Origin of the sequence: Sphingobacterium sp. B29, assembly GCF_001952815.1 — a bacterium.
In the GTDB taxonomy this organism is placed as follows: Bacteria; Bacteroidota; Bacteroidia; order Sphingobacteriales; family Sphingobacteriaceae; genus Sphingobacterium; species Sphingobacterium siyangense.
In genome coordinates, this window is sequence record NZ_CP019158.1 from 3,229,600 (window position 1) to 3,460,285 (window position 230,686).

A 230,686-nucleotide genomic window follows, 5' to 3' on the forward strand; every position below is an offset into this window, starting at 1 on the left:
GCTGATCTGCTGAAAAGATTGCTCCTCGATCAGATTGAACCGACCATCCGTGATTTTAACAACAAAAAGTTTGTGACCTTTCAGGAACGCACAACAGGAACGGGCTTTCATCTGACTTCGATTTACGATGCTTTCGAATGGAATAACTTTCATGAAGGTCTGCATTTGGGGTATATGATGAGCATTAGAAAGTTTATTCCTACAAAAATTCAATGATGACCAGACTGTTTTTATTGTTAATACTTTTATTTTCTTCGAGATATGCGTTTTCGCAAACGTTTAAAAATGACAGTGTAAAATCATTTGTTGATAAATCGATTGAACTTATATCGGCCAATTCAATTCATAAAGAAAACCTTGAGTTTATTAAACGTGAACTATACAATAAAGCCCAAAATTTAAACTCGATTGATGAAGCCGCACTATTATATGAAGCCGTATTTAGGCAGCTCAACGATTATCATGGCGGTCTTAAATACAAAGGAAAAACCTACGGATGGAATAATCCTAATATAATGACCAATGTTTATCTGAAAAATAGGCTTAACACGGAAAAGAGTACGTTTAGTGAGGTGATTGATCATAAAGTAGGATATCTCCGAATAGTTGGAAACAGTGATTTTGCATTTAAAAAAGTAGATAGTATCGCTGATGATATTGTGGCCCATATCAATGGGATCAATTCGGCAGAAATTAAAGGCTGGATTATAGACCTGAGATTAAATACCGGAGGAAATATGTATCCAATATTACTCGGATTGAAAGAGTTTATCGGAAACAATGTCCACTTTGGGGGTTTTAGGGATGCAGGTAATCAATCTACTGGCGACTGGGAAATTAAGGCGGGAAAGTTGCTGATAGATGGAAATCTGCTGGACAGAAAATCAGCGTTGATTTATCCGATTGCAAATGATGTTCCATTGGTTGTTTTGACCAGCTGCTATACGGCAAGCGCGGGTGAAATGACCGCCATATCCTTTATTGGGCGAAAAAATACGTTTATTGTAGGGGAAAAGACCGCAAATTATACAACCGCGGTGCAGGGGTTTAAAATAAATGATCATGCGGGCATTAACTTGTCAACAGATTATGTGGTGGACAGGAATTTAAAAGTTTATAAATCCTATATTTCGCCTGATTTTGAAGTCCTGGGTGGCGACAACCTCACAGCGCTGGAAAAGGATCGTAAAATAATCAAGGCCCTGGAACTTTTGGGATCACTCATTCTCCGTACTGACCTTAGTGATATTAACCTTGGCACTCCGCAGATCGACGTTTTTGCCAAAACCCTTGAGTGGTAGATAATCAATACGGCTCCGTTTTCCCATCCTTTCGAAATGGTGAAAAACAGACTTATTACTTCTTTACAGTTAAATTATGCTGGCGATTGCTGGAAGCAAAAAATGGCGATAATAACACTTTTTAACTTCTGACTATTGTTTTATAATGGTCAGAAATTTTTATATTTACGACAGTTTAGCGAGCATAGAGCCGATAATAGGAAAAATCTGGCTTTAATTTCGGAATGCGCAATTATTAAAAAACTTATACGGAATATGAAATATTACTTACTGACCTTTTCTGTTTCGGCTCAGGTGCTCACAAAACGCACTGAACTGATTAATTACCTTAGCCGGCATATCGCTGATCTAAAATACATTTCGGCAGATCTTCAGGATAAACTATGCACCATTACCATCCGGACATTACGACGTGACGAAGGGGTTGTTCTTAATCTCTTGGCCATAAGAGGTTTCAAGGCATCTTTTCTATCAGCGACCGAATGTCCCTAACCTGGGATTTAGCAAATTTCTGCGGCCCTGAATAGTGGGCCGGCTTAAACTTATCTGCTCAAAACGTTTGTTCGTTCGATTACAGCGATTTCCTCTTTCGCGGCAATCTGTCGTTTTTTTGAAGTCCTGCAGTAGGTATACTGCCGTGAACGGCTAAAGCCACGGGGTAGGACTTTCCGCTCCAGATAACCTTCTGCTACATATTTGCGGAGTAATGAAGCAATTCGGTCAACCTTAAAAGTAATCTGATAGGCTTTTTCAGCAGTAGCGATAACCTGTTCAATGGTGCGGGGATCCTGAAAATAATCCGAGTCGAAAATCAGATGGATGACGGATTCCCGCTGATGACGATGATCCAGTTTTTGCGTCGTTTTGAGTTGATTTTTTTCCGTGACTTCGTCTTTAAAGAACTTTTTGTCTAAGGGAAAGAATTTGGTCCTAAATCGACCGAAATTACTGTGGGCATCCGTAGCTATCCTTAATGGCATTGATTTATCAAAAAAATGGGCCATCGGAATTGATAGCGAATCACAGAGCTTTGCTACAGCTTCCACAGAGATCGTCGAATTTTTGTGGAGGTAGCGCTGAAGTCGGCTTTCTGATAACTCGCTAAAATTAGCCAAGCCGGCTAATGTCATTAAAGTTTTGTCAAGAATTTCTAAGATTCGCATGGACATCCATTCAGCTAAGACTATATTTGTGATTTTTCCCATATTAATTGCAGAATTCCGTAAGAAATTTAATTGATTGTATATTATATGCTCAGGATTGTTTTATAATGATGTTGTTTTTCTTTCTTTATCTGGTCAGCATATCTTTTATTTATGTTGATATCCAAATCATGTATTCTCAGTAGATGGATTTTTATGAAGATTGCTGCTTTTTTTTGAAATTCAAACGATTATCGTAATAAAAACAACACGAGGTCCGTGTTAGTTAATTTTATTAGACGATATTACTAATTTTTGTTGAAAATTGAGGGATTTTTTTAAGATAAATAGCGGTGTTTTTGACATAAATATGTTTTTTTTTTATTCAATTTGCTGTCCCAAATAATTTAATTCCTTCAATTGACGGCTTCAAATAATTTAAGTTCTTCAATCGTCTAGGTGAATACATTAAAATTGCGGAGCACTAGACTTGGGCTCCGCAATAAGAAGGTTTTTTAGGTAATCTTGCTGAAGATCTCCCTCGCTGAACATCTCGATTAGAACGTCAGTAGGCCTAAGGATAAGCTAGCCGAGTAACGGGATTTTCCGTTGTCACCATATCCACCAGGTGTAGACAGCGCTGTTTCCAGGCTGCCCGATCCCTTCAGATAAAGTTGATTGCTTTTCTTTCCGAAGTTGGCAAGCCGATATTGTATGCTCAAGGTATTGACTACCCGATCGCGTGTTAAATACTGGTAGATAGGCAGGGCAATGCTGTTTGCAACAAAATTGCTCGAATAGCTTTTATCTGTATAACTCCATTCGTTTTTTACGCCAAAATTGTAGTTGGATGCCACATCAAAGACCCACCGCGACAGGGCTTTGTTAAAGCGGATGCCGATATCCATGCGGTCGACGATTTCTTTTCCCTGTGGTAGGGCATAGCGGTTGTCCCAGCCGGAATAACTTACGGTGGCCTTGGCAAACCAGTCGGAGCGATAGGCGCTGGTTTCTTTGGCCAATATATACCCCAAAGTAGCCTGGCTGCGTAGTGCTGTATTCAAGCTGCCTTCAAAAATAGTTTCATAACTGCGGTCGTCTGTCCGCTGCAATTGCTGGTATTCGGTATTGGAAATGTCACAATACAGCAGGTTTAAATCGAAGTGATGGTTGTAATCGCCACGTTTTAAATCAATGGCCGATAATACCGTGTACTGATCGTATTGATGTTTGCCAGCCTTCATCGGATAGGTGCTGCCGTCGGTGGCCTTTTCCTCATGACGAAGGTAGCTTCCGGACAGCAACCAGCTGAACTGATCGGCGGTATAACGAAAGCTGAGTTCGCTGCTATACGCATGCGCAAGATAGCTGCGGTCCATATCTGCCGTCATAATGAAAGGTGATGCCCCGAGGTATTCGGCTAAGCCCAGAAGTTTATAAACGTTGTATTGCTGACTTCCGTTGGCACGTACCAGATTCAGATCATTTTTCTGATAATTATAAATGGCTGCGAGCCCAAGCTGATGCCGCTTGCTGATTTTGTAGGAAATATTCGGTGCTAGCTGGATTTTATTTTCTGTATCCAGGGAACGTGGGTCCATTTGTCGCGCTCCCGTAGCGACCTGATAGGAGAGGTCGAGGCCGGCACGCATGCGGCCACCGGCAAAGCTGGGGCTCGCTACTTTGAGGTCCATTGTATAAAACTGCTTATTCCAGTCGCCCTTTAGTGAATCGACCAGCTGATAGGGATTGTCGGTAAATGGATTCACAAGGGATGCATAGGCCAGCTCCTTCTCTTTCAATGTGGTAAAGTCAAAGCGACCATAGAGCGTCCAGTCGCCGGAACGCTGAAATTTCTCTGTCGAAAAATTGAGTCCCTGTTTCGATTTGCCTGTAAATGGATGTCTAAAATCTCCGCCTTCATAGAAGTAGCCTAAAGTGGTGTTTCCCACAGCCGGTAGGTCGAGCTCTCCCAGTAAAGCGCTGGTTTTGACTTTCAGCAGGCTTTCTTTTTCTTTGGAGTAGCTGATATTCGGATTTTCCTGTGCTTGCAGCTGAATGAAAGAGGCTGTAAATGCCAGTGAAAAAATATATTTTATGTTCATGATGCGCCTGCTTATTTGGAGTAACTTTTGGGACTAGGGGTATCGTTTATCGCAAAGTCACTGGAGGAATTGTTGGTGTCCATCAATACTTTGATGCCATTGATTTCTTCCCTTACTTTCCGGATAACCGATTTTCCGGTGCCGGCTCCGCCGCCAACAAAGGCTACTCCAGCATCAATCGTGAGCGGCAAACGCTTTTTGTCGAGTGTAATGGTGCTGTTGGCAACGCAATCCACGCCGTCGATAACTTTGTCTGCGGCAACTTTCACATAACGTGTTGAAGCAGTTGCTCCGGGTTCGGTAACAGTTTCGTAGCTGGCATAGTCGTCGGGCGAAAGGATAACGAGTCCAGAGCCGTTGACGCCAGGTAACCAGTCAAAAACAGTCAACGATGAACTATAGATCAGCGTTACGTTGGGTACATCTGGCGAGTCTGTATCGTTGGAATTTCCGGGCGGATTAAAATAGGTCTCAAAATCGGCTATTCCAGCCCCTAAATCTGTGGGTGCATTGGGATTGCCTTTTGGATCTGTCTTATGATTAATTCCGTCGACAGCAATGACAATGGATTTGCCCGGTGCTACAGGGTGGTCTACACCTGCAATACCCGGAATGGTCCATAGGGAGGCAAGGTATACGTTTTGCTGGTCGTCGATAAATTTGGTGGCTAGCGTTGAACCCGCTTTTGTCGCTCCGAAGGAGATTCCGCCGGCGTATAGGGTGTCGGTCGAGTTGTTGTAGATTTCCACAAAACCATCGTATAAATAAGACGAATTATTCGGGGTGCGGCTACCGGTATAGTAAAATTCCTTGATGACAAATCCACCGATGGCCCCGCCGCTCAGCTGAATGTCTGTCTTTCCGGATTCCTGAATACGCAGGGAGGGGATGGAGGCATTCAAAAATGCTTTGCCCAGGCGTCCACTGATGCTGATGCTTTCCTCTTCGGTCACCTCGCGGCTTACCGTTATGGTGTAGATACCAGGTATAATATCCTGCAGATCGACTTCGCCCTTTGCATTGGTGGTCAATTGGGACTGTTGACCTGTAAATGTGTTTTTAAGGGTTACCGTAGCATTCGCGGCAAAAGATTCAATATAATTGCTGGGGTAGTGGACAGCCAGGGTATAGGAAAGCGTATTGACCGTCGCAAAATCTTTGCGGCAGCTACTCAATAAACAGAGCAACGCAACCAGGTAGAGATAACAATTGATTTTCTTCATTTTTTTAGAATTTAATAGACAGTTCGGTTCCAAAAAAGATATCAATATTTCGTTTTGTGAACTGTTCGGGATTGCGTGTACTCCGTACCAACGGTCTGTTGTTGATGAAGTTGTTGGCATAGAACGAGAAGCCCATATTTTTGGCAAACTCCTTGGTCAATTTCATGTTGAACAGCCAAAGTGGTTTCCAGCTTTCGGTGCGGAAGGTTGCGTCGCTGAGACTGAGGTAAATATCGCGGTCGGCCGAGGTGATCTGCTGGCGCTCTGCCTCTGAAAAATAGACGATGTCCATGGGTTTGTCGGATCCTACAGGGATATAACCGATCGGCAGGCTGGAGTAGTCGACATTACGCTCCTTATCGATCCAGATGGTCTGTGCTGTCAGGGTCAGGATAAATCGTAGTTCGGGAATATGGTGTATGGCCCTTAAAGTGGTCATGAGTCGCTCGCTGTCGGTCCCGCGTGGCGCAAATACACCCACGCGTGTCATCGTTTTGTTGGGCACTTCCTGTGCAAGGATATAAGGTATGGTGGTCGTTGATTTGGTCGACTGATAGGCCCCCGTCAGCTGAAAAGAAGTGCGGATAGCGTCGAAGCGCCCCATATCAAAATCAAATTCGGCCCCCTTGTTGATGATCTGCCTGCCGTTGGTAGGTGTGGCATAGGTAAATACATAAGGGGTATTGGTCACAACATCACTCAAAATCGGTTTTCCGCCCGCTACTTCCTGCTGCACGGTATACGTCGGAATAAGCGCATACTGCAAGCTGTTTAAGGTGGTCATATAATCGTAGGCATTGTCGATCTTATCGTGATAAGCGGTAATGCTCAAACGCTGACCTCTGCCGACTTTCCAGTCGATACCCAATTCTTTTTTATAGGATTTGGCCAGCTTAAGCTGATCGTTGCCTGTTTCATAGACGCGTGTGGTCAGGAGCGCTAGCGCTTCATTGGGATCTTGCTTGTAATAGTTTAAACTGAAAACATCGAAATAGGCATTTTCGGGATACAGCATGTTCAAGGTAGGTGCCTTGGTGGCGATGCCATAGCCTCCGCGTAGGGTAAAGGCGGGCAGGAGGTCGTAGCTCACATTGATCCGTGGCGACACAGCGGTTTTGCCGTCGCCACTGAAAGGCTGTAGCTGATCCATCCGCACACCGGCCTGTATAGCCAGTTCGCGCTTTCCAAATCGGGCCGTCATACGGTCCTCGGCATAGGCGCCGAGCTGATTCAGTGCGGGTATATCTTTGTAGGCCCGCGCACGGTATCCGTTCAGGTTATTGGTGCGGTAGGGGAAGTTGGGGTCAAAGGTCTTTCCGTTTCCACTGTTGGCATCCATTCGGTAATCTGTACCGACAAGGATGCGGTGTGTGAAAAGGCCTGTTTTGGCATAAAACTCATCCGATATCTTGGCAAATAAATTGATCGGTTTTCCCTCTACCCAGGCTTTATTGATATAGCTGGCAGGTAGATAGGGGGCTTCAAATGTACCATCGATATACGAGCTTCCCACAGCTGAAATACCAGCAGTTCCAGCATTTTCCATGTATGATTTCTGAAGCGAATAATTCAATGACACGGTATAGTTTAACTGTCGGGCCAGGGCCTTATTGACCTTCCATTTTCCATTGGTCGAAAAGCGGTAGCTGTATTCCTGCGACTTGTTGAGCTGCGGAACAGCATTGGCATCGGGATCAATTTTGACATTATCCAGGTTGCTACCAAAGGAGAAATAGGTAGTGGTATACAATGGTTTTTCCTGACCAAAGGTTTTGCTGTACTGCGCTGAACCGGTTACGCGGTTATAGGCGGCATAGGCCGATGTCTGCTCGTCGTTGGCGTGGGTATAATCCAGGTCGACAAATAAAGTTCCCTTGTTTTTTCCGAGATCAAAACCCTGACCAGCCCAGAATTGGGTAAGCTTCGGGTTTATCCGTCCTTTGATCTGCAGGTCTTCTTTGCCGGCTTTTGTCTGCACGATAATGGCGCCCGAGGTCATGTCGCCATATTCGACCCCGGCAATGCCGCGGATGACTTCAACGGATTCGACATTATCGGCCGTGTACTGCCGCATATCGGCACCTAAACCCTGGGAAGTGGAAAAGCTGCCGATTGAACCGCTGGATCCAGAAGTACCGTTTAATATTGCCGCAGAACCCAAAGACTGCAAATTGGCATTGTTGGACGTGGGTGCCCCGTTGACGATTAGCGAAGTACCCAGGGAGCTCATATAATCCGAAGAACGGTTGGTTTGGTTGCTATTGCCCACATTCCGTATGCCGGTTTTATTGACGTTGGTGAAACTCGGATTCGTTGTCATTCCACCGGGTAGCAACTGTAGGACTTCACCCAGGTTGGTCGCCTGCATATGTTCAATGGCCTTACGGTTGATGATGGTCGAGGTAGCACCTTCTTTGCGGTTTTCCTGACCAACGACCACAACGTCTGCCAGGGCAATGGAGTTTTCGGCCAATGCTATTGCAATAGGCTGTTTGCTTGCAGTTACGGTCTGCTCTACGGTCAGCATCCCAAGGTAGCTGACAACAACAGTGTATTGTCCGCTCGGAGTGCGGTCGAACGTAAAGTGACCGTTTTCATCGGTTTTGGCGTAAAGACCCAGCTCCCTGATTTGTACAGTAGCTCCTTTGAGTACCTTGCCGGTGCTTTTCTCTGTGATTATGCCGCGGATATCGCCGTCCTGAAAAGAGCGTTCAGTCAACGGTTTTGTGTTGGTGGTTGTAGCGGCGAACGTAGTTGTTGATGCTGATAAGGTCAATAGGGCAAAGAATAGGATAGATCTTTGCCGTATCAACGCTGGTTCGTTATTTTCCATGGCCATGTCCCATATTTTCGGGGTTAATCATGATGTGTGCTTTGTAAGATCCCTCGTCCATTAACCAGGGAATTCCAGGTAAACCCGGTTTGCTTGACAAGCCGATATCGGCTGCTTTTGCATAAGGAACATAGATCACATAACGTCGCTGTGCACCTTCGATTTCTCCGGTTGTGTTGTTTAGTTTGGCCAATGGTCCCCAATAGCCGTACAGTATGGTTGGTGTCTGCGGGATCGGTAATTTGCCCGCTTTGTGTTCGGCTTCGCGGATTTCATCGCGTTGTTTGCGTTTGCCTTCGGCGATCAGTTCGCGCCCGCGGGCCATAAAAGGATCCAAACTTTTTGGATAGGCATAGGCATATAAAACGGAAGATTTGTAATCCGGTGCAAGGCAGATCAGGTTATTGGTGGCGGTGCCTTCCTGTAAGGTGATAAACTCGCCTTTTTCGTTATAACCCAATACTTTGGCGCCTTCGCGTTGGTCTGCCGGGGCTGCCTGTAATGCAATTTTTATCTGTAGATCTTTTGCGAGTGGACTGCGTTCCTGTTTTTGTCCAAACACAGCCAGGGTACCCCACGATAGCGCAAGGGTGATGATAAGATGTTTCATAGATATTCGTTTAGCGATTAATGACTAATTGTTTTTGCTTGTTGATACTAGCATGTTGCAAATATATGTATTTAGATTTATTATAAATAAGTGAATTTTAAAATATTATTTCAGTTAAATCCGATTAATACGCTGTTAAATAATATATTTCAGTATAAAATATATTATTTTTAATCGTTTTAAATAAAGTTAATGTACATTTGCATGCATCTTTATGCGTATTTTAATACATCTTAATATGAAGCGTACTACGTTTACCGGTTTATCCCTCGCATTGAGTCTATTGGCTGTGAAGCAGCTCCATGCGCAATCCATACAGGAACCTACTGTAAAAAGTCCAACCAGCTTTGCGATCATTGTGGATCAGCATACCTACGATCAGGCAAAGCCTGAGATTGATGCTTATCGTGCCGCAGTGGAAAAAGGTGGATTGGGCACTTATATTATTTCGAGTCAATGGGCCAAACCGGACGAGATCCGGACGTTATTGAAGAGCCTGTATGCAAAAAAGCAGCCCCTGGAGGGTACAGTGCTGATCGGTGATATTCCAATTCCTATGCTACGGGATGCACAGTTTTTGACTTCGGCCTTTAAGATGTCGCAAAATATCCGCTGGGATAAGTCATCGGTGCCATCCGACCGGTACTACGATGATTTTGATCTGCAATTTGACTTTATCAAACAGGATACGGCCAAGTCGAGGTCCAATTATTTTTACTATAGCTTAAGTGCTGCTTCGCCGCAGTATATACAGATGGATATCTATTCAGCGCGGATCAAGCCGCCCGTGGAAAATGGCGAAGATCCTATTGCGAAAATCAAGGCATATTTAAAAAAGGTCGTTCAGCAGAAAGCACAGGCCAACCCCTTAAATGATATGATCGCTTCAACCGGTCACGGCTATAACTCCAATTCGGTCAACGCGACAATCGGCGATGCGCTGGCACTCAGATCGCAAATGCCCGCTTTGTTTCTTCCGGGAAATTCAGTCAAGTTTATCAATTTTCGCTCCGACAACTTCATTAAGTTCAATATATTGAATGAACTGAAGCGGGAGGGGGTGGATTTTGCATATATGACCGGACATGGTACAGCCACGTTACAGCTGTTAAATGGTTATCCATTGGCCTCCAATCCGCAGCCTTCCATGGAGAATGTGGCACGTTACCTACGCTCCAAGCTTCGATCTGCAAAAGAGGATGGCAGGGATGTGGAAGCGGTCAAAATATCGTTTATGGAATCCCTTGGTGTTAACGAGAAGTGGATGCTCGATGCCTTTGACCCCAAAAGTATAGCGGCAGATTCTCTGTTCAATGACGATATGGATATGCAGATCCACGATATCAAAGACGGCCATATCAAAGCGCCTTTGGTTTACCTCAACTCCTGCCTGACAGGCTCCTTTCATCTGCCCAATTATCTAGCGGGCTATTATCCTTTTTCAGACAATGACAATATCGCGGCGGTGGCCAATTCGGTAGGGGTGCTACAGGATTTGTGGCCGGGTGAGCTTATGGGTTTGCTGCAGCATGGCGTTCGCGTAGGAAATTGGATGAAACATATGGCGTATCTGGAAACGCATATTTTGGGTGACCCAACCTTTCATTTTGCAGGTACGGCTGATCAGCGGCTGAAAATCAATACGGCGATCGGTTCACACGATCGGAATGCAGGCTACTGGCGCACGCTGCTGAAGGAAAATGATGCCGACCTGCAGGCGCTGGCCCTGGTCTATCTTCCGCGTATATTGCCTGAAAAAGAAGTAAGCCCTTTATTGAAACAGTATTACTTTCAATCGGCCTTTGAAACCGTACGTACGCAGGCTTTTATACAATTGCGTCAACTGGAAAATCCGGATTATTTTGAGGTATTGCATGCTGCCAAGTCCGATTCGTATGAGTTTATCCGCCGTTCGGCAGTGTATGATCTGGCGGAGTTTGGCGGAAATGATTTTGTCAAAGATATGATCCAGCTGTATCTGAGCGACCCACACTCCGAACGGGTGGGGTACCGTCTGCGTACCTCCCTTAGTTTTATGGAGCCAGCGCTGGTCAAACAGGAAATCGATCGGCAGATTCGACAAAATCCCAGCTTGAGCAATGCGAAGCTTTTGGCGGACAAACTGGATCAGATTGTTCGTTCTGGCGAGAAAACAACCCAAACCCTGACCAAAAAGATCTTGGACAAGGAAGAAAAGGAAAAGGAGCGCCTCAATGATATCCGTACCATGCGTCTGTACCGTTATCACCGCATGGTGCCGGTGCTGATTGAGACCGTTCTGGATAAAAGTAACTCGGCGGATATACGTGTAACAGCGCTGGAAGCGCTGAGCTGGTTCCCTCTTTCGTATCAGCGCCGCGCCATATACGATGCCTGTGAACAAATAATAAAATCAGATGCTCCAGAAACGGTAAAATACCAAAGTCTGAAAACAAAGAACATCATGGAAGGTTATTCGAAAAAATAAATGTTATTGTTGAGACCCCCGATGGATTTACAAAAATTTAGGTAATTTTGGATAACATGTTATCCTTTGTGATTGACATTATTTGTCAGATGGCGGCGATTTAATTGCCGCCATTTTTTTTAATGGCTACTTTTGTGTTTATGTTTCAAAAGAAAAACATCATTATTGTGCAACATACCGAATCCATGCATCATAAAAATGGCATGATCGGTTCATGGAGCGACTGGGAATTAACAGAGACAGGCATGCAGCATGCAGAAAATATTGCTACCAACTTAAAGTCGGAATTTCCGGATACGAGCTTTTCACTGTATGCATCACCGCTTAGCAGAACAAAGCAAACCGCAGAAATTATAGGAAAGCAGTTTAATATAGCTCCCCAAATAACTACAGCACTGAAGGAGCGGTATTTGGGAAGAGCGGTGGGGCAATCTGTTCAATGGCTTAAGGATAATATTGAGCAGGAAGAAATATCGATCTATGACAAATGTTTTAGTGATGCTGAATCCAGATTTGATGTATGGCAAAGAATGATACCCTTTTATGAAACGATATTAGGTAGTACCGAAGAAAACATTGTCGTTGTCTCGCACGGAGATAGTTTAAGTATCTTTAATGTTATGTGGCTGGGCTTGCATGTGGAAGTACTCAATACGATAGATCTGTATGGTGTCAGCGGTGGGGTTTCTTTTCTTTACCAAACAGAAACGGGAAAAAGAATCATCAAGCGGATGAGCGATACGGCTTATTATAAAAGCAAAGCGATATGAAAACTCCTAATCCCGAAAACATCAAGGAGATATTTGATGCCTATTACCCTGTTGATATTAAATTTTGGGTTGAATTTTCAAAAGTTGTGGAATGCCGTACTTTTACTAAAAATGAAGTTGTTAAAGATTATGATCGGACGGAGCGGTTTATTAATATACTGGTTTCGGGTTCTGTAGGTCATTTTGTACCCTATCAGCATAAAGATATATGTATCAATCTGTATTATGAAAACCAGATTTTCAGCGATTACCTTTCTTTTGTGTCACAGAAACCAACGGTCATCAAAACCGAATGTATAGAAGATACTGAACTCTGGTCAGTAAGCTATCAGAATCTTCAGGGACTTTACGCAAAATCGGACCGATCGCTGCTTATTGGCAAAGCGATATCGGATATCATGTTTACGGCAAAGCAGTCCGAACAAATCAATCTCCTGACATTATCACCTACTGAAAGATATCTTAAATTATTAAAAGAGCGGCCGAAGATTTTTCAGCGGACACCGTTGAAAATTATCGCATCTTATTTGGGTATTGCACCTGAGAGCCTCAGCAGGATACGGAAAAAGATTTCTTAACTTTAGTCAAGTGTTTTTGGTTTTAATGCAGCTATTTTTGGGCATTGCAAAAAAGCTATATCAACATTATGAAAAGAAAAGTCAATTATTGGGCAGTCTTCATTTATTATATCATCGCGATAGTGTGCCGGTATTTAACCAATAAAACGGAATTACTAAGCACGCTTGAAAATCCCTATTTAAAATCTATTCTTACAGGCGCTGGACCGGCTTTAGGAGCAGTCTTTGTGTTTTTTGTTTTCAACATAAAACCTGCGCTGTCACTCAGGGGAAACTACAAAAGTATGATTTTCCCAATTATCCTCTATTGGGTATTCCCTGTCGTTCTAATAAGTACAGTATCGTATTTTACACAAGGTAAAATTCCCTATTTAGCTGTTTCCTCGGTACTCATCTATGGTCTACTGGAGGAAATCGGCTGGCGTGGCTTTCTCTACCAAGAATTTAAAGCATTGAAGCCACTTTACAACATATTCTTACTGTCTTTGTTATGGTTTTTATGGCATCTGAATTTTGATTTCACACCTGTACAATTCTTCTTTTTTGGGGTTTTGATATTGGGAAGTTGGGGAATAGGTAAAGTCGCTGATACAACTGGCTCGCTGATTGCAGTTAGTGCATTTCATTCGCTTAACAATTTTTTTCCGGCTATAAATGGGAAAAGTGGTGCTATTTTGGGCCTATTACTCCTCGTTTGGGTTGCCGCTTTGGTCGTTCGAAAAAAGATGAAAGCAGCGGCGCTAGCTTCCTGATGGAGTAAAATGATATCGGATTATTTTCTATCCACAACTGTGTTCAACACAATGCAAAGCCGTCTGGATAGTCCTAGGCGGCTTTGTTCATGAAAAGGGAGGCTTTCCTGTTATTTTGAAATCTTGGTAAACTCGAAGGGAATCTGGAGACTGTCGCCAGCGACATTAGCCTTCAGCTTTTCACCTTCACGCCAGTAGGTGATCTTTTTAGGAAAGGGTAGCGAGTCATTATTACACTCAAATAGACCGTCTTTTAGCATGGTCATCTCAAAGGCGATAAAATCTTTCTCATCGGGTGTTTTAACCAATAAATTCCAGTTGCCGTCGGATTTTAATAATTGCATTTTTTCCTGATGGATGGTATCCAGGTTTTGTAGGGTAAAAGCAAAACCGGCATATTCAGCGTCTTTTATTTTCTGCCAATATTCAAAAGTCCGTTTATCTTTGGTTTCGTTGGTACGTTGCCATTTTCCCAATAACCAGTCGAAGTTTTCGGACGGCTCATTTTGAATTCCTAAGCATTGGATAAAAACGAGCAGAATGAATACTGAAATCCAAACGTTGATTAATTTTACCATCTTATATTTCGTTTTAAAGGTTTATCAACTGATGATTGTAGCTTGTGAAACAGGTATGCAACGTCAACAAGGTGCTCTGTTTGCCTCTATTTGATTAAATTTAATGAAAAAAATCGGAGTTTGTCGAAATTGGATTGAAAAGTAGCCTATTGTTTGATTTTCCTACGAACAATTCTACTGTTCAGTTGTTTAAATTAGAGAAAATGTAATTTAATGTGCTTTAAATTAGAATAAAAGCAACATAATGTCCTTTTTGTTTCTAACCCTTACATTTTTAATAAATAAATAGTGCTATGAACAATTTAGAATTGAACGATGTCCAGCAACATTGGAATAATTTTATTTCCTCTGCCATTGCCTGGGCTCCCCGTATTATTACTGCCGTAATTTCCGCTTTACTTATTTATCTGATCGGATCCTGGATTATCCGTTTAATCAAACGGATGATAGACAAGGCATTTGAGCGGCGACAAATGGATGTCTCCCTGCAGCGATTTTTAAGCAATCTCATCAGCTGGATTTTAAATATCTTATTATTTATCGTTGTCGTTACACAATTGGGGGTTCAGACCTCTGCATTTGTGGCTATTATTGGTGCAGCAGGTCTGGCCATAGGTCTGGCCCTGCAGGGATCTTTGTCCAATTTTGCCGGCGGTATACTGATTTTACTCCTCAAGCCTTTCCGCGTGGGCGATTACATAACCTCCACTACAAATATCGCGGGTACGGTGACAGAAATTGATATCTTCAATACCAAGTTAAATACACCGCAAAATCAACAGGTGGTTGTTCCAAATGGGGTATTGTCAAATAGTAGCATCACCAATTATACAAAACTTGGAACACGCCGCACATGGTTTGACATTGGCGTTGCCTACGATGCTGATCTGAAACAGGCAAAAGAAATACTCCTCAACATCGTTAGAAACAATGAATTTGCCTTTAAAGAGCCTGCGCCACAGGTGGTGGTGACAGAACTTGGCGACAGTGCGATCAATCTTTCTGTGCGCGTCACGACCTCCAATGAAAACTTTTGGACCATGCAGGAACAGCTGATCATTGACTGTAAGGAAGCTTTGGATAAGGCCGGGATTGAAATTCCATTTCCGCAGCGCGATGTGCATATCCGGAATAATTCCTAATTGACGAGAAAGGCTATCGACTGTTAGAAGAAACCCGCGCTATGTTGACTTTTTTCTCCATGCTGAATATCGTGCAGCACAAAGCTGTTTGAGCGAACTCCGACGGCTTTTGTTTATTGAAACGTACATGAATGTTACTCGGTAGATTTTGGCCGTCTTGTTATATTTATAAGGCATATGGATTGCTATTTAGAGTGGCTTACGCAGCTATAAACTGACTTTTTTGAGGAAGTATCGTTGTCTCCTGTTGAATACAACGGGAGACAAAATGGGAACTTGATAACGATTTAAAAGAAGTATTTGGCTTCGGTAAAATAGTGGCATAACTTTTATATTAATTATTTAGAATTGTTATAAATAATAATATATTTGTGCATCATGAAAAACAACCGAAAATCTATTTCATTCGATCTAACCGATAGCAAGAATAGCCTTCCTTCAAATAACAATAAAATAATTTCTTCGCTAGCACTGATCCTATTATCGACAACTACCTTGTATGCGCAAGACGGTCATCTGTCGGGAACTGTCCGTACTACGGAGGGAGAAGCAATTTCACATGTAACGGTGAAAATAGATCTTACAAAAAAACTGCAGACCGATTCATTCGGTAAGTTTTCTTCGTCATTATCTGCGGGAACACACCGGTTTCAGTTTACTGCAATCGGTTATCAGATGCTCGATACAGTACTCACTATTCAACCTAATGATAGCCTCGATATTGCACCTGTACTTCGGTCGAATAACCGGATCAATGAGGTGATTGTATCTGCTTCCAGGCGTATTGAATCCTTGGATGAGGTACCATCTTCGGTAACAGTGCTTTCGCAAAAGCAACTGGAATCACAACGCAGTATCAGCAATAATCTAAGTGATATCTTGGCGAATACCGTACCTGGGCTTGGTTTTTCGACCAATCGTACGCAAAATTTGGGACAGACACTTCGGGGTAGACGCGTGCTTATTATGATTGACGGCATTCCCCAATCTACACCGCTGAGAGATGGAGCCCGTGATATCCGTTCGCTGGATCCAAGTGTAATCGAGCGGGTTGAGGTAATCAAAGGCGCAACGGCCATCTACGGTAATGGTGCCGATGGTGGACTCATCAATTATATCACTAAACATGCAAATGTAGACCGAAGGTTTGGTGGGACCACCGAAATCGGTAGTAATTTTTCTTTGGTGAAACCGGGGCAAACGGGAGGATTTAATGTTAGCCAGCTTTTTAACGGAAGTCAGGGGCATTGGGATTATGTCGTAAGCGGAAGGTACGAACAAACGGGTCTTTACAAGGACGCTGACGGTGTGGTATTATCGCCCGAATATGGCATGAATGATCTTAAAAATTGGAATGCTTTTGCCAAGATAGGTTATCGTATCGATGCTAAAAATCGTCTGGAACTGATGTACAACTTCTTTAAAAGCACACAGTATACTGATTACATTGCCAAAGCTGGGAAATATGGCGATTTTAATTCGCCGACAACCGGTATCCTGGGGAAAAGACCGGGAGAGCCGGAAGGTACGCCATATAACCATAATGCCAGTTTAAAATACACTGCACAGGAATTAATTGGGCGAACAGATTTCGATGCGAATATTTATTTTCAGGATTATGAGACCTTGATCAACTATAGCAATTTTTTTGAAGGAGACGGTCAGCCTGGTACCAGGAGTAAAAAGCTAGGTTTACGCCTAAATTTCAATAGCCCTTTTAAGTGGTCTGATGTGGTATCCAGTGAGATTACATACGGCTTGGATTTATTATCAGATAAAACCAACACAACGCTTACAGATGGGCGCACGGTTATCCCGAATATGGATATGCGTAATCTAGCCCCTTACTTTCAGTTGAAGACAAACATCGCCAAAGATCTTATATTGAAAGCCGGTAGCCGATTGGAAAATGTACATATTCAGGTGCCGAACTTTACAACGATAGGAATTTTAAATGCGGTCAATGGAAATTACGTAGGCGGTGGAGTAGCAGTCAACGGTGGGGACCTGAACTTTACGGCATTGATGCTCAATGCAGGACTGCGTTACACCAAAATACAGTTCTTTAAGCCATTTGTGAGTTTTTCTCAAAGTTTCAGTGTCGCCGATCTGGGACTTGTATTGCGTGCAGCAAAGGAAAATACAGTCAGTAGTACGTCCATTAAGGCTGTTAAAGCCAATAATTATGAGTTCGGATTTTCAGGTGATATTGGGCGATTCTCCTATGAAGCGGCAACGTACTATAGTACTTCGACATTGGGTGCATCTTATGTTTTCGTTGATGGCAATCCGCAGATTGCACGTTCTCCGGAGAAAATTTACGGTTTTGAGCTGTCTGCAAACTATCGCGTACATCCGATCCTGGATTTTGGTGCGAGCTATTCATATACTGAAGGGAAAAGAGAATTAACGGACGGAAGTCGTGTATATCTTGGTGGGGATCGCATCAATCCGCCTAAGATAACGGGCTCTATTACCGTAAATCCAATGAAACAATGGTCGCTTACAACGCAAATGATCGCTACTTCGGGCCGAAATCGTTTTGAACCTGTTAATGGATTGTACAGCTATGGAACAGGACCTATCCGATCATTCACAACCTTCAATTTCTCCAGTAAATATCAGATCAACACACGATCGCTAATACGCCTGGGAATCGAAAACATATTCAATAAGGATTATTACACGGTGATCTCGCAATGGCAGTCAAATAATATGAATTATGTGAAAGGCAATGGAACTCGTCTCAATTTGAGTCTGTCGCATTCCTTTTAGCCAATTTTTGATGGGTTTGCACAAGTGTGCTTACTACCTCGGAAAATTTCTACATTTTTCTATACGCGAGCGGAGACAATCCGACTGATCGCTTAAAGTATCTGCCGAAAAAAGATTGTGAAGGGAAGTTAAGCTCATTACTGATCTGCTGTATAGTCATATGTGTAGACTTCAACAGCGCTTTAGCTTCCCACACAACATAGTCATCAATCCATTGCTTGGCAGACAGACCATTGTGTTCTTTGATCACCTTGGATAAGTACTTTGGAGTTACACATAGCTTATCTGCGTAGAATTCTATACCCCGCTCTTGTTTGAAATTGTCCTGTACCTGATTTAGGAAGTTTTCAACCAGTTCTTCCAATCGGGGCTTTTTTTTCTGTTGTGTATGACGTTCGATGTTATGGGCATTGTAACCAAACCCGTAAAAATAGGCTTTTGTTAGGTGTTGAAGAATTTTTGTGGTATAAGGATTATCTGTTTCCAGCACTTTTTGTACTGTTTTAAAATACTCAGCCAAACTCGTTAGTTCTGCATCTTTTAATGCAATAAAAGGTTGATTATGCAAAGAAAGAAAAACGGGTAGATGCTCTTCGATATTAAGACTTGAGGTAAATGTCTTTGACATGACTATAAAAAGTGCAGAAAAATCGGCACTCACATTTTCTATGGTTACAGTATGCCCCGCGAGGAGTACAATAAGAGAGGGGGCACCCGTTTCAAAGTAGCGCATATTTGAATGCCCTTTCAAATAACCTTTAAAGCAAATAATACTTATGGTGACATCCAATTTTACCGGAAAATTAAGTCGTTCAATCGTGGGTGTCTCCAATAAAATGAAATCCTCATGATGGTTATGCTGTTTCAAGTTTTTATTGTGCGTAAATGGCAACGTCATTTCCATAATAGTCAAGTATTGTTATCCAAATGTATTGTTTTATATTGAAAAAACGACTTTTTGGACAATTTCGCCTTCTTATAGAGCTTTCCAGCCTCTTTAAATGCATCTACATTTGTCACATAAATTTTAAATGAAATTATTCGTGATGAAAAAACTATTATTAATTGGATTGGTCTTGGCAATGGCACAGGTATCCTTTGCTCAAGGTTTGGGCGGAATTTTTCAAAGGCTTTCTTTTGGTTTAAAGGCTGGGGGAAACTACAGTAACTTTACAGGTGCGAACTTCGATACCGAAGGACTCGCAGGATTCAACGGGGGACTTCTTGTCAATTTTAAGCTTACAGACAAGTGGTCTGTTCAAGAGGAATTTTTATATTCAATGCAGGGTGCAAAAATCACAGACAATGTATTCGGAACGCATAAGGACCTGAAGTTATCCTATATGTCCGTTCCAATCCTCGTAAAATATCGATCGGCTATCGGTCTTTATGCGGAAGTTGGGGCGCAGGCCAATCTATTGATGAAAGACGCGAAAGACACAGGCTTTGTAGATTTTGCGGATAAAATTGATGCGGGCGCTGTTGCAGGTTTGGGTTATGAATTTACGAAAGGTCCAGCTAAAGGTTTGGGCCTAGGAGCGAGATACTACCAGGGTTTTACGGATGTAGGTAAGTTTAATTCTACGACACTAAAATCTGATTTTAAGAATAGCGTGGCGCAGTTAAGTATCTTTTATATGTTCTGATCGGCTCAATAGGTTGTTTAACTGTTAATTTATAAGTAAAGACTCAATAAATGTACATTAAACTGCATTTATTGAGTCTTTACTTTTTGCACATTCACGTTATATCGAAGCGATGGCCTGATTCCTACACGAACTGTCATTTTTAAACATTATATGTAATATATTCACTTTAAAGAGCTATTTAATAGCTCGATGGAGCTTTCCGAGTCGGGGAGATGCATAAATAACAGGCTTTTGTTGTTAATGTATTCTTTACCTGTTCTTAATATTGTAGTTGTATTAAAGCTTGATCTTTACATCTGACGAAGAATTATTGATCTAGAGAGTATGCTTGTGAAAACGATAGACGCTATCCTATTAGAACGTCTGGTAAATGCAGATTACAGTGCTTTTGATGAGATTTATGAGCATCATTGGAGCACACTTTTCCGTATTGCAGTTAAGAAGTTGGGCGATGTGGATCTGGCCATGGATCTTGTTCAGGATCTCTTTGTGGATCTGTGGCAAAGAAGGGCCATGATCAATATTCATAGCGGATTGCGAGCCTATCTTATTTCGGCCCTATACCATAAGTTGTTTCAGTATTTCAGAAAGAAAGGTGTGCATGAAAAACATATTGAACAGTATAGCTTAATGGTACAAGATGGTCTGCATGATATTTTTCCTATCGTGGACTATGAAGAGAATTACACAGACGTACTGATTGCGATTGAACAGTCTGTAGTAGAAATGCCCGACCGTATGCGCGTTGTTTTTAATTTGAAATACCAACGCAGTCTCAGTAATCATGAAATTGCGGAACAACTTGGCATATCGCTTCAAACTGTAAAAAACCAATTAAGTAAAGCGTTGAATCTTGTGCGCCAGCACATGCAACGGCAACAGCTGAATCCGACAGTCTTCGTGTCCTTATCTTTTCTACTCTTCTTTTAATCCCTATCCAAGGTGTTCTTAATTAAATTTTTTAAAATAAACTTTACATAAACTTAACGGTTTTTCGATGGTACGATCACCCAATTGGAGCAACTATAGGGTGTATGCAAGACAGAAAAAGGGAATTGGAAGAATTGATCCAAAAGTATTCATCAGGACAGATAAAGGATGAGGAACGGGCACATTTAATGCGTTGGTTGCAGGAACTTGATGTCTTAGAAGGGTACAAAGCTGATATGGAAGGGGTTCAAACGCGGATGAAAAAAAAGATAGACCTCCGTTTGCTAGCCACCGAAACACCTACTAAAATCGCACATCCACCTTGGCTGTTATGGGGTAAGGTTGCCGCAGTTGTTCTTTTTTGTTTTTCATTTGGATGTTATCTACTCGACCGGAATAGTAGCGGGGATGCCAAACACAAGCAGTCCGTTAAGGTCGAAAAAACGGTCGATAAGTCCAAAATGATAACCTATGCTGTTGTACAGGATAGCACGATTGTATTGGAAGATGGCAGTAAAGTCCGTCTTTTGGCAAATTCTTCAATCTCCTTGATGCAACCCTTTCCAGAAAAGCAGCGCGCGATTCAATTGCAAGGAAAGGCTTTTTTTGAGGTGTCACACGATAAATCGCGCCCATTTACAGTTCTATCGGGCAATATCCTGACAACGGCTTTAGGAACTTCTTTTTGGGTTGTGCAGGAGGCCAAAAATAGGAAGCCTAGTGTGCGCCTGATCACAGGAAGAGTTTCCATTAAGGAGCGTGGCGAAAATGGGGAAGATAAGCTTCTTGCCTATTTGACTCCAGGGCAAACTTGGGCGGAAAAAGTTGTACAACCCAAAAAAGAACCTGTTTTGAAACTGGAAAAACCAGTGGAAGAGCTCGTACCAACGACATTGGAATTTCACCACAAGCCTTTGGCGGAAGTGCTTCCTGCCTTGGCGTCTTTCTACCGCACAACGATTCTCTTTTCTCAGGATGATGTGTCAGGGCTATCATTCTATGGTACATATACAACAGAAAATGAGGTCGCGCAGATTCTGCAAACGATCTGTATTGCAAATGAGCTCGAACTCAAGTTTAATACCGAAACAAATACCTATACGATCTTAAAAAACAGTCAATAAAATCCATAAAAAAAACACTATTGAGCCTCCCTTTTTAGGGAGGCCTGGGAAAACTATGCTCAATTATTAATGAAAACTATGCAACAATTTTCAACAGGTAAAAGGCCAGCCAAGGGGGCTTTATTACTGCTACTAGCAATTGCTTTTGGCCAAAAGGGTTTTGCCCAACAAAGTGGGGAACTTGTTGTCATCGTGCAGGATGCGAAGTCAAAAGGTTTGGCCAATGCAACGGTGACCATAAAAAACAAGAATAGCAACCTGAAACGATCCGGTCAAGCCGATCAGCAGGGGAAAGCCATGTTCAATAATTTACCGGTGGATAGCAACTATTGTATTTTGGTGACTTATACAGGACTACTGCCAAAAGAGGAGTGCCAGTATATTGTTACCTCCGGTAAAAGATCGAGCGTGGTCTTTCAACTCACAGACGCAGCTTCAAATCAAATGGAGGAGGTGGTCGTTGTGGGGTACGGTACACAGAAAAAGACCAACCTGTCTGGAGCTGTAGATCAGATTAGTGGCGATGTGCTCGAAAGCCGGCCTATTTCCAATGCTGCGCAGGGGCTTCAAGGGATTTCACCCAACTTGAATATACAGTTCAACTCCGGAGCACCAGGAGCGGAACCTAAAATCAATATCCGTGGAATTACATCGATCAATGGTGGCGATCCATTAATTTTGGTAGATAATGTTCCTATTTCGGCAGCCGAATTGATCCGGATTGCGCCACAGGATATTGAATCATTTACGGTAATCAAAGATGCGTCGGCTGCGGCGATCTACGGGGCCCGTGCCTCCTTTGGGGTTCTGATCATCACGACAAAAACAGGGAAAGGCGATGTGAAAGTGAGCTATTCAAATAACTTTACGTGGAATACCCCGACAGTAATGCCCGATAAAATAACGGATCCTTATGTATTTTCGAGGCTATTGGAGACGTCAACCGATAATACACCCTGGGATAATGTCAACTATTCGGACCAGTTTTACCAATATGCAAAAGAGCGATCTGATAATCCTTCCATTGCCGGTGTGCGTATCAACCCCTCAGATTCCAAGGTCTGGGAATATATGGGTAACAGGGACTGGACACGTTATTTCTTATCCGACTGGAATGCAACCAATACACACGACCTGTCAATCTCGGGCTCAAATGAAAAAGTACAATACTATATCAGTGGTAGCTACAACCGACAAAATTCGCCTGTTAAGCTAGCAGAGGATTATTTTGACCGTTATAACCTGCGTTCGAAAGTAAACTATAGGCTTTCCGATTTAATTTCCTTTGGTAACAATACAGTGATCGGAAGTACACGTAGGCTTACGCCTTCGCAAATGAGTTTGCCCGATATCTACAATATTTTTCCAACTTCTTTTGATAAGAACCCGGATGGAACATGGGCCAATTCTTCGGCAGGTATCATTGCCGCACAAATGGTTGATGGCGGTAAAAGCGATCGTAAACGTCTGGATGTACAATCTACCTTCAATACTGAGCTCCGCTTTTTTGGTAATAAATTCAAAGTAAATGCAGATTATACTTTCCAGCGTAATTCGTTAAACCGCAATTGGTACACCAAGCAATACGAGATCGGTTATGGTCCGGACGATGTCCGTAAAGAGGGGACAACAGGGGCTTATCGTGAAGCGGGTTTTTCCTATTACAACGTTTATAATATCTACGGTACTTATTTGCAATCTTTTAATAAACATCAGGTCAATGCGGTACTGGGTTTTAACCAGGAGGATTACCGGTATGAAGTGATCACTGCAGAACGCGCCGGACTTATTTCAGAATCCTTTCCAACCATTCAGTTTGCAACAGGAACAATGAAAATGGGCGAAGCTATTGATACTTATGCCTTACGTGGTGCATTTTATCGGTTGAACTATACTTATGATGATAAATATATTGTTGAATTCAATGGTCGCTACGATGGCTCTTCCCGATTTCCGAAAAGTAAGCGTTTTGGCTTTTTTCCTTCGGGCTCAGCTGCCTGGCGTATAGACCGTGAAAAGTTTATGTCGTCTGTCGCTGGACTGGATTTATTGAAGCTGAGGGTATCTTATGGTCAATTGGGCAATCAGTCGGTGTCGAACTACGGCTACCTCCCTTCGATGGAAAAAAAGGATGCCGATTATTTGTTCGGAAGTGAACGGGGAATCTATATTGGTGTTCCACCTTTGGTTTCTCCCAATTATACCTGGGAGAAGGTCAATACCATAAACTTTGGTTTGGACGTTGCGGTACTCAAAAATAAACTTTCGGCAAGTTTTGATTATTATTCCAGACGTACCTTGGGGATGTTGACACTGGGCAGAGATCTTCCCAATATTTTGGGCGCGAGTGAGCCACTTGAGAATGCTGCCGATCTAAAGACCAATGGCTGGGAATTGACTGTCAATTTTCAGGACCGTTTCGAGTTGGCTAACGCACCATTACGCTTCAATGCCAAATTATTGCTGTCGGACTCACAGTCCAAAATTACACGTTTTGACAACCCCAATAAAAGCATTCTGCAATATTATGAAGGCATGCAAATGGGGGAGATCTGGGGTTTGCAAAGCAACGGACTTTTCAAAGACGAGGCTGAGATTGCAAGTTGGACCAGACTTCGATTATTCCCTGGGGCGCCTTATCGATTGTACCGGGATGGCCTACCTATGTGGATCAGGATGGTAATGGTAAGATTGAAAAAGGATATACACTTGGCGATACCAAAGACCTCAAGATCATTGGTAACTCCACACCACGTTATCAATTTGGTATAGACCTGTCTGCAGATTGGAAAGGTTTCGATCTTAGGGCATTTTTTCAAGGCATTGGTAAACGCGATTATTATCCGTTGGACTACCTGTATTGGGGGACATACCAACAGCCTTATGGTAACTTTTATGGGCACTTACTTGATTTCTACCGTCCGGGAAGTGATTCGGATATCGACCGTGCGAAACATTCGCAAGCTTATTTGAATTTGGGACTGGCCGATCAAAACCTTAATGCGGCTTATCCGATCTTACAGTCATGGCTTGCCGACCGTAACTTGGGTACCCGGATTGACCAAGCTCAAGGATTGGCCATTCCACAGACCAATTATTTGCTGAATGCGGCCTATCTACGTCTGAAAAACCTGACGATAGGGTATACCTTACCCAAATCTATTACTTCACGTGCCAAAATCAGTACCCTACGTGTTTATCTAAGTGGTGAAAATATCATCGAATGGTCTGCTGTGAAGCGCTATTTTGATCCCGAGACACTGAACGAAAATACGTATACCAATCCAACTGCAGGTTCGGACCGTGTAGGTAATGGGCTTACTTATCCATTTCAAAGAAGTTTTTCTGCAGGTATTCAAGTCACCTTTTAATTGCTTATCATGATAAATAAATATATAAAATTAGCCGTTGTATGTTCAGGTCTTTCTCTGCTTGTAAGCTGTAACGACAACTACTTGGATCGTGTTCCAGAGACTGCGATCAATAACGAAAATTTCTTCAATACAGCGACCGACCTGGAGTTGTATATCAATGGATTGTACAATTTTTCAGGAATAGGGATCTATCAATCGGATGCTACTACAGACAATGCAAGTACGACAGGCAATACGGAGATCAAAACCATAATGGCCGGTAATGCTTCTGCGGCGACGATCTCAGGAGGCTGGAACTGGGATCAGCTCCGCAAGATAAATTTCTTTCTACAGCATATGGGCAAGGCTAAGATCAGTGAGAGTGAAAAGGCACATTATGAGGGGCTAGGCCGTTATTTTCGCGCTCGGTTTTACGTAGAGAAAGTGCAGCGTTTCTCAGATGTGCCCTGGGTGGATAAAGCACTGGAGGTTGGAGATACGGATTATCTTTTTGCCAAGCGCGACCCACGAGCAACGGTGGTGCAGAAAATCATGGAAGATTTTGAGTTTGCCGCACAAAACGTACAGCCCCGAATAAAATCGGGTACGGTCAACAAGTGGGTGGTGCTGCAGGAATATGGCCGCTTTGCCCTGTATGAAGGAACTTACCGGAAATACCACAACGAACTGGAATTGAAAACCACGGCGACTGAATTTTTGAACAAAGCACAAGCGTTGAGTGATCAGCAGATGCGCGAGGGTGGTTTCAGTATATACAATACCGGTAAGCCCAATCAGGACTACGGCACTTTATTTTTTAGTGAAAATCTTGAAAACAACAAAGAGATCGTACTTGGACGCTTTTATGCCAACAATGTACTCAACGCAGATTCGTGGCCGGGTATGTTTGGTAATTATGAGTACTATCCTTTGCGTGATCTTGTGCAGGCCTATCTGATGAAAGATGGTTCATTTTATGCGGCCCAGCCAGGTTATGAAAAAAACACCTTCGTCAAAGAGTTCGAAAACCGCGATCCACGTCTGGCACAAACGTATGCTTATCCGGGATGGCAGTTGATTTATTCGCATACCTATGCGCAAGGGGCGGGACTGTATGTGCAGCAATTGGCCAAAAATTTCTCGGGCTACCATCAGATTAAAGGATTTCAGAATACGCTCAGTCTGGAAGCGCGCAATAATCTCGATATTCCTTTATATCGCTATGCGGAGGTTTTATTGAATTTTGCCGAAGCAAAGGCCGAGCTGGGACAGCTGACGCAAGCCGATCTTGATCGTAGTATCAATCTGTTGCGTAGACGTGCGGGTATGCCGGATATGGTTGTAGGCGTAGGTATCGATCCCGTTATGGCGACACGTTACTCCAATATCGAAAGCAACCAGCGTAATCTCGTGCTGGAGATCAGACGCGAGCGTCGCGTTGAGCTGGCTTTTGAGGGATTCCGTTTCACGGATCTGATGCGTTGGAATGTAGGTGAATTGTTGAAGAACAAACGTGAGGGCATTTACTTCTCCGGATTGGGGCAGCATGATATGACCGGCGATGGTATTCCGGATATCGTACTGTTAGCTTCCTCATCGTCCATTCCGGCGGTGAAAGAGAAAAACAGTCTGGGGAGAGAATTGCAGTATTATCGTGTTGGCCGTTTTGGGCAGGATGTAGGCGTATTCTTATCGGAAGGGAATAATGGTACAGTCGAAACGATCGAAAATACAGGAACCTTTGAGGTGCCTAAATTCTACTATCGCCCCATACCGCAAGGGGAAATACTTTTAAATGATAATCTTAAACAAATATTTGGATGGTAATGAAAAATTCGATGACAAGGGCTTTATGTTTTCTGTTCCTCACATTATGTAGCCTTGGGAGGATCAGTGCACAGGAATTTAAGTTTGCATTTTTAACCGATCTGCATGTGCATAGCGATTCTACACTTGGGCAAGTGGAGCTACGGTTAAAATCGCTGTCACCTCAGGTGGAACTGCTGCTAAGCGGTGGTGATAATGTGGATATTGACAATCTGAAATCGGCTGATCTATCGGCTGGCGAGCAACGAATCAAGTCGTTGAAGGGACTTTTTGACCGCACTAAAAAGCCTTACCACATGGCTATAGGCAATCATGATCGTTTGCCGCGCGATTTGCGCGACGGCACTAATGATTTTGCGCTCTTTGAAAAGGCGTTTGGTCAGACCTATTACAGTTTTGACCATAAAGGCTGGAGGTTTATCGTGTTGAATAGTGTGGAAACCAAAGATAACCACTATGTTATTGGTGACAAGCAGCTGGCTTGGCTAAAAGATCTTGTCGAAAAAACAGGCAAAGATCAGCCTTTGGTGATTATCTCCCATGTCCCTTTTTTATCGGTTTATTATCCGGTTTTAGAGGGGCGTTATACAGCTGCAGATACTTTTACAAACCAAAAGCAGGTGTTTGATCTTTTTAAAGACCACAGCCTAAAGCTGGTCCTGCAGGGGCATATGCATTTGTATGAAGAGATTAAAGTGAAAGGGGTACAGTTTATTACAGCAGGAGCAGTATCGGGCAATTGGTGGCATGGAGCTTTTGAGGGGACTGCGCCCGGGCATCTCGAAGTGGATGTCCATGGGAAAGATTTCAGCTGGAGTTATGTGAAATAGAGAAACCTGTTTTTTAACTTTTACTTAGTACAATAAGAAATAACCTCAGAGGTCATACACTCTGAGGTTATTTTATTTTTACTTTTTTTGTCCTATTGACTTTTTCCAAGATATGCTATGAATTGTTTATTTAATAATTCGCATTTCTGCTGCTGCATAGCTTGCCTGTTTCAGGAGAAACCTGAAATAGGCAAGTTAAAATACGTTATATTTACCTTATGGAGTTTGTACTTTCAATCGTTATCGCCACTATTTTTATTTTTTTGGCTTTGTTGCATTTTTTCTGGCTGCTCGGTGGACATTGGGGAATGGCTGTTGCCGTTCCGACCGATCTGAATGGCAGAAGGATATTTAATCCCACCCGGGTAGGCACTTTGCTGGTTGCTATCGGATTATTGATTTTTGCGTTTGTAAATCTATGTGCCATCGGAGTTTTGGATGTTCCGGTAGACGCAAAGTATATTCGCTATGGGATGTATATGGTCAGTGGTATTTTCCTTCTCCGATTTATTGGCGATATGAAGTTTGTCGGCATCTTTAAGAAGTACAGAAAGTCTTCTTTTGCAGTAAGAGACACCTATTTTTATAGCCCATTATGTCTTTTTTTGTCGGTCTCTAATGGCTTTTTGGCGTTTGTATTATGAGAAAAGACAAGTGCTTTTTCTTAAGGTAGTTGGACGTGCTGTCGTCTGGCAAACATCTGGAGGGTGATCGATAACATTATTGGATAAACTACTTTAAGACCTTTTCACCTGGTCTTAAAGTAGCCATTCGGTTTAGCGGAACTAACGATTGTCGGTATTCAACCAGACCACTTTTTGTTGGGACTCATGCTGTTGGCTGATAATGTCACCATAGAGATCTGGCCTTCGAGCATTTATGTAACGATATCCACCGGCTTGAATCAGTTTTTCGGGCGTAATGGTGGCTATTGTAAAACTATCTTCAAATGTACGGCATTCAGTCAGAATATCCCCGAAAGGATCTAGGATCATGGAACATCCATTTTTTAACTGATCGTCATCCATGCCGATGGGGTTTGAAAAAACAACATAGAGCGCATTGTCATAGGCCCGGGCTGGCAGCCATTTCATCAGCCAGCTGCGTCCTTTCATTCCGTCAAATTCTAAGCGCAAGCTGGTTGGATCGTTTTCGCGATTTTGCCAAAGCTGCGGATCAACAAAACCTGCGCCAGGTCGGGAAGAAGGGGTACACATGGTTACATGGGGCATAAAGATGATATCGGCACCCAATAATTTTGTTGCGCGTACATTCTCGACGACATTATTATCATAACAGATTAAAATACCACATTTCCAACCGTGAATTTCAAAAATAGTATAGGCTTGCCCTGCTTGCAAATGGGGGTTTATAAAGGGGTGAAGCTTGCGATGCTTTGCAATTAGGCCATTTTTGTCTACACAGATATAAGGTTTATATAGGTTATCGTCCTCATCCTTTTCAAACAGGCCCGCGAGGATAGTGATGTTGTATTTAGCGGCTATTGAAATCAGCTTTTGTGTACTTTCGCTGTCTGGGACAAGTTCGGCGATCGCAAGCATTTGTTGTTTATCTAAATTTCGGGCAAAGGTATACCCCGTTATGGAGCATTCGTGAAATGCAATTACCTCAGCACCCTGTGCGGCAGCCTCTTGCGCAAGTCGTTCGATAATGGCTAGGTTATAAGCCTTGTCCGCACTTTTGTGCTCAAATTGTGCCGTAGCAATTTTTAAGTTGTCCATATTTCTTTAATTGATCTATAGACAAAGCTACACGCGGGGCCCTAGCTGAAATTGTATAAACCCGACATGCGGTCCGATTTGCTTTTAAATTCCATAAAGTTGATTGCTAGCCGATTTGTACTATTTAAATATTCCGAAGGTGTGATGCCGGTATATTTTTTAAATGCCCTGATGAGGTGGGACTGATCAAAATATCCACTTTCGTGGCTGATCGTTGTTAAGCTCGTTTCAGCTGACTTGCTGCGTAGCAATTTCAAAAAGGAATGGAATTGGACAATATTGCCAAATTTTTTTGGGCTCATTCCAACCTGTTCCGCAAATATTCTTTCCATATGCCGTTCGGTGTAACCGCTGTATTGAACAATTTGTCCTACGGTAATCAATCCCTTTTGCGCTGTGATATGTTGCAGAATTGCAGGGAGTGGTCCCTGATTTGGATACTTCTGCCGGACTGCATATGCATAAAAGAAGGCATTTAATGCATGTACTTTTTCAGTTGAGGACTTCGCACGCATCAGGCTGTCATATAGCCTGATAACGGACTGTCCAAATACATCTTGCGTAACAATAATTTGATCTTTTAGTGCGTGGGCTGGGATACCGAGTAACTTATAGAGCCCATCGGGTTGGAAGACAATAATAACAAATGAAGTCTGTGTCAGCAGTGCGAGATCTTGGAAATGACTGATCTGACCATACAAAAATGAAGCGGGGAGCTGCTGACTTTCGTTGATGGACAGGTGGCCTTCATTGAGAAGAAATACCATTCCAGTGTTACCATCGGAAAATAACCGCAGTTTTTTATGCTGATCACCATCACTTTCCAAAAAAAGATAGTGCTTGATGTAGGGCGATAAAATTTCTGGAGGAAATAGCTGCATGATCTGATCGGTAATTGACTGCATTCAAATGTACATATTTCCGTCAGCTTTTCTTCACCAATTTACTCAATTTTTAGTGGAAGAAAAGATAGTTTAAAATAAAGTCTACTAATATTGTAGATTTTATTTTATGTTTACTATATTTGTTTTATCAACCTAGGAGATAAGCTTGCCTTTCTTACAAGCCACATCTTCCGCACGTAATGATTACAATGTTTAACTTAATTCATTATTTATGAACTACAAATTTTATCTTAACCCTTCCCAATCGAGCGCAAGTCTGCGCAACGGTAAATCCTTTTGTTCTGATTTCGATAGGCGAATGTGTAGCTAAGTCTAGGGGAAAGTATTTCTTTCCATAAAAGCGGCTTTTCTGACAAGTAATCAATTGGCGTTGGCACTTGTAAATATTTACTGTTAAAATTTTACCTATGAAAAATAGCGTATGGAAGTACGCCGTGACGATTTTTTTGTCACATGGTTTGCTATTGCCTGCATTTTCGCAGCAATCTGAGCCACTTATAAACGCAACCTTAAAAGGTATTGTATTGGATTCGATTACCAATCGACCTATTGAAGGCGTTACCATAAAGCTCGAAGGTGTTACTCATCAAGTAAAGACCGATGCGTCGGGAAGATTTCAGTTTGTCACAGGGCAACGACTTCCCTTGACATTCTCAACTTCATTTTTGGGATACAAAGGTCGAAAGATAACCGCACAGGAGGCGCAGATTCAGATCTTGCTTCAACCTAGCGTTTCTGATCTGGATGAAGTGGTCGTCGTAGGCTACGGTGTACAAAAGCGAAGAAATCTAACGGGCGCAGTTGCCAAGATTGACGCTGCCGAAGTCAACAAAATTCCGGTAGCAAGTTTTGATGCCCAGTTGCAGGGCAAGCTTTCCGGTGTGCAGGTTTCCACCAATTCAGGAGTTCCCGGAGAAAGCATCTTTCTGCGGGTTCGCGGAACGACATCGATCAACTCCAGTAGCGATCCCTTATATATTATTGATGGCGTATTCTTAAATAATACTTCGCTCCAAAATATCGGGCTTGGTGGACGGACCAGTTCGCCACTTACGGATATCAACCCAGCAGATATCGAATCCATTGAAGTGCTGAAGGATGCTTCGGCAACCGCGATCTATGGTTCCCGGGGTGCCAATGGTGTGATCATCATTACCACAAAAAAAGGAAGTTACGGTAGCCGTACCAAAATTGACCTCAACTTGCAGGGGGGCTGGGCCGAAGCCAATAAATCCTTGTTGCCAAAATTGGCTACAGGTCCCGAAACGGCAACCCTCGCCAACGAGTGGTGGATAAACTCCGGATTGGACAATCCGGCATTGAAACAGACTTTCGCCAACAGGCCTTATCGTCCAGTTTCGGAAGGCGGGAAAGGAAATCCTGAAGATCAGCCTACCTATGATCGCCTTGGTTTCCTGTTGCGCCATGGGAAGCTGCAGGATTATAACATCGGTATACAGGGGGGCGGCGACAAATCAAGGTTCTATATCGGCGCAGGCTACACAGGACAGGAAGCTTTTATAAAGGTAATCGACTTCTCGCGTACCAATCTCAAATTTAATTTCGACCATCAGATCAGTAGCCGTGTCAAAATCGGCCTAACAAATAATTTTTCCAGAACCTACCGCAATCAGGCGCGTACAGGTGATGGACCTCAGGTAAGTCTTTTTAATTCGGCCGTTTCTTCGGCAACGAATGTTCCGATATTCAATACCGATGGATCACTCAATGGTACCGATAATACCTATACACTGGTGGACAACTACGATGTCAATACTACAAGTCTGCGTTATGTAGGAAGTGCCTTTGCGGAAATCGATCTAGTGAAGGGATTGAAATTCAAATCCAGTTTTAGTGCCGACTATAACTTATACGATGAATCACAATACTGGAACAGTAAAACCAGTATCGGTATCGCGAATAACAATCAGGCGACCTCGGGAATATCGAGAAATGCTACCTGGATAAACGAACAAACCCTGACGTACCAAAATACCTTCGGCAAGCATAGCCTGAATGCTATTTTGGGAAATACCTTGCAGAGCAACGTACTTGATTACAAATACCTGGAGGGGAATGGTTTTGCCAATGATTCCTTTAAACAGATTTCATCGGCAGCCAATATCATTGCATCCGACAATTGGACTAAATATACGATTGCTTCCTTTTTTGGAAGAGTAGGCTATAGCTATGCAGACCGTTATTTTGCGGAGGCAACCCTGCGGGCAGATGGCTCGTCCAAGTTCGGTGCCAACAACCGATGGGGTTATTTCCCGGCTTTTTCAGCAGGCTGGCGGATTAGCCAAGAAGCCTTTCTGGCCGATCAAACCTGGTTAAATGATCTGAAAATTAGGGCTTCCTATGGATTGACGGGCAATCAGGCCGGAATCAGCAATTTCGCCGCCAGAGGTCTTTGGTCGGGCAATGAAAAATATGCCGACAGCTATGGCAAGGTGTTGCCAAGTACAGGTCCTTTCCAGTTGGGGAACGAAAATTTGCGCTGGGAGAAAACAGCGCAGGCAGATCTTGGGCTGGATGTGGCGCTATTCAAAAACCGCCTGTCCATTACCTTAGATCTTTATCATAAATATACCTCCGATCTTCTCCTCGAACGACCTATTGTTGGCAGTTCTGGTTTTTCAAAATACTGGGCCAATGTGGGCGAGATCAGCAATAAAGGCTATGAAGTGTTGATCAACTCGCTCAACGTGAAAACAAAAGACTTTGCCTGGAATACAAGCTTCAACATTTCGGGAAATAAGAATAAAATCGAAAAACTGCCCACGCAGATTACCCAGTATACTCGCGATTGGGTTATCCTGAAAGAAGGTTATTCACTCAATTCATTCTGGCTTTATGAACAACTTTCCGTCGATCCGCAGACCGGAAAAGCCGTGTTTGACGGACAGCTGAGCGATGGTTCTTTGCCTACTTCGGCACGTAAAGTTTTTCGGAATGCTTATCCCAAGTTTTATGGGGGAATAGGCAATACCTTTACCTATAAAAACTTTGATCTGGGTGTAGACTTTAGTTTCCAATATGGCAACTATGCCGTTAACCTCAACCGCTACTTTCGGGAGCGTAACCCGAGCAGCGGTGGCGTATTTCAAAATGTGCTAAACAGATGGCAACAGCCGGGTGACATCACCGATGTGCCACGACTGACTTCGGAGGGCCTCAACTATACCATCGATGCCAATAGCCGCTATCTGGAGGATGCCTCGTTTTTAAAGCTCAGACAGCTCTCGTTTGGTTATAAATTGCCGAAAGAGCTAGTCGAGCGGGCGAAATTGACTGCTGCACGCATCTATTTTGTAGGGTCTAATCTCTTTGTGTGGAGCAAATACACCGGTGATCCAGAATCGAATGTGACCAGCAACCCGAACGCACAGGGGATAGGATCCTTCGGAACGCCACCACAGCCCCGGACGTTTCAGCTTGGCCTCAATGTCACCCTATAAACGTTAACCTTAATCTGTAAAGCTCATGAAAAAAATTATATATTTCCTTTTTCCGCTTCTTGTCTTTCAGCTCAGTAGCTGCAGCTCGTTTTTAGAGGTCGAGCCCAAGAATTCAGTGTCTGATGAAGTAACCATCGTTGACGGGAGCTCTGCCGCAACAGCCGTGCGGGGTATTTACTCGGCACTTCGGTCCAACGATTATTATGGCTATAGCTTTCAGCTACTGGGATTCTTTTCGGCAGACAACATCGTGTATCGGGGTAGCCAAACTGTCCATCAGACCCTGACCAATCATACGGTAAAATCTGACCTCGCTGTGCTTGCTACGGCATGGAACCAGATTTATGCTACCATCAACAGGACCAACCATGTGATCACCAAAGTACCTAACCTGGCGCTGACGACCACTTTTACTGAGGCCTATCGAAACCAGCTTGTTGGGGAGGCCTATTTCGTGCGTGCATTGGCCTATTTTGATCTGGCCAGAACCTGGGGTGGTGTACAGATCGTGCTGCAGCCAACGACTTCGGCGAACAGTTTGCCCCAGGTACAAAGGAGCTCCCTAACTGACACCTACGCACAGGTGCTGCAGGATTTGCAAAAGGCCGAACAGCTGCTTCCCAATGAAACCAACCGTATCCGTGCGACCAAAAAGACCGCACGTGCACTGCTGGCAAGATTCTACCTGTATCAGAAAAACTGGTCTGAAGCCATAAAATATGCCTCGTATATTATTGATGATAATACCAATTATAGTTTGGTGAGCCCATACCGTTCGTTTTATGCCAACAATACCTCCAATACCAAAGAATCGGTCTTCGAATTGGTCTATGATATCAACAATACCAGTGGTCAGGCCAGTCAATGGTTGTCGGGCAATAATGGGGGGACTGCCTGGATCAGACCTTCTCAGGCCATCTACGACCTGCTGGTGGATCCAGCTGTTGGTGGGGATCGGACGGCATTGGTATCCAAGACCTCTTCGTCCACAGATCCGAATATCCTGATCGGCAATCTGTATTACCGAACAGACCGTACGGATCCCGTCTTTTTGATCCGTACGGCCGAGCTTTACCTAATCCGCGCCGAAGCATTGGCGCAACGGAATGGCTCTGGCGATCTGACAGCTGCTTTGGCCGACTTAAATGCCATACGCTCACGCGCCAACATCAAACCCTTGCAAAGTCTCGGCGCGGCAGCGCTCCTGCAGGCCGTGGAAGATGAAAATCGCGTTGAATTTGCCCTGGAAAATCATCGCTGGTATGATCTGCTGCGGACAGGACGCGCGCAACAGGTGCTCAATATTTCCTCCGTGAATAGGTTACTGCTGCCGATACCGTACGCTCAGGTTTCGATAGACCCGAATCTACAACAAAATCCAGGTTTGGATTGATCGGATGAATCATTTGTTTTTTTATTTAATCGGATTGAAATGACAACATTTGCAGACTCTCATTTTTTTAAGCGCTATCGCTCAGCTATTTTATACATCGGCCTGATCTTCTTTTTGATACTCAGCATCCCGTATGACCCCAATCTTTTTACGGGGAGTTCATTTGCTGACTTGTTTTCATTGGAGAACTGGTTTGGATTGGCGACTTACCGCACTTCTTTTATCGCCGAAAGCCCTTTCGTCGGTAGCGATGTGCGCGGATACTACAACTGGGCAATTGCTCTGGCCCTCGCGCTATTGTTATTTTGGGCCTTTGGCCGTAAAATCAGGCAGAATTTTCAGGCCGATGACGATCGTGTATTTTACTGGCTCCGCGTGCTGTTGCGTTATCGTTTAGCATTGGCCATTACTTTTATAGGTCTTGTCAAAATCATCCCTATACAACTTCCCGAGCCGACCATTAGCGAGTTGCATACCGAATACGGTGATTTCCTGCTCTGGAAGCTCTATTACCTGACCAACGGCATTGCAACCGCGGGATATTTACCGGTAATTGGTGCGCTAGAGATTGTGGGTGGACTCTTTTTACTGAACCGCCGTACAGCAATCATCGGTTCGGGATTACTCATCGCTTTATTGCTTAATGTCGTGATCGTTAATTATGTATACGAGATCGGTGAACAGGTCTATAGTTCGTTTTTACTATTGCTTGCGGTCGTTATCTTCTCGTACGACTGGCCCCGTTTTTATCAGCTTTTGATTAAAAAGGCAGCAACTATTCCCGATGGGTTTTGGCCTGTCTATGGCCGCAGAGTCGCGGGGATTCGCCCTTATCTGCAAGCCTTGTTTCTGCTGCTGATCGCCGTATTTAGCGTGCAGGCTTACCTGAGCTGGAAGAATTCCGATTACCCATTCCCCGATGAAAAGGGATTGGAAGGAGCAGCAGGCGTATACGATGTAAAAGACTTCGTCTGGAAAGGCGATACTATTCCATATTCGCTAACCGATACATTGCGATGGAAGGATGTGGTTTTTGAAAAATGGAATACGCTCAGTATCCGTGGAAACCGTTCTGTAAAGGTCGATAGCCTCAAACCGCGTATCGCCTTCAATCGCGAGCGTAACTACGAATACCTGGGCAATGGTGGGCGAGAATTCTTTGGCTATACGAGCAAGCAGGGAACTGATAAGAGCACAACCACAATCAAACTTACCGGAAAAGTGAGTAAAGGCTACACTTTTGCCTTTATTGTCAAAAGACCCGACAAACGGACAGTTTTACTTGATGGAGTCAATCAGCTGGGCGACTCATTGCATGTACGGCTGGAGAAAGTGAACAAGAAATATCTGTTGCATGAAGGCCGCAGAAAACCGATCCGTATTTATTAACGATTCAAATTTAGACTAAGTTTATGGCAACGATTCAATATTTGGAAAGCATTCCTACCAGCCAGCAGGAGCAGGGTTGGAAGTACTGGGAGAAAGTAGGATTTAGATTTACTTTTATTTTCTTTATCCTGATGGTGGTACCCCTGGATTGGGAATGGTACGAAAAAGTTTTTAAACCCGAATCATTATATGATTGGATGGCAACGATCGCCGGTGGGTCGCGCACGGGTTGGATAGAAATAGACAGCGAAAGTGGCAAATGGGGGTTTGCATCGTATACGTCTTGGTGGCTCAATGGCCTGATTGCTGTGCTGGGTGCTTCCATCTGGACGATATTGGCCCGAAATAGTAAGGTGCAACGCTATGATGCGCTGTACTATTGGTTGCGGGTATTGGTACGCTACCGCATTGCACTGGGGCTGATCGCCTTCGGATTTATCAAGTTCTTTCCCATGCAGATGCCATTTCCATCTCTTGCCAATCTGAATACCGATATCGGTGAATATGCCCCCTTTAAGTTGTATTGGCAAATCGTCGGTGTATCCTATAAATATGAGATCTTTTTAGGCTTTTTGGAGATAGCGGCGGGAAGCCTGCTCTTCTTTCGGCCCACGGTCGTAATAGGAGCCATTATCAATGCTGGAGTCCTCTTTAACATTGCCCATGCCAATATTGCCTACGATGGCGCAGTTCATGTATACAGTTCATATTTTGTATTGCTTTCCCTTTTTCTATTGCTGCAGTATCTGCCTGCGATCTGGAAGCTTTTTATTCTGCGCGAACCAGTAAGCACCTATTACTATGTGCCCAAGTTTGTCAGGAAGTGGAATAAGCCATTTTATTTTGGCCTAAAGGCGACCATTGTAGTCCTGTTTATTTTCGTTTACGGCTTTTATCGCTATGAGCGATTCTATGATGAAGGGCGTCTAAAGGAGCCTGTACTTCCTGGACTGGCAAAAGCTGCAGGACATTATGAGGTTTCTAGTTTTCTGCTGAATGGAAAGTCTCAGGCTTATTCACCTGCCGATTCAGTACGTTGGCATGAGGCCTTTTTTGAGCGTTATTCGACCTTGGTCTACAAGGTCAATAAAGCCAATTCGATCGACCTTGGCAATGGTACCCCGGCTTTAAATGATGTGCTCAAAACTTACGAGTTTACAGGCCGGGCCGGAGGGAAGAGCTACCTCTACTATGAAATAGATTCGACAGAACACGCACTGTATCTGATCGATAAAAATCAGAAATTCAGCAAGGAACAACGTAAAAAACTAGATGAAAAACTAGATGTGGGACTGAAAGCGCTGTATGGAAAAGCGCAGGGTGATAGCCTGCATGTGCTGAAATGGGCTTACGAACGACCAACAGCGGAACAGATCAAACTCAAAGGGCTGGATGCTAGTGGTAATAACCTCGAAATTACCCTCAATCGCGTCAAAGAATCCTATCTCACCGGTAAAGAATGGTATATGAAAAATACACTATTTACCTACTAATTGTCTAAAAAAAAGAATGTTATGAATAGAAGATCATTTATCCACCGTTCAGCTGTCCTTTTTACCCTTGCTTCGGCAGGTCAGGGGGTATCCTGTTTTGGAAATACCAATAATTTAGCGAATGGCTACAGCATCAGGCAGTTCGAAGATGAAGGCCTGGCACAGTTTTCCTATGCGATCTTGGCCGATAAGAAAATTGTGCTTGTGGACCCGGCCCGTGATCCAAGGCCCTATTACGCTTATGCAAAGGAGCAGGGAGCGAAAATTATCGCGGTTGTGGAAACACATCCGCATGCTGATTTTGTGAGTTCCCATCTGGAGATCCATCAGGATTTGAAAGTTCCGGTTTATGTCAGCAAGCTTGTCCGTGCGACCTATCCCCACCATACTTTTGACGATGGCGATACATTAAAGATTTCGGACCACATTGTGTTGCATGCCATCAATACAGCCGGACATTCACCAGATAGCATATCTGTTTTGTTAAAAGAAAATGGTCGCGATGTGGCGATCTTTTCGGGGGATGCGGTATTGATTGGTGGAGTTGGAAGGCCCGATCTGCGCGAGTACTCGGGAGAACAGGCTACGCAGCGCGAAAAACTGGCGCGGCAGCTCTACCATACCGTTCATGATATCTATGCAACGTTAGGCAATCAGGTGCTTTTGTATCCGGCACATGGCGCTGGATCACTTTGCGGAAATGCAATAAAGGGTGCTAAGCAAAGTACCATTGGCGCGGAAAGAGCCCACAACTTGGCCTTTCAGCAAAAATCGGAAGAAGCGTTTGTTCAGCAGATTCTAGCAGATCGTCCGCCTGTACCGATCTACTTCCCTTATAATGTAGCATTGAATCGTAGGGGAGCAAAACCATTATTAGCTTCTTTGTCTGGTATTTCAGTGGTTTCGGCAGCAGCGGTGCCTCATGCACAGAGCACTGTCCTCGATACCCGCCCCGCTTCAGAATTTAGGGCGTCACATTTTCCGGAGGCCATTAATATTCCCGAACGTAGTAAGTCAGAATCTTGGGTAGGAACTTTTATTGAACCGAAAGAAGGTTTTTATCTCGCCGTAGATACCAAGGAACAGGGGAAGGTGCAGCTCGAAAAGCTGGCCAAAATTGGCTATGAGCAGTTTGTTAAAGGTATCGTGTTGTATGGGGATTTCGCGGGGCAGCCTTCGACAGCTTTTGATCAGACCGCTTTTGATAGGGCGCAAGATCAATATTTTATAGTGGATGTACGTACGGCCGAGGAAGCTAAGACTGGGCCAGTATTCAAAGGGGCTCATAACATTCCGCTGGCCGAATTGAAGGCGCATATTGCCGAGCTACCAGTGGATAAACCTATCGTTGTGCACTGCGCTTCGGGTTATCGCTCGGCCATTGCAAGCAGCCTCATCAGTGAATGGGTGCCAAAAGCGCAGGTCTGGGATATCGGTGAACATATTAAAAGCTATAAGCAATCGGTGAATTAACAAGAGGATTACACTTAAATGCATACATGATATGAAAGATTTAAAATTATTGGCTAGCATGTTATTAGCAGTGGTGGTGTTGCTCAATGTGACCAACTGCCAATCCAGGCAGGATACGAAGGAAGCCGTAAAAAATAGTCAGGTTTCATTTAAAAAGCAAGAAGGAGTTCGCTTTAAGCAGGAACTTGAAAGCCTGAATAAAACGAACAAAGTGCCGGTACAAATTCCTGACAATCCGCGGATCGTCTATGCGACCGAACAGGATGTGTTGGAGCTGGACAACGGTATTGTCCTTTTTGGATGGCCCAGTTGTCCATGGTTTCGGAATGCCATAACGCCGCTGCTGGAATTTGCCCAGGAGGAGAAGGCGGCTATTTATTACCTCAATATTCACGATATCCGGGATCTTAAGGAGAAAGATAAGGAAGGTAAAGTGATCACGACCAAGGCCGGGAGCCCGGGTTATGAAGCTATTTTGGCAAAATTTCACGATGTCCTAAATCCTTATACAGCTGTGGGGATTGATTCCATTAAACGGATTTCTTCGCCGACGGTATTATTTATTGAAAAAGGTAAAGGCGTGCATAAGGTTGTTTCTACGGTTGTATCACAGACCGATCCGAAAATCAAGCTTGATAGTACGCAGCGACAGGAGTTAAAGCAACGGTATCGCGCCTATTTTTCGGATGAACATATTATATAAATGATATTTCTTATAAAGTTGTTTGATAGGATTGTATATGAGTTCTAAAGATGGGTGCGGCCCGGAAAATAAATCCTTTCAATGCAGGTAAAAGTTTGTATCCAAGGGCATAAGTTATAGTAAGGGAATCAGTAGCTGAAAAAGCCATAAGGATACATGGTGTACACATTATAGTAAATTAAATGGATAACATATGAAAAAAATAATCAATCTTGGACTTTTAGCGTTTGTTTTAACGACATTTACAGTCTCCTGCGGATCTGCAGGTAAAAAAAAGGATAATAGCAAATCGTTGTCCGATTCTACTTCGTCAAAGCGCTCAAAAAAGGAACAACCCAATACAGGCTGCGACTAGGAGTGATTAAAAACTAGCTTATGCGAAAATTTGATGCAATTATTATTGGCTCGGGACCAAATGGACTTGCTGCAGCGATTACCTTTCAGCAGCAAGGGCTGAGCACGTTGCTTATTGAGGGTGCCGATACAATCGGTGGGGGAATGCGAACCAAGGAACTTACAATTCCGGGTTTCAAACATGATGTCTGTTCGGCGATTCATCCCATGGCTATGGCATCGCCATTTTTCAGGAGTTTACCTTTGGAAGCATTTGGGCTATCTTTTGTTAAGCCTGAGTATGCGGCAGCACACCCATTGGACGAAGGGGAAACGGGAATTCTTTACCATAGTCTTGCCGAAACGGTAGAGGGTTTGGGAGCAGATGGCGAAAGTTATCGTAAGCTGGTGGAAAAGGTCGTGACACATTGGGAGCGCCTTGCGGCAGATATTATGGGGCCATTATCCTTTCCGAAGCATCCTTTGTCTTTAGCCTCGTTTGGGCTGGATGCACTTCAGCCGGCAAGCTGGACAGCAAAGCGCTTTACTTCCGTGCAGGCACAGGCTTTATGGGCAGGGATGGCGGCTCATGGAATTCAGCCCCTAGACAACTGGACAACTTCTGCAATTGCCATTGTGCTTGCGGCGGTAGGCAACAAATATGGCTGGCAGATACCGATTGGCGGCTCGCAATCCATTGCCAATGCGCTGTTAGGCTATTATCAATCGTTGGGTGGGGAGATCCAAACGGGCTTTTGGGTAGAGGATGTTCGCGATCTACCATCCCATAAAGTCCTACTCTGTGATATCACGCCCAAGCAGTTGTTGCAGCTCAAAGGTATAGGTCTTGCTAGCGGCTACCGCAGACGCCTCGAAGGCTTTAGGCAGGGAATGGGGGTATTTAAAGTCGATTGGGCATTATCAGAAAAGACGCCTTTTAAAGATCTGCGTTGTCAGCAGGCCGCTACAGTACATTTGGGAAATACCTACGCCGAAATTGCCGAAGGCGAGCAGCGGAGCCATCTTGGGAAGAAAGTGGATAAGCCTTTTGTGCTGTTTGCGCAACAGAGTGCGTTTGATTCCAGTCGTGCTCCCGAAGGCAAGCATACGGGATGGGCGTATTGCCATGTTCCTAATGGGAGCAGGGTCGATTATACTGAAGCTATCGAAAATCAGATTGAGCGCTTTGCGCCGGGTTTTAAAGAAACCATTCTGGCCAAGCATACCTTTTCTCCTACGGAGCTCGAAGAGTACAATCCCAATTACATCGGTGGTGATATCAATGGCGGTATTATGGATATTTCGCAGCTGTACAGTAGGCCCATTTTGGCTCTAAATCCGTACCGAACCTCGGTCGACACGATTTATCTCTGTTCATCATCGACGTCTCCGGGTGGTGGGGTGCATGGCATGTGTGGTTATCATGCTGCACGGACAGCGCTCAAGGAACACTTCGGTTTGCTGTTGTAAACCGCGCCGAATAAGTATTTCCTTATCCGCCTCTATTTGTGGCCCCTGTGGCCACATGCACAAAATTTATCGATATTTAAGATAAATTAATAGAAATATTTACGAATTATTCGTAGTTTTAATAGGTAAATTAAAGCTACATAGAATACATGAAAGCGATATATTCCTTACGTACACTCATCTTTCTCTTCTGTTTGTGGAGCCTGCCGCTTCAGGCTCAAAACGTCACCGACATTTTAGAAAAATCCAAATGGGCACTCGACAAAAAAGAAGTAATAAACTACAATTACAGACTGGCAATAAACTATGCTTCGGAAAATTACAACTACACGCTGGAAGGGAATACCTATTTGGATTTTAGGACAAAGGACAATCCGCTAGGTCTGGCTTTCCAATTCGAGAATGCACAGAGCCATATCGTGTATAATGGATCGGAGTCTTTTGAGCTTAATCTCCTTGACAAGACAAGTGTGCTAAAACGTCATCCCCAAAAAAGCGAGCTGGGGCGTTTTACCTTTTTGAACATGAGTCTGTTGACCTGGAAAAATGTGCTTCCCCTTATTATCACTTCGACCGATATCCAAAAGACTTTTGTTGACAGTCCGAATTCTATATGCTATGCGATACGAATCGGGATGGGGCAGCGGGATATTGATCAATTAGGAAATGTGAATGCCCTCACCGCGAAAAGAAATATGAGCTATACCGTGCTGTTGGATAAAAAAAGTTACCTTCCTGTCGAAATTATTCAGGAAAATGATGTGCTTAAAGGCGATTTTGTCAGAACACAGTTTAGTAATAATGATTTAGCTCAAGCTCCGGCCGAACGCTCCTGGTATTATTCCAGTTATCCCGGATATAAGATAAAAGATCCGAAGGTGCAGGTCTCGTTGGTTACGGGTGAAATTGCTCCAAAATGGCAATTACCGCTGGTTTTAGGCTCTAGATCAATCAAGCTCGATTCTCTTCAGGGCAATTACGTGCTACTTGAATTTTGGATAAAGAACTGCGGCTATTGTATTGAAGCGGTTCCACTCTTGAATGAAATACAGCAGAGTTATGTAGATAAGGGGTTAAAGGTGATCGCTATAAATGCTGCCGATCGTGAAGCGGATATCCAAAGCTTCCTTCGTCGAAATAAACCTGTATACCCCAGTGTATGGGATAGGGATGGTAAAATCGGCGAACTTTATGGCGTCAGTGGATACCCACAAGCTTTTCTTTTGGATAAAGAAGGTCGACTGTTATTCCAGGGAGCTACAAATTCTGCTGAATTGCAAGCTGTACTTGCCCGGTTGCCACGGAATAAGTGATTTTAGCCGTTTTTTTATTTTTCTGCAGCATAAAGTCTTTAGAAAAAAATAAGCTAATGGCTGTGAGTTTCTAATTTCGGCAGTATTTTTGCTATATAGGGCTACGAAAACACCCCAAATAATATGTTGCATTAGGCCAAGATAATTTCTTGGCCTTTTGTATGTAATTCCCCCTTTAGTATGTAGACAATATCCCAGGTTGATACTTATGATGGCAATATCGGTTTCGATGTTGCTTTTTCTATCGCTAAATACTAAATAAGAAGAAATAAATCGATAAGAAGAAATAAATCGGTGCGTACGGCAAGTATAAACTTAGGAAAGACACTTTGGCCGGGGTAAGCTGGGCTCCTGAGGCAATAAAATGCCTACCAAGCTATGATGCCGAAAAAGGAAACTTTAACACAGGTCAGGCAAAAGTTCATCTTGCCATCGCAGGGCGAACTATAGATGGATGGTATCCGATGGGTAAAGTTGATGTGTTATAAAGAGAATGATGTGTAACCACTTGTTTATATTAGTTTAGTTAATTATCTTATCTATATAGTTTTATGTTTTTAATTATTGGGTATTGTGTCAGTTTGTCAGCCGTATAAGTAGGTACTCAATAGACTTTACAGAATATTGTAATTCCAGAAAATAGCGTTTGTAAATAGGGGTTATTTTACACTTTTCTATAGTAGAATGCGGTCACTTTGTGCATTATCTTGACGAATGGGATAAAGGGCCGGCCCATTTCGTTGTTTTTGTGTGCTGAACGCCTCAATTTAGCTTTAGTGAGGATGGATTAGGATCTGGTTTTTGCCGTGGAAATGTCGATGGTGCGCTGTTATTTTATACAGATGTCGGCCTGGCTCCATTCGGAAAATCATGAGCCATACAGCAAATAAGTTGGAGTTTTTTTGTTTTTGATAAATACGCTAATTATTTATATACAGTGTTTTGTATATTTTATATCGATTAAAAGTATAGGTGTTATTTTGCCTTATAAAGGCCGCAATGGTGTCTATGAAAAGACGATGTGTGGGATGAAAGGATGAAATGATTGTGGAAAAAAATCCATAAATTAGGGGAACTAAACAAGCTGTTTTATGAATGTAAAATTTATTCTAAAAGCTTTCTTATTATTTGCCCTTTGCCTGATCCATGTAATCGGTCATACGCAAGAAAGCAACAACAATAAAAAATTGTGGGCAAAATCAATTTTGAATCAAAAGGCGCCAAAACTTGAGGTCGAGCAGTGGCTTACAGATGCGCCTGATACAAAGGGTAAGTTTATCCTTATTGATTTTTGGGCTACTTGGTGTGGTCCCTGCCGGAAAGTAATTCCTGAACTCAATGAATGGCATAAGAAGTATGGTGATAAACTTGTGATCATTGGCCTTTCAGATGAAAAAGCAGAGGTCATTAAAAAGGCGAAGGAGATTAAAATAGATTATTTCTCAGCGATCGATACGAAAGCGAAGTTGAAGAAACAGCTCGAAGTACAGGGAATCCCACACTGTATTTTAGTAGATCCGGATGGCATTGTACGCTGGGAGGGTTTTCCGACGTTAGAGGGGCATGAGCTCACCGATGATGTTGTTGCTGATATCATCAGAAAGTATTCCAGAAAGCGCGGGAGATTCAAAGATAGCAGTCCATATTTTCTGCGACAGGAAGAAGTGATGTTGGCTGGATTGTAAAAAGTCTTTCATGTGCCAGACCGATAAATCGTCCGATTTTTTGCGGTACTTGGGTATGAAATGGATAAAAAAAGTGTAACGGTTGCCCGTTACACTTCGCAAGAAGATAAATAAATTATCTTCTTGTGTGTTTACTTAATTATGCGATACGTACGTTAACTGCATTAACGCCTTTTTTACCGTTTTCTACATCAAATGTTACACTGTCATTTTCACGTACTTCGTTGATTAAACCAGATACGTGTACGAAAATGTCGTCTCCACCACCAGCAGGCGTAATAAAACCAAAACCTTTTGTTTGGTTGAAGAATTTAATAGTTCCTTCTTGCATTGTTTTATAAATTATATTAAAGTAATCTGTACTGCACTATTGTGATAAATGAATATGAACAATAGTTAATCGATTTTTTGCAAGAAATAGGATCTGATTTTAATGATCTTGGATTGACTCAAGTCCAAAAAGGTCTTTACCTCCGTTTTGCTAACAAAAAAGCTTCTGAAAATGCGAAAACTGAGTGTTAAGTATAACTTGACGATTTCAGATAAGCAAAGGCGGAGCCGATTATAATACAAATTTAAGTATAAAATATTGATATATACAGTGTTTTGTTATTTTTTATGAAATAAATCCTATGCAGGCTCTGTGTTAGCATAATAGCTACACGATGTAGTCGCAAAATTACATTAAACCCGATAAGTAAAAGCATTGATATTCATACCGGCGCCAACAGACGCAAATAGGATGATATCGCCTTCTTGTAGGGATTGATTGTCTATCTTCCCACGGGCAATGAGGTCATAGAGGGTAGGAATGGTTGCCACGCTGCTATTTCCTAATGTATGGATGGTCATTGGCATAATATCGGGCGGGGGTACTGTACCGTATAGTGCATAAAATCTCATCAGAATGGCTTCGTCCATCTTCTCGTTGGCCTGGTGGATCAGTATTTTTTTGATTGCCGTGATATCGATATGCGCTTTTTGGAGGCAAGCCTGCATGGCTAAAGGAACTTTGCTGAGTGCAAACTCATAGATTTTGCGTCCTTTCATTTTAATATACCGTATATCAGGGTCCTGCTCTTGTTGATAAGAGCTTCCGAAATTGATATAGTTCGCTTCCTCAAGCGCATAAGTTGCGCTCTCATGTGATAGGAGCCCTTGCTCTGTCGTAGTGGCTTCGATGATTACAGCGCCAGCGCCATCCGCATAGATCATCGAATCTCTGTCAAAAGGATCTATAACACGGGAAAGCGTTTCTGCGCCAATGACCATACAGCGCTTTGCCATACCTGATTTTATGAAAGCGTTGGCATGCAATACGCCTTCGTTCCAACCAGGACAGCCAAATAGTAGATCATAAGCCACACATTTTGGATTGCTGATCCCGAGCTTTTTCTTCACCCTGCTTGCTAAACTGGGTACAGTATCCGATTGGATTTTGCCAGATTGCACATCGCCATAATTATGTGCAACAATAATATAGTCCAATGTTTCAGCAGCTATACCGGCGTCTTCAATGGCACGTTGACCAGCTAGGAAAGCAAGGTCTGAAGCCACTTGGTCAGGATCGGCGTAACGGCGTTCCTCAATGCCGGTGATTGCCTTAAATTTTTCAATGACAGAAGCCGGCTCCTTGAACGGCAGCCCATTTTCATCCAAAAAAAGATGGTTGGCGAAGTCTGTATTGGCTATTTTGTGGGATGGAATATAACTGCCAGAACCGATAAATCTAATGTTCATAATTGTTTCTCCGTACGTATTGTGTATAAATATATTTCGACGATCATCCCCTTATGCTATGCTGATTCCTTATGGTCGTATACATTCACATTTCTAGCGGCTTATTTCCTTCTCAGCCTTAATTTACTAAATATTATCGGGATGGCGCTAATTTTCTTTCTCACACCAGTCCAGCAGTGGCTTGTATAAGCTCTGAATATCTTTCGGGTTATTGTCTTTATACAGGCGGAACAATTCGGCGTTAAATTCATCTGCTTTGGGAAATCCTTTTTTATTGACCATCATATCGTTGACGTTTTCAACAATCTGGCCAAAAAGATCATGATCATTTCCAAACTTATCGTAACAATATAAGATGAAAAGCCCCCAGGTTAAATACTCATCAAATACTTTTACCGGACTTGGATAATGAACTGTACTTTTGTTTTCTCTATCGACCCATAAGTCCCTATTATTGAATATGGTATCAATCTGTTTTTTGTTTTTTTCGCTCAATGGACCTACGTAGTTGTGGTCTATCTCCGTAAAAATAATGCGTGTATTGAGTGCTTTTTTGAATTTGGGACTCCAGGATTCGTCTTCGCGGAGGGTGGGTAAAAAAAGCAAAATTTCTTTGAAACCTTTGTACTTGAAGGTGTGGGTCGCATTCATCCCGGCAATCAGGGGGGAAGTCAATACACGATAGCTATTGATTGTATAATCGAACTTCTTTTCTAACCATTCTTTTTGCTCGGCAATGGAAGCATACTCCTGATATGCTGTACGAAGGCTGTCGTAATAGCCTTGATGCTCTTTGTAGAATGTCCGGTATCCACTCTGTCTGGCGAATTCTTCCAGGTCGTTTTTGAAAGCGGGGATAGGATTTGATTTCACTTGATAGTTTCCAACTCCTCTTGCTGGAAAAATATAGATGTTTGTAGGTACTAATTGGTCGTTTTTGAACTTAAAGCCATATACATTGGCCGCTAAGAGGAAATAGTTGGTTAGATTCGCTCGCAGCTGCTGGTCAAATTTCTTTACGATAGGGAGATTGGAAAATGGGGTGAAATGCGCTTTGACCTCTTCAAAATACGCCGTATTCTGCTTGGTCATATTTGGATTTTCCTTACCAAAGTCAGTTATCGCAAAGATAATATAGATGAGTTCCTGTGCCTCATTAATTTCAACAGTTGTCTTACCGTCGTTTTGGGCAATATAGGCTTTGCTAAAATCGACGTCTTTTTCTTGGCAGATGGCCAGGTTAGCTAGTAATACAAAGCATATTAAAATAAAAAAGATATTCCTTTTCATCGTATCGTTATTTCATATAATTATTGATAAGACATGTTGCTGATAGCGTAACGTTTTACCGGTTATGGTCATGTCTGATTGGGGATTTCACTATGAAATGAAATATTCCCGACTGCAATTATAGGGAGTTTTCTGCTTGTTTTATAATAAAATTTGTACAATCAGAAATGAATTCTGCTAATTGAAGAGGTTATATATTCAATTTGTTTAATTTAATATTGATCTTAACTTAATACTGAGGAAACCTTGTGCTTTTATTTTTGACAGCGCAATGGAACACATTCAGCCTATCAAATCTTCCAATCAGAAAAGTTTCAATCTCGTATACGAAAAGTACCATCGACAGATTTACGGTTTTGTACTCAAGCGTACGCAATCGGATTATATTGCAGAGGAGGTAACGCAGCTGACCTTTATCAAACTCTGGAACCAAAGGGAGAAGCTCGACGAGCAGCTCAGTATTCTGTTGCAGCTTTTCGGTATGGCGCGGCAAGTCATGATCGATCTGCTGCGCAAGGAGGCTACACGTTTCAAATACGAAGGGCAGACAGCAGTGACACCTTTTACCGATAGTCTGATCCGGGCAATTGAAAATAAAGACCTTTTGCGTATGATGGAAAAAGATATCCAGAATATGCCGACGATGCGTCGGAAGGTCTTTGAACTGAGCCGTAAAGAAGGTCTTTCCCATAAAGAGATTGCCGCTCAATTTTCAATTTCCACAAAAACCGTGGAACAGCATATTAGTAAAGCACTTCTTCAACTCAAACAACATCTCTATTCCATTATGCTATAAGTCCTTTATGTTAAGTATCGGCGCCCTTTATTAAATAATTGTTAAGAACTAAGGGATGTCGTGCTGGCCTGCGTAATAGGAGTATGAAGCATGATAAAAAGCAGCATCAGATCAAAAAGAAGATCTGGAAAATGCCCTTCCTCGTGAACGAACTTTTCAAGGACGAAGATTGGGAGAAATTTGATAGCACAGCAATGGAGGAGCCTGTGCCTACTGAAACGATGAAAACGCTTATACAGGCTGCCATTCAAAATCAGGAAAAAGCGCAGGATCGAAAGGCATTACATCGGTATCGGTTGGTAAAGCTACTGCGATACAGTGCCGCAGCTGCAGTTCTCTTTTTCTTTTCCTTCCATTTTGTTACCTGGTGGACAAAAGATTCAGTTGTACAGCCAGATGCTCAGCGGTCCACTGCTAAACCAGTTATAGCGCATCAAGATACAGTCTGGACTTCAATAGAAAATAAAAATCCCTATAGTATAACGCTGGATCTACCCGATGGATCCCATGTGCGGTTGTTCGCACAAAGCCATATTCGCTATGTAAAAAATTTTGTTGCCAATGCCCGTGATATTGAACTTAGCGGTAAAGCCTACTTTGATGTAGCATCGGATCCGAAACGCCCATTTTCGGTGTTTGCCAGCGGGACTAAAACAACGGCGCTTGGTACATCCTTTACCATTAATACCAAATTGAAGCGTCAGGCTATGACTGTGGCATTACATACAGGTAAGGTGCTTGTATCCTCGCTTACAAACGGTTTCAAACAGATTTTTTTAGCTGACCCGGGCCAAAAGCTGACGGTTGATTCACGAGGTGCAACAAGAATGGAAGCCGTCAATAAAAAACAGCCATTGAACATGCCTGATCTGTCTGCCCCGGATTTGTTAAATCTGAAAAATACACCGATGCCTGCTGTGTTAAAGGCGTTAGAAACAGCATTTGAAAAACAGATCCATTTGGGTGACAAGGGTATTGCCGCCATCCATTATACAGGTGAGATTGATGTACATCACGATTCATTGAAGGATATCTTGACAACAATCTGCTTGATCAATGAATTGCGCTTTGTCGCCAATGCGGATGGAAGTTATACGCTATACAAACAGGAAAATACAATTACTGAACATCTAAACAACTAACAGATATGCTCAACAAGAAAAATCCACAAAAAAAGAACCTGCTTATTTTTGCGTTGCTTTCCGCTGGACTTACCCATGTACATGCGCAGCAGCAACAAGTGAAAGGAGCTGTACAAAATGAAAAGGGCGAGTTTCTCCCTGGAGTCAGCGTTAAGGCCATTCAGGATAATGGAGGTCCAAGTGTGACCACCAGTACAAATAGCCAGGGGCTATTCCATTTTCAGAATTTAGTAGAACATGCAGGCTATCGATTTGTGTTTTCGGCGGTAGGATTTCAGTCCGATACGTTATCGGGTTATGTCGTTGAAGCAAGAAAGCCTTTGTCGTTGAGTGTGAAGCTTCAGCAGAGTGCGGTTAAACTGGATGAGGTCGTCATTGGCTATGGCCGTGTATCCAGAAAGGACCTGACGAGTTCCATCAGCACCATCAAAGCAGAAGATGCGAACGTCGGCGTATTTACTTCGCCAGCACAGATGCTGCAGGGGAAAGTTGCCGGCCTGACGATTTCGAGCAACAACAGTAATCCCAATGCTACGCCTTCCGTTAGTCTCCGGGGAGCTTCAACGCTACGTAGTGGTGAAGCGATGGAACCCTACTATGTGATCGATGGGGTCCCGGGCGCTTCGCTGGCTTTGGTAGCGCCCGATGATATAGCCTCTATTGACGTGCTTCGTGATGCCTCAGCGACCGCAATTTATGGTTCAAAAGCGGCCAATGGCGTTATTATCGTTACAACGAAGCGTGGAAAATCAGGGCAGACCAATATCAATTACAACGGCTATCTGGCGATCGATAAAGTGGCTAAGCATTATGAGATGATGAATGCAGCGCAATACCGGTCTTATGTCAATGATAATGGATTTTCGATGGAACCAACGGACGACTTGGGGGCAGATACCGATTGGCAAAGAGCTGTTGAGCGAACAGGGATATCGAACAACCATAATATATCCATTCTTGGAGGTGCAGAAAAAACACAGTATAGCATTAGTCTCAATACCATCAAAAACAATGGCGTTATCAAAGGGACTGATATGGGGCGGCAGATTGCTCGAGCGTTTTTGCAGACCAAGGCGCTGAATAATCGGCTGACGGCTTCTTTCAATATCAACGCAAGTATCACCAAGCAGAATGATGTGCTTGCTTTGGATCAGGGACTCAGCGTGTATGATGCGATGTACTATTACCTGCCTGTATCGCCGGTCCGAAATACCGATGGTTCCTGGTTTGAAAAAGCCGACCGTTCGCAATATGCCAATCCACTTTCCTTAATTGAAGAGAATACAAATTTTTCTAAAACTAAGGTGCTCCAAGCGCATGCGAAACTGGGCTATGAGATCTTGCCCGGGTTAACCTATAATATTGATCTTTCGCTGCAAAATAGGCAGTTTAACAATGCTCAGTACTACTCCATGTTTTCGATGGCAGCACGTGGTCAGAATGGTAAATCTATCCGTGCCGCGGTAGAAGATGAACGGAAAGTGATGGAAATGAACCTGAGTTATGAAAGGACATTCGCCGGAAAACATAAGGTAGCTGCACTGGCAGGTTATTCATGGGAGGAGAACAACAATAACGATGGCTTTCAATTGACGACTTCCGATTATTACAGTGATGATTTGAGTTATTATAATCCGGGTATGGCCAATGTAGTTGATTTGTTGGGCTTTGGGAACTATTATCTTTCCACCTTGCGTATGATATCTGTTTATGGTCGTGTGAATTATGCCTATAATAACAAGTATCTCCTACAGGCGACGGTAAGACGCGACGGTTCCTCGGCTTTCGGAACCAACAATCGTTGGGCGACATTTCCTTCGGTGTCTGCAGCGTGGCGCCTTTCGGAGGAATCATTCATCCGTGAAACCGGAATTTTTGATGACTTAAAGCTGCGTGCAGGTTTCGGGGTGAGTGGCAACTCATTGGGCTTTGACGCATTTACAGCGCAGTCTGTACGTGGTGCCTCATCCAAGTTTTTCGATTATGTAAGTGCCGATGGTCAGGTAAGCCCATTACGTACTTTGATGGTGCTACGCAATAGCAATCCGAACCTCAAATGGGAAACAACCAGTATGATTAATCTAGGCCTGGATTTCGGGTTTCTAAAAAATCGTCTGACAGGGTCTTTGGAGGTCTATAAAAAGAAAACAAGTGACCTGATTTATGATTATCAGGTAAGCAAATCGAAATATATTTATCCAACGCTGACTGCCAATGTTGGTGAAATTGAGAACAAAGGGATTGAACTGAGTCTGAATGCAAAGGCCATTGATAAAGAGGATTTCAAATGGAATACCGGATTGGTGCTGTCGCACAATACCAATAAGGTGGTGAGCATTGCCAACGAGCAGTTTACGCAGGATTATATCGAATTGTCGGATCTCGGTGGGGCTGGGCAGACCAATGTATTTCAGCAGAGGCTGACACCGGGAGCACCTATAGGTCAGTTTTATACCTGGGAATGGGCAGGCTACAACGATGAAGGGGTGTCGGTATTCTATACCAGAGATGAGAAAACGGGCGAGCGTACAGGCGAAACAACCACAACGCCACAGAAGAAAGATCAGGCTGTGACGGGAAGTCCACAGCCCAAGTTGACACTGGGTTGGAACAATAGCTTTTCATATAAGAATTTTTCTTTAAATGGAATGTTCCAAGGTGCTTTTGGACAGAAAATTATGAACGCTACCCGAGCGCGCCATTCAAACGTTGTTGGTAATGCAGGGCAAAAAAACGTGCTTGCCAGCGTTGTGGAAACCGAGCGCATGACGGATATCAATGCACATTACCTATCGGATCGTTACCTGGAGAATGGAAGCTATCTACGCTTGGCTTATGTTACGTTGGCCTATACGATACCGATGAAAAATATACCGATTAAAAACCTAAGAGTATATGCAACGATGAACAACGTATTTGTGCTGACGAAATATAAAGGTATTGATCCCGAGGTGGGCTTGGGAGGCCTAACACCGGGAATTGATAACCGTCAGACCTACCCACGGACGCGAACGTTTATGTTTGGCCTTAACTTTAATTTATAAGACAGACCTGTGGGATGGAAAACTTCTTATCGAAACAATCCTGTTGACATAAATGGTGCATGCCACATGGCCTATAGAACAAGAACTAATGTATATGAAACCAACACTATTAATTCGTTTATTAACCTTATCAGCATTGAGTTTTTCGCTGGGATCTTGTACCGATCTGGATGTTGATATAAAATCACAGCTGACGGAATTTCCGGATTCGGAACGTGCAGCCGAGGCAATTCTTGCCGATGTATATGCCGCCTATCGTGGCGCAATGGGGCGCGATCATTGGATGGTGCAAACACTCTCGGCAGATGAAGCAGTGAGTGTTTCCATGGGAACAGACTGGTTTGATGGCGGTCGATACCGTGAATTCCATCTGCACAATTGGAACGCAGACAATGGCCTCTTGCCAAGTATCTGGAACGATGCTTCCACTGGAATCACCTTAGCCAATAATGCCATCGCATTATTCGGGGAAGATAAAGAAAAGTTGACTGCACCTGCCCGCGCAATCCGTGCTTATTATTATTTTATACTGATGGATAATTTTGGCGCCGCACCGTTGATCACAGGGCCTGTTGATGCTGTCCCCGCACGTTCAAGCCGTGCTGAAATTTGCCGTTTTATTGAGGCCGAATTGCTTGCGGTGAAGGATTTGTTACCGACCACAGTTTCTGTAGCAACCTATGGAAAAGCGACGAAATATATGGCCGAAGCATTGCTGGCTAAGTTGTATCTCAACTGGGCTGTTTATACGGCTACGGACGTAGCCAATTACAATCCAAGTGCACAAAATGAAAAGTTAAATGATGTGGTTGCGATGTGCGACCAGATTATTTCCTCAGGACAGTTTAACCTGACAAGCCACAAGTTTATGGCCAAGTTTCGCCCCGATAATGGCTATCAGGTAAAGGATTTTATATTTGCCATACCCTATGATCGTGAAAAACAGCAGGGTATGACTTATTCGCGCTTCTGGATACATCGCAGTGCCCAAAATCAGTTTGCAACATTGCCTCAAAGTGTTGGGGGGACTTTTCGTGTATTACCGAGCTATTTGGAGAAATTTAATCTGGCAGGCGACGAAAGGAATGCCTCATACATCGGCGGTAAGCAATATTACTGGTCAAATTATACAGAAGATAAGACTCGACCTTTTCTGATCAGAACTTCCAAACGCGGCATAGATCAGGATTATAATGCTGCGGATGCAGATGCGCAGTTTGATTGGCAACTGGAGACCACTAAAGAAATTACTTTGCGTTCGGATGGTGCGGCCACACTGAATGTAGGTAACGACCAAAAGGGGCGCTCAATGGGGTACAGATCCATTAAGTTTTATATGGACGTAGCCGTTACATCAGCCAATCAGCGTAATCAGAGCAATGATGTACCTGTATTTCGCTATGCCGATATCCTGTTGATGAAAGCGGAGGCTATACTCCGTGGGGCTACAGCGACCAATGGTCAGACCGCACAATCTTTGGTTAATCAGATCCGAGCCTATGTTAATGCACCTGTGCTCACGGCTGCCCCAAGTCTGCAGGATGTGTTGGATGAGCGGGCACGTGAGTTTGCTGATGAATCCTGGCGTAGAAATGACCTGATCCGTTACGGAAAATTTGAAGATAACTGGGGATTCCGATCGCTGTATCCTGCCGGCATGAGCGAGAAGTTCCGTCGTATTTTTCCCGTACCAACAACTGTATTAAACGTAAACACCCACTGGCAACAAAATCCTGGTTATTAAAATCTATTGATGAAACGCAGAACTTTTATGAAAAATTCCCTGGGCACGGCGATTACAGCCGGCCTGGGCGGAATTACGCTCAGTAGTTTCGGTCTGACAAAACCTACGCAACTTGAAAGCGAAGATATACAACAGCTTTTGAAACCCAAAGATGCCTATGATCTTCATTTTATGGCTGTAGGCGACTGGGGACGCAATGGTGCCGACCATCAGTTGGCTGTAGCGGGACAGATGGGCCAATGGGCCGATCAGCATCCCAATGACTTTATCATTTCTACCGGTGATAATTTTTACCCTTCCGGAGTGGTCAGTGAACATGATCCCCTGTGGCATTATTCGTTTGAAAATATCTATACCGCATTTTCGCTGCAATGGGACTGGTATCCCATTTTGGGAAACCACGATTATAAATCAGATCCCGATGCACAGGTACGTTATAGTACGATCAGCAGACGTTGGAAGATGCCTGCGCGTTATTACAGCAAGACATTTGCACTTAAGGATGGAAAAAAAGTACTGATGGCCTTTATCGATACTAATCCGATGATTCCTGAATTTTACAGTAACAGCGAGTATGGGCCACATGTTGCGGGACAGCAACCTGAGAAACAGCTGGCCTGGCTAGATCAGCTACTGGAAAACTCGGATGCCCATTGGAAAATTGTCGTCGGTCATCATCCCCTGTATACGGCGGGGCCGCGGACGACGAATTACGACACCCTGGCAGTTCGAAAAGTCTTGGAGTCTATCTTTGAAAAGCGGGGAGTAGATATCTACCTTTCAGGACATGAACATTCGCTGCAGCACTTAAAAGTGGAAGGCAAGAAGTTTCATCAGTTTATCTCAGGGGCAGGATCAGAGGTAACGCCTGTAAAAACCGATCTGCCGTATAGTCGTTTTGCGAAAGATCAATACGGGTTTTTCTCTTTCTCGATCAGTAGCGAAGAAATAGCTTGTCAGGTGATCAGCCATGAGGGGATGGAGCTTTATCGGACAGTGGTTACAAAAGTATAAGGTAAGAGGGCAGGCGGTATGGAGCAGATTCGTACCTGCTTCGTACCTTATTCGGATGCGATACAGATATTGTACAGTTGCTGAACAGCTATCGTACAGACCCTGAACAGGAATTACCTGGTCGGAATTTGGTCAATAGTGGTTACCAGATTGTCGAGCTCCGAAGGTGGTCCGAACACAATACGAACACAACCCGAATACATTGGCGCTCAAGGTAAAAAAACAGACTAGTCTGGGCTAAAAAAGCGGATTGGATTGAAAAAGGTCTGATTGGATAGAAGCATTCATCTGACGCATTTTTTGCGCGTCAGATGAATGCTTCATACGTTGTGTTAAATAGATATGCTGCAGGACTTCGCTGCGAAAAAGAATACAGCGAGCCATACGAGTCCTTTGGCCAGAAAGAAGAGAAATGCTCCAATTCCGGCACGCTTAAGCCATTTAGATTTGTTGTCTTTTTGCTCCATTTATGGGATTAAACACGAACACTCCAATTTTAGTTTGCACTGGCAATAGGAGTGAATACTTCGCCAAAGTTATAAAAAGTTTGGTTAGCAATCTCTACTGCGCGATCGTAAGTTGCCGGATCTTCTGAATATTTGTTTAATACCGTTGTAAATCCAGCCCACATCTCACGGCTATTTTCGCCATAACCTTCAAAAAAAGAAGTTCCTTTGGTAACGCCATATTTGTTGAGCATCTGCACGATATACGGACCACCCATGATTGAACCTTCTAAAACATATAATGATGCAAGTGCTTCCTGTACATTTGCTACAGCTGGAGCATTTGCTTCTGGCAGGTTATCTACGTTTCCACCTAAAGCTTCGATATCGCTTTTGATGTAAGATGAGTTGCGGCGTTCGGCCAAATCTGGCAATACTTCTGCGGTAACAAAAGGAGCGATACTATCTTCTACGGCGCGGAAATAAGCATAAAAGCCTTTCAATACTTCTGCGTAATCTGCTTCTGAACGAATATTTTTCAATTGGCGCACGATCGTTCCTTCTACGTTTTGGTGAGCTGCGTGCGTTTGCTCTTTGATATGTTGACTTAACATGTTCTTATTTTTATTTATAACGATTCTATACAAAGATTCGTATTTATTTCCACAAATTTATGCTGTTTTCTGCTTTATCATCTATGAAAAATGGTTTTAATTTAAACATAAGTATGACAAAGTCCGGCTGCAATAAGTTTCTTACTTTAACCTAAAGTTTGTTTTAAGCAAGCGGTCTTCTAACGTTGTGACCGGAAAATAAGTCGTGGATGAAATTGCTGTGAGATTTTCATCTTTTGTAATGTCCTTTAGCGCTGTTGCAAGCCAGGCTTCCTTTGGATCCCAGGGATGGCGGGAGGTTTCTACCGGAGCTAAGGCCAGGTCGACGGGTATTCCATCAAAATAATCACACCAGCCATTGGCATTCCGGATGAGAAACGAGGCCAGGTATACATCGAAATCTCCAATGTGGACTGAAAAAAAACCTACGGGTTTGCCAAAAGTCTGCTGACCAATCAGGCGTATCGGAATATAAGGTTTGAAACTGCTGATCAGGAGTTCGCTTGCCGAAGCCGTGCGTTCAGATACAATGCATGAAAGCTGCTGTAGTGAATTGAAATGTCCCTTTTTGATAAAGTAATGCGTATTGGCTTTTTCACTATAATCTACATCGGCGAGGGTGGCAGGGCGTCCTTTGTATTGGACCACTTTGCCATTTGCATCCAGATAGGGTTGTTTAAGGAGTAGTTTTGCTTTGCCTTGCTGTACATTCGGATGAAATTGCTCGCTGAACATAACTTTTTTATCCAGTTTGGCTGGGCTAATGAGGTTGGCTAAATATTCTGCGGTCTCCACATAACCGCCACCGTTATGACGTAGATCGAGGATGAGATGAGTAACTTGCTTTTGAGCCAGTTCGGCTGCAAGCTGATCCAGTTCGGCCTTTACTGTCTGGAGCTGGGGAAAGGAGGGAATGTAAACATAAGCAATCCGTTTTTTTCCCGCAGACCAGTAGGACAGGTGTGTAGCATACCTGTAGGGTGTTTCTATGCTGGCTATGTGACCACTACTTTTCTTGTCGTTACGACGACGCTCCAAATATGAATATTTGGGTTTATTCGGGATGGTAGACAATTCGTAAGGTCTATCTTTCTTGTGCAAAGCGTATTGGCTGAGGGCAAAAAGTGCCCGCTCATAAGCCGTTTGCTCGGGGTCTATCTGTGCATATTTCGTCCGCGGATCAAAAGTGGTATATGAAGGGAGAGATTCCTGCCAGCGGTATAGCTGTTTGGCATACAGGTAGATTGAGTCGAGAGTCAATTCTTTTTTTGTTCCTGTTTTTGGACTAATAAATTCATCGGGCAAAGTTGTTGTTTTACTGCCGTTCTGACAAGCTGTTATAGCAGTTATTATAACTAATAGACCAACTGTTTGGCTGATTCGACTCATTATATAATGTGCATTTTGTTCCTTTTCCTTGTAGTTGATTCGCTACAAAATGGATAATTATCTGAAATTTAATACTTTTTTACTTTTTTATTTAATATAAAAGCCTAATTTTGTGCCAATTTATTTAATTTTTGATGCCTCTGCTACTGTGGAGTACTCAAAATGTCCCAAAGGTATCCCCTTTGGGATTTTTTATTTTAGGGCAATACAGGTCGTTCTGTTTTGTTTGGTACACTGGATAAACTCTCCAAAAAAGCCAAGATATTTTCCTGTTCTTTACTGCTCAATCGGACATTTTGAATATGCGGCGATAAGGTGCCATTGATCTGTTGTCCTGTCTTTTGGGGCATGCCCTGACTCAGCAGGTTGATCAGTTCACCTAAGCTCGAAATACTACCATTGTGCAGGTAGGGTGCAGTATGGATCACATTGCGCAGACCCGGCGTGCGAAATTTACCTTTGTCTGTTTCCAGTCCTGTTGTCTCAAAGCGACCATTGTCCAAGGCACCTTTGCTGGTAACAGCATAGCCCAGGTTATGAAAATCGAGATCGGTAAAGAAGGCACCATTATGGCAGTTGATGCATTTCCCTTTTGTGCGAAACAGATGGAGGCCTTCGAGCTGTGCATCGTTTAATGCCTGGTAATCTCCTTGGATAAAACGGTCAAAGGTGGTTTCACCACTGCTAATTGATCTTGAATACGCTGCTATGGCATCCAGCAATCCTTCGACGCTCATCGTCTGGCTCGAGTAAGCCGCCTCATATAAACGAAGATAGCCTGGTATAGCTTGCAGCTTAGCGGGTAAAGCAGTCGTATTTCCGCCCATTTCGATGGGGGAGTTGATGGCTTCGGCAATCTGCTCTCGATAAGTCGTTGCGCGGCCGTCGTGGAAGAGTTTGCCTTCCAGGTACCAGACATTTTCCATGGAAGGTGTATTGCGGTGATGCAGTGCGATACCATCTGCCGTTGTTTTTTGGTCGATCCAGTAGGTGTCCGGATTATGACATGAAGCGCAAGTCTTCATGCCATTACCGGTGCGGGGGTCGAAAAATAAGGCTTTTCCAAGTGCTACAAGCTCGGCCTTATCTTTCGATGGGTTTTCAGGTAAAGCGGCCAGTTCACGTACCTTGATATTGTTGTACCAAGTGGCAGCCGGCCATTGCGTTACCGATTTACTATATTGTTGACGTAAGGTTTCTTCAGGCAAAGTAGGAGCTGTAGGCTCTTCTGGGACAGAAGCGCTCTTGCTGCAACTGCATACTGCTAGTGCCGCGAAACATGCTGTGATTAAAGGTTTTGTACGATAGCGAAAATATGCGGTCAAAAATATCTTAGGCAAGGTGTTAATTAATTTAAAGAGATGTTAAAATCACCTTCTGATAATAAGTTCCCGTTTTTATCCATCATCTTCAAGGATTTAATTGCGTTTCCCTGTACAGATACGGGAATGGATAGCTTTATCGTCATCGTTGCAACATCAAAGACTACATTGTTGCTAGTATATTCGTTATTGAGGTTATCAATCGCTATAAAATGGTCAAAATCTGCCTTGAAATAAAGTTCATAAGTCTCTTTACTGTTTATGTTCAGCACCAGGTCGCCGCCCTTTTTGCCAGTATAATCCTGCCATTTTATGACATTGTATAATGTTGGTAAAAATACCTCAAAAGCATCGGTGAGTTTCGTGTAACGTCCGGAGATCAGTTTGATGTGGTATTTGCCTGGTTTGAGATCTTCTGGAGTATTAAATTGTGCAATAAAAGATGTTGGAGGTTGAGAAAAAGAAAGTAAGGTCTCTTTTCCATCCTTATCGACCAGATAGCCCTTGGTTTGCGCCTCGTCTGGCAAAATATTTTCTCCTCGTACTACCAAATCCTCATTTTTTGGGTAACTAAGGTAATATTTGCCTTCAAGCAGATTCATTTCTGCCTGTACCAGCGGCTGGTTGTACTGGAATACCAATGTATAATTTTTGCTGGAACCATCTTGTGCCCGCACAGTATAGGTAATTGGTTTGTCGGATTGTAACTGTATTGCTGTCCCAGATGCAGGAGTAATTGTCGCTAATTCCGAAATTTTAATAGTGGGCGTAATGCTTTCGGGCTGCTCCACCAAGGGTGGCCAATATAAGATAATCTGGTCATTCACAATACTGGCTGACAAGGTTTTGCCATCAGCATCCTGAATGCTAAAGGATTCGATGTCGTTGTAGGGTAGGCTGGGGTATTCGGTTTTACAGGACCAGCATGTTAATGCTAGCATAAAAATAGCTAGGAATTGAATGATATGTATTTGTTTTTTCAAAAATGAGTGTTGCATAATTTTTTTTGGTTAAAAAATCGTTATGCGGATGATGATTAGGTTATAAAGATCCGCAACCCATCCACCAGGTTGCGGAATCTTTCATTCATTAAATAGGAAGGACTATAATGCCTTAACTTCGATATTGGTATCAGCTTTTACTTGTAATTGACCTGCCACTACTTGTTGGCCAACATTTGTAAAATTAATTAACTTAACAGCATACGAAGCTCCGGAAGAATTTCCGACCAACACTGTCAAAGGTTGGATTGCTTGGTTTGCATGGCTATCTAAATCATATTCATACCATTCGCCACTACCCTGTGATGATACTGGAGTCGCTGTTGCCCAATCTGATGCTGTAACGGAAGCGATGTCTTTTGCTACCGTTCTGATCGAATAAGATCCATTAGCCTTGATCGAACCATTTACATGGCTAAAGAATGCAACTTGGCCAGAGCTACTTAAGCTTTGTGCACCTGTAGCAAGGTCGACATATACTGCAGGCCAAGTTGCTGCAGCTGCTGGGCTCCACCATTGACCTACAACAGTGTAGTTACTATTTGCCTTAGCTTGGTTCAGCGCTAAAGGAGCTGTTGCTGATTCTGTTGTTGGGGCTGCTGCCCATACTGCTGCCGATAGCACAGTCACGGCCATCGCTGATTTTAAGATAGTTTTGATGTTTGAGTTCATGTTGAGATCTCCTCTTGTTTTAATTTATTTAATTTTGATGCCACCATGGCATACTGTGGATGCTTGTTTATGATTCCGTTATTGTACTTGGAGACAACTGTGTCTTTACAACATCGGCCCAGTCTTTAAATTGGAATTTGATCTGTAAGTTATCAAAGGTTCCGATTGGAAGATTTGTTGGTAAGGAAACCGTCATTTCGGTACGGTTATAAGATTTAATGGTCAATGGATAATCCTTTCCATTGAGTGTCATAATAACAGCTGTCGGATCTAAAATCACTTTATCTAAGTTGGCTTTAATGGTCCAGTCTTTATTTTTTGCCAAATTTAGACCCGATAAGCTAACAATTACATCCGGTTGACGATATGTAATTTTGAGCGGATTGGCTAATGTAATGGTATGGTTGATGTTGGTCACCTCTACATCATAAGTGCCTGCTTTAATATCGGATGGAATGCGGTTTTCCCGTTCGGTACCCGTATAGCTTAATTGGTATCCAATCACCGAAACTTTCAAGCTATTGGGCGTAGCCATCTTAAATCGCTCCTTGGTTTCTTGATTAATCAATGCAATACTCACCAATGAAGGATTGGTATGCATAAAGGTTCCATTAATAGCTGGAAAAGCACCTCCAGGGCCTTTTGTAAGCGAAATAGAAGATGTCGATGCAAAAGTCGCTTCAAAAGATGGTGTACTTTGTAATTCAATCTTTAAGCTATAGGTTCTTGTGGTACCTGTAGCGGACTTTACAGTATACGTCTGGTTCTTTTCATCTGTTTTAACAGGCAAAATTTCTTCGGCTATACTGGCTCCATTGGAGAGTTTAATGTTCGGATCTATCACCAATAGACCGTAGTAGTAGGGGACATAAACCGTAATGGTATTGGCCTCATTGTCGATGGCTCCATAAATAACTTCGTCATTTGGAAGATTGGTGACTTTGTATTCCAGTATTTTATCTGCTGGAAGTAAGGCTAGTTCTTCCGTTTTGGTGCAGCGGGTTAGCAGCAATCCTACAAAAAGGAAGCTTAAAATGCTGTATATTCTTTTCATGTTAGTTTAGTGTCTAATAAGTAAGCTATGCTTATTTTTTTAGTTAGTGATTGTAAATTTGGTACTGCCAGCTTTGGCAAGTACATATTGGAAAGAAAAGTAGGGTGTTGGTGAATCTTTAAACCAATCTTTTGGATCCAAGAGGTCTTTATAGATACTTTGTATCTTGATCTTGGCATAATTCCCCTGGGCTGTACGGACGATCAATGTATTGTTTTCGATAGGATAGCAAACGTGTTTTTTGTTTTCGGCTCCACCACCTTTGATTACGCCATCAAAATCATATAAATACCAACCTAGACCTTCACCAAATGCTCCTGAATCATCTGTACCATATGCTTTTTCACCTTTGCGAAACTCGGCGTCTGAAGGGATATCGATTACATCTTCAAATTTTTTCTTCACAATGAGTATACCGCCTTTCCCTGGGCCACCTTTACCAAATCCATTTGCTGTATTGTTGCAATTGATAAAACTGCGGTATATTTCTGAGCAAGAGATGTCCCATCGTGCGGTTAGTTTATAATCCGGTGTCACAGCTTTGTTCTGTTCCAGGCTGTAATATATTGGTGATTGCGCCGTGGTTGGTGCACTCCCAGCAGGTAAGTCTTCGCCAAAGTTCTTAACCGTAATCAAGCGGTTAAACATAGCTTCTGGTGCAACAGGATCTGGTTCAGGCTCTACTACTGTGGGCTCGCTTTTGCTACAGGCCCCCAACACAATTAAAAATGCCAATATCGGTATGAATTTTAATAGGTTGCTGCGTTTCTTTATTTTCATTGTTACTAGTTTTTTGTGTTAGTCGATACTTTGTCCCTTTTCTATACATGTAGTAGGGTTGCTAGTATGTTATTTTTATTTAAATTGATTCTAAATAATAGTAAAGATAAAATCTTTTGCTGATAAAGTGTGTATGAAAATTGGTATTTAATATATTTTTTTCGGTTTTTGATTTTTGGTTAACAAAAGCAGCTGGAATTTTAACCAGCTGATTTGCTAGTATGTTTCTTTAGGCCTTCTCAATAGACCTTCTCAAACTTATATTTCAGTTTACTACTGTTTAACAAACTTTTTAAAATTGATGTTATAGGTTGCATTTCCATTAGCTGCAGTAATGCCGCCTGCTTGAATTACATAAAGCTCATCTGCTTCGTTATTCAATTTCTCACCTTTGTACATTACGATGTACCGATTGGCAGTAGGGTAGACAGCATGATTGTTTGCAAAATCATAGATAATCCATGTTGGGCCTGTCACTGGTGCTCCGGCACTTGACGCATCAATGCCGAGTTTGTCAGTCAACGTGATGTTGGCTGCTAATACCGATGTTAGTGTCAGCTTTTCAATACTCGTGTTTGCCTGATCAAAATAGCCCATTTTATAATTATCTGATGAAGTGTTTTGTAAAGTTGAACCATACATCCCCGAAAGATTGATCATACTCTTAGTTTCTTCCTGAACAGTATTTGTTTTAAAATCATAAAAAGTCTTTACGCCAGAAGGAACTGCGATTGTTGCAGTTGATGAAACAGCTGTCTCATCACTAAGTTTTGGGTCCTCAGGCTTTTCTTCTGGTTGCTCCGTTGGCTCCTCTACCACTGCCTCGTCCTTGCTACAAGAAGTAAAACCTAAACTCAATGCACATAGTAGTGCTGCTGTTGTAAATAATCTATTCATCTTTAATTTAATTGTGTAATTTTTCCTTATTATAATGTGTTTGTATTTAAATCTTTGCTGCCATCCTGCTGTACATAATATCTAAATGTATAGTATGGGGCAGGCCAATTGAGGTTGGTTACCGCCGCTGGGTTTCCCTTATAGGCATTGATCAGCTGTAATTTGGCATATTTGCCATCAGGTAAGCGAATCGCATAGGTACGATTGGGGAGCGCCTGCATAATATGGGTGCTCAAACTATAACGAAACCAGCCATCCGAACCATCTGTTGCTGCCCAGCCAATTTTGTTTACTTCACTTTTATTAAACTCTTCATCCGAAGGGGCTACAGTGACACTCTGATAGGCTTGTCGCAGTAAAACCACAGCGGTATTATTTGCCTGGCCGCCATATCCCGGATTGTATTCATGCTGGGAATTATTCACATAGATCTCCGAATTGTAAGGACCTGTAAAGGCAATATCCCAATCTTTTGTTTTAAGCCACTGCGCAGAATCGGCTTTGGTTTTAACCCATATTTGCTTTTGGTCTTTAAAACGAAAAAGAAATATAAAAAATGGTCTTTGCTCTTTTCCTTCAGTACCTTCACCCATGGCTGCATCGGTATCGCCAGCAAGATCTTTGATCAAGGTACTTTTGCCATCTTCTAATCCGATCGTATAGTCTTTGTCTTTCCCACAGGATACCACTGTCAATAGCAATAGTGCTGAAAAAATACAACGGCCAATCTTGTGAAAGGAAAGCCAGATGCTACATTCTCCAATAATCATGCGAATCGTTCTCATCTTTTATCTTGTACTTTGTGTGCTAAATTCTTGTTCATTAGTCCTTATTATTCTTTTATCCAACGGTAGCTCACGCCGCCCATAATAACGCGTCCAGGTTGCCCAAGTAAATAACGGCTTGTAAAATTGAATAGATTGTCACCGATCAGACGCAGTGTCAATCTGCGGTTCATCAGACTCTTTTCTACCGTCATATTCACCAGTGTATGATAGGGGATAAAGATGTCATATTTGTCGATAAACTGGTTGCCATTGTATTCCTGAAAAGGTGTGGCACTTCTGAAATTGACACGCGCATTGACATTGACGCCCCAGGGTTTATATTCGTATTGGGCTTTTGCGTTGAACATGTGTCTCGAACGGTCTTCAATACCCCAATAATCCGATTTTTTGCTCTGGCGATATTCGCCTGTAGCGGGATCGTTGATCTGGTTATAGGGATAACTTCCCTTGGCAATACTATCCAAAACACTCAGGTCTTTGGCAATCAGGTATTGATAGCCCATCGACAATTGCAGATCTTTGGTCGCCTGATAGGCCAATGAAACTTCAAAACCTTTATTCATGGCTTTGGGCAGGTTGCGGTAGCTATAGATCTGTGCTACTTTGGTCCCGTTACCCACACTGACTGTGTTGATCTGATTGTTGATCCGATGGTAGAAGACCGAGAAATCGGCCTGAAATCTATTGGACGGACTCCAGGTAAGTCCAATATTGTTTGAAATGCTGGTTTCGGCTTTGAGGTTACCCGCCACCAAATTGAGCATATAGCTGTTTTTATAACTCAGTTCTCCGGCTTGATCCATGGCTGCAATCACATCGGCTACGCGCTCTGAGCCCACGACCAAATAGTTGGCTGCTGGATTGAAAAAGACCTGATAGCGCATCTTATAGTCGGGTGCCTTAAATCCTGCTCCGATACCACCTTTGATCAAAAGCTTAGGGCTGAGATGATACTGCAGGCCTAAACTTGGACTCAGATGGCCGTTGTAGACATTGGTCTGATCGTAGCGTAGACCCAGCGTCGTCAATAAGCGGTCTACAGGTTTCCATTCGGTCTGCAAATAGGCGAATGCGCTGTTCAATGAGCGTTTGGCATCCAGATCCTGGTTGTCCATCAGTTCAAGACTGCCGCCTATACCACCGGTAAGTTTGACCTGTTGTGCGGGGCTATACGCAAATTGCTGTTCAATGCGGTGTACATTCTGAGCGAATTGCTCGGCACTGGCAACAATACCTTGTTGCAACCATTGTGCGGCAATCTGGGAGTGGAAACGCGAGAAATAGTAACGCGTCATACTGCGCAGTCCCGACTCGAAATTATGGTCGTAACTCGCCGAAAGATTGATGTCCTGATCTTTTTGTTTATCCTGTAGTGTGGCCGATTCGGACCATGCATTGATCATTTCAGATTCTCGGGCTGCATAACGCCCTGTAACGCCCAAAGTGCCATTTTTGCTTGTACGATAACGTAGTCGCCCCTGGAAACTATAGTTGGTATAGGGCGGAAAAGTGGTACTCTTGGAGTCCAGATACTGCTTGTCGGTATTAAAACCATCCGTGCGGTAGTAATTGCCCGAAAAGACGGCGCTCCCGCGTTGATTAGCAAAAGGTGTTTCTGCTTCCAGCGTTGCATCAACGGTATTGAGACTGCCATAAAGAAGCGATGCCTGTGCCTGTGGTGTGATTGCACCATGGCGAGTAATGATATTGATCGCACCACCCAATGCGTCACTGCCGTATAAGCAGGAGGATGCGCCTTTGATAATTTCGATACGTTCGATGTTGGTCACCGAGATACGGGATAGGTCAAAGTTGCCACTATTGCGCCCCAGCATGGGTTGTCCGTCTACAAGGACCATCACGTAGTTGCTGCTGAAACCCTGGATCTGTACACCAACAGCTCTGGAGCCCCCGGCAATATCGTTGACGATGGCAATACCCGTCTGTTCTTTTAAAACTTCATCCAGACGGCGGCTGCCCATAAGCTCAATTTCACGTTTGGTGATGACTTTAACGGGCATGGCGGCATTTTCGGCCTTAACGAGATTGTCTACAGCCTGCACTTTGCCCTGCACATCAACTACATCCATCTGCCGTTCTTCAGCTTTTAACACAATGTTCAACTGCTGATTTTTGTCTTCCAAATCGATAACTTGACGGTACTGCTGATAACCCATGGCCTGTACCTGTAATTCGTAGCGCCCAGCATAGAGCTGACTAAATTGAAATCTCCCTGCAGTATCTGTTTTAAAAGCATATTTGTCCGGATAAAGATATACGGTCGCATTGGCTACGCCTTTATTGGATTCGTTTTTCAATACACCGGAGATTTTCCATTTTTCCTGTGCTTGCAGGGTATAAACCTGGCAGGCACATAAGGCGATCAGGGTGCTTGTTCGAATAGATGAGATGCTTCTAAACACTATTTTTATTTTTACTAATTCTAAATAATGTTACAAAAAACGGTAATCCGTCTGAATTTTTCTCTATGCAAAATGTCATAAATTCTATTTAATCCGTTTTTTGTGGACTGAAAAGTAGTTTGTTTTAAGGGGTATATTGCTGTTTAGTAGTGTTTTATAGTTCTTTTTACGTTGTGGAGTACTATTCTAAAAGATTCGATATAATTTGTATTTAGACTGATTATTGATTTGTTTTGTACTCAAGTTGAACGGCGAGATGCGAAAACCATTCCTGGAAATCCGCTATCGCCATCATGGAGATAAAGAATTACGATGAGTAGATTTTATGTTGTTATACTGTGTTTTGTGATGCAAATCGGTGGATGGGCGACGGCACAGCAGAGAATCATTACGTTAAACAGTTCGTTGACCGAAACGATATACGGACTGGGAGTGGGCGAGCGCATGGTCGCTACCGATGTGACAAGTATATCGCCCAAAGCGGCTGCAGCCTTGCCGAGGGTAAGCAAGAATCGGTCGGTATCGGCCGAAGGTCTGTTATCTTTTAAACCAAGCATTGTTATTGCGAATGAAGGCGACGTATCCAAATCGGTCATTCAGCAGATTCGTGCGGCTGGTGTGAAGTTTGTCTCCATTAAACCAAACTATTCTGTTCCGGGTGCACTTCGTTACATCCAGGAGGTGGCAGATGCCGTCGGTGAATCTGCTGCCGGTAAAAATCTGGTTTCCCGCACGAAAGTAAGCTTGGATCATACCATGGAATTAGTGAAAAAGGAAAATCAGGGTAAAGCAGCACCCAAAGTATTGTTTTTATATGCCCGTGGTACAGGTACCATGAGTGTGGCAGGTAAGGGCAGTAGCTTGGATGCGATGATTAATCTGGCTGGTGGTAAAAATGCGGTCCAGGAATTTTCGGATTTCAAACCCTATACGACGGAAGCGCTGGTGCAGGCCAATCCAGATATTGTGTTGCTATTTGATTTTGGCGCGAGTAGTCTTGGCGGTGAGGATGCTATCCTCAAATTGCCGGGCATGCGTATTACGAATGCGGGTAAAAACGGCCGTATCTTGGTGATGAATGCCTCACTACTGGTAAATTTCAGTAACCGGCTGCCAGACGCAATCTTAGAATTGCACCGTGGATTTGGAAAAGTGATGGATTCAAAATAAAGCCGGTGCAAAAGAAACAGAAATTTATCCTATTGGCTTTGGGCCTGGTATTGGGTGTTGTAAGTATTGTTGCCTTGGGGATGGGGGCCTACCATATTCCGTCCGCTGATATCTTAACGATGTTGATGCAAAAATTGCACTTTGGGAGTGCCGAAGCTGTGCACAATATGCAAGGAGATGTTCTTTTTGAGATTCGTATGCCGCGTCTTTTGCTCGGACTTTTGGTGGGTGCAGCACTTGGTATATCGGGTGCTGCGATCCAGGGTATATTCCGCAACCCATTGGCAGAGCCAGGGTTGATCGGGATTTCTTCTGGAGCGTCCCTTTTTGCGGTACTGATTATTGCCTTTGAGACTTTTCTTTTCACCTCTTTAGCGGCCTGGATTGGATATTATATATTGGCTTTTGGTGCTTTTGTGGGCGCTGGTTTAACCGCTTTTTTGGTTTACCGTATCGCCAGTAAAAATGGTCGTCCAAATGTGACGACGATGTTGTTGGCGGGTATTGCCATCAATGCCTTTGCTGGTGCGCTGACGGGTTTGATGACTTATATGTCGACGGAGCAACAGTTACGTACCATCACTTTTTGGATGCTGGGCAGTCTTGGCGGGGCTACTTGGGATAACCTAAGGGCTTTGGCTCCCTTTATTTTGATCCCGGTGCTGATCTTGCCTTTTTTTGGAAAGTCATTGAACGCTTTTTCACTCGGGGAGTTGCAGGCAGATCTTTTGGGTATGCGTACTGATCGCGTCAAACGCTGGGTGGTTGTCTTATCCACGCTTGCTGTGGGAGCATCCGTTGCGGTGTCGGGCATTATTGGTTTTGTGGGATTGATTGTTCCACATACAGTTCGCCTGATGGGTGGGGCGGATCACCGATTTGTGCTTCCTGGTTCATTACTATTAGGGGCACTGGTGTTGACATTGGCAGACGTGATTGCCCGGGTCGCCGTGGCACCCATCGAATTGCCCATTGGCGTGATTACGGCTTTACTGGGTACACCGGTATTCTTGTATATTTTAATCAAAGATAAATAGTCTTTTGGCAGAGGCTTAAAAAATAATCGCATTATGCTACGTGTAGAGAAGATCAACTACGAAGTGAACGGACGAAAGCTCCTGAAGGATATTACCTTTCAGGTGCGCAAAGGGGAAATCCTGGCAATCCTAGGAGCCAATGGCGCGGGTAAATCGACGCTGATGGGAGTGCTTTGTGGTGAAAAAAAGCCGGATTCGGGAGCTATTCATCTCAATGGCAAGGCACTGTCGGCATACGAGCCTGCGGCTTTGGCCAAATGCAGGGCTTTACTGAGTCAACAGCAGCAGATGACATTGAGTTTTAGTGTAGAAGAGATTGTGCTGATGGGACGGTATCCGCATTATAAGAATAGTCCGAAGCAACAGGACTATAAGATCGTGGCCGAAACCATGGAACTTTGTGGGGTATCTGCTTTTGCTGAACGGGATTTTTTGAGTCTTTCTGGTGGTGAACAGCAGCGTGTTCATCTTGCACGGATCCTAGCGCAGGTATGGGATAATCCGGATGCGTTGTTGTTATTGGATGAACCGATTTCAGCATTGGATCTGCACTATCAGCAGAAAGTACTGGCCATTGCACGGGCACTTGCCCGAAAAGGATTTATGGTGGTGCTGATTGTGCACGACGTCAATTTTGCCGCCATGTATGCCGATCGTATTCTGATGCTCAAAAATGGCCGAAAGCTCTTTCATGGTACCCCGGTGGAGGTATTGGCCCAAAAGGAGATCTATACCATCTTTTCGGTCGAGTCCAATGTCATTATGAATCCAAGAACATTGAAACCCTATGTTCAGTTGGAGGAAATGGATATTGACTTGGATTAACTGTGTTATTTAGAAAGGTTATAAATAATTTTAGAATACCATCTTATTTCGTTAATTTTAACTGCTTCAGGCTTATTTAGGATTTGTAATCATGTTGGTGAAAAGTAAAATAGTAGAGTTGGCAGATTGGCTTTTTGAAGAAGAAATTCCGGATGGCTATGTTCCCGACAAACCTTTGGTCGAAAATAGGATATCCATATCCAAAGATCCTGTCCATATGGAGAATTTTCAGCTATCGACTTCAGGATTGTTTATCTTGCATTCGAAAATGCAGTTTGATCGGCCAGTGCAGGTGCTTACGGAGATCGAGGGCGAGACCATAACCAGCCAGTTTATCTTTTTTAAGCCGACAGATAGCAAATTGCCTTACGGCATGAGCCGGCATAATATACGCTACATTCCTTCGGTCAAATCCATTCATGAAGTGGAACCTGGTATTGAATACACATATTTTATAGCCGTTATTTCCAAAGAGTATTACCTCAATCTGATCAAACGCGATTCGTTATTGCATCAGCAATTTGTGCATGAGATCGAAAAGGGAGAGTATGTGTCATTTTCGGAGGAGGATCTGATGGCAACCTACGAGATGCAGCATACCATAACTGAGCTGATTGAATCTAAAAAGAAAGGGGAGATCCGTCGATTACATACGGAGTCACGTGTTGTTGAGCTGCTGATGTATCAGTTTGAGCAATACAATGAGAAAACGGAAAGCAGTGATTCGCTCTTTCATGAGGAGGATGTGCAGCGACTGGAGATGGCGCGACAGATTCTTGAACAGCGTATTGCCAATCCACCAACGCAAAAAGAACTGGCAGCAGAGGTGCTCACGAGTGAAAGTAAACTACGTAAGGACTTTAAGGAATATTTTTCAGTGACCATTCACGACTACCTCACACGGGTGCGTATGGAAAAAGCCAAAAGTTATCTACTCGAAGATAAAATGACGGTTTATGAGGTGGCCCTGTTGACGGGCTATGGTCATCAGAATAATTTTAGCAGTGCATTTAAAAAATATTATGGGATCTCGCCAGGTGAACTCAAAATGTAATGGTGAATTCAAAATGTCATAAAACGTTTTTATAATCTGTTTTTTTGGATGGGAAAGATCAGGTCATCTGTGATTGCATAACATTGATACGCTGTAGATAATTCCTTACTGTCTAGCCCTGTAAACTTACTAAATGCAGGCAGGATAATTTGATGATCAGAAACCATAAAACAGGGTAAGCGTAACTGCCGTCTCGGTGGTATGACAATACTGACTCCTGGATGCAGATGGCCGCTAATCCTGAAGGAAGATTGATCTTCCGCATCGATGGGGTGGTGTTTAAATTGTATCTGCTGCAGTTCAAAGATTTCGTCATGTTGGTGAATGTTAAATCGATCGGTCATTTGTTTCGACAGGCGATCATGGTTTCCTTTGACCAAGTGGAGGAGAAGCGTTGGATATCTCGTTTTGAATTGTTCCAATAGTAGCACTTCTTGATTGATACCTGCATGAACCAAATCTCCAACAACAATAACCTGAACGGGCTGATAATAATCCACTAGGCGCTCGAGTCGATTGAGATCGGCTATTGTGGTATCCATGGGGATTGCAATACCGTGCTTTCTGAAATGTGCTGCTTTGCCAAGATGCAGATCGGACAGAATCAATGTTTTTTCTGATTTCCAAAATATAGAGCGTTGATTGTTAAGGATTAATTGCTGCTTATTAAAGGTAATTGTTTGCTCTTTGATCTTCATTTTCTACGTTTCTTTTTTTGCATGTTGGCCTTTTCCATCCGTTGGATACGCTCGATCAGTGCTTCACTCGACAGCGACTGCCGCAGGCTATCGACCTTGATCGGAAAGCTCAGTGGCGTGTACTCTTCGACAAAGGTATAACGTATTTTACTATTGTTTATCCTGTCGAATGCTTTTATTAAACGATATTCTTCCAATTGTTGGTTGAACACTTCGCTAAAAGCTTGTTTGAGGAGTAGGTTGCTCGGGTCGTGCTCCATTAATACCTTGAAAATAATTCCGGATGAAGCCTGTAGGGATTTATTGTTTTGCTGTGTACCCGGATAATTTTGAACCACCAATCCCGAAATGACAGCAATATCTCTAAATTTACGGCTGGCCATTTCTGCGGAGTTGATGCTGCTGGTAACATCTTCCATCAGATTTTTACGGCTCAAGACCTCTTCGAGCTGTGATTGGCTCAGTTGGATGTCCTTGTCGGAATAGAGTTCAAAACCATAATCATTCATCGCCATAGAGAAACTGATGGGGTACAATTTGCTGATGCGATAGGCGACGAGCGCTGCCATGACCTCATGGATCAGTCTACCCTCCAAAGGGTAGAAAAAGAGATGATGTCCTTCTCTTGTTTTGATATGTTCGACAAGAAATTCCGCTTCGCTAGGCACGGCCGAAAGTTCGGTCTGTTTTTCGATCAATGGTGCCAGGAAATGAAGCTCTTTTTCACTGGAAGGAGCTCCTGTTGCTGCAGCCAATTTTTTACGAAGGAAATGGCTTAAATTGGACGATAAGGGAAGTCTACCCCCGAGCCAGCTTGGAGTAATGGCTTTACCCGACGAGTTTCTTACGAATACGGTCATTTCCTTGACCATCACAAGTTCCAGGACGCGTCCCGCAAGAATAAATCGCTCGCCTTTTTTGAGTTTACTGATAAAATATTCTTCGATCATGCCGATATAACCACCGGAGAGGAACTTCACGCGCATCATGGCGTCCCCTACAATAGCGCCTATATTGAGTCGATGCAGAAGTGCCAGGCGACGATTTTTGATGATCCATTTACCTTCTTCATCTTGGATAACCTTGTGAAATTCTTCGTAGCGTTTGCCAATTTTTCCCCCTGCGGTAATAAAATACATGCACCATTGCCATTCTTCCTGATCCATATAGCGAAAGGCATGGGTATTGGCGACGATTGCATGCAGTTCTTCCGAACGAAATCCCCCACCCAGGGCGATGGTTACCATGAATTGAACAAGCACATCGAAAGTTTGAACCATAGGATCCCGGTTTTCGATCGTCTGCGTTTTTACGGCCTCCTTCAGTGCGGCGACCTCGATGAGCTCCAGGGAGTGCGTAGGGACGAAATAAATCGTAGAGGTTTCGAAAGGGCTATGGCCGCTTCTTCCAGCGCGTTGCATAAACCGGGCTACACCTTTACTCGAGCCAATCTGGATGACTGTATCAACGGGTTTGAAATCTACCCCTAAGTCCAAGGAAGAGGTCGATACAACTGCTTTAAGTTTGCCGCTGCTGAGATTATCTTCGATCCATTCGCGGATATTGGCATCAATAGAGCTGTGGTGTAAGGCGATTTGTCCGGCAAAATCTGGATGTGCCTGTAAAAGGAGCTGATACCACATTTCGCTTTGGCTGCGTGTGTTGGTAAATAAGATTGTGCTTTTGCTCTGGAGTATAATGGGGACGACCTGGTCTGCTAGGTTGCCACCGAGGTGTCCTGCCCAAGGCAATAGTTCTACTTTGCTGGGGTAAATTGGTTTGATCGCTATCTTCTTTTTCTCTTTAGCGACAATTTGGATACGTTTTTTTTCTGTTGGCAACAGGACCTCCATAGCTTCCTCGAGATTGCCTATGGTGGCAGTGATCCCCCAAACGCGCATCTTTTTATAGTGCGACTTGAGGAAGGCGAGCGCCAGTTCGACCATAACACCACGTTTGTTGCCCATCAGTTCATGCCATTCGTCCACCGTGATACACCGGAGATTTTTGAAATACTTATCCCGTTGTTTTTGTGCGAGCAGCAAATGAAGACTTTCGGGTGTGACGAGCAGAATATCGGGCATCGATCGCGTCTGTTGCGCTTTTACTTTCGGATTGGTGTCGCCATTGCGAACCTGAACGACCCAGTCCAGCCCAATATCGTCTATGGCCTTTTGCATTGCTCGTGCAAGATCTTTAGCCAACGAGCGTAAGGGTGTTACCCAAAGTAGCTTCAAACCCTTTTGGTGCTGATCCGGGTTATTAAGAAAGTCTATCAGTACCGCCATAAATAACGAAAAGGTTTTTCCAAATCCTGTTGGTGCAATAACTAGTCCGCTATATCCCTGCGCGTATTTCTCCCAGGCCTTGGTCTGAAAGCTAAAGGGAACATTTCCCTGGGATTCGAAATAATTGTTGACAATTCGAAATCCTTCACTATGTGCTATCTTCTCGTTCACGCTGTTTTATCGTCTCAAATTTTTATTGAATCAATTGTTTTATATCGTCAAGGGTGTCGATCTCTGCCGCTGTTTTGTCCTTTCGCCAGCGTAAAATCCTTGGGAAGCGTAATGCTACGCCAGATTTGTGTCTTTTGCTGTATCCTATCCCTTCAAAGGCAATCTCAAAGACAAGTTCGGGTCTAACCGTGCGGACGGGGCCAAATTTTTCCAGTGAATTTTGTTTGACAAACCGGCTTACTTCAAGGATTTCTTTGTCTGTAAGTCCCGAATAGGCTTTAGCGATCGTGACCAACTGATCGCCATCTTTTACGGCAAAGGTATAATCTGTGTAATGTGCACTCCGGCGACCGCTACCTTTTTGTGCGTAGATGAGTACAGCATCTATACTCATCGGATTGACTTTCCACTTCCACCAGCCTCCTTTTTTGCGACCGGCGTAATAAGGTGAATCCATTTTCTTGAGCATGATGCCCTCACTGTTAAGCTCGCGTGCTGCAGTTTGGATTTGTTGAAGGGCTGTCCAGTCCTCGGCATGTATCAACGGTGATAGTTTTAATACGGTATCCGGATTGGCTGCATAAAGTTCTTCCAGCTGTACACGCCTGTATGCAAGTGGCTCCTGGCGGAGATCTATTCCATTCAGTTCCAAGAGATCATAAAGGTAGATTGCAATAGGTACTTCCTCACGCAAAGCTTTTGGGATTGTTTTGCGATTGATCCGTTTTTGTAGTTCGGAAAAGTTAAGTACACGGCCGTCTTTAACAGCAAGAATCTCTCCATCGAGCACAAAGCTTCCGCTCCATTGACTGAGGGCTGCAGTAATTTCGGGAAACTGGGCTGTAACAAGTTCTTCCCCGCGTGACCAGATGTGTATGTCTCCGCTGCGCTTGATAAGCTGGCCGCGTATTCCATCCCATTTATATTCGACTTGCCATGTTTTAATTGACCCTAGTTCTTCCGGTTCTTTTTCAATAGGATAGGCGAGGCAGAAAGGATAAGGTTTGGAAAGATTGGTATCACTATACGTTCCATGAATAAGTTTTTCAAATTCGACTTCATGTGGATTCCAATCGCCCATGATGCTGTGCGCTACCGCACTCGCCTCAGTACCTGTATATTGAGCAAGGGCATTGATTAAGCCTTTTGCTGAAATGCCCAAACGGAAGCTTCCGCCCAGAAGTTTGTTAAAAATAAAGCGCTCGACGGTGCTTAGCCCGTTCCAGGATCGAAGAACGAAAGCTTTTTTCTCTGCAATGGATGCATTTTGTAAGGCAATGATTTCATCCATCCAGTCGCTAAGGCTTTTTTCTATCAGTTGCGATGCCGATGGCAAAAGTAGAGCCAAGGTTTCGGATAGATCACCTACGGCAGCATAGGATTCAATAAATAACCATTCGGGAATTTCTGTTATTTCTAAAGTCCAGGTTTTGAGGTCTTTAACCGCTATACTCCGTTTCGGTCTTTTCCCCGTCATCAAAGCGAGGAACCAAAGTTTATCTTTGTCAGAGGCTTCCCTGAAAAAATGCAAAACAGCCTCTTTTTTCAAATTGGTCTTGTTGCTGCTGTCGAGAGCATGTATCAATGTTGCAAATTCTTTCATAAGCTATCTTAAGTCGTTTGGACTTGGGGATCTTCTTCATCACCATACTGTGTGGTGACCTCTTCCGCTTCAATGCCGATTTCATTGAGATATTTGGCAAAGGTAGCTGTTTGCCCATGGGTCACATATACTTTTTCGGCCGAACTGCTACGTACTGCCTGCAATAAACCTGACCAGTCGGCGTGGTCACTGATCGCAAAACCAGCATCTGCGCTGCGCCATCGTCGCGCCCCACGGATTTGCATCCAGCCCGAACAGATGGCATAGGCAACATTGGGTATTTTTTGAAGGAGCTGGCTGTCCAGCAGTGCTGGCGGAAGCAATACAATCTGCTTGTCTAGTTCTTTTGGAGCTGATTTTACTTCCGCAATCTGATAGGGTGGTAGTTTTACACCTGCCTGGCTGTAGGCCTCATTTAATTTAGCAATACTGTAATGTACATATACTGGACCCATTTCATGTACAGCATTTAGAATACGCTGCGATTTTCCAAGCGAATACCCTATAAATACGGATGTCTTATGATTGCTTTGGTTGTTCTTAATCCAAGATTGCAGTCGTTCATTTTGTACCGCTACAGACTCCCATCGATAAATCGGAAGACCGAAAGTACTTTCTGTAATGAGCTCATGGCATTTCATCGGCTCAAATGGTGTACATAAGCCATCGTCCTGAATTTTGTAATCGCCAGTAAATACGACGACTTTACCTTTATACTCCAGGCGAATCTGGGCAGAACCAATGATATGTCCGGCGGGGTGCAGGGAAACTCTGACACCATTGATGTGGACAGGTTCATTGTAAGCGATTCCCTGGATTTGAATATCTGGACCGATCCGGCTCCGAAGTATATTGACTGTGAAATGATGACAGAGGTACTTCTTCATTCCCCAGTGGGCATGATCTGCATGGCCATGAGAAATAACAGCCAAATCAACAGGCTTCCATGGGTCGAGATAAAACTTACCAGGAATGCAGTATATGCCTTTTGATGTAAAACGTATCATATTTGTTAAAACAGGCTTTGACAGACTAAAGTTTTACTTATTTCATGCGCTTTTTTTTGCCAGCGGTTTTCCGTAATTCGATTGGTGGTATTCAGTTAATTTTTTTAGATTTGTTAACCTTGATGCTAAGTTTTAATACACTATGATATTAATTGTTGATGATAATCCGGATAATATTTACTCTTTGCAAAAATTACTGGAATCCAAAAATTTTAAAGTTGATACCGCTCAATCAGGGGAAGAAGCTTTAAAAAAGATCTTAAAATATAAATATGCATTAATCATATTGGATGTTCAGATGCCAGATATGGATGGCTTTGAAGTCGCTGAAAATATAGCGGGATTTAGCAAAACAAAGGAAACTCCGATCATATTTTTGTCTGCTGTAAATACGGATAAACGCTTTATCACCAAGGGTTATGATTCGGGTGGATTGGATTATGTGACCAAGCCTGTGGATCCCGACATCCTGATGTTGAAAGTTAAGACATTTTATCGGCTGTATGAACAGACCCAAGCGCTTAAAGATATTCAACAAACTTTAGAACTTGAGGTAGAACGGCGCAAGCAGGCACAGCAGGAACTGCGGTCTAAGGTGGACTATTTGCATACGCTTTTGGAGTCTTTGCCTCAAATTGCTTTTACCTGTGACAGTGCAGGAAATATTGATTTTGTGAATGGTCGCTGGTTTCAGTTTTCTGATGATGCCTCAAAATTCCCACAGATCTATCCTGGCGATCAATCAATCGAAAAAGAGCTTCAAGCGAGTCTTCGTTCTGGAGAACCCTTGGAAATGGAAGTACGTATCCAAAGGAGGCCATGTGGGGAATACCTATATCAGCTTTTGCGTGTGTGGCCAATTTTGGAGAATGGAGCGAGTAAGTGGGTCGGGACTTTTACAGATATCGATGCACAAAAAAAAGCGGAAAAGGAAAAAGATGAGTTCCTGAGTATCGCGAGTCACGAGTTGAAAACACCTTTAACAAGTATTAAAGCCTATATGCAATTGCTCGACCGTAAACTTAAGCTGGAGGAGGAAAGTGCTGAGGCAAAGTATGTAACCCGGGTTCAGGGCCAAGTTGACAAACTCAACAGTCTTATTTCTGATCTTTTGGATCTGTCAAAGATCGATAATGGGAAGCTGCTGATCAATAAAAAGGTATTTTCTCTCGAGCATATGGTCAAGAGTGCCGTGGACTCCATTGTTCAAACGCATGACCAAAGCAGTATGAAGCTTCTCCGGCAAGGGGATATTACGAACGTACAGATTTATGGTGATGAGATCCGTCTAGAGCAGGTGTTGGTTAATTTTTTGACGAATGCATATAAATATGCTGCTGGAACTGAAAAAGTAATTGTTGACTGCTCTATTGAAGACAGCAACGTGAAAATAAGTGTAATAGATTTTGGGATCGGCATTCCAGAAGAGAAGCAAGGTGATGTGTTTGAGAAATTTTATCGTGTGGAAGAAACGTCGTTCGATTTTCAGGGGCTTGGGATAGGACTTTATATCTGTGCTGAAATTATTCGCGCCCATCATGGAACCATTGCTGTGGAAAGTTCGGGTGGACAAGGCGCGACATTTTATTTTACCTTACCTTTAAATTTACCTATAGATGCCAAATAGTAAGACAATCAATAATCTAACGGTCGGAATAGGTTTTTCCTTAGTCATATTGCTGATAAGTTCTACTGCATCTTATGTTGGTATTCAGGAACAAAATAAATACCGTGAGGAGCTTGGTGTGACAAGGAAGATTATCAGTACATCCAATAATTTACTCAATGCATTACAAGGAGCTGAGACAGGAAACCGGGGTTTTCTTCTGACCGGAAAGGAAAGCTATTTAGAACCTTTTAATAAAGCATTAGAAAGCTTGCCCACAGAATTAAAGGCTATAGAGACGCTGACCAGGATGGATCCGGTGCAAAAAGTTCGTGTTGATAGTCTGTTAACTGCTGCGCAATGGCGAATAGAAGTCTTAAAGGAGGCCGTCGCTACTAAAAGAAACGGTGGTGTGGTTAGCTTGGCTCAGTTGGATGTTAGTAAATCGGCTATGGATAAATGTCGCACGATTATTAATGACATTATCCAAAATGAAGACGATACAATCAATCAGAAATCTACCAATCTGGACAATTCGTCGTTTATCACGACACTTTTTATCGTTATCAGTGCATTGCTTTCTCTCATTATTACCAGCTATTTTTATTTCAGGTTACGGGCAGATTTCAAAAAGCGCGCTTTGCTAGAAAAATCACTTCGTGACAAGGATGAAGCGATTTCAAGACGATTAAATCTCGTTCAAAAAATAACCAATCGCATCGCATTGGGGGAATATGACGTCAAAGCAGAAGAGGTAGAGGATGATGATTTGGGAGCAATAGCCAAATCGGTCAACCGAATGTCCAAATCGTTGAAGAAATCTTTTGACCAACTTAAAGATAACGACTGGTTGCATGCCGGTTATGCAAAACTCTATACTGGGTTGGTGGGGAATAAGAGTGAAGAAACGATTGCGGTCGATTCTATCAAAACCCTGATCGGATATATGGGGGCTGTTAGTGGTGCAATCTATATCTTTAATAATGAAAGGTTGGAGCTGGCAGGAACGTATGGACTGGATAAACAGGTACAAAAATATTTTTTACCTGGCGAAGGATATATCGGTCAGGTATTTACGGATCGTGAACCAAAGACCTTGAATAATTTAAATACGGCAGACTATCTCGTGAGTTTTGCCAACGGAAAAATCAATGTACCTCATATTCAGCTTTTACCAATGCTGGTTGATGATCAGGTGCTGGGTGTATTGGAGGTTGGTCAAATGGAGAGTTTTACTGCAGTGGAAAAGACATTTTTGAGTGAATGTTCCCGACAGATTGGGATTGCACTAGTTTCAGCAAAAGGAAGGGCGAAAATCCAGACCTTATTGGAGGAAACACAGGTGCAGTCTGAAGAGCTATTAACCCAACATGCCGAGCTTGAAAGCTTAAATACTGAATTGGAGGCGCAAACATTGCGTTTGCAATCTTCGGAGGAGGAACTTAAAGTGCAGCATGAGGAACTGATGCAGTCCAATCAAGAGCTGGAGGAACGCTCGCGTTTGCTTGAGGATAAGAATCTGATGATTGCGGAACGGAATCAGGAGATCCAACAAAAAGCTGAGGAGCTGGCGCTAAGTACCAAATATAAGTCGGAATTTTTGGCTAATATGTCCCATGAACTTCGTACGCCACTCAACTCGATCTTATTATTGTCGCGCTTATTGTCCGAGAATGTGGAGGAAAATCTGAATTCAGATCAGATTGAGTCAGCCAAAGTTATACAAAGTTCGGGGACAAGTTTGCTCACCTTGATTGATGAGATTCTGGATCTTTCCAAAATTGAATCGGGTAAGATGACTTTGGATTATGCGTCTTTGAACCTGAATGATATTTTGGCGGATTTGAATAGTCTGTTTTCGCCTGTTGTACAGGAAAAGGGTTTGATTTTCAAAACGAGTATCAGTGATTCGGTCAATCTAAGCTTTCAAGGTGATCGTTTGCGGATAGATCAAGTACTACGGAATCTAATTTCTAATGCCATTAAATTTACCAAAGAAGGCGAAGTACGTCTGGAAATCTATGAAGACCCAGGCGATAGTGATCGATTGGTGTTCGCTGTAGTCGATTCGGGTATTGGTATACCACTTGAAAAGCAGAAAATTATTTTTGAAGCCTTTCAACAAGCTGATGGCTCAACCAGAAGGAAGTTTGGTGGTACTGGATTGGGGCTTTCCATTAGCCGCGAAATCGCGCGCTTACTCGGTGGAGAAATCCGGTTGGAAAGCGAAGTAGGCAAAGGCAGTACGTTTTTGTTTATTATTCCGAAGTCGAAAGTTGAAGTCAAAGAGATATTGACCAAGGAGCAGCAATTGGTTGAGGAGATATCTTCGGAAGTAGAAGAGGTCATTGAGATTGTTAAAGAAGATAGCTATAATCCGGTCACGATTAGGATCCCGGAGGAGATTCCAGATGATCGGGATACGGTTGTAGAAGGGGATAAGGTGATTTTGATTGTGGAGGATGATATTAATTTTGCCAAGGCACTCTTGAAATATACCCATACGCAAAACTATAAAGGTGTAGTTGTTGTTCGTGGTGACCATGCACTTCCAGCAGCCCAGAAATATCACCCAGTTGCTGTTTTGCTCGATATTCAATTGCCAATTATGGATGGATGGGCTGTCATGGATCAATTGAAGGGCAATAAGGCTACGCGGCATATTCCGGTTCATATTATGTCTTCGCTTGAGGTGAAGAAAGAAAGTTTATTAAAAGGAGCGATCGATTTCATTAGTAAGCCTGTTGCGTTAGAACAAATGACTTCGGTATTCCAAAGAATTGAATCGGCGTTAAGCCGTTCGCCTAAGAAGGTGCTTATTGTTGAAGAAAACCCAAAGCATGCAAGTGCATTATCTTATTTCTTAAGTAGTTTTAATATATCACTTGAAGTAAAAGATAATGTAGAGGATAGCATTACAGCTTTACGTACAGCGGATGTGGACTGTGTGATTTTGGACATGGGAGTACCTGATGAAATGGGCTACCATACGTTGGAAGCAATCAAACAACATGAAGGACTGGAGAACTTGCCGATCATTATCTTTACAGGCAAGAATCTGTCCAAGGCTGAAGAGTTGAAGATTAAAAAATATGCAGACTCAGTTGTTGTAAAGACGGCTCATTCCTATCAACGGATTCTGGATGAGGTAGGCCTGTTTCTTCATTTGATTGAGGTTAATAATTCAGACGACGCTAGGAGGAAGAACAATGGGCTTGGAGCTCTGACTGACGTATTGAAGGGCAAGAAGGTTCTTGTCGCTGATGATGACGTTAGGAATATCTTCTCGATGACCAAAGCATTGGAGAAATTTCAAGTGAAGGTAATTCCCGCGATGGATGGTAAAGAAGCGTTGGAAGTATTGATGTCCGGAGAACCCATTGATATTGTACTGATGGATATGATGATGCCTGAGATGGATGGTTATGAAACGATTAAGAATATCAGACAACATGCGGACTATGCTAGATTACCAATTATCGCTGTTACGGCGAAGTCGATGATCGGGGATCGTGAAAAGTGTATTCAGGCAGGAGCTTCGGATTATATCTCGAAGCCGGTGGATATCGACCAACTCTTGTCTTTATTGCGTGTGTGGTTATATGAAAATTGAGGACAACTGATATATGGATCAGCATAAGGTAATATTAATTGTGGACGACGATCAACGCAATATTTTTGCATTGCGTTTGACGTTGAAAGCTAAGGGATATCAGGTGTTGAGCAGCACAAGTGCGAGCGAGGCTATTGAGATCTTGGAGGCGAATAAAGGTGTGGCGTTGATATTGATGGATATGATGATGCCTGAAATCGATGGCTATGAGGCGATTCAGCTAATTCGCAATTCGCGTTTTATGGGCAAAATTCCGGTTATTGCCGTAACAGCGCAAGCGATGAGTGGAGACCGGGAGAAATGCTTGGAAGCTGGAGCCCAGTCTTATGTCTCGAAGCCGATTGATGTCGATAAATTGATGGGTGAAATTGAACGGTTAATTTAAATGTTGGGCTATAGTATCATAAAAGACCATGAAATAGATATTTTGCTTGAAGATATCTATCGAGACTACGGGTATGATTTTTTGCAGTATAGCCGTGCCTCGATGAAGAGGCGGATTAATCGGCTTATGACGAATGACCGTTTGGCAAGCTTTGCTGAACTTCGCTTTGTATTAAAGGACAATCCTGCATTTTTGCAGCACTTTGTAGAAGAGATTACCGTTAACTTAACCGAAATGTTTCGGGATCCTTTATTCTTTCGTCAGCTACGGGAGGAAATTCTACCACAATTGGGTACATACCCGTTGATCCGTGTGTGGATTGCTGGTTGCTCCACAGGAGAGGAAGCTTACTCGATGTCCATTTTGCTAAAAGAGGCCAATTTGTATCACAAGTCATTGATATATGCAACGGATATTAATCCACGGGTACTTGATATTGCCCGGAATGGTGTATATCCATTGAGCCAGATAAAATCTTTCTCTGAGAATTACATAGAATCTGGAGGAAAACAGGATTTTTCGAAATATTATACAGCAAATTATGAATGGGCGAAATTCAATGCCGATCTAAAGCAAAAAATGATTTTATCTACCCATAATCTGGTATCTGATACCTCATTTAATAGCTTTCAATTAATCCTTTGTCGCAATGTTTTGATCTATTTTAATAAGGACTTGCAAGAGCGTGTCTTTAAATTATTTGATGCGAGTCTAGAAAATTTAGGATATTTGGCATTAGGTAGTAAAGAAACCATACGATTTTCAGGTATTCAACATAACTTTACACCTGTAGGGGATCAAAAAATTTGGAAAAAACTTTATACCTTATAGGGGGGGGGCAGGCAGACGTGAATCATTTTGTGTCTGATGTAAAACAATGAGGGTATACATAAACTATTTTATATGAGTAAAGCAAAAACGGTATTGATATTTGAGGACGATACCATTATTTTGGAGGTTATAACGGTTGTTTTGACAGATTTAGGGTTCCATGTTGAAGTTTCCGAAACTTCACATGATATTATCCAAAAGGTGGAATCTGCAGAGCCTGACCTTATCTTAATGGATAACTGGATTCCAAACATAGGTGGTGTTGAAGCGACTAGATTGCTTAAATCAGATAAGCGTTTTAGCCATATTCCCGTAATATACGTATCGGCAAACAACGATATTCAATCCCTAGCAGATCGTGCCGGAGCGGATGATTTTTTATCTAAACCTTTTGATTTGGAAGATTTGGAAAATATTGTCAATAAATATATTGTATAGATCAATTGTAAAGGTTGGACTTCTGTACTGCGCATTCAGTTTCTTGCGGGTTAGTTTAGCCGATGGTAGAATGTTGGCCTATGTCAGCGTTGACTAGGCTGTAGTCTATTATAAATTTGGTGTCAAAGTATTGGTGATTGTACTACCAGGTATTTAAGCCTTCCTGTAAGATATTATTATAGGTTGCCACATTGAACTTATAGAGGTCGGGAGCTTTATGGGCTCCACCTTTCCGTTGTTCGTCAAGTTTTTGAAGGATACCCATATTTTTCATTTTACGATAAAAATTGCCTCGGTTAAGTTTTTTACCAAGTACTGTTTCATAGAGCCCTTGCAAGTCGGACAGTGTAAACTTGTCTGGTAGTAAATTGTATCCTATTGGTTTGTAAGAAAGCCGTTCGCGAAGAGTCCGAAGAGCCTTGCTGATGATTTTGCGGTGGTCCATGGTGATATTAAGTTCAGTGATGTCCTTAAAGTCGATCCACTGGCAGGTCTCACTTAAGGAATCAGGTTGAGGAACAACATGTTTGTAATTTACCAGCGCGTAGTAACCAATTGAAATAAAACGCTGTTTGTTCCACAGTGTGTCGGGGTAATCCGCAAAGGATTGCTGGCTGCGCTGTGGGTTTCCAAATACAGCAAATTCTTCCAAGAAGATATCCTTTACACCCGAGCGTTCATAAAGTACACGTTTGACCGCTTCGTCAGTATCCTCCTCTTTCCCCACATAACCTCCAGGAAGAAACCACTCTTTATTGTAGTTCATTTTTAGTAAAAGGATTCTCAAAGAACCTTGATCGAAGCCAAAGACGACGGTGTCTACAGAAATGTGAGGTAGAAATTTTTCATAACTCTCTGCCGATGCGTTAATAATCTGTGTTCTGAAATCCATGTACTTTCTGTCTTTGGGTTAATATTACAAAAAAATATCTCAATGGGAGGCAAGTTGGCCGATAAAAGTCGAACAATTCCTTGTGTCAAAAATTACATTAGGGGCTTTTTTGTTAAATCAATAGATTGATAGTTAGCTTTTTGTGTTATTTCGTTGATTTTATTTTGTATTTGAACAAAAAGGTTGTACAATTGTATTGCTTCATAAAGAAGCAATACAAGTAACTGATTATAACGTATCAAGCCAAATGTTTTTATTGCCGATAAGGCGAACGTTTTGACTACGAACTCATTTATTAAAATAACAGATTATATGAACGCAAGGAAACTACTATTAGCTTCATCTTCCAGTCTATTTTTAACGTTTTCGGCACAAGGCCAGGTTTATCAAAAGATTGAGAATAAATATGGTCCTGTATTGGGTTATTCGACAACTTCGGGAGTGAAGATCCTAAGCATTGCTGGAAATAAATTTAAGGATCTTAATCGAAATGGGAAATTAGATCGTTATGAAGACTGGCGTTTGACACCAGAAGAGCGCGCCAAAGATCTCGCCTCAAAATTATCTGTTGATCAGATTGCTGGACTTATGTTATACAGCAGACACCAAGCTTTACCAGCACCCGCCTTTGGATTTATGGCAGGCACCTATCAAGGCAAAAACTATCAGGAAGGTATTGTTTCACCTTGGGCCCTGACCGATCAGCAGCGCGAATTTCTGGAGAAGGATGGGCTTAGGCATGTCCTATTAACAGCAGTAAAAGATCCGGAAACCGCTGCCCGCTGGAATAATGAGTTGCAGGGTTTTGTGGAAGGGTTGGGATGGGGTATTCCGGCGAATAATAGTTCCGATCCACGTCATAATGCTGTTGTCAGTGCAGAGTTCAATGCGGGGGCAGGGGGGCAAATTTCGATGTGGCCGGATGGACTTGCGATGGCGGCGACATTCGATCCAGCTATCGTCAAACGTTTTGGGCAAGTGGCGGCTTCAGAATATCGATCATTGGGCATCACGACGGCATTATCGCCACAGATAGATTTGGGTACCGAGCCGCGTTGGTACCGCATTGGTATGACTTTCGGAGAGAGCCCCGAGTTGACCACAGCCATGGCTAGAGCTTATATCGATGGCTTTCAGACGTCGAGTGGAAAAGACGAAATTGCCTTAGGCTGGGGGTATAAGAGTGTTAATGCTATGGTGAAACATTGGCCCAGTGGAGGGCCTGAGGAAGGTGGTCGGGACAGCCATTGGGCTATTGGAAAGTTTGCGGTATATCCAGGTGATAATCTGAAGCAACATATTATTCCATTTGTCAATGGAGCTTTTCAGTTGACAGGAAAGACGAGCAAAGCTGCCGCAGTTATGCCCTATTATACGATTTCTTTTGGTCAAGACGAGAAGAATGGTGAAAATGTGGGAAATGGTTATAGCAAATATTTGCTTACCGACTTGTTGCGCGGCACCTACGGTTATGATGGTGTGATCTGTTCGGACTGGTTGATTACGGGAGATGAAGCGCCTAAACCAGATGGATTTGCAGGTAAACCCTGGGGGGTAGAACAGCTGTCGGTGGCAGAGCGTCATTATAAAGCATTAATGGCAGGTGTAGATCAATTTGGAGGCAATAACGATAAGGCTCCTGTTTTGTCGGCCTATGAACTGGGTGTCAAAGAGCACGGACAGAAATTTATGAGACAACGGTTTGAGGCTTCCGCTAGAAGGCTTCTGTTAAATATTTTCCGGGTAGGACTCTTTGAAAATCCATATTTGGATGTCGAGGAAAGTCGTGTCACTGTCGGAAATCCGCTCTATATGAAGGAGGGCTACGACGCACAGGTAAAGTCCGTTGTTTTACTAAAGAATAGTAATCAGCAATTGCCTATTCGTGGACGGAAGAAAGTTTATGTTCCGAAGATGTATAAGGCAGCAATGAAAGATTGGTGGGGAAACTATACACAGGCGCGATTGGAATACCCCGTTAACATCGATCTCTTGCGGAAATATGCTGATGTAACCGATAACCCCAATGAAGCTGATCTTGCAGTCGTGTTTGTACAGAGCCCGATCAGTGTCGAAGGTGGGTATAGTGAAAGGGATCGCAAGAATGGTGGAAATGGATATGTTCCCATTTCCTTGCAATATGGCACTTATACAGCCTCAAACGCAAGAGCGGAGAGCATTGCTGCGGGTGATCCAGTAATCGATCCGTCGATTAAGAATAGATCTTATAAGAATAAAATGGTGACTGCTGCTAATGTGATGGATCTTCAGACGATATTGGATACGAAGGATATGATGAAAGATAAACCAATTCTGGTTGCTGTAACTGCCAACAAGCCGATGGTATTTGCCGAGTTTGAAAAGGAAGTCTCTGGTATTGTCTTGAATTTTGGTGTATCGACACAGGCTGTATTGGATGTTATGTTTGGAAAGTATGAACCATCTGGTCTTTTACCGGTTCAAATGCCAGCGAATATGGCTACAGTAGAGAAGCAAGCAGAGGATGTGCCCTTTGATATGGAGGTATATGTTGATCAAGCCGGACATGCTTACGATTTTGGTTATGGTTTGAACTGGTCTGGTGCAATTAAAGATGAGCGCGTACGCGAGTTTGTTAAGAAATAGGTTTAATCCATAAATACCATGTAAGTCACCATCATAGTTTCAGTTCATTTAGATGGTCCCGGGGTCAATCAGCGCCAGATAATCAGAAATTACTTTTGATAAGGTCGAAGCATTTGCTCGGCCTTATCTATTTTTATTATTTAGGTTATTATTAACCTAAAATATAACCATATGAATGTTATTTTAATTGTCATACTTGCCTTCGTTGCTTTTCTTCTATATAGTCAATTTAAAAGTGAGAAACCTTAGCTTATTTTCATCTTCAAGCTCGACTGCCATATCGATGAGATTTTAATGAATCTTAACTTTTGAAACCATATAGTGTATAAAAAGAAAAGCCCCTTTGTGTTGAACAAAGGGGCTTTTAAGTACGCCAATCAGGATTCGAACCTGAGACCGTCGGTTTAGAAAACCGATGCTCTATCCAGCTGAGCTATTGGCGCGTCGCTTTCGGTAATGCAAAAGTAGACATTTGTGTTATATTTCCAAAATATCGCCAACTTTTTTTTGTGGTTTTTCAATAACTGATTGCTTTTCAACAAGATTATTTTATTGATCTAGGTCAAACAAAATGAATAAAACTGCTGTTACCTTTGTGTTGTTAAACAAATAGAAAAAACATAAAATTATGGCACAAGGAAAATGGGAACTAGACGCTGCACATAGCGAGATAGAATTCAAAGTTAAACACATGATGATTACGAACGTTAAAGGAAACTTTGACGGTTTTAAAATAGATGTTGATGCCGATGGCGAAGATTTTAAAAATGCCCTAGCGAAAGTTGTTATTGACACTGCGTCCATCAATACGCGTAATGAACAACGGGATGGACATCTAAAAAGTCCAGACTTTTTTGATGTGGAAAAATATCCCACCATTACTTTTGAGGCAACGAGTTTAGAAAATGAACAAATTAAGGGAAATTTGACTATTCGTGATGTCACTAGACCGGTCGTTTTTGATTTAGAATTTGCAGGTATCCAAAAAGACCCTTGGGGAAATACCAAAGCTGGTTTTATTGTAGAGGGCAAAATCAAACGTTCAGAATTTGGCCTTAATTGGAATGCGGCATTGGAAACAGGAGGGGTAATGGTGAGCGACGATGTAAAATTTAGTGCTGATATTCAGTTTATAAAAGCTCAATAAGCACAATATGTAAAATAAAATTTGGTAGGAGAGTGGAAATTCGTACTTTTGTCGCGGAGAGTTGGCAGAGTGGTCGAATGCGGCGGTCTTGAAAACCGTTAACTGTCACAGGTTCGGGGGTTCGAATCCCTCACTCTCCGCCAGGTGCAAATTTTAAAATTTTTAAAAAGCACTAAAAAATAAATAAATCCTGCAAAATCAATGATTTGCAGGATTTTTTTGTTTATGGGAATTGCTGAAATTTTCAAAAATACTCATAATTTTTGTGGCACATTCGTGGCACATTGAGTTTCTGCAAAAATGTGCCACAAAATGCCACATTGACAACTGAAAAAATCTTTGGTTCGACATTTATAACCCTTAAAAAGTTTAATTATGTTAGAACAAAGTTATGGGCTAACCTTCTTTCTAAAGAGCCCAAGAGAAAAAAGCCGAACTATCCGCCTAGTATATGTTCGAATTACGGTAGATGGAATTTCGAAAGAATGTTCCACTAAAAGACAGTGGGATGTTACAAGATGGAACCAAAAAGAAGAGAAAGTTATTGGTAGCAAAGAAGACGCTAAAGAACTGAATTTCTTTTTAGATTCGTTTAGAACAAAAATTAATGGCCATAGAACTGAGCTGCTGAATAATGATAAGCTGATTACTGCTGTTGATCTTATCGATTTTGTGAATGGTAAGTACAAACGTCACAATTCCGTATTAGAAGAATTTCAGGAACATAATGAAGAAATAGCTTCCTTAGTTAAGACAGGAGAGTATTCGGATGGAACTCGCGAAAGATATGTCACTGCTCGTTCTCATGTAGCAGAGTTTATTAAATATAAATATGGACGTGAAGATCTTTCGTTTTCTGCACTAAACTATGAATTCGTGAAAAATTATGAATTATACCTAAAAACTATCAGAAATTGTTCGAACAATACCTCATTGAAATATATTAGTAATTTTAAGAAGATAGTTCTTCGCGCAGTAGCTAAAGAAATTATTCCTAAAGATCCGTTTAAACTTTTTACCAGTAAGAAAACAAAGATAATAAAGAAACCTTTGACAAAGGCTGAATTACAGCGGATTGAAGAAAAGGTGTTTTCATCTAAAAGGTTAGCAGTAGTTAGGGATGTGTTTGTTTTTCAGTGTTATACAGGATTATCCTATATTGATGCTTTTCAATTAAAATGGAACGATATAAAAGAGGCTGATGATGGAAGTATGTGGATCATGTCTAGCAGACAAAAATCAAAATCTGGAACTGATATTCCTTTATTACCAGAAGCTCTTGAGATAATTGCTAAATATAGTAATGATCCTGAATGTATTAAAAGAGGAGCGGTTCTACCAGGCCGTTCTAATCAGAAAATGAATGAATATTTAAAGGAAATTGGTGAATTGTGTGGGATTTATGAAACTTTAAATACCCATAAGGCCCGTCGTACTTTTGCAAGTACAATTATTTTAAATAATGGTGTTTCAATTCATGTAGTTAAAGAAATGTTAGGGCATTATTCAATAAAGCAAACCGAAGAATATGCTATAACACAACAAGAAGCTATTGCACGAGAAATGAATAAATTAAAGCTAAAATTAACTAATAAAAATTGTATCGATAAGAATATTAAAAATGATTTTGGTGATCTTGAAAAAGAAATGCAAATTTTACAAAATTTAGCTTATGCTGAAAACATTGATGAAGCTATTAGTAATTATAAAATCTTAGAATTTATTTTAAGGGTGGCTCAGAGACTGTAACATGAACTGTGTCAATGGAATAATTCAATAAGATTATTTATATTCAATTATTCAAACGACATGGTCATGAAAGAAAAAGACCCATTCGACTTTGAACGCTTCAAGGCAGAAGCCATGCAAGGTCTTTACGAAGGTAAAAGTTTGTCTCCCAATGATGGCGTCTTAGCGCCGTTAATGAAGCATCTGTTGGAATCAATGATGGATGGAGAACTGGAAAACCACTTGAACGAAGAGAAAGCTTCGGGCAATAGCAACCGTCGAAATGGCAAAACCAAAAAAACAGTCCGAGGTCTCAATACCGGAACTTTTGAGCTGGAGACAGGCCGGGATAGATCGGGAACGTTCGAGCCTAAAGTAGTACCTAAGAGACAATTAATCATCACTGAACAGCTTGAGGGACACGTATTGAGCATGTATGCCAAAGGAATGAGCACACGGGCGATAAGCGAGTTTGTACGCGAAATGTATGCAATGGAGATCTCTGCCACAGAAATATCGCGTATTACAGAAAGTGTGCTTCCAGCGGTAAATGAGTGGCGTAGCAGGCCTCTTGAAGCTGTTTACCCCTTTGTATTCCTGGACTGTATGCACATCAAGGTTCGCCAGAATGGAACTGTTGAATCGAGGGCTATCTATAATATCCTGGGAGTTGGTATGGATGGTAGAAAAGATCTGATCGGTCTTTATAGCTCAGAAAATGAGGGAGCTAAGTTCTGGCTTTCAGTTCTTACAGATCTAAAGCAACGTGGCGTTGAAGACATCCTTATTGCTTGTATTGATGGTCTAAAAGGGTTTCCTGAGGCCATAGAAGCTATTTTTCCAAAAACAAAGATCCAGTTGTGTATTGTTCACCAGATCAGAACAAGTATGCGTTACGTAACCGAAAAAGATAAGAAGTTTGTAATGGAGGATCTAAAACCGGTCTATAAGGCTGTGAACGAAGAGATAGGTTATGAAAACCTACTGTCTTTTGAAGAAAAATGGGGCAAGAAATATCCACTTGCTGCCAAATCCTGGATGGATAATTGGACCAATCTTTCTGCTTTCTTTGAGTACGAGGATCAGGTTCGCAAGATTATATACACCACAAATCCGATCGAGGGAATGCACCGTCAGATACGAAAAATCATTAAGTCTAAAGGAGCCTTCAACTCCGAACAGGCACTAATGAAATTGATGTATCTGATCATAAAGGATATCGCAAAAAAATGGACGATGCCAATGCATAACTGGGGCTTGACCATATCCCAACTTTATATTAGATTTGGGGATAGACTCAAACTCGAAAGAGGTTTTTAAGTTTTAATCCTATGACACAGTTGGTGTTACACTCCCGTGGCTCAAGGAACTAATGGTAGTTTTTAATATATTGCTCTATTTGTGGGATTTACATATATCGTTTCACTTATTTAGCAGACAGTCAACCCAGTAAATTTGATCCCTTACTCGCTTCTGGCTTGAGTCTTACATATTCATCGACTTCCTCCCATAGTGGAGTTTTATTTGATAAAGCATTAATTACCTGAATTGGGGTACTGCCCGTTAGAGGATCTAAGCCAATTATAATAAAATTGCCATTGCGATAGTAGGTTTGGTAGGTCAGGATCCTTGATATCAACTGTGGATTTGTACGCGATCACCCGGTATCGGTCGGTTGTAGCGAGTTTGTCTTTTACGGTAGTATCGCTTAAGCTTTAAATACTGTTTATTATTCTTTTTAAGAATCTTATGAACAGTTGCCGTAGAGATTGAGACCCCATATAAACGTTTCATCTCACTAGCAATACTCCGATGCCCTAAATTGCGGTTTGTCCTTAAATCTAGAATTCGATCCTCATCTTCTTGAGTTATTTTACTATGGATTTTATGCGGCTTTCTACTACATAAAGTTATTGAAAGGATTTATATGAATCCCACATATGAAGTAAATTTTAGGTCCGAGACGTTGTGAAGTATTTGTGAAGCATTTTATTCTTTGGCTTATTTTATTATCTAAGGTGTAGGATTCAGAGATATCGTTTCACTTTCTTTAGCTGTAAGTTGTAAGTGATGTCTTTAATTTTGTACACATAAGTGCTTGAAAATGGAAGGCTCTTCACTTTCATTTTATTTTAACCACAACTTTTCCTTTCGCTCTTCCATTTTCGACATATTCCAAAGCTTTGTTGGTTTCTTCAAAAGGAAATACTTTGTCTATGATAGGCATAATAATTCCAGAATCTATCAATTTTGTAATTTCTTTGAGCTGATTTCCATCTGCCTTCATAAAAAGGAACGTGTAATCAACGCTCAATTTTTTCGCCTTTTTCTTAATCCCGAAACTCAGAAATCTTGTTACCATCTTTACCATCCAATTCGCATGGATAGCTTCAGCAAACTCAGGTGTTGGCGGACCGGAAATTGAAATGATCTTGCCTCCTGCTTTTAAAATATTTAATGATTTTTCAAGTGTTTTATTATCCTGGCTATTTAAAACGAGGTCATAATCTTTCAGTATTGCTTCAAAATCCTGTGTTTTATAATCAATTAAAATATCAGCTCCTATTTCTTTCAGGAAATCAAAACTTTTGGCACTTGCAGTTGTCGCAACAGTTGCGCCAAGATGTTTCGCTAGCTGGATCGCAATGGTACCTACTCCTCCCGAACCCGCCTGAATAAATACTTTTTGTCCTTTTTTTAACTGACCAATTTCCACCAGAGCCTGCCACGCTGTGAGTGCGACCAAAGGAACCGATGCAGCTTCTTCCATCGAAAGATTCTTTGGTTTAAAGGCTAAATCTTCTTCCCTCACCGTTATATATTCTGCAAACGTACCTATATGAAAGTCGGTCGGCCTGGCATAAACTTCATCTCCAACATTGTATTTTTTCACATTCTTTCCCACTTCCTTTACAATTCCAGCAAGATCGTGACCTAAAATAAGCGGCATTTTGTAGGGAAGAATAAGTTTGAATTCCCCTGTTTTTATTTTCGAATCTAACAGATTTAAGCCTGTTGCATAAATCTCCACCAAAACTTCATTGTTTTTAATTTTTGGTAAAGAAACATCTGTCAGCTGCAGACCTCCCTTTGTATATTTATTAATTAGAAATGCTTTCATGATTATTTCAATTTTATATACTCTTTTTTAGCATTGATTATATTATAGGCCATCTTAGGCGCAATCCTATTAAGAATGGAAATAACCTTTGTATCCCCCACTTTTATCGTTTCAACGTCTTTCTTCATACCTAAAATCAGCCCCTTGACCAGTTGTTGCGTACTTATCTTTTTATCTTGACGATCGGCGACCATATCGGTATCGACCAAAGGTGGAAGCAATTCAAAAACTTTCACCGAACTATTAATTGCCTGCAAATGTGACCGCAATGATTTTGTATAAAATGCCAAAGCTGTTTTCGAAGCAGAATACGTTGCTTCTAAAACTGACGGAACAATGCTCAGAATCGAAGTCGTATTGACAATCGCTGCTTCTGGGCGGGATTTGAGCATTTCCATAAACAGATTATTCAGGCGGATTATGCCGAAATAATTAACTTCCATTTCATAAACAGCACCTTCCAGATGCCTAGTATCGGCAATACCAAGGTTTAACGGAGCAACCCCAACACCTGCATTATTGTAAAGGATGTCAATACCCCCAAGTTCGCTTACCTTTTCATAAAGAGCAATTGCATCTTTCTCCTGCGAGGCATCGGACTGAATGATCGTTATTTCAGGATATTGCTTTTTTACGGCTTCCAGTTTTGACTGGTTTCTTCCTGTAATAATTACCCTGTTTCCCAGTGCTAAAAACTGTTTTGCAGCTTCCAGTCCTATTCCTGAACCTCCTCCAGTTATCAGGATTGTCTTATTTTTTAAATTCATAATGAGAAAATTTAATAAGAACTGAACCAATCTTTTAACTTCTCAAAAGAATGATTCAACTTGTATTTATGCCTGAGCTAATTTTGCCATAGCTTCCCCAATTGCATTTGCGTAAACCTTTGTATCACCAACAGGAATATCAAACAAATTGTTTTCCAGTCCAATAAACAGTTCTTCTGCCACTTCACTGGGTGCAATTCCTGCCGCCCCACCTATTTCAGCAGAAAAATCGGTGTTTACCAAGGGAGGATAGACCTCATAGACCTGAAGTTTTTGCTGCTCTTCATAAGTTTTTCTCAGAGCTGTAGTATAGCTATGTAGTGCCGCTTTAGTTGCACCATAGGTTGGAAGAAATTTATGACTTCCATATACAGCAATAGACGAAACATTGACCACCGCTGATTCTTCTTTTTCCAACAAATGTGGAATCATTAATTCTGTAAAGTGAATGATCGCAAAATAGTTCGTATTCATCTCGATCATTGCTTTTTCGTGTGCGTTGGTCGTTTCACTGAGTAAATATCCAAAAGCTGCTCCCGCATTATTAATGATGATATTTACATCATGATGATTTGTCTTCAAATCTTCTGCAATTCGTATCCTATCTGTTCCTACTGAGAGATCGCCCTGAATCGCAACGGCATCTTTCAACTCGGTCAACGCTCTTTGAAGACGGTCCTCACTACGTCCGTTTATAATAATTTTATTTCCTGCTTCATTTAATTTTTTGCAATTGCCAATCCTATTCCTGCGCTTCCGCCACTAATGAATATAGTATTTCCTGTTGTTTTCATTTTGACAAATTTTGTTTGATATTATTATATATATAACTGTGTTCTTATTTATTTAAAAATGGATAATCTGTATATCCTTTTTCTCCGGGGGTATAAAAAGTTTCCTGATCTGGGATATTGAGTGCCGAATCTGTTTTAAAACGTTCAACCAAATCCGGGTTAGCAATAAATGGAACGCCAAAAGACACTAGATCCGCATCTCCATCCTCCAAGACCTGTGTGGCCGTTTCTTTATTGAAAGCACGGTTAATGATAATAGTTCCTTTATAAATTTCACGAAAATGCTTTGCCACGTGCTGAATCGCATTTTTATTACCCGTTACATCGGTGAAAGGCTCTATTAAATGAATGTAGGCCAGATCATAATCATTCAACCGCTTAATAATGTAGTCATAAGTTGCAATGGTCTCATCATCTACAGCAATTCCCATTATTCCATTCAACGATGGATTGAGACGCACGCCAACATTTTTGATGTCAGCCACTTCTCTGATCGCATCTAATATTTCAAAAAGAATTCTTGCGCGATTTTCAGGAGAACCTCCGTATTCATTTGTTCTGTTATTGGCATTTTTGCTGAAAAATTGCTGCAAAAGATAGCCGTTTGCACCATGAAGCTCTATCCCGTCAAAACCAGCGCGGAAAGCATTGATAGCTCCTTGTTTAAAATCGTTAACTGTCCTTTTGATATCTTCAATTGTCATCGGCTGAGGAGAAACGGTAGGTTTAAAGCCTTCTAAAGTAAATGCTTTCTGCCCAGGATTATAATCGGATGGAGCAAGAGGTAATCTGCCCTCATGCAAATCTGGATGTGAATAAGCACCTGTATGCCAGAGCTGAGCAAAGATCTTTCCTCCTTTGTCGTGAACAGAACCAGTGACCAATTTCCAGCCTTCAATCTGGTTATCGGTATAGATTCCGGGAACATTGATAAATCCGATACCCTCCTCACTGATAAAAGTGCCTTCGGTAATGATCAGTCCGGCTGTTGCACGCTGCGCGTAATATATCGCAGTCAGTTCGGTTGCAACATTACCCTCGTTGGCAGATCGGGCTCTGGTCATTGGAGCCATTACCATTCTGTTATTTAACCGTTTACCATTAAGCTCGTAGCTTTCAAACAACTTGTTGCTCATATTTCAATTCTTTGGTTTAATATTTAAAATATACTTTTTAGTCTATTTTGTCTCAAAAAAGAATTACAGCAGATACTGCTCTAATTCTTTTTTAAGGTCCTTAATAAGTTCTAGCATCAATTTTCTCGATCCTATCGTCCTGCTCATAACAATTCCACCTTCAATCGCTGAAAACATTTTAAAGGCAAAAACTTCTGCATTTAGGTTGTCTGAAAATTCACCGTTAATTTTTCCTTCTTTCAGTACATTTGAAAGAGCGATCTGACCAGCATTAAGTACTGCTGCAACCTTCTTTTTTATCGAAGGAAAATTATCATCAGCTTCAACAGCGGTGTTAAAGATGGGACAGCCTCCTGCTATATACGTATCAATCGGATTCTTATAAAAATCAAGATATAAAAAGATTTTCTCTTTCGCTGTTTTACCTTTTGATACAACGGATGCCACTCTTTCGGTCATTTTTTTTAGGGAATAGTCTACAACCTGTTCCGAAAGATCCTCTTTTCCATTGAAATGCCCATAAAGACAGCCCTTGGTTAACTTGGTCGCTTCCAAAACATCGTCAATGCTCACACCCGATATCCCTTTCTCATTGTAAAGCGGGCTGGCGGTTTCAAGAATAAATTGTTTTGTTTTTTCTGCTTTTGTCAACATCTGTTTTATTATTTACGCTACAAATATACTAAAAAGTATATTTAGAAAACAAATAAAATATACTAAAAAGTATATTTTGACATTTTAAACATAGCATGCCAATTCCGTAAAAGTATTGCGTTATGACCGACTCGTAAAGCTTTATCCATTCAAGACGCTTTTTTATCTCATTGTTCATGTTGTTGGTATATTAGAATGAGGTAAAATTACCGGTTCTACTATCATTTTAACTGAATTCCACAGCTCTAATATTATATACTTTTGTGTTAGAGTGTTTTGAATAGTAAATCATTATAGGTTCATTTTTTTAGTATACTGTTTTTTAAACTCCCCGGGAGCCTGTCCGGCAATGCGTTTAAATAGTTTGGTAAAATAGGAGAGGCTTTCAAATCCGACATTGTAGCATACTTCAGATATATTTTTATCTTGAAGAAGTAGTCTTTGAGCTTGGTTTATTCTATATTGATTTACAAAATCGGTAAAGGTCATATCCGTCTGCTTTTTAAAATAACGGCAGAAGGCTGATGTACTAAGATGAACTTTTTTTGCAATCTCATTTACATCGGGCTTTTTGTCGAAGTTTTCATGGATATACCCGTAAATGGTTCCCATTCTAACCTTGTCATTCAATATGAATCTGACACTGGTATCCTGAGAATTTAGAATATGGTATTCTTTTGAGTTTGCAAGGATATAAAGAATTTCCATCAATTCAATTAGAGAGAAAAATGGATTTTCCTTATTTATATTTTGAAGCCTCTTACTGACAACGTCCTTTGTTTTTCCAAAAAAGGACATTCCCATACTCGCTTTCTCCAATAGGTTCCTGATGTGTTCATATTCATCAAAAGGAACTACGATATTCTGTACAAATTTTTCATGAAATTGTACCACGATCTGATTGTATTCAGTCTCAATGCCATAATCAAAATTTAGGTGTGGAATATTTGAACCGATCAGCACGAGATCATTCTCCACAAATCCCGCTATATTTTTGCCTACATGTCTGATTCCGTTTAGAGCCTCTACAAAGACAAGCTCTATTTCTGGATGGTAATGCCAATAAAAATAATTCTTTAGCCGGGGTGAAAAAATTTTAAAAGATTTACCCTTCTCAAATAAGATTTCCTCCTTGATTATTTTCATGTGAAACTGTATTGAATGATTATTGATGTAAATATATGAATAAATGGTCAATACAGAGCAAATAAACGCCTTTAATGTTAAAATTAATGATACTTATAATTTGGAATTTTGGATAAATAATTATTATAAATATTAAAGAAATGGAAAAATTTCAAGTAAAAGGGGAGAATAAAGCCCACAAGGAAATTCCGGGCAACCCATCAGTGGCAACAACAAGCCAGATTAAATTAAGTACTCGCGAGAATGGAGAACCATTACGTGTATTGAGTGAAGAAGATTGGAAATTCTGGATTGAAAACGGATATATTGTTGTTAAAAATGCTGTTTCAAAGGAACAAGCCAAAAAGCTTGCAGACTTCTTGTGGGATTATGAAGGGAAGGATCCCCAAGATCCAAATACTTGGTACAAACAATCGGCTGAAATGAAAATGTCTGAATTGAACAATACTGGAATGGTGGAAGTTTATAACCATCAATACCTTTGGGATAACAGACAAACCGAAAAGGTTTATAATGCATTTGTTGATGTATGGGGTACTGAAAAGCTATGGGTAACAATAGACAGAGCCAACCTCAATTTCCCGATTAGGCCTGGTTATGAATACAAAGGTTTTATTCATTGGGATTATGACCCAGAGACAAAGCCACAGAATGTTCAAGGTGTGCTCGCATTAGCAGACCAGACTGACGAAAATATGGGTGGATTCCAGTGTATCCCTGAGCTTTTTAGAACTTATGATACCTGGAAGTTAAACCAGCCAGAAGACAGGGATCGATATAAACCAGATACTACTGGTTTTAACCCGACGAAAGTAAAGATGGAAGCTGGTGACCTATTAATTTTTAACAGCTCCCAACCACATGGCATTCGAGTTAACAATAGTGACAAAGTCCGTATCGCTCAATATATTTCCATGATGCCTGCTGAAGAAGATAATATTGAAATGAGAGATTGGAGAGTAAAAGCATGGCGGGAGAAAATTACGCCTGAAGGTTATGCATTTCCAGGTGATCCACTACAGAGAGAGAAAGTTCATCCAATCGCCACACTTTCGCCGCTTGGCAGAAAACTGTTGGGACTGGACTCCTGGGAGTAATCCTGTACAGTTTATTAGTACTGTTGGTTTTAACGAAGTAAATAATGTTTAGATTAAGAAATTCTAGAACTTTAGACTGTTTTGGTTGTAAAGGAGCATGTCAGAATACGCATATTCTTAAAAGTAAAAAGAAAGAGGCAATGAAAAATATTAAAGCAATCATTTTTGATTTGGATAACACTATTTATGCTGTAGAGAGCATTTCGGATGCTTTATTCAAGGATCTTTTTGATTTGATTAGATCGGACGGACGCTTTGAGGGAGATTTTGGAGATGTACAGGATACAATCAAGAGAAAGCCATTTCAATTTGTGTCCGAACAATTTCGGTTTGATCCCGAATTAACAAATGAATGTACTGAACTGCTATCTGACCTGGTACATGAGGGGCCTATCCAAACTTTTGAGGAATTTTCAAAGATTGGAGAAATTAACTGCAAAAAATTTTTGGTAACAACCGGATTTATGAATCTTCAGTGGAGTAAAATCAAAAAATTAAGATTAGAACAGTTTTTCGAAGAAATTTTTATTGTAGATCCTCAAACGTATACAGAAACAAAAAAAGATATATTTAACAGGATTGTCTGTAATTATCGTTTTAATAAGAATGAGGTACTTGTTTTGGGAGATGATCTAAACTCAGAAATCAAAGCCGGTGAGGAACTTGGACTTAAAACGGTCGTATTTGATTATGAATATAAATTTTCTGGAAATACGGATCAAAAGGTGGTAAATAATTACAGACAGTTTATGGGACTTTTTTAAAACTATTTGCAAACTATGAAATAAAGGTCTTGATTTAATCAAGACCTTTTTGTTAATCGTCAAAACTTTAAAGGCAAATAACTTTGTAGATTCTCTGGTTATCCCATCAAAATCTTCTGCTATAACAGTTCTCCCATACCGAATACAGTCAGTCCTTTGGCAAATTGCTCCGCGACAGCATGATTTGCAGCTTCAATAAATTGTCCTGTTATAGGATCGACCACAGTACGCAATGGTCGGGTACCTTTTTCCGTTTCAATAAGTTTTACAATTGCATCGGCAACATCCTGAGGATTTGGTTTTTTAGATTGCATTTCGGCACCCAATGCTGTGATCATTTTGTTTGAAATATTCGCGACAGCGCCATATCCTTCATTTACATCTTGATCGGATGCTGGGTTGTTTTTTTGCTGCATTTCGGTCGGGAAAGCACCCGGCTCTACAACAGCAACATCAATACCTAAACGCTTTACCTCATAATGCAAACCTTCGCTGATCCCTTCTAGTGCAAATTTTGAGGCAGCATAGATGGTAGCAAACGGAAACGATACCCGCCCAAATCCACTTGTAACGTTAATAATCAAACCATCTTCCTGTTTTCGCATGGTTGGCAATACCTCTTTTATCAGTCTCCAAGGTGCGTATACGTTGATATCAAAGGTGGTGTGCAAATCAGCTGTAGTAAAACTCTCGGCTACGCCGTTCATGGCATAGCCTGCATTATTAATAAGGACATTAATGGTGCCTTCATTTTCTAAAATTTTCTCAACTGCCTGTTTCACACTTTGATCGTCTGTGAGATTGACATCTAAGACGGTCACGTTTTCTATCGCTTCGAGTACTGCTGCTTTGTCAGCATTTCGGCCTTTGGTATCTCGCATCGTAGCGTATACCTTATAACCTAAAGCTGCCACACTGTGGACTGTTAGCCATCCAAATCCACTATTTGTTCCTGTTATTAATACAATCTTTTTGCTCATCTTTTTTTATTATTTAAATGAATATGCAAATATTGATAATGACAACATAAAAACATTTACCAAATGGTAAAAAGCATCATCAACGGATATTACGGCGTATACGGCTGAGGGATTGTTGGGTAACACCAAGATAGGAGGCTATGTAAGAAAGTGGTATGCGGTTTATGAGGTTTGGGAATGCCGTAATAAATGATAGATATCGCGTGGTGGCATCTTCCGAGACTAAGGGACTTCTCCGTTCCATCGCAAGAGTAAGACATTTTTTTACCATTTTAGCTTTCATCATTTCCCAACCTACTATGGTATTAGAAATTTCATCCCAGTTTTTTTTACTAAAGACAAGCACCCTACAGTCGGTTACAGCTTGAACATATTCTGAGGCTGCGAGCTGGGCTTCAAACCTGTCGTTATCGACAACAAAGTTACCTTCATCAACAAAATAATTGGTAATCTCCTCGCTTTTGTTGTTGTAGTAACAGAAACGGAATACGCCCTCCAATACGAATGCAACATAACGTGGTACCTGTCCCGCTTCTGATAGATAATCATGTTTCTTAAATTCAAGCGTTTCAACCTTGCTCTGCAATAAATCGATCTGTTGTTTATTGAGGTCGCCAAATTGTAGAATAAAATTTATTAGCTCTTCCATTTAATAAATATACTATTCGTTATGAATGCTTCAATTACCAAATTGTAAAAAATAAAGCAGATTGATTGGATGCATTTTGGGTGGTTTTGGACAGATATGATTAAAGGGTTTAAGGTCAAAATTATTTTGTATTTATCATTTAACCTATTTGTAAATATTAATTATTTTTCTTTTTCCTGTTTGCTTTCCACCTAGCAAAGATAAGCAGAAAGGTATTCTTGGTATGAGGAAATGCGATCGAATTTTAGTGATTCTTGTTGATTAGCTTAATAGTATTAGTATCATTTTCTCTTATTCTATTAACTAATTGAGGAGCAATAGTCAATAAGTACCCTTGTATTACTTTGAAGGTATCCAACTTTCTGCATTTTGGTTATGATAATCCTCATTTAAGCAACGTAAGCATGTCCATTTAGAACCACCTTTGTAGTAACATTAATACGATTAAAAAAATGGAAAATAAACAGAAAGAAAAAGTGTGGTTCATTACAGGATCTTCAAGAGGATTTGGAAAAATATGGACAGAAGCTGCTTTGGAACGTGGAGACAAAGTCGCTGCTACGGCGCGTAATATCAATACTATTGCCGCATTAAAAGAAAAGTATGGGGATCAGGTTTTGGTTCTTGAAGTGGATGTAACCAATGCTCCGCAAGTGCAAAATGCCATTAGCCAGGCCAACGAATATTTTGGAAGATTGGATATTGTGTTCAACAATGCCGGATATTCTTTGGTGGGAACCATCGAAGAGGGCAGTACTGATGAAGTAAAAACGATGTACGAAACCAATATTATAGGACCTATCCATGTGATTCAGGCAGCATTACCAATACTGCGGGCCCAAGGTTATGGCCATATTTTGGGGACGTCGAGCGCTGTTGGTATTTATAGTAATCCTCTTATTGGGTATTATTGTTCCTCAAAATTTGCATTTGAAGCGATTTACGATAGTTTATCTAAAGAAGTTGCCGCATTTGGCATCAAAGTATCGCTGATTGAACCAGGAGCTTATAATACTGAATTTGGAAGTGCTGAATCGCTTAAAATAGCCAATAAAAGACTGTCGGAGTATGATGCTTTAAAAAGCAGGTTGACGGAAAATTTAAAAAAGCTGGAACGAGGAAATCCTGCAGCCACTCCCGAAGCAATATTTGCCGTTGTAGATGCTGAAAACCCGCCATTGAGATTGCTATTGGGTAAACATGATTTGCCACATATTCAACAAATCTATGCTGAACGCCTTCAGGAATGGGAAACTTGGAAAATTATTTCAGAAACAGCCCAAGGTTAATTCATCTTAGATATTTTGACAAGCTATTATTCGCTTTTCTTTGTGTGGGAAAAAGCGAATATTGCTTAACTTGTAATCTAGAAATTTTATAACATGGCTTCAAAAAAAACGGATCATTCCGTAAAAAGATTTCATACGCTGGCTGAGGTAATGGAGGCATCTGGTTTTCCGCCCCCAAAGCACCCTTTGATCGTTTTGCTGAACGGTGTAGACAAACCGCTTAAAGGCCGTGCACCCAACAAATCGCACGTATTAAATTATTATAAAATAGCTTTTAAGCCGGATGCTGGAGGAGAGTTAATGTATGGTCATACCAAATTTGATTTTAAAGAGGGCGGTTTGTTTTTTGTAGCTCCACAACAAATTCTCTCATCAATAGAAGAGAATGATAAAAAGGAAACTGCGGAACAAAAAATACTCAGTCCGCAGATCACATTGCTTATAGATCCTGATTTCTTACTGCAATACCCGTTGGCACAAAAAATCCATCAATACCACTTCTTCTCCTATGCTACCAATGAAGCACTGCACCTTTCGGCCAAAGAAAAAGAAACCATTCTGTCGTTATTCAGGGATATAGAAGATGAACTTGAGGACCGCATAGATAACATGAGCCATAGTGTGATCATATCGCAGATTGAACTGTTATTAAACTATTCACAACGTTTTTATAACAGGCAGTTTATTACCAGAAAACAAAATTATCCTAGTCTTACCGATCGTATAGATCAATTATTGGAGGATTATTTTAATAGCGATAAGGTCTTAAGTGGTGGAGTTCCAACCGTTAATTATGTAGCTGACCAGTTGCATATGTCAGCAAGTTATCTAAGTGATCTGTTGAGAAATCTTACAGGACGAAATACCCAGCAAGTTATCCATGATAAAATGATTTACCGGGCAAAGAATAAGTTATCTGGCACAGTTCTCAGTATTTCTGAAATTGCATTTGAATTAGGTTTCGAACAGCCCCAATCCTTTAGCAGGCTATTTAAATTAAAAACAAATCAAAGTCCACAGGAGTATCGAGCTCAATTCAATTGATTTTACAGTTGCTTGCACTCTTAGCACTATTGATACAGCTACGAATTTGTGTCTGAATTGTTTAGGAACCATTTTAGCAAATCAGTTATATATTTGGGCCTTTAACTTGCTATCAAATTTGGCTGCAACATTCAATATTTTGGCTACATAGCTAAAGTTATATATGCAGAACTTTGTTCTGTAAATTTAAGCAAAAAGACTATGTCAAATAAAACTAAAATTGCAGTAGTAACAGGAGGAAGCCGTGGAATCGGCAGAGATATAGTTATTAATCTTGCTAAAAACGGCAACAATATTATTTTTACCTATCATAGTAATACGGCCGAAGCTGATAAGGTTGTGTCTGAAGTATTATCGCTCGGACAAAAGGCAACTGCGTATCCATTGGACCTTGCCAATATAAAATCATTTGACAGTTTCGTAGATCGGGTGACTAAGCATTTATTGGAACATGAATGCTCACCGAACTTCGATTATCTGATTAATAATGCTGGGGTTGGTCTATATGGTTCTGTAGAAGATACTACCGAAGATGTATTTGATACCCTGATGAACATTAATTTTAAAGGAGTTTATTTCTTAACACAGATATTCTTGCCCCTGCTTATTGATGGAGGCAGAATTATCAATATATCATCTAGCTTAACTAGAATTTCTGCTCCTAATGTCTCTGCCTATGCAAGCATGAAATCTGCAGTTGAAACCTACACAAGATATCTGGCAAAGGAATTAGGCGCCAGACAAATTACAGCTAACAGTATTGCCCCCGGCGCTGTTGCAACTGATTTTGCAGGAGGTTCAACAAAGTCTGAAGAGAACACAAGAAATGCAATAGCATCCACGGCGGAAACAATCGCCATGGAACAAAAGCCTGCTGTGGGCGATGTATATTTTGGCCATTTCGGAGCGCGTCCGGGACCTGGCGACCGTTTGGGATTCGGTTGGTTCAAGGTCCTCAAAGTGGACGGCGATACTTATTATATTGCTAAATCCACGATCATGAGCAAAACCAGCAAGCCCAAAGAACAATTGGACAACAGTACTTTTGAGGCGGAAGGAACTCCAGTTAAGATAACAGAGCAGGCTGGATATCTAATCAATCTAAGATCTGCAGATCAGGGCCTGGAAATTTATTTTACAGATAAGAACTAATTTTAGAAATAATTTCACTCCTTTCTACATAGCTGAATCTGAACTCAGTAGTATTCAATTTTAGTTTAAGAGATAGGTCAATGGCAATATACTGAAAAAATGGGCAAGAAGTTATTTTAGCAACTGGCTGTGGGATTCATGCAACTCGGTTAACAAGTTCTATCTTTGTGGCTGGTAATGATGTCTATGTATCGGGAGTGAGTATTGACCCAAATTCAAATGAACCCATGGCTGTCTACTGGAAGAATGGACAAATGGTTATATTGGCAAAAGGGGAAACTTTTACTCAAGCATTGGCAATTGCAGTTGCTGGAAATGATGTATATGTCGCGGCTTTGTTTATTGGAGAGGGGACGAAGAGATCGTATTTCGAGGGATTGGTTTGATACCTAAGGAATATGGAGATTGGGGTCACGAAATCTTAATAACTTTTGTAAATTAGGAAAGTAGTAAAAAGCATTGTCTGTTGACAACAGACAACGCTTTTTTTGTTTGATTATTTACTTATCGGCGTCTAAAGGAACAAGATATGGGCGGAAAATTGATCCTAAAGTTCTCACTTTTGGTTGGACAGCTATTCTTATGGGAAAGCTGTACTCATAACTCCCATCGGGTGACGGTAGAAAATACTAAAAATGAGATTACAGCAGTGTCATTTTCTACGGTTGGCGGATTGACAGCAACACCTTCAAAAGATTATACGATTAAGATAACAAGAGATAGTGTTTATTGTCTGTTTTCTGCAATTGATACAGCCCAGAGTACCCTAAAATCATATGGCAATACGGAAGACAAATGGAACTTCCTATTGGATAAAATTGATTTGGAAAAATTTATTGCCGCTAAAGAGGAGGAGTCGCGTCAGCCATACGACGGAATAGATATAAAAATAAGCATTGCAACAAAAAAGGGGCAATATGTAAAACTGAATGCTTACGATAGCCCTAGCTGGAATCTCGTATATAGACAATTGGAGGAATCGTTCCCCCCAAAATCATATGGAAACAAAAAATTAGACAAGTGAATCAATTAAAGACTGTATCGCTTACAAGAGCTTTTCGTAACTTAGGTTGCTCTTCTCTTTTTGCTATTAGAATAGCAAAGGAATGGCACTCTTTGATGTAAATATATCGAGCTATTAAAATGTGAACCGAAATGGATGAGCAATTCAAACAACAAGTATATGAGGTTGCAAAGCTGATTCCCAAAGGTCGAGTAACGACCTATGGAGCCATAGCAAAAGCTTTGGGTTTTCCTAACCACTCAAGGCACGTCGGGAAAGCGATGGGCGGATGCCCGAAAGATGTTCCTGCTCATCGTGTTATATCAAGTAGCGGTAGACTTGCGGTGCCTGGATTTCAAAAACGGCTTGAAGCTGAGGGGCTTGTTGTGAATAATTTACGGATCAAGGATTTTAGGAAGTTGTTTTGGAATCCGATGGACGAATTAATCGATTAATTTAATAATATGAAATACTGTGCTTTTCTACGCGGCGTCAATGTGAAGGGAACCAATATGAAGATGGTAGATGTCTGTCAAGTTTTTAAGGACGCCGGTGTAACTGACGTTACTTCGGTACTGGCTTCTGGAAATATTGTTTTTTCGTCGGACAAGGCGGCCGACCCACTCAAGCGGCTATTGGAGGAGTCCATGTCGGCATATTTTTCTTATGAAGCTTTTTTATTCATCCGGTCGCGGGAAGAAGTGGAATCGCTGCAGGTAAACATTCCGTTTGAAATGCATACGGACTTCCATGTATATGCTTTTGTAGGGACAGAAGGTGTCGAAACAATACTGATGGATGAATTTAGCAATTCGACGCAGGTGCCAGGGGAGAAGGCTGAAATTGTCAATACAGTCTTTTATTGGCGTGTGCCCAAGGGAAATACTTTGGATTCCAGTTTTGGAAAGGTATTAGGAAGAAAGAATCTTAAAGATAAGATGACAAGCCGGAATATCAACACCTTTGAAAAGATAGTGAAAAAAATGGGTTAATCAACGGAATGAGCCCGATGAAATATCGAGCTCATTATTAAAACAAATCTAATAACTAAATTTGTTTAAACTTTTTGGGGGCAGTCTATACAGTCAGGCTCTTTTTTGTTTTATGGAATTCAACCGGGCGCGAAGCGGGGTCCCCTGGATGAAAACTTCTGTGGCATTGATCTTAATCGATCTCAGCCGATTTAGCCCAGATATTAATATGGCCATCTTTTGCATAGAGATCAATTTCGTGAATTTCCTCCGGACTAAACGACAGATTTTTCAGTGCACCAACGCAATCAACAACCTGTTGTGGTCTTGACGCACCAATGAGCGCCGATGTAACCTGCTTCTTACGTAATACCCAGGCAATCGCCATCTGTGCGAGCGACTGTCCTCTACGCTGTGCAATTGCATGTAAAGCCTGGATGTTCTTTTGATTTTCTTCGTTTAGGAATTTCGTCTGAAGTGATTTGGACTGCGAAGCACGACTATTCTCCGGGATATAATGTAAATATTTATCGGTGAGCATACCCTGTGCTAAGGGAGAGAATACGATAGAACCAATGCCTATCTCATCCAAGGTGTCAAGCAAGCCATCGGTTTCTACCCATCTGTTTAACATGGAATAGCTGGGCTGGTGAATAATAAAAGGTGTACCCAATGATTTCAGGATCGCATAGGCCTCTTTTGTGCGTTGCGAGTTATAGGATGAAATACCGACATAAAGTGCTTTTCCGCTGCGGACTAGCTGATCCAATGCCAACATGGTCTCCTCCAAGGGGGTATTGGGGTCGAAACGATGTGAATAGAAAATATCGACGTAATCGATACCCAGGCGCTTGAGTGATTGCTCACAGCTTGATATCAGATATTTACGGCTTCCCCATTCTCCATATGGCCCATTCCACATGTGATATCCTGCTTTTGATGAAATAATCATTTCGTCGCGTAAACCGTAAAATTGTTCTTTTAATATTTGTCCGAAGGCCTTTTCGGCGCTCCCAGTAGGAGGACCGTAATTGTTTGCGAGGTCAAAATGGGTAATTCCCAAGTCAAACGCGGTTGTGCAAATATCAACTTTGGTTTGATGGGGCGTGTCGTCACCGAAATTATGCCACATTCCCAATGAGATGGCAGGCAATAGAAGACCGGATTGACCACAACGATTATAGATCATATCTTGATATCGGTCTGGATTTGCTGTATACTGCATAGTCTTGAATAGTTTTAATCCAAACTAAGATAAATTTATGCTTATTTGCAAGTTTTAACTAGACACTTTATATGTAATTTTTTAGTGAAGGGCAACTTTCGAAAGGATCTTATGCAGATGTCCTTCAAGCGCATTTGGAAAACTGCAGGGGAATGTCTTTTATAAATCGAAATTTAATGTATTTTTATATGAAATCTAAGAAACTGATTAATTCGTACTATGAGGAAAATTCTGACCATCCTATGCTTTGTTTTTATTGTATTGGGGAATTGTTATGCACAATCAAAACATTTGCTTTTCAAGACTGATTTTGGCGATTTTAAAGTTGTACTTTATGACTATACGCCCAATCATCGCGATTTGATGTTGCGATCTATTCGGGATACTGTCTATCAAGCTGCATTGTTTAATCGCATTATCGAAAATTTTGTCGTGCAGGGCGGAGAGCATGATATTGATATTGAAAAACGTGAGGCGGCAGACCCCCTTCATAAAAAACCACGATTGGCAGCAGAGTTCGATGACCGGGCTTTTCATAAAATGGGTGCTCTGGGTGCAGGACGGGATGGAAATCCCGCGAAGGCATCTTTTTTGAATCAGATCTATTTCGTGGTTGGAAAGAAAATCACGGCAGCTGAGCTTGATAGTCTTGAATTAAAGAAAGGCATAAAATATACTGCAGCACAACGTAAGGAGTACTTAGCTCGCGGAGGACAGCCAAGACTCGATCATGATTTTACCGTTTTTGGTGAAATTTATGAAGGCTTTGAAGTGATCATGAAAATAAGTCGTGTAAAAACGGATAAACAAGATTATCCACTTCATAAAGTGCCTTTTAAGATTGTTGAAATAAGTAAATAACCTTGACCACCGAATTAATATTGATAAAAAAAAAGGGCTTAATTGCCCTTTTTCTATTTACGATGTTGATCAAATTCTTCTTTAAGCTTCTGATAACGCTCTTTCCACTCGTCTGGTAGCTTTTTCGGGATATCTTTGAGACTTTTGAGCTGAAATGCAAATACACAGGCTGCGAAACCAACCGTACTAATAGCCATTCCTGTCCAGATCACTAGGGAGAAACCGGCAAATAGTGGATTCCAAAGCAAGATAAAGCTGAAAATAATGCCTAAAATGGCGAATAACAAATTCCAACCCCAAGATTTACTACCGTAATTTTTGAGATCAAAGGAAAAGGATAGCAGCTGGAACGATTTAAAAAGTGCATAAAAACCCACGATAAATGCCAAGGTGCTCGCTGATAACAGCGGATTGGCAATCAGCAATATGCCGAATAGGGTATAGAGGATGCCCCCGGTGAGGTACCAGCCCCAACCGTCCACTTCATCTTTATTCTGCACGGCAAATATGATTTCCAAAATACCGGAAATAATAAATGACCATGAAAATAGAATTGCTAATGTGAGAAATGCAGCAACAGGTGTGGAAATAGTATAGAAACCCAAAAGAATTAATAGAATACCGATAATCAATGGGATATACCAGTGCTTGATGGATGTCCGGATCGTTTTAAAAAATGAATTTGCCATAATAATGAGTTAAAATATTGCAGATAAAAAAGCCCCATTAATTTCTTAACGAGGCCTTACATATATAAAACTGATTAAATTAGGCAAAAAGAAAAATACTAGATCTTTCCAGTCTCTTTTAAAAGTTTGTAATATGCATACACGATATTGATTTCAGCATTTGTGTATTTCAATTCCGCTTCAAGTTTTGAGTTTGATGCATCCATGATATCGACGATCAACGCCAATTGGTTCAAATACTTTTTCTCAATAATACGATAGTTCTCATCTGCAAGCGCTTTATTGTACTCCAGAGTCTTGCGTTGTGAGTAGGCCTCATTGTATCTAATGTATGCAGTATTAACAGCTACGCTGGTTTTTTGTTTCAGAGCGTTTGCGTATTTCTCGTTTTTTTCAATTTGTAGATCATTTAGCTTAAGCTTTTTTCCAGTGGTGTAGACTGATGAAATCGTATAGCTTAACGAGATACCCGTATTCCAGGTATTCATGTATTTGTCGATCACCGGCATCACATTGGTGATGGGTTTCACAAGACTGTTTCCCGCGAATACGCTAAGGGCAGGGGATCGTTCTGATTTTGTAATCGCCTTTTCTGTCTGTAGAAGCTCGGTCTCTTTGGCCGCAAGTTGAAGGCCCGGGCTGGACACATAAGCATCTTGTTTCAAGCTCGCGAGGTCTGCCAGCTGAAACCTGCTATCTAATAGTTTATCATCCGGCTCAATTACTGTGCCCTCCTGTAGTCCTAAAGCGACGATAAGCTCGTCATTCAGGATTTTCCGATTGTTTTGAATGACCTCTTTCGCTAGTTCCAATTCAGATATTTGCAATTGGTTTCGGATGACATCATTTTTGGTGATCATGCCCTGTTTATATAATTTTTCCGTCAGGTCTAGCCTTTTGTGGGCAAGCTCAATATTTTGATTATAGACAGCTTCTTGATTTTTCAGTTTGAATAGATCAAGGTAATAGCCTAAAACCAAAATTTTAATGTTCTGTTCTTCATTCTTATGATCTAATTCAGCCAGCTCCTCACCCAAGGTAGAGGCTTTGATGCTATTTTTTACCACACCTCCTTTCCAGATAAGTTCTTTCGCCTCCAAAGCATAATTATTGCCGAAATGAGGTAGAGGTACCTTTTCCGACCCCGAGAGGTCTTTGTCGATCAACTCAGCATTGCCGAGGTAAAAGGCAGATGCCGAAGCGCTGATTTCGGGAAGCCTTCTTAATTTTGCAACTTCAGTTTTTTGTTGGGCGATACTAACAGCTGATGCCGAAACGATAAGATTTGGGTGGTTATGGATAGCAAGTTCGAACAGTTTTTCAATTGTTATTTTCCGGCTGTTTATGCTGTCTTGACCGTATGTTTGATTGCAAAAGAATGTAAAGAAGCATAACGTCAAGTAAAAACCTATTTTTCGGGCTCTTGACTTCGTATTCATGGTATTTAACTTTGTTTATATATGTGATACAAAGTTACGATGCCTTGGGGGGACAAGAAATGTTTGATTCCTGCTTTATGATGTTCAATTGGTAACAAGATTGGCTTGCTGTTCACGAAATAGCTTGGGTGTTATGCCGACATGTTTTTTGAAAAACTTGCTAAAAGCATATTGATCTGAAAAATTAAATTCTTGTGAGATCTGATTGATTGTTTTGGTAGAAATGGTGAGCTGCGCTCTAGCTTCTGTGACTAGCCAGTTGCTAATAATTTCAGAGGGCGATTCTTTTGTAATCTCCTTGACGCTGATCGACAGGTACTTGATGGAAATATTGAGGCGGTCGGCGTAGAATGCTAGATCGCGCTGTTCTTTGTAGTGATCGGCTATAAGCTGTAAAAAATGCACGGTAATTTCTTCCTTTCTTTTGTTGTGTGTCTTTCCGGAGCTTTCGCCGGCAGTATAGATCACATCGGCCAAAAGGTAAATAATCGCCATAAAAATATTGATATTGGCTTTTTGGAGAAAATCCTTCTTCGGATCGATCGGTTTTTTACGGTTGTTATGTAAAGTGCATAACAATGTCCAGATCGCTTCAAAATCGTTGGAGGCAGGAGTAAAGGGTGTTGAGCGATTGGCATTGATTAACCGATACGCATCGTATCGACTGATCGACAATCGTATTCGGTTGGAAAAATTCCGGTCATAATGGAGTATTTTAAAAACAGCATCGTTACTAATTGCTGTAAAGCTGTAGTACTTATTGTATCCGATAAAGAGGATATTGCCAGCTTGGAGATCGGTAGGCGTACCATTACTATTGACCTGAATAGAGCCTCTACAAAGCAGGATACAAGTCGTCCATAAGGGGTGATAGTAGTAGTCTTCTCCCTGTGCAGGAAGTTCTGATTGATCTATAAGTTCTATTTCATTCATTTTTTCAATAAAAAAGTAAAGAATAGCGTAGTCAACTTTACTGCTATAATAGCAAAAAATTGTTATATACTGTTTAGCAAAAAGGGGCAATCAGTTTCTTTTGTGCTAGAAGCTCTGCAATATAGGATTGATTTATGGAGCAGCCTTAGAGCGACTCCATAAATTTTGTATTACCGCCCTTAAAAAGCGACTTTTTTAGGGTCTGATCCGGAAAAACCCATTTGAGGGAGTTCGAGGATAGTTTTGATATTGCTTGCTGTCAGCTCAAAATCGTCGATAGCTAAATTTCGTTTTATATTATCGGGATTGGTTGATTTTGGCAACGGCAAGATGCCCTGAGATAAGGCAAATTTGATACAGAGTTGTCCAACACTTGTATTCTTTTCCTTGGCCAGTGCAATGAGTGTTTCATCCTGCAATATTCTGCCCGAACCCAGGGGTGACCAAGCCTGAACAAGGATGTCATTGGATTTGCAGAGCGCCACGGTATCTTTCTGAAGATAACCCGGATGAAATTCAATTTGGTTCACAGCAGGTACGATTGTCGCTGACTCCAATAATTTGGCGAGATAGTCTTTTGGAAAATTACTCACACCGATAGCTCTTATTTTCCCCTGTTGATACAGATGCTCAAAAGCTCGCCAGGTGTCCGCGTTGATGTCAGACCAGTTTGCAAACTGTGTTTCGTTGGCTGGCCAGTGAATCAGGTAAAGATCGAGATAGTCCAATTGTAGATCGCTGAGCGATTGTTCAAATGCAGCAATTGTCTTATCGTATCCACGTTCGGTGTTCCAGAGTTTTGTTGTAATAAACAGTGAATTACGATCTATACCACTGTCTTTTATAGCCTTTCCGACACTCTTTTCGTTTCCATATATAGCTGCGGTGTCAATATGTGTGTATCCAGCGGCAAGAGCTTCTTTAACTGCCTGATAAGCTTCTTCGCCCTCGGGAATTTGCCAAGTTCCAAATCCAATTGCCGGAATTTCAACTCCATTGTTCAATTTGAATGTTTTCATTGTCAGTTGTGTTTTTTAATTTGAGCTAAAATAGGATTTCGCCTGTAGTATCCCGTCACTGAAATGTCAAGAGGAATACTTTTGGGTGGAGGTGAAGCGACTTATTCTGTATTGCCAAAATATATTTATTTTCACAATTTTATTGTCAAAAGGGGTGCAATTCCTCGTTAATTATGGCATTAATTCTTATCTTTAGGCGAATTTTTGAGAAATTCAGATTTTTCAATGATTTCACATAGCATTAAAAATTAAACATATTTCTAATAGATTACTATGTCAAACAAATCAAAAATTGTTTGGACAAAAACAGATGAAGCTCCTTTATTAGCGACTTATTCGTTTTTGCCTATCGTTCAAGCGATTACAGCTACAGCTGGTATCGATGTTGAATTGAGAGATATCTCTTTAGCAGGCCGTATTCTTGCTAGCTTTCCAGAATTTTTAAAAGAAGATCAAAAAATTGCTGATGCATTGGCTGAGTTAGGTCAGTTGGCAACAACTCCTGAAGCAAACATCATTAAATTACCGAATATCTCCGCATCAATTCCGCAGTTAAAAGGTGCTATCGCTGAATTACAGCAAGCAGGATACGCTGTTCCGAACTATCCTGATGAAGCGACTACAGATGAAGAAAAGTCAGCCAAAGCTAAGTATGCAAAGGTATTGGGTTCTGCTGTAAATCCTGTATTACGTGAAGGAAACTCAGATCGTCGTGCACCTAAAGCGGTTAAGAATTATGCAAAAGCAAATCCACATAAAATGGGTGCTTGGGCGAAAGATTCCAAAACAAAGGTGTCATCCATGACTTCAGGTGATTTCTACGGTTCAGAACAGTCTGTAACCGTTGAAAATGAAGGCCAATTCAAAATTGAGTTTGTTGATGAGCAAGGTGCAGTAACAGAATTAAAAGGACTTTCTGCATTGAAAGCGGGTGAAGTTATTGATTCTTCAACGTTGAGCTTAACTGCATTGAAAGCTTTTGTAGCTGATGCTATCGCTGAAGCGAAAGCCGCAGGAGTATTGTTGTCTGCACATTTAAAGGCAACAATGATGAAAGTTTCTGATCCGATTATATTTGGTGCTGTTGTTGAAACTTATTTTGCAGATGTTTTTGCGCAATATGGCGATTTGTTCAAAGAGCTGGGTATCAATAAAAATAACGGTTTAGGCGAGGTTTATGCTAAAATCGCAGGTCATGGAAAAGAGGCTGAAGTGAAAGCTGCTATCGACGCTGCTATCGCAAATGGTCCTGCTTTAGCGATGGTAAATTCGGATAAAGGCATTACAAATTTCCACGTGCCTTCTGATGTAATTATTGACGCTTCTATGCCAGCAATGATCCGTATCGGTGGTAAGATGTGGAATAAAGACGGTCAAGAAGAAGATACGATTGCTATGGTTCCTGATCGTTGTTACGCTGGCGTTTACGAAGCGACAATTGAAGACTGTAAAGAACACGGTGCTCTAGATCCAAAAACAATGGGCTCTGTGCCAAACGTAGGTTTGATGGCGCAAAAAGCTGAGGAATACGGATCCCATGATAAAACTTTTCAAGCTGCAGGAAACGGAGTTATTCGCGTTGTTGATGCGGAAGGAAATGTTTTCATGGAGCAAAAAGTAGAGACAGGAGATATTTTCCGTATGTGTCAAACGAAAGATGCACCGATTCAAGACTGGGTGAAATTGGCTGTAAATCGTGCCCGTTTATCTGAGACACCTGCTGTATTCTGGTTGGATAAAAACCGTGCACATGATAGAGAAATCATCAAAAAAGTAGAAAAATACTTGCCAAACTTTGATACAACTGGTCTGGATATTCGTATTTTATCTCCGATTGATGCAACGAAATTCTCTTTGGAGCGTATTCGTAAAGGCGAAGATACTATTTCCGTGACTGGTAACGTATTACGTGATTATTTGACGGATTTATTCCCGATCTTAGAAGTGGGTACATCAGCTAAGATGTTGTCGATTGTTCCATTGATGAATGGCGGTGGTTTATTTGAAACAGGTGCTGGTGGTTCAGCTCCGAAACACGTAGAACAATTCCTTCAAGAAGGTTACTTGCGTTGGGATTCATTAGGTGAATTCTTGGCACTTGGTGCTTCTTTGGAACACTTGTCTCAAACACAAAATAATCCAAAAGCGCTGGTATTGGCGGAGACATTGGATGAGGCAACGGAGAAATTCTTGGCTAATGACAAATCTCCGGCACGTAGAGTTGGTCAGATCGATAACCGTGGGTCGCATTTCTACTTGACATTATACTGGGCGCAGGCTTTGGCAGCGCAAACAAAAGATGCTGAATTAGCTGAGAAATTTGCGACCGTTGCAAATGTGTTAACAGAAAATGAAGCGAAAATCAATGCAGAATTGATCGCGGCTCAGGGCCATGCACAAAACATCGGTGGTTATTATTTCCCGAATGATGAATTGGCAGCTAAGGCAATGCGCCCATCTGAAACATTGAATAATGCAATTTCCAGCATTTAAGCGGTAATTGCTTTCATAACAAAGAAGCCCAGTTCGATTGATCTGGGCTTCTTTGTTGTTTGCAAAAAGAAGTAATTCTGCTATTTTAATGGATGTTTGACACCTGTAAAGGTCATCTTAACAGGTATGATATGTCCATTTTTGTCAAATTTCATTTCTTCGATGCAGGTTACCCGCTCATTGGCTCCATCTTTGCCAAGCGGTCTACGGTGATAGACAATAAAATATTTGTCCTCGTTGGGTACCTTGATGACTGAATGATGTCCGGCGCCAACAGCGACTTCAGGATCCCGTTCCAATATTGTTCCGATGCGCTCAAAAGGGCCAAAGGGCGAGTCGGCGATGGCATAAGCGACTTTGTAGTCGGGGCCTGTCCAGCCACCTTCCGACCACATGAAATAATATTTTCCATCTTTTATAAACATAAATGGTCCTTCGACGTAATCCTTAGGGGTGATTTCCTTGTAAAAGGTGCCATCATCAAAAGGGAGCAAGCCTGTGAAATCTGGTTTGAGTTTGACCATATTGCAGTGCTTCCAACCACCGTAATACATGTAGAAAGTGCCGTCTTTATCTTTGAAAACAAACTGATCTATCGGCTGAGCGCCATTGATAATATCGTTGATTAAGGGTTTGCCCAATAGGTCCGTATAAGGGCCTTCTGGCTTGTCGGCCACAGCGACCCCAATGCCTCCGATCTCTCCCTGATGCACATCATTGGCTCCGAAAAACAGATAATATTTGCCCTTATTTTCCAATACTGCAGGTGCCCACATCGCTTTTTTCGCCCATTTAACGTTGCTGTTCTCCAAGATACGGCTATGTTTTGTCCAGGTGGCCAAATCGGTAGATGAAAACGCGTCAAAGAATATCTGCTCTTCATAAGGCGCCGAATAGGTTGGGAATATCCAGTATTTATTGCCGTAGATAATACCTTCAGGATCAGCATAGTTTCCCGTGATAACAGGATTCTTCTGGGCAAAAAGTGTCGCGGTTAAAAGTAAGGTTGTTGATGTTAAAAATGTTTTAATCATTATGTCGGTTTAAACTTGTAAGGTACGGGATAGATTTTATTTGGATATGACTAAATGAATCATTTATATGACCATTTGTCTCATTGTTTTTTGAAATGTTAAAATTTTGTTAAAATCTTATTATGCTTTCGATTGTTTCCGATTTATTTCACATATTTGTTTATGTCATTTCCAAATGGCATAAATACTTTTCATAAAATAGGTTAATAATATGGCTAAGATACCCAAAGTCTCCCAGACTTTGGGTGTTTTTTTATTCTCGCTCCAAGCCAAAAATCATTACTAGTTTTCTGTCGTTATATAAATTCAAGGTTTGTTCGGCTATGTCAAACTGAATTTGTTTTTGTTCAAAAATTTGAAAAAAGTCATTTTCGATATTTACGCCATTGCAGGCGCGCATGGTGCTTGCTAGGTGCAGAAAGCTGATTTTATCGTCTTTAATGGCAAAATTTCCCCAAAAATTGTTGCATCCCGTTGTGCCGGCAATCGTACTATTTTTGGCATCGAACCCGATACTTGCTTTGCTAGAGCTAACATCCTTTCCATTTAACTGAAGCAGATTCCACTTAAAACGGGCAAGAAATGCAGCCACACTGGGCAGTTCGTTTGCACGTTCTCTCGACAGGACTTCAATTAAACTATAACTGACGGAGTCTGTATCTTTTTGTTTCGTTTGTTTTACGCGAATGCGGTAACGGTAGCCCTCCTGGTAATCGAATCCTTGAATTGTTGACGTGAGGTACTCCCATTTATTCCTTTTGTCAGATTTTACCTGCAGACATTTCAGTTTGCCAAGGCTCTGGGCATTCACGTAGTTTTCTCCAACTTCCCATGTGGCCACCGCTGTATTTTCCGATAGTGATTTTGTAATCGTTTTGGCTAAGGTATATGTCGAATGTGAACCGTTTTGACGTTTGAGGATCCTGATGTCATATTCAAATTTTGGGTCATAATCAAATTGCAAGATTTCGGCATAGAATTTCTCCCAATCTTTGCTGTTGTAGTATTTCACAAGATACGGCGGTGTTTGCTGAAGACCAGATTTTACTTTTACGCGAAATGAAGAGCTCTGGGCAAGTAAGCTTTGACAGGGGAGTAAGAGTGTTAAAAAAAGGAGTAATGAACTGTATGTGGAAGGCTTCTTCATAATTAGCATGTAAATATCAATAAAAACGTATCTTTAAACATGAATATTGCACGGGTGAATCTGTGCCTGCTACTTGTATTTTCTCTGTTAAGTCTGCAGGTTTACAGCCAAAATAGGAAGGATTATTTTAAAACGCAAATTGCCCTTGGGGAATTGACTGATCCACAACTGAAAGAGGTGTCGGGTATCACACCGGCTTATCGGGAGGGCAATTTTTGGGTGCATAATGATAGTGGTGATGGTGCAACTATCTATTTAATCGATCGTCAGGCCAAACTACTGAAGAAATTTTCACTCGAAGGGGTATCTGTCGTCGACTGTGAGGATATCGATCGGGTGAAATTTGGGGACACCTATTTTCTCGTCCTTGCGGACATCGGAAACAATACCGGGAAAAGGACCTGGACATGCCTTTATGTATTTCCTGAGCCTCAGGCTGATGATCCTGGGCTTATTCCGAAAAAGTCAATTCGGGCTATCTTTCTTAAATTTCCGGGCCAGAAACGTTTAGATGCCGAATCGATTATGATTGATCCAATAGACAAAATGTTGTATGTAATATCTAAACGTGAATTTCGATCGACTGTTTATTCCGCAGCGGTATTTACAAATTCTAAACAGCAGTATTTTACCTTAAATAGCGTAGCGGAGCTCCCATTTACTTTTGCTACTGCTGCCGCTATAGATCCGACCGGTACACAGTTGCTTGTAAAGAATATTACCCATATTTTCTATTGGCAGAGGAACCGGAGTAAATCCTGGAAACAGGTACTCCAACAAAAGCCAGCTATTCTGCCTTATCAGGTGGAGCCACAAGGGGAAGCGATAGCTTTCGATAGCAAGGGAAATGGATTTTATACAATTAGCGAGCGTCCATTTGGTTTAAAATCCTATCTTTATTTTTTTGAAAGAAATCAATAAATTTATGATAAACACTAGACCTATTTTCAGTTATTCGCTGCATAATTTTCATCAAACCGAGCCTATCGAAAACTGCCAATTTTGTTCAAGAGGTATTAGACTGATGTTAATTGCCTTCGTTTTATTTTTATGTACCCCCACGAACACCTTTGCTGCTAAAGTGGACACCCTGTCCATTCAGAGCCCATCCATGGGTAAAGCAATTAAGACTGTCGTAATTCTTCCTCAAAATTACTCGAACAAAATCAGTTATCCGGTCCTTTACCTGTTGCATGGTTATTCCGGTAATTATAGCAATTGGGTTAAAAATTCAAGTGTGAGCGCATTGGCGGATCAGTATGGTTATATGGTCGTTTGCCCCGATGGTGGTTTTGGAAGCTGGTACTGGGATGTCGCGAATGATAAAAACTACCAATATGAAACCTTTGTGTCCAAAGAGCTGATTGATTATATGGATCAGCATTATTCGACGATCAAAGATCGGAGCGGAAGGGCAATTACAGGATTAAGTATGGGTGGGCATGGTGCGCTGTCGCTAGCCATAAAACATCAGGATAGCTATGGCGCTGCAGGAAGTACAGCTGGTGGGGTAGATTTTAGACCTTTTCCCTTAAACTGGGAAATTAAAGATCGCATTGGGAATTACGCTGATGTACCGCAAGAATGGGATAATCGGGTTGTTATTAATATGGTGCCCAAATTAATCAATAATAAACTTCGCCTAATCATCGATTGCGGTAAGGAAGATTTTTTCTATACCGTGAATGTTGCACTGCACGATAAATTGATGTACCATAATATAAATCATACCTTTGTTACAAGTGAAGGTGGACACAATTGGGAGTACTGGTCTCGGTCAATTGTTTATCAAATGGCTTTTTTTAAGGGATATTTTGATCAAGCGAAGAAAAATGAAAAGAAAAATGGATAAATATTTGGCATAAATGAATAAAATGCTATTTTTGTTAAACAGAGACCTTAACTAACAAATTATAAACTTATTATTAAGCCTTACAAATTGTAAGGCTTTTTTATTATTTTCAGCAAAATTTTTGACTTCAATTGATTATGTTTAAACCTATAAAGGTTGTATTTTGTTTTTCTTCCATTTTGTTCTGCGCGCAGCAAGCGTATAGTCAACAGTCTAAATCTATTTCTGGGTTTGTTAGGGACAGTATCAGCGGTGAGAATATCATTGGCGCCGTCATAAGAAACGATACAGAGAAAAAATCCACCGCTTCAAATAAATATGGTTTTTTTAGTTTGTCTGTACGTGATGCCAGCAAAGGGATGGAAGTATCATCTGTAGGCTATCGAACGAAAGCATTTTCTGTCCACCTTGACAAGGACTCCACTTATATTATTCAGTTGGTGCCTGAGGAAAATCAGCTCGCTGAGGTTACCGTAACCGGAAATAGGCGCAAATCAATAAAGGATCTAACCCCTGGGTTGACACAATTTAGCCCTAAGGAAATCGAAAAAGTTCCTGTATTATTTGGAGAAAAGGATATTCTCAAGACTATTCAGCTATTTCCGGGAGTAACCAGTGGGGGGGAAGGAAGCAGCAATTTTTATGTGCGCGGCGGCGGTGGCGACCAAAATCTGATTTTGCTGGATGAGGCTCCTGTCTATAACAGTTCCCATTTGTTTGGTTTTTTCTCGACCTTTAATTCCGATGCGATCAAAGACGTGAATTTCTACAAGGGAGGTGTTCCAGCCCAATATGGAGGCAAAATATCATCGGTCATGGAAATTACCACCTTGGATGGAAACAACCAGCATTTCAATGTAGAAGGTGGCTTGGGTCTTATTGCTTCGCGTCTTAAATTGGAAGGGCCGATTCAAAAAGGCAAGAGCTCATTTATGATCTCCGGTAGACGTACCTATGCCGATCTTTTCTTAAAGCTTTCAAGTGATGAGAATATTAAGAAGAGTGCGCTCTTTTTTTATGACCTCAATGCAAAATTAAATTATCGCATCAATGATAAGAATACACTTTACTTGTCTGGATATTTCGGCAAGGATGCGATGGCTTATCATGATTTGTTTGATTTCAATTGGGGAAATGCGACTGGAACCATGCGCTGGAACCATGTGTGGAGCAATAGGTTGTTTAGCAATACTACGCTTATTTTTAGCAAATTCAATTATCAGGTTAAGATTGAGGATGATAACAACTTTAAAATCCGTTCAGACATCTTTAATTATAATTTTAAACAAGATTTTCAATACAATCTTTCGGATCGTCACAATCTAAAATTTGGATTACAGGCAGCCTTGCAGGAAATCCGACCGGCAAGTATCGAAGCGGGAGAAGATTCGAAGGTGAATTCATTGCAAATTCAACATCGCAAGGGTGCTGATGTTGCTGCTTATTTAACCGATGACTGGTCTATTACCGATCGTTTAAAATTAAACTATGGATTGAGGGCATCTGCTTATGCAACATTGGGGCCAGGGACATTTTATACTTTCGATCCTGCAGGTGAGGCCGTAGATTCTACCTATGTGGGAAATGGCAAGTTGGGTAAAAAGTACTTCTATCTGGAACCTCGCGTTTCATTAAACTACGCTATCAATGATTTAACGACGGTAAAGGCATCTTTCAATACAAATGCTCAGTATCTGCATCAATTGAGCAATACAACCAGCAGCCTCCCTACCGATCAATATGTGTTGAGCAATAATACGATTAAGCCCCAGCTATCCAATCAGTATTCGCTGGGTTACTTTCGGAATTTTGCATCCAACAGATATGAATTCTCTGTCGAAGGTTATTACCGGGATTTAAAGAACCAGATTGACTATAGGAATGGCGCCGATCTACAGGCAAATGAACTGCTGGAAGGGGAATTGCTGTTTGGAAAAGGCAGAGCGTACGGAATTGAATGGTTTCTGAAAAAGAGACTGGGGCGATTTAGCGGCTGGCTGAGTTATACTTTGTCCAAAAGTGAGCGGCAATTTGAACAAATTAATGATGGTCAATGGTTTAACGCACGTCAGGACAAAACGCATAATATAGCTATCGTAGCGCAGTATCAGTTAAATCCGAAGTGGAATTTAAGTGCAAATTTCGTATACTATACAGGAGATGCTGTAACGATGCCCGCGGGGAAATATTTTGTTGACGATCGTACGATCTTTTATTACGATAAAAGAAATGGGCAGCGGATGCCTGCTTATCACCGCCTGGATTTGGCAGCAACTTATGATATTAAGCGGACAAAGAATAGCTACTCGAGCTTGTCGTTTGGTCTCTATAATGCCTATAATCGAAAAAATGCTTATTTGATCGACTTTAGAGAAAAAGAAGGGCAATCCAATGTCACCGAGATTTATCGGATAGCATTATTTGGGACGATCCCATCGATTACTTGGAATTTTAAATTTTAGCAAAGAATGAAGAAGATATTAGGAGTTATAGCTGTTGCATTATTTACTTTAGGGAGCTGCGAAGACAAAATAGATTTGGAACTGCCCGAAAATACAGGTCAATTGGTTATCACCGCAGATTTGATGGTTTCGGATCAGCAACATGAGATTAGTATACAGAAGGTTGTAAGCATTAAAGACTCTCTATTTTCTCCGATAACAGATGCGGAGGTGAGCGTTAAGAATATGCAAAATAATCGCACTTATACGTTTCAAGCGGGAGCTGATGGGTTGTATACCAATAAAACATTACGGTTACAGGAAAAGGTCACTTACCAGTTGCAGGTAAAGACCGCTGATGGAAGGGAGATCCAAGGGGTATCAAAGGTTCCCAGCTATGTGGATGTGGATTCTATAGGGCTTTCAGAGCGAATTATTTTTACTGATACAATTTACTATCCGACCCTCGTATTTATCGATCCACCGGAAAAAGGTAACTATTATAAGTATAAAATGTCGGTCAATGGAGGTAAATTACGTTTTATTGATGTCTTTGACGATAAGTATAACAATGGCTTAGAAGTGCAGCATGATATTGTCGACCGCGATAGAGATTTGAAAGTTGGTGATCGTGTGCGTATCCTACGTCAATGTATCGATGTAGGCGCCTACAATTACTGGAATAGTTTTCAAATGATTAATCCTGGTTCGGCTTCGCCAGCTAATCCGATTTCAAATTTAAGCAACAATGCACTGGGGTATTTCAGTGTCAGTGTAGGTAAATATTACGAATCTGAGGTGACGTTTGTTAGAAGTAAACCTTAATCTATTCTCGAAAGCTGATAGTGATTTTTTAATAAAAACTCTATTGTTTTAGGTAGAACATATTCGACACGAGGAATGGCTTTGATATTATCATGAAAAATAATAACAGAGCCATTTTTAATGTTGGGCAGAACGTTTTCCAGGCATTTCTGGGGACTTAAATTCGGATCAAAATCACCCGACATAATATCCCACATGATCACTCGGTATTTTTTATAGAGTTGGCGGAGTTGGGATTTTGTTGCTCGGGCATAAGGCGGACGAAAAAGATCAGTCTGGGTCAGTTCCTGGCATTTCGCAACATTTGCCAAATACTGCTCATCATTTGTTTCCCAGCCTTTGAGGTGGTTGTAGGTATGGTTGCCTACCTGATGCCCTTCATCTAAAATTCGTTGAAACAAATGTGGATTTTTTTTAATATTTTCACCAACACAAAAAAATGTTGCCTTTGCCTGATATTTTTTTAGGATATCGAGTATAAAAGGTGTAATTTCAGGAATTGGACCATCGTCAAAAGTAAGATAGACTTTTTTTTCATGACGTGGCATATTCCATATTGATTTGGGATATAGCCATCTAAGGAAAAATGGAGATTTGACAAAATACATAACCGATAAATGAAGTTCAAATCTAAAAAAAAATGTATGGTTCTACATATGGACATGAAAAGATTTTATTATTCTGCAGTAGTATTTACTGGGTTATTTCTAGGAACTAACGATTTGGTTCAAGCCCAACAGGTTGTAGGAGTGGCAGAAGCCATTCGTATGACATTGGAACGGAACGTACAGATAAAACAAGCGGCGCTGAACAAAGATCTTGCTGAGCAGGACTTGTTTCAGGCAAAAAGTAATTTATTGCCGAACCTGAGTGCTAGCGTGGATCAAAGTTTTCGTTATGGCTTTGGTTTCGATTTAACTTCCGGACGAATCGTCAATAACACCTGGACAAAAGGAACCAGTGGCTCGGTGGGATCAAGTGTCAATTTATTTCAGGGCTTTCAACAGATCAATCAGATCAAAGCGAATAAGTTGCAACTGGAGTCTACGGCGACTCAGGTGGATAAGATCAAGAATGACCTTGTGCTCAATGTGCTGGTTAATTATTTGGAAGCTATTACCAATCATGAGATGATGGTTGCGAGTGAAGACCAGATCGCTTTGTCGAAACAGCAATTTTCACTGGACTCCATCCAGTTTGCAGTTGGTAATAAAACGATTGCCGATCTTGCCAAATCAAAAAATCAGGTTGCTACAAATGAATTGAACAAAGTTAATTTGAAAAATTCATACGAAATGTCTTTGTTGACCTTGAAGCAGCTGATGGAAATGCCTCCTGAAACGCCTATTTCCTTGGAACGTCCAAGCTTGGAATCTATATTGGTTCATGCAGTGGATAAAAATGCGGTGGATGTCTACCAGAAAGCGCTCACATTGCAGCCGGATATTCATAAGTCTGCATTGGATAAAGAGGTCGCATTGAAACAAATCGATATTGCAAAGGGGGGCTATTATCCGACACTCAATTTGAACGTGAGTTATGGAACGAATTACTCATCTGCGACAACAAGGCAAACAGATCCATTGGATCCTGCGACCCTTTTTAGAGTGCCTTTTGGCCAACAGATATCGGATAACAAGTCTTTTTTTACCGGTTTATCTCTTGCTATTCCAATTTTTTCAAGAAATCAGAATAAAGTAAATGTGGCCAAGGCAAAGATCGGTTTAAAACAGGCTGAAGCCTCCGAGCAATTGGCAAAAAATAACTTAAACAAGGCCGTTAATCAGGCTGTATTGGATGTGAATGCGGCCAAACAACGCTATAGCTCGGCTACCGTCGCATTTGAAAGTGCTGAAACAGCATTTAAGGCGACAAAAGAACGTTACGATATTGGTATGGCGAATTCACTGGAGTTGTTTACTGCTCAAACGGAACGAAATAAGGCCGAATTTGACCTTATTCAAGCAAAATATAACGTAATATTCAGATCAAAGATCATTGATTATTACCTCGGAAATCCAATTCAATTCGATAACAATTAACCTATTTGATTTAACAAAAGAAATGGCAAAGAAAAAACGTAGCATTGGAAAAATTATATTAATAATAGTTGTGCTCTTGGTAGTCCTTGGTTTTATAGGTTTTAAAGCAGGCTGGTTTGGCAAAGGAGAGATTACCAAAGTCGCGGTGGATGTAGTAAAAGAGATGGATGTTGATGAATTAGTTTCTGCAAGTGGGAAGATTCAGCCTGAAGTGGAGGTTAAACTGAGTTCAGAGGTATCTGGAGAGGTTGTAGAACTTAATATTAAAGAGGGTGATTTTGTTAAAAAAGGACAAGTACTCTGTCGGATCAAACCAGATATTTTGCAATCTGGTTATGATCGATCTGTTGCAGCAATGAATTCACAGCGAGCCAATTTAGCCGCTGCGCAACAGCAATTAAAACAACAGGAAGAAAACTTCAAAAATGTAGCTGCTACCTATAAACGGAATCAGGAACTTTTTGAAAAACGTGTTATTTCTGCCTCAGAAATGGATAAAAGTTCGGCAGAATATCATGCAGCACAGGCTTCTATCCAAGCACAAAGAGAGACTGTACGTTCTACAAAATATGGTATTGATCAATCACAAGCCTCAGTAAAAGAAGCACAAGATAATTTAAATCGGACGACAATTTACGCGCCATCAGATGGCATCATTTCTCTCTTGTCTATCGAAAAGGGAGAGCGTGTGGTTGGAACGGCGCAGATGGCAGGTACAGAAATTATGCGTATCGCCAATATGAGTTCGATGGAGGTTAATGTCGATGTAAATGAAAATGATATTAACAATGTAAGAGTAGGGAATCAAGCTGAGATTGAAGTCGATGCTTTTAAGGACAGAAAGTTTAAAGGTGTTGTGACCGAAATCGCTAGCTCGTCTAAAAACATCGCAACGACAACTACGGCGACATCATCGACAGATCAGGTGACAAATTTTAATGTAAAAGTTCGCATCAGCGCAGAATCGTATCAAGACTTGATGAAAGAGAATGTGGCATCGCCATTTAAACCGGGTTTGTCTGCAACAGTTCAGATATTTACAAAACACGATAAAGGACTGGTTGTACCGATTCAATCGGTAACCGTGCGCTCTGACGATAAAGACTCTACAAATACAAATAAGAAAGTTGATGAATATGTATTTGTCCTAAAAGATAAAATAGTTAAGCAGGTTTTGGTTAAGACAGGTATTCAGGATGATAAAAATATCATTGTTACTTCAGGACTTAAAAAAGGAGACGAGGTCGTTTCTAGACCATTTGATGCGATTTCCAAAACCTTAAAAGACGGTAGTCAAGTTGAAAAAGTTGATAAGTCAAAGTTATAAATCTCTTTGTAGATAATAATTAATAAAAAGGGAATTGTTTTTTAATAATTCCCTTTTTATTTTCCTTATAATTTATTAAATTTAAACAACCCAATTGTTAGCGGCTTATGAAAAGGCTATTGGCTTATTTTAAATTTAGTAAAACAGAACAAAATGGATTTTTCATTATTTTGGTGATTATCGTTTTGTTTGCGACGATTTATACGCTGATTAAACGTAATACGAGAGATCCTATTCCAAATCAGGCCAAACTTTTTGAACAGTCCTTTCACGATTCTATAGAGATTTCCAGTACACCCAACAAACAGGAGTTTAATAGCCCCTATGTGAATAAAAACGAAAGTGTTGTATCCATCTCGCCGACTACAGATTTAGATGATGAAAAGCTATTTTATTTTGATCCAAATAATTTACCTCACGCTGACTGGCATAAGTTGGGACTTTCTGATAAACAGATTGCAGTACTGAAAAATTATGAAAAAAAGGGGGGGCGATTTAAGGTAAAAACCGATCTGAAGAAAATCTACTCCATTAATGATCGACTTTACAAGAGATTAGAGCCTTACATCCAAATAAAAACAATTCCCGATTCGGAACGAACGAAACAACAGGACAGAGCGCCTTTGCTGTATGATAAATTTGAAAGAAATAAAGCTGAACTTATCGATATTAATACCTGTGATACCACGGCATTAATCAGTCTTAAAGGGATAGGCTCAATTCTATCCAAACGCATTTTGAAATATAAAGATGTTCTTGGTGGTTTCTATCGTATAGAACAGTTAAAGGAGGTTTATGGAGTTACGGCTGAAACGTATGATCTAATTAAAGACTATATTGTTGTAGCTAATTTAGATGGAATCAAAAAAATCAATATTAATAAAGTTGATGCAAATTCATTGGCTAAACATCCGTATCTTAGCCCTAAAGATGCGAAACTAATCGTCAATTATCGGGATCAACATGGAAGTTATGTCAATATAGAAGATTTGACAAAAATAGGAACACTTTCAGATCTTGCGATTGCGAAGATTGCGCCTTATTTAATTTTTGAGAATGATTCAAGATAAATTGAAACTGGAAATCCGGGATATTGTGGATTTTCCTAAACCTGGTATTGTCTTTAAAGATATTACCCCTTTGTTGAAAGATGCGGCATTGTGTAGCGAAATGGTTGATGCGATTATTGATCAATTGCAAGGAATAGAGATAGATGCTATTGCTGGAATTGAGAGCCGGGGTTTTCTATTTGGATTTTTACTTGCCAATAGGCTGGGCTTGCCTTTTATTCCAATTCGAAAACAAGGTAAATTACCTTTTAAGACCGTGTCTGAATCTTATGCATTGGAATACGGCCAAGCAACGATTGAAATCCATGAAGATGCTTTTGAAAAAGGAAGCCGCATATTGGTTCACGACGACCTTTTAGCAACAGGGGGTACCGTCGTTGCTGCCAGTAAACTTATTGAAAGACTTGGTGGCGAGATCGTCGCTTATAGTTTTATCATCTCTTTAGACTTCCTAAAGGCGAAAGGAAGATTATCCAGATTCAGTGATAATATCTTTTCATTGGTAAGTTATTAATTTAAAAATATACGATTTAGAGCATTTCACATGATACTTTTTGCAAACGCTAAACTAAACATTGGACTGCAAGTAATTGCCAAGCGTACGGATGGATATCATGAGCTGAACAGTGTTTTTTATCCACTTCCAATTTACGATATTATCGAATTATTGGATACGACTGCTACGGAGACAACACTAAATATTCAAGGAGAACATATCCCAGGAAATCTCCGTAATAACCTTTGTATAAGAGCTTTTGAATTGTTGGAAAAAGATTATGGCATTCCGCCCGTTTCAATTGATTTGATCAAACAAATTCCGATTGGAGCAGGCTTAGGGGGCGGTTCTGCCGACGCGTCTTTTGTTTTGAAAGGGCTCAATACGCTCTTTCAATTGAATCTTACAGAAGAGCAACTAGCGGGGTATGCCGCAAAGTTAGGAGCCGATTGCCCATTTTTTATTGCAAATAATCCTGTTTTTGCAACAGGCATTGGGACTGATTTTAAAGACTTAAATCTAAATTTGGATGGCTACCATATTGCAGTCATTATGCCAAATATTCATATTTCTACAGCTGAAGCTTATGCTGGTGTAGATCCTAAGGTGCCCGAAGTTAATTTGGAAGAAGCAATTCGTTTACCTATCCAAGAATGGAAGTTTCATATTCGTAATGATTTTGAGGATGGTATTTTCGAGCGTTACCCATTGTTGAAAGAAATCAAAGAAACTTTATATCAAAAAGGAGCGATATATGCTTCTATGTCGGGTTCCGGAGCGGCTATTTATGGTATATTTTGGGAAAAAACAGATTTAAGCGAGCTTGCAAAATATGGCAAGATCTATCATCCAACCAAGCTGTAAGAGTACTATCGGTTACTAAAAAAGCATTATGTATACCTGTTTGGACAGATAGACATAATGCTTTTTTTAGTATGTTATTAATACTCTTCTTCCACTTGATAGTTTATGAGTTCGCGAGCCTCATTTAAAACCTTTTCTTTCCGTTCTTTTGTTAAGTTTAGAAGATCCAATTTTTCGGGATTACTGACGATATCTTTCACTAAAATAAGCTGATTTTTGAGCAGTTGTTGTTCTTCAAGATCTGAAAGAGTTGTTAGACAAGTGACCGGATAAAAAACTGCTTTATCTACTCTTTTTTTAATGCTATTTTCTTTGGGGTAATCCCAAGAGAGCAGGTTGATCTTATAATATTTGGCAAAATCAATCGAGTCGGAAGTGAAGTAAGCATTGGTAATCAGCCAGCCTTCTTGAAACTGCAGCTGCTTCCCAAAAAACTGATACTTGATATTGCTGATATCGTTGAATCTGGAAAGATAATACATCGGCGTTGTTACCGATATTTTAGCGTCAATATCGTTTCGAAATTTACATTCCGCGGTAATGAGTTTGCCGTCCTTATAGGCGACAACGTCCAATTCATGCGAAACAGCATGCCCCTGCACGGTCTGCCCCGTGGTACTTTCATAGCCGATGGATCGCAATAGGTGAGCAATGTATTTTTCGAAGTAGAAGCCTTCAGGTCCTAATTCACGTAAGGCTTTTTTTAGGCTATAGCGTGCTGCGAAGGAGTTTCGTACTGTTTTCAACGTGTCAAAGGCCAGCTGATAGAGCTCTCTTGTTGAAATGCCATCATATATTTCGTTGAGTACCTTATCGTAGACCTGTTTGACCTGGTCGGCATTGGCACCCGAACGAGAAAGCGAATGGCGCAGCGAGTCACCATTAAATGGAACTAATTCACCGGAATATTTTTTGATTTGCATGTATTTCTAATTTGTTAAATACGAATATAAGAGATGTCGTCGGAGAAACAACATAAAAAACTATTATTCTATTCCTAAACTTTTTTAGGACACCATTTGTTTATAACATAGACGAAAAAAAAATAGAGATAATTATGAGTAACCTACTAAACTTTGCATTTGATAAGATAAAAACGAAGATCGAAGACGATTGTATCGAAGAAAATATTGGCACCTCTGAGCGTGTTCTGTCGGTGATTGCCGGCGGATTCATATTGGGCTTGGGTGTTAAAAAACTGTTTAAATCCCCACTTACTGGATTGTCTGGACTAACCCTTGGTGGAGCTTTGATCTATCGTGGCGTAACGGGTCATTGTGATGTTAAGAAAGTATTAGAAGATAAGGATATCAAAAAAGTAGAGGTGATTGAGCATCGCTATTTTGTTAAATAGCAAGTCGTGTAACCCTTGCTTAACGTAAAAGTGTTTTTAGTAGAGGCTTCTATGGAGCTGCTTGACAACAGTGAGGTGTTTACTTCGCCCTGCGAGCGGGGTTCGACTACGGTGAAAGCATGGTGACTGTACAACAAAAAGGTGGACTCAACGTGGACTCAACGTGGACTCACTGTGCTTACAGGGCGAATTTGATAATAGCCCGTCCGCTAGGTGGGGCATAGTTTTGACAATAAAAAGGGAGAAGATTAAAACTTAAAAAAGGCGAGCACTTCAAAAGTGTTCGCCTCTTTTTTATGTTCACTTGTTTGAACAGGCGGGATGGTTATACGTTAAAACGGAAGTGCATGATATCGCCATCTTGGACAATATATGTTTTTCCTTCCACTGATAATTTTCCAGCTTCTTTTACTGCATTTTCGGAGCCAAGTGTGACGAAATCGTCATACTTAATTACTTCAGCGCGGATAAATCCTTTTTCGAAATCTGTGTGGATGACACCTGCAGCCTGAGGTGCTGTAAATCCGTTCTCAATCGTCCAAGCGCGGACTTCTTGTACACCAGCAGTAAAATAAGTTGCCAGATTTAAAAGCGAATATGCGGCGCGGATCAGCTTGTGTACGCCAGATTCTTCAAGGCCAAGGTCATCTAAGAACATTTTGCGTTCTTCGTAGCTTTCCAGTTGTGCAATTTCGGATTCGATCTGCGCAGAGATAATCAATACTTCTGCTTTTTCGTCTTTTACAGCTTCCTTAACACGTTCGACATAAGCGTTTCCTGTGTTGACGGAGCCTTCATCTACATTACATACATAAAGTACAGGTTTAGCGGTCAATAATGCTAAATCCTGAATAAACTCAAAATCTTCAGCTTCAATCGCTGCAGTTCGTGCAGATTTGCCTGCCTCAAGATGATCTTTAACGATCGATAGGATGTCAAATGTTCTTTTTGCGTCTTTGTCGCCGCCTGTTTTAGCCATTTTTTCAACCTTTTGGATACGTTTAACAACAGTGTCCAAATCCTTAAGCTGTAATTCGGTGTCAATGATTTCTTTATCTCTGATCGGGTCTACCGAACCATCAACGTGGATCACGTTTCCGTCGTCAAAACATCTTAAAACGTGAATAATAGCATTGGTCGTACGAATATTTCCTAAGAATTGGTTGCCTAAGCCTTCACCTTTCGAAGCTCCTTTTACAAGACCTGCGATGTCGACGATCTCGATTGTATTTGGAACAACACGTTGTGGGTTGACTAATTCAGCTAATTTATTGAGACGGGCATCCGGTACGGTAATTACCCCAACATTTGGTTCAATTGTACAAAATGGAAAGTTAGCCGCTTGCGCTTTCGCGTTCGACAAACAGTTAAATAATGTTGATTTACCGACGTTTGGTAAACCTACGATACCGCATTGTAAAGCCATATATAGTGCAAATTTTTGAAATTGCACAAAGATAGAAAATTCACTGTAATTTTTAGCTATCTTGTCGAATGGTTCATTGGTACAAAATTGAACATGCCGATTTTCTGAAAAATCAGGGCATCAGCGAACATGAATTCGGTGGAAAAATTATTTGCATAACGTGGTTTGAAGACAAACTCTTTGCTTTCTCCCGAAAATGCCCTCATGCTGGAGCACCACTGAAAAATGGCTGGTGTGAGCGTGGAAAAGTAATCTGTCCTTTTCATCGCCACGAATTTGATTTAATTTCAGGTAGAGGTAATCCTGACCAGCATGATTTTATTACTGTTTACCCCGTGAAATTAGAAGATAAAGAATATTATGTCGGTTTGAAAATAGGCTTTTGGCAACGCTTATTCACTTAGAAAGTAACGAAAGTATCATATCTCACCGCGTGAATCGTATATCTAAGGAGTAAATAAGTATATTTGCTATCGAAAACAAATTAAAGACATGCAGGGGAAAAAGATTGGTATAATTGGTAGCGGAAGTTGGGCTACGGCTATGATCAAGATGCTATGCGAAAATGACCAAGACAAGCATATTTTTTGGTGGGTAAGAAAGGAAGAAGATGCAGAATATATTCAAAAATTCAAACACAACCCGACTTACCTGAGCAGTGTTTCGGTTGATCTTAGTATTACGACGATTGATACCGATGCAAAAAATGTAATTACGAATTCGGACATTGTCATTTTAAATACGCCTGCGGCTTATTTGAAGGATGCACTGGCAAATGTGACGAAGGAAGATTTTAGAAATAAAATTGTCGTTTCGGCCATTAAGGGGATTATTCCCAAAGATAATTTGATTATCGGTGAGTTTTTGGAGCAACGTTATGAGGTAGATATTGAGCAGATTTGTGTGGTTGGTGGTCCATGCCATGCGGAGGAAGTTGCCTTAGGCAAACTGTCTTATTTAACGTTCGGCTGTAAAAACCTAGATAGTGCTGCATTGGTTGCTTCCTTTTTATCTTCGAGGGTCATTAAGACGATTCTGTCGGAAGATGTTCTAGGGATAGAGTTTGGTGCAGTATTGAAAAATATATATGCGTTAGCTGGTGGTATTTGTCATGGCTTGGGTTATGGTGATAATTTTCAAGCGGTGTTAGTATCCAATGCAATTCGCGAAATGCGTCGTTTCGTCGGTAAAGTGGACGGTGATACTTCCCGGGATGTGAATACTTCGGCTTATTTAGGGGATCTATTGGTAACAGCCTATTCTCAATTCAGCCGAAATAGAACCTTTGGAAATATGATTGGAAAGGGCTACAGCGTACAATCTGCCCAATTGGAAATGAATATGGTGGCAGAAGGGTATTACGCTTCGGCATGTATTCAGGAATATGCAAAAAAATATGCAGTGGAACTACCAATATGCGATGCCGTGCACCAAATTTTGTATGAACACCTTCCTGCATCTAAAATTATTCAAGCATTAAGCGAAAAATTAACATAATAAAGTAGCAATAGAGTAGATGATAACAAAAGAAGCGATTGCTTTAGCTTATAAAGAAATTCAGGACGAAATATGTCAGGCGTTGGAGAAATTAGATGGATCGGCGCGCTTTGAAGAAGAATTGTGGGAACGTGAAGGTGGTGGCGGAGGTCGTACCAGGATCATTCAGAATGGTCAAATTTTGGAAAAGGGAGGTGTTAACTTTTCGTCTGTCTATGGCAAATTACCCGAAGCAATCAAGAAATCATTTGCTGTAGAAGAAGATGATTTTTTTGCGACCGGAGTATCCATCGTCATTCATCCCAATAATCCCTTAGTCCCTATTATACACATGAATATCCGCTATTTTGAACTAAACGATCAGATTCGTTGGTTTGGTGGTGGAATCGATTTAACGCCGCATTATGTCGATGAAGAGGATGCCCGTTATTTTCATCAGCAGCTGAAAGATGTATGTGATCGTCATGATACTACTTTCTATGAAAAATTTAAAAATTGGGCGGATGATTATTTTTATATCAGACACCGCCAGGAAACACGGGGAATAGGAGGTGTATTTTACGATAAGTTGAATACTGAAAAAACAGGGATGAGCATGGAGGATATTTTTGCTTTTTCGTGTGATCTAGGCCGTACGTTTGCACCAACCTACACCGCTTTGGTGGAGAAAAATCGACATAAAGCCTTTACTGATCAACAAAAAAATTGGCAATTAATTCGTCGCGGACGCTACGTCGAATTTAACCTGGTATGGGACTCGGGGACTAAATTTGGACTTGAAACGAATGGTCGAATTGAGTCGATACTGATGAGTCTTCCTGCCCAGGCCAATTGGGTGTACGATTATCGTCCTGAAGAAGGCTCAGAAGAAGCCAAAACCTTAGCTTTACTACGAAAAGGTATAAACTGGATTTAAAAACATCGAAGAAAAATCAGATGGTTTCTTATCAAAAATTTACGTTAGAAAACGGCCTGCGTGTATTGGTACACGAGGATCATAATACGGCCATGGCTTGTGTCAATATCTTGTATGATGTCGGCGCGAGGGATGAGTCTCCGGAACAGACCGGATTTGCACACTTATTTGAACACCTGATGTTTGGTGGAAGTATCAATATTCCTAACTTCGATACCGAATTGCAAAAAGTAGGTGGTGAAAATAATGCTTTTACAAGCAACGACATCACAAATTACTACATTACCTTGCCTTCTTCAAATCTCGAAACAGCATTGTGGCTTGAGTCCGACCGGATGTTAAGTCTGGCTTTTTCAGCACAGAGCCTTGAGGTGCAACGAAATGTCGTGAGTGAGGAGTTCAAACAGCGTTATTTGAATCAACCTTATGGTGATGCATGGTTAAAATTGCGTCCATTAGCTTATCAGGTACATCCGTATCGCTGGGCGACCATCGGAAAAGAGTTAAGCCATATTGAAGAGGCTACAATGGAAGATGTAAAAGCTTTCTTCAAATTACATTATAATCCACAGAGTGCAATTATGGTTGTTTCTGGAGATGTACATTTTGAAGAAGTAAAGGCTTTGACCCAAAAGTGGTTTGGCGATATTGAGGCTGGCGAAAAATATAATCGTCAATTGCCTAAAGAGCCGGCGCAAGAGGAGATAAGGCGGGCGACTACTTGGGCAGAAGTGCCTTTAGATGCACTTTACATGGCATTTCATGGCCCCGCAAGATTGGAAGAAGGGTATTTCGCAATGGATCTTTTATCGGATATTTTATCAAGAGGATCTTCTTCACGTTTGTATCGTCGATTGGTAAAAGAGGGGCAGCTATTTAGTGAAATAAACGCCTATGTCATGGGAAGTATCGACAATAACCTTTTTGTTATTGAAGGAAAACCATCGGAAGGCATCTCGTTAGAAGAAGCTGAACGTGCAGTCTGGGCCGAATTGGAGGTCATAAAATCCGAGTTGGTACCTGCAGCTGAATTGGAAAAAGTAAAGAATAAGATCGAATCGACAAATGTTTTTGCGGAACTATCTATTTTGGATAAAGCCATGAACTTGGCTTTCCATGAGTTATTGGGTGATGCAGATGGCATTAACACGGAGGTCTCAAAATATTTGTCGGTGAGTGCCGAGGAAGTTCAACAGCAAGCTCAGGCTATTTTTAGACCGGAGAATGCTTCTATATTAATGTATAAATCAAAAGAAGAGGAGGCTGTACATGTTGGATAGAACCAAAGCACCTGAGTTCCGTGAAATTGGAAATATAAGTTTGAAAGAGCCAATCAAGAAGCAGTTTGAAAACGGATTGCCTGTCTATGTTTTCCAGTCGCCCGAGCAGGAGCTGGTGCGAATAGAATGGATCTTTGAGAATACCTATCCTGACGGGCAGATTGAAAACCCGTTGTTAAATAGTGCTTTAAGCGCCTTACTTAAAGAGGGGACAAATACCATGTCCAGTGCAGAGATTGCTGATAAAGTAGATTTCTATGGTGCATTTCTTGTCCCTGAATATTCTTTTGACGTAACTTCGCTGTCGCTTTATACATTGAATAGACATAGTCAGGTCCTTTTGCCTCTGGTAAAAGATATTCTGACAGAGGCGTCTATTCCGCAACAAGAATTGGATACCTATTTACGTAATAACAAGCAAAAGTTTCAAGTTTCTATGCAGAAAAATGATTATCTGGCGCGACGTAAATTCTATAACTTGATCTTTGGTAAGTATAATCGTTACGGGCGTACACCAAAACTGGAAGATTATGATGCGATTACACGTGCGCAGTTGATCGAATTGTATAAGCGGGAAATAGTTCCTAGCAACTGTACCTTAATTGTTTCAGGTAATGTTTCGGATGAGCTATTGCAAGAACTGGAACAAATTTTTGGTGTAGATTGGAAGGGAGTAGCTATTGACTCATCTTTGGATGGACCAGTTTTGGCACAAGGATCTAATGATTTGGTTTACGAGGAAAAAGAAAATGCATTGCAGTCTGCCATTCGTATAGGTTGCCAGACGATTGGAAGGACACATCCTGATTATCCTGCACTACAGTTTGTCAATACTTTATTAGGTGGTTTTTTTGGTTCCCGTCTGATGCGAAATATTCGTGAAGAAAAAGGGTATACCTATAGTATTGGTTCGGCTGTCGCAACCTTGAAGCATACTGGTTTTATGACTATTGTAACCGAAGTAGGAGTAGATGTAACGCATGCAACCCTGACAGAAATAGAAAAGGAGATCAATTTGTTGAAAACATCATTGGCCTCCGAAGAAGAGGTGAATCTCGTTAAAACCTATATGGAAGGTTCTATGTTGGGTTCATTGGAAAGTATCTTTTCGCATGCGGACAAGTTTAAAAGTGTTTTGTTAAATGGGATGACATTAACGTATTATTCCTATTATATGGAACAGATCCGAAACATGTCGCCGGAGAAGGTGCGCGACCTTGCCAATAAATACCTGGACTTTGACGCAATGGTGAAAGTTGTTGTAGGGAAAATCAGTCAAACTGAATCAGTTCATCAAGCGGTTGTAAATTAAATTTCTTAGACTACAAAAATCGAATACTACTTTGTATTTTTGGTTTTTGATAAAAAAGCGTATTATCCAGCATGGAATTAAAATTAAAAAGACCATTGGTATTTTTCGATTTGGAAACTACAGGTGTTAATGTGGCGACCGATCGTATTGTCGAGGTATCATTTTTGAAAGTGATGCCCAATGGTGAAGAAACAGTCTATACAAAGAAGATCAATCCAGAAATACCTATTCCCGCGGAATCCTCTTTTTTTCACGGTATTTATGATGAGGACGTGAAGGATGCTCCTAATTTTAAAGCAATAGCAGTGGAGCTTGCGGCTTTTATTGCGGATGGAGATCTGGCGGGATATAATTCCAATAAATTCGATGTCCCTATGCTCATGGAAGAGTTTTTGCGGGCAGGCGTTGATTTTTCATTGGAGGGAAGGGCATTTGTAGATGTTCAAAACATCTTCCATCAAATGGAACAACGAACCTTGAAAGCGGCATACAAGTTTTACTGCAATGAAAATCTTGAAAATGCACATACGGCTGAAGCTGATGTTCGCGCAACATATGAAGTATTGAAAGCACAGTTGACGAAATATGAGGGGGCAGCATTTGAAGATAAACATGGTGTAGTCTCTTATCCGGTAGTGAACGATGTCGAAGCCCTTCATGCATTTACCAATCTAAGCAAGCCAGTGGATTTTGCCGGACGTCTTGTATATAATGCGGAAGGATTGGAAACGATTAATTTTGGTAAACATAAAGGAAAACCTGTTATTGAAGTATTTGAGCAGGAGCCTAGTTACTACGCTTGGATGCAGAATGGTGATTTTCCATTGTATACCAAGAAGGTCTTAGAGAATATCTGGAATCGGTATAAAAAGGAAAAGAGTGAGCAAAAAGCAAAAGCAGCATCCACCCATTCTGTAGAAGATAAAAAACTTGCGAAAAAGGAATTCAATCAGCAAAAAGAAGAAGCGCCACAGAACATTTCTTTAGATATGTTGAAAGGATTGCAAGATAAATTTAAAAAATAACGTTAATTAATAGCTTAGAAAAAGGATTATGGAATTCAAACAAGAAGTGGAGCATGTACAGTGTTTGATTATTGGTTCGGGGCCAGCAGGTTATACTGCAGCAATTTATGCTGCACGTGCGGATATGAAACCAGTGGTTTATACCGGTATTGTTCCAGGAGGACAATTGACACAGACTACTGAGGTGGACAATTTTCCTGGTTATCCAAAAGGTATTACTGGACCGGTGATGATGGAAGATTTACGTGAGCAAGCTGAACGCTTCGGAACTTCAGTGCGTTTTGGATATGTGACTAAAGTAGATTTTACTGGTGAGGTACACCGTGTTGAGATCGATGGAACAGTACAAGTAACCGCAGATACTGTGATTATTGCAACAGGAGCTACAGCAAAATGGTTAGGCTTGGAGTCTGAACAAAAATACAACGGTTTTGGTGTTTCAGCATGTGCTGTATGTGATGGGTTTTTCTTTAAAAACCAAGAAGTTGCTATTGTAGGTGCTGGGGATACAGCGGCAGAGGAAGCTACATACCTTGCAAAATTATGCTCAAAGGTACATATGTTGGTTCGTCGGGATGAGTTCCGTGCTTCAAAAGCAATGGTGCACCGCGTGATGAATACGCCAAATATTGAAGTTCACTACAATTCTGAGGCAAAAGAGGTTTTAGGAGATGGTCAAGTGGTGACCGGAATACGTGTTATTAACAATAAAGACCAGTCTGAAAAAGATCTAGAAGTAACAGGTTTCTTCGTTGCTATTGGGCATAAGCCTAATACCGAGCTTTTTACAGGTGTACTGGATATGGATGAAACAGGCTATTTAATCACAAAACCAGATAGTACTGCGACAAACATACCGGGTGTTTTTGCTTGTGGTGATGTTCAGGATAATATCTTCCGTCAGGCAATCACTGCTGCAGGTACAGGTTGTATGGCAGCCTTGGAAGCTGAAAGATACTTGGCAGCTAAAGAAAGCGGCGAATAATCGCTATAAGAATAAACCCATAACTTGTTCAAAAGAATTATTTTTCAAAAAGACGACCTATCTAGTAGTCTTTTTTGAAAAATAATTTTATATTTGTGTAGTCGTTAACAATTGGCGTTGGCAACGATTACTAAACTATAGTACTAAATTTTGAACAAGTATGAAAAACGACCACTTTACAGTTCGCAAGAACAATTCAAATCCCACCTTTCTTTTTAATTCCTTTCTTTTTAATTGTCGAATGTGCATGTGCTGAAAAGCATACAATTCATCCATGTTTATATATCAATAAACATGCAGTAAAGTTTTTATAACAAGCGTACCAATGGCGTTGGCACTTGTTTGCATTTTCACATTAAATAGAACAGACAATGAAAAAATTTGGAGTACTGCGGTATTCTACCTTAGTCGTGCTTTTTTTGTACGCATTCGGAATCGTACAAGCACAAGAACCAAAACCCATTATTAATGCATCCTTAGTTGGAAAGGTTATTGATGCAACAACCAAGGAGCCCATTCAGGGTGTTACCGTACAATTGGAGGCTGTTACCCATAGCGTACAGACAGACAATCAGGGTAATTTTCAATTTGTTACTGGACAGAAGCTTCCTTTTACTTTAATTTTAAGTTTCTTAGGTTACGAAAAAAAACGATTGGTTGTCAATTCGTCGCCAGCTGTTATTGAGTTGACCCCTGCATCAGCGGACCTCGATGAGGTTGTCGTCGTTGGCTACGGTACGCAGAAACGTCGAGATCTGACAGGTTCGGTAGCCACATTGCCTGATAAGCTTCTAAAACAGCCTGTTTCATCACTGGATCAAACGTTAAAAGGTGGGATATCGGGAGTGCAGGTCACGCAAACCTCTGGACAACCAGGAGGTGGTGTCAGTATCCGAATTCGCGGGGGGGCATCCATCCAGGGAGGAAATGAACCACTTTATGTCATTGACGGATTTCCGGTGTATAACCAAACCGAAAGTACGGGGGTAGGAAGCGGGACGCCAGTGAATCCTCTGGCCAGTATCAGTCCTACGGATATTGAGAGCATTGAAGTCCTTAAAGATGCGGCTGCGACGGCTATTTACGGGTCCAGAGGAGCTAATGGTGTCATTCTGGTAACAACGAAGAAAGGTCGGGCAGGGCATGTACAATTAAGCTATGATGGTAGTTTTGGCGCACAAAATGTACTTAAACAAATAGACGTGTTGAATGCCCATGATTTTGCAGTTTTAAGAAATGAGGCATTGTATGATGCAAATCCAGGCTTAGGGGCTTATCAATACCGCACAAAGGCTGAAATCGATCAATTAGGTGATGGCACTAATTGGCAAAAAGAGGCCTTTCAAAGCGGTAAGGTTTATAATCAGCAGCTTTCGCTGTCTGGGGGAGCGGAAAAAATACAATATTATCTGGGAGCAAATTATTTCGATCAAGATGGTGTTATTATTAACACAAATTTTAAGCGTATAGGGTTTCGATCAAATATTGATGCTAATCCTTTCGATCGATTACAGGTCGGTGCAAATCTATCAGTTAATAAAACAAATGCGCAGATAGCTCCCACGGGTATTGTCAATGCCTTACTCATCATGCCTTCGACAGCGACCGTCTATGAAGCCAACGGTGCGTATACGTTACGGAATCCTTTTGAAAACATATTTGCCAATCCAATAGCAACCTTAAAAGAAACGACTAACAATTCTAATGGACTTCGGATATTGGGGACATCATTTGCTCAATATCGGATTTTAAAAGGTTTACAGGCAAAAGTATTGGTCGGTGTTGATTTAAATAGCAGAGACGATAAATATTATTTGCCATCTTATATTTATGAGGGAGCTGGTACTAAAGGAAAAGCGAGCTTAGGAAATTTTGACGGAACTTCCTGGTTAAATGAAAATACCCTGAACTATACGGGTTCAATTGGTCAACATAATTTTAATGCTTTGTTAGGATTTACCCAACAGGAGTCTAAAAATGAGATCTTTAATGCCGGTGCTGAAAATTTTGTAACCGATGAACTGTTATTCAACAGTTTGCAGAGCGGCTCTACTATCGTTCGGCCATCTTCTGACAGTTATTCCTGGGTCTTGCATTCTTATTTGGCGAGGATCAATTATAACTACGCAAATAAGTATTATGTTTCTGCAAGTTTGCGCCGCGATGGCAGTTCCCGCTTTGGTGCGGACAATAAATGGGGTAATTTTCCCTCTGTAGCATTATCGTGGCGTGTTGCAAATGAATCTTTTTTTAAGAAGATTTTTCCCGCTGTGAATGATTTTAAAATACGTACAAGTTTTGGTACCACTGGTAATCAGGAGATTGGGCAATACCAGTCGCTGTCGACCTTATATAGCTTGAATTATCTCTTTGGAAACAATGTTGTCGCCGGTTTTGCCCCACAACGTATTCCCAACAAAAATCTTGGCTGGGAGAGTACGTTGCAATACGATGGCGGCTTTGATATCAGTCTCTTTAACAATCGCCTTCAATTTACAGCCGATTACTATTATAAGAAAACCAAAGATCTCTTGCTGAATGTGGAAATACCGTGGACTTCAGGGTATGCCACTTCTCTTCAGAATTTTGGTTCCGTATCGAATAGGGGATTGGAATTGAGTTTAAAATCACGGAATTTACAGGGGAGAGTCAGCTGGAATACAGACTTTAACTTTTCCTTTAATCGCAACAAAGTGTTGACTATTGGTGAAGGTGCTCGTTCCTATATTTCTGGAAACTATATTATTAAAGTGGGCGAGCCAATCGGTACATTTTATGGAACGGTAACCGATGGCATTCTGCAATTGGGCGAAGAGAATAATAAGGGCAAGTTTACAGGAAATGCTACACCGAAAGCGGGAGATCGCCTATATAAAGATATCGATGGTGATGGTCAATTTACCACGGCAAATGATAGAACGATTATCGGTAATGCGCAGCCCGATTTTATTTTTGGGCTGACCAATAGTATTTCCTATAAAGGTTTTGATCTGTCGTTTCTTATACAGGGCACAGTTGGTAATGATCTGCTTAATATCAATAGACAGAATCTAGAGATGTTTACCGGTCAGCAAAACGCATCAAGTGATGCATTGATGCGCTGGACACCTTCAAATCCAAGTCAGTTATATCCGCGGGCAAAATTAGACCCGGCACCGGTATTTTCCAATCAATTTGTAGAGAGCGGTTCCTTTGTCCGGCTTAAATCATTGCATTTTGGATACAACTTCCCAAAGGAATGGCTTGAAGGGGCCAGTATCAAGAGTCTTAATCTCTATTTAACAGCACAAAATCTTTTGACATGGACAAAATATAAAGGTTTTGACCCAGAGGTGACGTCGGGAAGTAACGTGCAGATAGGGACCGATTCGGGAATTTATCCTGCAGCTAGATCTATTTCCGCAGGGATTTCTTTGACTTTTTAATATACCTGTAAATGTATTGAAGAGGGATTTTGTGATAAGCCCATTCGTATTGACAAGCAATTTATTCAAATGAAAAAAATACATCTTTTATCCACTGTCTTTTTGATCTTTCTAACAACAATTTCGTGCTCGAAATTGTCGGAAGATCCCGCAGGTGCTTTGGTGTCAGAACAGTTTTACCTTAATCAAGATCAAGCAATCGCGGCTGTGACTGGGACCTATAGAAAATTATATGAAACTGGTCAATCATTGTATAACAGCCTATTCCAGATCGGTGTTGAGATGGCTACAGATGATTATGAAGCAGGACCAAGAGCCAGAAATGCACATGTCCGGGCGATTAGCAATCTGACACATGATGCCTCCAATGATCGGATGGAGCAGCTTTGGAAGCAGAGTTACGATGCGATCAATGCTTCGAATGTTAATATTGCGAAGATTGGTGCAATGTCTTCGGGGCAAATTGAACCTACTATGCAGCTGCGCTTGATTAATGAAGCAAAATTTCTGAGAGCTTTGCATTATTTTAATTTGGTACGCTGGTTTGGGGCCGTACCGTTGGTAACAAGTCCTGTTGAGACCTTGTCTCCGCAGGAACTTTATGTAGCTAAAGCTCCAGAAAATGACGTATATGAGTTGATTATCGCTGACCTAAAGGCTGCATCGGCGCTCCCGAATTACAAAAATTACAGTGACGCAGATAAAGGCCGCGCAAGCTCGGGAGCCGCCAAAAGCTTATTGGCAAAAGTCTATCTGACGCGAAGCGATTGGAGCAACGCAAAATTATTAGCCAGGGAAGTTATTGATAAGGAGGGATACGCGCTTTTCCCGGAATTTGCTGATGTCTTTGATATTGATAAGAAAAATGGTAGCGAACATATCTTTTCGGCTCAATTTAAGGGAAACAGTGGTTATCAAGGAAATTCTTTGGCGAGTAGGTCTGCACCTGCGGATATTCCGGGGATCAATGGCGATTATGCCGACGCACTGCACGTAGAAGGCGGATTGTACAAGAGCTTTGCCGCAAATGATAAACGTCTGACGGTAACCTTTACCACGGGGATGCTGTCGCCTACAGATGGCAAATATTATCCATTGGCTAAACCGCAATTCAATAAATATTATGATGAAACCGTTGTGGGGAACCAAGGGCAGTCTTCTAAAAACACACCAATCATCCGTTATGCGGAAGTACTGTTAATTTTTGCGGAAGCCGAAAATGAGTTGAATGGCCCAACGTTAGACGCTCGTAATGCACTAAATGCGGTGCGTCGCCGAGCCGGTGTGGAAGAGGTTTTAGCTTCGGAAACGAAGGACGTTTTTAGAGAGTCTGTTTTTGAAGAACGAAGAAAGGAGCTGGTCTACGAATATCAGCGCTGGTTTGATCTGGCGCGAAGGGGGGCTGTATATTATGTTGCTAAGCTGAAAGCTGCTGGAAAGACTAATGCTGCTGCCCGCCATATTCATTTTCCGACGCCACAACGCGAACTGAGTCTCAATCCAAATCTTTCACAGCATCCCGATTGGATAAATAAATAATTGACGAATAAAATTTTAAGTAAATGAAAACGAAACTTTTATATCTTATACTGTGTCTGTGCAGTTTGTCGGGGGCAAGCTGGGGACAAGATAGCCGTCCAAATATTGTATTGATTTTGGTGGATGATTTGGGGTTTTCGGATATAGAACCCTATGGAGGGACAGACTTTCATACACCGAATTTAGCCACCTTAGCCAAAGAAGGAACGAGGTTTCAGGAATTTTATAATAATTCCATTTGCGCTCCTACACGTGCATCCTTATTGACAGGACAGTATGCGCATCGTGCCGGTGTAGGGTATTTTAATGTTAACTTAGGCCTTCCTGCTTATCAAGGCTTCTTAAATCGTGAATCAAGGACCTTAGCTGAAGTTCTTAAAGAGGCTGGTTATTCAACCATTATTTCGGGCAAATGGCATGTGGGTGATGATTTCGATCAATGGCCAGCACAACGTGGATTTGAACGTTCTTTTAATTTTGTAGGTGGCGCGTCCAATTTTTATGAAATCAACGGTCCAGAACGTCCGACGGTTCCTTTATATCGGAACAACAAACCGTTCTACCTCCCAAAGGGGCGTTATTTGACTGATGAGATTACCGATCAGGCCATTGGTTTTCTCAAAGAACAGCAAAGCGAGAAAAAGCCCTTTTTCTTGTATTTAGCTTTTAATGCTCCGCACTGGCCTTTGCAGGCGCCAGAAGAAGAAACACAAAAATACAATGGCGTATATCGTCAGGGATGGGATAGTCTACGCATCAAACGTTATGAAAATGCGCAACGAACTGGCGTTTTCCCTTCAGAACAGACTATTGCGAAAAAGGATTCCGCTGTACAGTCCTGGGAGAAATTGACTTACGATGAGAAGCAGTATTGGCAGCGCCGGCAGCAGGTTTTCGCTGGTATGATTGATCGAATGGACCAGAGTGTCGGACGCATTAGGAAAACACTGAGAGAGTTGAAAAAAGACAAAAATACACTAATCATCTTCTTATCGGATAATGGTGCTCAGGGTGGCGATCGGGCCCGGATTTATACCGCAAGGAATACCGAAACCGTTGGTTTGCCCGGATCTTATGAGGTGCAAAATAGCAATTGGTCCCAAACCGGTAATTCTCCACTGCGTAGCTATAAAGATAATCCTTATGAAGGAGGCATCGGTGCCCCATTTATTGTATGGTATCCTAAGGAAGTAAAGGCGAATGCTATTAAGAAGGGAGTAGGGCATCTTATCGATATTGCTCCCACACTATATGACTTTGCTGGTGCTCACTATCCAACCCATATTGGAGATACTACAATAAATGCGCTCCCTGGCTTAAGCTTAAGAGCTGTTCTTCGTTCAGACCTTAATCAGGTCGATCGCAATGTTCCGCTGTTCTGGGAGCGGGCCGGAAATCGTGCTGTTCGATATGGAAAATGGAAACTAGTCTCCCTGTTTAGGAAAGAAAACAAACCAGAACTATACAATATTGATGAAGATCGGGGGGAAAACAACAATTTGGCTGATCGCTACCCAGAGATTGTGAATGATCTTGAAAAACGCTATGAGAAGTGGGCTAAAGAGAATGCTGTAGTGGATTTCAATCGGCTAAAGACAAACAATCAGTTTCGATAGTAATAAAAGAAGGTAATATGAAGAAGATAATTTTTACATTATTTACTTTGCTTGTCTTGATGGGGATAGGCAATGCACAGCAGAAGAAGCCCAATATCATCTTAATTTTGGCGGATGACCTGGGCTATTCAGATTTGGGAGCATATGGATCAGAAATTTCGACACCTAATTTGGATCGTTTGGCCAATGAAGGGTTACGGCTGAAGCAATTCTATAACAATTCTATTTGCGCACCTACACGGGCTTCTCTAATCACAGGACAATATCAGCATAAAGCTGGTGTCGGTTACTTTTCGAACGATCTTGGTCTTCCTGCCTATCAAGGCTATATCAATACTGAATCCCTCACTATTGCTGAAGTGCTCCGGTCTAATGGGTATATTACTGCAACATCCGGCAAATGGCATGTTTCGGGAAATGGAAAAAGTCTACCATGGGATCGTGGCTTTGATCTGGTATTCCCCAAACAGGAAAAAAATGCAGATTCAGGAGCTCCGACATTTAAAGCGCAAACGGACCCAGAAGGATACCCTTTGGAATCGTCGTTTTCAACAGAGGTAATCAATCGTGAAGCGGAAGGATTTTTAGATCAGATTAAAACCCAAGAGAAGCCTTTTTTTCTCTACCTGGCCCATACCGCACCACATTGGCCATTGGTGGCCTTGCCACAAGATATTGCGAAGTACAAAGGCCGTTATGATAAAGGATGGGAAGCTATTCGACAAGAACGTTTTGAACGGCAGAAACAATTGGGACTTACGCCGATAAAGACAGAAGCATCGATTCCTGATGAAGATATTTACGATTGGTCAAGATTATCATACGATCAACGACAGCTGTGGGCAAAGAAAATGGAAATCTTCGCAGCAATGGTTGACCGCCTGGATCAGACTGTAGGTAAATTACTGAAGAAGCTGAAAGACAACGGGCAATTGGACAATACGCTTATCGTGTTTCTCTCAGACAATGGAGCTCCAGCGGAAGATTTGGTGCGATGGTTTCATGGCGCTCGGTTGAATACGGGGCCTGTGGGAACAGAGGGCTCGTTTGAGTCACAGAGCAAAAATTGGTCGTACGCTTCCAATACACCTTTCAAGGCATTTAAAGATTATACCTATGAGGGAGGGATCAACGCGCCATTTATAGCATGGTTTCCGGGTAAGGTCGCGAAAGGCATCAGACAGGGGACCGGGCATGTGATTGATCTGGCGCCTACCTTCTACGACTTGGCTGGCGCTGTATATCCGAAAGATTATAAAGGAATTAAGTCGAACAAATTGCCCGGGAAAAGCTTGCTCCCTGTGTTATTTCAAGGTCAAGATACTGTGTCGCGGGCAGAGGGCTTGTTTTGGGAACGGGCTGGCAACCGTGCTGCACGTATCGGGAAATGGAAGCTCGTATCAACCTGGCCTTCCTATAAATGGGAACTCTATGATTTGGAACAGGATCCTACTGAACGCAAAGATATTGCTGGACTGCATCATGATGTTGTTTCTCGCTTATCTACAGCCTATTTTCGTTGGGCTAAGGATAATGGTGTTGTGGATTTCGCTGAATTAGAGGCTAGAGAACCCCAAAGCATGAAGGATTTTAGAGAAAGTAAAGTACAAGAGATTGCTCCACCGGCATTTCGCTTTTAAATAGAAAAGGGAGCATGTATTAAAATGCTCCCTTTTCTATTTGCCTTCTTCAATCTCAAAAACACTGTCGATTTTCCAATTTGCCTTATCTTTGGAGGCCGCTACAGCTAAGCGATCACAGCGCTCATTTAACGGATGCCCAGCGTGGCCCTTTACCCACACAAGACGCACATTATGCAGTTTATAGGCACTCATTAGACGTAACCAAAGATCTTTATTCTTCTTTCCGGCAAAACCTTTTTGTATCCAGCCATATACCCATTTCTTATCAATGGCATCAATGACATATTTGGAATCAGAATATACGGTAACTTGTTGCTGCAGGTTTTTCAGCGCCTCGAGACCAACGATCACAGCCATCAATTCCATCCTGTTGTTCGTTGTTTTGCGGTAACCGCCCGAAAACTCTTTTTCGATAAGTTTGCCTTTAAAGGCTTCATTATCGCCTGTATAAATAGTTCTTAAGATGGTTCCGTAACCTCCAGGGCCCGGATTTCCACTTGAAGCCCCATCTGTATATAATTCGATCATACCCTCCAAACTTAGATAAATTTGCGTTTATATCCAATACCAATAAACATCAATTAAATAAGGGATAAGCCAAAACCTTGATTATCCTCGTATTTATTATTTATACATCGTTATTTACTTTAGTTGTCACGGATTAAGGCATTAGACTTGCCCTGTTCGGAAGAAATTAGCGCTATTCATGTGATGCATACGTAATATATCCCTTACACAATTGAATTTTGCTGATTTATATGTATTTTGCCGGCTTAAACTCGTTATGTAATCGATAAAATAGCTTTATGAAGTTTCGAAAGATTTCTCTTTTTGTTCTTTTGGCGTCTGCGTGCTTAAACGTTTCAGCTCAGAACAATGTATCAACGCAAAAAATGGATTGGTTTGAAGATGCCAAATTGGGTATTTTTATTCACTGGGGTATTTATTCTGTAGATGGAATCTCGGAATCTTGGTCATTCTTCAATAATTATATTAACCACGACAATTATATCAAACAACTTAATGGGTTTACCGCAAAGGATTACAAACCGAAGGAATGGGCTAAATTGATTAAAGAAGCTGGTGCGAAATACAGCGTGATTACGACAAAACACCATGACGGAATCTCAATGTGGAATACGAAGGCTGATAAAGCGATCACTACATTACAAGATGCGGCTGCAAAACAGGATGTAATCACACCGTTTGTGAAAGCAATACAAGAAGAGGGCTTGCACACTGGACTTTATTATTCGTTGCCCGATTGGAGCCACCCATATTATGATGTTTTTACGCGCAATAGAAAGCGTTATGAATTGAAAGGTGAGCCTACACGTTGGGATAATTATGTGAAATATTACCAAAAGCAATTGACCGAGCTATCCGAACAGTATAAGCCCGAATTACTTTGGTTTGATGGGGATTGGGAGCATAGTGCCGAAGAGTGGAAAGCGAAAGAGACCTTAAATCTTTTGCGGAAATATAATCCGAATATTATTATAAACTCGCGATTGAATCATCATGGAGATTATGATACACCTGAGCAGGGGATTCCGGTCACGCGCCCCGATGCTAAATTTTGGGAGCTCTGTTACACCATGAATGATTCTTGGGGCTACCAACCCTTTGATAAAAAGTACAAATCACCCAATATGATCATCCGAACGTTGGTCGATTGTATTTCCATGGGTGGAAACTTATTATTGGATATTGGTCCAAAAGCAGACGGTACGATCCCTGAGGAGCAATTAAATATTTTGAAACAGCTGGGGCGATGGACGCATAAGCATGCGGCTGCGATCTATGGTACAAGAGCCGGTATTCCTTTTGCAAATTACGGTGGGAAATCTGCTTTATCAAAAGACGGAAAAACACTTTATCTGTATGTGTATGAACAGAAACCCGAATTGCAACTCAAAGGTTTAGTCAATCATTCGGCCATTAAAGGCATTTCAGTTGTTGGTGATGCATCCGCGAAAGTAAGTGTTAAATCTGAAAATGAAACCGTTCGAGTAGACTTGACGAAAGTAAACTTTGATCAGGATGTCACCGTGATTGCACTGAACTTTGCGGAAGCGCTTCGTTGGACTGCACCTCGGGAGACTGAAGTTACGTTGAAATCTGTGTTGGATAATAAGTTGACAGATCGTGCTTTAGGTCAGATCGCTTCAACACTGCATGCAGGAAAAAATATTTTTGATAATTCCGGATTAACCGTGGATGGCTTAGATACGAAATTGCCGAGTAGTAACGCGACTAACCCGACGGTATTAAAGTGGATTAAGGACCATGCCGAAGCACTTTATGAGACTGGAAAAGGCTTGCCTGAAGGACATTATGAAGGATTAAGTGCACTTTCCAAAGATCGCCAGACCTTGTATTTGTTTGTTGAAGGAAAACCTACAGGCCCAATTGCATTAAAAGGTGTCAAAAATGGAGTCGCTAGGATCCGGGTAGTCGGTGACGGTTCCATGATAAACCATGAGGTTTTCAATAAGCTTTATTGGAGTAGCATACCTGGTATTATCTACATTCAGGCACCAGCGGAGCGCTCGGATAAAAATATGACCGTTATCGCTGTGTTGTTGGATGCGCCAATACAACTATATCGCGAGAAAGTGGGTGCTATCGAAAATAACCTTTAAGAGGTTGGATAGTGCTTAGCATTGAAAAGAAGCCTAGGATAACAACATATCCCGGGCTTTTTTACGTAGGATATAAACCATTCTGATCAATTTCGGGGGTATGCGATGCATTTTCTCCTGAATTGTGGCAAGGAAGTATTTTTTATTATAACTTAGACCTATGAATCTAATCAAAACTGTTTTGATCCCAATTATTGTTTTTCTATGTATTTGTTGTTCTTCCGGTGACGGAAGTAAATCTGAGCGGTTGCGGGCAGATTCGTTAGTGAATGAAGTTGTCGATGGTAAGTTAGATATTACTACATTAGCAGAGTCGAATGAATTTATGTATTTCAATGATAAATACTTTCATGAACCAGCAGATTTAAAGGTCATTCCAAAATTTGATAAAGTGCAGATTCAAGTTGTTACTTACCGAATTTATCAGCATGTCAGACTGAAAAATAATCGTTATGAGTTTAATGTGCAGAAAGCCAGTGAACTGCATATTCCAAATAGCGCTTTTGTGTATTACCAACGTTCTTTTGATGATATGAACCGAAAGGCTGCCTTGAGTAAAGATTCTATCCGACTTGAGCTGCCGGATAACTATGCATCCTTGTTGATAAATGAATGATCCATATCTACAGACAGGATGAAAGTCATATAGAAAGTCAATCTTAACTATAGTATGGAGTAACAAACAGACTTAAGATGAAAAAGAAAAATATTGTTGTATTGACGGGGGCCGGTATTTCTGCTGAAAGCGGTATACCTACATTTAGGGATGCCAATGGATTGTGGGAGGGACATGACGTCATGGAAGTTGCTTCAATTGAAGGTTGGCACAAAAACCCAGCCTTAGTCCAGGAGTTTTATAATCTGAGACGGAAAGCCGCTTTGGTGGCACAGGCAAATGCAGCTCATTATGCGCTGGCAAGATTGGAATCAGCGTACCAGGTGAGTATTGTAACGCAGAATGTAGATCTGCTACATGAACAGGCGGGATCATCTCATATTGTTCATTTGCATGGCCGCTTGGATCAGGCCAAGTCGTCTATCGATGATCGCTTGGTGTATCCCATTGTCGGTAATGAGATCAAGATGGGCGATCTTTGCGAGAAAGGTAGTCAGCTGAGGCCAAATATAGTCTGGTTTGGAGAAGCTGTGCCAGCCATTGAAGAGGCCATAAGCCTGGTTTCGAATGCCCATATTTTGATTATTGTTGGAACCTCCTTACAGGTTTATCCTGCTGCAGGACTTAAAGAATTTGCGCCTAGTCACTGTCAAACATTTTTAATTGACAAAAAAATACCTAGTGACAGGGCTTTACGTAATATACAGTGTTTTGAGGAGTCAGCGACAATAGCTGTTCCTAAGTTGGTAGAACAATTACTTTATTAAGTATTGTATAGTAGCATATAAAATAGATTTTTATGAAAAAAATATTAGGGATTATTTGCCTATCCGTTGCTTTTGCTGCATGTCAAAATAATTCGGAAATCAACGTAAATACGAGTTCAAATGATCAGCCTTTGACCTTGGATAGTGTCCAAGCCAGGCATTTGCTCAGTTTGCCATTGCATTGCATCGACGTGGAATATCCCAATAAGTTAGGGCAGGTACTCGGTAGTGATAGTGATCTAAAAGCACCGCGCACATTGCATCCAATTTTTTACGGTTGTTTTGACTGGCATTCTTCTGTACATGGATATTGGTCAATTGTACATATTTTGAAGGAATTTCCAAATTTGGACAGTTCGGGTGAAATTCGGCGCCAATTGAACCGAAATATTACGGCGGAAAATGTGGCCGTTGAATTAGATTTCTTTCAAGATAAGAACAATAAGAACTTTGAGCGCACGTATGGCTGGGCCTGGTTGTTGCAGCTGCAGAAAGAGTTATTAACTTGGGAAGACACAGATGCAAAACGCTGGGCGTCGAATCTTGAACCGTTGGTGAAACACGTTGTAAAATCTTATCAAGAATATCTGCCCAAATTAGTTTATCCGATTAGAACAGGGTATCATGATAATTCGGCATTTGGCCTTTCTCTGTCCCTGGACTATGCAAGAAGTACGGGAAATGTGACGTTTGAAAAATCATTAATGACGAATGCCTCCCGTTTATATAGTCAGGATAAGAGCTGCAATATTGCTTTTGAGCCAAGTGGAAGCGACTTTCTTTCCCCTTGTCTTGAAGAAGCCCTTTGTATGAGTTTGGTGCTGCAACAGGAGGATTACCGTAAATGGTTAAAGGATTTTATGCCAGATCTGTTTAATCCCGATTTCAATTTAGAACCAGGTATCGTAAAAGATCGAACAGACGGACATTTGGTCCATCTGGATGGACTTAATTTTAGTCGTGCAAACTGTTTAAATGGTATCGCAAAAGCGCTGCCTGAGTTAAGTTACTTGCATAAGTTGGCGAATAAACATTTAAAATACTCTTTGCCCAATATTACCACCAAGGATGACTATATGGGGTCACATTGGTTAGGCACATTTGCACTCTATGCACTATCAAAGCATTGATTCGGGGAGATTATCTTCTCCCCATTTATCCATTAGTGTTAATATTTCCTCGAGCGAACGGCCAAGCACAGTTAATTCATATTCTACCTTTGGTGGGACTTGCTGATATACTATTCTAGTGATCAGGTTGTCCTGCTCAAGTTCCTTTAATTTAGCAATCAGCATACGCTCTGATATGCCTACGAGCTTTTTCCGCAACTCACTATAGCGGAGTTTACCTTCATTTAGCAGATAGGAAAGCATGTTGATTTTCCATCTGCCGCCTATGGCACATCAGGAGTACCATCATTTCTACAACTCATTGCTTATGTGCATACTGAGTATTTTACTGTTGGCCACAGACAAACCTTTAAAATTATACTTTAAATCTTGCATCCGCTTAAGTATGATCATCAGAAAATTTAGGTCATTTCTGCGGCTTAATTTTCTGATGATCGTGTGTTTATTCCGATGAAACTGGAGCTTAAGATACAGGGGATAGCCTAATGGATTTAAAGGGTAAGCGGGAAGGCTAGTCTTTCCTGTGATGTTATTGGATTCATGTACTGCTATACATGCTTTCGCTATAAATAGTCTGGACTATTCTTGTTTATGGCCGATAGCTACAAAATAAATGAAGAATAGGTTGGAATATAAAAAACGTGATTTGTGCTAATTTAAGTCTGTTGATTTATACATATAAATCTTGTTTTTTATCTTATATTGCCTTTTTTTTGTTCAAATGAAGTTTTTGTCTTGTTTATTTAGCTGCCTGTTTTTTTTGCTAGGTTATAAAAAGGCTATAAAATTCAAGATTTGTGCTACTCCATAAGATCAAACTTATAATAAATTTGATCTATCAATCCCATAAGGATGTGACATGCTATGTACAGGTATATAAGACATCTTTTAATGTTATTGCCCATTGTTTTTTTCTGTATGTTTATTACAGGTAAAATAAACAAGGATGTCTTTTCACATGCTGCCTATAAAAACGCGTCAAAACCGTCAATAGCTTCATCACAATCCCATTTCGATTTTTTTGTCGGGTCGATCGACGAATGCTCATTCAAATTGAGTTATGATCAACATTTAGCATATGCCGTTCGGCTCTGTGCTTTGGGACTGATTCTGCCTATTTTCTTGCTATTTACGGATAAGAAGTCGTGGCATAGTTTTTATGAACTCCAAAATAAATATTTGTCTAACAGACTACCAGACAAGTGTATCCTATACCATTCCTTTAAAATTTTCGGTTAATCCCCTTTTTCTTTTCGTGAATATCATTGGTTGAGTCGAAACACGGCTATATAACCTATGTAACAAATCGTTGCTTGAAGAAAGCGGCTTAATCATCTGCTTTGCTATTAAATCATTTATATGAACACAACACTTTATGCATTAGCTATTACAGCTATTACGATCAGTTTTTTTCATACTGCATCGGGCCCTGACCATTATCTGCCCTTTATTGTATTGTCCAAATCGAAAAAATGGTCGTTTTGGGAAAACTATATTATGGACAATTATATGTGGACTTGGGCATGTTTTCAGTTCGGTCATCCTGGGGGTTATTGGCGTTTATCTTGGATGGCAGCTCAATAAAATCAGCTGGTTACAGGACGTGCGTGGCAATGTTTCGAGTTGGGCACTATTTATTTTTGGACTTGGATATTTGATTTACGGGATTTGGAAAATGTCTAAGAAGCATTCCCATAAGCATTTTGATGTGATGGGCGATGAAGTTTATGTGCATGAACATACCCATGGGAAAAGCGCATCAGGGCATCATCACCATCATCAAAAAACGAAGGTAACGCCTTTGGTATTATTTGCAATTTTCGTCATGGGACCATCGGAACCATTGATTCCACTTTTATTCTTTTCAGGTGCACACCGCTCAATGACGGAGGTGATTACCCTGATTAGCACTTTTACCATCACGACAGTGGTAACCATGGTCGGAATGGTCTTGTTGGGAATTTATGGTTATAACTTGCTCAATACCGAAAAACTTGATCGATATGTACACGCCATTAGTGGCGCTGTCCTGTCAATTTGCGGTGGGGGCATGTTATTTCTGGGATGGTAATTTTTTAAATGTGAAGTTACCGCTTGGCATTTCGGCCAATTTGCGCTATCGTTATATGAATACAAAACCAGCGATAGAAGATAATTCGGTACGTGCTAAAGGTTATTTTGTCAATGACCTCCTGCTAAACTATGGCCTGGGAAAATGGAATTTTTTGATGCAGGTCCAAAACTTATTTGACACCAAGTGGAATGAAGCGCAGTTTGAGACCGAAACTCGATTAAGAAAAGAACAGCAGTCTGTTTCTGAATTGCATTTTACACCTGGAACACCTTTTATGGTAAAAGCGGGCCTGAGTTATAAATTCTAAAGACTGGGCGCGATGGTAGCTTTAAAATTTTCCTTTGTATCTTTAATAGGGATTATAACTCCTTATAAATAATGTATTATGGAAAAGAGTAAGTTACTTCGAATGGATAATATGGGTATCGTGGTGGAGTCATTGGACAACGCGATTTCCTTTTTTTCAGAACTTGGTTTATATCTGGAAGGGCGAGCGCAGATTGAAGGTGAATGGGCAGGTAGAGTGACTGGTCTCGGTGCGCAGCATGTCGAGATCGCCATGATGGTGACACCAGATGGACATGGCCGATTGGAACTTTCAAGATTTATTGATCCTGCGATAATTGCAGATCATAGAAATGCTCCGGTCAATGCCTTGGGCTATTTGCGGGCAATGTTTACCGTTGAAGATCTAGATGATGTACTGCGGAGGCTAATTGGCATTCACGGCGCTGTCCTCGTAGGGGAGGTGGTACAATACGAAAATGCTTATCGCCTTTGTTATCTAAGAGGAGTAGAGGGATTATTGATTGGTTTAGCCCAACCGCTATAGGGTAAATGATTGAATCGAATCTTTGTGCGAAAAAAGAAAATTTAAAAAATTTCTATGTCGTACAAAATAAATAGAAAACTAAGACGTTATTGATACAAATACTTTTCATAAAATAGGTTAATATATGGCTAAGACCCTAGAGTTCCCCGCTCTAGGGCTTTTTTGTAATTATACGTGTGGGAATAACGAAGTTTAGCACAATCTGTTCGGATTGTGTTCTTTCCTGATCAATAAAGTGAAATTTATCTGCTTGATGAAAGCATGAGGAAGGCCTAAGAATCTATTTTTTTAGACTCTATTTTCAATGATGAACTCGTCATTACATTCATGACTGGTTTTACAATTTTGACCAAGCTGGATGTAATTTAGGCAATTTTTGAACATGTGGTCATTAGTACAATCACACATAGGACGAGCAATATAATAACAGATGTGGTGTAAGGCGTTCTTCTCATAATACTTTTTTTTTACTTAGTAGTTTACAAAAGCCGTGCCTTTATTTTTAGAACTTGCAGTGAGTCTGATTGTTGTAGCTTCGTGTCTACAGGATAGTCGATATGAAAAAGGGATTGTATGCTTGAAAAAGCTTGTGCTGATACCTTGCGCATCGATTTTGGGATTAACGGATCTGGCTCATATTGATCCCTTGAAACGATGTTTTTTTGATAGCATATAGACGATCAGAATACCTAAAAGCATTACGATCGTATAGGCAATAAACGCGATGTTTTCAGACTGATGTTCACTGCCCTTTGAAACATTTTCTACCCATAACCCTGTGCTATTTTTAAACCCCAAAGCCCAATGGGTTAGGTTCCATCCGAAGTGCAGTCCTATAGATAGTGCAATATTGCGGGTTCTTAGCGCAGCAAGACCAAAAAGTACAGCTCCAAGTCCTGAACCCAGTACTGCCGCCTTTAGTGTAAAACCGGTAAATAAATGTTCTAAAATAAAAACAAGTACCATAATCGAAAAGGCTACAGCAGTGCCGAGTTTATCTTTCAGGCGCCATAAGAAATAGGTTCTAAAAACCAGCTCTTCCCGACAGGCGACGAAAAAGTAAAGAAGAATATGTATTGCCAAAAATTTAGTGTCGATAAATGCCTGTTTCTTAAAAGATACTTCGGCAAAATTTGTCAGTATTATAACCATAAGGCCGACCATAACAATACCTAAGCATAAGCCAGCGCTAAAATTGAGCACACTCCTTTTGTTAAATCCTAACCCGATTTGAGAAAAACTAATTTTATCCCAAGCTTTGAACAGGTAAACTAAACCCAAGCTGAGGAATGTCGCGAGGCTGAGTGAAAATAAATCGGGGAACATTGTTTGTTTGGTTATGCCCGCAGCGAAAGCAAACACCACGAGGGAAGCAAAGTAAAATAATATTACTTTCAAAAATACCATTTCTCTTTTCATGTCTTAATTGTTTAGCTCGATATGAATTTACGCTATTTTAGCTTAAATGAAAAAAATGATGTGCTACTTGTTGATCTTAAAGTGCAGGTCTTGTTCCTGTAGGTAGGTTCTTTTGCTTGTCACGTATTTTGCTGCTTAAAACAGGTTGATTTATCGTTCGTTTTTTCTTATATTAGGCAATAAACCAATGAATTATGGCTATGGTCAATCTAAAACGGAGAAAATTTATTCAAGGAGCGGGGGCAGTTTTAACTTTATCAGCCTTAGAAGTTAAGGGGCTTTCATTTCGTGATGCGATTAAAAATTTTCGGGTCGGACTGATTGGTGCAGGTTGGTATGGGAAAAGTGATTTATTCCGTTTAATTCAGGTTCGGGATGTCGATGTCATCGCCATATGCGACGTCGACGACAATCAGCTGCAGGAAGCTGGGCGGCTGGTTAGTGAGCGTCAGATTTCAAAAAAAGTTCCAAAACTGTATAAAGATTATAGGGAAATGCTCGCCAGTCATAAATTCGATCTCATTCTCATTGGAACACCAGATCACTGGCACGCCAGACAGGCAATTGATGCGATGCGTTCGGGTGCTCACCTCTATTTGCAGAAACCGATCAGTGTTGATGTGCTTGAGGGGGATGCTATATGGCGTGCGGCAAGAAAATATAATCGGAAAGTTCAAGTGGGAACACAACGGAGAAGTACAGCCCATCTCATTGACGCCAAGAAGCGAGTGATCGATAGTGGCTTACTTGGTAAGATTTCGCATGTGGAAATGTGCTGCTATTATCATATGCGAAAGAATGGCAATCCACCGATCGAGGCGGTTCCAGATTTCCTGGATTATGAACTTTGGACCGGACCAGCACCTTTGCGGGCTTATGATGGTTTGCCTCATGGTGGCTGGTGGCGAACTTTTATGGCCTATGGGAATGGAATAACCGGGGATATGGGAATGCATATGTTTGATACTGTGCGTTGGCTTCTGCAGCTTAAATGGCCCAAAAGCGTGCATGCGAAAGGTGGCATTTATGTGCAAAAAGGAGGGAAATCGACGATCGCGGATACGCAGACAGCCTTATTTGAATACGAAGATCTTAATTGTGTCTGGCAGCATAGGACATGGGGGGCAGCAGCAGACCCTGAATACCCCTGGGCATTTGTGATATATGGTGACAAGGGTACCTTAAAGGGAAGTGTGATGAAATATGAATTTATTCCAATCGGAGAAGGCAAGCCCATTCGACAGGATGTTATCTTAGAAAAAGAGAAGTTCCCCAAAGATTTGACGGAGCACCGAATCGAGTTGCATACAGCGCCTGCAACCAGACAACATATGCTTGACCTTTTATCGGCAATTGAAAATAATCATCTTCCTGTAGCGGATATTGAAGAGGGCTATATATCCACCGCGAGCTGCATTCTGGCGAACTTGTCGATGCAGTTGAATCGCCCCTTGATTTATGATCCAATACAAAAAATATGTGTCGATGATCCTGAAGCAACTCAATTACTGCAAAGACCGTATCGCAGTCCATGGCAACATCCTTAATAACATAGGTCAAGGGCGCTGAGCAAAGTTGAGGTCGGGAGTTATTCGGTATTGAACCGCAACGGTGCGGTAAATTGAACAAATATCAATATATTGGTATCAGGTGGTCATAACATAGAAAAAGGAATATTATGCAGACGATATTGGGTGCCAATGGACAAATTGGAGAAGAACTGGCGCGCGAGCTAAAGCGAAATTTTACTTCTGCTATACGCATAGTCAGTCGAAACGCAAAAAAAGTAAATGATACTGACGAAGTTTTTTCCGCGGATCTATCGATCCGTGAACAGGCATTCGAGGCGGTGAAGGGGAGTAATATTGCCTATTTCACTTTAGGGCTTCCTATAAGTTCGGATCTATGGGAGGAACAGTTTCCAGCTATTCTTCGTCATGTGATTGATGCCTGCAAGATCAACGGTACTAAGCTTGTTTTTTTTGATAATACATATATGTATCCTCAAGACGATCGTGTTTTGACGGAGGAAAGTACCTTTGCTCCTGTCGGAAGAAAGGGGAAAGTGAGGCGGAACATGGCAGAAATGGTACTTGCTGAGATAGCATCGGGCCAGCTTGAAGCCGTTATTTGTCGAGCACCTGAATTTTATGGTCCTGGCAAAACACAAAGCATTACCAATACCCTAATTTTTGATAATATCAAAGCGGATAAAAAACTGAAAGTGCCTTTACGTGTTGATAAGAAACGAAGTCTGATTTGGACTCCCGACGCAAGTCGAGCAACTGCACTTATCGGAAATACACTCGATACCTATGGACAGACCTGGCATTTGCCCGTGGATAAAGGGCATCCCATATACCGGGAATTTATCAGAATGGCAGCAGACATTTACGGTAAGGAGTTCAAATATACTGTTGTTCCCAAATTTATCTTTAAAATAGGAGCTTTGTTCAATAAACGGTTAAAGGAGCTTTTGGAACTTCTTACACGATACGAACACAATAATCTATTTGATGATTCAAAGTTTAGAAATAGATTTCCTGAATTTGAGGTTACTTCTTACGAGCAAGGAATCGAACAGATTCAGCAAGACAAGTTTTAACCTATGCATAAATGAGAGTGTAAGCGACTTCGTTCACCTGACGACAACCGCATCTGGTCATAATATTATGCTTAAGGAGCCAACTTTGGTCATCAGCGCTTTTTCACAGCTGCTGGGAAAACTGTAAGATAAGGAAACCGAACTTCAGCCTTGTGCTCTGAGATGAAGCAAAATACGTTGAATATCGGTTTTCTTTTATGATAAAGCTTTTTTGAGGGGCAAGTGAATCAATAATGGGCACGGAATAAGAAAACCTACGCTGCATTTGTAAATTCTAAATTTCTACAGAATTCGTTCCGTTCTTTACGCGTTTAAAAAGACGCGTGCGAGATGAATATTAATTCGACGATAATCCATAATTATGCTAGGCTTAGAAAATCGTTGTTCTTTCTACCTACAATCCTGTTAGCTCTGCTCATTCTATTTCTATATTTTAATCATGCATTGAATGTATATGGCTATACCGTCATTCAGAAGAGTAGCTTTTTCGCGATAAATGCTTATCTGGGGCAATATCCAAATCTTGAGTCCAATTTTACACAGTTTGGAGATTGTTTAATCAGTCTCTCGCTTTTGAGTGTCTTTCTGCGCTATGGTCCTAAATTATGGGAGGCGTTAATATCATCATCTCTAATTTCTGCTTTCTTTTCGATCCTTTTAAAAGTACTATTTGCTGTGCCACGACCCGCAGCAGTATTTAATCATACTAGTTTTTTGATTACCGGTAAGATGCTTCTTGGGAACAATAGCTTGCCTTCTGGCCATTCCATCACGATATTTACAACGTTGACTGTTATCATGTATGCTTTTATGCCGCAACGATTAAGTTATAAAATAATGTGGTTTTTAGGTTTAACATTTATTGGGTTAATGCTTGCTTTATCTCGCGTCGCATTGGGGGCACACTATCCTTTGGACGTGCTCAGTGGCTGTATTATAGGATATCTTTCGGGGCTGTTCGGAATTTTTTTTAGCAGGGAATTTAAAATATGGAACTGGATCAACAACAAACGATATTATCCAATTTTCATATTATTGTTCCTCGTTTTCAGTATTGTATTGATCAATAGAATAATTAATGATAATTTGCTAATATTTTATTTTACATTTATCTGCTTAATTAGTACACTTTATAAAATCATTACCGTTTATGCTAAAAAATAGCTTAAAATTAGTTCATTTTGTCCTTTTCATGAGTGTGTTGAATTTTATATTCTTCCATTTTCCATTTTATACTTTTGTTTTTAATAATGTTGATTACAGGAGTTTTGGGGGTATTGTTCTGATCGGTAGCTTAATGGTTCTGATGCTGGTGATGAATGCTTTTGTACTTTATCTATTTTTTTCGGCGTCCCGTCGCTTTGGGAAATCCATACTTGTTTTGTTCTTTCTGATCAATTCAGTCGCCGTTTATTTTGTTAACACATACAGCGTTATTTTGGATGAAACAATGATCGGTAATATCTTGAATACCCGATATTCAGAGTCCAGCGGTTTCTTTTCACTGAAACTGATCGTCTATCTCGTGTTTCTTGGTATTATACCTAGTATCTTCATCATTAAAGCTAAAATAGTAAAGGATAAACCAAGAAAGTTTTTTATCACTTCCTCACTTTCGTTATTATTTATTGTTATTTTAATATTTGCCAATGCGACTAATTGGTTGTGGATCGATAAGAATTCGAAGACTTTGGGTGCACTTGCCATGCCTTGGTCTTATACCGTCAATATTTCGCGCTTTTATATTCATGAATATCAAAAAAATAAGAAAGAGATTCTATTGCCGGATGCGACAATAACTGACCACAAAAAGACAGTAGTTGTACTTGTTATAGGTGAATCTGCTCGAAGGGATAATTTTTCGTTGTATGGCTACCAGAAGAATACAAATCCTCTGCTTTCCAAGACACCCAATCTTTATCATTTTGACGCAACTTCTTGTTCTACCTATACGACAGCTGGAGTAAAATGTATATTGGAACATAAAAATACGGATGATTTGTACGAAATCCTGCCAAATTACCTTTACAGAAATGATGTCGATGTGATCTGGCGAACGAGTAATTGGGGGGAGCCGCCTGTACATATTAAAGAATATGAAACAAGTGATCAACTTGCTACAACCTGTAAAGGTGAAGGATGTGCTTACGATGAGGTACTTTTAACAGGTCTAAAGGAGCGGATATCATCCAGTAAAAAAGACAAGATTTTTGTTGTGCTCCACACAAGTACAAGCCATGGACCAACATATAGCAAGAAATATCCTGCTCAATTCGAACAGTTTAAGCCTGTCTGCAATAGTGTTGAGTTAGGGAACTGTTCTAAAGAAGAATTGATAAATGCTTATGATAACACGGTTGTTTATACAGATTATATTTTGCATAATCTTATTGAGGATCTAAAACAATTGAAGGAATATAACAGTGCCATGTTGTTCGTCTCGGATCATGGAGAATCACTGGGGGAAAATAACCTGTATATGCACGGACTGCCGATGAGCATTGCACCAAAAGAGCAATACGAGATTCCTTTTATCGTCTGGGTGTCTGATCATTCAAAACAGTTGAAACCAAATAAAACCTTGACCCAAAATCATGTATTTCATAGTGTGCTGAAATTTCTGGATATGAAGAGCCCTATCTATGATGAGAATATGGATATTTTCAAATAGCGAGCAATAGCGATTGTCAAGGTTTATTGATTTTACAGTATGAAATCAGCTAAGAAGATTATAATTGAACCTGTAATAGATGATTCTTTTTCTATAAAACGGATAGATTACCACCTTAACGATCATGAAACATTTAATAGACTGATCTATCATCGTATTTTTTTTGTCGAAACCGGTGCCGGCTATCTTTCTATTGATAATAATGTATTTGAGCTACATGACAATAGCATTTTTCTCTTATCCAAGGGACAGATCTATGCTTTTTCAGATCAGACTTCGGTAATGGGTTTTTCCATTTCCTTTGGGGATTGTTTTTGGCAAAAGACACCTCCGAGCGCAAGTAACTGTAAAGCTGTATTGTTCAATAACACCAGTGCAAATCCATATCTGAAGCCTAATACTACCGAAGTAGTAGAGCTGTTATTTCTATTCAATGCACTGTTGTCAGAATATTGTGGTCCCCGGTATATCAATCAGATGGATGCTCTTGCGGCGTTTTTGAAAATTATTATGATTAAACTTGCGAACGTTAAACTGACCGCGGAAGCAACTTCCGATAGTCAGGATTACATCTTGTATCGCAAATTTATGGAAATGCTCAGTGCACAGTTTGATCAATATCATGCCGTGTCGGAGTATGCCAAAATGCTTCATATTTCAGCGCGAAGATTAAGCGAACTTTGTAAACGATGTAGCGGGATTAAGGCGAAGGAGATCATTAATGGGCAGCTCATAGCAGAAGCGAAACGATTGCTGCAGTTTAGTGCGATAACAGTGAAAGAAATCGCCTATGCACTTAATTTTAATTCGGCAGAACAATTTAGTCATTTTTTTAAAAAGAATACAAAACTGTCTCCCCTGAACTACCGTAATCAATTTGTTGATGCAGATTGAAAGTTGCACACGGTAAATTTTGACATTTCAAACGTACTTATTGCTATTCCTATGGGGCTGTTGCCATCATAACTTTGTCCTAAATATCTTAAAGTTATGGCAGTAAATCATCTAAAAAAAGTGGCCGGCATTGTTATTCCGGACAGTAAAATCGCAACGCAAGCGACAGCATTACTATTGGAACATGGTACTGAATTTATCTACAACCATTCGTTGCGTGTCTTCCTATTTTCATCTTTGAATGCAAAACGCAAAAATTTGGTCTACGACAGTGAATTGTTGTATGTAGCTTCCGTATTTCATGATTTGGGCTTAGTATCGCATTACAGCAGTGCAGATCTTCGTTTTGAAGTGGATGGCGCTAATGCCGCCCGAGACTTTCTAAAAAGCCATGGTGTAGAGTCGACGAAATTACAGCTCGTATGGGATACCATAGCACTCCATACAAGCATAGGAATTGCTGAACACAAAGAAAATGAAGTTGCCCTGATGTACTCGGGCGTTGGGCTTGATGTGATGGGTGAGGGCTATGCGCATTTAAGTGCCAAAAATAGAGAAGAGATTGTTCAAGCCTTTCCAAGGGATAATTTTAAAAAGAAAATTATCCCGACTTTTTTTGAAGGTTTTGAGCATAAGACAGAAACCACATTTGGCAATATAAAGGCAGATGTGTGCGCTTTTATGATCCCTAATTTTGAGCGAAAGAACTTTTGCGATTGTATTCTTCATTCGCCTTGGTCTGAATAGTAAGTCTAAGTCCGAGGTCTGAATAACAAGTTCGGATCACATAGCTTTCGGGACTATCTTGCTTTAGCGATAGTCCCGCGCTATTTTCTCCTATTCAATACTATCCCAATAATCGACGACTGACTTCTAACCGAGCTAAAGCACATCTTGTATGTATATCATGTATTGGATATTTGAAAATCGTTAAATTTATGTCTTAACTTTATAAAGGCTCTAGTACAGTTTTCAAGTTTCAATTTGTACAATGGCTTTTTATTTTAATGGTATCAACGTATGGTTTTAAATAGTATTTATCGGATGGTTTTCAAATCGATTTTGTTTATAACAATGACGTTGATTTCGTTTGACTTGTTGGCCCAAGCTCGAAATCCTGAAAAGAAGATCATTAGATCTGACTTTCAAAAATATTTTGATGAGTGTCATGTTAAGGGCGCTGTTGCGCTTTATGACAATAACAAAGGTGCTTGGATTTTGTCCGATACATCGGACACACAAGTTGCAACATTACCTGCATCAACTTTTAAGATTATAAATATGTTGATTGCCTTGGAAACGAAGACGATCAAAGATGAAAATAGCATTGTTCCATGGCCGGGATCAACAGATACCTTAAAATATGGCTACCGACCAGATATTTATAAAAATATCAGTGTAAAAGAGGCATTTACCGTGTCTGCAGGTTGGGCATTTATTGAGTTAGCGAAGAAAATTGATCGTTCTGTCTATCTGAAGTATCTCAAAGCCTGTAACTACGGGAATGTGGACCTTTCCGAATCAGGTCCCGACTTCTGGAATTTTGGTCCAATGGGCATCTCACCAATTAATCAGGTTGAATTTTTGAAAAAGCTTTATGATGGAAATTTGCCATTTTCAAAAAGAAATATGGATATTGTTAAAGGTGTCATGATTTCGGAACAAAACGCGGACTATACGGTTCGGTCTAAAACGGGCTGGACAATGGCCAATCAGATCAACACCGGATGGTGGATAGGCTATGTTGAACAAAAGGAAAATGTTTATTTCTTCGCAACGCGACTTATTCAGGACCGGAAGTTCAACAGCCCTGATTTCTCGAGCTGCCGGAAGACGATTACACGGAAAATTTTTAAGGATCTAAAGATTTTGCCCTAACACCAAGGTTGATGGTTATCAGTCAATAAATTTTATCAGGACAATAGACAGATGGAAAATTTTAATCGAAAAAAGCATTGGGAAGAAATATACGAAAATAAGCCGCTGGAATCAGTTAGCTGGTATCAGCCTACCCCAGAAGTATCACTACATTTTATAAATCAATCTAGTCTCCCAAAAAAGGCTAAAATTATTGATATAGGTGGTGGTGACAGTTTCCTGGTTGATTTCTTATTAAAAGCAGGATTTGAAGATATTACCGTATTGGATATTTCCAGCGCTGCCATTGAAAGAGCGAAGAAGCGATTAGGGGATCAAGCGACTAAAGTCAAATGGATTGTTTCGGATATCTTGGACTTCGTTCCCGATACACCATATGATTTTTGGCATGATAGGGCCACATTTCATTTTTTGACTGCTCGCCAGGAGATTGAACGCTACATCGAAATCGCAGATCAAGCAATTGCAGTGGGAGGTATTTTGGTTGTTGGAACCTTTTCTGAACAGGGACCAACGAAATGCAGTGGCATTACAATTAAACAATATTCAGCACAATCGATAAGCGATTTGTTCCAGACATATTTTAGGAAAATTGAATGTATAGATATTGACCATATAACACCCTTCGACACCAAACAGCGTTTTGTGTTTTGCAGTTTTCGCAAAGAGCTGTTATAGCAGGGTCGAATACTTCTCTCGCAATAGAGCATCGCTGTGTCGATCGAATCTGCCCGTTTGTGCTAACTTTTATTGGAATTTTCCAATAAAAGTTCTCCCCAAGCATTCAATTTCCAGAGTACTTCCACTAAACTTTTCCCTAAGGGGGTCAATGAATACTCCACTCTTGGAGGAAGCTCATGGAAAGATTGTTTGATTAGAATGCCATCATTGACCATTTCACCCAATTGTTGGTTTAGCACTCGTCTATCAACTTTTGCAATACCACGAAGCATTTCACTTGGGCGTTTTTCCCCTTCATTGATACGCCATACAATCGGAATTTTCCATTTCCCACTAATCGCATTGACGGCAAATTCCAATGGACATATTTTTTGTTTTATTGCTTTCTCTGTTATACGCATAAAATTGACTTTTTTGTCCCATAGGGATAATAAAATGCGGTATTGTGATTGTGCATTTACTTTTAAAACTTTGCAGAAATAACATACAGCATCATGAAAAATTTAGAATACGAAATTGCTAAATTAAATGCGAATTTAGCAACTCTTCCTCGCGAAATAAAGGAAATATTTGGCAGATCGATTCAGGATCTACAGTCTGAGGATCTAACCGAAAAGAGCCTGCAGATAGGGGACAAGTTCCCTGATTTTAGTTTGGTGAATTCGAAGCGTGAAGAAATTGAGCTGGGAAAACTTCTGAAGAAAGGAAAGGTCATTGTGGCCTTTTTCCGCGGTAGCTGGTGTCCCTACTGTAATCTCGAGTTAAGAGCTTTACAACAGAATTTGACTCATTTTAATGCTTTTGAAGCCACTCTTCTTGCAATTTCGCCACAAGTGCCTAAATTTAGCGAAGCACTTCTGACGGACAACAATTTGGATTTCGAATTGTTGTTTGACGAAGATAATACGTTGGCAATCAGTGTTGGCATCTCATTTGAACTTCAGGATTATGCCATTTCAAGCTATGATCGCTTGGGAATCAACTTGTCCGCCTACAATGGTAATGACAGCAACAGACTGCCGGTCCCTGCTGTTTTTGTGATCGATCCTGATTATACAATATCTTATCGATTTATGGATGTCAACTATATGAATAGACTTAATATCGAAGAGTTAATAGCACAGCTATGAGTAAAATACAACGTAAAGGAGCAAGACGGATAGCGGATATTTCGATAGATTGCCTGGCCAGTCTGAACCGCGGAGAAATTGAAACTGCAAATCTTATGGAGTGGCTCGCTGTTGACCAACGGTTTTTACTCGAGTATATCCTTCAGCAAAATGGACGCATTCATTACTTGAAACCAATCTTAGCGCTGCTTGATCAGTTACAGAAACCGACGGTAAATTCCATCAATGAAACGATCGGGCGGGCGCTGCTCGATTTGATCACACAATATCGTGATAATACCTTCCTGACAATACTATCCAATCATACTGCAGATCTCGTGCGTTGCTGGGCAACCTACACGGTCGGAGATGATAAGCAGCTTGAAATTGAGAAATTACTGTTGTCAATGCGTCCTTTTGCTGCAGATCGGCATTTTGGGGTGCGAGAAATCAGCTGGATGGCGATACGTAATAGGATAGCTTTGGACTTGGAAAGGAGTATTGCCGGTCTGAGTTTATGGACGGTGGAGAAGGATGAAAATTTGAGACGTTTTGCTTCGGAGGCAACCCGACCGAGAGGCGTATGGTGTAAGCACATCGATCGCTTGAAGCAGGAGCCAAGTCTAGCCTTGTCTATTTTAGAACCGCTAAAATCTGACCCTTCAAAATATGTTCAGGATAGTGTTGGAAATTGGCTGAATGACGCAAGCAAAAGCCAACCCGGTTTTGTTAAGGCACTTTGTAATCGCTGGGAACAGGAAAGCGATACCAAGGAAACGCAATACATCATTCGAAAAGCACTTCGAACTATCCTGAAATAAATATGTCCGGTAGTTATCGAACAAAAAATGATGATCGCCCGCTTGAGTGACATTTGACCTCAGTTTCTTAAGCGACATTTGACCTCAGTTTACGGCAATAAATCTGAGTTTGCGTACTTTAACTAAAGCAGTTTAGATGGATGATCGGCTTATCCGAAATTAAAAGCCGCATTTATTGTTCTTAAAAGAACGATAAATGGCGGCTATCACTTAAATGATTTATTCGATACGTATGATTTTACTCTTCCTTATTCTGTGCTTTCATTAGTAACGCGAAAGCATTTTTTAGTGCTAATTGTGTGTTCGGTTGAATGTTATCGGCCTGAATCTGCTGTTTTCCGTTCTCTTGGATACCTAATTTTACCTCATTCATTTGAAATGAACCAGCGCTATGTTGTACAAATACAAAATATTTATTTTGCCAACGTACGATAGCCTCTTCTGGTACAACCATTGCCTTGGTGTTATTGATATGAAGATCGGCATTCATGAACATCCCAGGGGTCAAAATAGCATCGGATTTTTGAAAACGGCATAGCACTTCGGCCATTCTATTTTCATCAAAAGTGCGGTTGACAAGAAAGACTGCGGCCGGAATTTTTCGAGCGACTTCCGTATTGGCATATGCAGAAACGGTATTTCCTATCTTGACTTTAGCCAGATCTTTTTCGAACAGCTGTAGGGAAAGATACATGTCTGATGGATTAACAATCTCAAATAGGATATCTGTGGGAGCAGTATATTTTCCAACACTGACATTCACTTTGGTGATAAAACCATTGGTTGGAGACAATATAGGTACGTCTTTTTTGATACTTGTCGTCGTTAGTTTCTTCGGCTCGATTCCGATAAGACGCAATTTTTCCGCCAATGAGTGAATTAGGATACGCTCACGATCCATATCTGCTTTGGCCTGCTGGAACACCTTGTCGCTGCTTGCCTTGCTTTGATTGAGCTCGTATTGTCTTTTATATTCTGTTTCGGCGAGCACATAATTTGTCTGTGCAGTCAAATAGTCCTGTTGGAGCTGGATAAACTGCATATCTTCGATAGTTGCCAATACCTGACCTTTTCGCACAGGTTTTCCAGGGAGCATAGTCGTCGATTTAATATAGCCACCAATGGGAAAACTTAGGCTCACAGTGCTTTCCGGCGCAACAGCGACATGGCCCTGTAATGTAATTTTGCCACTGACATTTTCGATTGTAGGGGGTCCGATTACAATACCGGCTGCTGCAATCTGTTTGGGTTCAAGTTGAACACTTTGCGCTGCAAGTGCAGAATCTGCTACGGGCGCTGGCTTGTTGTTTTCGGTGTTTTCTCCTTGAGCACAGGCAACGAAGGAAAAAAGGATCAAACTGTATGCTGTGTTTTTTAACGATTTATTCATTGTATAACTTACTTAATTGGATGGCTGCTTGATTGTAACTGTTTAATGTATTGATGTATTCGCTTTGTATGGCAATGGCTTGGTTGACAAGAATGACCCATTGTAGGTAGTCTATTTCGCCATTGACGAATTGCTTGTCGGCTGTTACAAAAATTGTATCTGCATGCTTTAATCCACGATCTTCATAATATTTTAGTACTTCTTTATACTTCTCAACCTGCTCGATGGCATTGTTTGATTCTGTCTTCAATTCACTTTTTACGTATTCAAGTTCTTTCAATTGACCTTTCCATGCGAGTTTTGCCGCGTTTATTCGATTGGACTGCGCTCCAAAAAATAGGGGTACACTGATGCCGGCGCTGAAGTAGCTCAAACGGTCGGACGAACGATACAATACCTCCTGACCACGGAAGGTTTGTACCCCCTGCAACGTTTGACTATTATATCCTATTGTAATTTCAGGAAGCAGCTTTGAACGCTCCAGTTGCCATTGAGCATGCGCTGTCTGTGTCTGAAGTTGCGCAATCTTATAGGCCGGAAGTGCTTCAGCCTGACTGGATAAGTCCGGGTGAATCGACATAACTTCTTGATATTTAATTGTGTCGGAGGCTGGGATGTAACGAATGCTGTCCTGCAATAAGAAATTGAATCTGTTCAGGGTGATGTTCAGATCTTTTTGAAGCAGCTTTAATTGATTATTGATTTCTTGACGCTGTGTTTGGGCTGCGGTTTGCTCCAGGATATTTGCCGCGCCAACTTCAAAGCGTTTGCTTGTCTTTGCTTCAAAAATACGATACAGACTATCTGCGCGTAACAAGAGCTCCTTTCGTTTGCCCATTGCCAGATAATCGAAATACAGGCTCTTAACGGCGGTTCGAATCTCCAGGAGATTAAACTTGGTAGATTCATGCGCCAATGAGAGCTCGTTTTTTAAGACTGCTGTCTGTTTTTTATAAACAGCAGGAAAACTAACCGTTTGGCTGATACCGATGCGATTATCGGTATACGCACTATTCACATGACCGTAATCGCCTGAAATAGCTAATTTAGAAGGGTCGAATCCGGTTTTGGCCAATTTTTCCTTAGCTTGTTCATTGATCCTGAGCTGTTGGATACGCGGACTATTATGCTCTGCCCGCTGTATGGCCTGCGCTAAAGATATATGCTGTGTGCTGTTGATCGTCTGTGCCGAAATCTTACCCTCCTGAAAAAAGGAACAAGACAAGAGAACCAAAAGGACTATTTTGGTTACAGCCGAATTTGGTTTGCTAAGGGCTTTGTCTGATTTATTAAACAACAGATATAATGCGGGCAAAACAAAGAGGGTTAGAAATGTTGCTGAGATTAAACCGCCAATAACAACTGTTGCCAGTGGACGTTGTACTTCAGCACCTGCACCATTGCTCAATGCCATTGGTAAGAATCCCAAGGACGCCACGGCGGCGGTCATCAGTACCGGTCGGAGACGATTGCGAGTGCCCATCATGATCAGTTCCTGCATGTCGGTAATAATCCCTTCCTTTTTAATACGGTTAAACTCCGAGATCAAGACAATGCCATTTAAAACGGCAACACCAAATAGCGCAATGAAACCAATGCCTGCCGAGATACTAAAGGGCATCCCCCGAAGTGCCAGGGCAAAAACACCTCCAATCGCCGACAGGGGAATTGCAGTGTAGATCAAGGCGCCATCTTTTAACGACGAAAATGCAAAGTAAAGCATACCAAAAATTAATAGCAGGGCAATGGGCACAGCAATGCTCAAGCGGGCCTTGGCCTGTTGCAGATTTTCAAATGTACCACCATAAGTCAATGTGTAGCCTGTATCCATTTTAAGCTGCGCAGCAACCTTTTGCTGCAGTTCCTCCACGATGCTTTGCACATCACGCCCCCTGACATTGAAGCCCAAGATAATACGGCGCCGCGCATTTTCTCGCTGGATCTGATTAGGGCCCTCCACTTCATCAATATCTGCAATCTGGCTAAGTGGAATCTGTATCCCTTTGGCGGTCGTTACCTGTAGATTCCTGACATCTTCAATATTACGGCGACCTTCATTACCTACGCGCACAACAAGATCGAAGCTTTTTTCACCTTCATAGATCTTGCCTGCGGAAGCTCCTGCAAAAGCCGAATTAACAGTACGATTGATGGAAGCGATATCGAGACCATATTTTGCAATCTCATCCCGGTTGTAGTCTATGACAATCTGGGGCATTCCCGTGACTGATTCGATGTACCAGTCTGCAGTTCCTTTTACTGTTTTGGCAATATCGCCCAATTGCTGCGCATAGTTTGCCAATTTATCGAGGTCTTCTCCATAAATCTTGCACACGACATCTTGTTTTGCGCCCGTCATTAATTCATTAAAACGCATTTGAACAGGGAATTGAAAGCCTGTCGTTATCCCGGGCATAACTTCCTGTGCTGTTGCCGACATTTTACCAGCCAGCTCCACAAATGATTTAGCATTTTTCCATTCCGACTTTGGTTTTAAGACAATGATCATATCACCTCCTTCAATAGGCATTGGATCTGTTGGTATTTCTGCGCTTCCGATCCGCGACACGATTTTTTCAACTTCAGAATAACGATTTTTTAAGGCTTCTGAAACCCGATCAATTGCATTTATCGTTGTCGATAGATTGGTACCAACGAGCAGCCTTGTCTCTACAGCAAAGTCACCTTCCTCCAATTGGGGTATAAATTCACCGCCCATTTTTGAAAATACAACGATTGAAATAGCGAAAAGTGCAATTGTGATGGCAACGAGTATTTTACGGATAGCAAGTGCACCAGTGAGTGCATTCTGATAACCCCGCTCGAGACGGGTCATAATCCGATCCGAAATATTGGGTTTATGATTGAGCTTCTTGCTCACCACAAGTGAGCTTATCATTGGTACATAGGTCAAAGATAGAATGAAAGCGCCTAGAATAGCGAATGCTACCGTTTGAGCCATCGGTTTAAACATTTTCCCTTCGATTCCAGTAAGCGAAAGAATGGGCAAGTAGACGATCAAGATAATAATTTGTCCAAAAACTGCGGCATTCATCATTCTGGAAGCTGAAGAAGTCACTTCCTGGTCCATTTCCTGTTGGGATAAACTGTCGATGCCCTTATATTTTTTTGAAAAATGAATATGGTGCAGGATGGCTTCAACAATGATAACAGCCCCATCGACAATTAAACCAAAGTCCAGTGCTCCTAAACTCATTAGGTTGCCACTGACGCCAAATGTGTTCATCATGCTGATGGCAAAGAGTAGGGATAGCGGGATGACCGAAGCAACAATTAAACCTGCCCTCAGATTACCTAGGAACAGCACAAGAACCAGTATGACAATGAGAGCTCCTTCCAAGAGATTGTGTTCTACGGTTCCAATGGCGTTGTTTACCATTTTCGTGCGGTCGAGGAAGGGCTCAATAAGGACTCCTTTGGGAAGTGTTTTCTGAATTTGATCGACTTTATCTTTGACGATTTTGATCACATCCGAAGAGTTTCCACCTTTGAGCATCATGACAATACCACCGCAGACCTCGCCTTGTCCTGCCATAGTCAGTGCGCCATAACGAATCGCTGAGCCCAACCTGACTTCGGCAACGTGATGGATGAGGATCGGTACGCCACCATTATCTTTGACCACAATTTTATTGATGTCGGCTATGGATTTTGTCAAGCCAACACTTCGGATATATAATACTGCGGGGCCTTTTTCGATATAAGCTCCGCCTGTATTCTGGTTGTTGTTTTCGAGTGCCGTAAAGATATCGATTATACTGATATTCAAGGCTTTCAGCTTGGATGGGTTTACTGCAACCTCATATTGTTTGAGTTCTCCACCAAATGTAGCAACATCTGCAACTCCGGGAGTTCCGAGAAGTTGACGGCGTACAGTCCAGTCCTGAATGGTGCGCAAGTCTGCCAGCGAATAGGTCTGTTCATAACCTTTTTGAGGTTTGAGGACATATTGGTAGATTTCACCAAGTCCTGTAGTGACGGGAGCGAGTGTAGGAGTACTTGCATTTTTGTTTATTTCAATTTGTGCGAGACGCTCTGTGACTTGCTGTCTCGCCCAGTAGATATCGGTGCCATCTTCAAATACGATGGTTATTAAAGATAGACCGAACCGCGACATACTTCGACTTTCCTTGATTTCGGGAACATTGCTGACAGCCAATTCCACGGGAAAGGTGATAAGGCGCTCAACGTCTTCGGCACCAAGAGAGGGTGCGGTCGTGATAACTTGAACTTGATTGTTCGTAATATCTGGTACGGCATCGATAGGCAACTTGGTCAATTGGTAGATGCCATAGCCGACCCATACCAATATAAACAGACCAATTGCCAGTTTGTTTCGAACTGAGAATTGTATTATTCTATTAAGCATTTTAGTAAAATCTAAATTATAAGAAATCGTGCAAACCTCATTTTGGGACAAAAAAAGACCTGCAACTTGAAAAATCAGGTTGTTTTAACATGCTGATTTAATATAAATTAGACTTGAGGCGGGCGGAATAATGCGGAAATATATGATCGGGAATAATTATTCGGTTTAGGCAAACCAAAAGCACTATCCACTGCGACTTGATGCGGCCTAACATAATGAATCTTATAGTTGGATACAAAGACAAATGAAAATGCTGTTAAATCGTATTTTTTGAAGGGCAGTTTCATGTCTTCCTGCTCATCGTTGTCAGGCAGATCCTGGCCCCAATAATGCATGGAAAGAAATTCCACAAAGGTTATGGGCGGACCTATCTCATTATGGATTGTAAAATGCTGATACAGCTTGGGCAGTTTCGCCAGCTGGGACAGCATCGTTGATTCTCCAATGACCAAAAATAGAAATATGTAAAGAAAAAATCTTTTCACCGTTGTAAAAATACAGTTGTTCAATCAATTTCGCAACAAAACTATCACTTATTATGCAGATCGATCGGGGAAGGAGAGCGTTCTTTGAAACGATGTCATAGTGAGCTGATTTCGGATGGCCGAGTATAATTCTAGGTGAGCCAATCGGGCACTGTTTTACTGCTTTGTGCGTTTTTGTCGCTTTATTGTAATCGTTTGTGCATTATAGTATTTAAATGACCGTCGAACAATATTCAAGCTGTGTTTGGGTATTGTTCAATATGACGTAATGGGGGGAGACATCTTCATGACAGCTTCTTGCAAAAAAAGGTTACCCAGATATTTGATAACCAATGTTTTAAACAGATACTGGTAGGGTGTTTATTTTTTTAAATATCGTGAATTCTAATGACTTATAAAGAAATTTTAAAAAGATGGCCATATTTGTTTGTTTACCTCCTTTTTGTTCTGACTAATTTGTATCTTAATAAACTGTATAGCCATCCGCAATCTCATGTTCTAAGGCCTTAAATTGGGGTATTAACTTGTTGGTCATATTGGCTTCTAAACTTTGTCAAAGGAATATTGCTGCAGTTTAAAAATAAGGAGAAAATACGAAATGAAAAAAATTATCGTCATTGCTGTCTACTGTGTTGTGTTGTTTATGTCGTGTAACAATAGGGATGAAGATGGGGGAAATGATGAGGTTGCTGAAATATCTCAAAGCGGAATAGCCTCGGTCGTAAAATCATACTTTCTCTATCATGAAATAAGAAATGTAGACTATGCTATCTATATCAATGACGTATTGGCAGGACAATCTCATGAAAATGATGGTATTCCGGGGCCCTATAAGTTGAACCAGTATATAACTTCATCAGGAAAGCAAATTGTGAAAATGATCATATCTGCCAACAGTCGAGAAAGAGAGATCACTCCAGAAATATTGGGAGAAATCAGTAAGAACACAGGTATATATTTGCTTTTAAATAAAGATTTCGAGAATATTAAGGAGCTCAAAAAACTGCAATTTCCGCACATCGAAAAGTCTGTTCCTTCCTATGAATGTATATGGGAATTTGAAACTGACTAGGATAATTTTCCCCTAGGCTTGCATTACTAGTTGATTGATCAGCCGGAAGTTATCATCGTCAAAACATACTATTTTGACTTGCGTAAGTGTTGTATCCGCCATCAGAAACTGCGTAATGACGCGGATGGATATTTGAGCAGCTAGTTCTTTCGGGAATCTGTAAATCCCTGTACTGATATTGGGAAAGGCAATCGAATGGCAACCATTTTTTACAGCTAATCTGAGCGCATTATAATAACAGCTTTCTAATTTTTCAATTTCGTGATTTTTCCCTCCATTCCACACAGGGCCAACTGTATGAATTACATATTTAGCGGCTAGCTTGCCTGCAGTTGTAATGACGGCTTCGCCGACCTTGCAGCCTCCTTGTTTAGCCACAATGTTACGGCATCCTTCCAGAATTTCCGGCCCACCGGCGCGATGAATAGCGCCATCTGCACCTCCACCTCCAAGTAACGACGTGTTGGCAGCATTTACAATAACATCGACTGCAATTTTTGTTATATCGCCCTTTACTACGGTTATTTTATCGGTATTATGTGACATAAGATTAATCTTAATTCAAAGATATGAAAAATAAAATAGCAGGTCTAATCACTGTATTAGGGGGATAGCCATTGAAGTTAATGTCTCAGGTAAAAAAATATTGTGTAGTTAAATAGCTACACTTATATTTATAGTCAAATAACTACATAACAAGGAGCGGTCGGTAATAGAACTAGCTTATTTTAGGAAATAAGAAGAAGACCCAGTGTTGAAGATAGGAGAGGTGACTATTAACGTGAAGTAATTAACAGTATAATAAGTAAATCATAGTATTATGAAAAGAAATAGGATAATTTATTGGATAGCGACCGTATGGTTGGCTGTAGGATTATTGTCAACTGCTATCATACAGATTTTTAAAATTCAAACGGAAGGAGCAGGTGGGATACAAAATGTTACTCATTTGGGATATCCTAGTTATATACTTCCTTTACTTGGGATCTGGAAGCTTTTAGCCGTGGTTGCCTTGCTTTGGCCTAAAAGGCCTCTCTGGAAAGAATGGGCATATGCGGGTATTTTCTTTACCGCTACTAGTGCTTTGTATTCACATATTGCATCGGGAGATTCTTTCGCTTTAATGGCTCCGGCACTATTATATATTATTCTAATTGCTACTTCTTGGTATTTCAGACCAGCCGATAGGAAATTTGATTTGAAATCGTGTTGAAACCTGTGATGAATTTAATGAGTTAACCGAAAATATACACTGTATTATGGATTCATCAGTGACAGTATTTAATGCTTTAACCTTTACTCTTTAGATGAAATATGGTGATTTCCGGTATTATCCCAACTCGGCTTGGATAATCCAGATAACCGAATCCAACATTTACGTACAGTGCCTGATGCTTTTCACGGTATAGGCCGGCCCATTCACGGTAAGCATATTTCACTGGACTCCACTGATAATTCGGGCTATTATAGCCGAATTGTCCCCCATGTGTGTGTCCACTGAAAGTGACGTCGATTGTGGGATATTTGGGTATGATCTCCGCGCGCCAATGGGAGGGATCGTGTGAAAGCATTAAGTTGATGGGCGAAGATTTATCTACTTTAGACATGGCCAAATCGATATTCCCATAATTTTTGGGATTATTTGTTCCCCAATTTTCGACGCCTATAATGGTAATCTTTTCGTTATTCAGTATCAGTTCTTTCGATTCATTGAGAAGTAGTTGCCAGCCTAGTTTTTGATGAATGGATTTGAGATTTGAAAGATTTTTTTCCTTGGTCAAGTTCATTTGATCAAAGAAATGATATCTGTTAAAATGATAATCTCCATAATCGTGGTTTCCAAGTATAGAGAATGTGCCTAATGGGGCCTTCACTTTATCAAATATGGATAAATAGTCCTCCATTTCGGCAGCAAAATCATTGACTAGATCCCCTGTAAAAAAGACGATGTCAGGCTTCTGTGCTAACAAGAGGTCGATCCCTTTTTTTACAGCAGTTGAATTAAATAGACTACCTGCATGTATATCGGAAATTTGCGCTATAGTAATTCCTTCAAATGATTTCGGTAACTTAGGTAAGATTAAATCGAGGTGGTTGACCTGATATTTATACAAATTGAAGGCAAATCCACGTGTAAGTGCAAGAATGGGAACACTGGCTAGCAGAAGACCGCTTTTGACTATAAAATCTGATCTTTTTATAGGCGGTAAATTTCCAGCCTGTTTCGGCGAAGATTTAGTTTTTTTAAAACGTCTGTTAATTATTTTGAACGTATATACAATAGTATCAATACCGATAAAGAAAAGACAGATTATCTTACCAAATAGCAACGAAAGCGTAAAAAACACGAAACAGGCAGATTCAAAACTAGTCCATTTAAAAAATAAATTAAGAAATATGCACAGATAGGAAAGTATACTGACAGACCACCAGACTATGTTTAGTAGCTTTGGATTGAATTTCCAAATTGACAATGTCCGAATTCTTAAGAAGATTAATAGATCTAAAAAAATGAATAGCATTAAAATTTTTAGATAAGCATAGAACTGTTGGAGCATATTCGAAGTTTAACTAATTTGGACCAGGCATATCTGGAATAAATAATTGGATTACAAAACCTAAAATAGGTGTTTTTTTCCGTAATCATAATTTCATTGTTAAATTATTTTCATAGTAAAGACTATTACGCTTTAGAGCCTATAACCTCCTCTTGTTTTGTGTCATATTATTGACGAATGTGGTGTTACAGATGTAGGGTAGAAGTTTTAAATTTGGCCCTATTTGCAACGGATTGTACGCTATTAAAGAAATTTTAAATCATGGGAAAACGAAAAGAAAATTCGACAAATAGGATTAATGAACAGTATATTATTGAATGTGATTTAGCATATGCTATATGCAAAATCGGCGGCCGATGGAAGCTGCTGATACTTGCTAAATTGCAGCATGGAAAGTTGCGGTTTGGTGAAATTAAACAATTGATTACAGGGATTACCGATCGCATGCTCACCTTGCAGCTCAAAGAATTGGAAAAGCAAGGACTTGTTAAAAGGATTGCGTATGCAGAAGTGCCCCCCCGAGTGGAATATCAATTGACTGAGATTGCGGCAGAACTTATCCCTATTTGGTGTCAGTTGGAAAAATGGGGCGCCAAGCATAAAATGATAACGTAACGGCAACGTTGTTTCCTGTAATTTTTTATCAATACCTAAATCAAAAAAGATTAGTGTGGGCGCAATGGAAATTTACACTATGATTGTCTCTTAAAGATTTTTATTTCAGAAAATCGACCTTGTTTTAGATCCCAGGTATATTCGAAGGCAATGGAATAGCCTAAAGATCTAATTTTCCACACCTGGTCTTTTTCATGGCCAACTATATAGTGTAAGAACCCTGACATTGCATTTTTTCCAATTTCGTCAATATCTTGATTAAAAGGGATAATGCCATTTGAAAATGAAAATAGCTGCTGTGCAGCTTCGTCGGGTTGAAGTATATTACTTTTTAATGTTTGTTCTACCATTAAATTTTCATCAGGAGATAGTTTTAGTTCCTGCCAATTTGCACCTAAATCGTTTCCCTTCCCAGTTTCTTTAAGTATTTCATTTTGAACTTTAATGAAACGAGACTGATTTTTTAGGTAAAAAACCGATAATCGCTTATCAATAATATCTTGCCATTCTTGAGGACTGACTTCCTGTATACCTGTTAATGAATAGCTGTTCCAGCGTATTTCGTCCATTTCTTGGTAGAGTTTCTCTAATTCATTGGCTGACTTCTGAATTACGAACGGGAACTGAAGTTGTAAATATTCCGCTTTATTGGGCAGCGTATATTCCGAATGATCGATAACCATAGTTTGTAGATTCAGGTTAAACCTAAGCATATAAAGCCTATTTACTAACCAAATTTGCCAAATATCCTCTTTTAATTGTTTAGCGAACACTTGATTTCCAAAGGTATAAGCTATTGTGGCTTCGTTTGTTCCTGTATTCGATTGCTGATAAATCACAGGTTGAATAATTCCACTGATAAGTCTGGCTATTTCAAGCGGACGATAACATTGCAATAATGTCACAGTTGTGAATTGTGGATTTTCAAGCATTTTTGACAATTCTTTGGAAGGATTTCCATCAAACCTAATTGCGTTAAGGACAGCTGGGGGAGGCTGTTATCTTTTGAAAATACTTTTTGCGCAGTTGTGTTAAACTACTGTGCACTCTATGGGCATAATCAAAAATTGGATCGAACAATGCAAATTGTTGTTCAGTCGTTAGCGTGGAATCCGATAACTTACTTTCTATTTCACTAATAAATTTAAAAAATTCCTTTTGAGTTTTTTGCTTCTGATCCTTTAGTTCGCGGTCAATAATCTGAGAACTACAAGTGACCGCCATCAATAAGAAAAGAACTGTTGACAGCGTTATTTTTAAAGATATCATGTGTTGATAGTTTTTATCTTAATGTTAGTCTGCAAAGATCGCTTTTTTATTTAACATGCATACCATATATATGTTTATGATTACTTAAAGTTCGCTATGATAATGAATGTAAATTAATTTATTTAAAACGATTTTAGGTTGTATGTTGTTCGGTTTCTAGAGCGATTTGGACAGCGTAATTTAGCCACATTCGTATCAGGTCAGGGAAAAAGTTAAGCTATTATGGACAATAAAAATAAGGAACAAATGACAACAGCATATTTGCAAATTGTGTTAAAAGCGAATTCTTCCAATAGAGGAGAATTGGGGAGTACTTATAATAAATTTAAAGATTTATTTCCGGAGCAAATAAAGGGAGCTAAAACACAAGAGTTACTCATCAGCGATGAGGACATACAGCTATTATATGGATTTGATACCTTTGAACATGCAGCGGCCTTTTTGTCAACAGAATTATATAACAATATCATCCTCCCCGCATTAAAACCATTAATGAGCAATAATCCTGAGATCAAAATATACAATGTGGCTTAAAGAAGATTTAACTTACATGTAATAGACGGAAATTATCCATGTTTTAATATAGGATGAAAATAGAGTTTCTAAAATTATTAGTACACGAGGTCGCGAAACATATTAGATGATGAAAACAGAATTGCTGCTGCTGAAAGTGTAACTGTAGGATTCTCACAATTGGCCTTTTCACATGGAGGCAGCAGGTTAAGTTTTGGTCGCTTATATGTAAATTGCTCACCGGCACAGGAGTGTAACCACCGAAAAAGTCGAACTTCGATCAGGTAATAAAATGGAGGGTGCCCAGGCTATCTATGCATGATAGCCATTCAAAACGTTAAATGAGCTATTAAAGCTAGATAGATAGTCCCAAAATTTAGGCCATTCTTTTTTAGAATCGAATATTCGATGTAGCGTAGCGAGGGTGAAAAAATCAATTTGTTAATGGAAGGGTTGTCCATGTTAATCTCTGTCCAAGAATTTAGGCTTTGGACAACCCCCTAACTTTATGCCTCTCTTTTTAAATCAAAAGATACATATTTTTCATAATCAACTAAAGATCTCACCGGAGTTGTTACACGCTGTAAAAGCTCCATATACATTTTTGCCACGTTCTTCCATACCGTTTGTTCTCCATAGCTGCGTGCTTTGAAACGATGCCATGCGAGTAAACGATGCGATCTACATAATAGATTGATGTTGTCACGCATGCTTTCTATGTCATTAAAAGGGGTAAGGATGCCTCGTTCATCTTTTAATAAATCTTTGGCATGCCAGTACGGTGTGGAGATAACTGCAGCGCCGGCACCAACAGCAAAAGATAAGGTTCCACTACTGATCTGCTGTTCGTGAGGGTATGGAGATAGATAAATGTCACATGCGGTCAAATACTCCTTTAGTTCATCATCCGTTAAGAATTTATCAATAAAAACCACTTTATCGTCTAAACCGAGTTGACTAACCAAATTTTGCAATTCGTAACGGTAAGATTCGCCTTCATGAGCAAGCACATTGGGATGTGTTTTTCCAACGATCAAATATTTGAATCCTGGGAGATCAATACCCGACAAGGATTTGATGGCGTATTCCAGACCCTTGCTTCTTCCGATTAGACCAAAGGTCATCATCACAAAGTTCTCCTGCAGGTTCAATCTGTATTTGGCCAATCCCTGATTATAGTCAAATTGTGGCACGCCATGTGGTATAACCTTAATCTTATCAGCATGCGCCGAATTGAATTGCTCCTTTAACAATTCTACTCCTTTTGGCGATAGACTCACAACAACCTGAGACTTTTCTAAAAGTAACTCGATAATTTCTCGCTGCTGTAAGGATGGGGTTTGCAGAATAGTATGAAATACGGTTAACAATGGTACATTAAGGTTGTTGGCGATTTGCGTGATGAAAATACCGTCAACACCACCAAATATTCCAAATTCATGTTGAATAATACAATAGTCGTATTCCTCATTAATGATACGGGCGGCTTGATGATAGCTGTCGAGTTGGTCCTTAAAGATGATAAAACGCACAGATTCGTCAAAATCCTCTAAACCCAGTTTAGATAAAGCGATTATGTCTATTTGGACATGAGGATCAAGCTCCATGCCTTGTTTGAGATCTTTGGTAAAAGTTGCCAACCCACATTCTTGAGGCGGACAAGTGCTAATGATTGCTATTTTTTTCATATAACTTAACCCTCCTTTGTTGTATTTTGTTCTTCTTTAACAGGAAGGTCCAAAATAGCCATTAGCAATAAATAATAGCCTTTCTCTAGGTTTAATTTTTTCGCTTTTTCATTAATATTTTCCATATCCGTATGCTATTTGAGTGTAACTTCTTTTGATCTAAGTGAATCAAAATTTATACCTAAAGATTGTTTATCATGCTTTAACCGTAGTTTTTGAATAGAAATAGCGTAAGATTTTATGGAATTTCCAAAAAATACAGATCAGTTACGTATTTATAGCGTAGCAGAGTTAGAATTATGCTCTTATCATTTAAATAATTCTATAAATCAGATGCAAATTTTAGAAATACTGTTTTGTTGATACAAGTTTTTTTACGAATTCAACTTTTTATACATTTGATCAGCTATAATGTTAACTTACACTGCTGTTCGTGGAAAAGATTCGTATCGTGTACAGCGCTGGACCATGGTCTGAATTAAATTTATCATATATTAGTAATATGATAAACATCAGAAAGGTTAAACCAGAGGACAATCTAATATTAGCAACGATTATACGGGGTGTTTTTGAAGAGTTGAAGGCTCCGCGCTTGGGAACAGTTTATTCAGACCCTACTACAGATAATCTTTTTGAGCTATTCCAAGAGATGAAATCTTGTTTGTGGGTCGCTGAGGTAGGTACTGAAATTGTAGGTTGTTGCGGTATTTTTCCGACTGTTGGACTTCCTGAAGGTTGTATTGAACTCGTAAAATTCTATTTGTCAGCTAAAGCAAGGGGCAAAGGTATCGGCCGGGAATTAATGGATAGATCAATAAATTCAGCCAAGGAACTCGGTTATTCCAGCATATACCTCGAGAGCTTACCGGCTTTTAGCGATGCAATTAATATGTATAAAAAACAAGGATTTGAGACACTCCCCGCACCAATGGGCGAATCGGGACATCCCGGTTGTGATGTCTGGATGGTGAAAGAAATAATATAAGGTGATATTTTGTCTCTTATTACCATGTTAAAATTTAATAAATAAATTTTTCTGAGCAGTTCTCAAACAATTGAAAAGCTTCTTTGGTTGTCTATTTTAGTTAGAAGGACAATTTCATGAAAATAGCCACCTATAATATTAATGGCATCAACGCACGTCTTCCCGTGTTGTTACGTTGGTTAGCGGAAGAATCACCTGATGTCGTATGTCTGCAGGAGTTGAAATCTCCGCAGGAACGTTTTCCATTGAAAGAAATTAATGACATCGGATATCATGCGGTCTGGCATGGTCAGAAAAGTTGGAATGGGGTTGCGGTACTTTCCAAATACGACATCGAAGAAGTAGCTAGAGCTCTTCCAGGCGATCCCGAAGATGTACAAAGCCGTTATTTGGAGGTTATGATCCAGCAAGTCGTGATTTGCTGTCTTTATCTGCCCAATGGCAACCCATTTCCGGGACCCAAATTTGACTATAAGTTGACGTGGATCGAGCGCTTAGCAAAGCGGGCTAAAACGCTGCTTAGTATGGATGTTCCAGCGATACTCATTGGGGATTTTAATATTATTCCAACAGAAATGGATACGTATAAACCTGAAAAATATGTCAACGATGCATTGTTTAGAAAGGAGGTGAAGGATGCTTTCAGTCGGCTTCTTGAAGAGGGCTGGCAGGATTCTATTCGTCAGCTTTTTCCAGATCAGCAGGTTTATACGTTCTGGGATTACTTTCGCCAAGCTTACAATCGAAATGCTGGTTTACGTATCGACCATATCTTATTGAGCCCTTCAATTCAGGATCGTTTGATTGAAGGCGGAATTGATCGCGATGTGCGCGGATGGGAGAAGAGTAGCGATCATGCGCCTACGTGGATTCGATTACGAAATATCAGCACGAATGGCTAAGAAGATAAATACCAGTGCGGGATTGTTATTGTATAAATTTCAGGCGTTGGAAATTTATTTTTTCTTAGTACATCCTGGAGGACCCTATTTTACTAAAAAAGATGAAGGCTCGTGGACAATCCCTAAAGGGGAAATCGATTTGAATGAAGATGAACTTGATGCGGCCAAAAGAGAGTTTATTGAAGAGACAGGCTATCTTCCCTGTGGAAATTTTATTGCGCTAAATGCTATTCAACAAAAAGGAGGCAAAATAGTTAAGTGCTGGGCAATTGAAGGAGATATAGATCCTGCTAGACTTGTTAGCAATACCTTTGACATCGAATGGCCACCTAAATCAGGAAAAATGCAAACTTATCCTGAAATAGATCGTGGCGATTGGTTTACATTTACGGAGGCCAGGAAGAAAATAAACGAACGACAAATTTCTTTTCTGGAGCAAGTTATTGCTCATGGGAAGTGATCGCTTATTTCAACACAAGTTTATTGTGCAAGCGCTACCTAGCGGATTTCATTGCTTTAACTTTTGTTGTATTATCATCCGATACAAATTGTTGGTATATAGCTGTTTCCATTCCGTATAAGGCGACCTTGCCTTCACTATTGCTATGAATCCCATACCCATATGTCTTTGTAAGAGGGGAGGCGCGCAGGCAAGCTTGTCCTCTAGAGAAAAAAACTGTTCTAGCTTCGGAATACTCATCTGGCGTTAGGTCCCTTCTTTCCGCATAGACTTGGAAAATAATGTCGTCAGATGTATACTGATAAGGCGCTGCAGCGATTAATTCATATTGTCTTTCAGCTATGGTTTTATGGCGTTTTGATGGTGGAATAGTACCCTTAACTACTTTGGTATCTGTAGCAGCTTCAATTAAAGTATTGAAGTAATTTGTCGAATGGGTTTTCATAATTTTTATTTTTCTTTAATCAAAAGGCATGTAATGATAGAAACAAAAATAATAGAATATCTTGCGATCTGATAGTGGATCGCAAGATATCTTATGAATTACTGATTATTGTTGCTGTTCTCTATTACAGTGCTGCTTTTATAGCGGCTAGGCAATCGGACTGATATTTCATGATATTATCTTTATCCGAAGCGGATATTTTTCCTTCAACAAGATTTTTTTCAATCTCATTTTTAATATCCAATATCGATTTTTCTTTGTCCAATGCTTTTTCTGCAGATTCTGCATTGATACGGTCTACCCAAGTTTTACCTAGCTTTGTATAAAGCTCTTTAGCCTTATCATTGGAGAGTACTGGGGCAGTCACTGAAGCAATTGCTGCATTGGCCGCAGCTTTATCTGAATAAACGACTGCTTCCGCATCTTTTGTTGCAGCATCTTCAGAGGTTTTCATGGCCTCTTCATTAGCGTCAGCTGCTTTTTCCTCCGCATTTTCCATGTGCTCGGTTGCTTTTTCTTGTGGCGTTTGATTGTTACATGAAACTAGAATTGCTGCAGTCGCTAATGAAGCGAGTAATGTTTTGTTTGAAATCATAATATTATTTATTTAGTGACAATGTTTAAATGACAAGATTTACTGATGAATAGTTTTACTAACTAAAGACTAACATCCTATCTTTGCGTAAATATTACGGAAAATGTGGTTTATACTTGTTTTGTTGTAATCGGTTCATTATGAGTTTTGTGGCGTTTTGCTTCAGGACTTCTCAATCTATTAGCCAGTAATATAAAACCGTATAAAAATTTCGCCGATAGCTTATATTCTTTCGAATTCTTTATATGACGTTATTTATACTTTAATTGAGTAATATCCAAGATAATCCAAACAAAGTCGTAAAAAGTATTGTTGATTAAATACAGACTGCTTGTCCGGTCATGAAGAAAGTTTTAAAGCTAGGCACCTTTCCAACCTAGCTTTTTTATTTTTCACCGAAATAGCCAATTAATAGGCTTCAATACCAGCCATCCGGATTACTCAGATTCTGAATAATTATTGGACAATCGTTTGATCCACTTTTCGTAGTTATTTTTTTCTATATTAGCCTTAGATATGACATGTTTGAAGAGGGGTGCTAGATTTTATTATGCGTGGCAAATTATCTCTTTCGAGAATTTCCTATTATTAGTAAGTTAAAAGATTAAAAACTAGCAAAATATGCGTCAACTGGAGTGCCACGAAGAAGAAATCCACCTATGCGGTAAAATCCAATATTTCGGTTTCCTTTGTATTTTTAATGAGAGTGGGTGTATTGCCGCAAGTGAAAACCTATCTGCATTGCTCGATATTTCTATGAAAGAAATCTTGGGGAGATCGATCGAGCAGCTATTGCCTTTGATATCGTCCGAACCGGAGTTGAATCTCAAAGAAATAGAAAAACAGATCACAGGGGAGATATTTACCCGTTTTGTAGAACGTATTCGTATCAAAAATGTAGATTATTATCTGAGCATTTACCGATATGATGAGAAAACATATCTTGAAGTTGAAATCTGTAGTGAGAATCATCTAAAAGCGACCCGTTTATTTTATTATGCGAAATATCTGGAAGAGCAACATGGAAATGCTTGGCAATCATTGACTGTGTTGATTCGCCAGATTATTGGTTTTGATCGTGTCATGGTATACCGTTTCGAAGAGGACAATAGCGGACAGGTAATTGCAGAGTCCATCGCAGATGGGATGACCTCATTGATGGGCTACCGCTATCCAGAATTTGATATTCCGGCACAAGCACGCGCGCTATATGTTAAATTCCCTGCACGCCATGTAGCAGATATTGAGGCACCAACTATTACTATACAGGGCCTGGAGGCAAGTGAAGTAGACCTGACTCGTTGTAGCCTCAGAGCGTTGTCTCCCGTACATATACAGTATCTTAAGAATGCAGGTGCACGTGCCAGTGCCAGTTTTTCGATCGTTATCGAGGGAAAACTCTGGGGGCTGGTGGCCTGCCAGAATAGCCTAGCTTTGAATGTGGACCTTGCCCAACGCCACTTATGCGCCTTCTTAACGCAGTATGCTATAAATTATTACCTTTCAGAATATCAAAGGGAAAATCTTGTCGCGCAGACTATCATGGGCGTTATGGAACGTGACCTAAAGTCTGAATTATTGGTAAACAGTGATATCGGAATCGTGCTTGAACGCTTCGCTCCGCAAATCTTGGAAATAGTGGAGGCAGACGGCTTGGTGATCAAACATGACCGTGGTTCCAAAACTTGGGGTGTAGTACCGACAGAATCAGAGCAACGACAGATTGATCTGTATATAGAAAAACAGGGCGAGAGTGATTTATTTTTTACATCAAATTTTGTTCCTGACAGGGCCGATCCAGTACAAACGCTCATATTTCCTGGTATTTTACGGATAAATATTCTTCCCAGCAATAAATGGTACATCTATTTATTCCGCAAGGAGCACGTATATGAAGATGTGTGGGCAGGGAAACCCGAGAAAATATATCATTACGATCCTGAAAGGGAAATAGAGTTTCCGTCACCCAGGACATCATTTGAAGCCTGGCGTGAAACGATGAAAGGCAAGTCTATTAAATGGAAAAAAACGGAGCTTTCCTTCATCGAAAAAGTTGCACAAATAACCCAACAGGCTATTGCGCAACGGGGTGGAGAGATTGCTCAGCTCAATAAGGAGCTCGTAAGATCAAACAATGCCTTAGATACGTTTGGCTATACATTGACTCACGATCTTAAAAACCCTCTTTCTTCCATAAAGCTTGCGGCACAGATGATGTTGATGAAAGATGATCTTCCGAAAGAGATGTTGCGAAAAATGGCAACGAATATCATCGATGCGACTGGACTGATAACAGAAATGATGGATAAGGTTTATCAACTCACACAGTCTAATTATGTAGCATTCAAAACAGAACTGATCGATCCGCGAAACAAAATTCTTAATATTCTCGAAAGCTGCAAGCAGCAGTTTGACAGTACAAGGTTGGAATTTGTCTTAGGGGAGACCTTGCCCATTCTCGGGGAAAGAACACTGCTATATCAGCTGTTTTTAAATCTGATCGGCAACGCGATAAAATACAGCAGTAAAAAAGATCAACCAAGGGTGGAAGTTTATAGTGAAAAACACGGCCATTCAGTTTACTATTATATTAAAGACAATGGCATTGGGATGGATATTCGGGATGACAGTAATATATTTGACATTTTTAAACGGCTGTCAAATTCGCAGGGCTTTGAAGGATCGGGGATTGGACTTTCCATCGTCAAACGGATAGCGGATCGTCTCGACGCGAAGGTCACAGTAGAAAGCGATCTCAGCGTGGGTACAACGTTTTGTGTTAAATTTAGAGGTTGATAGATAATGATCCAATTTACAAATCCATTATGGTATCCAAACCACGTTTTAATCCTTTAAAGGTACCCATTTTAGCAAGGGCAATCTTAATGCCATTCAGATAAGGTGCTACACCAGTTCCAGCTTCATGTTTGATGATTAATTTTTCATCTTCCATACCAAAGATTGTTTCGACACCTAGTACATAACCCGGCAGTCTTATCGCATGCACTTGAATACCATTGATATCACCACCACGCGTCTCTTTGTTTCCGATGGTATCCTTTATGGGAACTTCAACCTTCGGCGTTTTAATTTTGGAAAGACTATAGGCTAATTCTGCGACTGTGCCGCTTGGTGAGTCCACCTTTCTTTGGGATGCATAATCTATAATTTCAAATTGATCAATATATTGAGCGGCAGTCTCCGCAAATTTCTTCAACAAAACAGCGGTGATCGAAAAATTACCGGCGGCGAGTACGGATAACGCGCTTTCTTTCGCATGTTCTTCAATTTCCTCATAATCCTGATTTGAGAGCCCTGAAGTCCCAATAAGAACATGCTTACCTTTAGCTATCGCATTCAGGATGTTCTTCTTGGCAATAAGTGGACTGGTAAAGTCAATTAAAATATCAAAATCAATATCCTCAATTGCATTTTCTATTGTATCAAATAGGGGAATCGGAGACGTTTTTATCTTTAGAATCTCAGCGAGATTTTCTCCTGCATAAGAGCGTGAAAGCCCGCCAACCAATTTATAGTTTGTATCGTCGATTATATTTTTACTCAATTCTTTACCGACCCAGCCTGTTGCTCCTGCAATAAACACCTTTTTCATCATTGTTTTTTTTAACAATTAATAACTATAAATAAGCTGTTTTTGTTTCGATAATTAACTAAATGAGGTAATACTTACTTTTATTTTACACAAACAAGAAGGATCTTTAATTTGTTGTTATTAGTAAAGTGTGTTCAATTTTTTAACTATTTGTCTATGATTATGACCGAAAAACAACTTCTGCAAATGCTTATCCGAGTTCAGGATGAGTTATGCATTACCATTTCCATCAATACCCATCGCACACATCCTGATAACTTAAGCGACCGAATAAAGATTAAAAATTTTATCGGAGAAGCGATTGATAGACTAACGGATAAGTATGATAAGAGGGTCGTTGCTGGCCTCATCAAACAATTGGAACAGATAGCGCATGAACTTGATATTAATTATAATCTTGAAAGTCTGCATATCTTTGTTTCAGATACAATCGCAGAAGTTTTCAAGTCATCATGGGAGACAAACCAAGAAGGTGTCCATATTAGCAATACATTTGCTGTACGCCCTTTGGTTAAGGAGATTGGCCGTCAAACCAGTTATCTTGTGATGTTGCTCTCGCAAAGCGGTGTTCATCTTTTTCGTGCCTTGAATGGACGTATTGTTGAGGATATCAGTAGTGAAGAGTTTCCTATTGCCGAAAATCAATTTTACAATACATTTCCCGATAAAAGTAGCGATGCCAAACATCTTGATGACCTCTTAAGGGAATATCTTAATCGGGTGGACAAAGCGCTACTGCGTTATATAGGGGACACAAAGAGCGTAACACTCGTGTTTTGCACGGAGGATAATTATAGTAAGCTCTTACAGGTTGCGAATAGACCATCAATCTATTATGGATACTTACCAATAGATTACAATAACGTTGAAACACATCAGTTGGAGAGCCGTGCCTGGAATTTTATGAAACAGGAGCTGGTACGAAAAAATGAAGACTACTTTAAAGAGCTGGAAGTAGCTGTGGGCAAGGGGTTAGTGATCACTGATCTGCAAGAAATTTATCGTGCATGTCAAGATGGACGCGGGGATATCCTGGTCGTTCAAGAGAGCTTTCATCAAGCCGTTAAGATTCTTTCGGATCAGGATATAGCGATCGTAGACAACCCTATCGGATTGGATACAATCGACGATATTAGCAGCCTATTGGCCCTATTGATCGACGAACGAGGAGGACAAACCGTATACGTTCCCCAGATACCGAACGAGGAATTGCAACCTATTGCCCTTAAGATTAGGTACTAGCCTAGATTAATTGCCAATCCAACTACTTCGCTCGTTAATTTTTATCGTACTGAATCGCGATTTCGACGAAAAAGGAGACAAGACAATCATTCCCGCTCGGAGACTAATAAACTAGTATTTATATTTGAAGAGTAAATCAGCAAGGAAATTTACAATACATGGCAGCAGCGACGATCGAATGAGTCGCTCGAAGAGCATGTGAACCTTGAATAATTTTTATGGAAAATGAATTTTAAATGCATCGTTTAGATAAGTGATCCAATAGTGCATTCTTTATCCCGAAAAAAAAAATACCTATTTTATAAAGTAATCGATCAATTTGATTATGCAAAAGCCTCTCGATTTACCAAAAATCAGAGGTTTTGTTTTTAGCCTCAAGTCAAACGTAATCTTTAAAATAACAAGGCCACTCCCGTAAAACAGGCCTTGTTATTTAAATTGTTCAATCTAAGTGAGTTTTAATCATTTCCATGATCCTCTGTCGCAAATGAAAATTTAACTGATTTTTGCGGATAAGCCTCCATACTCTTACGGCTTGTATTTTTGATAATGGTTTTGATACTAACGCGATCGCCCAATTTATAGTAAGTTTCTACGGTCTGATAATCCAGTAGGTAGGGACCACAAAAGTAGTTCCCATTATCATCTTTTTCGATGATTCCCTGATAAAGCCCTGTTCTTGTCTCTTTTGGCATGTTAATTTAATTTGAAAAACAAAGGTAGCAAGAGTATTTGGAGAAAATGATATGAAAGATGAAATTAGGGACATTTTATTAAAATCTGGAAAGACGGCTCCTTTAGGCCCTTCCACATATAGCGGATTGAAGGCTAAGATGGTTTGATTGTTGAGACGACCAGAAGCCAGGATGGAATAATTTGATAAGATCCCGTATGATATAAAGAAAACGATGGAGCAAGATGAGGTCAATTGATCCCGTCTTGTTCCATCGTTTCCTTTGTATGATTAAAAACGATCATTTATTTGCTTTTTACACAACGTATACCGACTTGATTATTTTGATGTATGTCTACGATTGAAACGCCAGTCGCTGTTAATATCAATGCTGGCTTAGCGTTACCTTGAACTGTTGAACTTGCCCAATAAACCCCCAAAGCACCTGTAGGAATGTTGTTGTTTCCCGAAGAAGAACGAACAAAATCGTTGTCTGGTAGGAACATATAATTGTCTTTATTTGTGGTTGGTACAGTAGATGTCCCGAGGAACCAACCTGTTTGACCATTATAACTACCTCTAGCGATACCCATATTGATCAATGACTGATATTCCGTTTGTGTAGCTGTTCGCCACCCAGTACCTAAAGCGCCTTCACAGTATGTTGCAGATCCATTTCCTCCATAAACACTTCCTTTTATATATTGAGCGGATGCAATTGTGATAGGCGCGGTGCCCATCAAGTTAGCCGAACTCCAATAGTAATTTGAGCTTGGTACGTCGATTGCACCCTTGGGTACCAAGCGAAGCTTTAAACTATATTTTACACCTTTTTGTAAGCTTAAATTCGATAAATCTATTGTTCCTGAGCGGACGCCATTTTGTGTGGAGTTTAGGGATACTGTTCCAAAATTTACTTTACCAACCGTCGTTCCTTCGGTAATAATCAGCGCTGCATTGCTCGTCCATGCGAGACCTGTGCCACTAAAAGCGACATTACGTGCCGTCGATGAACCACCTTGGGTGAAAAGCCCGTCAGCCAATTTAACCGAAGCCGTTCCATAATTAGGGGAGATTGTACTACTCGTCATGGCGGTGATAGTGCCAACTACATTAGCGGAAGTACTTTCTAGCGTGGCCTGTACCTGTGTAAATAAGTGACTTAAGATAAGATCTACGGCCAGTGTTTGGTTAGCGATTACAGTAACCGGTAATTTTTTCCATAAGATGTCGGTATCTGCGCCAGTTACGTTAAACGTAATGTTCGCCAACGCCTGATTAAAATTGATCGAAGGAAAAGTTTGGCCATTTGCAACGGCGATAGCAACGAACGTATAAGACCCTGCTGGAAGCGATAGGTTCCAATTTGTGCCGCTGGTCGAATAAGTTAACATCCCTGTATCTTTAACATAATTTCCAGTTGCATTGTAAACCGCAATAGCATATTTTGCTCCATTCCCTAGTAAGACGGGGGCTGTTGCTATTTTAAGCCCTGTTGACGCACGCAATACATTGGATGAAGTAGTGGGCTCCGGTGTCAAAGTTGCCAGTACCGAAAGTTCGCTATTAAATGGAACAATGGACTCCTGGATATTCGAAAGCGTATTGTTTAAACTTTTGTTGGTTGATAATTTTAATTGGGGCTCCGTATCTTCATCAGCAAAGGAGGTTCCACTCATTTTTACGCTCACATTCCCTTCTGTCTCGACAGCCGTGTTGCTTTCATTTTTGCTACATGACGTGGAAAATATAATGAGGAGGGTGAGCAATTGAATAAATTGATTTTTCATTTTTCTTTTTTTTGGTTAATTGATCGTCAATGGGGAGACTACCACCATCCGTCACTTTTGCTTTGAGTCTGTGATTCCTCGTTGTCCCAGGTCTGCTTTACATCTCCAGAAGTGTGGGCATTTGAACCTGCCGCAATGCCATTTTCTAATAAAACGACAGTCATTTGAATCTGAGGTACCTGGTAGGGCAGTTTGCCAGTTGCAGATTTAAAAAGTTTCTTGTTCATAACAATGTATTTTATAAGTTGAAATATTTTATGGTTCTTTCGCTAGCCTAATGGCTTATTTCAAGGGCTAGTGAATTAGTCTAAGATGATATGGCATGCTTAAATTCTGTTGTAAAAGACGTACTTTATGGCTTTGCTTGGTAACTTTTAAGGTAGATATAGCATGTTTATGCTATATTTCAAATTAGATTTAACAGGAATATGTTATGTTTGTAGTTGAATATCTACATGCTTGTAAAACAGCTTATTATGGTTGTTTTAAATGATTATATTTGTCTTACTAGGTTAATTAAACAAGCCATACTTATGAAGACCACTAGCCATGCTATTATCTTAGATGACCAGAAAATAGTTGCTTTTTCCTTCGCACTCCTGTTGAAGCGTGAATGTGGAATTGAATTGGTCCAATCTTTTAGCCAAGGATCTGAATTCCTTCAGTTTTTACGTGCTTTTGGAAAGCAGGAACTGTTTGTTTTTTTAGATTACTATCTTCCAAACGAAAATGGGCTTTCGTTGTTGACCGAGATCAGGCGTATAAATGGCGACGCAAAGGTCATCTTTTTGACGGGAGCAACAGCTCCTGCCGTGATATCGAGTATTCTTCAATACCGTCCAGAAGCTGTGTTAAGTAAATCTTGTGAATTAAGTGAAGTATTTGCCTGCTTTGAGGCCATAAAGAAAAAAGAACTATATATATGTAGTGAATTTGAACGTATTTTATCTACATATGATAAAAAAATTAAAACATTTACACCGAGAGAGATCGAAGTATTACAATACTTTTCGGAGGGTTATAGCGTCGCTGAAACAGCTTCAAGAACCTTTTTGAGCCCACATACAGTTGTTGCACATCGCAGGAAAATGATGGCAAAAGCAGCGTGTCAAACCATAGGACAAATGCTTAAATATGCCCGTGAGCATAATCTAATTTAAAACTATAATTTAGCTTCACCCAAAATATTATTATCATCGTCAAAAGCAGATTCCCAAAGGGATTTAAAGGTAAGTCGGCCTTTGGACGATAACTGTTCGTTCCCTTGATCGATAGATGCTCATTGAGCGATCTTTCATACTCCAGTACAATATTCCCAACAGATAGAGACCAAAGATTTAATTTGATAAGATTTGATTTTTCTTGTGCTTTTAATCCAGAAATAGTACATATCCCAAGTGTAAGCATCGCAAGGTAGTGCAATTTCATCGTAGTTTTTCCAAAATTCAGGTAGCAAAGATATTAGAATATATGATTTAAGAGAAATCTAAGACATCGATATTTTGACCTAAATCCGTAAAACTGGTAGATATTTCAGTAATATATATAGTGGTGCTATCATCCAGTATAACGAAATTTGTGAAGGGCTTTGATTGGAAAAAATGATCAGGCCCAAAACTTTTAAACTTAATCACATGAAATCATTATTGTCTTTGCCCTTAACGCTAATCATACTTTTCTTATGCGGGGATATTGTTCGTGGACAGGATAAGGAGTCTATGGTACGTATTTCTGAAATTGAGGTTTATGTTGAACACCTCGAAGAATATAAGACCATTTTAAAAGAAGAGGCTGCTGCATCTGTCGTGCTCGAAGAAGGTGTTGTTGCGATTTTTCCAATGTTCAAAAAAGATAATCCGACACAGATACGTATCTTGGAAATCTATCGGGACAAGCAAGCTTACCTTGCCCATTTGAAAACAGCACACTTTTTAAAATATAAGTCTACTACACTCCATATGGTGAAATTATTGAAGCTCATTGATATGGACGTATTAGATCCAGAAACTGCAAAACTTATGTTTACAAAAATGAAAGAATAGCTGCGGTGCTGAGAAGGAATTTGACGATCAGTAACATGTAGGATTTAGCACATATCGGATTTTAAATTATATGCTGAGGGAGCGTGCTCCCTCAGTATACTTAACAAATTAAAGTTTTTTGCCTTCTAAAGTACTTATACTTTTGGCAGGTATTGTTAAAGAATAGACGCCTGAGCTATTCGGATTTACAGCGCCGACATTACCCCAGTGCCCCGAACTGCTTGCTGTGGTTTGGTAATTGTTCAATGCTCCGCTTGCAAAACCTGTAAGGTTGATATCCAATGGAACTGCTGCGGTTCCCGTGTTGGTGACAACTAAGACAAACTTACCTGTTTGTGGATCTTTGTAAGCCGAAATCAATAAGCCATTTCCATTTTGAACCGCTACATTGATTCGCATATAACCTGTTTTGATGAATCTGGAATAATGTCCCATCACATCGTACGTTTTTGGAAATTCCAAGGAACCATCACTCTTTGTACAAATAAGCGCCTCATTATTTTGAAATGCCAGCATACCTAGCCAAAACACATAAGCATTGGCATTACAATCCGCAAGAAGCTTGTGCATATTAACCGCCAGTTTCAAGCCTCCTTCAATACCATTGTCATAATTGCCGCCATCATCGGAAGCTTCTGTTACCCACATTGGTTTACCTCCAATACTAAAATTCCACATGGAAGGGCTCTGGTTAAATCCACGTTGACCAGTGATGATGCCACTTATCTCTACGTAGCCATGCCCGGCGAGGATGTCGACTTTGCTTCTGTCCATACCTGAAAGGAAATTATCTGCTGTTCCCCAGGCCGCATTTTCAGAAGATATGATCTTGGTGGATTGAAGACCCGCACTGTTTAATTCGGGACGGAGGTTGTTGGTAATAAACTGTCCTAGATGTGAAGAGTCCCAATAAGAAGCATCCCAGTCAGAAAAGACATTTTCAGGCTCATTTGACGGAGAAATAGCATTGATTGTAATCCCCTCGTTCTGAAACGATTTTACAAATCCAGTCAGGTAGCGAGCAAAAGCTGTTGAAGAAGTATTAAAATTAAGTCCATTAAACCATTTCGCGGAAATACTACTCGTATTGGTCTTCATGTATAATGGCGGAGTCCAAGTACTTGCCATAACGAAGGGAACTTCATAGCGTTCTTTCGCTTTCTTGATGATCCAGACCTGCCCAAGCTGTTCTTTTTCGTCTGCTGTCAAATTCTGATAAGTCGTACTATTGGGATCCACGTCAATCGAAACTCCTGCAGGTTTAATGGTGACGACCTTGGTCTGTTGGTTAAAAGGGTAGGTATGAAGTACCTTACCACGAAGGATATTCAGTTTCAACCCACTGCCTCCCCATAAATAATCCAGGATACTATCTCTTTTTGCGGATTCAAAGAATGGAACAATCCGACCTCCGAATGCACCAAATCCATCAATCTTTTGATAGGTTTGATCCCAATTCAATGTAGCAATTGTAGCTCCTGCTTGCGCGGATACTGCAGCTTTTTTGTTAAGTTGTGCCTCTGGACTCTCTAGAGTCAATGAATTTTTTTGGCAACTAAAAATAGAAAATGTGGAAACTACGGCCAAAACAGTATAAAGTCTGTTCCAGCGACTGGTTAATTTTAACATAACTTAGTTTTTAAGATTTGTGAATGAATCATTAATTTAATTGTGCCTGGTTTTCCAAGCGGTTCTCATTGTCGTTGTTTTGTTTGCCTCCTTTCGTTAGTTAAAAAAATAAACATTCACCGATTTCCACATTGGTTAGTTTCCGAAAATTAATAATATTTTGGGAGAATTTATTATTACTTCTATTATTTTAATTTTATTTTTTATTGATTTAAAAATAAATACATATTTTTTTTAATGATGACTTAATTTTACTTCTTCTTTTCTGCCGAAGATGGAGCTTAAACTTATCATTGATTATGCATTAAAAACTGAAATCCATCGTCTTTGCCATGAATAACGTGTTACAAAAAGGTACGAATTGTTGCTGTAAATAAGACAAGGTTGAGTTTAAAAGGGACCACACTTCTTAATGAAGTATTGTCCCTTTTATTGGATGTAAATTCAGAATAATTTACTGTAAATATGCTTGTTAAGGTAGAGTTGTTAAATTTATTGAAGGCGCTGTGCCAGAACCTGGTTGTGTGAACTTCGTTCCGGGATTTACGACGGTATTGAAAAAACCGCCATTTTTCAGGAAGAAGCTATTTCCGGCTATTCCGCCAATTGCGTCTATACGCTGGTTGTTTGAATAGGTCGCATCGACTGTAAAGGTACTTTCCACAACTTTCAGCCAAGTTCCAGTAGCTGTACGAACCCATTGATTACTATATTCTGCAGAACGGCCAAGGAAGCCATTGTCGGCATTAAAATTTTCGAGGAAGCTATGAAAGCCCGTTAAATAGGTATTTGTTTTGGGACGTTTCCAGCTTGCAATGAGTATCCAATTATTGGTCGAAGGATCATTAAACCATGCCGTAAAATCAGTACTTCCATTGTTATCAGGTTCTCCCTTTAATAAAAATTTATAGGTAGTGGCGGCAGTCCAGTTATACTTGAGGTAGCTTTGTCCACCAGAACCTTCGCCACCAAACTCACCTGTTGTCGTATTTGTCCCTTTTCTATTTAATGTGATGCGATCCTCTGCTGGTATTTGGGACGGGTTATCGGTGCTATATGGACTCCAAACAGAAAATAGTATTCTGCGCTCTGTCGCTGAATTGACCTGCATACCGAAATATCCTTGGCCGAACCCATTTGCCATAAAGTAAGAACCTATTTTATCTTCTCCGGCAGGCACTTTCACCTCGCTATAATAATAGGATACTTGCTGATTTGTTGGAATGGTATAACTCAAATGGCAGGATGGGCCCCGTCGCGACCAATAGTAAGTATTATCAACATTATTGTCACTATAAATCACAGTGCCATTTGTTGCCGAACTATCTAAAATCAAGTGTGATACATCTGCAAAATAACCACCTGACTTGGTCACACCTTGAAGATCCATTTTTATGTATCCCGCTGTATTTAGCGAATAGGTACCAACCGTGTAATCCTGTAATGTTCCACCCTTAAGTTTGATTTGTTTGCTTACACCGTTGATTGTTAACTTCACCGTACTACTATCGCCTGAAGGTAGCACTTTAGCCCTTATTTTAACACGTAAAGCGCCCGCTTGGGGGACCTTAGCATAGGTACTGATCACGCTATTGGCACTGGTCCAGTTTGCCAATCCATTGCTATTGATGACTTCTACTGCACCGGAAGGTGCCGAAGTAACAAAAGCATTGCCACCTAAGGGAACTTCGTATCCGCTTACACCAGGGGATGCGGCCCGTAGCGATAATTTCTCTTCTAAATTTGTTTGTACCTCGCTTTTTTGGCAAGAAAGAAAGCTTGCCAATACTGTACAGAGCAGTAGCGTAATTTTGGAATATCTCATAATTTAAATTTAATTGTTCACCCTAATTTTATAAATACAATTAAATTAAACGAAAACTATACAATGCAATCGTTTGTGTGAATTGCTTTTGTAACAAAAGAGATACTTTAAGTAATGGTCATTATCCATTTAATGAATTGTCGTTAGGTAAACATTGCAATGCGCAATAGTTTAAATCGTCCCCAATGGTTGGTTTCAAAGAAATGGGCCGTAAAAGGAATTCGTGAAAACGGATAATTAGGTCGTTGAGTTGAAGTAAAGTAGCATAGGCCAAACTATGCTTGATTTATAAATTATATTTTTATAAATTCATTATGGAAGATTAACCATTTATTTTTCGCTTAAGCGAGAGCAATCATTATTGTTATGAACTTGCCGTAATAACATATTGAAATTTATAAAAATTAAGCCAATGTCCGAAAATAATTTTGCTGAACTTTATAAAACTTGGCCCACAGATCAGTTGCTGTCTGTGGTAGATAATCCCGATCACTATGAGCCTTCGGCCCTTGAAGCTGCCGAGATTGAATTAAAAAGTCGACAGTTGACCACCGAGGAGTTGACAGTGGCAAGATATGTGCTTAACCAGCGAGAAGCGGAAAAAGAGACTAATATTGATACGATAAAAGCCAAAGACCAATGGACTATTACCGGTAGATTTGATACGCCCAGGGTACAAGTGGTCAAAAGAAGTATCGTGCGGATCTCATTTTTTACAGGTATCCTCATTGTGTTTAAAGGCTATAATCTTTTTCCTGCACTGTTATATCCGATCAAATATTTCAAAGAGCTACCGGATAACTACACATTATTGTCCTTTTTCAATGTAATGGTTTTAATAGTAGGTTTCCTTTTGTTTTGGTTGTTGAAAAGAACTGGATGGATACTGCTCACACTCTTTTTTGCAAGTTCCTCATCCATGGTTGTTTCTACCTTGATGTACATGCTCTTTCAAAGCAGAAGGGAGGCCAAAATTTTAGTGGAGTTCAATCCAATTCTACAGCCATATCCTTTGGAGATGTATATCTTACCAATTTTGCTCTATGGTTTTTTGACCTGGATTTTGTGCACAAAAAAAATACGTGAATGTTATTTCATTAGTAAAACAGCGATGTTTTGGACACTTGCAGTTGGTATATTGTTGATTCCATGCCATTCTTTTTGGCTAATGCTTTAATGCCGATTAATTTTTACTTTTGAAGGCAAACCTGCTTTTATCGTTTTTTTGTAAGTTCGCGACTTCCAATTTTGTAGTCGTTATTTAACAAAGAACAGTTGCTGTAGGGACAATAGACTAATAAATAGTGTATGAAGATTATTGAAAGCATAAAAAAGACGAACTGGTTGCGTATCGCATTATTTTACGGATTGTTGATGTTGGGAACTTTTGCTATACGAAAGCTTCCTAATATTTTCCAGATGGCTATGAAAGATGTTTTTAGTTTTCCATTACCCTGGAATATGAATCACGGATTGATTATTCTGATTATCTCGGCATTTTTTTATGCTTTGTCAAAAGTCGTTTCCACCGTTACACTTTTTGGCCCTAATAAAACAAAGTCACTGTTGTTTCCATTCCTTTTATTCGCAGGATATGGTATTTATGGATTTAATAATAATTACGGTGTCGATGAGCACGTTTGGGCACTGTTGTTCTGCCTGTTTACATTGCTGTATGATATCATGGAGGAATTTACTTGGCGGGGCTATTTGAATGATAGTCTAGGTGAAATAAAATGGCCCATTAAAAGTGTGATAACGGGAATATTTTGGGCGATTTGGCATCTTTTAATTTTTGATAATTTTAGCCAATTTGGTGGTTTTGCCGGATTTGTGCTTTTGTGTATTGTCTTTTCATTTGTATTGACTTTCTCCACCGTAAGAACCAATTCAATTATAGCTCCAGCTACTTTACACGCACTGTTGGGGAAGACAAATTTAGTCACCCTGTTATTATTTATACTGTTTATTATTTTATTACTCTTTTGGAATAAGAAATTCAAGGGATCAACAGCGATGCCGAACTCAAATCGTAGGAAATCGCTGGAGGACCATTGCTGCACTCAGCCGATCAATTTTGAGTATCTGACCATAAGGAACAGCGGGCACAAACCATAGCGATCTATAAACAAACTGCTGCTCCCTAGGTCATTTAGACTATTCGGCCAGTGTATCGGCATGTCGATGCATAAGCTTCCAGGTACCTTGCTCTTTTCTGAAGATTTCGGTGATTCTGAGATTGAAAATCACCACGGTATCTTGTCCTTTTATGTTGACGGACGAACGTTGTATACCCGTCCAATAGGCTAGCGTATCACTTGCATCTTGATGGATCACTTCAAATTTGTTTTGTGCACCCGGAAGGAAATTGGAAGCTCCTTTTTGGTTAAAATCATTGACCTGTAATACCCCAGAAATATATATTCCTTTGGGCGGAAAAATTGTGGCAGGCTCATTTGAGACAGAAATATCTTTTAGGGAATCAAAATGACCCTCCACAAAATCTGTTGAGGCTTTTAAACGGATAGCCATAAATTTTTCGAAATCCAAGAGTGCATTATTGGATGTTTTCATATCTTTTATCTTTGTTTAATTGATACAAAGTTCCCAAAATGAAATTATTCTAGCCTGTGACAATCGTCACATAATGTCAGGTGTTTAATCTTCTCCGACGAATCCGGCTTAAGGTTTCTCGAGCTACTCCCAAAAAAGAAGCCAATTGAGAAAGTGGTACACGTTGTGAAATTTCTGGATATTTTTTTTCTAGATAACACAGACGTTCGGCAGCCGAATAGAGTTTAAATAGATTGGCAAACTCTTCCTGGCGTGAAGCAAACTGCCTGATACAAAACCGTCCCAACCGTTCTATTTCTATAACCTGTGCAGCAAGTTCAAATAGTGTCGACTTATCAAAAATAATGGTCCTTAAGTCCTCACAGGCAACGATGTTAAATTCGGATTTTTGCCCGCTGCCAAAACTTTGAATATTGGTAGCGATATCGTTTTCAAAGAAAAATCCTGTGTTTTTGACAGTTCCATCAATAACATAATAACTTCTACAATAGCCTTTGTCGATAAAAAAGAGCGAATTGCAAACTTTACCCTGTTCCAGCAGTAAATCATTTTTTTTGAAGTTACGCAATGTCAATGCTGGCTGCAGCAAGTGCCAGCTATCCGTCGAAAAGTCAACCAATGCGTGAATGTAATTGCGAAGATTGTCCATGGTTAAATGGTTTCATCGTCGTAGTGACGCATAATGTAATAAAAATAGTCTATCATCTTCAGGTAGTTTTCAATGCTGATGTATTCATTGGTACTATGCATACTCTGCTGTTCAGCGTGATTAATTTTAATGGGCATAAAGCGATAAATATGATCACTGAGATTTTGGTATTTGATAGCGTCGGTTCCGCCAACAGTCAGGTAAGGCGTAACAATAAGATCAGGGTATAGCCTGCGGATAGAAGCTTCCATCATCGTATAGGCTTTAACGTCTGTTGGTGAAACTTTGGATGCTTCTCGGGCATTGTCGACCTGTTCGATTTCAACATCAAACCCGCGTGTAGCCTGCTCGACATGATCCCGAACTTCCCGCAGGGTGTTTTCAGGCAGTAGCCTAAAATTGACAACAAATTCAACTTCAGGTGAAAGTACATTGGGGGCATCGCTGCCCTTCATCATCGTCAGTGCTGTAGTTGTTCGCACGAGGGCATTAGTCGAGTGGTTTTTCGTTAGTTGAGCCAGAAGTAAAGGTTCCATAAGCCAGCGATTAGCGATCGCAAAACGGGAGACAAAAGGCATGCTACCACCAACCTGTTGAAAGAAGTTTTGGATCATAGGGCTGATCTGTGCTTTCATCTGGTGATTTTCTAAGCGCTGCATAATGACTGCCGCTTTACCAATTGCACTCGTCGTTGGTGGCATCGAAGAGTGCCCACCAAGACCTTTGACCTTAATTTTCAGGGATAAAAATCCCTTCTCCGCGCAACCGATCAATGCTACATCGGAGCTGATTCCCTTGACCGAGCCCTTCTCCAGAATGAGTCCACCCTCGTCATAAACGGCTTCGAATTTAAGACCTTTTTCTTTGAAGTAGTCTGCTATTTTAGCTGCGCCGCGTACGCCACCAACTTCTTCATCAAAACCAAAAGCGAGGTAGATATCCCGCTTGGGCTGTACCTGTTCTCGAACCAACTGTTCCGTAGCTTCAAGTAAGGAGAAGAGCATGCCTTTCATATCTAAGCTTCCGCGGCCATAAATGCGGCCGTTGGCTACTGCCCCCGAAAAAGGTGCATAGTCCCATTCTTCGGCTATTTCACTAACCGGCGGTATTGCCTGGTCTCTAGGCTGAAATAGCGTTGAATCGTTATTTTTTATAGCAGCTGAACCGGGAGGAACAACATCCATATGCGAAAGAAAGAGTAGCGGAAGCAAGCTATTGTCGCTTCCCTTGAGTCGAATGACCAGCGCGTGGCCATTGACCGTATAGGTTTCCAGGGAGCGATAGATCAGTGGGAAATTGTGCCTGATGTAACTATTAAGTTCTTCAAAAGGAACATGATTAAATAATGTCGAGTCGCCAAAAGAGATTGTGGCTATTTTGATGCCGCCGGCAAATCGGGCAACAATGCTATCATTGACCGCTGGCTGCACAGGCGCTGCAGCAGATTTTTTGACACGCGTAAACGGGTAAGTCAGCGTTCTAATTAAAAGCCCAATGATAAATAGGATAAGTAAGACAAAAAGGATTAAGAGAATTTTCTTCATAACAGACCTCATATTAACATAAGAACTTACCTTATATACGCTGGGAAAAACCTGTCCAGCGTATATCCTGTTGTTTCTAGTAGAACACGAAAGCCCTTCGTTTGTTTCTTATTTCCCGTTAAATGTGCAATAGCTCAAATTCCTGTTGGACTGTTTCTTGCCCATTGACAATAATTGAAATTTTATGTTTCCCGGCATAGAATTTCCGGGTAGTAATCAATTTGAAAGATTGCTTTCGCTCGATACGGTTTATTTCAGTTCCCTGATAGGTTCGTTCACTAATTTTAAATACCTTTCGAGATAGCTGACCATTTGACTTTTGATAATATAACCCATACTCCAAACGTAGTGATCTGGCGCTGCTGCTTCCATTTTCAATTTCAAAAGAAAAAATAAGGTGTTCACCTATTTTAACTACCGGTGTATGGATACTGAGATTCCTAATATGAAAATCGCTACTATCCAGTCCATAAAAGCTTAGAATCGCTGGATGTCCTTGTTTGAGTAAGGTACGGCAGCCATGTTTGATGATAGCATCTGTATTTTTACTGATTCCATTCCACTGCTGGGCAATGGTCAGAACGAGATGGGGATGATCTTTGGCAATATCGTTGAGATTGTTGGCCACACTTCTTCTTACGCTCTCGGATGGGTCATTATGGAGGTTTTGGAGGATAGGCAGGATAGGGGAAGGGTCGTTTTTCAACGCTGGAATTGCCATCGCCCAGGGGAGTCGGGGCCTAGATCCTTCACTTGCAAGGCGTCGAACTTGAGGATGTGGGCTTTTGGACCATCTTTCCATTTCCGCGATCATACGAGATCCATAGTTGATAATAAATGGACGAACGGCAAATTCGCAGGTTATGAATCTCGTGACGATTTCAAATGACTGCACAGCTGTTTCAAAATCTCCGATACCGTAAGTTTCGATATAGTCCGGAAAAATAACATATTCAAGGCCTCCCCGATGCTTCGTTTCTAAGAGATGTTCCACCACTTGTGTTAGTAAGGCCGCTGCTTCGGGAAAGGATGCCGGCATAAATTCATGTAAGGCCACTGTGCTGTGTTTTGTACGCTGTTTCCATTCCATTTCATGAAAACTGCCTGAAAAAACGCGTTTGATAAACTGTTCTCTGTTAAAACTGTTGTCAACGCGGTGGAACTGATCGGCAATAAACTGATAAAATTCCGGTGTATATATATCTTTAATTAGGGCCATGAGTTGAAGAAATAGCTGTTAAATATCGATTAAGGAAGACAAGATACTAATTTTTGGACTTTAGTATCTTGTCATGTGAGCGGATTAGTTCGTGGCTTCTACGCCAAATTTTTTGATCGCCTCAGGGCTCAGCGGAGTGAAAAAGTTAAGCATGTTACCATCGGGATCACAAAAAAGCAATGAGCGATTACCCCAAGGCATTGTTGTCGGTTCCTGAATGATTTTTGAAGCACTATTTTTGATCCGAATATATTCATGATCTACATTTCCCACTAAAAATTCAATAATAATAGGGGCCATGTTACCAAAGATAATGGGGCTGTCGCTAAACATTTGCATCGTGCGAGTACCTCCTATAGCTAGGGTAATCGAACTGGTGGAAAGCTCGGCAAAATCTGGTGTAAACCATTGTGCGGTGAGCCCCAGGATTTCTTCATAGAATCTGACGGACTGCTGAATGTCATTTGCAATCAGTCGAATGGATGTTAGTTTCATGCTGATATAAATTTATTGATGACAAAGTTAAAAGGGCCATTGACAATAGTCTGTCAATAGCCCGATTGAAACTGTCCATAAATTTACTTATCCTTGCTAGATTAGTACGTCGTCAATAATTCCAAATTCTTTTGCTTCTGCAGCAACCATCCAGTGATCTCGGTCGCTGACATCATGTACGCGTTGATAGCTCTGTCCACTGTGTTTGGCAATAATATCGTACAGCTCTTTCTTAATTTTCAGTACTTGATTGGCTGTAATTTCGATGTCCGAAGCCTGGCCTTGAACACCGCCAAGTGGCTGATGGAGCATCACCCGTGCGTGTTCCAGTGCGCTACGTTTGCCGGAAGCACCGCCGCAGAGTAATATCGCACCAAAGGAGAGCGCCATACCTGTGCAGATCGTTGCAACATCCGGACTGATCAATTGCATTGTATCATAAATACCTAATCCGGCATACACTTCACCTCCGGGAGAGTTGATATACAGTTGTATATCTTTTTTGGGGTCAACAGATTGAAGGAATAGCAGCTGGGCTTGTACAATATTGGCGATGTTGGATTCTACAGGAGCACCCATAAAAATAATACGGTCAATCATCAATCTGGAAAATACGTCCATTTGTGATACACGCAATTCGCGTTCTTCGGTGATATATGGCGTCATGGCCAACGGAATGCGTGACTGCTCGATGCCTGAAATATAATGATCCACTAGATCTTTTTGGACATAACAATGCCCTACCGCAAATTTGCGGAACTCATTTTTGTCAATCGTCATGATGTTAGGAATTTAGGATTTGCTAAATAGCTTTATTATTTTTTTTTCTAAAAGAGACATGTTCAGGATGTGTAAATAATGCCTGCGTTATGGCTTCAATTTCCATTTTCACTTGTTTGCGCCCGAATTGCCGAATAGCTGCATAAGCTTTTTGTTGCGCAATAACCTTGTGTGCCAACTCTTCGTCCAACACCAATTTCGCTTCAAAAAGCAGTGCATCTTCCGGCTTCGCTATTCCAAAGATATACGCTTCTATCTGTTGGATTTCATTCCATGAAGTCATCATAAACCAGGGATTTTTGTTTAACGGATTCTCTAACTTTCTCCAGGCATTTAAATTTCTGTACAGTGGCGCTCCTTGCTCCCGAATAGCCATATTCATCTGCAATTTCCTGCAGTGACATTTGATCATAATAGAAGCTTTTCAAGAGTTCTAAACATTTACGCCCAGCAGTCTCCAAAAAACGAAACAGCCTTGTGCTAGAAAGAGACTCTTCGGTTATCAAAGCAATATCCACTTGATCTAGGGGAAGGTTTGGACTGGATTGACCATACCGTTTTAACCATAGATTTTTGGCTGTTCCAACCAAATAGCCAATATCGTTGTTTAGTGGTGCTGCTGTTAAAAGAATCTTTTCATAATACACCAGCAAAGCGTCCTGAAATACATCTTTGGCTTCATCCAAATTACCACCCATGCGACTGATATACTTAGCCACGATGGGAAATGTACTTTTATACAAGTTCATAAAGAGCACCTGTCGGTCTATTGTTCGATTTGAATTGATCAATTGTTGCATAGCAATATCATTTATAGACATGTACCAATTTAGTGAAAAGTATCACCTTTTATTTGAAAAATTAGTTAAACAAAAATGCTTCCCTTTTTTGGGGAAGCATTCATTCGCTTATCAGAGTTAGCTTATTCCAGTTTATGTTTCTACTGCTCAAGGTTATTTTTTTAAATCCAGTTCCATCTGGATATTACATCGTTGATAAGGACTTGGATAGCCGCTAATCTTTTGGAACCCCAACTTGTAATAGAGATTGATTGCAGGTTTCAAAATGGTGTTGCTCTCGAGAAACAGTTTTGATGCCCCTAAGGTTTTTGCTTCTTCAATAATTGCTCTTCCCAAAAGATAGCCTATACTTTTGCCCTGCACTGTTGGGGATACCGCCATTTTTGCCAATTCATAGTCAAAATCGGGATGATTCATTTTAATAAGTGAGCATACACCTACAGGTTCATCGTTATAAAGAGCAACCATAATTTTACCCCCTTTTGCCAAAATATATTCCTCGGGATTGTCAAGTGCTTTATGGTCAGTTTCTTCCATTTCAAAATAGGTGGAAATCCATTCCTCATTTAAAGACTTAAATGCCAGGCGGTATGTTGGATCATATGGAACAATGTTGACATCCTTACTTTCACGCATTTTCTTTTGTTCCTGGACGCGTTTCAGCAAGGATTTTTGTTCAAGTAGAAATTCCCATTCAGCTAAAGCTTCCCATAGATTGTGCGTGGCTTCCTGGATAACCCCATCTATGGCCCGATCGATATCGATGCATTGAATTTTCATTCTTTCCCAAAGCATTTTTCCTTTATCGGTCAATCCAACCATATTTCGCCGTTTATCCACAGAGCGAAGGTTATCCTCTACAAGACCCGCATTGATCATTTCTTTAACGATTTTAGTGACTGATGGCTGGGAGTGGCCAATCTCTGTTGCTATATCGGTAATTGTTTTTGAATCACCCTCAGACAAGATAAAGAAAACGGGAAACCACTTGGGCGCAAAATCAATCTGATAAAGCTCATGTAATCGGGCGGCCTCTTCTGTGATGTTGGAAGCCATATAGCGCAATCTGCTGCCTAATGCTATTTTTCCTGTTTTTTCAAATAGTTCCATCGTATTATAAGTAATTATATAATCAGTTATGTAAATGTAGGAAAATAATTTAAATGTTGTAAAATTTAAATTTTAAAATTCTGCTGAAACAAAAATATATCGTTGCTTTTTTCGTTATATTTCAATAAATTCAAAGCATAAAAAACCAGAACCCCTTAAAATAGACCGAAGGACATGAACGAGTTAGAAACTTATTTCCGAAATAATGATGCGAAGCTAATCAATAAATGGATGCATTATTTCGATGTATACGACAGACATTTTAGTCGTTTCAAAGGCAAAGAGATCGTGGTGTTGGAAGTTGGGGTTTTTCAGGGCGGAAGTCTTCAGATGTGGAAGAACTATTTTGGTGATCGTGCGAAAATTTACGGTATCGACATCAATCCGCACTGTAAGGAACTCGAAGAAGAGAATGTAGAGATATTTATTGGTTCACAGTCGGACCGGAAGTTCCTGCGGCAGGTAAAGCAATCCATTCCGCCGATCGATATATTGATCGATGATGGTGGTCATACGATGATACAACAGATTGTGACATTTGAGGAGCTTTTTGATCATGTGAAAGATAATGGCGTATACCTTTGTGAAGATTTACATACATCTTATCAGGTATTTTATGGTGGTGGCCATAAAAGGAACGGTACTTTTATTGAATACAGTAAAAATTTTATTGATTACATCAATGCTTACCATTCCGAGCAACGTGGATTGAAGGTCAATGGATTTACGCGTTCGGTAAGTTCCCTGCATTACTATGACAGCATCTTGGTCGTGGAGAAGCATCGAAGGGATGAAGCACCGATACATATGAAGACAGGGGCAGCGACAGTGAAAGATTTCAATGCGGCTCCCACAGGATTCGATGGATTAAAATGGAAGATTAAGAAACCTGCTTTGACCATGATCAACAAGTTTCTCCGTTTCTTCCGTATTGGTGGGTTTATGTGGCGTTAATAGTCTGTGGAGATAGCATCTTTTCATTCATGTGTATTATGTTGTTAGCTGAAAAAGACGCTTAAAACGTATTTCTTTCCTAAAAAATTATAAAATAGTTGAATTTGTATACTGAAGGAATGATTATGGTAACATTTCGTAAGCTTCAATAGATTACATTTGTAATGTAACACAAATTACATCTACTAAAAATATACTTACCTCGCTCCGGTTTCCAAGAATCCGTCAAGTTCCACCGGAGTGGGTAAGTTTCTTTACGCTATAATATATGTTCATTTATTCCTTGAGCACTGCAATATTTAATTTGATTTGTAGCTTCTTGTTCAAGCATCCAAACCGATGGTCCGAAAACCAGAAATACCGACCCAAGCTAAAGCTCGTTTATGACCTTGGAATTGCCCTTGGTGACATATTCAATAAATGCCAGGACAAAAAGATAGCATTGACCAAACTAGGACTGGCACAATCAGGTTGAAAATGCGGGCATCGCTTCATTTGAGAGCGCAGCAAGATCCATTGCAGCGCATCATCAATATATTCTACACTACTTCGACAATAGAAGCACCAATGCTTCAGCAGAATCTTTCAATGCAAAGCTCAAAGCGTTCAGGAGTCTCTTTCGCGGCGTAAGGGACACCACATTTTTCCTATATAGAGTAATGAAATTGTATGCTTAAAAACTTCCCTTCCCCCCAAACTTTCGGTATGATCCATAGATCTTAACAAGGACTTACAAGAAAACAAAAAAGGCAGATCATTTGATCTGCCTTTTGGGTAAGTAATCGGGCTCGAACCGACGACCCCTAGAACCACAATCTAGTGCTCTAACCAACTGAGCTATACCTACCGTGATTTTGATGTCACAAAAGTAGTATTATAGCTTATATGTTCCAAATGTTTTTTAAACTTTTTGACTAAACAATTGTCTATCAAAAGGTATAATTTTCAAGCATGCCCGTTTAGCGACCTTGGAGAATAATATCTAGGTAATATTTTCAGGTTAAATGCCTAAAAAAGCAGCTTGGTCTTTAATTTGTATACTATAGTTTATGGGAAAATTTTTAAAATTTTTAATTATCGTAGCCATTTTGGCAGTGGGCGCTTGGTTCGTGTATAAAAAATATAACAGCGGACCGGCAGTGGAAAGCAAACATCAGTTGTTGGTGGATCGCATTGAAGCAATGGGAAAACTGGAATTAGTCAAATACCGCTATAGCGATGTTGTGGAGCATAAAAACGTGAATACGTTTTTGCCGGATGCAAGCGTATTGTTAATCGTCAAAGCAGATGCTGTAGGCTGTGTGAACCTTACAAAACTTAATCCGGAAGATATCAAGGTTGTAGGGGATTCGGTTTCCATCAAATTGCCGGCTCCAGAAATCTGCTACATTAAGATCGATCATGAAGCATCCAAAGTCTATGATACCAAAATGGCGTTCTTGCGCGAAGCAGAGCTTGTGGATGAAGCTTACAAAGCGGCGGAAAAAGCTGTTGCTGATGATGTTAAGAAGTCAGATATTCTGCAGCAAACCAAGGCCAACGCAACAACCGTGTTTAAACCGCTCTTACAGGGATTGGGGTTTTCAAAAATCAATCTGACTTTCGAATAAATCCAACAAAAAAAGCTAGGCAATGTTAACATTGTCTAGCTCTCTACAATAAATCTAATGTCCAGACACCTCAGGACGAGGATCTCATTATGCTATTATCATGTAAAGAACAATAGCCAAGTTATATTCGTTTTACTTTTTTGTCGATGTATCGGGCTGTGGTGTTGGCGGGATTTCTCCACGGGATTCTGCAGATGTGGTATCGCGATATTGTATCGTCGTGGTATCGTTGGGAACGGAGTCCCGCATCAGTTCCTTTGATTTTTGATCATCAGTTTTAACGCCATTACATCCATAGGTTGCTAAGCAAATTAGACCGACGGCAATTAATTTTGTTGGGTTTTTCATATTATTTATTGTTTAATGATGGCATGCCGCTGCATACACTCAGCGGAAGAACAAAGGTCAAATCAAAATAGTTTCGGATTTTTAAATTAGCTATTATGATATAAAAAGAAAACATATCTTATATTCTTAGTTTTTAGGTAAATTACATTGTAAAAACTTTTTGCAATTGAGTACTGTTCCTATGATCGAGAAAACCAATACAAAAAACACCGCTGGCCTTGTCCGATTTGGTTTTCACCATATGCTTATACATTGATTAAACAACAAAAAATAGATGAATATGGCTACAAAAAATGAAAACCGCGTTGTCGGGACCGAAATGGAAAAAAAGAAAAAGGTCAAGCTAGGAGTGAACGGGGAGTCACTTCGGGATGTAAACGATAAGGATCAAGGAGATGCCGAGGCTGGTGTAGACCCGCAGGTGGATCAGCTCAATGACATGCCCAATGACCCTGCTGATAGGCCCAAGGAAAGGAAGAAATAAAAAAGACCCGCATTTGCTGCGGGTCTTTTTTATAGTGGAAGAACCTATACGTTAAAAACGTCCCTATTTTTTGCCCTGTTTGTCGATGGCTTTAATAAGTTCATCTTTTGTCATATCATGACGACCCGTGATATCCATTTTCTTTGCCATTTCCAAGAGCTCAGCTTTGGTTTTTTCGGAACTTCCCTTTTGTGAACTCTTAGACGCAGAAGCGCTTTGAGCAGTTGCTGGAGCTGATTTTTTTTTCTTTGTTGCTGCTGTTGCCCTGCGATTGTCCTTTAACAGTCGTATGGCTTGAACTTTTTGTCGTATTCATAATGTTCTGTTTTATTTGTTACTTATATGCTGAACATGTTACAGACACAAAAGGTTGGTCGTTTTAATACGTTATTAGACGGTACTATTACGCTTTGTTCTTTTTTTCCATAGCAAATGCTTTGATAATGGCTTTATTAAAAGCGGGTAAATCGTCGGGCGTGCGGCTCGTAATAAGTTTATCGTCAACGACGACTTTACTGTCTTCCCATAATGCGCCTGCATTAATCAGGTCCATTTGAATGGCCTCGACAGACGTTATTTTTCTATCACGTACCAAATCCGCATTAATAAGTAATTGTGGGCCGTGACAAATTGCCGCGATCGGTTTATCACGTTCCCAAAAAGCATTAATCAAAGCAATAGCCGTTTTATTGGTTCTCAATTTATCGGGGCTTATGACTCCGCCGGGCAGCAGCAATCCATCGTACTTATCCTCTTCTGCCTCCTGAAGAGCAACATCGACAGGATAATCATTTGACCACTCATCACCATTTTTTGCGCGAACTTTTCCTTTAGCCGGTGATATAATGTCTGTTTTGGCACCTGCATTTTCCAGCGCTTCTTTGGGACTGGTCAATTCAATTTCTTCAAATCCATCTGCTACCAATATGGCAATCCGCTTATTTTTTAAATTTTCCATATCTAAAGTTTGTTTGTATATATGCTTTGTGTTCTTAAAGAGAACGGATCTAAACCTACGAAGGTTTGATATAAATTACCTTCGAGATGGGTTTTGCCAATTACCATAATGAGAAGTTAAAGTTGATTTTGAATTTAGATATCGATAAGTGCAAAGCATGTATCGTCGCCATGATGAGCTTTCAGTACAGGTACTGCCACATTATAAATCGGTATTCCGGCGGGGGATAGGGCTTTGAATTTCCCCGCATGCGCATGCCCATGAAAGGCAGCAGTAACTTTACGCCGCTGGAGCGGCTCCATTAAATGTGTTGAGCCTAAGAAAGGATAAATCTGTTCGGGTTCACCCAATACTGTTTCCACTATAGGTGCATAATGGAGTAAAGCGACTTTTTTTTATAGCTGCATGCTCTTGCTCTAACCTTGCCAAGGCACGGTCCAGTAGCAATGATTCGTTTACAGCTTCCTGCACAAAACTTTTCATGGCATCTTCGCCGAACATCGACAACATATAACGGTCAAACCCACCACCAAATCCTTTTACCCCGGCAAAACCAATATTTTCGATCACGATTGCTTCGCCGTCCAAAACCGTAATTTTACTGTCGGTCAAAATTTGTCGAATCTGTTTCTGCCGGCCTTTTTCATAATCGTGATTTCCTAATACGGCGAGGACCGGAACTTTGATGGATTGAAGTTCGGCAACGAGTAATTCAGCTTCTTCTTCATCCCCCGTGTCGGTTAAATCACCACATAATAGCAGGACTTTTGCTTTTTCTGAAATTTCTTCAAATTTTGTTTTCCATTTTCCATGCTGGTTTGCATTCATATGTATATCGCCCAAAGCGGCTATTGTTGTCTTTTTATTCATCTCAAACAGTTTTTATGGTATATGATTTATAATCCCATTCTTTAATATCGATCTCATATTGTGTCTGGTCGATGAGCGGTCCAAGGCAAACTTTCTCTAAGCAAGGAGGCAGTTCATACTGGTCTGCTGCGCGCTTAATAAGCTGATCAAATAATTCCTTTGGTAGAATATCGCGATAGTCATGCGGATAGGTAAACTGAAAGATGAGCATTTGGGCCAACAAGAGGTGCCAATGTTGATCCATCCGGGATAATAAACGATCCCAGTCCAGTTTCTTCCCATATTTTAGCCAAATATGGTTTATATCGGCGCTATCGTGCCGCTCTCGGTTTTGCACATACAGTTTACACCAAACGAGTTCTTCTGCGGGTATATAACGTACGGTTGTATCAAACAACACTCCCTCAGGCCCCCTGTCAAACCAATCTTGTTCCACAGTACAATTGTGATTGACACTATCAAAAATAATGTCAATAAAATAGGGGGGCTTATAAATCTTGGCCAGCCATCTTACATCCGTCAATTCCGTTTTATAACCACTGGCGGCAAAATGCTTGAGAATTTTTGGGTATTCGCTGCTTTTGCAAAAAATATCCATGTCTTTCGTAGGCCGTATGATCCCTGTGTAGTGAAACATAGCCAAACCGCCACCTACCATAAATTGACATCCGTTCTCTTGTAGCAGTCTCAATGTATCTTGAAAGAAAGCCAAGCAATCCTCAGGTGGATTATCTAAATGAATCATATTGTCTACTTTTTATTAAAGACAGTCAAATAAATGCAGTAGTTTGTTGATAGTCAATGAAAACGTATTATCCACCAGATTAATAGTAAAAGTACTCTATTTAAAAATTTTTGGAACTCGGAGGGCTCTTATCGATGTTCTGAAATAAAATGGTCTGAAATAAAATAGAGGGCTCATTGCCTGATGAAGTATGGATGGACATATCACAACGATCTAAACAGCATAGATATGGACAGTTTTTTTGGCTCTGGTGAGGATCTCACAATGTTACAGATGGGATCGCGCGCGTTTATTATGTTTATTATAGCGCTTTTTCTGGTTCGACTAGGAGGAATTCGAATTCTCGGCCGAAAGTCGGGTGTGGATTTCGTAATCATTATTATGCTAGGTGCAGTGTTGGCTAGAGGGATAGTTGGCGCCTCGCCGTTCCTGTCAACGGTGTTCGCTGGCTTTGTCATGATTATTGTCAATAAAATCCTGGCCCAGGTATCGGCCCGGCTTCCCTATTTGGGTAATATGGTAAAAGGTAAGCCGGCTGTTTTATACAAGAACGGTAAAATCCAATGGGATCAGATGGATCGACTGGGTGTAAGTCGCACAGATCTACTGACGAGCTTGCGGCTAGAAACAAACAGTAAGCACCTTGATGAAGTAGATATGGCTTTAATGGAACCGAATGGCCGAATAAGCTTTACACTCAAGGAAAGAAAATAAATATTTAACAGATAACTCTTCCTTGGTAAAACCATATTGTGACGTCGAAAGGGATCACCTGAATCAAAGCCTATTGACACTTCACATAGCTAATCTGGGAAGGGGTAAAAAACATAAATAAAAGATAAGATTATGATAAAATATTTTTATTTGACCATCGCATTTGTGGCAACAGCAATATCTTGCGATAATAGGGCTAATAATGAAGGAGAGGAAACTTTGATAGACACCGCAGTCAACCAAAATGGTCTACCGTTAGACAATATTCACCGAAGCCGCGGAAAAGATACGACAAAAAATGACGGGAGCGCAAAAGAAGGGGTGCCATTGGACAATCTGGATCGCGGTAAAAATACGGATTGACCCAGTTGTATCTTTGCGAACGATGGTGCAAAATTATTTACTTACAGAGCGATAATAGATCCAACCTGGTAACTGCTCCAATGGGTTTGGTATTTTCAGATCTATAAGAGTATTCAACCCTAGTTCTTGGGACAATTTTCCAAATGCATCTATGTCGTGAACGGGATAGAATATCGCGTGTTCATTGGGCATATCCACATTGCCTTGTAACCAGCGGTAGCCCTCGGCATGTAGATTGTCAATAAAGGTATCGGTAATAACCTCTAGGTAACGCATCATTTTGTTGATCCACATAAGTTCATCCTTCGCTCGCGTCGGATAGTGTTCATGTGTGAAATCGAGGATCAGTTGTTCGCCCTCCATGTCCCAGCCATCGCGAATCATTGCAAGCCCCATAGCCCTCACTTCTTCCTGATAAAAATCCTGCCCATAGCTCATTTTAATTTCGCCCGCAATAGGGCTGTCTTCTATTTTAGCACGTAGCGCCATTTGTCTATTAAGAAGTTCATGTATGTAGTCGAATGTCTGTTCCATGGTATGATAAGAATTAACGAGGGACATCGCCTTTATGGCTTTGTCCTTCGGAGTGAATAAATGAAATAAATATGCTTATTATTTTAATGTCGGTTTGAGCACTTTGTTCTTAACAGCTGGCGATGGCGCATTTGGTGTAATGTGCATATCACTTATCGAAGGATCTGAAGGCTGCATATTTTTAATTTGATCAAGATGTTTTTCAAATGCGGGAATTTTATCAGTAGCGAATTTCTTAAGGTCAGCATCTGTAATTGCTGTGCCTGTGCTCGCATCTTTGAAAAGTGAAATGGCATCCTGATGACTCTTAACCATCAGATCGGTATAGATGCGGTCAAAACTTGCTGTGTCCGCATGATTGAGTTGGTCGATCATGGATTTATAATTTTGATCGTCACTCGTACTCAGCTGCCAATTTTTACTCTTTACAATGGTCGACAGTTCATTTCCTACAGCAGTATGATCGTCTGCGATCATCTGTGCATATTGTTTTATATTCGCGTTTTGTGATTTTGCAAGAGCAATGCTTGCTGCCTGCAGTTCGAAATTGTTGCTGGCCGTGGCTTTGCTGGCGAAGTCCAGGTCTCCAGGCTGTGGCTGAGCGGGTTTGCTGTCTTGCGCCTGAACAGTTAAAATGCAAGCAAAAATCACTAGCAGCGTTCCCAAAGTTTTTAAAAAGGTTTTCATAATGCTATTGTTTAATTGTTAACGATGTATGCTATTTCGGTTGTCATTTCCTTGTTTGTCCATAACTAATGATAGTAGAAGATGCTAAAATGGATAAGACGATACCGATGATATAAACATAGACTCCTTTATGTGTGTGTTTTAAATAGTGAACAGTGGTCGAGAAGCTAGGGTTTGGAACTGTTATATTTTACGTATTTAAATCGAAAACGGTGTTGTTTACGTAAATGCATCGTACAAATTCGTATTATACCATGATTAAAGCTTTTATGTCAATTTCGGAACATCAAAAATAAATTACTCAGCTAAACTAAAAACAGGCAGCTATGAAACAGTTGTTTTTTGGCTGGGTATCTCCGGTTCTTCCTCGGCAATGCCTAGGTCTATTTCTTCATCCGTTTTAGAATCTTCCTGATCAATTTCCGGTTGTTGATACGGTGTGTTTTCCGGTAGATCTTCTTCATGCTCGTCCGGAATATCGTTCGGAAGATTTTCGGGACCTGATTGTGATACGATCGTTGAACCGAGAATGGCCATACCTCGATGGGCATCCTGAGTTGTGCAATTTTTATTCATACTACATTTAATTTATAATCATTTGTTGATGAACCACCGCTGTTGCTTGATCGTTAACTGTGTTAGTACGCAATTTAGCATGATTTGTACGTTAATTGTAGCGTGGTTCTTCTTTTGGGGCCTTGTGTCGGAAAAACGTGTTTTTACTGGAGATATGTGGTAAATGCTTGATTTGGAAGTATCAGCGTGATTTGCTGAACGAAAAAAGTTTGAGATCTGTTTATTTGACGAACAGCTCTTCGGAGCATAAAACTTATTATTATGGCAACAACATCAGCAGACAAAAGCAAAACAAGCACAAAATCAGGTAGCACATCAACTTCAGCATCTGCTTCGGAAGGAAGAAAGCTACGTGCCGAGGCAGGTGCAGCAAAAGATTTAGCGGAATTATTTGAAGATGGTCTAAAAGATATTTACTGGGCTGAGAAAGCGCTGACAAAGGCACTTCCTAAGATGGAAAAAAATGCAAGTTCAAAACAATTGAAATCTGCTATTTCTAAACATTTGGCGGAAACAGAAACGCATGTGGGGCGCCTCGAACAATGTTTTGAGTTTATAGGAGTGAAAGCAAAAGCTGAAAAATGCGAAGCGATGGCGGGCTTGGTTGAAGAAGCAGAAAGCCTTATGAAAGAAACAGAAGTCGGGTCTGTTCGGGATGCCGCTATTATTGCTGCGGCTCAAAAGGTGGAACATTATGAAATTGCTACTTATGGCACACTGGCGGCTTTTGCAAAAGTGCTGGAACATAAGGATGCTTTGAAATTGCTACTTGAAACACTGGATGAGGAAAAGAAATGTGACGAAGATCTAAGTGCGCTGGCCGATACAAATCTTAATTCGAAAGCTAAATAGGTAGCTGTCTATAACACGATTGTGAAAACCGAAGAAAATGATCAGTAAGTGTGTTGCTAAAAGCACCTATGTAAAGAAAGTATAAAAGGCTCAATCCAATTTTGCTGGGACTTTTCCAAAAAATGAGCTATGAAATACTCTAATATGGGAAGCACGGCTTTACAATTTATAATAATCCCCATTACGGGGATTTATTTTTTTATCATTAATAATTTGAAATGCTAATCCGTCTTGTCTGTTCTGTTACCGTCTGTGGCGGTGTGTCTTTCTTTTCGAGCCTTCATTTTAAAAGCGTGATTTTCCTTTGCGGCATCAATTGAATGTGTGCAGGTAAGGTCACCTTCCTGAAGCGCCAATTTAGCGACGTGGGCATAAAATTTTGCAAGCTGATCAAGTTCTTCTTCACTGAGATCTTCCAAATTAACCATTCTATTGCTAGTGCCCTCGTGAGAGGCAATCAATTCATTGAGCTTGAGGTGGATTGCCTTTGAATCCTTATTCTGCGATTTTTGAATAAGAAATACCATTAGAAAAGTAACAATGGTCGTACCTGTATTGATGACCAGTTGCCAGGTTTCAGCGTAGTTAAATATGGGACCACTCACTGCCCAAATGATAACTGTAGATGTTGCAATAATAAATGCCGCTGAACTACCAGTTGCGTGTGTCGCCCAGTTTGAGAACCGTTCAAATAAGTTTTTTCTCTTTTTCATCGCCAAACTTTAAGTTTCTATAGAGACCCCACTGAAACTGAATTTGTTTGCATTTATTAGCTTTATCTTAAAAGATCCGTTCTTCAAAGGTTTTTCTGCTCCATAGCTAAGAATAGCCTACCTGCTTTGGTGCTACTACCGTATTTGAGCTTTGTACTGACTAGGTGTGATTCCTTTAATTGACTTGAAGATTTTATTAAAGTTTGAAAGGCTATTAAAACCACAAGCATAAGCAATGTGCGTGATTTGATGCTTATTTTCAAAAATCAATCTACAGGATTCACTAATGCGCACCTCATTGACAAACTGGACGAAGGTTTTCTGCGTACGGGATTTGAAGTAACGGCAAAAGGAATGTTTCGACATATTAGATAGCTGCGCAACTTGATCCAATTGAATTTCTCTGGTATAGTTGTTAAAAACGAATTTAAAGATGCTGTCAATTTTACTATTGTCAATAGGACTATAGTTGTGGGTGTATCCCGCGCTGGAGAGGTAATCAAATTCATCTGTGGATAACATCAATTCGATAATCTCCAATAACAAAATGGTTTTCTCAAAGCCATAATCCAGCTGTACGATCTTTTTTAGCTTTACCTTTAATTTTTCCTTTGTTGCACCACGGAATAGGAGACCACGTTTTGAGGCCGAAAAGAATGCTTCGATTTTGTGCGTCTGAAAGAAATGCCCTAAAACTTTAATCATTAATTTAGGTTCTATATACAAGGCCAAAGAGCGGGATGTCTTTGTCTCCGCAATAGCAGAGTCCTGGCAATTTATATTGTTATTGTGCCAAACATGTGGCAGATCGGGCCCTACAAAAGTGAGTTCATCAGAAACAAAGTTACTCACATTATCTCCAATGATCCGTTTTCCCTCACTTTCCACAATATAGGTCATTTGACAGGCGCTATGAAAGTGAAATTCGGTGGAGAAGAATGGTCGCTGCACATCTTTGGTCGCAAAAGTCGTAATAGCTGCACCTTCCAGAATTTTTGCAAAAACAGGTTTCATGCGTTTGGTTATTTTAATTAAGAGCAAGTAATATAGCTTATTTTGCCCTAAAAAGAGGTAAGCAGAGGTAAAAATGTTAATATAGTGGGAGAATTAAGCAATCTAGCAGTAGTCACAGAACTGTTAAGCGCGTAATTTCGTATAAAATAACGCGTAGAGCTTATGAATCCTAAATTATATCCTTATCGCATGATGATCGTCTTTGTCGTACTCTGTGCGACAGCCTTTCGGTCTACAGAAAGAAGCCGCCCTATGGCTCGCTATGCATCTATAACAGGATTAAAAGCAGAGAAAGTAGCTTATTATAAGAAGCTTCATGCTAAGGTTTGGCCCACGGTACTTCGAAAGATCAAGGCATGTCATATCCGCAATTATTCTATTTTTTTGAAGGAAATAGACGGTAAATTTTTTCTTTTTAGCTATTTCGAATATGTAGGACAAAATTTCAAGCTTGATATGCAGAAGATGGCGTCCGATCCAGAGACACAGCGTTGGTGGAAAGAAACAGATCCTTGTCAGCAACCCCTGTCCGATGCACAGGAGAAAGGGGAGATATGGTCTGGTATGGCGGAAGTATTCCATACGGAATAAAGAAAGAAAAAGAATGAATGCTGTAATAACCAACATTATATAACCATGAGAAAGAAATTATTATTTAGTTTGGCACTTGCTGTATTGGGAACAAATCTTTGTGCGCAGACAAAGACTATTGTACCTGTTCCATCGATACACCCCAATGCTTATCAGCGGGAGCAAATTGACCGAAAATATGGTATGTTCGTTCATTTTGGCATGAATACATTTCATGACCAGGAGTGGACAGACGGATCTAAACCTGCTAGCTCGTATGCGCCATCGGCTATTGAGGTTAAACAGTGGGTTTCAACGGCAAAGGAAGCTGGGATGAAGTACATGATTTTGGTTACGAAACATCATGAAGGTTTTTGTTTATGGGATAGTAAGTATACGGACTACGATGTGGCGAGTTCTTCAAACGCGACAAATGTTGTGCAGGAGCTGGCTAAAGAATGCGCCAAACAGGGGATGCGCCTTGGTTTGTATTATTCTTTATGGGACCGAAAGCAGAACCCCAATGTAAAAGACATGTCTGCAGATGCAGCATATAATCAATATATGTTGAACCAGCTTAGTGAGTTGGTTGATATGACCAAAAAGTATACAGATATCGTTGAGCTTTGGCTGGACGGTGGCTGGGAAAAAGAGAGCTATCGATGGCCCACGCAGGCGATTTACAATTTGATCAAGAAAAAGATGCCCGGATGTCAAATTGGTATAAACTGGAGTATAGGATCACCTGAGAACACAGACAAACACATTGTTTTGCCGAAAGATCAGCAGAATTATTATCCTATACGTTACTTTCCAAGTGACTTTAGGCTAGGCGATCCTTATCTTCCCATCAATCCTGATCCTAAGCTTTTTATGGCCCAGGGGAATACGTACTATATGCCTTTTGAGACAACAGTGGTACTTGGAGAACGCTGGTTTTATAATACTACAGACAAGAAGTATAAGTCTTTGGAAGAGCTTGCGGGGATTTATCAGACCGCAACCGCACAAGACAATATCCTGATCTTAAACGTTGGTCCCAATCGGATGGGACGCATAAAGGATTCGGATGTTGACATTTTGCGCAAATTAAAGAATAAGTTAAAGTTGTAATTCAAAATAGATTAACCTAAACACTAAAAACAAGTACGTTAAAATTTTATGATAAAGACGTTTGATATTCAGGATCGGAGATTTCCTTTGGCTACAGGTGCGGGCAGTGATGCGATACACAAGGATCCGATCTATTCTTATGCTGTGACTCTATTGGCAGATGATAAGGGGCGTGTAGGCACAGGTCTGGCTTTTACACTGGGAGAAGGAAATGAGCTGGTCTGTCGTGCTGCAGCTTTCTATGCCGAACGATTGAAAGGGATTCCAATTGAAGATCTTATGGCAAATTTTGGTCAATTGTTTAATAAGTTGAGCAACGAACAGCAATTTCGTTGGTTGGGTCCCCATAAAGGTATCGTTCATCTGGCCCTAGGTTCGGTAACAAATGCCTGTTTTGACCTCTGGGCTAAAACGAGAGGAGTTCCACTTTGGAAGCTGTTAACCGACCTCAGTGCTGAAGAGATTGTCAATACGTTGGATCTTTCCTATTTGGAAGATGAGTTTACAAAGGGTGAAGCCATCAGCCTGTTGGAGTCGACTATCTCAACTGGTCATAAAAGAATGGACATTATTGAAAAGGGCTATGCGGGCTACGATACATCAGTAGGCTGGTTTAACTATTCTGATGAAAAAGTACGGGAGAATTGTAAACGTGCTTTAGATAACGGTTTCTCCGCAATGAAACTCAAAGTAGGTAGTGAAGATACATTACGGGATATTCGTCGTGCGCATATTGTACGGGAGGTTGCGGGTGATGAAGCTAAAGTAATGCTCGATGCGAATCAGCAATGGACGCTACCTCAGGCGCTATCCATCTGTCAAGAGCTTAAGGAGATGAATCCTTTTTGGGTAGAGGAGCCGACACATCCTGACGACATTGTTGGACATAAACGCTTAGCCGAGCACATTGCGCCGATAAAAGTTGCCATGGGTGAGCATGTGCCGAACCGTATCTTGTTTAAAAATTACCTTCAAATGGGTGCGGCGGGATTTGTACAGGTGGATGCTGTTCGGGTCGGCGGCGTGAGCGAGTTTATTTCAGTGAGTCTACTTTGTCGAAAATACAATATTCCTGTTGTACCGCATGTCGGTGATATGGGGCAGCTTCATCAGCATCTTGTTTTGTTTAACCATATAAGCCTTGGGCATGAGGCTTTGTTTTTGGAGCATATTCCACACCTAAAGTCTCATTTTGTACATCCTGTGTCTATAGCGAATGGCGTGTACCGTACCCCAATGGATGTGGGAAGCAGTTGTGATTTGTTATAAGTTGACGTTATGTTAGGAAATTTAGATTTAGGTATCGCCATCTTTTATATTGTGTTGATTTTGGTTGTCGGCATATTGGCTGGATCAGGGCGATTTAAGAAAGTGAAGGAAATAAGCGCTGAAGGGTATTTTTTGGCTGGAAAGACACTTCGGTGGCCAGCCATTGGGTTGGCGCTTTTTGCAACTAATATTTCAACGGTACATCTGGTTAGTTTGGCACAGAGCGGATTTGATACAGGCTTGCTTAACGGCAACTTTGAATGGATGGCTGCCTTTACTTTAATCTTACTGGCGCTTTTTTTTGTGCCATTTTACCTCAAATCGGGTGTTACAACTTTGCCTGACTTTCTGGAACGGCGTTATGATCGTTCCAGCAGAGATTGGCTCACGTTTATATCCATACTATCGGCCATTGTTATTCATATCGCTTTTTCGATGTTGGCCGGAGGGATTGTGCTACGAACACTTTTTGGATTTAATATGTATTTGAGTATTACGGTAATCTGTGTGATAACTGGAATATATACGATATTGGGTGGGCTGCGCGCTGTTGTGGTGACGGAATCTATCCAGACAATTGTGTTGCTTGCAGGAGCTTTTATTATCAGTTTTGCAGCTTTTGACAAGATGGGCGGTTGGATGCCTATGAAAGCTGTTCTGGCGCAGGATAATGCCCTTGATCGTCTTTCTATGCTCCGTGGTAGCAACGATGGAAGTGGAATGCCTTGGTATGCCGTATTGTTTGGCTATCCGATTTTAGGCATCTGGTACTGGTGTGCCGATCAGACGATTGTTCAGCGCGTTTTAGGAGCCAAGGACGAAAACCATGGACGTGTGGGTGCCCTTTTTTGTGGTTTTCTGAAAATTTTGCCTGTATTTATTTTTGTGCTTCCGGGGCTATTTGCGTATACGCTGTTTAAAACAGGTCAATTGGATTTAAGCAGTCTTGGCGTAGACCATCAAGGGCAGGTCAATTCAAAAGGTATCTATACACTCATGATTACGCAACTTTTGCCTTCAGGATTGATCGGTGTGTTGGTAGCGGCGCTCTTATCGGGTTTAATGAGTCAGATATCGGGTGCACTAAATTCGATATCGACCATGGTGAGTTACGATATCTTTAAACAGCGACGCTCTGCTGCTTCCGATGGACAGCTTATTCGTATCGGGAAAATTGCCGCAGTTATTGCCATGGGATTTTCCCTGGCTCTTTTACCACTATTGGATCGCTATGAGAGTATTTTTTATGGCATAAATGATGTGATTGCTCATATTGCACCACCAATAACCTGCGTGTTTCTTTTAGGTGTTTTTTGGAAAGGAGCATCAGCAACAGCTGCAAAACTTACCCTGTGGATAGGTTCTGTTTTGGGGGTTGCCGTATTTTTGCTGAATAAGCTGCTACCTGACTCGTGGGTAGGGCAGACACCATTTATGATGATGGCTTTCTATCTGTTTTTGATCTGTATGTTACTTCAGGTTTTGTTATCGTATAAGTATCCCGTGCAGCATACTGCACAAAGTCGGGATTTGTACTGGAAGAACCCCGTGGATCCACTTCGGGGAAAAGCCTGGTCGGGTATCGGGAATTACCGTATTTTGTCTGCATTGCTGTTAGCTATTGTCGTGATTTTATATGTAATTTTCAACTAATTTTTAATTTGTTCCGATTCTTTGGAACTTGATGCTAAATACAAGAATAATAAAAACGTGAAAACCTTAGAAGATAAAATAATATTGATTACAGGAGGAACTGCTGGAATCGGTTTGGAATGTGTAAAAGCCTATGTCAGAGCAGGGGCAAAGGTTGCTTTTATTGGTCTCGATCAAGGATCGGTAGATGCTACAGCTGAACTGATCGGTGCGCCACATATCGGTATCTGTGCGGATGTTACGCAAGCCCGCGAAGTTGACCTGGCCATCCAAAAGACTGTTGCTGTTTTTGGGCGGCTGGATGCAATCCATAACAATGCTGGTCTGGCAAGCCCAGCAAAGCCTTTGCATGAAACTACGGACGATGAATGGACAAGGTTGCTGGAAACCAACATGAAAAGTGTTCTTCTGACTACACGGTATGGCTATCCTCATTTAAAGGAATCTGCTGGTTGTATTCTAAATACGAGCAGTTTAGTGGGGGATATTGGCCAGGAGAACCATGCGGCATATGCCGCCACAAAGGGTGCTATCAACGCGTTGACAAAATCTATGGCCATAGACTATGCGTCTGTCGGTATTCGTGTCAATTCGGTTATGCCTGCAGCTGTTATGACACCCATGCTCAACAAATGGACACTGGAGCAAGCGCATCCAACACAGGTTTTTGACTTTTTGAAGGATATTCATTTGCTGGGATACTGTCCCGAGGGCGATGTTATTGCCGATGCCTGTGTGTTTCTGCTGTCAAACCAAGCACGCTTTATCACAGGGGTAAATCTACCTGTAAGTGGTGGTGCTGAATTGGGGTATCGCAGAAATGTATGACAGATTTTTTTATATTAGCTACAATTAGCTTGCATTTGAAATGCAATTTTTCTAAGTTTGGCGCGCAGTCATAGACTGTTTATAAATAATATATCAATCATGAGCCAGAAATTTATATATAATACACGTTATCCTTCTGTTGAAGATCTAAAGATTAAAGCGAAGAAAAGGATTCCCCGATTTGCATTTGATTATCTGACCGGAGGTGCAAATGAAGAATTGAACCTTGCCAGAAATGAGAATGATTTTGATAATATTCTGTTGAAGCCGCAATATCTGCTTGCGAGCGAAGAAATAGACCTATCTGTAGAATTATTCGGTCGTCGTTACAGTGCACCTTTTGGTGTTTCACCTATCGGACTTCAGGGATTGATGTGGCCGAATGCGCCTGAAATTCTTGCGAAAGCGGCAGCAAAAAATGATATTCCCTATATTTTGAGTACAGTATCAACAAGTAGTATTGAACGTATTGCCGAGGTATCTGATGGGAAAGCCTGGTTTCAGCTCTATCATCCTACGGAAAACAGGTTGCGTGATGATATTATTAAACGTCTGGAGGCTGTTGAATGTCCGGTATTGGTAGTTCTGGTGGATGTGCCTGCTTTTGGACTTCGTTATCGTGAAATAAAAAGCGGATTGTCTATGCCGCCTAAAATGAGTATCGCCAATATTTTACAAACCTTTGCCTGTCCAACTTGGGGGATAGAAACATTAAGGCATGGAATTCCTTCTTTTGCAACATTGAAGCCTTACATGGAAAAGGGACTTGATTTAGCGCAGCTGGGACAGTTTATGAACAGAACCTTTACGGGTAAAGTTGATGTTGAGAAAATTAAAGCTATTCGGGATCTTTGGAAAGGGCCCCTGGTGCTTAAAGGGATTGCCACCGATGAAGATATGCAGGCTGCTATCGCATTGGGCGTTGATGGAGTCATTGTGTCAAATCATGGTGGACGACAGCTCGATGCAAGTGAATCTTCGATCAATTCATTGATCCACTTGGCGAGCAACCCAGACTATAAAAAGAAGATAAAAATCATGTTAGATGGTGGTATTCGATCAGGGGTTGACCTCGCGCGGGCACATGCAGTTGGATCGGATTTCAATTTTATGGGAAGACCATTTATGTATGGGGTTGGCGCATTGGGCAATGAAGGTGGGGAACATACAATCAATATGTTTAAGACGCATTTGTTTCAGGTTATGAAGCAATTGAGTCTTTCAAAGATTGAAGATTTTCCAAAACGTCTGCAGGCTGTCCTGTAACTGCAGCAGTAGGTCGAGTTTCCGATCCAGCCTTGGGCTGGCAATAAGACCTACGATAAAAAGAAGAAGATGTCTCTTATGTTTGTATTAAGCAAATGTAGGAGACATTTTTTTTACGTTATAGTTCGCATGAAAGGTCGTCGGCTTTTACCTTTTCTCCTTTAGTTCTTAGATGCAACAGATGGTAATCAAATTCCACTTTTAAACAGTGCTTGTTCAGTGTTCGTTCAGTGCTTGTTCAGTGCTTGCTCAGTGAAGACTGAATAAACAGTGACTAATTACTGTCTAAGTATTGATTGAAAACTGTTTTTAGCTATAATTTGGTATGCGTATTTTTCCGTATTAATGTTTATCTTTATTATCTATAACATAATCAAGTAATTATGGCAATAATCAAAAATGGTGTAAATGGAACTGTTTCCGGGAAAGCAGGTTCTGTTGTGTTTGTGTCGACTAAAACAGGAAATTATGTACGATCTCTCCCTAGCGTTAAAAAACGGGAGCCCACTCCTAAGCAACTGCTGAGTAGAAAACGCTTCAAAATTGTGAGGTCACATATTAGCCAATTAAAACCGATCATCAATATGGGGTATAAGGTGTACAGCTATCCTAAACGGGCATACGATATAGCGATGTCTTATAATCTGAATAAAGCACTTATCCAGGAAGAAGACGGTTTTGTCGTTGATTGGTCGAAATTTATGATTGCCAAAGGAAGCCCCAATCCCATTACTTCCTACACAATGGATTTCGATCAAGAAAACCAAGTGCTTCAGGTCACCTGGGAATATGATGCTTATCTGGAGGAAAAGTTTGACACGGGATCTTACGATTCGTTCTTAATCCTGTATAATGCAGCGGATCATGGGGGCGGGTATCCACTTGTGATGAACGATTTGAAAAGCAGCTTAATGTCTGGCAAACAAAATGTTGAAATTCCAAAAAATAGAAAGGAAGTGACCTATGAGGTGTATATCTTTTTTATCGAAAGTTATGGTGGAGGTAATACAGACAGTCTGCACTTGGGTACGCTAAAGGTTTGACAATAAAAAATATGGATGACACGATCGTCTATTATAAAATTGCATAAAAAGGGGCAATTCATTTTTGACTGCCCCTTCCTTTTGTTTACTGTTGAAAATAGTTTACCAGTCGATATTTCTATTATCTGTTGATCCTACTTCCCATTGTTCGTTTACTTTACCGCTGTTGGCATCTTCTGGTCTGGCATATGCCGAACCAGCTGCAATACCTTGTTCAAGTTCGATTGTCGTTGTATTAATTTTGGGGGCGATGTACGCTAATTTCTTTTCCATAATAGCTATTTTTTACGTGCTGTTTTTCTTTGTTATACGCAGCAAGATTTAGTCTTTCCGATTATTGATCTATTTATTGATTATTGGCAAGGGATTTTCTTCTTTCCGGCACCTATACCCTTGATAATAGTACGTCCATCAACAAGTTGGGTTACTTTTACGGTGTTGCTTTGTGTTGCACTCCAAGGGAATGTGTTGAAGCTGTTGCCATTCACGAGTTTAAGTTCGTATAAAGGACCGCCGGATGTTTTACTACCAAACATGGTCACCTGGCCAGTTCTGCTGATGACAAGTTTGATCAATGGACTTGTACTTGTACCTTTCATGTTGTAAACCTGATCGATTCTTTTGTTGGTTTCAATATTGTTGCCAGCGTATTTGCTTCCATCAACAAACTGGATATTTTGAGAAGAAGAAGCGCCCACCTCAAATTGAATTTCCTGTTTCGCTAATTTGACACCATTTACTTCCATGTTGAATGCATTGTCCAGTTCGGTAATGTCGAAAACAAAACCATAATCTGCCGCTGGAGCGGTGAAGTTTCTATCAATTGTTGTCCCATTGGCATAGAATTTACCGTCTTTCATAATACCAGTTTTACCACCCGATGTTGTTGCCGGATAGCTCCAGTTCAAGCCACTGCTGGTTACATCTTGTGTACAGGTTCTGAAGTTAAGTTTCAGATCGTATTTTTGTCCAGGATTGATCTTAACATTTGGAATGGTGATGTTTGTTTTGGTTTCACCATCAAGAGTTAGACTGCCGAGCATCAATGTCCCGTTGCTGGTGGTGGGGTGGATCAATAATGATGGGTTACTGATGATAGTACGTAAGCCATTTCCTAAAGCCGGGAATTGCGTGGTCACACCAGCGTTGTTCAAGCCATTGTACGTTAATGTTTCATCTGAGAATTTTAAATTTGCACTACTGTGACTAGGTTTTAGTACTGCAGTCCCGATTTGAGTGATGGCCCCGGTCATACTTGGATCCATGGTCAATGTTGTGGTGATTTGGCTAAATCTGTGTTTTAACACAACATTTAAATTGTTTACACCATTTTTTAACGTTAATGTGCCTGTGTAATACATTAAGTCGCCACTTATATTGTTTAAGCTGGCTGTGGATAGTGTGTTTTGATTGTTAATATCCGGTAATGCTGCGGTGCTATTGATCGAATAGGCAATGAACGTATATGATTTTCCGGCATCAAGAACGATACCTGCGGCAGTAGCTTCCTCACCATAGCTATAATCTTTTGCCGTTACGTAAGCTCCTTGGCTGTCATAGACAACAACTTTATACTTGACGTTTTTGTCCAATGGCTTCTCTTGTGTTTGGACAGCCGCTAGTTTGGGGTTGGATGAAGCAACGAGGCTTTTTGTAACCGCAGAATTGTTTGTTAGGACAACGTCAACTGAACCACCGTTTTCTAACGGTACAGTCATTTCCTGTACATCAGGTGCATTGCTTGATGAATGCGATGCGTTTGCAGATGCTTGCTTTTGAACAGCATTGTTGTCTGTTTCATTGTAAGCTTCTACGCCCGATAGATTGATTTTAACGACAGTTTCTCCTGTTAACGCGGTGTTTTCTCCGCTTTTGTTACATGAGTAGAGGCTAAGCGCGAAAGCGCTGCAGCCTAGCATGAACAGGTTTGTCAGTCGGCGATGGGGGATTAGATTCATGTTAATTGACATTTTGTTTTGTTATTGATTTTTGATTATTTGATTTCGTTGTTTATTTGTTTTGTTAAAAAAAAATCTTGCAGTTGTATGCGTATTTGTGTTTAAAATGTGGTATACCATTGCTTTTTTATTGCTTTTATTTTTTATCGATGCAATTATATAAATAGCATTTTACTTAATAGACTGTATTTGTGTTATCTTGTATTTCTTGTAGAGAAATATCTACAATAGTGCTGTTTTGTATTTAAAATGCTGTTTAAACATGTTTTATGCGTTTTTCTGTTAATTATAATTCGTTTTATTTGAATAATAATTTACTTATAATTAATATGTGTGTCAGGTGATAGTGTAGTTTAGGATTGTGCGGTTTTATGAGGCCTAAGGGGTAAAAAAAAATGCTCGGTTGAAAGCGCCGGTCTCCTTATTTTATAGGAGGCAATGGAGATGACGCTAACCAATAGATTTCTTGGGTCAAGGGGAGATTTTGATTTATTTTTTTTAAATTTGCGTATTCATGAGGTTAATTGTTTTCATATTGATAGCATATATTATGGGACTTTCTTTTGTTCCCTGCAGTGATTCTAGCAATCGCTGTGAGCAGACTGCTATGGAAATACAATTAAACCAAACGCATAACCATAGTGATGATGCATCTGATGCCTGTTCTATTTTCTGCTATTGCAATTGTTGCAGTGGAAATATAACGGCTTATGCCTATCAATTCCCGCAAATAGATGGTGTCCCGGTATCAATTTATTTTGATAATCGTAATCCTTTACACAATACAGCGATTGTTTCCAGTTATTTTGGAAGCATCTGGCAGCCGCCGAAAGTTAATGCTTAATTTTTCGTAAAAATTCTAAAAACAAATCTGATGGAGCGCGCTATGCTGTTCTTTATTCAGCTTTGTGCTCGGAATCCGTTTGTTGTATTTTATTACGACAAGCGCTGAAGATATTCTAACGAGCTATTATTTAAGCATTAATCACGTATATTGTGTTAGATCATATTATAAAATTTAGCATTAAGAACAAGATCGTTATCGGTTTAATGACCTTGTTGCTTATCATTTGGGGGGCATGGAGTGCGACGAAACTACCCATAGATGCCGTTCCCGATATTACCAATAATCAAGTCCAGATCTTTACCTCTTGTCCAACTCTTGCCGGACAGGAAGTAGAGCAATTGGTGACTTTTCCAATTGAACAAAGTATTGCAACTGTACCCAAAATTGAGGAGATCAGGAGTATTTCACGCTTTGGTCTTTCTGTCATTACCGTTGTTTTTGATGATGATGTAGATATCTATTTTGCCCGTCAGCTGATCGGTGAGCGTTTGAAAGAAGCGGTGGATCAGATTCCACAGGGTATTGGTAAACCTGAGTTGGCTCCAGTAAGTACCGGATTGGGAGAAGTATATCAATATATTATCCATCCCAAAAAGGGAAGCGAAAAGAAATACAACGCAAAAGATTTGCGAACCATGCAAGATTGGATTGTTGCCCGTCAGCTTTATGGAACTCCTGGAATTGCCGAGGTCAATAGTTTCGGTGGTGAGCTTAAACAATATGAAGTAGCTGTTGATCCGAATAGACTTAAAGCGATGAATATCACGATCCCGGAGATATTTACTGCTTTAGAGAAAAATAATCAAAATACAGGTGGTGCCTATATTGATAAAAAACCGAATGCATACTTTATCCGGGGGATTGGACTGGCGACCTCTTTGGAGGATGTCAGAAATATCGCTATCCGAAAATCAGGGTCTATACCGATTTATGTAAAAGATGTTGCAGATGTACGTTTTGGTCATGCTGTGCGTTATGGAGCCTTGACATACAATGGTGAGGTAGATGCTGTGGGTGGTGTTGTCATGATGCTAAAGGGTGAAAACAGCAATGAGGTGGTCAATCGTGTGAAAGAAAAACTACCGACTATTCAAAAGTCTTTGCCTGATGATGTGGTTATAGAGCCCTATTTGGACCGAACAGACCTTGTTGGGCGTGCGATCAGTACTGTTGAAAAAAATCTAATTGAAGGCGCCCTGATCGTAATTTTTGTCCTGGTATTATTTCTTGGGAACTTGCGGGCAGGTCTTATCGTTGCTTCGGCGATTCCACTGGCGCTGCTGTTTGCACTTGGACTGATGAACGTCTTCGGCGTAAGTGCCAATTTAATGAGTTTGGGTGCGATAGACTTCGGTTTGATTGTGGACGGAGCAGTCATTGTGGTGGAAGCTACGCTACACCACTTAGGCTTACGAAAGTCAACCGAGAAATTGACCCAGGCCGAAATGGACCATGAGGTATTTGAGTCTGCTTCAAAGATTCGTACCAGTGCAGCCTTTGGTGAGATCATTATTCTTATTGTCTATATTCCAATTTTAACATTGGTGGGTGTTGAAGGAAAAATGTTTCGTCCAATGGCGCAAACAGTTGGGTTTGCCATTTTCGGGGCATTGATTCTCTCGTTAACCTATATCCCCATGATGTGCGCTCTGTTTCTGCCGAAAAAATACAGCGACAAGAAAACGTTGAGTGACCGGATGATTGCGGGACTACAACGTATTTATGCGCCTTTATTACAGAAAGCCATTCGGTTTAAATACCTGATCGTGAGTTTAACTGTTGCCATTTTTGCTTTGTCGGCCTTCTTTTTCAAGAACATGGGGGGCGAGTTTATTCCACAATTGCAGGAAGGCGATTATGCATTCCATTGTATACTTCCTCAGGGAAGCTCGCTTTCGCAAAGTATTGAAACTTCTATGCAGGCTTCCCGGATTATCAAAGAGTTCGATGAAGTGAAGATGGTTGTCGGTAAAACAGGAGCTGCGGAGGTGCCGACAGACCCTATGCCGCCGGAAGCGACAGATATTATGGTGGTATTGAAGCCTCAAAAAGAGTGGAAGTCGGGCCGTTCTTATGAAGAACTGGGCAGCGCTATTCTGGAGAAGCTAGAAGTAATCCCGGGTGTCTTCTTTGAGAAAAATCAACCTATTCAAATGCGTTTCAATGAGTTAATGACGGGTGTCCGTCAGGATGTTGCTGTAAAGATCTTCGGTGAAAACATCGACTCACTGGCCGCTTACGCCAATGTGGTTGCCGCT

212 protein-coding genes and 3 tRNA genes (2 of these 215 running past the window's edge) are annotated in these 230,686 nt (G+C 40.8%); 125 read left to right on the plus strand and 90 right to left on the minus strand.

The window, feature by feature from the left end:
• The 3 genes from BV902_RS13485 to BV902_RS13495 form a co-directional block, all read left to right on the plus strand.
• On the plus strand, positions 1 to 216 hold the 3' end of the coding sequence (locus BV902_RS13485) for a DinB family protein (RefSeq protein WP_075992387.1). It extends 255 nt beyond the left edge of the window; only the last 216 of its 471 coding nucleotides appear in the window; the start codon falls outside the window, past its left edge; it ends in the stop codon at positions 214 to 216.
• Positions 213 to 1,301 (plus strand): S41 family peptidase, encoded by a 1,089-nt coding sequence (locus BV902_RS13490; protein ID WP_075992388.1) that lies wholly within the window; start codon positions 213 to 215, stop codon positions 1,299 to 1,301. The genes BV902_RS13485 and BV902_RS13490 overlap by 4 nt, the downstream gene beginning before the upstream one ends.
• Before the next feature lie 255 nt (positions 1,302 to 1,556).
• Complete coding sequence (locus BV902_RS13495; RefSeq protein WP_147420978.1) at positions 1,557 to 1,793, plus strand: hypothetical protein; 237 nt, start codon at positions 1,557 to 1,559, stop codon at positions 1,791 to 1,793.
• A 50-nt stretch (positions 1,794 to 1,843) separates the two neighbouring features.
• On the opposite strand, the gene BV902_RS13500 is transcribed toward BV902_RS13495, so the two are convergent.
• The 5 genes from BV902_RS13500 to BV902_RS13520 all read right to left on the minus strand — a co-directional run bounded on the left by BV902_RS13500 (position 1,844) and on the right by BV902_RS13520 (position 9,214).
• Entirely contained in the window at positions 1,844 to 2,506 is a 663-nt protein-coding gene (locus tag BV902_RS13500) for a hypothetical protein (protein WP_075992390.1), read from the minus strand.
• Positions 2,507 to 3,000: 494 nt separating this feature from the next.
• Entirely contained in the window at positions 3,001 to 4,548 is a 1,548-nt protein-coding gene (locus tag BV902_RS13505) for a DUF6850 family outer membrane beta-barrel protein (protein ID WP_075992391.1), read from the minus strand.
• Between the two features lie 11 nt (positions 4,549 to 4,559).
• A complete protein-coding gene (locus BV902_RS13510) occupies positions 4,560 to 5,771 on the minus strand; it encodes a DUF4876 domain-containing protein (RefSeq protein ID WP_075992392.1) in 1,212 nt (403 codons plus the stop codon).
• Positions 5,772 to 5,775: 4 nt separating this feature from the next.
• On the minus strand, positions 5,776 to 8,604 hold the full coding sequence (locus tag BV902_RS13515; RefSeq protein ID WP_075992393.1) for a TonB-dependent receptor: 2,829 nt from the start codon (positions 8,602 to 8,604) through the stop codon (positions 5,776 to 5,778).
• Positions 8,594 to 9,214: a hypothetical protein gene (locus tag BV902_RS13520; RefSeq protein ID WP_075992394.1), complete on the minus strand. Its 621-nt coding sequence runs from the start codon at positions 9,212 to 9,214 to the stop codon at positions 8,594 to 8,596. Before BV902_RS13520 ends, BV902_RS13515 begins: the two co-directional genes overlap by 11 nt.
• Positions 9,215 to 9,452: 238 nt before the next feature.
• Here BV902_RS13520 and BV902_RS13525 point away from each other — a divergent pair, with 238 nt between their 5' ends.
• The 4 genes from BV902_RS13525 to BV902_RS13540 all read left to right on the plus strand — a co-directional run bounded on the left by BV902_RS13525 (position 9,453) and on the right by BV902_RS13540 (position 13,781).
• On the plus strand, positions 9,453 to 11,681 hold the full coding sequence (locus tag BV902_RS13525) for a HEAT repeat domain-containing protein (protein ID WP_075992395.1): 2,229 nt from the start codon (positions 9,453 to 9,455) through the stop codon (positions 11,679 to 11,681).
• Positions 11,682 to 11,848: 167 nt separating this feature from the next.
• Positions 11,849 to 12,451, plus strand: a complete 603-nt coding sequence (locus tag BV902_RS13530) for a histidine phosphatase family protein (RefSeq protein WP_237241626.1) — start codon at positions 11,849 to 11,851, stop codon at positions 12,449 to 12,451.
• Positions 12,448 to 13,029: a Crp/Fnr family transcriptional regulator gene (locus tag BV902_RS13535; protein WP_075992396.1), complete on the plus strand. Its 582-nt coding sequence runs from the start codon at positions 12,448 to 12,450 to the stop codon at positions 13,027 to 13,029. Before BV902_RS13530 ends, BV902_RS13535 begins: the two co-directional genes overlap by 4 nt.
• 68 nt (positions 13,030 to 13,097) lie before the next feature.
• Positions 13,098 to 13,781 (plus strand): CPBP family glutamic-type intramembrane protease, encoded by a 684-nt coding sequence (locus BV902_RS13540; RefSeq protein WP_075992397.1) that lies wholly within the window; start codon positions 13,098 to 13,100, stop codon positions 13,779 to 13,781.
• Positions 13,782 to 13,891: 110 nt separating this feature from the next.
• Here the strand turns inward: BV902_RS13540 and BV902_RS13545 are convergent, their stop codons facing one another.
• Complete coding sequence (locus BV902_RS13545; RefSeq protein WP_216640352.1) at positions 13,892 to 14,359, minus strand: hypothetical protein; 468 nt, start codon at positions 14,357 to 14,359, stop codon at positions 13,892 to 13,894.
• A 293-nt stretch (positions 14,360 to 14,652) separates the two neighbouring features.
• On the opposite strand from BV902_RS13545, the gene BV902_RS13550 reads away from it, so the two are divergent.
• Entirely contained in the window at positions 14,653 to 15,501 is an 849-nt protein-coding gene (locus tag BV902_RS13550; protein ID WP_075992398.1) for a mechanosensitive ion channel family protein, read from the plus strand.
• 378 nt (positions 15,502 to 15,879) lie between these two features.
• Positions 15,880 to 18,276, plus strand: coding sequence for a TonB-dependent receptor (locus BV902_RS28465; protein ID WP_083663606.1), 2,397 nt, complete (start codon positions 15,880 to 15,882; stop codon positions 18,274 to 18,276).
• Between the two features lie 49 nt (positions 18,277 to 18,325).
• Here the strand turns inward: BV902_RS28465 and BV902_RS13560 are convergent, their stop codons facing one another.
• Positions 18,326 to 19,180, minus strand: a complete 855-nt coding sequence (locus BV902_RS13560) for a helix-turn-helix domain-containing protein (RefSeq protein WP_075992399.1) — start codon at positions 19,178 to 19,180, stop codon at positions 18,326 to 18,328.
• A 142-nt stretch (positions 19,181 to 19,322) separates the two neighbouring features.
• Here BV902_RS13560 and BV902_RS13565 point away from each other — a divergent pair, with 142 nt between their 5' ends.
• From BV902_RS13565 to BV902_RS13600, 8 genes are all read left to right on the plus strand, one after another.
• Entirely contained in the window at positions 19,323 to 19,922 is a 600-nt protein-coding gene (locus BV902_RS13565) for a porin family protein (protein WP_075994767.1), read from the plus strand.
• 333 nt (positions 19,923 to 20,255) lie between these two features.
• Positions 20,256 to 20,855 carry an RNA polymerase sigma factor gene (locus tag BV902_RS13570; RefSeq protein WP_172840682.1) on the plus strand — a complete coding sequence of 200 codons (600 nt, stop codon included), beginning with the start codon at positions 20,256 to 20,258 and terminating at the stop codon, positions 20,853 to 20,855.
• Between the two features lie 104 nt (positions 20,856 to 20,959).
• Positions 20,960 to 21,979 carry a FecR family protein gene (locus tag BV902_RS13575; protein ID WP_075992401.1) on the plus strand — a complete coding sequence of 340 codons (1,020 nt, stop codon included), beginning with the start codon at positions 20,960 to 20,962 and terminating at the stop codon, positions 21,977 to 21,979.
• 78 nt (positions 21,980 to 22,057) lie between these two features.
• The gene (locus BV902_RS13580) at positions 22,058 to 24,751 is read left to right on the plus strand and encodes a SusC/RagA family TonB-linked outer membrane protein (RefSeq protein ID WP_172840683.1); all 2,694 of its coding nucleotides are present in this window, start codon (positions 22,058 to 22,060) and stop codon (positions 24,749 to 24,751) included.
• Positions 24,646 to 25,350, plus strand: coding sequence for a hypothetical protein (locus tag BV902_RS13585; RefSeq protein WP_157626069.1), 705 nt, complete (start codon positions 24,646 to 24,648; stop codon positions 25,348 to 25,350). The genes BV902_RS13580 and BV902_RS13585 overlap by 106 nt, the downstream gene beginning before the upstream one ends.
• 9 nt (positions 25,351 to 25,359) lie before the next feature.
• Positions 25,360 to 27,159, plus strand: a complete 1,800-nt coding sequence (locus BV902_RS13590) for a RagB/SusD family nutrient uptake outer membrane protein (RefSeq protein ID WP_075992404.1) — start codon at positions 25,360 to 25,362, stop codon at positions 27,157 to 27,159.
• Positions 27,159 to 27,989: a metallophosphoesterase family protein gene (locus tag BV902_RS13595; protein ID WP_075992405.1), complete on the plus strand. Its 831-nt coding sequence runs from the start codon at positions 27,159 to 27,161 to the stop codon at positions 27,987 to 27,989. Before BV902_RS13590 ends, BV902_RS13595 begins: the two co-directional genes overlap by 1 nt.
• 218 nt (positions 27,990 to 28,207) lie before the next feature.
• Complete coding sequence (locus BV902_RS13600; protein ID WP_075992406.1) at positions 28,208 to 28,633, plus strand: DUF3995 domain-containing protein; 426 nt, start codon at positions 28,208 to 28,210, stop codon at positions 28,631 to 28,633.
• A gap of 141 nt (positions 28,634 to 28,774) precedes the next feature.
• Here BV902_RS13600 and BV902_RS13605 read toward each other — a convergent pair whose 3' ends face one another.
• Together BV902_RS13605 and BV902_RS13610 are read right to left on the minus strand one after the other, a co-directional pair.
• Positions 28,775 to 29,731: a nitrilase family protein gene (locus BV902_RS13605; protein WP_075992407.1), complete on the minus strand. Its 957-nt coding sequence runs from the start codon at positions 29,729 to 29,731 to the stop codon at positions 28,775 to 28,777.
• A gap of 41 nt (positions 29,732 to 29,772) precedes the next feature.
• The gene (locus tag BV902_RS13610; RefSeq protein WP_237241627.1) at positions 29,773 to 30,636 is read right to left on the minus strand and encodes a helix-turn-helix transcriptional regulator; all 864 of its coding nucleotides are present in this window, start codon (positions 30,634 to 30,636) and stop codon (positions 29,773 to 29,775) included.
• 407 nt (positions 30,637 to 31,043) lie between these two features.
• On the opposite strand from BV902_RS13610, the gene BV902_RS13615 reads away from it, so the two are divergent.
• From BV902_RS13615 to BV902_RS13655, 10 genes are all read left to right on the plus strand, one after another.
• Positions 31,044 to 34,097, plus strand: a complete 3,054-nt coding sequence (locus BV902_RS13615; RefSeq protein ID WP_075992408.1) for a SusC/RagA family TonB-linked outer membrane protein — start codon at positions 31,044 to 31,046, stop codon at positions 34,095 to 34,097.
• 25 nt (positions 34,098 to 34,122) lie between these two features.
• Positions 34,123 to 35,490 carry a RagB/SusD family nutrient uptake outer membrane protein gene (locus BV902_RS13620; protein ID WP_075992409.1) on the plus strand — a complete coding sequence of 456 codons (1,368 nt, stop codon included), beginning with the start codon at positions 34,123 to 34,125 and terminating at the stop codon, positions 35,488 to 35,490.
• 39 nt (positions 35,491 to 35,529) lie between these two features.
• The gene (locus tag BV902_RS13625) at positions 35,530 to 36,879 is read left to right on the plus strand and encodes a hypothetical protein (protein WP_075992410.1); all 1,350 of its coding nucleotides are present in this window, start codon (positions 35,530 to 35,532) and stop codon (positions 36,877 to 36,879) included.
• Positions 36,880 to 36,902: 23 nt separating this feature from the next.
• Positions 36,903 to 38,372, plus strand: a complete 1,470-nt coding sequence (locus BV902_RS13630) for a hypothetical protein (RefSeq protein WP_075992411.1) — start codon at positions 36,903 to 36,905, stop codon at positions 38,370 to 38,372.
• Between the two features lie 21 nt (positions 38,373 to 38,393).
• Positions 38,394 to 39,845: an MBL fold metallo-hydrolase gene (locus BV902_RS13635; protein ID WP_075992412.1), complete on the plus strand. Its 1,452-nt coding sequence runs from the start codon at positions 38,394 to 38,396 to the stop codon at positions 39,843 to 39,845.
• Between the two features lie 31 nt (positions 39,846 to 39,876).
• On the plus strand, positions 39,877 to 40,548 hold the full coding sequence (locus BV902_RS13640) for a hypothetical protein (RefSeq protein ID WP_075992413.1): 672 nt from the start codon (positions 39,877 to 39,879) through the stop codon (positions 40,546 to 40,548).
• A gap of 193 nt (positions 40,549 to 40,741) precedes the next feature.
• Complete coding sequence (locus BV902_RS27335) at positions 40,742 to 40,903, plus strand: hypothetical protein (RefSeq protein WP_153847574.1); 162 nt, start codon at positions 40,742 to 40,744, stop codon at positions 40,901 to 40,903.
• A 20-nt stretch (positions 40,904 to 40,923) separates the two neighbouring features.
• A complete protein-coding gene (locus BV902_RS13645) occupies positions 40,924 to 42,351 on the plus strand; it encodes a phytoene desaturase family protein (protein ID WP_075992414.1) in 1,428 nt (475 codons plus the stop codon).
• Positions 42,352 to 42,500: 149 nt separating this feature from the next.
• Complete coding sequence (locus tag BV902_RS13650) at positions 42,501 to 43,664, plus strand: TlpA family protein disulfide reductase (RefSeq protein WP_075992415.1); 1,164 nt, start codon at positions 42,501 to 42,503, stop codon at positions 43,662 to 43,664.
• A 1,091-nt stretch (positions 43,665 to 44,755) separates the two neighbouring features.
• Positions 44,756 to 45,349, plus strand: a complete 594-nt coding sequence (locus tag BV902_RS13655) for a TlpA family protein disulfide reductase (protein ID WP_075992416.1) — start codon at positions 44,756 to 44,758, stop codon at positions 45,347 to 45,349.
• A gap of 139 nt (positions 45,350 to 45,488) precedes the next feature.
• Here BV902_RS13655 and BV902_RS13660 read toward each other — a convergent pair whose 3' ends face one another.
• The 3 genes from BV902_RS13660 to BV902_RS13670 form a co-directional block, all read right to left on the minus strand.
• Positions 45,489 to 45,680, minus strand: coding sequence for a cold-shock protein (locus BV902_RS13660; protein ID WP_070566486.1), 192 nt, complete (start codon positions 45,678 to 45,680; stop codon positions 45,489 to 45,491).
• Positions 45,681 to 46,033: 353 nt separating this feature from the next.
• Positions 46,034 to 47,089, minus strand: a complete 1,056-nt coding sequence (locus BV902_RS13665) for a 3-oxoacyl-ACP synthase III family protein (protein ID WP_075992417.1) — start codon at positions 47,087 to 47,089, stop codon at positions 46,034 to 46,036.
• Between the two features lie 147 nt (positions 47,090 to 47,236).
• Positions 47,237 to 48,379: a DUF4932 domain-containing protein gene (locus BV902_RS13670; RefSeq protein WP_075992418.1), complete on the minus strand. Its 1,143-nt coding sequence runs from the start codon at positions 48,377 to 48,379 to the stop codon at positions 47,237 to 47,239.
• 271 nt (positions 48,380 to 48,650) lie between these two features.
• Between BV902_RS13670 and BV902_RS13675 the strand changes: the two genes are divergently transcribed.
• The 5 genes from BV902_RS13675 (at position 48,651) to BV902_RS13695 (ending at position 56,119) form a co-directional block, all read left to right on the plus strand.
• A complete protein-coding gene (locus BV902_RS13675) occupies positions 48,651 to 49,175 on the plus strand; it encodes an RNA polymerase sigma factor (RefSeq protein ID WP_075992419.1) in 525 nt (174 codons plus the stop codon).
• 83 nt (positions 49,176 to 49,258) lie between these two features.
• Positions 49,259 to 50,317, plus strand: a complete 1,059-nt coding sequence (locus BV902_RS13680) for a FecR family protein (RefSeq protein ID WP_075992420.1) — start codon at positions 49,259 to 49,261, stop codon at positions 50,315 to 50,317.
• A 5-nt stretch (positions 50,318 to 50,322) separates the two neighbouring features.
• A complete protein-coding gene (locus BV902_RS13685; protein ID WP_075992421.1) occupies positions 50,323 to 53,361 on the plus strand; it encodes a SusC/RagA family TonB-linked outer membrane protein in 3,039 nt (1,012 codons plus the stop codon).
• 94 nt (positions 53,362 to 53,455) lie between these two features.
• Complete coding sequence (locus tag BV902_RS13690; RefSeq protein WP_075994769.1) at positions 53,456 to 55,105, plus strand: RagB/SusD family nutrient uptake outer membrane protein; 1,650 nt, start codon at positions 53,456 to 53,458, stop codon at positions 55,103 to 55,105.
• Positions 55,106 to 55,114: 9 nt separating this feature from the next.
• Positions 55,115 to 56,119: a metallophosphoesterase gene (locus tag BV902_RS13695; RefSeq protein ID WP_083663608.1), complete on the plus strand. Its 1,005-nt coding sequence runs from the start codon at positions 55,115 to 55,117 to the stop codon at positions 56,117 to 56,119.
• A gap of 332 nt (positions 56,120 to 56,451) precedes the next feature.
• Here BV902_RS13695 and BV902_RS28470 read toward each other — a convergent pair whose 3' ends face one another.
• The 11 genes from BV902_RS28470 to BV902_RS13745 form a co-directional block, all read right to left on the minus strand.
• A complete protein-coding gene (locus BV902_RS28470; protein ID WP_257786987.1) occupies positions 56,452 to 56,586 on the minus strand; it encodes a hypothetical protein in 135 nt (44 codons plus the stop codon).
• Positions 56,587 to 56,615: 29 nt separating this feature from the next.
• Complete coding sequence (locus tag BV902_RS13700; protein WP_075992423.1) at positions 56,616 to 57,179, minus strand: biliverdin-producing heme oxygenase; 564 nt, start codon at positions 57,177 to 57,179, stop codon at positions 56,616 to 56,618.
• Positions 57,180 to 57,320: 141 nt separating this feature from the next.
• The gene (locus BV902_RS13705) at positions 57,321 to 58,568 is read right to left on the minus strand and encodes a S41 family peptidase (protein WP_075992424.1); all 1,248 of its coding nucleotides are present in this window, start codon (positions 58,566 to 58,568) and stop codon (positions 57,321 to 57,323) included.
• 197 nt (positions 58,569 to 58,765) lie between these two features.
• Positions 58,766 to 59,908, minus strand: a complete 1,143-nt coding sequence (locus tag BV902_RS13710) for a cytochrome-c peroxidase (RefSeq protein WP_237241628.1) — start codon at positions 59,906 to 59,908, stop codon at positions 58,766 to 58,768.
• An 8-nt stretch (positions 59,909 to 59,916) separates the two neighbouring features.
• Entirely contained in the window at positions 59,917 to 60,831 is a 915-nt protein-coding gene (locus BV902_RS13715; protein WP_157626070.1) for a hypothetical protein, read from the minus strand.
• 162 nt (positions 60,832 to 60,993) lie between these two features.
• Positions 60,994 to 61,563, minus strand: coding sequence for a hypothetical protein (locus BV902_RS13720; RefSeq protein WP_075992426.1), 570 nt, complete (start codon positions 61,561 to 61,563; stop codon positions 60,994 to 60,996).
• A gap of 67 nt (positions 61,564 to 61,630) precedes the next feature.
• Positions 61,631 to 62,617: a hypothetical protein gene (locus tag BV902_RS13725; protein ID WP_075992427.1), complete on the minus strand. Its 987-nt coding sequence runs from the start codon at positions 62,615 to 62,617 to the stop codon at positions 61,631 to 61,633.
• A gap of 39 nt (positions 62,618 to 62,656) precedes the next feature.
• Positions 62,657 to 63,397 carry an HmuY family protein gene (locus BV902_RS13730; RefSeq protein ID WP_075992428.1) on the minus strand — a complete coding sequence of 247 codons (741 nt, stop codon included), beginning with the start codon at positions 63,395 to 63,397 and terminating at the stop codon, positions 62,657 to 62,659.
• Positions 63,398 to 63,670: 273 nt separating this feature from the next.
• Positions 63,671 to 64,294, minus strand: coding sequence for a hypothetical protein (locus BV902_RS13735; RefSeq protein WP_075992429.1), 624 nt, complete (start codon positions 64,292 to 64,294; stop codon positions 63,671 to 63,673).
• Positions 64,295 to 64,323: 29 nt separating this feature from the next.
• Positions 64,324 to 65,079: an HmuY family protein gene (locus tag BV902_RS13740; protein ID WP_083663609.1), complete on the minus strand. Its 756-nt coding sequence runs from the start codon at positions 65,077 to 65,079 to the stop codon at positions 64,324 to 64,326.
• A gap of 47 nt (positions 65,080 to 65,126) precedes the next feature.
• Positions 65,127 to 67,505, minus strand: a complete 2,379-nt coding sequence (locus BV902_RS13745) for a TonB-dependent receptor (protein WP_237241629.1) — start codon at positions 67,503 to 67,505, stop codon at positions 65,127 to 65,129.
• 312 nt (positions 67,506 to 67,817) lie between these two features.
• Between BV902_RS13745 and BV902_RS13750 the strand changes: the two genes are divergently transcribed.
• The 4 genes from BV902_RS13750 to BV902_RS13765 all read left to right on the plus strand — a co-directional run bounded on the left by BV902_RS13750 (position 67,818) and on the right by BV902_RS13765 (position 71,591).
• On the plus strand, positions 67,818 to 68,675 hold the full coding sequence (locus BV902_RS13750; protein WP_075992430.1) for a heme/hemin ABC transporter substrate-binding protein: 858 nt from the start codon (positions 67,818 to 67,820) through the stop codon (positions 68,673 to 68,675).
• A gap of 5 nt (positions 68,676 to 68,680) precedes the next feature.
• A complete protein-coding gene (locus tag BV902_RS13755; RefSeq protein ID WP_075992431.1) occupies positions 68,681 to 69,712 on the plus strand; it encodes a FecCD family ABC transporter permease in 1,032 nt (343 codons plus the stop codon).
• Between the two features lie 33 nt (positions 69,713 to 69,745).
• Complete coding sequence (locus BV902_RS13760; RefSeq protein WP_075992432.1) at positions 69,746 to 70,537, plus strand: heme ABC transporter ATP-binding protein; 792 nt, start codon at positions 69,746 to 69,748, stop codon at positions 70,535 to 70,537.
• Between the two features lie 91 nt (positions 70,538 to 70,628).
• Positions 70,629 to 71,591: a helix-turn-helix transcriptional regulator gene (locus tag BV902_RS13765; protein WP_075992433.1), complete on the plus strand. Its 963-nt coding sequence runs from the start codon at positions 70,629 to 70,631 to the stop codon at positions 71,589 to 71,591.
• Positions 71,592 to 71,620: 29 nt separating this feature from the next.
• Here BV902_RS13765 and pdeM read toward each other — a convergent pair whose 3' ends face one another.
• Genes pdeM through BV902_RS13785 form a run of 4 tightly spaced genes read right to left on the minus strand, consistent with a single transcriptional unit; the run spans position 71,621 to position 77,358 of the window.
• Positions 71,621 to 72,289: a ligase-associated DNA damage response endonuclease PdeM gene (gene pdeM, locus BV902_RS13770; protein WP_075992434.1), complete on the minus strand. Its 669-nt coding sequence runs from the start codon at positions 72,287 to 72,289 to the stop codon at positions 71,621 to 71,623.
• Entirely contained in the window at positions 72,286 to 74,748 is a 2,463-nt protein-coding gene (locus BV902_RS13775; protein ID WP_083663610.1) for a ligase-associated DNA damage response DEXH box helicase, read from the minus strand. The genes pdeM and BV902_RS13775 overlap by 4 nt, the downstream gene beginning before the upstream one ends.
• A 22-nt stretch (positions 74,749 to 74,770) precedes the next feature.
• Positions 74,771 to 76,351, minus strand: a complete 1,581-nt coding sequence (locus tag BV902_RS13780) for an ATP-dependent DNA ligase (RefSeq protein WP_075992435.1) — start codon at positions 76,349 to 76,351, stop codon at positions 74,771 to 74,773.
• A gap of 8 nt (positions 76,352 to 76,359) precedes the next feature.
• Positions 76,360 to 77,358: a ligase-associated DNA damage response exonuclease gene (locus BV902_RS13785; protein ID WP_075992436.1), complete on the minus strand. Its 999-nt coding sequence runs from the start codon at positions 77,356 to 77,358 to the stop codon at positions 76,360 to 76,362.
• A gap of 142 nt (positions 77,359 to 77,500) precedes the next feature.
• Here BV902_RS13785 and BV902_RS13790 point away from each other — a divergent pair, with 142 nt between their 5' ends.
• From BV902_RS13790 to BV902_RS13810, 5 genes are all read left to right on the plus strand, one after another.
• Complete coding sequence (locus BV902_RS13790; RefSeq protein WP_075992437.1) at positions 77,501 to 78,985, plus strand: hybrid sensor histidine kinase/response regulator; 1,485 nt, start codon at positions 77,501 to 77,503, stop codon at positions 78,983 to 78,985.
• Complete coding sequence (locus BV902_RS13795) at positions 78,975 to 82,577, plus strand: response regulator (RefSeq protein ID WP_075992438.1); 3,603 nt, start codon at positions 78,975 to 78,977, stop codon at positions 82,575 to 82,577. The genes BV902_RS13790 and BV902_RS13795 overlap by 11 nt, the downstream gene beginning before the upstream one ends.
• 13 nt (positions 82,578 to 82,590) lie before the next feature.
• Positions 82,591 to 82,962, plus strand: coding sequence for a response regulator (locus BV902_RS13800; protein ID WP_075992439.1), 372 nt, complete (start codon positions 82,591 to 82,593; stop codon positions 82,960 to 82,962).
• A complete protein-coding gene (locus BV902_RS13805) occupies positions 82,963 to 83,793 on the plus strand; it encodes a CheR family methyltransferase (RefSeq protein ID WP_075992440.1) in 831 nt (276 codons plus the stop codon).
• 72 nt (positions 83,794 to 83,865) lie between these two features.
• On the plus strand, positions 83,866 to 84,231 hold the full coding sequence (locus BV902_RS13810) for a response regulator (RefSeq protein ID WP_075992441.1): 366 nt from the start codon (positions 83,866 to 83,868) through the stop codon (positions 84,229 to 84,231).
• A 142-nt stretch (positions 84,232 to 84,373) separates the two neighbouring features.
• Here the strand turns inward: BV902_RS13810 and BV902_RS13815 are convergent, their stop codons facing one another.
• On the minus strand, positions 84,374 to 85,123 hold the full coding sequence (locus BV902_RS13815) for an NUDIX hydrolase (protein WP_075992442.1): 750 nt from the start codon (positions 85,121 to 85,123) through the stop codon (positions 84,374 to 84,376).
• Positions 85,124 to 85,435: 312 nt separating this feature from the next.
• Here BV902_RS13815 and BV902_RS13820 point away from each other — a divergent pair, with 312 nt between their 5' ends.
• Complete coding sequence (locus BV902_RS13820; protein ID WP_075992443.1) at positions 85,436 to 87,748, plus strand: glycoside hydrolase family 3 protein; 2,313 nt, start codon at positions 85,436 to 85,438, stop codon at positions 87,746 to 87,748.
• 369 nt (positions 87,749 to 88,117) lie between these two features.
• On the opposite strand, the gene BV902_RS13825 is transcribed toward BV902_RS13820, so the two are convergent.
• Positions 88,118 to 88,191, minus strand: a tRNA-Arg gene (locus BV902_RS13825).
• Between the two features lie 185 nt (positions 88,192 to 88,376).
• Between BV902_RS13825 and BV902_RS13830 the strand changes: the two genes are divergently transcribed.
• From BV902_RS13830 to BV902_RS13845, 4 genes are all read left to right on the plus strand, one after another.
• The gene (locus BV902_RS13830) at positions 88,377 to 88,895 is read left to right on the plus strand and encodes a YceI family protein (RefSeq protein ID WP_075992444.1); all 519 of its coding nucleotides are present in this window, start codon (positions 88,377 to 88,379) and stop codon (positions 88,893 to 88,895) included.
• 55 nt (positions 88,896 to 88,950) lie between these two features.
• Positions 88,951 to 89,038: transfer RNA gene (locus BV902_RS13835), tRNA-Ser, on the plus strand.
• 232 nt (positions 89,039 to 89,270) lie between these two features.
• Positions 89,271 to 90,644, plus strand: a complete 1,374-nt coding sequence (locus BV902_RS13840; RefSeq protein WP_075992445.1) for a site-specific integrase — start codon at positions 89,271 to 89,273, stop codon at positions 90,642 to 90,644.
• Positions 90,645 to 90,710: 66 nt separating this feature from the next.
• A complete protein-coding gene (locus BV902_RS13845; protein ID WP_075992446.1) occupies positions 90,711 to 91,943 on the plus strand; it encodes an IS256 family transposase in 1,233 nt (410 codons plus the stop codon).
• Positions 91,944 to 92,745: 802 nt separating this feature from the next.
• Here the strand turns inward: BV902_RS13845 and BV902_RS13850 are convergent.
• The 6 genes from BV902_RS13850 to BV902_RS13875 form a co-directional block, all read right to left on the minus strand.
• The gene (locus BV902_RS13850; RefSeq protein WP_075992447.1) at positions 92,746 to 93,744 is read right to left on the minus strand and encodes an NADP-dependent oxidoreductase; all 999 of its coding nucleotides are present in this window, start codon (positions 93,742 to 93,744) and stop codon (positions 92,746 to 92,748) included.
• 2 nt (positions 93,745 to 93,746) lie between these two features.
• Complete coding sequence (locus BV902_RS13855) at positions 93,747 to 94,511, minus strand: SDR family oxidoreductase (protein ID WP_075992448.1); 765 nt, start codon at positions 94,509 to 94,511, stop codon at positions 93,747 to 93,749.
• A gap of 66 nt (positions 94,512 to 94,577) precedes the next feature.
• Positions 94,578 to 95,252 (minus strand): SDR family NAD(P)-dependent oxidoreductase, encoded by a 675-nt coding sequence (locus BV902_RS13860; protein WP_335682280.1) that lies wholly within the window; start codon positions 95,250 to 95,252, stop codon positions 94,578 to 94,580.
• 97 nt (positions 95,253 to 95,349) lie between these two features.
• A complete protein-coding gene (locus BV902_RS13865) occupies positions 95,350 to 96,441 on the minus strand; it encodes an alkene reductase (protein WP_075992449.1) in 1,092 nt (363 codons plus the stop codon).
• Positions 96,442 to 96,504: 63 nt separating this feature from the next.
• Positions 96,505 to 97,095 (minus strand): TetR/AcrR family transcriptional regulator, encoded by a 591-nt coding sequence (locus tag BV902_RS13870; RefSeq protein ID WP_075992450.1) that lies wholly within the window; start codon positions 97,093 to 97,095, stop codon positions 96,505 to 96,507.
• Positions 97,096 to 97,386: 291 nt separating this feature from the next.
• Positions 97,387 to 98,241 carry an AraC family transcriptional regulator gene (locus tag BV902_RS13875; protein ID WP_075992451.1) on the minus strand — a complete coding sequence of 285 codons (855 nt, stop codon included), beginning with the start codon at positions 98,239 to 98,241 and terminating at the stop codon, positions 97,387 to 97,389.
• A 140-nt stretch (positions 98,242 to 98,381) separates the two neighbouring features.
• Here BV902_RS13875 and BV902_RS13880 point away from each other — a divergent pair, with 140 nt between their 5' ends.
• Together BV902_RS13880 and BV902_RS13885 are read left to right on the plus strand one after the other, a co-directional pair.
• Positions 98,382 to 99,338 (plus strand): phytanoyl-CoA dioxygenase family protein, encoded by a 957-nt coding sequence (locus BV902_RS13880; protein ID WP_075992452.1) that lies wholly within the window; start codon positions 98,382 to 98,384, stop codon positions 99,336 to 99,338.
• Between the two features lie 140 nt (positions 99,339 to 99,478).
• Entirely contained in the window at positions 99,479 to 100,102 is a 624-nt protein-coding gene (locus BV902_RS13885; protein ID WP_075994774.1) for an HAD family hydrolase, read from the plus strand.
• Between the two features lie 119 nt (positions 100,103 to 100,221).
• Here BV902_RS13885 and BV902_RS13890 read toward each other — a convergent pair whose 3' ends face one another.
• Both BV902_RS13890 and BV902_RS13895 read right to left on the minus strand, forming a co-directional pair.
• Positions 100,222 to 101,082, minus strand: a complete 861-nt coding sequence (locus tag BV902_RS13890) for an SDR family oxidoreductase (protein WP_075992453.1) — start codon at positions 101,080 to 101,082, stop codon at positions 100,222 to 100,224.
• 79 nt (positions 101,083 to 101,161) lie between these two features.
• Positions 101,162 to 101,731 (minus strand): Crp/Fnr family transcriptional regulator, encoded by a 570-nt coding sequence (locus tag BV902_RS13895; protein WP_075992454.1) that lies wholly within the window; start codon positions 101,729 to 101,731, stop codon positions 101,162 to 101,164.
• A gap of 452 nt (positions 101,732 to 102,183) precedes the next feature.
• On the opposite strand from BV902_RS13895, the gene BV902_RS13900 reads away from it, so the two are divergent.
• The 7 genes from BV902_RS13900 to BV902_RS13930 all read left to right on the plus strand — a co-directional run bounded on the left by BV902_RS13900 (position 102,184) and on the right by BV902_RS13930 (position 107,211).
• Positions 102,184 to 103,020 (plus strand): SDR family NAD(P)-dependent oxidoreductase, encoded by an 837-nt coding sequence (locus BV902_RS13900; protein ID WP_075992455.1) that lies wholly within the window; start codon positions 102,184 to 102,186, stop codon positions 103,018 to 103,020.
• A 93-nt stretch (positions 103,021 to 103,113) separates the two neighbouring features.
• Positions 103,114 to 104,064 (plus strand): helix-turn-helix domain-containing protein, encoded by a 951-nt coding sequence (locus BV902_RS13905; RefSeq protein WP_075992456.1) that lies wholly within the window; start codon positions 103,114 to 103,116, stop codon positions 104,062 to 104,064.
• Between the two features lie 201 nt (positions 104,065 to 104,265).
• On the plus strand, positions 104,266 to 105,216 hold the full coding sequence (locus tag BV902_RS13910) for an SDR family NAD(P)-dependent oxidoreductase (RefSeq protein ID WP_075992457.1): 951 nt from the start codon (positions 104,266 to 104,268) through the stop codon (positions 105,214 to 105,216).
• Between the two features lie 167 nt (positions 105,217 to 105,383).
• Positions 105,384 to 105,602 (plus strand): hypothetical protein, encoded by a 219-nt coding sequence (locus BV902_RS13915; protein ID WP_075992458.1) that lies wholly within the window; start codon positions 105,384 to 105,386, stop codon positions 105,600 to 105,602.
• Between the two features lie 143 nt (positions 105,603 to 105,745).
• Positions 105,746 to 106,240, plus strand: a complete 495-nt coding sequence (locus tag BV902_RS13920) for a hypothetical protein (RefSeq protein ID WP_075992459.1) — start codon at positions 105,746 to 105,748, stop codon at positions 106,238 to 106,240.
• A gap of 131 nt (positions 106,241 to 106,371) precedes the next feature.
• On the plus strand, positions 106,372 to 106,674 hold the full coding sequence (locus tag BV902_RS13925) for an MGMT family protein (RefSeq protein WP_075992460.1): 303 nt from the start codon (positions 106,372 to 106,374) through the stop codon (positions 106,672 to 106,674).
• A 9-nt stretch (positions 106,675 to 106,683) separates the two neighbouring features.
• On the plus strand, positions 106,684 to 107,211 hold the full coding sequence (locus BV902_RS13930; RefSeq protein WP_075992461.1) for a DUF1697 domain-containing protein: 528 nt from the start codon (positions 106,684 to 106,686) through the stop codon (positions 107,209 to 107,211).
• A gap of 172 nt (positions 107,212 to 107,383) precedes the next feature.
• Here the strand turns inward: BV902_RS13930 and mgrA are convergent, their stop codons facing one another.
• Positions 107,384 to 108,415: an L-glyceraldehyde 3-phosphate reductase gene (mgrA, locus tag BV902_RS13935; protein ID WP_075992462.1), complete on the minus strand. Its 1,032-nt coding sequence runs from the start codon at positions 108,413 to 108,415 to the stop codon at positions 107,384 to 107,386.
• Positions 108,416 to 108,634: 219 nt separating this feature from the next.
• On the opposite strand from mgrA, the gene BV902_RS13940 reads away from it, so the two are divergent.
• A complete protein-coding gene (locus tag BV902_RS13940) occupies positions 108,635 to 109,276 on the plus strand; it encodes a peptidylprolyl isomerase (RefSeq protein ID WP_075992463.1) in 642 nt (213 codons plus the stop codon).
• A gap of 53 nt (positions 109,277 to 109,329) precedes the next feature.
• Here BV902_RS13940 and BV902_RS13945 read toward each other — a convergent pair whose 3' ends face one another.
• From BV902_RS13945 to BV902_RS13960, 4 genes are all read right to left on the minus strand, one after another.
• Positions 109,330 to 109,965 carry an HdeD family acid-resistance protein gene (locus BV902_RS13945; RefSeq protein ID WP_075992464.1) on the minus strand — a complete coding sequence of 212 codons (636 nt, stop codon included), beginning with the start codon at positions 109,963 to 109,965 and terminating at the stop codon, positions 109,330 to 109,332.
• A gap of 98 nt (positions 109,966 to 110,063) precedes the next feature.
• Positions 110,064 to 111,404, minus strand: coding sequence for a TolC family protein (locus BV902_RS13950; RefSeq protein ID WP_083663612.1), 1,341 nt, complete (start codon positions 111,402 to 111,404; stop codon positions 110,064 to 110,066).
• An 84-nt stretch (positions 111,405 to 111,488) separates the two neighbouring features.
• On the minus strand, positions 111,489 to 112,337 hold the full coding sequence (locus BV902_RS13955; protein WP_075992465.1) for a helix-turn-helix domain-containing protein: 849 nt from the start codon (positions 112,335 to 112,337) through the stop codon (positions 111,489 to 111,491).
• 179 nt (positions 112,338 to 112,516) lie between these two features.
• Positions 112,517 to 113,356 (minus strand): aldo/keto reductase, encoded by an 840-nt coding sequence (locus tag BV902_RS13960; RefSeq protein ID WP_075992466.1) that lies wholly within the window; start codon positions 113,354 to 113,356, stop codon positions 112,517 to 112,519.
• Positions 113,357 to 113,629: 273 nt separating this feature from the next.
• On the opposite strand from BV902_RS13960, the gene BV902_RS13965 reads away from it, so the two are divergent.
• Complete coding sequence (locus tag BV902_RS13965) at positions 113,630 to 115,849, plus strand: NADP-dependent isocitrate dehydrogenase (protein ID WP_075992467.1); 2,220 nt, start codon at positions 113,630 to 113,632, stop codon at positions 115,847 to 115,849.
• An 80-nt stretch (positions 115,850 to 115,929) separates the two neighbouring features.
• Here the strand turns inward: BV902_RS13965 and BV902_RS13970 are convergent, their stop codons facing one another.
• Both BV902_RS13970 and BV902_RS13975 read right to left on the minus strand, forming a co-directional pair.
• Entirely contained in the window at positions 115,930 to 116,883 is a 954-nt protein-coding gene (locus tag BV902_RS13970) for a glycoside hydrolase family 43 protein (RefSeq protein ID WP_075992468.1), read from the minus strand.
• A gap of 253 nt (positions 116,884 to 117,136) precedes the next feature.
• Positions 117,137 to 118,030, minus strand: a complete 894-nt coding sequence (locus BV902_RS13975) for a DUF4377 domain-containing protein (RefSeq protein ID WP_075992469.1) — start codon at positions 118,028 to 118,030, stop codon at positions 117,137 to 117,139.
• A 39-nt stretch (positions 118,031 to 118,069) separates the two neighbouring features.
• On the opposite strand from BV902_RS13975, the gene BV902_RS13980 reads away from it, so the two are divergent.
• The 4 genes from BV902_RS13980 to BV902_RS13995 all read left to right on the plus strand — a co-directional run bounded on the left by BV902_RS13980 (position 118,070) and on the right by BV902_RS13995 (position 123,148).
• Entirely contained in the window at positions 118,070 to 118,951 is an 882-nt protein-coding gene (locus BV902_RS13980; RefSeq protein WP_075992470.1) for a hypothetical protein, read from the plus strand.
• Between the two features lie 4 nt (positions 118,952 to 118,955).
• Positions 118,956 to 119,882 (plus strand): alpha/beta hydrolase, encoded by a 927-nt coding sequence (locus tag BV902_RS13985; RefSeq protein WP_083663817.1) that lies wholly within the window; start codon positions 118,956 to 118,958, stop codon positions 119,880 to 119,882.
• 137 nt (positions 119,883 to 120,019) lie between these two features.
• The gene (locus BV902_RS13990) at positions 120,020 to 122,344 is read left to right on the plus strand and encodes a TonB-dependent receptor (protein ID WP_075992472.1); all 2,325 of its coding nucleotides are present in this window, start codon (positions 120,020 to 120,022) and stop codon (positions 122,342 to 122,344) included.
• A gap of 6 nt (positions 122,345 to 122,350) precedes the next feature.
• On the plus strand, positions 122,351 to 123,148 hold the full coding sequence (locus BV902_RS13995) for a DUF4249 family protein (protein WP_075992473.1): 798 nt from the start codon (positions 122,351 to 122,353) through the stop codon (positions 123,146 to 123,148).
• On the opposite strand, the gene BV902_RS14000 is transcribed toward BV902_RS13995, so the two are convergent.
• Positions 123,145 to 123,696: a polysaccharide deacetylase family protein gene (locus BV902_RS14000; RefSeq protein WP_376747311.1), complete on the minus strand. Its 552-nt coding sequence runs from the start codon at positions 123,694 to 123,696 to the stop codon at positions 123,145 to 123,147. The two genes, BV902_RS13995 and BV902_RS14000, sit on opposite strands and share 4 nt — an antisense overlap.
• A 114-nt stretch (positions 123,697 to 123,810) precedes the next feature.
• Between BV902_RS14000 and BV902_RS14005 the strand changes: the two genes are divergently transcribed.
• The 5 genes from BV902_RS14005 to ispE all read left to right on the plus strand — a co-directional run bounded on the left by BV902_RS14005 (position 123,811) and on the right by ispE (position 128,947).
• Positions 123,811 to 125,190: a TolC family protein gene (locus BV902_RS14005; protein WP_172840684.1), complete on the plus strand. Its 1,380-nt coding sequence runs from the start codon at positions 123,811 to 123,813 to the stop codon at positions 125,188 to 125,190.
• Between the two features lie 22 nt (positions 125,191 to 125,212).
• Positions 125,213 to 126,517: an efflux RND transporter periplasmic adaptor subunit gene (locus tag BV902_RS14010; RefSeq protein WP_075992476.1), complete on the plus strand. Its 1,305-nt coding sequence runs from the start codon at positions 125,213 to 125,215 to the stop codon at positions 126,515 to 126,517.
• 107 nt (positions 126,518 to 126,624) lie between these two features.
• Complete coding sequence (locus BV902_RS14015; RefSeq protein ID WP_075992477.1) at positions 126,625 to 127,587, plus strand: helix-hairpin-helix domain-containing protein; 963 nt, start codon at positions 126,625 to 126,627, stop codon at positions 127,585 to 127,587.
• A complete protein-coding gene (locus BV902_RS14020; RefSeq protein WP_046676245.1) occupies positions 127,574 to 128,101 on the plus strand; it encodes an adenine phosphoribosyltransferase in 528 nt (175 codons plus the stop codon). The genes BV902_RS14015 and BV902_RS14020 overlap by 14 nt, the downstream gene beginning before the upstream one ends.
• A 30-nt stretch (positions 128,102 to 128,131) precedes the next feature.
• Entirely contained in the window at positions 128,132 to 128,947 is an 816-nt protein-coding gene (ispE, locus tag BV902_RS14025) for a 4-(cytidine 5'-diphospho)-2-C-methyl-D-erythritol kinase (protein ID WP_075992478.1), read from the plus strand.
• A 77-nt stretch (positions 128,948 to 129,024) separates the two neighbouring features.
• Here ispE and BV902_RS14030 read toward each other — a convergent pair whose 3' ends face one another.
• Positions 129,025 to 129,870 carry an ATP cone domain-containing protein gene (locus tag BV902_RS14030; RefSeq protein ID WP_075992479.1) on the minus strand — a complete coding sequence of 282 codons (846 nt, stop codon included), beginning with the start codon at positions 129,868 to 129,870 and terminating at the stop codon, positions 129,025 to 129,027.
• A 134-nt stretch (positions 129,871 to 130,004) separates the two neighbouring features.
• Between BV902_RS14030 and BV902_RS14035 the strand changes: the two genes are divergently transcribed.
• Entirely contained in the window at positions 130,005 to 130,301 is a 297-nt protein-coding gene (locus BV902_RS14035; protein ID WP_046676248.1) for a YgaP family membrane protein, read from the plus strand.
• A 325-nt stretch (positions 130,302 to 130,626) separates the two neighbouring features.
• On the opposite strand, the gene ychF is transcribed toward BV902_RS14035, so the two are convergent.
• Positions 130,627 to 131,727: a redox-regulated ATPase YchF gene (gene ychF, locus BV902_RS14040; protein WP_075992480.1), complete on the minus strand. Its 1,101-nt coding sequence runs from the start codon at positions 131,725 to 131,727 to the stop codon at positions 130,627 to 130,629.
• Between the two features lie 68 nt (positions 131,728 to 131,795).
• Between ychF and BV902_RS14045 the strand changes: the two genes are divergently transcribed.
• The 11 genes from BV902_RS14045 (at position 131,796) to BV902_RS14095 (ending at position 146,962) form a co-directional block, all read left to right on the plus strand.
• Positions 131,796 to 132,131: a Rieske (2Fe-2S) protein gene (locus BV902_RS14045; protein ID WP_075992481.1), complete on the plus strand. Its 336-nt coding sequence runs from the start codon at positions 131,796 to 131,798 to the stop codon at positions 132,129 to 132,131.
• 88 nt (positions 132,132 to 132,219) lie between these two features.
• Positions 132,220 to 133,224, plus strand: a complete 1,005-nt coding sequence (locus BV902_RS14050; RefSeq protein ID WP_070560849.1) for an NAD(P)H-dependent glycerol-3-phosphate dehydrogenase — start codon at positions 132,220 to 132,222, stop codon at positions 133,222 to 133,224.
• 19 nt (positions 133,225 to 133,243) lie between these two features.
• A complete protein-coding gene (gene hemF, locus BV902_RS14055; protein ID WP_075992482.1) occupies positions 133,244 to 134,140 on the plus strand; it encodes an oxygen-dependent coproporphyrinogen oxidase in 897 nt (298 codons plus the stop codon).
• A gap of 20 nt (positions 134,141 to 134,160) precedes the next feature.
• Entirely contained in the window at positions 134,161 to 135,420 is a 1,260-nt protein-coding gene (locus BV902_RS14060) for a M16 family metallopeptidase (protein WP_075992483.1), read from the plus strand.
• Positions 135,410 to 136,732 carry a M16 family metallopeptidase gene (locus tag BV902_RS14065; protein ID WP_075992484.1) on the plus strand — a complete coding sequence of 441 codons (1,323 nt, stop codon included), beginning with the start codon at positions 135,410 to 135,412 and terminating at the stop codon, positions 136,730 to 136,732. The genes BV902_RS14060 and BV902_RS14065 overlap by 11 nt, the downstream gene beginning before the upstream one ends.
• 71 nt (positions 136,733 to 136,803) lie before the next feature.
• Complete coding sequence (locus BV902_RS14070; protein ID WP_075992485.1) at positions 136,804 to 137,757, plus strand: 3'-5' exonuclease; 954 nt, start codon at positions 136,804 to 136,806, stop codon at positions 137,755 to 137,757.
• 28 nt (positions 137,758 to 137,785) lie between these two features.
• Entirely contained in the window at positions 137,786 to 138,742 is a 957-nt protein-coding gene (gene trxB, locus BV902_RS14075) for a thioredoxin-disulfide reductase (RefSeq protein WP_075992486.1), read from the plus strand.
• Positions 138,743 to 139,113: 371 nt separating this feature from the next.
• Entirely contained in the window at positions 139,114 to 142,167 is a 3,054-nt protein-coding gene (locus BV902_RS14080) for a SusC/RagA family TonB-linked outer membrane protein (RefSeq protein ID WP_075992487.1), read from the plus strand.
• Positions 142,168 to 142,236: 69 nt separating this feature from the next.
• Positions 142,237 to 143,706: a RagB/SusD family nutrient uptake outer membrane protein gene (locus BV902_RS14085; RefSeq protein WP_075992488.1), complete on the plus strand. Its 1,470-nt coding sequence runs from the start codon at positions 142,237 to 142,239 to the stop codon at positions 143,704 to 143,706.
• A gap of 23 nt (positions 143,707 to 143,729) precedes the next feature.
• On the plus strand, positions 143,730 to 145,322 hold the full coding sequence (locus BV902_RS14090; protein WP_075992489.1) for an arylsulfatase: 1,593 nt from the start codon (positions 143,730 to 143,732) through the stop codon (positions 145,320 to 145,322).
• 17 nt (positions 145,323 to 145,339) lie between these two features.
• Positions 145,340 to 146,962 carry an arylsulfatase gene (locus BV902_RS14095; RefSeq protein ID WP_075992490.1) on the plus strand — a complete coding sequence of 541 codons (1,623 nt, stop codon included), beginning with the start codon at positions 145,340 to 145,342 and terminating at the stop codon, positions 146,960 to 146,962.
• A gap of 36 nt (positions 146,963 to 146,998) precedes the next feature.
• Here the strand turns inward: BV902_RS14095 and rnhA are convergent, their stop codons facing one another.
• Positions 146,999 to 147,493 (minus strand): ribonuclease HI, encoded by a 495-nt coding sequence (rnhA, locus tag BV902_RS14100; protein WP_075992491.1) that lies wholly within the window; start codon positions 147,491 to 147,493, stop codon positions 146,999 to 147,001.
• Positions 147,494 to 147,771: 278 nt separating this feature from the next.
• Between rnhA and BV902_RS14105 the strand changes: the two genes are divergently transcribed.
• From BV902_RS14105 to BV902_RS14120, 4 genes are all read left to right on the plus strand, one after another.
• Positions 147,772 to 149,610 carry an alpha-L-fucosidase gene (locus BV902_RS14105; protein ID WP_075992492.1) on the plus strand — a complete coding sequence of 613 codons (1,839 nt, stop codon included), beginning with the start codon at positions 147,772 to 147,774 and terminating at the stop codon, positions 149,608 to 149,610.
• A 160-nt stretch (positions 149,611 to 149,770) separates the two neighbouring features.
• Positions 149,771 to 150,226, plus strand: a complete 456-nt coding sequence (locus tag BV902_RS14110) for a hypothetical protein (RefSeq protein WP_075992493.1) — start codon at positions 149,771 to 149,773, stop codon at positions 150,224 to 150,226.
• A gap of 77 nt (positions 150,227 to 150,303) precedes the next feature.
• Entirely contained in the window at positions 150,304 to 150,993 is a 690-nt protein-coding gene (locus BV902_RS14115; RefSeq protein WP_075992494.1) for an SIR2 family NAD-dependent protein deacylase, read from the plus strand.
• Positions 150,994 to 151,025: 32 nt separating this feature from the next.
• Entirely contained in the window at positions 151,026 to 152,123 is a 1,098-nt protein-coding gene (locus BV902_RS14120) for a DUF2891 domain-containing protein (protein ID WP_075992495.1), read from the plus strand.
• Here BV902_RS14120 and BV902_RS14125 read toward each other — a convergent pair.
• On the minus strand, positions 152,112 to 152,390 hold the full coding sequence (locus BV902_RS14125) for a winged helix-turn-helix transcriptional regulator (protein WP_257787027.1): 279 nt from the start codon (positions 152,388 to 152,390) through the stop codon (positions 152,112 to 152,114). The two genes, BV902_RS14120 and BV902_RS14125, sit on opposite strands and share 12 nt — an antisense overlap.
• Before the next feature lie 1,092 nt (positions 152,391 to 153,482).
• Between BV902_RS14125 and BV902_RS27745 the strand changes: the two genes are divergently transcribed.
• From BV902_RS27745 to BV902_RS14145, 4 genes are all read left to right on the plus strand, one after another.
• A complete protein-coding gene (locus BV902_RS27745; RefSeq protein WP_216640353.1) occupies positions 153,483 to 153,707 on the plus strand; it encodes a hypothetical protein in 225 nt (74 codons plus the stop codon).
• 91 nt (positions 153,708 to 153,798) lie between these two features.
• The gene (locus BV902_RS27750; RefSeq protein ID WP_216640354.1) at positions 153,799 to 154,194 is read left to right on the plus strand and encodes a hypothetical protein; all 396 of its coding nucleotides are present in this window, start codon (positions 153,799 to 153,801) and stop codon (positions 154,192 to 154,194) included.
• A gap of 10 nt (positions 154,195 to 154,204) precedes the next feature.
• Complete coding sequence (locus BV902_RS14140) at positions 154,205 to 154,504, plus strand: TonB-dependent receptor (protein ID WP_216640355.1); 300 nt, start codon at positions 154,205 to 154,207, stop codon at positions 154,502 to 154,504.
• Between the two features lie 78 nt (positions 154,505 to 154,582).
• Positions 154,583 to 155,029, plus strand: a complete 447-nt coding sequence (locus BV902_RS14145; RefSeq protein ID WP_075992499.1) for a VOC family protein — start codon at positions 154,583 to 154,585, stop codon at positions 155,027 to 155,029.
• A gap of 633 nt (positions 155,030 to 155,662) precedes the next feature.
• Here the strand turns inward: BV902_RS14145 and BV902_RS14150 are convergent.
• Entirely contained in the window at positions 155,663 to 156,448 is a 786-nt protein-coding gene (locus BV902_RS14150) for a CPBP family intramembrane glutamic endopeptidase (RefSeq protein ID WP_075992500.1), read from the minus strand.
• Between the two features lie 194 nt (positions 156,449 to 156,642).
• On the opposite strand from BV902_RS14150, the gene BV902_RS14155 reads away from it, so the two are divergent.
• From BV902_RS14155 to BV902_RS14190, 8 genes are all read left to right on the plus strand, one after another.
• Positions 156,643 to 157,995 (plus strand): Gfo/Idh/MocA family protein, encoded by a 1,353-nt coding sequence (locus tag BV902_RS14155; protein WP_075992501.1) that lies wholly within the window; start codon positions 156,643 to 156,645, stop codon positions 157,993 to 157,995.
• 131 nt (positions 157,996 to 158,126) lie between these two features.
• Positions 158,127 to 159,053: an NAD-dependent epimerase/dehydratase family protein gene (locus tag BV902_RS14160; protein WP_075992502.1), complete on the plus strand. Its 927-nt coding sequence runs from the start codon at positions 158,127 to 158,129 to the stop codon at positions 159,051 to 159,053.
• Positions 159,054 to 159,383: 330 nt separating this feature from the next.
• Positions 159,384 to 160,217 (plus strand): phosphatase PAP2 family protein, encoded by an 834-nt coding sequence (locus BV902_RS14165; RefSeq protein WP_075992503.1) that lies wholly within the window; start codon positions 159,384 to 159,386, stop codon positions 160,215 to 160,217.
• Positions 160,204 to 161,724, plus strand: coding sequence for a phosphoethanolamine--lipid A transferase EptA (gene eptA / locus BV902_RS14170; RefSeq protein ID WP_075992504.1), 1,521 nt, complete (start codon positions 160,204 to 160,206; stop codon positions 161,722 to 161,724). Before BV902_RS14165 ends, eptA begins: the two co-directional genes overlap by 14 nt.
• Before the next feature lie 39 nt (positions 161,725 to 161,763).
• Positions 161,764 to 162,618 (plus strand): helix-turn-helix domain-containing protein, encoded by an 855-nt coding sequence (locus BV902_RS14175; RefSeq protein ID WP_075992505.1) that lies wholly within the window; start codon positions 161,764 to 161,766, stop codon positions 162,616 to 162,618.
• A gap of 96 nt (positions 162,619 to 162,714) precedes the next feature.
• Complete coding sequence (locus BV902_RS14180) at positions 162,715 to 163,365, plus strand: HD domain-containing protein (protein WP_075992506.1); 651 nt, start codon at positions 162,715 to 162,717, stop codon at positions 163,363 to 163,365.
• A 327-nt stretch (positions 163,366 to 163,692) separates the two neighbouring features.
• Positions 163,693 to 164,496: a penicillin-binding transpeptidase domain-containing protein gene (locus tag BV902_RS14185; RefSeq protein ID WP_075994776.1), complete on the plus strand. Its 804-nt coding sequence runs from the start codon at positions 163,693 to 163,695 to the stop codon at positions 164,494 to 164,496.
• A 51-nt stretch (positions 164,497 to 164,547) separates the two neighbouring features.
• A complete protein-coding gene (locus tag BV902_RS14190) occupies positions 164,548 to 165,174 on the plus strand; it encodes a class I SAM-dependent methyltransferase (RefSeq protein ID WP_075992507.1) in 627 nt (208 codons plus the stop codon).
• A 62-nt stretch (positions 165,175 to 165,236) separates the two neighbouring features.
• On the opposite strand, the gene BV902_RS14195 is transcribed toward BV902_RS14190, so the two are convergent.
• The gene (locus tag BV902_RS14195) at positions 165,237 to 165,578 is read right to left on the minus strand and encodes a winged helix-turn-helix transcriptional regulator (protein ID WP_075992508.1); all 342 of its coding nucleotides are present in this window, start codon (positions 165,576 to 165,578) and stop codon (positions 165,237 to 165,239) included.
• 93 nt (positions 165,579 to 165,671) lie between these two features.
• Between BV902_RS14195 and BV902_RS14200 the strand changes: the two genes are divergently transcribed.
• Both BV902_RS14200 and BV902_RS14205 read left to right on the plus strand, forming a co-directional pair.
• Entirely contained in the window at positions 165,672 to 166,307 is a 636-nt protein-coding gene (locus BV902_RS14200; RefSeq protein ID WP_075992509.1) for a peroxiredoxin-like family protein, read from the plus strand.
• Positions 166,304 to 167,107, plus strand: coding sequence for a DNA alkylation repair protein (locus BV902_RS14205; protein ID WP_075992510.1), 804 nt, complete (start codon positions 166,304 to 166,306; stop codon positions 167,105 to 167,107). The genes BV902_RS14200 and BV902_RS14205 overlap by 4 nt, the downstream gene beginning before the upstream one ends.
• A gap of 238 nt (positions 167,108 to 167,345) precedes the next feature.
• On the opposite strand, the gene BV902_RS14210 is transcribed toward BV902_RS14205, so the two are convergent.
• From BV902_RS14210 to BV902_RS14220, 3 genes are all read right to left on the minus strand, one after another.
• Entirely contained in the window at positions 167,346 to 168,497 is a 1,152-nt protein-coding gene (locus BV902_RS14210) for an efflux RND transporter periplasmic adaptor subunit (RefSeq protein WP_075992511.1), read from the minus strand.
• Positions 168,490 to 172,887, minus strand: a complete 4,398-nt coding sequence (locus tag BV902_RS14215) for a CusA/CzcA family heavy metal efflux RND transporter (RefSeq protein ID WP_075992512.1) — start codon at positions 172,885 to 172,887, stop codon at positions 168,490 to 168,492. The genes BV902_RS14210 and BV902_RS14215 overlap by 8 nt, the downstream gene beginning before the upstream one ends.
• Positions 172,888 to 172,994: 107 nt before the next feature.
• Positions 172,995 to 173,372: a hypothetical protein gene (locus tag BV902_RS14220; RefSeq protein ID WP_157626074.1), complete on the minus strand. Its 378-nt coding sequence runs from the start codon at positions 173,370 to 173,372 to the stop codon at positions 172,995 to 172,997.
• Between the two features lie 598 nt (positions 173,373 to 173,970).
• On the opposite strand from BV902_RS14220, the gene BV902_RS14225 reads away from it, so the two are divergent.
• Positions 173,971 to 174,444, plus strand: coding sequence for a hypothetical protein (locus BV902_RS14225; RefSeq protein WP_075992514.1), 474 nt, complete (start codon positions 173,971 to 173,973; stop codon positions 174,442 to 174,444).
• Positions 174,445 to 174,456: 12 nt separating this feature from the next.
• Here the strand turns inward: BV902_RS14225 and BV902_RS14230 are convergent, their stop codons facing one another.
• Positions 174,457 to 174,990, minus strand: coding sequence for an O-acetyl-ADP-ribose deacetylase (locus BV902_RS14230; protein ID WP_075992515.1), 534 nt, complete (start codon positions 174,988 to 174,990; stop codon positions 174,457 to 174,459).
• Between the two features lie 274 nt (positions 174,991 to 175,264).
• On the opposite strand from BV902_RS14230, the gene BV902_RS14235 reads away from it, so the two are divergent.
• Positions 175,265 to 175,657: a DoxX family protein gene (locus tag BV902_RS14235; protein WP_237241631.1), complete on the plus strand. Its 393-nt coding sequence runs from the start codon at positions 175,265 to 175,267 to the stop codon at positions 175,655 to 175,657.
• A gap of 76 nt (positions 175,658 to 175,733) precedes the next feature.
• On the opposite strand, the gene BV902_RS14240 is transcribed toward BV902_RS14235, so the two are convergent.
• Positions 175,734 to 176,792: a metallophosphoesterase gene (locus BV902_RS14240; protein ID WP_237241632.1), complete on the minus strand. Its 1,059-nt coding sequence runs from the start codon at positions 176,790 to 176,792 to the stop codon at positions 175,734 to 175,736.
• 471 nt (positions 176,793 to 177,263) lie between these two features.
• Between BV902_RS14240 and BV902_RS14245 the strand changes: the two genes are divergently transcribed.
• Entirely contained in the window at positions 177,264 to 177,617 is a 354-nt protein-coding gene (locus BV902_RS14245; RefSeq protein ID WP_075992518.1) for a winged helix-turn-helix transcriptional regulator, read from the plus strand.
• 77 nt (positions 177,618 to 177,694) lie between these two features.
• Here the strand turns inward: BV902_RS14245 and BV902_RS14250 are convergent, their stop codons facing one another.
• Both BV902_RS14250 and BV902_RS14255 read right to left on the minus strand, forming a co-directional pair.
• Positions 177,695 to 178,549, minus strand: coding sequence for a hypothetical protein (locus BV902_RS14250; protein WP_075992519.1), 855 nt, complete (start codon positions 178,547 to 178,549; stop codon positions 177,695 to 177,697).
• A gap of 43 nt (positions 178,550 to 178,592) precedes the next feature.
• Positions 178,593 to 178,886 (minus strand): hypothetical protein, encoded by a 294-nt coding sequence (locus BV902_RS14255; RefSeq protein WP_075992520.1) that lies wholly within the window; start codon positions 178,884 to 178,886, stop codon positions 178,593 to 178,595.
• A gap of 222 nt (positions 178,887 to 179,108) precedes the next feature.
• On the opposite strand from BV902_RS14255, the gene BV902_RS14260 reads away from it, so the two are divergent.
• A complete protein-coding gene (locus BV902_RS14260) occupies positions 179,109 to 179,420 on the plus strand; it encodes a hypothetical protein (protein WP_083663615.1) in 312 nt (103 codons plus the stop codon).
• A gap of 485 nt (positions 179,421 to 179,905) precedes the next feature.
• On the opposite strand, the gene BV902_RS14265 is transcribed toward BV902_RS14260, so the two are convergent.
• Positions 179,906 to 181,087, minus strand: coding sequence for a glycosyltransferase (locus BV902_RS14265; RefSeq protein ID WP_075992521.1), 1,182 nt, complete (start codon positions 181,085 to 181,087; stop codon positions 179,906 to 179,908).
• A 502-nt stretch (positions 181,088 to 181,589) separates the two neighbouring features.
• Between BV902_RS14265 and BV902_RS14270 the strand changes: the two genes are divergently transcribed.
• The 3 genes from BV902_RS14270 to BV902_RS14280 all read left to right on the plus strand — a co-directional run bounded on the left by BV902_RS14270 (position 181,590) and on the right by BV902_RS14280 (position 183,434).
• Positions 181,590 to 182,072, plus strand: a complete 483-nt coding sequence (locus tag BV902_RS14270; RefSeq protein ID WP_075992522.1) for a GNAT family N-acetyltransferase — start codon at positions 181,590 to 181,592, stop codon at positions 182,070 to 182,072.
• 116 nt (positions 182,073 to 182,188) lie between these two features.
• Positions 182,189 to 182,974 (plus strand): exodeoxyribonuclease III, encoded by a 786-nt coding sequence (xth, locus tag BV902_RS14275; protein WP_075992523.1) that lies wholly within the window; start codon positions 182,189 to 182,191, stop codon positions 182,972 to 182,974.
• Positions 182,967 to 183,434, plus strand: a complete 468-nt coding sequence (locus BV902_RS14280) for an NUDIX domain-containing protein (protein ID WP_075992524.1) — start codon at positions 182,967 to 182,969, stop codon at positions 183,432 to 183,434. The genes xth and BV902_RS14280 overlap by 8 nt, the downstream gene beginning before the upstream one ends.
• Positions 183,435 to 183,468: 34 nt before the next feature.
• On the opposite strand, the gene BV902_RS14285 is transcribed toward BV902_RS14280, so the two are convergent.
• Positions 183,469 to 183,879: a DUF6157 family protein gene (locus BV902_RS14285; RefSeq protein WP_075992525.1), complete on the minus strand. Its 411-nt coding sequence runs from the start codon at positions 183,877 to 183,879 to the stop codon at positions 183,469 to 183,471.
• Between the two features lie 124 nt (positions 183,880 to 184,003).
• Positions 184,004 to 184,474, minus strand: a complete 471-nt coding sequence (locus BV902_RS14290; protein WP_075992526.1) for a hypothetical protein — start codon at positions 184,472 to 184,474, stop codon at positions 184,004 to 184,006.
• Positions 184,475 to 185,095: 621 nt separating this feature from the next.
• Between BV902_RS14290 and BV902_RS14295 the strand changes: the two genes are divergently transcribed.
• Positions 185,096 to 187,270: an ATP-binding protein gene (locus BV902_RS14295; protein ID WP_075992527.1), complete on the plus strand. Its 2,175-nt coding sequence runs from the start codon at positions 185,096 to 185,098 to the stop codon at positions 187,268 to 187,270.
• A gap of 16 nt (positions 187,271 to 187,286) precedes the next feature.
• On the opposite strand, the gene dapB is transcribed toward BV902_RS14295, so the two are convergent.
• The gene (gene dapB / locus BV902_RS14300) at positions 187,287 to 188,090 is read right to left on the minus strand and encodes a 4-hydroxy-tetrahydrodipicolinate reductase (protein WP_075992528.1); all 804 of its coding nucleotides are present in this window, start codon (positions 188,088 to 188,090) and stop codon (positions 187,287 to 187,289) included.
• Between the two features lie 153 nt (positions 188,091 to 188,243).
• Here dapB and BV902_RS14305 point away from each other — a divergent pair, with 153 nt between their 5' ends.
• Positions 188,244 to 189,329 (plus strand): baeRF3 domain-containing protein, encoded by a 1,086-nt coding sequence (locus tag BV902_RS14305; protein WP_083663616.1) that lies wholly within the window; start codon positions 188,244 to 188,246, stop codon positions 189,327 to 189,329.
• A 458-nt stretch (positions 189,330 to 189,787) separates the two neighbouring features.
• Here BV902_RS14305 and BV902_RS14310 read toward each other — a convergent pair whose 3' ends face one another.
• The 3 genes from BV902_RS14310 to BV902_RS14320 all read right to left on the minus strand — a co-directional run bounded on the left by BV902_RS14310 (position 189,788) and on the right by BV902_RS14320 (position 192,019).
• Entirely contained in the window at positions 189,788 to 190,024 is a 237-nt protein-coding gene (locus tag BV902_RS14310; RefSeq protein WP_075992529.1) for a hypothetical protein, read from the minus strand.
• Between the two features lie 283 nt (positions 190,025 to 190,307).
• Positions 190,308 to 191,792: a hypothetical protein gene (locus tag BV902_RS14315; protein ID WP_075992530.1), complete on the minus strand. Its 1,485-nt coding sequence runs from the start codon at positions 191,790 to 191,792 to the stop codon at positions 190,308 to 190,310.
• A 38-nt stretch (positions 191,793 to 191,830) separates the two neighbouring features.
• The gene (locus BV902_RS14320; RefSeq protein ID WP_075992531.1) at positions 191,831 to 192,019 is read right to left on the minus strand and encodes a hypothetical protein; all 189 of its coding nucleotides are present in this window, start codon (positions 192,017 to 192,019) and stop codon (positions 191,831 to 191,833) included.
• A 249-nt stretch (positions 192,020 to 192,268) separates the two neighbouring features.
• Between BV902_RS14320 and BV902_RS14325 the strand changes: the two genes are divergently transcribed.
• Complete coding sequence (locus BV902_RS14325; protein ID WP_172840685.1) at positions 192,269 to 192,952, plus strand: response regulator transcription factor; 684 nt, start codon at positions 192,269 to 192,271, stop codon at positions 192,950 to 192,952.
• A 474-nt stretch (positions 192,953 to 193,426) separates the two neighbouring features.
• Positions 193,427 to 193,834: a putative quinol monooxygenase gene (locus BV902_RS14335; RefSeq protein ID WP_075994779.1), complete on the plus strand. Its 408-nt coding sequence runs from the start codon at positions 193,427 to 193,429 to the stop codon at positions 193,832 to 193,834.
• A gap of 108 nt (positions 193,835 to 193,942) precedes the next feature.
• Here BV902_RS14335 and BV902_RS14340 read toward each other — a convergent pair whose 3' ends face one another.
• Positions 193,943 to 195,463, minus strand: coding sequence for a glycoside hydrolase (locus BV902_RS14340; protein ID WP_083663619.1), 1,521 nt, complete (start codon positions 195,461 to 195,463; stop codon positions 193,943 to 193,945).
• 472 nt (positions 195,464 to 195,935) lie between these two features.
• A complete protein-coding gene (locus BV902_RS14345) occupies positions 195,936 to 197,288 on the minus strand; it encodes a DUF3472 domain-containing protein (RefSeq protein ID WP_075992534.1) in 1,353 nt (450 codons plus the stop codon).
• Positions 197,289 to 197,700: 412 nt separating this feature from the next.
• Here BV902_RS14345 and BV902_RS14350 point away from each other — a divergent pair, with 412 nt between their 5' ends.
• Both BV902_RS14350 and BV902_RS14355 read left to right on the plus strand, forming a co-directional pair.
• Positions 197,701 to 198,465, plus strand: a complete 765-nt coding sequence (locus BV902_RS14350) for a hypothetical protein (protein ID WP_075992535.1) — start codon at positions 197,701 to 197,703, stop codon at positions 198,463 to 198,465.
• A gap of 131 nt (positions 198,466 to 198,596) precedes the next feature.
• Entirely contained in the window at positions 198,597 to 199,406 is an 810-nt protein-coding gene (locus tag BV902_RS14355; RefSeq protein WP_075992536.1) for a CPBP family intramembrane glutamic endopeptidase, read from the plus strand.
• Between the two features lie 39 nt (positions 199,407 to 199,445).
• Here the strand turns inward: BV902_RS14355 and BV902_RS27340 are convergent, their stop codons facing one another.
• From BV902_RS27340 to BV902_RS14400, 9 genes are all read right to left on the minus strand, one after another.
• Positions 199,446 to 199,862, minus strand: a complete 417-nt coding sequence (locus tag BV902_RS27340; RefSeq protein WP_075992537.1) for a hypothetical protein — start codon at positions 199,860 to 199,862, stop codon at positions 199,446 to 199,448.
• Positions 199,863 to 199,938: 76 nt separating this feature from the next.
• On the minus strand, positions 199,939 to 200,511 hold the full coding sequence (locus BV902_RS14365; RefSeq protein ID WP_075992538.1) for a Crp/Fnr family transcriptional regulator: 573 nt from the start codon (positions 200,509 to 200,511) through the stop codon (positions 199,939 to 199,941).
• Between the two features lie 2 nt (positions 200,512 to 200,513).
• On the minus strand, positions 200,514 to 202,055 hold the full coding sequence (locus BV902_RS14370; RefSeq protein WP_075994781.1) for a M20/M25/M40 family metallo-hydrolase: 1,542 nt from the start codon (positions 202,053 to 202,055) through the stop codon (positions 200,514 to 200,516).
• A gap of 118 nt (positions 202,056 to 202,173) precedes the next feature.
• On the minus strand, positions 202,174 to 203,274 hold the full coding sequence (locus tag BV902_RS14375; RefSeq protein ID WP_075992539.1) for a DNA alkylation repair protein: 1,101 nt from the start codon (positions 203,272 to 203,274) through the stop codon (positions 202,174 to 202,176).
• A gap of 84 nt (positions 203,275 to 203,358) precedes the next feature.
• Positions 203,359 to 203,769, minus strand: a complete 411-nt coding sequence (locus tag BV902_RS14380) for a VOC family protein (protein WP_075992540.1) — start codon at positions 203,767 to 203,769, stop codon at positions 203,359 to 203,361.
• A gap of 96 nt (positions 203,770 to 203,865) precedes the next feature.
• On the minus strand, positions 203,866 to 204,549 hold the full coding sequence (locus BV902_RS14385; RefSeq protein ID WP_075992541.1) for an ATP-dependent Clp protease proteolytic subunit: 684 nt from the start codon (positions 204,547 to 204,549) through the stop codon (positions 203,866 to 203,868).
• 22 nt (positions 204,550 to 204,571) lie between these two features.
• The gene (locus BV902_RS14390) at positions 204,572 to 204,835 is read right to left on the minus strand and encodes a hypothetical protein (RefSeq protein ID WP_157626076.1); all 264 of its coding nucleotides are present in this window, start codon (positions 204,833 to 204,835) and stop codon (positions 204,572 to 204,574) included.
• On the minus strand, positions 204,816 to 205,349 hold the full coding sequence (locus BV902_RS14395) for an RNA polymerase sigma factor (RefSeq protein WP_075994782.1): 534 nt from the start codon (positions 205,347 to 205,349) through the stop codon (positions 204,816 to 204,818). The genes BV902_RS14390 and BV902_RS14395 overlap by 20 nt, the downstream gene beginning before the upstream one ends.
• 153 nt (positions 205,350 to 205,502) lie before the next feature.
• The gene (locus BV902_RS14400) at positions 205,503 to 206,459 is read right to left on the minus strand and encodes a bifunctional helix-turn-helix transcriptional regulator/GNAT family N-acetyltransferase (RefSeq protein WP_075992543.1); all 957 of its coding nucleotides are present in this window, start codon (positions 206,457 to 206,459) and stop codon (positions 205,503 to 205,505) included.
• Between the two features lie 174 nt (positions 206,460 to 206,633).
• Between BV902_RS14400 and BV902_RS14405 the strand changes: the two genes are divergently transcribed.
• Positions 206,634 to 207,413, plus strand: coding sequence for a class I SAM-dependent methyltransferase (locus tag BV902_RS14405; protein ID WP_083663620.1), 780 nt, complete (start codon positions 206,634 to 206,636; stop codon positions 207,411 to 207,413).
• A gap of 515 nt (positions 207,414 to 207,928) precedes the next feature.
• Entirely contained in the window at positions 207,929 to 208,090 is a 162-nt protein-coding gene (locus tag BV902_RS28710) for a transposase (RefSeq protein ID WP_312460305.1), read from the plus strand.
• Positions 208,091 to 208,186: 96 nt separating this feature from the next.
• Here the strand turns inward: BV902_RS28710 and BV902_RS14420 are convergent.
• Positions 208,187 to 208,260, minus strand: a tRNA-His gene (locus tag BV902_RS14420).
• A 202-nt stretch (positions 208,261 to 208,462) separates the two neighbouring features.
• On the opposite strand from BV902_RS14420, the gene BV902_RS14425 reads away from it, so the two are divergent.
• Positions 208,463 to 209,023, plus strand: coding sequence for a DUF4230 domain-containing protein (locus BV902_RS14425; protein ID WP_075992545.1), 561 nt, complete (start codon positions 208,463 to 208,465; stop codon positions 209,021 to 209,023).
• A gap of 132 nt (positions 209,024 to 209,155) precedes the next feature.
• On the opposite strand, the gene BV902_RS14430 is transcribed toward BV902_RS14425, so the two are convergent.
• On the minus strand, positions 209,156 to 209,371 hold the full coding sequence (locus BV902_RS14430; protein ID WP_075992546.1) for a hypothetical protein: 216 nt from the start codon (positions 209,369 to 209,371) through the stop codon (positions 209,156 to 209,158).
• Positions 209,372 to 209,651: 280 nt separating this feature from the next.
• Here BV902_RS14430 and BV902_RS14435 point away from each other — a divergent pair, with 280 nt between their 5' ends.
• On the plus strand, positions 209,652 to 209,855 hold the full coding sequence (locus tag BV902_RS14435) for a hypothetical protein (RefSeq protein WP_145330573.1): 204 nt from the start codon (positions 209,652 to 209,654) through the stop codon (positions 209,853 to 209,855).
• A 63-nt stretch (positions 209,856 to 209,918) separates the two neighbouring features.
• Here the strand turns inward: BV902_RS14435 and BV902_RS28715 are convergent, their stop codons facing one another.
• The 5 genes from BV902_RS28715 to BV902_RS14455 form a co-directional block, all read right to left on the minus strand.
• Complete coding sequence (locus BV902_RS28715) at positions 209,919 to 210,167, minus strand: Rho termination factor N-terminal domain-containing protein (protein WP_443019325.1); 249 nt, start codon at positions 210,165 to 210,167, stop codon at positions 209,919 to 209,921.
• A gap of 91 nt (positions 210,168 to 210,258) precedes the next feature.
• Positions 210,259 to 210,813, minus strand: a complete 555-nt coding sequence (locus tag BV902_RS14445; RefSeq protein ID WP_075992549.1) for a type 1 glutamine amidotransferase domain-containing protein — start codon at positions 210,811 to 210,813, stop codon at positions 210,259 to 210,261.
• 134 nt (positions 210,814 to 210,947) lie between these two features.
• Entirely contained in the window at positions 210,948 to 211,175 is a 228-nt protein-coding gene (locus tag BV902_RS28115; RefSeq protein ID WP_237241636.1) for a hypothetical protein, read from the minus strand.
• Entirely contained in the window at positions 211,156 to 211,683 is a 528-nt protein-coding gene (locus BV902_RS14450) for a metallophosphoesterase family protein (protein ID WP_237241638.1), read from the minus strand. The genes BV902_RS28115 and BV902_RS14450 overlap by 20 nt, the downstream gene beginning before the upstream one ends.
• Before the next feature lies 1 nt (position 211,684).
• Complete coding sequence (locus BV902_RS14455) at positions 211,685 to 212,428, minus strand: nucleotidyltransferase (RefSeq protein ID WP_075992550.1); 744 nt, start codon at positions 212,426 to 212,428, stop codon at positions 211,685 to 211,687.
• 183 nt (positions 212,429 to 212,611) lie between these two features.
• On the opposite strand from BV902_RS14455, the gene BV902_RS14460 reads away from it, so the two are divergent.
• Both BV902_RS14460 and BV902_RS14465 read left to right on the plus strand, forming a co-directional pair.
• Entirely contained in the window at positions 212,612 to 213,142 is a 531-nt protein-coding gene (locus BV902_RS14460; RefSeq protein ID WP_083663621.1) for a DUF421 domain-containing protein, read from the plus strand.
• Between the two features lie 132 nt (positions 213,143 to 213,274).
• Positions 213,275 to 213,505, plus strand: coding sequence for a hypothetical protein (locus BV902_RS14465; protein ID WP_075992551.1), 231 nt, complete (start codon positions 213,275 to 213,277; stop codon positions 213,503 to 213,505).
• A gap of 33 nt (positions 213,506 to 213,538) precedes the next feature.
• On the opposite strand, the gene BV902_RS14470 is transcribed toward BV902_RS14465, so the two are convergent.
• The 3 genes from BV902_RS14470 to BV902_RS14480 all read right to left on the minus strand — a co-directional run bounded on the left by BV902_RS14470 (position 213,539) and on the right by BV902_RS14480 (position 215,302).
• Entirely contained in the window at positions 213,539 to 214,039 is a 501-nt protein-coding gene (locus BV902_RS14470; protein ID WP_075994784.1) for a hypothetical protein, read from the minus strand.
• A 78-nt stretch (positions 214,040 to 214,117) separates the two neighbouring features.
• A complete protein-coding gene (locus BV902_RS14475; RefSeq protein WP_075992552.1) occupies positions 214,118 to 214,726 on the minus strand; it encodes a DUF4142 domain-containing protein in 609 nt (202 codons plus the stop codon).
• A gap of 324 nt (positions 214,727 to 215,050) precedes the next feature.
• Entirely contained in the window at positions 215,051 to 215,302 is a 252-nt protein-coding gene (locus BV902_RS14480) for a hypothetical protein (protein WP_157626078.1), read from the minus strand.
• 261 nt (positions 215,303 to 215,563) lie between these two features.
• Between BV902_RS14480 and BV902_RS14485 the strand changes: the two genes are divergently transcribed.
• Positions 215,564 to 216,154 (plus strand): YciE/YciF ferroxidase family protein, encoded by a 591-nt coding sequence (locus BV902_RS14485; protein WP_075992554.1) that lies wholly within the window; start codon positions 215,564 to 215,566, stop codon positions 216,152 to 216,154.
• Between the two features lie 221 nt (positions 216,155 to 216,375).
• Here BV902_RS14485 and BV902_RS14490 read toward each other — a convergent pair whose 3' ends face one another.
• Positions 216,376 to 216,867, minus strand: a complete 492-nt coding sequence (locus tag BV902_RS14490; RefSeq protein ID WP_075992555.1) for a low affinity iron permease family protein — start codon at positions 216,865 to 216,867, stop codon at positions 216,376 to 216,378.
• Positions 216,868 to 217,002: 135 nt separating this feature from the next.
• A complete protein-coding gene (locus BV902_RS14495) occupies positions 217,003 to 217,881 on the minus strand; it encodes an AraC family transcriptional regulator (protein ID WP_075992556.1) in 879 nt (292 codons plus the stop codon).
• A 162-nt stretch (positions 217,882 to 218,043) separates the two neighbouring features.
• Between BV902_RS14495 and BV902_RS14500 the strand changes: the two genes are divergently transcribed.
• From BV902_RS14500 to BV902_RS14530, 7 genes are all read left to right on the plus strand, one after another.
• Positions 218,044 to 218,472: an L-rhamnose mutarotase gene (locus BV902_RS14500; protein ID WP_237241641.1), complete on the plus strand. Its 429-nt coding sequence runs from the start codon at positions 218,044 to 218,046 to the stop codon at positions 218,470 to 218,472.
• A 45-nt stretch (positions 218,473 to 218,517) separates the two neighbouring features.
• Complete coding sequence (locus BV902_RS14505; protein ID WP_075992557.1) at positions 218,518 to 219,564, plus strand: alpha-L-fucosidase; 1,047 nt, start codon at positions 218,518 to 218,520, stop codon at positions 219,562 to 219,564.
• 48 nt (positions 219,565 to 219,612) lie between these two features.
• Entirely contained in the window at positions 219,613 to 220,833 is a 1,221-nt protein-coding gene (locus BV902_RS14510; protein ID WP_075992558.1) for an enolase C-terminal domain-like protein, read from the plus strand.
• Positions 220,834 to 220,842: 9 nt separating this feature from the next.
• Positions 220,843 to 222,486 (plus strand): sodium:solute symporter, encoded by a 1,644-nt coding sequence (locus BV902_RS14515; RefSeq protein ID WP_075992559.1) that lies wholly within the window; start codon positions 220,843 to 220,845, stop codon positions 222,484 to 222,486.
• Positions 222,487 to 222,543: 57 nt separating this feature from the next.
• A complete protein-coding gene (locus BV902_RS14520) occupies positions 222,544 to 223,314 on the plus strand; it encodes an SDR family NAD(P)-dependent oxidoreductase (protein WP_075994786.1) in 771 nt (256 codons plus the stop codon).
• 99 nt (positions 223,315 to 223,413) lie between these two features.
• On the plus strand, positions 223,414 to 224,580 hold the full coding sequence (locus BV902_RS14525) for an alpha-hydroxy acid oxidase (protein ID WP_075992560.1): 1,167 nt from the start codon (positions 223,414 to 223,416) through the stop codon (positions 224,578 to 224,580).
• A 383-nt stretch (positions 224,581 to 224,963) separates the two neighbouring features.
• Positions 224,964 to 225,623, plus strand: coding sequence for a DUF6266 family protein (locus BV902_RS14530; RefSeq protein ID WP_075992561.1), 660 nt, complete (start codon positions 224,964 to 224,966; stop codon positions 225,621 to 225,623).
• 102 nt (positions 225,624 to 225,725) lie between these two features.
• Here the strand turns inward: BV902_RS14530 and BV902_RS27565 are convergent, their stop codons facing one another.
• On the minus strand, positions 225,726 to 225,896 hold the full coding sequence (locus BV902_RS27565) for a hypothetical protein (RefSeq protein ID WP_167512273.1): 171 nt from the start codon (positions 225,894 to 225,896) through the stop codon (positions 225,726 to 225,728).
• An 80-nt stretch (positions 225,897 to 225,976) separates the two neighbouring features.
• Complete coding sequence (locus BV902_RS14535) at positions 225,977 to 227,581, minus strand: fimbrillin family protein (RefSeq protein WP_157626080.1); 1,605 nt, start codon at positions 227,579 to 227,581, stop codon at positions 225,977 to 225,979.
• Between the two features lie 514 nt (positions 227,582 to 228,095).
• Here BV902_RS14535 and BV902_RS14540 point away from each other — a divergent pair.
• Positions 228,096 to 228,425, plus strand: a complete 330-nt coding sequence (locus BV902_RS14540) for a DUF6660 family protein (RefSeq protein ID WP_145330541.1) — start codon at positions 228,096 to 228,098, stop codon at positions 228,423 to 228,425.
• Positions 228,426 to 228,577: 152 nt separating this feature from the next.
• A protein-coding gene (locus BV902_RS14545; RefSeq protein ID WP_075992564.1) for a CusA/CzcA family heavy metal efflux RND transporter crosses the window boundary here: on the plus strand, positions 228,578 to 230,686 show its beginning. It continues 2,214 nt past the right edge of the window; 2,109 of the gene's 4,323 nt are visible here — the first part of the coding sequence; it begins with the start codon at positions 228,578 to 228,580; the stop codon falls past the right edge of the window.

Excerpts from the sequence above, each read along its gene's own strand:
- BV902_RS13490 (WP_075992388.1), top strand. The coding sequence starts at position 213 with ATGATGACCAGACTGTTTTTATTGTTAATACTTTTATTTTCTTCGAGA.
- BV902_RS13495 (WP_147420978.1), top strand. The coding sequence starts at position 1,557 with ATGAAATATTACTTACTGACCTTTTCTGTTTCGGCTCAGGTGCTCACA.
- BV902_RS13500 (WP_075992390.1), bottom strand. The coding sequence starts at position 2,506 with ATGGGAAAAATCACAAATATAGTCTTAGCTGAATGGATGTCCATGCGA.
- BV902_RS13505 (WP_075992391.1), bottom strand. The coding sequence starts at position 4,548 with ATGAACATAAAATATATTTTTTCACTGGCATTTACAGCCTCTTTCATT.
- BV902_RS13510 (WP_075992392.1), bottom strand. The coding sequence starts at position 5,771 with ATGAAGAAAATCAATTGTTATCTCTACCTGGTTGCGTTGCTCTGTTTA.
- BV902_RS13515 (WP_075992393.1), bottom strand. The coding sequence starts at position 8,604 with ATGGAAAATAACGAACCAGCGTTGATACGGCAAAGATCTATCCTATTC.
- BV902_RS13520 (WP_075992394.1), bottom strand. The coding sequence starts at position 9,214 with ATGAAACATCTTATCATCACCCTTGCGCTATCGTGGGGTACCCTGGCT.
- BV902_RS13525 (WP_075992395.1), top strand. The coding sequence starts at position 9,453 with ATGAAGCGTACTACGTTTACCGGTTTATCCCTCGCATTGAGTCTATTG.
- BV902_RS13535 (WP_075992396.1), top strand. The coding sequence starts at position 12,448 with ATGAAAACTCCTAATCCCGAAAACATCAAGGAGATATTTGATGCCTAT.
- BV902_RS13540 (WP_075992397.1), top strand. The coding sequence starts at position 13,098 with ATGAAAAGAAAAGTCAATTATTGGGCAGTCTTCATTTATTATATCATC.
- BV902_RS13545 (WP_216640352.1), bottom strand. The coding sequence starts at position 14,359 with ATGGTAAAATTAATCAACGTTTGGATTTCAGTATTCATTCTGCTCGTT.
- BV902_RS13550 (WP_075992398.1), top strand. The coding sequence starts at position 14,653 with ATGAACAATTTAGAATTGAACGATGTCCAGCAACATTGGAATAATTTT.
- BV902_RS28465 (WP_083663606.1), top strand. The coding sequence starts at position 15,880 with ATGAAAAACAACCGAAAATCTATTTCATTCGATCTAACCGATAGCAAG.
- BV902_RS13560 (WP_075992399.1), bottom strand. The coding sequence starts at position 19,180 with ATGGAAATGACGTTGCCATTTACGCACAATAAAAACTTGAAACAGCAT.
- BV902_RS13565 (WP_075994767.1), top strand. The coding sequence starts at position 19,323 with ATGAAAAAACTATTATTAATTGGATTGGTCTTGGCAATGGCACAGGTA.
- BV902_RS13575 (WP_075992401.1), top strand. The coding sequence starts at position 20,960 with ATGCAAGACAGAAAAAGGGAATTGGAAGAATTGATCCAAAAGTATTCA.
- BV902_RS13580 (WP_172840683.1), top strand. The coding sequence starts at position 22,058 with ATGCAACAATTTTCAACAGGTAAAAGGCCAGCCAAGGGGGCTTTATTA.
- BV902_RS13590 (WP_075992404.1), top strand. The coding sequence starts at position 25,360 with ATGATAAATAAATATATAAAATTAGCCGTTGTATGTTCAGGTCTTTCT.
- BV902_RS13595 (WP_075992405.1), top strand. The coding sequence starts at position 27,159 with ATGAAAAATTCGATGACAAGGGCTTTATGTTTTCTGTTCCTCACATTA.
- BV902_RS13600 (WP_075992406.1), top strand. The coding sequence starts at position 28,208 with ATGGAGTTTGTACTTTCAATCGTTATCGCCACTATTTTTATTTTTTTG.
- BV902_RS13605 (WP_075992407.1), bottom strand. The coding sequence starts at position 29,731 with ATGGACAACTTAAAAATTGCTACGGCACAATTTGAGCACAAAAGTGCG.
- BV902_RS13610 (WP_237241627.1), bottom strand. The coding sequence starts at position 30,636 with ATGCAGTCAATTACCGATCAGATCATGCAGCTATTTCCTCCAGAAATT.
- BV902_RS13615 (WP_075992408.1), top strand. The coding sequence starts at position 31,044 with ATGAAAAATAGCGTATGGAAGTACGCCGTGACGATTTTTTTGTCACAT.
- BV902_RS13620 (WP_075992409.1), top strand. The coding sequence starts at position 34,123 with ATGAAAAAAATTATATATTTCCTTTTTCCGCTTCTTGTCTTTCAGCTC.
- BV902_RS13625 (WP_075992410.1), top strand. The coding sequence starts at position 35,530 with ATGACAACATTTGCAGACTCTCATTTTTTTAAGCGCTATCGCTCAGCT.
- BV902_RS13630 (WP_075992411.1), top strand. The coding sequence starts at position 36,903 with ATGGCAACGATTCAATATTTGGAAAGCATTCCTACCAGCCAGCAGGAG.
- BV902_RS13635 (WP_075992412.1), top strand. The coding sequence starts at position 38,394 with ATGAATAGAAGATCATTTATCCACCGTTCAGCTGTCCTTTTTACCCTT.
- BV902_RS13640 (WP_075992413.1), top strand. The coding sequence starts at position 39,877 with ATGAAAGATTTAAAATTATTGGCTAGCATGTTATTAGCAGTGGTGGTG.
- BV902_RS27335 (WP_153847574.1), top strand. The coding sequence starts at position 40,742 with ATGAAAAAAATAATCAATCTTGGACTTTTAGCGTTTGTTTTAACGACA.
- BV902_RS13645 (WP_075992414.1), top strand. The coding sequence starts at position 40,924 with ATGCGAAAATTTGATGCAATTATTATTGGCTCGGGACCAAATGGACTT.
- BV902_RS13650 (WP_075992415.1), top strand. The coding sequence starts at position 42,501 with ATGAAAGCGATATATTCCTTACGTACACTCATCTTTCTCTTCTGTTTG.
- BV902_RS13655 (WP_075992416.1), top strand. The coding sequence starts at position 44,756 with ATGAATGTAAAATTTATTCTAAAAGCTTTCTTATTATTTGCCCTTTGC.
- BV902_RS13660 (WP_070566486.1), bottom strand. The coding sequence starts at position 45,680 with ATGCAAGAAGGAACTATTAAATTCTTCAACCAAACAAAAGGTTTTGGT.
- BV902_RS13665 (WP_075992417.1), bottom strand. The coding sequence starts at position 47,089 with ATGAACATTAGATTTATCGGTTCTGGCAGTTATATTCCATCCCACAAA.
- BV902_RS13670 (WP_075992418.1), bottom strand. The coding sequence starts at position 48,379 with ATGAAAAGGAATATCTTTTTTATTTTAATATGCTTTGTATTACTAGCT.
- BV902_RS13675 (WP_075992419.1), top strand. The coding sequence starts at position 48,651 with ATGGAACACATTCAGCCTATCAAATCTTCCAATCAGAAAAGTTTCAAT.
- BV902_RS13680 (WP_075992420.1), top strand. The coding sequence starts at position 49,259 with ATGAAGCATGATAAAAAGCAGCATCAGATCAAAAAGAAGATCTGGAAA.
- BV902_RS13685 (WP_075992421.1), top strand. The coding sequence starts at position 50,323 with ATGCTCAACAAGAAAAATCCACAAAAAAAGAACCTGCTTATTTTTGCG.
- BV902_RS13690 (WP_075994769.1), top strand. The coding sequence starts at position 53,456 with ATGAAACCAACACTATTAATTCGTTTATTAACCTTATCAGCATTGAGT.
- BV902_RS13695 (WP_083663608.1), top strand. The coding sequence starts at position 55,115 with ATGAAACGCAGAACTTTTATGAAAAATTCCCTGGGCACGGCGATTACA.
- BV902_RS28470 (WP_257786987.1), bottom strand. The coding sequence starts at position 56,586 with ATGGAGCAAAAAGACAACAAATCTAAATGGCTTAAGCGTGCCGGAATT.
- BV902_RS13700 (WP_075992423.1), bottom strand. The coding sequence starts at position 57,179 with ATGTTAAGTCAACATATCAAAGAGCAAACGCACGCAGCTCACCAAAAC.
- BV902_RS13705 (WP_075992424.1), bottom strand. The coding sequence starts at position 58,568 with ATGAGTCGAATCAGCCAAACAGTTGGTCTATTAGTTATAATAACTGCT.
- BV902_RS13715 (WP_157626070.1), bottom strand. The coding sequence starts at position 60,831 with ATGCTAGCATTAACATGCTGGTCCTGTAAAACCGAATACCCCAGCCTA.
- BV902_RS13720 (WP_075992426.1), bottom strand. The coding sequence starts at position 61,563 with ATGAACTCAAACATCAAAACTATCTTAAAATCAGCGATGGCCGTGACT.
- BV902_RS13725 (WP_075992427.1), bottom strand. The coding sequence starts at position 62,617 with ATGAAAAGAATATACAGCATTTTAAGCTTCCTTTTTGTAGGATTGCTG.
- BV902_RS13730 (WP_075992428.1), bottom strand. The coding sequence starts at position 63,397 with ATGAAAATAAAGAAACGCAGCAACCTATTAAAATTCATACCGATATTG.
- BV902_RS13735 (WP_075992429.1), bottom strand. The coding sequence starts at position 64,294 with ATGAATAGATTATTTACAACAGCAGCACTACTATGTGCATTGAGTTTA.
- BV902_RS13740 (WP_083663609.1), bottom strand. The coding sequence starts at position 65,079 with ATGAGAACGATTCGCATGATTATTGGAGAATGTAGCATCTGGCTTTCC.
- BV902_RS13750 (WP_075992430.1), top strand. The coding sequence starts at position 67,818 with ATGAGTAGATTTTATGTTGTTATACTGTGTTTTGTGATGCAAATCGGT.
- BV902_RS13760 (WP_075992432.1), top strand. The coding sequence starts at position 69,746 with ATGCTACGTGTAGAGAAGATCAACTACGAAGTGAACGGACGAAAGCTC.
- BV902_RS13765 (WP_075992433.1), top strand. The coding sequence starts at position 70,629 with ATGTTGGTGAAAAGTAAAATAGTAGAGTTGGCAGATTGGCTTTTTGAA.
- pdeM (WP_075992434.1), bottom strand. The coding sequence starts at position 72,289 with ATGAAGATCAAAGAGCAAACAATTACCTTTAATAAGCAGCAATTAATC.
- BV902_RS13780 (WP_075992435.1), bottom strand. The coding sequence starts at position 76,351 with ATGAAAGAATTTGCAACATTGATACATGCTCTCGACAGCAGCAACAAG.
- BV902_RS13785 (WP_075992436.1), bottom strand. The coding sequence starts at position 77,358 with ATGATACGTTTTACATCAAAAGGCATATACTGCATTCCTGGTAAGTTT.
- BV902_RS13790 (WP_075992437.1), top strand. The coding sequence starts at position 77,501 with ATGATATTAATTGTTGATGATAATCCGGATAATATTTACTCTTTGCAA.
- BV902_RS13795 (WP_075992438.1), top strand. The coding sequence starts at position 78,975 with ATGCCAAATAGTAAGACAATCAATAATCTAACGGTCGGAATAGGTTTT.
- BV902_RS13800 (WP_075992439.1), top strand. The coding sequence starts at position 82,591 with ATGGATCAGCATAAGGTAATATTAATTGTGGACGACGATCAACGCAAT.
- BV902_RS13805 (WP_075992440.1), top strand. The coding sequence starts at position 82,963 with ATGTTGGGCTATAGTATCATAAAAGACCATGAAATAGATATTTTGCTT.
- BV902_RS13810 (WP_075992441.1), top strand. The coding sequence starts at position 83,866 with ATGAGTAAAGCAAAAACGGTATTGATATTTGAGGACGATACCATTATT.
- BV902_RS13815 (WP_075992442.1), bottom strand. The coding sequence starts at position 85,123 with ATGGATTTCAGAACACAGATTATTAACGCATCGGCAGAGAGTTATGAA.
- BV902_RS13820 (WP_075992443.1), top strand. The coding sequence starts at position 85,436 with ATGAACGCAAGGAAACTACTATTAGCTTCATCTTCCAGTCTATTTTTA.
- BV902_RS13830 (WP_075992444.1), top strand. The coding sequence starts at position 88,377 with ATGGCACAAGGAAAATGGGAACTAGACGCTGCACATAGCGAGATAGAA.
- BV902_RS13840 (WP_075992445.1), top strand. The coding sequence starts at position 89,271 with ATGTTAGAACAAAGTTATGGGCTAACCTTCTTTCTAAAGAGCCCAAGA.
- BV902_RS13845 (WP_075992446.1), top strand. The coding sequence starts at position 90,711 with ATGAAAGAAAAAGACCCATTCGACTTTGAACGCTTCAAGGCAGAAGCC.
- BV902_RS13850 (WP_075992447.1), bottom strand. The coding sequence starts at position 93,744 with ATGAAAGCATTTCTAATTAATAAATATACAAAGGGAGGTCTGCAGCTG.
- BV902_RS13855 (WP_075992448.1), bottom strand. The coding sequence starts at position 94,511 with ATGAATTTAAAAAATAAGACAATCCTGATAACTGGAGGAGGTTCAGGA.
- BV902_RS13865 (WP_075992449.1), bottom strand. The coding sequence starts at position 96,441 with ATGAGCAACAAGTTGTTTGAAAGCTACGAGCTTAATGGTAAACGGTTA.
- BV902_RS13870 (WP_075992450.1), bottom strand. The coding sequence starts at position 97,095 with ATGTTGACAAAAGCAGAAAAAACAAAACAATTTATTCTTGAAACCGCC.
- BV902_RS13875 (WP_075992451.1), bottom strand. The coding sequence starts at position 98,241 with ATGAAAATAATCAAGGAGGAAATCTTATTTGAGAAGGGTAAATCTTTT.
- BV902_RS13880 (WP_075992452.1), top strand. The coding sequence starts at position 98,382 with ATGGAAAAATTTCAAGTAAAAGGGGAGAATAAAGCCCACAAGGAAATT.
- BV902_RS13885 (WP_075994774.1), top strand. The coding sequence starts at position 99,479 with ATGAAAAATATTAAAGCAATCATTTTTGATTTGGATAACACTATTTAT.
- BV902_RS13890 (WP_075992453.1), bottom strand. The coding sequence starts at position 101,082 with ATGAGCAAAAAGATTGTATTAATAACAGGAACAAATAGTGGATTTGGA.
- BV902_RS13895 (WP_075992454.1), bottom strand. The coding sequence starts at position 101,731 with ATGGAAGAGCTAATAAATTTTATTCTACAATTTGGCGACCTCAATAAA.
- BV902_RS13900 (WP_075992455.1), top strand. The coding sequence starts at position 102,184 with ATGGAAAATAAACAGAAAGAAAAAGTGTGGTTCATTACAGGATCTTCA.
- BV902_RS13905 (WP_075992456.1), top strand. The coding sequence starts at position 103,114 with ATGGCTTCAAAAAAAACGGATCATTCCGTAAAAAGATTTCATACGCTG.
- BV902_RS13910 (WP_075992457.1), top strand. The coding sequence starts at position 104,266 with ATGTCAAATAAAACTAAAATTGCAGTAGTAACAGGAGGAAGCCGTGGA.
- BV902_RS13920 (WP_075992459.1), top strand. The coding sequence starts at position 105,746 with ATGGGCGGAAAATTGATCCTAAAGTTCTCACTTTTGGTTGGACAGCTA.
- BV902_RS13925 (WP_075992460.1), top strand. The coding sequence starts at position 106,372 with ATGGATGAGCAATTCAAACAACAAGTATATGAGGTTGCAAAGCTGATT.
- BV902_RS13930 (WP_075992461.1), top strand. The coding sequence starts at position 106,684 with ATGAAATACTGTGCTTTTCTACGCGGCGTCAATGTGAAGGGAACCAAT.
- mgrA (WP_075992462.1), bottom strand. The coding sequence starts at position 108,415 with ATGCAGTATACAGCAAATCCAGACCGATATCAAGATATGATCTATAAT.
- BV902_RS13940 (WP_075992463.1), top strand. The coding sequence starts at position 108,635 with ATGAGGAAAATTCTGACCATCCTATGCTTTGTTTTTATTGTATTGGGG.
- BV902_RS13945 (WP_075992464.1), bottom strand. The coding sequence starts at position 109,965 with ATGGCAAATTCATTTTTTAAAACGATCCGGACATCCATCAAGCACTGG.
- BV902_RS13950 (WP_083663612.1), bottom strand. The coding sequence starts at position 111,404 with ATGAATACGAAGTCAAGAGCCCGAAAAATAGGTTTTTACTTGACGTTA.
- BV902_RS13955 (WP_075992465.1), bottom strand. The coding sequence starts at position 112,337 with ATGAATGAAATAGAACTTATAGATCAATCAGAACTTCCTGCACAGGGA.
- BV902_RS13960 (WP_075992466.1), bottom strand. The coding sequence starts at position 113,356 with ATGAAAACATTCAAATTGAACAATGGAGTTGAAATTCCGGCAATTGGA.
- BV902_RS13965 (WP_075992467.1), top strand. The coding sequence starts at position 113,630 with ATGTCAAACAAATCAAAAATTGTTTGGACAAAAACAGATGAAGCTCCT.
- BV902_RS13970 (WP_075992468.1), bottom strand. The coding sequence starts at position 116,883 with ATGATTAAAACATTTTTAACATCAACAACCTTACTTTTAACCGCGACA.
- BV902_RS13975 (WP_075992469.1), bottom strand. The coding sequence starts at position 118,030 with ATGAAGAAGCCTTCCACATACAGTTCATTACTCCTTTTTTTAACACTC.
- BV902_RS13980 (WP_075992470.1), top strand. The coding sequence starts at position 118,070 with ATGAATATTGCACGGGTGAATCTGTGCCTGCTACTTGTATTTTCTCTG.
- BV902_RS13985 (WP_083663817.1), top strand. The coding sequence starts at position 118,956 with ATGATAAACACTAGACCTATTTTCAGTTATTCGCTGCATAATTTTCAT.
- BV902_RS13990 (WP_075992472.1), top strand. The coding sequence starts at position 120,020 with ATGTTTAAACCTATAAAGGTTGTATTTTGTTTTTCTTCCATTTTGTTC.
- BV902_RS13995 (WP_075992473.1), top strand. The coding sequence starts at position 122,351 with ATGAAGAAGATATTAGGAGTTATAGCTGTTGCATTATTTACTTTAGGG.
- BV902_RS14000 (WP_376747311.1), bottom strand. The coding sequence starts at position 123,696 with ATGCCACGTCATGAAAAAAAAGTCTATCTTACTTTTGACGATGGTCCA.
- BV902_RS14005 (WP_172840684.1), top strand. The coding sequence starts at position 123,811 with ATGAAAAGATTTTATTATTCTGCAGTAGTATTTACTGGGTTATTTCTA.
- BV902_RS14010 (WP_075992476.1), top strand. The coding sequence starts at position 125,213 with ATGGCAAAGAAAAAACGTAGCATTGGAAAAATTATATTAATAATAGTT.
- BV902_RS14015 (WP_075992477.1), top strand. The coding sequence starts at position 126,625 with ATGAAAAGGCTATTGGCTTATTTTAAATTTAGTAAAACAGAACAAAAT.
- BV902_RS14020 (WP_046676245.1), top strand. The coding sequence starts at position 127,574 with ATGATTCAAGATAAATTGAAACTGGAAATCCGGGATATTGTGGATTTT.
- ispE (WP_075992478.1), top strand. The coding sequence starts at position 128,132 with ATGATACTTTTTGCAAACGCTAAACTAAACATTGGACTGCAAGTAATT.
- BV902_RS14030 (WP_075992479.1), bottom strand. The coding sequence starts at position 129,870 with ATGCAAATCAAAAAATATTCCGGTGAATTAGTTCCATTTAATGGTGAC.
- BV902_RS14035 (WP_046676248.1), top strand. The coding sequence starts at position 130,005 with ATGAGTAACCTACTAAACTTTGCATTTGATAAGATAAAAACGAAGATC.
- ychF (WP_075992480.1), bottom strand. The coding sequence starts at position 131,727 with ATGGCTTTACAATGCGGTATCGTAGGTTTACCAAACGTCGGTAAATCA.
- BV902_RS14045 (WP_075992481.1), top strand. The coding sequence starts at position 131,796 with ATGGTTCATTGGTACAAAATTGAACATGCCGATTTTCTGAAAAATCAG.
- BV902_RS14050 (WP_070560849.1), top strand. The coding sequence starts at position 132,220 with ATGCAGGGGAAAAAGATTGGTATAATTGGTAGCGGAAGTTGGGCTACG.
- hemF (WP_075992482.1), top strand. The coding sequence starts at position 133,244 with ATGATAACAAAAGAAGCGATTGCTTTAGCTTATAAAGAAATTCAGGAC.
- BV902_RS14060 (WP_075992483.1), top strand. The coding sequence starts at position 134,161 with ATGGTTTCTTATCAAAAATTTACGTTAGAAAACGGCCTGCGTGTATTG.
- BV902_RS14065 (WP_075992484.1), top strand. The coding sequence starts at position 135,410 with ATGTTGGATAGAACCAAAGCACCTGAGTTCCGTGAAATTGGAAATATA.
- BV902_RS14070 (WP_075992485.1), top strand. The coding sequence starts at position 136,804 with ATGGAATTAAAATTAAAAAGACCATTGGTATTTTTCGATTTGGAAACT.
- trxB (WP_075992486.1), top strand. The coding sequence starts at position 137,786 with ATGGAATTCAAACAAGAAGTGGAGCATGTACAGTGTTTGATTATTGGT.
- BV902_RS14080 (WP_075992487.1), top strand. The coding sequence starts at position 139,114 with ATGAAAAAATTTGGAGTACTGCGGTATTCTACCTTAGTCGTGCTTTTT.
- BV902_RS14085 (WP_075992488.1), top strand. The coding sequence starts at position 142,237 with ATGAAAAAAATACATCTTTTATCCACTGTCTTTTTGATCTTTCTAACA.
- BV902_RS14090 (WP_075992489.1), top strand. The coding sequence starts at position 143,730 with ATGAAAACGAAACTTTTATATCTTATACTGTGTCTGTGCAGTTTGTCG.
- BV902_RS14095 (WP_075992490.1), top strand. The coding sequence starts at position 145,340 with ATGAAGAAGATAATTTTTACATTATTTACTTTGCTTGTCTTGATGGGG.
- rnhA (WP_075992491.1), bottom strand. The coding sequence starts at position 147,493 with ATGATCGAATTATATACAGATGGGGCTTCAAGTGGAAATCCGGGCCCT.
- BV902_RS14105 (WP_075992492.1), top strand. The coding sequence starts at position 147,772 with ATGAAGTTTCGAAAGATTTCTCTTTTTGTTCTTTTGGCGTCTGCGTGC.
- BV902_RS14110 (WP_075992493.1), top strand. The coding sequence starts at position 149,771 with ATGAATCTAATCAAAACTGTTTTGATCCCAATTATTGTTTTTCTATGT.
- BV902_RS14115 (WP_075992494.1), top strand. The coding sequence starts at position 150,304 with ATGAAAAAGAAAAATATTGTTGTATTGACGGGGGCCGGTATTTCTGCT.
- BV902_RS14120 (WP_075992495.1), top strand. The coding sequence starts at position 151,026 with ATGAAAAAAATATTAGGGATTATTTGCCTATCCGTTGCTTTTGCTGCA.
- BV902_RS27745 (WP_216640353.1), top strand. The coding sequence starts at position 153,483 with ATGAACACAACACTTTATGCATTAGCTATTACAGCTATTACGATCAGT.
- BV902_RS27750 (WP_216640354.1), top strand. The coding sequence starts at position 153,799 with ATGTCTAAGAAGCATTCCCATAAGCATTTTGATGTGATGGGCGATGAA.
- BV902_RS14145 (WP_075992499.1), top strand. The coding sequence starts at position 154,583 with ATGGAAAAGAGTAAGTTACTTCGAATGGATAATATGGGTATCGTGGTG.
- BV902_RS14150 (WP_075992500.1), bottom strand. The coding sequence starts at position 156,448 with ATGAAAAGAGAAATGGTATTTTTGAAAGTAATATTATTTTACTTTGCT.
- BV902_RS14155 (WP_075992501.1), top strand. The coding sequence starts at position 156,643 with ATGGCTATGGTCAATCTAAAACGGAGAAAATTTATTCAAGGAGCGGGG.
- BV902_RS14160 (WP_075992502.1), top strand. The coding sequence starts at position 158,127 with ATGCAGACGATATTGGGTGCCAATGGACAAATTGGAGAAGAACTGGCG.
- BV902_RS14165 (WP_075992503.1), top strand. The coding sequence starts at position 159,384 with ATGAATATTAATTCGACGATAATCCATAATTATGCTAGGCTTAGAAAA.
- eptA (WP_075992504.1), top strand. The coding sequence starts at position 160,204 with ATGCTAAAAAATAGCTTAAAATTAGTTCATTTTGTCCTTTTCATGAGT.
- BV902_RS14175 (WP_075992505.1), top strand. The coding sequence starts at position 161,764 with ATGAAATCAGCTAAGAAGATTATAATTGAACCTGTAATAGATGATTCT.
- BV902_RS14180 (WP_075992506.1), top strand. The coding sequence starts at position 162,715 with ATGGCAGTAAATCATCTAAAAAAAGTGGCCGGCATTGTTATTCCGGAC.
- BV902_RS14185 (WP_075994776.1), top strand. The coding sequence starts at position 163,693 with ATGACGTTGATTTCGTTTGACTTGTTGGCCCAAGCTCGAAATCCTGAA.
- BV902_RS14190 (WP_075992507.1), top strand. The coding sequence starts at position 164,548 with ATGGAAAATTTTAATCGAAAAAAGCATTGGGAAGAAATATACGAAAAT.
- BV902_RS14195 (WP_075992508.1), bottom strand. The coding sequence starts at position 165,578 with ATGCGTATAACAGAGAAAGCAATAAAACAAAAAATATGTCCATTGGAA.
- BV902_RS14200 (WP_075992509.1), top strand. The coding sequence starts at position 165,672 with ATGAAAAATTTAGAATACGAAATTGCTAAATTAAATGCGAATTTAGCA.
- BV902_RS14205 (WP_075992510.1), top strand. The coding sequence starts at position 166,304 with ATGAGTAAAATACAACGTAAAGGAGCAAGACGGATAGCGGATATTTCG.
- BV902_RS14210 (WP_075992511.1), bottom strand. The coding sequence starts at position 168,497 with ATGAATAAATCGTTAAAAAACACAGCATACAGTTTGATCCTTTTTTCC.
- BV902_RS14215 (WP_075992512.1), bottom strand. The coding sequence starts at position 172,887 with ATGCTTAATAGAATAATACAATTCTCAGTTCGAAACAAACTGGCAATT.
- BV902_RS14225 (WP_075992514.1), top strand. The coding sequence starts at position 173,971 with ATGAAAAAAATTATCGTCATTGCTGTCTACTGTGTTGTGTTGTTTATG.
- BV902_RS14230 (WP_075992515.1), bottom strand. The coding sequence starts at position 174,990 with ATGTCACATAATACCGATAAAATAACCGTAGTAAAGGGCGATATAACA.
- BV902_RS14235 (WP_237241631.1), top strand. The coding sequence starts at position 175,265 with ATGAAAAGAAATAGGATAATTTATTGGATAGCGACCGTATGGTTGGCT.
- BV902_RS14245 (WP_075992518.1), top strand. The coding sequence starts at position 177,264 with ATGGGAAAACGAAAAGAAAATTCGACAAATAGGATTAATGAACAGTAT.
- BV902_RS14250 (WP_075992519.1), bottom strand. The coding sequence starts at position 178,549 with ATGCTTGAAAATCCACAATTCACAACTGTGACATTATTGCAATGTTAT.
- BV902_RS14255 (WP_075992520.1), bottom strand. The coding sequence starts at position 178,886 with ATGATATCTTTAAAAATAACGCTGTCAACAGTTCTTTTCTTATTGATG.
- BV902_RS14260 (WP_083663615.1), top strand. The coding sequence starts at position 179,109 with ATGGACAATAAAAATAAGGAACAAATGACAACAGCATATTTGCAAATT.
- BV902_RS14265 (WP_075992521.1), bottom strand. The coding sequence starts at position 181,087 with ATGAAAAAAATAGCAATCATTAGCACTTGTCCGCCTCAAGAATGTGGG.
- BV902_RS14270 (WP_075992522.1), top strand. The coding sequence starts at position 181,590 with ATGATAAACATCAGAAAGGTTAAACCAGAGGACAATCTAATATTAGCA.
- xth (WP_075992523.1), top strand. The coding sequence starts at position 182,189 with ATGAAAATAGCCACCTATAATATTAATGGCATCAACGCACGTCTTCCC.
- BV902_RS14280 (WP_075992524.1), top strand. The coding sequence starts at position 182,967 with ATGGCTAAGAAGATAAATACCAGTGCGGGATTGTTATTGTATAAATTT.
- BV902_RS14285 (WP_075992525.1), bottom strand. The coding sequence starts at position 183,879 with ATGAAAACCCATTCGACAAATTACTTCAATACTTTAATTGAAGCTGCT.
- BV902_RS14290 (WP_075992526.1), bottom strand. The coding sequence starts at position 184,474 with ATGATTTCAAACAAAACATTACTCGCTTCATTAGCGACTGCAGCAATT.
- BV902_RS14295 (WP_075992527.1), top strand. The coding sequence starts at position 185,096 with ATGCGTCAACTGGAGTGCCACGAAGAAGAAATCCACCTATGCGGTAAA.
- dapB (WP_075992528.1), bottom strand. The coding sequence starts at position 188,090 with ATGATGAAAAAGGTGTTTATTGCAGGAGCAACAGGCTGGGTCGGTAAA.
- BV902_RS14305 (WP_083663616.1), top strand. The coding sequence starts at position 188,244 with ATGATTATGACCGAAAAACAACTTCTGCAAATGCTTATCCGAGTTCAG.
- BV902_RS14310 (WP_075992529.1), bottom strand. The coding sequence starts at position 190,024 with ATGCCAAAAGAGACAAGAACAGGGCTTTATCAGGGAATCATCGAAAAA.
- BV902_RS14315 (WP_075992530.1), bottom strand. The coding sequence starts at position 191,792 with ATGAAAAATCAATTTATTCAATTGCTCACCCTCCTCATTATATTTTCC.
- BV902_RS14320 (WP_075992531.1), bottom strand. The coding sequence starts at position 192,019 with ATGAACAAGAAACTTTTTAAATCTGCAACTGGCAAACTGCCCTACCAG.
- BV902_RS14325 (WP_172840685.1), top strand. The coding sequence starts at position 192,269 with ATGGTTGTTTTAAATGATTATATTTGTCTTACTAGGTTAATTAAACAA.
- BV902_RS14335 (WP_075994779.1), top strand. The coding sequence starts at position 193,427 with ATGAAATCATTATTGTCTTTGCCCTTAACGCTAATCATACTTTTCTTA.
- BV902_RS14340 (WP_083663619.1), bottom strand. The coding sequence starts at position 195,463 with ATGTTAAAATTAACCAGTCGCTGGAACAGACTTTATACTGTTTTGGCC.
- BV902_RS14345 (WP_075992534.1), bottom strand. The coding sequence starts at position 197,288 with ATGAGATATTCCAAAATTACGCTACTGCTCTGTACAGTATTGGCAAGC.
- BV902_RS14350 (WP_075992535.1), top strand. The coding sequence starts at position 197,701 with ATGTCCGAAAATAATTTTGCTGAACTTTATAAAACTTGGCCCACAGAT.
- BV902_RS14355 (WP_075992536.1), top strand. The coding sequence starts at position 198,597 with ATGAAGATTATTGAAAGCATAAAAAAGACGAACTGGTTGCGTATCGCA.
- BV902_RS27340 (WP_075992537.1), bottom strand. The coding sequence starts at position 199,862 with ATGAAAACATCCAATAATGCACTCTTGGATTTCGAAAAATTTATGGCT.
- BV902_RS14365 (WP_075992538.1), bottom strand. The coding sequence starts at position 200,511 with ATGGACAATCTTCGCAATTACATTCACGCATTGGTTGACTTTTCGACG.
- BV902_RS14370 (WP_075994781.1), bottom strand. The coding sequence starts at position 202,055 with ATGAAGAAAATTCTCTTAATCCTTTTTGTCTTACTTATCCTATTTATC.
- BV902_RS14375 (WP_075992539.1), bottom strand. The coding sequence starts at position 203,274 with ATGGCCCTAATTAAAGATATATATACACCGGAATTTTATCAGTTTATT.
- BV902_RS14380 (WP_075992540.1), bottom strand. The coding sequence starts at position 203,769 with ATGAAACTAACATCCATTCGACTGATTGCAAATGACATTCAGCAGTCC.
- BV902_RS14385 (WP_075992541.1), bottom strand. The coding sequence starts at position 204,549 with ATGACGATTGACAAAAATGAGTTCCGCAAATTTGCGGTAGGGCATTGT.
- BV902_RS14390 (WP_157626076.1), bottom strand. The coding sequence starts at position 204,835 with ATGATGACTTCATGGAATGAAATCCAACAGATAGAAGCGTATATCTTT.
- BV902_RS14395 (WP_075994782.1), bottom strand. The coding sequence starts at position 205,349 with ATGCAACAATTGATCAATTCAAATCGAACAATAGACCGACAGGTGCTC.
- BV902_RS14400 (WP_075992543.1), bottom strand. The coding sequence starts at position 206,459 with ATGGAACTATTTGAAAAAACAGGAAAAATAGCATTAGGCAGCAGATTG.
- BV902_RS14405 (WP_083663620.1), top strand. The coding sequence starts at position 206,634 with ATGAACGAGTTAGAAACTTATTTCCGAAATAATGATGCGAAGCTAATC.
- BV902_RS14425 (WP_075992545.1), top strand. The coding sequence starts at position 208,463 with ATGGGAAAATTTTTAAAATTTTTAATTATCGTAGCCATTTTGGCAGTG.
- BV902_RS14430 (WP_075992546.1), bottom strand. The coding sequence starts at position 209,371 with ATGAAAAACCCAACAAAATTAATTGCCGTCGGTCTAATTTGCTTAGCA.
- BV902_RS14435 (WP_145330573.1), top strand. The coding sequence starts at position 209,652 with ATGGCTACAAAAAATGAAAACCGCGTTGTCGGGACCGAAATGGAAAAA.
- BV902_RS14445 (WP_075992549.1), bottom strand. The coding sequence starts at position 210,813 with ATGGAAAATTTAAAAAATAAGCGGATTGCCATATTGGTAGCAGATGGA.
- BV902_RS14450 (WP_237241638.1), bottom strand. The coding sequence starts at position 211,683 with ATGAATAAAAAGACAACAATAGCCGCTTTGGGCGATATACATATGAAT.
- BV902_RS14455 (WP_075992550.1), bottom strand. The coding sequence starts at position 212,428 with ATGATTCATTTAGATAATCCACCTGAGGATTGCTTGGCTTTCTTTCAA.
- BV902_RS14460 (WP_083663621.1), top strand. The coding sequence starts at position 212,612 with ATGAAGTATGGATGGACATATCACAACGATCTAAACAGCATAGATATG.
- BV902_RS14465 (WP_075992551.1), top strand. The coding sequence starts at position 213,275 with ATGATAAAATATTTTTATTTGACCATCGCATTTGTGGCAACAGCAATA.
- BV902_RS14470 (WP_075994784.1), bottom strand. The coding sequence starts at position 214,039 with ATGGAACAGACATTCGACTACATACATGAACTTCTTAATAGACAAATG.
- BV902_RS14475 (WP_075992552.1), bottom strand. The coding sequence starts at position 214,726 with ATGAAAACCTTTTTAAAAACTTTGGGAACGCTGCTAGTGATTTTTGCT.
- BV902_RS14480 (WP_157626078.1), bottom strand. The coding sequence starts at position 215,302 with ATGAATAAAAATTGCACAACTCAGGATGCCCATCGAGGTATGGCCATT.
- BV902_RS14485 (WP_075992554.1), top strand. The coding sequence starts at position 215,564 with ATGGCAACAACATCAGCAGACAAAAGCAAAACAAGCACAAAATCAGGT.
- BV902_RS14490 (WP_075992555.1), bottom strand. The coding sequence starts at position 216,867 with ATGAAAAAGAGAAAAAACTTATTTGAACGGTTCTCAAACTGGGCGACA.
- BV902_RS14495 (WP_075992556.1), bottom strand. The coding sequence starts at position 217,881 with ATGAAACCTGTTTTTGCAAAAATTCTGGAAGGTGCAGCTATTACGACT.
- BV902_RS14500 (WP_237241641.1), top strand. The coding sequence starts at position 218,044 with ATGAATCCTAAATTATATCCTTATCGCATGATGATCGTCTTTGTCGTA.
- BV902_RS14505 (WP_075992557.1), top strand. The coding sequence starts at position 218,518 with ATGAGAAAGAAATTATTATTTAGTTTGGCACTTGCTGTATTGGGAACA.
- BV902_RS14510 (WP_075992558.1), top strand. The coding sequence starts at position 219,613 with ATGATAAAGACGTTTGATATTCAGGATCGGAGATTTCCTTTGGCTACA.
- BV902_RS14515 (WP_075992559.1), top strand. The coding sequence starts at position 220,843 with ATGTTAGGAAATTTAGATTTAGGTATCGCCATCTTTTATATTGTGTTG.
- BV902_RS14525 (WP_075992560.1), top strand. The coding sequence starts at position 223,414 with ATGAGCCAGAAATTTATATATAATACACGTTATCCTTCTGTTGAAGAT.
- BV902_RS14530 (WP_075992561.1), top strand. The coding sequence starts at position 224,964 with ATGGCAATAATCAAAAATGGTGTAAATGGAACTGTTTCCGGGAAAGCA.
- BV902_RS27565 (WP_167512273.1), bottom strand. The coding sequence starts at position 225,896 with ATGGAAAAGAAATTAGCGTACATCGCCCCCAAAATTAATACAACGACA.
- BV902_RS14535 (WP_157626080.1), bottom strand. The coding sequence starts at position 227,581 with ATGAATCTAATCCCCCATCGCCGACTGACAAACCTGTTCATGCTAGGC.
- BV902_RS14540 (WP_145330541.1), top strand. The coding sequence starts at position 228,096 with ATGAGGTTAATTGTTTTCATATTGATAGCATATATTATGGGACTTTCT.